At 59.1% G+C, this 230,686-nt stretch carries 210 protein-coding genes and 1 pseudogene (2 of these 211 running past the window's edge); 122 read left to right on the top strand and 89 right to left on the bottom strand.

All coding sequences use genetic code 11. The features are described from left to right. Positions 1-364, top strand: the 3' portion of a protein-coding gene (locus KJF94_RS26715) for a GFA family protein (protein WP_214380013.1). Its footprint begins 38 nt before the window's first position; only the last 364 of its 402 coding nucleotides appear in the window; the start codon falls outside the window, past its left edge; its stop codon occupies positions 362-364. On the opposite strand, the gene KJF94_RS26710 is transcribed toward KJF94_RS26715, so the two are convergent. After that, positions 365-691, bottom strand: coding sequence for a DOPA 4,5-dioxygenase family protein (locus tag KJF94_RS26710; RefSeq protein ID WP_214380012.1), 327 nt, complete (start codon positions 689-691; stop codon positions 365-367). Between the two features lie 84 nt (positions 692-775). Between KJF94_RS26710 and KJF94_RS26705 the strand changes: the two genes are divergently transcribed. Beyond that, positions 776-1,441 (top strand): NAD(P)-dependent oxidoreductase, encoded by a 666-nt coding sequence (locus KJF94_RS26705; RefSeq protein ID WP_214380011.1) that lies wholly within the window; start codon positions 776-778, stop codon positions 1,439-1,441. 42 nt (positions 1,442-1,483) lie between these two features. On the opposite strand, the gene KJF94_RS26700 is transcribed toward KJF94_RS26705, so the two are convergent. After that, the gene (locus tag KJF94_RS26700; RefSeq protein ID WP_214380010.1) at positions 1,484-2,440 is read right to left on the bottom strand and encodes a choline sulfate utilization transcriptional regulator; all 957 of its coding nucleotides are present in this window, start codon (positions 2,438-2,440) and stop codon (positions 1,484-1,486) included. Between the two features lie 114 nt (positions 2,441-2,554). Here KJF94_RS26700 and betC point away from each other — a divergent pair, with 114 nt between their 5' ends. From betC to KJF94_RS26685, 3 genes are all read left to right on the top strand, one after another. After that, positions 2,555-4,069, top strand: coding sequence for a choline-sulfatase (gene betC, locus KJF94_RS26695; RefSeq protein ID WP_214380009.1), 1,515 nt, complete (start codon positions 2,555-2,557; stop codon positions 4,067-4,069). 16 nt (positions 4,070-4,085) lie between these two features. Next, positions 4,086-5,006, top strand: coding sequence for a choline ABC transporter substrate-binding protein (gene choX, locus KJF94_RS26690; protein ID WP_214380008.1), 921 nt, complete (start codon positions 4,086-4,088; stop codon positions 5,004-5,006). 154 nt (positions 5,007-5,160) lie between these two features. Then, complete coding sequence (locus tag KJF94_RS26685) at positions 5,161-6,729, top strand: SulP family inorganic anion transporter (RefSeq protein WP_214380007.1); 1,569 nt, start codon at positions 5,161-5,163, stop codon at positions 6,727-6,729. Between the two features lie 127 nt (positions 6,730-6,856). On the opposite strand, the gene aroE is transcribed toward KJF94_RS26685, so the two are convergent. Together aroE and hemF are read right to left on the bottom strand one after the other, a co-directional pair. Next, positions 6,857-7,678 (bottom strand): shikimate dehydrogenase, encoded by an 822-nt coding sequence (gene aroE / locus KJF94_RS26680; protein WP_214380006.1) that lies wholly within the window; start codon positions 7,676-7,678, stop codon positions 6,857-6,859. A 13-nt stretch (positions 7,679-7,691) separates the two neighbouring features. Beyond that, the gene (gene hemF, locus KJF94_RS26675; protein ID WP_214380005.1) at positions 7,692-8,606 is read right to left on the bottom strand and encodes an oxygen-dependent coproporphyrinogen oxidase; all 915 of its coding nucleotides are present in this window, start codon (positions 8,604-8,606) and stop codon (positions 7,692-7,694) included. Positions 8,607-8,769: 163 nt separating this feature from the next. Here hemF and KJF94_RS26670 point away from each other — a divergent pair, with 163 nt between their 5' ends. Beyond that, positions 8,770-9,747, top strand: a complete 978-nt coding sequence (locus KJF94_RS26670; protein ID WP_214380004.1) for an NADPH:quinone reductase — start codon at positions 8,770-8,772, stop codon at positions 9,745-9,747. Between the two features lie 89 nt (positions 9,748-9,836). Here KJF94_RS26670 and tsaC read toward each other — a convergent pair whose 3' ends face one another. The 3 genes from tsaC to KJF94_RS26655 all read right to left on the bottom strand — a co-directional run bounded on the left by tsaC (position 9,837) and on the right by KJF94_RS26655 (position 12,654). Continuing rightward, positions 9,837-10,394, bottom strand: a complete 558-nt coding sequence (gene tsaC, locus KJF94_RS26665) for an L-threonylcarbamoyladenylate synthase type 1 TsaC (RefSeq protein WP_214380003.1) — start codon at positions 10,392-10,394, stop codon at positions 9,837-9,839. 54 nt (positions 10,395-10,448) lie between these two features. Next, the gene (gene dprA, locus KJF94_RS26660; protein ID WP_214380002.1) at positions 10,449-11,549 is read right to left on the bottom strand and encodes a DNA-processing protein DprA; all 1,101 of its coding nucleotides are present in this window, start codon (positions 11,547-11,549) and stop codon (positions 10,449-10,451) included. Between the two features lie 79 nt (positions 11,550-11,628). Next, a complete protein-coding gene (locus KJF94_RS26655; protein ID WP_214380001.1) occupies positions 11,629-12,654 on the bottom strand; it encodes a LysM peptidoglycan-binding domain-containing protein in 1,026 nt (341 codons plus the stop codon). A gap of 172 nt (positions 12,655-12,826) precedes the next feature. Here KJF94_RS26655 and def point away from each other — a divergent pair, with 172 nt between their 5' ends. The 5 genes from def to KJF94_RS26630 all read left to right on the top strand — a co-directional run bounded on the left by def (position 12,827) and on the right by KJF94_RS26630 (position 17,488). Beyond that, positions 12,827-13,333 carry a peptide deformylase gene (gene def / locus KJF94_RS26650; RefSeq protein WP_017341723.1) on the top strand — a complete coding sequence of 169 codons (507 nt, stop codon included), beginning with the start codon at positions 12,827-12,829 and terminating at the stop codon, positions 13,331-13,333. 57 nt (positions 13,334-13,390) lie between these two features. Continuing rightward, complete coding sequence (gene fmt / locus KJF94_RS26645; protein WP_214380000.1) at positions 13,391-14,350, top strand: methionyl-tRNA formyltransferase; 960 nt, start codon at positions 13,391-13,393, stop codon at positions 14,348-14,350. Further along, the gene (gene rsmB / locus KJF94_RS26640; RefSeq protein ID WP_214379999.1) at positions 14,347-15,657 is read left to right on the top strand and encodes a 16S rRNA (cytosine(967)-C(5))-methyltransferase RsmB; all 1,311 of its coding nucleotides are present in this window, start codon (positions 14,347-14,349) and stop codon (positions 15,655-15,657) included. Before fmt ends, rsmB begins: the two co-directional genes overlap by 4 nt. Positions 15,658-15,680: 23 nt before the next feature. After that, on the top strand, positions 15,681-17,054 hold the full coding sequence (gene trkA, locus KJF94_RS26635) for a Trk system potassium transporter TrkA (RefSeq protein WP_008027578.1): 1,374 nt from the start codon (positions 15,681-15,683) through the stop codon (positions 17,052-17,054). 119 nt (positions 17,055-17,173) lie between these two features. Further along, entirely contained in the window at positions 17,174-17,488 is a 315-nt protein-coding gene (locus KJF94_RS26630) for a tetratricopeptide repeat protein (RefSeq protein ID WP_214379998.1), read from the top strand. Here KJF94_RS26630 and KJF94_RS26625 read toward each other — a convergent pair whose 3' ends face one another. The 3 genes from KJF94_RS26625 to tag form a co-directional block, all read right to left on the bottom strand. Then, entirely contained in the window at positions 17,489-17,728 is a 240-nt protein-coding gene (locus KJF94_RS26625) for a PilZ domain-containing protein (RefSeq protein WP_008027574.1), read from the bottom strand. Positions 17,729-17,881: 153 nt separating this feature from the next. Continuing rightward, positions 17,882-18,769 carry a lysophospholipid acyltransferase gene (locus tag KJF94_RS26620; RefSeq protein ID WP_017341718.1) on the bottom strand — a complete coding sequence of 296 codons (888 nt, stop codon included), beginning with the start codon at positions 18,767-18,769 and terminating at the stop codon, positions 17,882-17,884. A 40-nt stretch (positions 18,770-18,809) separates the two neighbouring features. Then, positions 18,810-19,367 carry a DNA-3-methyladenine glycosylase I gene (tag, locus tag KJF94_RS26615; RefSeq protein WP_214379997.1) on the bottom strand — a complete coding sequence of 186 codons (558 nt, stop codon included), beginning with the start codon at positions 19,365-19,367 and terminating at the stop codon, positions 18,810-18,812. Positions 19,368-19,448: 81 nt separating this feature from the next. On the opposite strand from tag, the gene glyQ reads away from it, so the two are divergent. The 4 genes from glyQ (at position 19,449) to KJF94_RS26595 (ending at position 23,855) form a co-directional block, all read left to right on the top strand. After that, on the top strand, positions 19,449-20,402 hold the full coding sequence (glyQ, locus tag KJF94_RS26610) for a glycine--tRNA ligase subunit alpha (RefSeq protein WP_003213601.1): 954 nt from the start codon (positions 19,449-19,451) through the stop codon (positions 20,400-20,402). Beyond that, complete coding sequence (gene glyS / locus KJF94_RS26605) at positions 20,399-22,453, top strand: glycine--tRNA ligase subunit beta (protein ID WP_214379996.1); 2,055 nt, start codon at positions 20,399-20,401, stop codon at positions 22,451-22,453. The genes glyQ and glyS overlap by 4 nt, the downstream gene beginning before the upstream one ends. Positions 22,454-22,459: 6 nt before the next feature. Beyond that, complete coding sequence (gene gmhB, locus KJF94_RS26600) at positions 22,460-22,993, top strand: D-glycero-beta-D-manno-heptose 1,7-bisphosphate 7-phosphatase (protein WP_214379995.1); 534 nt, start codon at positions 22,460-22,462, stop codon at positions 22,991-22,993. A gap of 82 nt (positions 22,994-23,075) precedes the next feature. Further along, the gene (locus tag KJF94_RS26595; protein ID WP_214379994.1) at positions 23,076-23,855 is read left to right on the top strand and encodes a lysophospholipid acyltransferase family protein; all 780 of its coding nucleotides are present in this window, start codon (positions 23,076-23,078) and stop codon (positions 23,853-23,855) included. Positions 23,856-24,042: 187 nt separating this feature from the next. Here KJF94_RS26595 and KJF94_RS26590 read toward each other — a convergent pair whose 3' ends face one another. From KJF94_RS26590 to dnaA, 5 genes are all read right to left on the bottom strand, one after another. Beyond that, entirely contained in the window at positions 24,043-24,561 is a 519-nt protein-coding gene (locus KJF94_RS26590) for an Hcp family type VI secretion system effector (RefSeq protein ID WP_214379993.1), read from the bottom strand. 242 nt (positions 24,562-24,803) lie between these two features. Next, positions 24,804-27,221 carry a DNA topoisomerase (ATP-hydrolyzing) subunit B gene (gene gyrB, locus KJF94_RS26585; protein WP_214379992.1) on the bottom strand — a complete coding sequence of 806 codons (2,418 nt, stop codon included), beginning with the start codon at positions 27,219-27,221 and terminating at the stop codon, positions 24,804-24,806. Between the two features lie 5 nt (positions 27,222-27,226). After that, positions 27,227-28,330, bottom strand: coding sequence for a DNA replication/repair protein RecF (gene recF / locus KJF94_RS26580; RefSeq protein ID WP_214379991.1), 1,104 nt, complete (start codon positions 28,328-28,330; stop codon positions 27,227-27,229). Positions 28,331-28,350: 20 nt separating this feature from the next. Next, positions 28,351-29,454 (bottom strand): DNA polymerase III subunit beta, encoded by a 1,104-nt coding sequence (dnaN, locus tag KJF94_RS26575; RefSeq protein ID WP_017341709.1) that lies wholly within the window; start codon positions 29,452-29,454, stop codon positions 28,351-28,353. A 39-nt stretch (positions 29,455-29,493) separates the two neighbouring features. Then, positions 29,494-31,014: a chromosomal replication initiator protein DnaA gene (dnaA, locus tag KJF94_RS26570; RefSeq protein WP_214379990.1), complete on the bottom strand. Its 1,521-nt coding sequence runs from the start codon at positions 31,012-31,014 to the stop codon at positions 29,494-29,496. Positions 31,015-31,580: 566 nt separating this feature from the next. Between dnaA and rpmH the strand changes: the two genes are divergently transcribed. The 21 genes from rpmH to glmS all read left to right on the top strand — a co-directional run bounded on the left by rpmH (position 31,581) and on the right by glmS (position 51,888). Next, a complete protein-coding gene (gene rpmH / locus KJF94_RS26565; protein WP_003213577.1) occupies positions 31,581-31,715 on the top strand; it encodes a 50S ribosomal protein L34 in 135 nt (44 codons plus the stop codon). A 16-nt stretch (positions 31,716-31,731) separates the two neighbouring features. Next, complete coding sequence (gene rnpA / locus KJF94_RS26560) at positions 31,732-32,133, top strand: ribonuclease P protein component (protein ID WP_031319201.1); 402 nt, start codon at positions 31,732-31,734, stop codon at positions 32,131-32,133. Continuing rightward, complete coding sequence (gene yidD, locus KJF94_RS26555) at positions 32,126-32,371, top strand: membrane protein insertion efficiency factor YidD (RefSeq protein WP_010207715.1); 246 nt, start codon at positions 32,126-32,128, stop codon at positions 32,369-32,371. Before rnpA ends, yidD begins: the two co-directional genes overlap by 8 nt. A 2-nt stretch (positions 32,372-32,373) precedes the next feature. Continuing rightward, positions 32,374-34,062 (top strand): membrane protein insertase YidC, encoded by a 1,689-nt coding sequence (yidC, locus tag KJF94_RS26550; protein WP_214379989.1) that lies wholly within the window; start codon positions 32,374-32,376, stop codon positions 34,060-34,062. A 79-nt stretch (positions 34,063-34,141) separates the two neighbouring features. Next, positions 34,142-35,512, top strand: a complete 1,371-nt coding sequence (mnmE, locus tag KJF94_RS26545; protein WP_214379988.1) for a tRNA uridine-5-carboxymethylaminomethyl(34) synthesis GTPase MnmE — start codon at positions 34,142-34,144, stop codon at positions 35,510-35,512. A gap of 551 nt (positions 35,513-36,063) precedes the next feature. Next, positions 36,064-37,962, top strand: coding sequence for a tRNA uridine-5-carboxymethylaminomethyl(34) synthesis enzyme MnmG (mnmG, locus tag KJF94_RS26540; protein WP_214379987.1), 1,899 nt, complete (start codon positions 36,064-36,066; stop codon positions 37,960-37,962). After that, positions 37,959-38,603: a 16S rRNA (guanine(527)-N(7))-methyltransferase RsmG gene (gene rsmG, locus KJF94_RS26535; RefSeq protein WP_214379986.1), complete on the top strand. Its 645-nt coding sequence runs from the start codon at positions 37,959-37,961 to the stop codon at positions 38,601-38,603. The genes mnmG and rsmG overlap by 4 nt, the downstream gene beginning before the upstream one ends. A gap of 18 nt (positions 38,604-38,621) precedes the next feature. Continuing rightward, positions 38,622-39,419 (top strand): ParA family protein, encoded by a 798-nt coding sequence (locus KJF94_RS26530; RefSeq protein ID WP_027926208.1) that lies wholly within the window; start codon positions 38,622-38,624, stop codon positions 39,417-39,419. A gap of 9 nt (positions 39,420-39,428) precedes the next feature. Then, positions 39,429-40,301 carry a ParB/RepB/Spo0J family partition protein gene (locus tag KJF94_RS26525; protein WP_008027541.1) on the top strand — a complete coding sequence of 291 codons (873 nt, stop codon included), beginning with the start codon at positions 39,429-39,431 and terminating at the stop codon, positions 40,299-40,301. A gap of 148 nt (positions 40,302-40,449) precedes the next feature. Continuing rightward, entirely contained in the window at positions 40,450-40,857 is a 408-nt protein-coding gene (locus KJF94_RS26520) for a F0F1 ATP synthase subunit I (protein WP_008027539.1), read from the top strand. A gap of 16 nt (positions 40,858-40,873) precedes the next feature. Beyond that, complete coding sequence (gene atpB / locus KJF94_RS26515) at positions 40,874-41,743, top strand: F0F1 ATP synthase subunit A (RefSeq protein ID WP_214379985.1); 870 nt, start codon at positions 40,874-40,876, stop codon at positions 41,741-41,743. Positions 41,744-41,876: 133 nt separating this feature from the next. Further along, a complete protein-coding gene (gene atpE, locus KJF94_RS26510; protein ID WP_002555987.1) occupies positions 41,877-42,134 on the top strand; it encodes a F0F1 ATP synthase subunit C in 258 nt (85 codons plus the stop codon). Between the two features lie 56 nt (positions 42,135-42,190). Next, positions 42,191-42,661, top strand: a complete 471-nt coding sequence (locus KJF94_RS26505) for a F0F1 ATP synthase subunit B (RefSeq protein WP_008027535.1) — start codon at positions 42,191-42,193, stop codon at positions 42,659-42,661. A gap of 12 nt (positions 42,662-42,673) precedes the next feature. Further along, the gene (locus KJF94_RS26500; protein ID WP_054594854.1) at positions 42,674-43,210 is read left to right on the top strand and encodes a F0F1 ATP synthase subunit delta; all 537 of its coding nucleotides are present in this window, start codon (positions 42,674-42,676) and stop codon (positions 43,208-43,210) included. A 21-nt stretch (positions 43,211-43,231) separates the two neighbouring features. Beyond that, positions 43,232-44,776, top strand: coding sequence for a F0F1 ATP synthase subunit alpha (gene atpA, locus KJF94_RS26495; protein WP_008155713.1), 1,545 nt, complete (start codon positions 43,232-43,234; stop codon positions 44,774-44,776). 50 nt (positions 44,777-44,826) lie between these two features. Further along, complete coding sequence (gene atpG / locus KJF94_RS26490) at positions 44,827-45,687, top strand: F0F1 ATP synthase subunit gamma (protein ID WP_214379984.1); 861 nt, start codon at positions 44,827-44,829, stop codon at positions 45,685-45,687. Between the two features lie 27 nt (positions 45,688-45,714). Beyond that, on the top strand, positions 45,715-47,094 hold the full coding sequence (gene atpD, locus KJF94_RS26485) for a F0F1 ATP synthase subunit beta (RefSeq protein ID WP_008155715.1): 1,380 nt from the start codon (positions 45,715-45,717) through the stop codon (positions 47,092-47,094). Between the two features lie 45 nt (positions 47,095-47,139). After that, a complete protein-coding gene (locus KJF94_RS26480) occupies positions 47,140-47,565 on the top strand; it encodes a F0F1 ATP synthase subunit epsilon (RefSeq protein ID WP_007969909.1) in 426 nt (141 codons plus the stop codon). Positions 47,566-47,681: 116 nt separating this feature from the next. Then, positions 47,682-49,049: a bifunctional UDP-N-acetylglucosamine diphosphorylase/glucosamine-1-phosphate N-acetyltransferase GlmU gene (gene glmU / locus KJF94_RS26475; RefSeq protein ID WP_214379983.1), complete on the top strand. Its 1,368-nt coding sequence runs from the start codon at positions 47,682-47,684 to the stop codon at positions 49,047-49,049. Positions 49,050-49,262: 213 nt separating this feature from the next. Then, a complete protein-coding gene (locus KJF94_RS26470) occupies positions 49,263-50,039 on the top strand; it encodes a DeoR/GlpR family DNA-binding transcription regulator (protein WP_017341696.1) in 777 nt (258 codons plus the stop codon). A 1-nt stretch (position 50,040) separates the two neighbouring features. After that, positions 50,041-51,888 (top strand): glutamine--fructose-6-phosphate transaminase (isomerizing), encoded by a 1,848-nt coding sequence (glmS, locus tag KJF94_RS26465; RefSeq protein WP_214379982.1) that lies wholly within the window; start codon positions 50,041-50,043, stop codon positions 51,886-51,888. A gap of 69 nt (positions 51,889-51,957) precedes the next feature. Here glmS and ppk2 read toward each other — a convergent pair whose 3' ends face one another. Then, positions 51,958-52,779 carry a polyphosphate kinase 2 gene (gene ppk2 / locus KJF94_RS26460; protein ID WP_214379981.1) on the bottom strand — a complete coding sequence of 274 codons (822 nt, stop codon included), beginning with the start codon at positions 52,777-52,779 and terminating at the stop codon, positions 51,958-51,960. Positions 52,780-52,889: 110 nt separating this feature from the next. Between ppk2 and KJF94_RS26455 the strand changes: the two genes are divergently transcribed. The 5 genes from KJF94_RS26455 (at position 52,890) to KJF94_RS26435 (ending at position 59,990) form a co-directional block, all read left to right on the top strand. Further along, on the top strand, positions 52,890-53,792 hold the full coding sequence (locus KJF94_RS26455; protein ID WP_214379980.1) for a LysR family transcriptional regulator: 903 nt from the start codon (positions 52,890-52,892) through the stop codon (positions 53,790-53,792). Positions 53,793-53,922: 130 nt separating this feature from the next. Beyond that, on the top strand, positions 53,923-54,549 hold the full coding sequence (locus KJF94_RS26450) for a glutathione S-transferase family protein (RefSeq protein WP_214379979.1): 627 nt from the start codon (positions 53,923-53,925) through the stop codon (positions 54,547-54,549). A gap of 61 nt (positions 54,550-54,610) precedes the next feature. Next, positions 54,611-56,641 (top strand): pyridoxamine 5'-phosphate oxidase family protein, encoded by a 2,031-nt coding sequence (locus KJF94_RS26445; RefSeq protein WP_214379978.1) that lies wholly within the window; start codon positions 54,611-54,613, stop codon positions 56,639-56,641. Positions 56,642-56,683: 42 nt separating this feature from the next. After that, positions 56,684-57,880 carry a DUF3142 domain-containing protein gene (locus KJF94_RS26440; RefSeq protein ID WP_214379977.1) on the top strand — a complete coding sequence of 399 codons (1,197 nt, stop codon included), beginning with the start codon at positions 56,684-56,686 and terminating at the stop codon, positions 57,878-57,880. Further along, positions 57,867-59,990: a hypothetical protein gene (locus tag KJF94_RS26435; RefSeq protein ID WP_214379976.1), complete on the top strand. Its 2,124-nt coding sequence runs from the start codon at positions 57,867-57,869 to the stop codon at positions 59,988-59,990. The genes KJF94_RS26440 and KJF94_RS26435 overlap by 14 nt, the downstream gene beginning before the upstream one ends. Here the strand turns inward: KJF94_RS26435 and KJF94_RS26430 are convergent, their stop codons facing one another. Beyond that, entirely contained in the window at positions 59,991-60,620 is a 630-nt protein-coding gene (locus KJF94_RS26430; RefSeq protein WP_214379975.1) for a LysE family translocator, read from the bottom strand. Positions 60,621-60,764: 144 nt separating this feature from the next. On the opposite strand from KJF94_RS26430, the gene KJF94_RS26425 reads away from it, so the two are divergent. Continuing rightward, positions 60,765-61,238, top strand: coding sequence for an Lrp/AsnC family transcriptional regulator (locus tag KJF94_RS26425; protein WP_095052308.1), 474 nt, complete (start codon positions 60,765-60,767; stop codon positions 61,236-61,238). A gap of 117 nt (positions 61,239-61,355) precedes the next feature. On the opposite strand, the gene lpdA is transcribed toward KJF94_RS26425, so the two are convergent. Then, positions 61,356-62,756 (bottom strand): dihydrolipoyl dehydrogenase, encoded by a 1,401-nt coding sequence (gene lpdA, locus KJF94_RS26420; RefSeq protein ID WP_214379974.1) that lies wholly within the window; start codon positions 62,754-62,756, stop codon positions 61,356-61,358. Between the two features lie 217 nt (positions 62,757-62,973). On the opposite strand from lpdA, the gene hflK (KJF94_RS26415) reads away from it, so the two are divergent. From hflK (KJF94_RS26415) to cfaB, 5 genes are all read left to right on the top strand, one after another. Beyond that, the gene (gene hflK, locus KJF94_RS26415; protein WP_214379973.1) at positions 62,974-64,932 is read left to right on the top strand and encodes a protease modulator HflK; all 1,959 of its coding nucleotides are present in this window, start codon (positions 62,974-62,976) and stop codon (positions 64,930-64,932) included. Then, complete coding sequence (hflC, locus tag KJF94_RS26410; RefSeq protein ID WP_214379972.1) at positions 64,929-65,990, top strand: protease modulator HflC; 1,062 nt, start codon at positions 64,929-64,931, stop codon at positions 65,988-65,990. The genes hflK (KJF94_RS26415) and hflC overlap by 4 nt, the downstream gene beginning before the upstream one ends. Then, positions 65,987-67,045, top strand: coding sequence for a protease modulator HflK (gene hflK / locus KJF94_RS26405; protein ID WP_084317663.1), 1,059 nt, complete (start codon positions 65,987-65,989; stop codon positions 67,043-67,045). The genes hflC and hflK (KJF94_RS26405) overlap by 4 nt, the downstream gene beginning before the upstream one ends. Continuing rightward, positions 67,042-68,952, top strand: a complete 1,911-nt coding sequence (locus KJF94_RS26400; protein ID WP_214379971.1) for a cation-translocating P-type ATPase — start codon at positions 67,042-67,044, stop codon at positions 68,950-68,952. Before hflK (KJF94_RS26405) ends, KJF94_RS26400 begins: the two co-directional genes overlap by 4 nt. Before the next feature lie 190 nt (positions 68,953-69,142). Beyond that, positions 69,143-70,327 (top strand): C17 cyclopropane fatty acid synthase CfaB, encoded by a 1,185-nt coding sequence (cfaB, locus tag KJF94_RS26395; protein ID WP_214379970.1) that lies wholly within the window; start codon positions 69,143-69,145, stop codon positions 70,325-70,327. On the opposite strand, the gene cls is transcribed toward cfaB, so the two are convergent. Next, positions 70,324-71,763, bottom strand: coding sequence for a cardiolipin synthase (gene cls / locus KJF94_RS26390; RefSeq protein WP_214379969.1), 1,440 nt, complete (start codon positions 71,761-71,763; stop codon positions 70,324-70,326). The genes cfaB and cls overlap by 4 nt on opposite strands. 131 nt (positions 71,764-71,894) lie before the next feature. Here cls and KJF94_RS26385 point away from each other — a divergent pair, with 131 nt between their 5' ends. Further along, the gene (locus tag KJF94_RS26385) at positions 71,895-72,416 is read left to right on the top strand and encodes a DUF3617 domain-containing protein (RefSeq protein WP_150711425.1); all 522 of its coding nucleotides are present in this window, start codon (positions 71,895-71,897) and stop codon (positions 72,414-72,416) included. A 79-nt stretch (positions 72,417-72,495) separates the two neighbouring features. Here KJF94_RS26385 and KJF94_RS26380 read toward each other — a convergent pair whose 3' ends face one another. From KJF94_RS26380 to KJF94_RS26345, 8 genes are all read right to left on the bottom strand, one after another. Beyond that, positions 72,496-73,392 (bottom strand): His/Gly/Thr/Pro-type tRNA ligase C-terminal domain-containing protein, encoded by an 897-nt coding sequence (locus tag KJF94_RS26380; protein WP_214379968.1) that lies wholly within the window; start codon positions 73,390-73,392, stop codon positions 72,496-72,498. A gap of 17 nt (positions 73,393-73,409) precedes the next feature. Then, positions 73,410-74,747 carry a dihydroorotase gene (locus KJF94_RS26375; RefSeq protein ID WP_214379967.1) on the bottom strand — a complete coding sequence of 446 codons (1,338 nt, stop codon included), beginning with the start codon at positions 74,745-74,747 and terminating at the stop codon, positions 73,410-73,412. Between the two features lie 14 nt (positions 74,748-74,761). Beyond that, positions 74,762-75,310: a gamma carbonic anhydrase family protein gene (locus tag KJF94_RS26370; protein ID WP_214379966.1), complete on the bottom strand. Its 549-nt coding sequence runs from the start codon at positions 75,308-75,310 to the stop codon at positions 74,762-74,764. Continuing rightward, positions 75,307-76,182, bottom strand: a complete 876-nt coding sequence (locus tag KJF94_RS26365; protein WP_214379965.1) for a metal ABC transporter substrate-binding protein — start codon at positions 76,180-76,182, stop codon at positions 75,307-75,309. The genes KJF94_RS26370 and KJF94_RS26365 overlap by 4 nt, the downstream gene beginning before the upstream one ends. A gap of 11 nt (positions 76,183-76,193) precedes the next feature. Further along, positions 76,194-77,060, bottom strand: a complete 867-nt coding sequence (locus KJF94_RS26360) for a metal ABC transporter permease (protein WP_214379964.1) — start codon at positions 77,058-77,060, stop codon at positions 76,194-76,196. Next, positions 77,060-77,728, bottom strand: coding sequence for a metal ABC transporter ATP-binding protein (locus KJF94_RS26355; protein WP_214379963.1), 669 nt, complete (start codon positions 77,726-77,728; stop codon positions 77,060-77,062). Before KJF94_RS26355 ends, KJF94_RS26360 begins: the two co-directional genes overlap by 1 nt. Then, complete coding sequence (folE2, locus tag KJF94_RS26350) at positions 77,725-78,621, bottom strand: GTP cyclohydrolase FolE2 (protein WP_214379962.1); 897 nt, start codon at positions 78,619-78,621, stop codon at positions 77,725-77,727. The genes KJF94_RS26355 and folE2 overlap by 4 nt, the downstream gene beginning before the upstream one ends. Positions 78,622-78,726: 105 nt before the next feature. After that, positions 78,727-79,104 (bottom strand): glutamine synthetase, encoded by a 378-nt coding sequence (locus KJF94_RS26345; RefSeq protein ID WP_214379959.1) that lies wholly within the window; start codon positions 79,102-79,104, stop codon positions 78,727-78,729. Positions 79,105-79,247: 143 nt separating this feature from the next. Here KJF94_RS26345 and zigA point away from each other — a divergent pair, with 143 nt between their 5' ends. Then, a complete protein-coding gene (gene zigA, locus KJF94_RS26340; protein WP_214379957.1) occupies positions 79,248-80,456 on the top strand; it encodes a zinc metallochaperone GTPase ZigA in 1,209 nt (402 codons plus the stop codon). Further along, a complete protein-coding gene (locus KJF94_RS26335) occupies positions 80,456-81,106 on the top strand; it encodes a DUF1826 domain-containing protein (protein WP_214379955.1) in 651 nt (216 codons plus the stop codon). The genes zigA and KJF94_RS26335 overlap by 1 nt, the downstream gene beginning before the upstream one ends. A gap of 4 nt (positions 81,107-81,110) precedes the next feature. Here KJF94_RS26335 and KJF94_RS26330 read toward each other — a convergent pair whose 3' ends face one another. Next, positions 81,111-81,467 carry an NADH:ubiquinone oxidoreductase gene (locus KJF94_RS26330; protein WP_214379953.1) on the bottom strand — a complete coding sequence of 119 codons (357 nt, stop codon included), beginning with the start codon at positions 81,465-81,467 and terminating at the stop codon, positions 81,111-81,113. A gap of 27 nt (positions 81,468-81,494) precedes the next feature. Here KJF94_RS26330 and KJF94_RS26325 point away from each other — a divergent pair, with 27 nt between their 5' ends. Beyond that, complete coding sequence (locus KJF94_RS26325; RefSeq protein WP_214379951.1) at positions 81,495-82,460, top strand: CobW family GTP-binding protein; 966 nt, start codon at positions 81,495-81,497, stop codon at positions 82,458-82,460. Here the strand turns inward: KJF94_RS26325 and KJF94_RS26320 are convergent. Continuing rightward, on the bottom strand, positions 82,457-82,870 hold the full coding sequence (locus tag KJF94_RS26320) for a DUF3301 domain-containing protein (protein ID WP_017341595.1): 414 nt from the start codon (positions 82,868-82,870) through the stop codon (positions 82,457-82,459). The genes KJF94_RS26325 and KJF94_RS26320 overlap by 4 nt on opposite strands. A 118-nt stretch (positions 82,871-82,988) precedes the next feature. Between KJF94_RS26320 and pdxY the strand changes: the two genes are divergently transcribed. Continuing rightward, positions 82,989-83,861, top strand: coding sequence for a pyridoxal kinase PdxY (gene pdxY, locus KJF94_RS26315; protein ID WP_214379949.1), 873 nt, complete (start codon positions 82,989-82,991; stop codon positions 83,859-83,861). 146 nt (positions 83,862-84,007) lie between these two features. On the opposite strand, the gene KJF94_RS26310 is transcribed toward pdxY, so the two are convergent. Then, on the bottom strand, positions 84,008-84,490 hold the full coding sequence (locus KJF94_RS26310; RefSeq protein ID WP_010465381.1) for an acyl-CoA thioesterase: 483 nt from the start codon (positions 84,488-84,490) through the stop codon (positions 84,008-84,010). A 283-nt stretch (positions 84,491-84,773) separates the two neighbouring features. On the opposite strand from KJF94_RS26310, the gene KJF94_RS26305 reads away from it, so the two are divergent. After that, positions 84,774-86,537: a cation:proton antiporter gene (locus KJF94_RS26305; RefSeq protein WP_214379947.1), complete on the top strand. Its 1,764-nt coding sequence runs from the start codon at positions 84,774-84,776 to the stop codon at positions 86,535-86,537. 21 nt (positions 86,538-86,558) lie between these two features. Here the strand turns inward: KJF94_RS26305 and KJF94_RS26300 are convergent, their stop codons facing one another. From KJF94_RS26300 to uvrD, 4 genes are all read right to left on the bottom strand, one after another. Then, on the bottom strand, positions 86,559-86,966 hold the full coding sequence (locus KJF94_RS26300; protein ID WP_077430996.1) for an SMI1/KNR4 family protein: 408 nt from the start codon (positions 86,964-86,966) through the stop codon (positions 86,559-86,561). Between the two features lie 135 nt (positions 86,967-87,101). Beyond that, complete coding sequence (locus tag KJF94_RS26295) at positions 87,102-87,974, bottom strand: Tim44 domain-containing protein (RefSeq protein ID WP_214379945.1); 873 nt, start codon at positions 87,972-87,974, stop codon at positions 87,102-87,104. A 179-nt stretch (positions 87,975-88,153) separates the two neighbouring features. Next, on the bottom strand, positions 88,154-88,594 hold the full coding sequence (locus tag KJF94_RS26290) for an EamA family transporter (protein WP_007934436.1): 441 nt from the start codon (positions 88,592-88,594) through the stop codon (positions 88,154-88,156). A gap of 78 nt (positions 88,595-88,672) precedes the next feature. After that, the gene (uvrD, locus tag KJF94_RS26285) at positions 88,673-90,856 is read right to left on the bottom strand and encodes a DNA helicase II (RefSeq protein WP_214379943.1); all 2,184 of its coding nucleotides are present in this window, start codon (positions 90,854-90,856) and stop codon (positions 88,673-88,675) included. A 258-nt stretch (positions 90,857-91,114) separates the two neighbouring features. Between uvrD and KJF94_RS26280 the strand changes: the two genes are divergently transcribed. Beyond that, complete coding sequence (locus tag KJF94_RS26280; RefSeq protein WP_214379941.1) at positions 91,115-93,982, top strand: EAL domain-containing protein; 2,868 nt, start codon at positions 91,115-91,117, stop codon at positions 93,980-93,982. 60 nt (positions 93,983-94,042) lie between these two features. Here KJF94_RS26280 and KJF94_RS26275 read toward each other — a convergent pair whose 3' ends face one another. After that, the gene (locus KJF94_RS26275; protein ID WP_214379939.1) at positions 94,043-94,357 is read right to left on the bottom strand and encodes a hypothetical protein; all 315 of its coding nucleotides are present in this window, start codon (positions 94,355-94,357) and stop codon (positions 94,043-94,045) included. Between the two features lie 353 nt (positions 94,358-94,710). Here KJF94_RS26275 and hexR point away from each other — a divergent pair, with 353 nt between their 5' ends. Together hexR and KJF94_RS26265 are read left to right on the top strand one after the other, a co-directional pair. Next, a complete protein-coding gene (hexR, locus tag KJF94_RS26270) occupies positions 94,711-95,577 on the top strand; it encodes a transcriptional regulator HexR (protein WP_008027445.1) in 867 nt (288 codons plus the stop codon). 248 nt (positions 95,578-95,825) lie between these two features. Continuing rightward, positions 95,826-96,035, top strand: a complete 210-nt coding sequence (locus KJF94_RS26265) for a PA3496 family putative envelope integrity protein (RefSeq protein ID WP_017341588.1) — start codon at positions 95,826-95,828, stop codon at positions 96,033-96,035. Here KJF94_RS26265 and KJF94_RS26260 read toward each other — a convergent pair. Then, entirely contained in the window at positions 95,977-96,939 is a 963-nt protein-coding gene (locus KJF94_RS26260; protein WP_150634577.1) for a LysR family transcriptional regulator, read from the bottom strand. The two genes, KJF94_RS26265 and KJF94_RS26260, sit on opposite strands and share 59 nt — an antisense overlap. A 190-nt stretch (positions 96,940-97,129) precedes the next feature. Here KJF94_RS26260 and KJF94_RS26255 point away from each other — a divergent pair, with 190 nt between their 5' ends. Beyond that, entirely contained in the window at positions 97,130-98,545 is a 1,416-nt protein-coding gene (locus KJF94_RS26255; RefSeq protein ID WP_150634578.1) for an acetyl-CoA carboxylase biotin carboxylase subunit, read from the top strand. An 11-nt stretch (positions 98,546-98,556) separates the two neighbouring features. Next, the gene (oadA, locus tag KJF94_RS26250) at positions 98,557-100,365 is read left to right on the top strand and encodes a sodium-extruding oxaloacetate decarboxylase subunit alpha (protein WP_214379937.1); all 1,809 of its coding nucleotides are present in this window, start codon (positions 98,557-98,559) and stop codon (positions 100,363-100,365) included. Between the two features lie 78 nt (positions 100,366-100,443). On the opposite strand, the gene KJF94_RS26245 is transcribed toward oadA, so the two are convergent. The 3 genes from KJF94_RS26245 to KJF94_RS26235 form a co-directional block, all read right to left on the bottom strand. Further along, positions 100,444-102,330, bottom strand: coding sequence for an autotransporter outer membrane beta-barrel domain-containing protein (locus KJF94_RS26245; RefSeq protein WP_214384962.1), 1,887 nt, complete (start codon positions 102,328-102,330; stop codon positions 100,444-100,446). Between the two features lie 1,137 nt (positions 102,331-103,467). Continuing rightward, on the bottom strand, positions 103,468-104,304 hold the full coding sequence (locus KJF94_RS26240) for an amino acid ABC transporter permease (RefSeq protein ID WP_214379935.1): 837 nt from the start codon (positions 104,302-104,304) through the stop codon (positions 103,468-103,470). Continuing rightward, positions 104,301-105,122: an ABC transporter substrate-binding protein gene (locus KJF94_RS26235; protein ID WP_214379933.1), complete on the bottom strand. Its 822-nt coding sequence runs from the start codon at positions 105,120-105,122 to the stop codon at positions 104,301-104,303. The genes KJF94_RS26240 and KJF94_RS26235 overlap by 4 nt, the downstream gene beginning before the upstream one ends. 112 nt (positions 105,123-105,234) lie before the next feature. On the opposite strand from KJF94_RS26235, the gene KJF94_RS26230 reads away from it, so the two are divergent. Continuing rightward, a complete protein-coding gene (locus KJF94_RS26230; RefSeq protein ID WP_214379931.1) occupies positions 105,235-106,134 on the top strand; it encodes a homocysteine S-methyltransferase family protein in 900 nt (299 codons plus the stop codon). A gap of 119 nt (positions 106,135-106,253) precedes the next feature. Here KJF94_RS26230 and KJF94_RS26225 read toward each other — a convergent pair whose 3' ends face one another. The 3 genes from KJF94_RS26225 to KJF94_RS26215 are packed head-to-tail and all read right to left on the bottom strand — an operon-like array spanning position 106,254 to position 108,021. Then, positions 106,254-106,925: a GNAT family N-acetyltransferase gene (locus tag KJF94_RS26225; RefSeq protein WP_214379929.1), complete on the bottom strand. Its 672-nt coding sequence runs from the start codon at positions 106,923-106,925 to the stop codon at positions 106,254-106,256. A gap of 16 nt (positions 106,926-106,941) precedes the next feature. Then, positions 106,942-107,388 (bottom strand): GNAT family N-acetyltransferase, encoded by a 447-nt coding sequence (locus KJF94_RS26220; protein ID WP_214379927.1) that lies wholly within the window; start codon positions 107,386-107,388, stop codon positions 106,942-106,944. Positions 107,389-107,397: 9 nt separating this feature from the next. Then, positions 107,398-108,021 (bottom strand): FMN-binding negative transcriptional regulator, encoded by a 624-nt coding sequence (locus KJF94_RS26215; RefSeq protein ID WP_214379926.1) that lies wholly within the window; start codon positions 108,019-108,021, stop codon positions 107,398-107,400. A gap of 90 nt (positions 108,022-108,111) precedes the next feature. Between KJF94_RS26215 and pdxR the strand changes: the two genes are divergently transcribed. Next, positions 108,112-109,662: a MocR-like pyridoxine biosynthesis transcription factor PdxR gene (gene pdxR / locus KJF94_RS26210; RefSeq protein WP_214379924.1), complete on the top strand. Its 1,551-nt coding sequence runs from the start codon at positions 108,112-108,114 to the stop codon at positions 109,660-109,662. 15 nt (positions 109,663-109,677) lie between these two features. On the opposite strand, the gene KJF94_RS26205 is transcribed toward pdxR, so the two are convergent. The 7 genes from KJF94_RS26205 to aspA all read right to left on the bottom strand — a co-directional run bounded on the left by KJF94_RS26205 (position 109,678) and on the right by aspA (position 122,528). Then, positions 109,678-114,333 (bottom strand): dermonecrotic toxin domain-containing protein, encoded by a 4,656-nt coding sequence (locus tag KJF94_RS26205; RefSeq protein ID WP_250548196.1) that lies wholly within the window; start codon positions 114,331-114,333, stop codon positions 109,678-109,680. A 93-nt stretch (positions 114,334-114,426) separates the two neighbouring features. Continuing rightward, on the bottom strand, positions 114,427-115,527 hold the full coding sequence (locus KJF94_RS26200; RefSeq protein ID WP_214379922.1) for a polyamine ABC transporter substrate-binding protein: 1,101 nt from the start codon (positions 115,525-115,527) through the stop codon (positions 114,427-114,429). A gap of 13 nt (positions 115,528-115,540) precedes the next feature. Continuing rightward, complete coding sequence (locus tag KJF94_RS26195) at positions 115,541-116,572, bottom strand: histone deacetylase family protein (protein ID WP_214379920.1); 1,032 nt, start codon at positions 116,570-116,572, stop codon at positions 115,541-115,543. Between the two features lie 257 nt (positions 116,573-116,829). Then, the gene (locus KJF94_RS26190) at positions 116,830-117,822 is read right to left on the bottom strand and encodes an AraC family transcriptional regulator (RefSeq protein WP_214379918.1); all 993 of its coding nucleotides are present in this window, start codon (positions 117,820-117,822) and stop codon (positions 116,830-116,832) included. Between the two features lie 241 nt (positions 117,823-118,063). Continuing rightward, complete coding sequence (locus KJF94_RS26185) at positions 118,064-119,068, bottom strand: asparaginase (protein ID WP_214379916.1); 1,005 nt, start codon at positions 119,066-119,068, stop codon at positions 118,064-118,066. Positions 119,069-119,167: 99 nt separating this feature from the next. Continuing rightward, entirely contained in the window at positions 119,168-120,616 is a 1,449-nt protein-coding gene (locus tag KJF94_RS26180) for an alanine/glycine:cation symporter family protein (protein ID WP_214379914.1), read from the bottom strand. 487 nt (positions 120,617-121,103) lie between these two features. Then, positions 121,104-122,528 carry an aspartate ammonia-lyase gene (gene aspA / locus KJF94_RS26175; protein ID WP_214379912.1) on the bottom strand — a complete coding sequence of 475 codons (1,425 nt, stop codon included), beginning with the start codon at positions 122,526-122,528 and terminating at the stop codon, positions 121,104-121,106. Between the two features lie 180 nt (positions 122,529-122,708). Here aspA and KJF94_RS26170 point away from each other — a divergent pair, with 180 nt between their 5' ends. Continuing rightward, positions 122,709-123,620 (top strand): LysR substrate-binding domain-containing protein, encoded by a 912-nt coding sequence (locus KJF94_RS26170; protein ID WP_214379910.1) that lies wholly within the window; start codon positions 122,709-122,711, stop codon positions 123,618-123,620. An 11-nt stretch (positions 123,621-123,631) separates the two neighbouring features. On the opposite strand, the gene KJF94_RS26165 is transcribed toward KJF94_RS26170, so the two are convergent. Then, positions 123,632-124,321, bottom strand: a complete 690-nt coding sequence (locus tag KJF94_RS26165) for a hypothetical protein (protein WP_214379909.1) — start codon at positions 124,319-124,321, stop codon at positions 123,632-123,634. Positions 124,322-124,677: 356 nt separating this feature from the next. On the opposite strand from KJF94_RS26165, the gene purE reads away from it, so the two are divergent. The 4 genes from purE (at position 124,678) to KJF94_RS26145 (ending at position 127,241) form a co-directional block, all read left to right on the top strand. Next, positions 124,678-125,169, top strand: coding sequence for a 5-(carboxyamino)imidazole ribonucleotide mutase (gene purE, locus KJF94_RS26160; protein WP_090326730.1), 492 nt, complete (start codon positions 124,678-124,680; stop codon positions 125,167-125,169). Between the two features lie 11 nt (positions 125,170-125,180). Continuing rightward, the gene (locus KJF94_RS26155) at positions 125,181-126,263 is read left to right on the top strand and encodes a 5-(carboxyamino)imidazole ribonucleotide synthase (protein WP_214379907.1); all 1,083 of its coding nucleotides are present in this window, start codon (positions 125,181-125,183) and stop codon (positions 126,261-126,263) included. Positions 126,264-126,370: 107 nt separating this feature from the next. Next, positions 126,371-126,616, top strand: coding sequence for a GlsB/YeaQ/YmgE family stress response membrane protein (locus KJF94_RS26150; protein WP_084317707.1), 246 nt, complete (start codon positions 126,371-126,373; stop codon positions 126,614-126,616). An 88-nt stretch (positions 126,617-126,704) separates the two neighbouring features. Beyond that, positions 126,705-127,241, top strand: a complete 537-nt coding sequence (locus KJF94_RS26145) for a DUF3299 domain-containing protein (RefSeq protein WP_214379905.1) — start codon at positions 126,705-126,707, stop codon at positions 127,239-127,241. 114 nt (positions 127,242-127,355) lie between these two features. Here KJF94_RS26145 and KJF94_RS26140 read toward each other — a convergent pair whose 3' ends face one another. After that, positions 127,356-128,255: a D-hexose-6-phosphate mutarotase gene (locus KJF94_RS26140; protein ID WP_214379903.1), complete on the bottom strand. Its 900-nt coding sequence runs from the start codon at positions 128,253-128,255 to the stop codon at positions 127,356-127,358. A gap of 58 nt (positions 128,256-128,313) precedes the next feature. Continuing rightward, complete coding sequence (locus KJF94_RS26135) at positions 128,314-128,718, bottom strand: acyl-CoA thioesterase (RefSeq protein ID WP_007896491.1); 405 nt, start codon at positions 128,716-128,718, stop codon at positions 128,314-128,316. A gap of 363 nt (positions 128,719-129,081) precedes the next feature. Between KJF94_RS26135 and KJF94_RS26130 the strand changes: the two genes are divergently transcribed. The 8 genes from KJF94_RS26130 (at position 129,082) to KJF94_RS26095 (ending at position 139,907) form a co-directional block, all read left to right on the top strand. Continuing rightward, complete coding sequence (locus KJF94_RS26130; RefSeq protein ID WP_214379901.1) at positions 129,082-130,380, top strand: MFS transporter; 1,299 nt, start codon at positions 129,082-129,084, stop codon at positions 130,378-130,380. Between the two features lie 233 nt (positions 130,381-130,613). Next, positions 130,614-131,615, top strand: a complete 1,002-nt coding sequence (locus KJF94_RS26125) for a phosphate ABC transporter substrate-binding protein PstS (protein WP_214379900.1) — start codon at positions 130,614-130,616, stop codon at positions 131,613-131,615. Positions 131,616-132,101: 486 nt separating this feature from the next. After that, complete coding sequence (locus KJF94_RS26120; RefSeq protein WP_214384960.1) at positions 132,102-134,135, top strand: ABC transporter permease subunit; 2,034 nt, start codon at positions 132,102-132,104, stop codon at positions 134,133-134,135. Between the two features lie 15 nt (positions 134,136-134,150). Further along, complete coding sequence (pstA, locus tag KJF94_RS26115) at positions 134,151-135,821, top strand: phosphate ABC transporter permease PstA (protein ID WP_214379898.1); 1,671 nt, start codon at positions 134,151-134,153, stop codon at positions 135,819-135,821. Positions 135,822-136,005: 184 nt separating this feature from the next. Then, positions 136,006-136,839 (top strand): phosphate ABC transporter ATP-binding protein PstB, encoded by an 834-nt coding sequence (gene pstB / locus KJF94_RS26110; RefSeq protein WP_214379895.1) that lies wholly within the window; start codon positions 136,006-136,008, stop codon positions 136,837-136,839. Between the two features lie 71 nt (positions 136,840-136,910). After that, complete coding sequence (phoU, locus tag KJF94_RS26105) at positions 136,911-137,672, top strand: phosphate signaling complex protein PhoU (protein WP_214379893.1); 762 nt, start codon at positions 136,911-136,913, stop codon at positions 137,670-137,672. A 167-nt stretch (positions 137,673-137,839) separates the two neighbouring features. Further along, the gene (locus tag KJF94_RS26100) at positions 137,840-138,805 is read left to right on the top strand and encodes a response regulator (protein WP_214379891.1); all 966 of its coding nucleotides are present in this window, start codon (positions 137,840-137,842) and stop codon (positions 138,803-138,805) included. A gap of 205 nt (positions 138,806-139,010) precedes the next feature. Then, complete coding sequence (locus KJF94_RS26095) at positions 139,011-139,907, top strand: peptidoglycan DD-metalloendopeptidase family protein (RefSeq protein WP_214379889.1); 897 nt, start codon at positions 139,011-139,013, stop codon at positions 139,905-139,907. A gap of 166 nt (positions 139,908-140,073) precedes the next feature. On the opposite strand, the gene KJF94_RS26090 is transcribed toward KJF94_RS26095, so the two are convergent. From KJF94_RS26090 to phoB, 3 genes are all read right to left on the bottom strand, one after another. Next, positions 140,074-141,414, bottom strand: a complete 1,341-nt coding sequence (locus tag KJF94_RS26090; RefSeq protein WP_214379887.1) for a hemolysin family protein — start codon at positions 141,412-141,414, stop codon at positions 140,074-140,076. 123 nt (positions 141,415-141,537) lie between these two features. Then, complete coding sequence (gene phoR, locus KJF94_RS26085) at positions 141,538-142,824, bottom strand: phosphate regulon sensor histidine kinase PhoR (protein ID WP_250548324.1); 1,287 nt, start codon at positions 142,822-142,824, stop codon at positions 141,538-141,540. 81 nt (positions 142,825-142,905) lie between these two features. Next, entirely contained in the window at positions 142,906-143,595 is a 690-nt protein-coding gene (gene phoB / locus KJF94_RS26080) for a phosphate regulon transcriptional regulator PhoB (protein ID WP_214379883.1), read from the bottom strand. Between the two features lie 153 nt (positions 143,596-143,748). On the opposite strand from phoB, the gene KJF94_RS26075 reads away from it, so the two are divergent. Beyond that, on the top strand, positions 143,749-144,141 hold the full coding sequence (locus KJF94_RS26075) for a COG4315 family predicted lipoprotein (protein WP_214379881.1): 393 nt from the start codon (positions 143,749-143,751) through the stop codon (positions 144,139-144,141). A 125-nt stretch (positions 144,142-144,266) separates the two neighbouring features. Here KJF94_RS26075 and ubiA read toward each other — a convergent pair whose 3' ends face one another. Both ubiA and KJF94_RS26065 read right to left on the bottom strand, forming a co-directional pair. Continuing rightward, the gene (gene ubiA / locus KJF94_RS26070) at positions 144,267-145,157 is read right to left on the bottom strand and encodes a 4-hydroxybenzoate octaprenyltransferase (protein WP_214379879.1); all 891 of its coding nucleotides are present in this window, start codon (positions 145,155-145,157) and stop codon (positions 144,267-144,269) included. Then, entirely contained in the window at positions 145,157-145,708 is a 552-nt protein-coding gene (locus KJF94_RS26065; RefSeq protein ID WP_214379877.1) for a chorismate--pyruvate lyase family protein, read from the bottom strand. Before KJF94_RS26065 ends, ubiA begins: the two co-directional genes overlap by 1 nt. A gap of 201 nt (positions 145,709-145,909) precedes the next feature. On the opposite strand from KJF94_RS26065, the gene KJF94_RS26060 reads away from it, so the two are divergent. The 3 genes from KJF94_RS26060 (at position 145,910) to KJF94_RS26050 (ending at position 147,715) form a co-directional block, all read left to right on the top strand. Then, positions 145,910-146,077, top strand: coding sequence for a rubredoxin (locus KJF94_RS26060; RefSeq protein ID WP_074872076.1), 168 nt, complete (start codon positions 145,910-145,912; stop codon positions 146,075-146,077). 21 nt (positions 146,078-146,098) lie between these two features. Then, positions 146,099-147,247: an NAD(P)/FAD-dependent oxidoreductase gene (locus tag KJF94_RS26055; protein WP_214379875.1), complete on the top strand. Its 1,149-nt coding sequence runs from the start codon at positions 146,099-146,101 to the stop codon at positions 147,245-147,247. Between the two features lie 192 nt (positions 147,248-147,439). After that, positions 147,440-147,715: an HU family DNA-binding protein gene (locus tag KJF94_RS26050; protein ID WP_003213368.1), complete on the top strand. Its 276-nt coding sequence runs from the start codon at positions 147,440-147,442 to the stop codon at positions 147,713-147,715. A gap of 221 nt (positions 147,716-147,936) precedes the next feature. Here KJF94_RS26050 and KJF94_RS26045 read toward each other — a convergent pair whose 3' ends face one another. The 4 genes from KJF94_RS26045 to tssI all read right to left on the bottom strand — a co-directional run bounded on the left by KJF94_RS26045 (position 147,937) and on the right by tssI (position 153,492). Further along, positions 147,937-148,332: a DUF6124 family protein gene (locus KJF94_RS26045; RefSeq protein WP_214379873.1), complete on the bottom strand. Its 396-nt coding sequence runs from the start codon at positions 148,330-148,332 to the stop codon at positions 147,937-147,939. A gap of 385 nt (positions 148,333-148,717) precedes the next feature. Beyond that, positions 148,718-149,422 carry a DUF2931 family protein gene (locus KJF94_RS26040; RefSeq protein ID WP_214379871.1) on the bottom strand — a complete coding sequence of 235 codons (705 nt, stop codon included), beginning with the start codon at positions 149,420-149,422 and terminating at the stop codon, positions 148,718-148,720. Further along, on the bottom strand, positions 149,409-150,080 hold the full coding sequence (locus tag KJF94_RS26035; RefSeq protein WP_214379869.1) for a DUF2931 family protein: 672 nt from the start codon (positions 150,078-150,080) through the stop codon (positions 149,409-149,411). The genes KJF94_RS26040 and KJF94_RS26035 overlap by 14 nt, the downstream gene beginning before the upstream one ends. Then, the gene (tssI, locus tag KJF94_RS26030) at positions 150,073-153,492 is read right to left on the bottom strand and encodes a type VI secretion system tip protein TssI/VgrG (protein WP_214379867.1); all 3,420 of its coding nucleotides are present in this window, start codon (positions 153,490-153,492) and stop codon (positions 150,073-150,075) included. The genes KJF94_RS26035 and tssI overlap by 8 nt, the downstream gene beginning before the upstream one ends. A gap of 677 nt (positions 153,493-154,169) precedes the next feature. Here tssI and tssA point away from each other — a divergent pair. The 26 genes from tssA to KJF94_RS25900 all read left to right on the top strand — a co-directional run bounded on the left by tssA (position 154,170) and on the right by KJF94_RS25900 (position 185,320). Beyond that, complete coding sequence (gene tssA, locus KJF94_RS26025; protein ID WP_214379865.1) at positions 154,170-155,726, top strand: type VI secretion system protein TssA; 1,557 nt, start codon at positions 154,170-154,172, stop codon at positions 155,724-155,726. Positions 155,727-155,758: 32 nt separating this feature from the next. Continuing rightward, the gene (gene tssB / locus KJF94_RS26020; protein WP_214379863.1) at positions 155,759-156,268 is read left to right on the top strand and encodes a type VI secretion system contractile sheath small subunit; all 510 of its coding nucleotides are present in this window, start codon (positions 155,759-155,761) and stop codon (positions 156,266-156,268) included. 35 nt (positions 156,269-156,303) lie between these two features. Continuing rightward, positions 156,304-157,779 carry a type VI secretion system contractile sheath large subunit gene (tssC, locus tag KJF94_RS26015; RefSeq protein WP_214379861.1) on the top strand — a complete coding sequence of 492 codons (1,476 nt, stop codon included), beginning with the start codon at positions 156,304-156,306 and terminating at the stop codon, positions 157,777-157,779. Between the two features lie 14 nt (positions 157,780-157,793). Continuing rightward, positions 157,794-158,201, top strand: a complete 408-nt coding sequence (gene tssE, locus KJF94_RS26010) for a type VI secretion system baseplate subunit TssE (RefSeq protein ID WP_214379859.1) — start codon at positions 157,794-157,796, stop codon at positions 158,199-158,201. A gap of 10 nt (positions 158,202-158,211) precedes the next feature. Beyond that, positions 158,212-158,715: a PAAR domain-containing protein gene (locus tag KJF94_RS26005; RefSeq protein ID WP_214379857.1), complete on the top strand. Its 504-nt coding sequence runs from the start codon at positions 158,212-158,214 to the stop codon at positions 158,713-158,715. Positions 158,716-158,721: 6 nt separating this feature from the next. Further along, complete coding sequence (locus KJF94_RS26000) at positions 158,722-159,573, top strand: hypothetical protein (RefSeq protein ID WP_214379856.1); 852 nt, start codon at positions 158,722-158,724, stop codon at positions 159,571-159,573. Continuing rightward, a complete protein-coding gene (locus KJF94_RS25995; RefSeq protein WP_214379854.1) occupies positions 159,561-159,956 on the top strand; it encodes a hypothetical protein in 396 nt (131 codons plus the stop codon). Before KJF94_RS26000 ends, KJF94_RS25995 begins: the two co-directional genes overlap by 13 nt. Positions 159,957-159,999: 43 nt before the next feature. Beyond that, on the top strand, positions 160,000-160,377 hold the full coding sequence (locus tag KJF94_RS25990; protein ID WP_214379852.1) for a hypothetical protein: 378 nt from the start codon (positions 160,000-160,002) through the stop codon (positions 160,375-160,377). Further along, positions 160,370-161,152 (top strand): hypothetical protein, encoded by a 783-nt coding sequence (locus KJF94_RS30315; RefSeq protein WP_250548195.1) that lies wholly within the window; start codon positions 160,370-160,372, stop codon positions 161,150-161,152. Before KJF94_RS25990 ends, KJF94_RS30315 begins: the two co-directional genes overlap by 8 nt. Before the next feature lie 107 nt (positions 161,153-161,259). Next, positions 161,260-161,694: a hypothetical protein gene (locus KJF94_RS25980; protein ID WP_375379886.1), complete on the top strand. Its 435-nt coding sequence runs from the start codon at positions 161,260-161,262 to the stop codon at positions 161,692-161,694. Positions 161,695-161,718: 24 nt separating this feature from the next. Further along, positions 161,719-163,506 (top strand): type VI secretion system baseplate subunit TssF, encoded by a 1,788-nt coding sequence (gene tssF / locus KJF94_RS25975; protein ID WP_214379850.1) that lies wholly within the window; start codon positions 161,719-161,721, stop codon positions 163,504-163,506. Continuing rightward, positions 163,470-164,477 (top strand): type VI secretion system baseplate subunit TssG, encoded by a 1,008-nt coding sequence (tssG, locus tag KJF94_RS25970; RefSeq protein ID WP_214379848.1) that lies wholly within the window; start codon positions 163,470-163,472, stop codon positions 164,475-164,477. Before tssF ends, tssG begins: the two co-directional genes overlap by 37 nt. Positions 164,478-164,490: 13 nt before the next feature. Then, entirely contained in the window at positions 164,491-167,139 is a 2,649-nt protein-coding gene (gene tssH / locus KJF94_RS25965; protein WP_214379846.1) for a type VI secretion system ATPase TssH, read from the top strand. A 10-nt stretch (positions 167,140-167,149) separates the two neighbouring features. Beyond that, complete coding sequence (locus tag KJF94_RS25960; protein ID WP_214379844.1) at positions 167,150-168,667, top strand: sigma-54 interaction domain-containing protein; 1,518 nt, start codon at positions 167,150-167,152, stop codon at positions 168,665-168,667. 306 nt (positions 168,668-168,973) lie between these two features. Next, entirely contained in the window at positions 168,974-169,114 is a 141-nt protein-coding gene (locus tag KJF94_RS25955; protein ID WP_008030659.1) for a hypothetical protein, read from the top strand. Between the two features lie 17 nt (positions 169,115-169,131). Further along, complete coding sequence (gene tagH, locus KJF94_RS25950; protein WP_214379842.1) at positions 169,132-170,328, top strand: type VI secretion system-associated FHA domain protein TagH; 1,197 nt, start codon at positions 169,132-169,134, stop codon at positions 170,326-170,328. Positions 170,329-170,333: 5 nt separating this feature from the next. After that, positions 170,334-170,834 (top strand): type VI secretion system lipoprotein TssJ, encoded by a 501-nt coding sequence (gene tssJ / locus KJF94_RS25945; RefSeq protein WP_084317740.1) that lies wholly within the window; start codon positions 170,334-170,336, stop codon positions 170,832-170,834. 2 nt (positions 170,835-170,836) lie between these two features. Further along, complete coding sequence (gene tssK, locus KJF94_RS25940; protein ID WP_008030656.1) at positions 170,837-172,168, top strand: type VI secretion system baseplate subunit TssK; 1,332 nt, start codon at positions 170,837-170,839, stop codon at positions 172,166-172,168. 5 nt (positions 172,169-172,173) lie between these two features. After that, positions 172,174-173,049, top strand: a complete 876-nt coding sequence (gene icmH / locus KJF94_RS25935) for a type IVB secretion system protein IcmH/DotU (protein ID WP_017341530.1) — start codon at positions 172,174-172,176, stop codon at positions 173,047-173,049. A gap of 13 nt (positions 173,050-173,062) precedes the next feature. Next, a complete protein-coding gene (tssM, locus tag KJF94_RS25930; RefSeq protein ID WP_214379840.1) occupies positions 173,063-176,602 on the top strand; it encodes a type VI secretion system membrane subunit TssM in 3,540 nt (1,179 codons plus the stop codon). Further along, positions 176,602-177,330, top strand: coding sequence for a PP2C family protein-serine/threonine phosphatase (locus tag KJF94_RS25925; protein ID WP_214379838.1), 729 nt, complete (start codon positions 176,602-176,604; stop codon positions 177,328-177,330). The genes tssM and KJF94_RS25925 overlap by 1 nt, the downstream gene beginning before the upstream one ends. Next, positions 177,327-178,343 (top strand): serine/threonine-protein kinase, encoded by a 1,017-nt coding sequence (locus KJF94_RS25920; protein ID WP_214379836.1) that lies wholly within the window; start codon positions 177,327-177,329, stop codon positions 178,341-178,343. The genes KJF94_RS25925 and KJF94_RS25920 overlap by 4 nt, the downstream gene beginning before the upstream one ends. Positions 178,344-178,371: 28 nt before the next feature. Then, a complete protein-coding gene (locus KJF94_RS25915; protein ID WP_214379834.1) occupies positions 178,372-180,408 on the top strand; it encodes a type VI secretion system Vgr family protein in 2,037 nt (678 codons plus the stop codon). A 5-nt stretch (positions 180,409-180,413) separates the two neighbouring features. Then, positions 180,414-181,433 (top strand): tetratricopeptide repeat protein, encoded by a 1,020-nt coding sequence (locus KJF94_RS25910; RefSeq protein WP_214379832.1) that lies wholly within the window; start codon positions 180,414-180,416, stop codon positions 181,431-181,433. Positions 181,434-181,451: 18 nt separating this feature from the next. Beyond that, positions 181,452-184,574 carry a hypothetical protein gene (locus tag KJF94_RS25905; protein ID WP_214379830.1) on the top strand — a complete coding sequence of 1,041 codons (3,123 nt, stop codon included), beginning with the start codon at positions 181,452-181,454 and terminating at the stop codon, positions 184,572-184,574. 2 nt (positions 184,575-184,576) lie between these two features. Beyond that, complete coding sequence (locus tag KJF94_RS25900) at positions 184,577-185,320, top strand: hypothetical protein (protein ID WP_214379828.1); 744 nt, start codon at positions 184,577-184,579, stop codon at positions 185,318-185,320. A 219-nt stretch (positions 185,321-185,539) separates the two neighbouring features. Here the strand turns inward: KJF94_RS25900 and KJF94_RS25895 are convergent, their stop codons facing one another. Then, entirely contained in the window at positions 185,540-185,938 is a 399-nt protein-coding gene (locus KJF94_RS25895; protein WP_214379826.1) for a DUF6124 family protein, read from the bottom strand. A gap of 332 nt (positions 185,939-186,270) precedes the next feature. Between KJF94_RS25895 and KJF94_RS25890 the strand changes: the two genes are divergently transcribed. Then, the gene (locus KJF94_RS25890) at positions 186,271-186,660 is read left to right on the top strand and encodes a helicase (protein ID WP_134098462.1); all 390 of its coding nucleotides are present in this window, start codon (positions 186,271-186,273) and stop codon (positions 186,658-186,660) included. A 257-nt stretch (positions 186,661-186,917) separates the two neighbouring features. Here the strand turns inward: KJF94_RS25890 and KJF94_RS25885 are convergent, their stop codons facing one another. The 6 genes from KJF94_RS25885 to exbB form a co-directional block, all read right to left on the bottom strand. Further along, positions 186,918-188,318, bottom strand: coding sequence for an aminoacyl-tRNA deacylase and HDOD domain-containing protein (locus tag KJF94_RS25885; RefSeq protein WP_214379824.1), 1,401 nt, complete (start codon positions 188,316-188,318; stop codon positions 186,918-186,920). Between the two features lie 78 nt (positions 188,319-188,396). Next, the gene (gene recG, locus KJF94_RS25880) at positions 188,397-190,472 is read right to left on the bottom strand and encodes an ATP-dependent DNA helicase RecG (protein ID WP_214379822.1); all 2,076 of its coding nucleotides are present in this window, start codon (positions 190,470-190,472) and stop codon (positions 188,397-188,399) included. A gap of 9 nt (positions 190,473-190,481) precedes the next feature. After that, a complete protein-coding gene (locus tag KJF94_RS25875; RefSeq protein ID WP_084317757.1) occupies positions 190,482-191,411 on the bottom strand; it encodes a hydrogen peroxide-inducible genes activator in 930 nt (309 codons plus the stop codon). Positions 191,412-191,689: 278 nt separating this feature from the next. Next, positions 191,690-192,436, bottom strand: coding sequence for an energy transducer TonB family protein (locus tag KJF94_RS25870; RefSeq protein ID WP_214379820.1), 747 nt, complete (start codon positions 192,434-192,436; stop codon positions 191,690-191,692). Continuing rightward, on the bottom strand, positions 192,433-192,861 hold the full coding sequence (gene exbD, locus KJF94_RS25865) for a TonB system transport protein ExbD (RefSeq protein WP_214379818.1): 429 nt from the start codon (positions 192,859-192,861) through the stop codon (positions 192,433-192,435). Before exbD ends, KJF94_RS25870 begins: the two co-directional genes overlap by 4 nt. Positions 192,862-192,867: 6 nt before the next feature. Continuing rightward, positions 192,868-193,836: a tonB-system energizer ExbB gene (gene exbB / locus KJF94_RS25860; protein ID WP_214379816.1), complete on the bottom strand. Its 969-nt coding sequence runs from the start codon at positions 193,834-193,836 to the stop codon at positions 192,868-192,870. Between the two features lie 188 nt (positions 193,837-194,024). On the opposite strand from exbB, the gene KJF94_RS25855 reads away from it, so the two are divergent. After that, positions 194,025-194,882, top strand: coding sequence for an SDR family oxidoreductase (locus KJF94_RS25855; protein WP_214379814.1), 858 nt, complete (start codon positions 194,025-194,027; stop codon positions 194,880-194,882). Between the two features lie 145 nt (positions 194,883-195,027). Here the strand turns inward: KJF94_RS25855 and KJF94_RS25850 are convergent, their stop codons facing one another. The 6 genes from KJF94_RS25850 to KJF94_RS25825 all read right to left on the bottom strand — a co-directional run bounded on the left by KJF94_RS25850 (position 195,028) and on the right by KJF94_RS25825 (position 200,333). Beyond that, entirely contained in the window at positions 195,028-195,768 is a 741-nt protein-coding gene (locus tag KJF94_RS25850) for a hypothetical protein (RefSeq protein WP_214379812.1), read from the bottom strand. Between the two features lie 70 nt (positions 195,769-195,838). Beyond that, the gene (locus tag KJF94_RS25845) at positions 195,839-196,219 is read right to left on the bottom strand and encodes a RidA family protein (RefSeq protein WP_003229509.1); all 381 of its coding nucleotides are present in this window, start codon (positions 196,217-196,219) and stop codon (positions 195,839-195,841) included. 23 nt (positions 196,220-196,242) lie between these two features. Continuing rightward, on the bottom strand, positions 196,243-198,348 hold the full coding sequence (spoT, locus tag KJF94_RS25840; RefSeq protein ID WP_214379810.1) for a bifunctional GTP diphosphokinase/guanosine-3',5'-bis pyrophosphate 3'-pyrophosphohydrolase: 2,106 nt from the start codon (positions 198,346-198,348) through the stop codon (positions 196,243-196,245). A gap of 57 nt (positions 198,349-198,405) precedes the next feature. Continuing rightward, entirely contained in the window at positions 198,406-198,669 is a 264-nt protein-coding gene (gene rpoZ, locus KJF94_RS25835) for a DNA-directed RNA polymerase subunit omega (protein ID WP_003177259.1), read from the bottom strand. A gap of 167 nt (positions 198,670-198,836) precedes the next feature. Continuing rightward, positions 198,837-199,457, bottom strand: coding sequence for a guanylate kinase (gene gmk / locus KJF94_RS25830; protein ID WP_214379809.1), 621 nt, complete (start codon positions 199,455-199,457; stop codon positions 198,837-198,839). Positions 199,458-199,469: 12 nt separating this feature from the next. Beyond that, positions 199,470-200,333, bottom strand: coding sequence for a YicC/YloC family endoribonuclease (locus KJF94_RS25825; RefSeq protein WP_008150145.1), 864 nt, complete (start codon positions 200,331-200,333; stop codon positions 199,470-199,472). 281 nt (positions 200,334-200,614) lie between these two features. Between KJF94_RS25825 and rph the strand changes: the two genes are divergently transcribed. The 3 genes from rph (at position 200,615) to gltS (ending at position 203,349) form a co-directional block, all read left to right on the top strand. Next, complete coding sequence (gene rph / locus KJF94_RS25820) at positions 200,615-201,337, top strand: ribonuclease PH (protein ID WP_008030600.1); 723 nt, start codon at positions 200,615-200,617, stop codon at positions 201,335-201,337. 29 nt (positions 201,338-201,366) lie between these two features. Next, positions 201,367-201,735 (top strand): DUF4870 domain-containing protein, encoded by a 369-nt coding sequence (locus KJF94_RS25815; RefSeq protein WP_214379808.1) that lies wholly within the window; start codon positions 201,367-201,369, stop codon positions 201,733-201,735. A gap of 408 nt (positions 201,736-202,143) precedes the next feature. Continuing rightward, the gene (gene gltS / locus KJF94_RS25810) at positions 202,144-203,349 is read left to right on the top strand and encodes a sodium/glutamate symporter (protein ID WP_214379807.1); all 1,206 of its coding nucleotides are present in this window, start codon (positions 202,144-202,146) and stop codon (positions 203,347-203,349) included. A gap of 70 nt (positions 203,350-203,419) precedes the next feature. On the opposite strand, the gene crc is transcribed toward gltS, so the two are convergent. Continuing rightward, complete coding sequence (gene crc, locus KJF94_RS25805; RefSeq protein ID WP_008030595.1) at positions 203,420-204,199, bottom strand: catabolite repression control protein Crc; 780 nt, start codon at positions 204,197-204,199, stop codon at positions 203,420-203,422. A gap of 82 nt (positions 204,200-204,281) precedes the next feature. On the opposite strand from crc, the gene pyrE reads away from it, so the two are divergent. After that, positions 204,282-204,926 (top strand): orotate phosphoribosyltransferase, encoded by a 645-nt coding sequence (gene pyrE, locus KJF94_RS25800; RefSeq protein ID WP_214379806.1) that lies wholly within the window; start codon positions 204,282-204,284, stop codon positions 204,924-204,926. 196 nt (positions 204,927-205,122) lie between these two features. Here pyrE and KJF94_RS25795 read toward each other — a convergent pair whose 3' ends face one another. From KJF94_RS25795 to coaBC, 7 genes and pseudogenes are all read right to left on the bottom strand, one after another. Continuing rightward, entirely contained in the window at positions 205,123-205,506 is a 384-nt protein-coding gene (locus KJF94_RS25795; protein ID WP_214379805.1) for a hypothetical protein, read from the bottom strand. After that, positions 205,493-206,065 carry a hypothetical protein gene (locus tag KJF94_RS25790; protein ID WP_214379804.1) on the bottom strand — a complete coding sequence of 191 codons (573 nt, stop codon included), beginning with the start codon at positions 206,063-206,065 and terminating at the stop codon, positions 205,493-205,495. Before KJF94_RS25790 ends, KJF94_RS25795 begins: the two co-directional genes overlap by 14 nt. A gap of 16 nt (positions 206,066-206,081) precedes the next feature. Continuing rightward, entirely contained in the window at positions 206,082-206,294 is a 213-nt protein-coding gene (locus KJF94_RS25785; RefSeq protein ID WP_214379803.1) for a hypothetical protein, read from the bottom strand. 189 nt (positions 206,295-206,483) lie between these two features. Further along, a complete protein-coding gene (gene argB / locus KJF94_RS25780; protein ID WP_214379802.1) occupies positions 206,484-207,389 on the bottom strand; it encodes an acetylglutamate kinase in 906 nt (301 codons plus the stop codon). A gap of 17 nt (positions 207,390-207,406) precedes the next feature. Further along, positions 207,407-208,783 (bottom strand): annotated as a pseudogene (locus KJF94_RS25775) (phosphomannomutase/phosphoglucomutase); the annotation flags it as partial. Positions 208,784-209,132: 349 nt separating this feature from the next. Then, a complete protein-coding gene (gene dut, locus KJF94_RS25770) occupies positions 209,133-209,588 on the bottom strand; it encodes a dUTP diphosphatase (protein ID WP_059403885.1) in 456 nt (151 codons plus the stop codon). Between the two features lie 5 nt (positions 209,589-209,593). After that, positions 209,594-210,802, bottom strand: a complete 1,209-nt coding sequence (gene coaBC / locus KJF94_RS25765; RefSeq protein WP_214384958.1) for a bifunctional phosphopantothenoylcysteine decarboxylase/phosphopantothenate--cysteine ligase CoaBC — start codon at positions 210,800-210,802, stop codon at positions 209,594-209,596. Between the two features lie 136 nt (positions 210,803-210,938). Between coaBC and radC the strand changes: the two genes are divergently transcribed. Continuing rightward, positions 210,939-211,613 carry a RadC family protein gene (gene radC / locus KJF94_RS25760; RefSeq protein ID WP_214379800.1) on the top strand — a complete coding sequence of 225 codons (675 nt, stop codon included), beginning with the start codon at positions 210,939-210,941 and terminating at the stop codon, positions 211,611-211,613. Between the two features lie 139 nt (positions 211,614-211,752). On the opposite strand, the gene KJF94_RS25755 is transcribed toward radC, so the two are convergent. Further along, the gene (locus KJF94_RS25755) at positions 211,753-213,339 is read right to left on the bottom strand and encodes an ABC transporter substrate-binding protein (protein WP_214379799.1); all 1,587 of its coding nucleotides are present in this window, start codon (positions 213,337-213,339) and stop codon (positions 211,753-211,755) included. A 446-nt stretch (positions 213,340-213,785) separates the two neighbouring features. On the opposite strand from KJF94_RS25755, the gene rpmB reads away from it, so the two are divergent. Further along, positions 213,786-214,019, top strand: a complete 234-nt coding sequence (gene rpmB, locus KJF94_RS25750) for a 50S ribosomal protein L28 (RefSeq protein ID WP_007894701.1) — start codon at positions 213,786-213,788, stop codon at positions 214,017-214,019. 11 nt (positions 214,020-214,030) lie between these two features. Beyond that, on the top strand, positions 214,031-214,186 hold the full coding sequence (gene rpmG / locus KJF94_RS25745; RefSeq protein ID WP_007894709.1) for a 50S ribosomal protein L33: 156 nt from the start codon (positions 214,031-214,033) through the stop codon (positions 214,184-214,186). A gap of 183 nt (positions 214,187-214,369) precedes the next feature. On the opposite strand, the gene KJF94_RS25740 is transcribed toward rpmG, so the two are convergent. Then, positions 214,370-214,732, bottom strand: a complete 363-nt coding sequence (locus KJF94_RS25740) for a cupin domain-containing protein (RefSeq protein ID WP_214379798.1) — start codon at positions 214,730-214,732, stop codon at positions 214,370-214,372. 248 nt (positions 214,733-214,980) lie between these two features. Here KJF94_RS25740 and KJF94_RS25735 point away from each other — a divergent pair, with 248 nt between their 5' ends. Then, on the top strand, positions 214,981-216,474 hold the full coding sequence (locus tag KJF94_RS25735; protein WP_214379797.1) for an aldehyde dehydrogenase: 1,494 nt from the start codon (positions 214,981-214,983) through the stop codon (positions 216,472-216,474). Positions 216,475-216,659: 185 nt separating this feature from the next. Next, positions 216,660-217,805, top strand: a complete 1,146-nt coding sequence (locus tag KJF94_RS25730; protein ID WP_214379796.1) for an MFS transporter — start codon at positions 216,660-216,662, stop codon at positions 217,803-217,805. Positions 217,806-217,963: 158 nt separating this feature from the next. Here KJF94_RS25730 and KJF94_RS25725 read toward each other — a convergent pair whose 3' ends face one another. Beyond that, positions 217,964-219,532 (bottom strand): phospholipase D family protein, encoded by a 1,569-nt coding sequence (locus tag KJF94_RS25725; RefSeq protein WP_214379795.1) that lies wholly within the window; start codon positions 219,530-219,532, stop codon positions 217,964-217,966. A 60-nt stretch (positions 219,533-219,592) separates the two neighbouring features. Next, a complete protein-coding gene (locus KJF94_RS25720; RefSeq protein ID WP_214379794.1) occupies positions 219,593-221,026 on the bottom strand; it encodes an aminotransferase-like domain-containing protein in 1,434 nt (477 codons plus the stop codon). Positions 221,027-221,205: 179 nt separating this feature from the next. On the opposite strand from KJF94_RS25720, the gene KJF94_RS25715 reads away from it, so the two are divergent. Then, positions 221,206-221,451 carry a DUF1127 domain-containing protein gene (locus KJF94_RS25715; RefSeq protein ID WP_214379793.1) on the top strand — a complete coding sequence of 82 codons (246 nt, stop codon included), beginning with the start codon at positions 221,206-221,208 and terminating at the stop codon, positions 221,449-221,451. A 143-nt stretch (positions 221,452-221,594) separates the two neighbouring features. On the opposite strand, the gene KJF94_RS25710 is transcribed toward KJF94_RS25715, so the two are convergent. Further along, positions 221,595-222,887, bottom strand: a complete 1,293-nt coding sequence (locus KJF94_RS25710) for an NAD(P)/FAD-dependent oxidoreductase (RefSeq protein WP_214379791.1) — start codon at positions 222,885-222,887, stop codon at positions 221,595-221,597. Between the two features lie 147 nt (positions 222,888-223,034). On the opposite strand from KJF94_RS25710, the gene KJF94_RS25705 reads away from it, so the two are divergent. Continuing rightward, complete coding sequence (locus KJF94_RS25705) at positions 223,035-223,388, top strand: YkgJ family cysteine cluster protein (RefSeq protein ID WP_007947437.1); 354 nt, start codon at positions 223,035-223,037, stop codon at positions 223,386-223,388. A 140-nt stretch (positions 223,389-223,528) separates the two neighbouring features. On the opposite strand, the gene KJF94_RS25700 is transcribed toward KJF94_RS25705, so the two are convergent. Then, positions 223,529-224,017: an Lrp/AsnC ligand binding domain-containing protein gene (locus KJF94_RS25700; RefSeq protein ID WP_003177284.1), complete on the bottom strand. Its 489-nt coding sequence runs from the start codon at positions 224,015-224,017 to the stop codon at positions 223,529-223,531. Positions 224,018-224,173: 156 nt separating this feature from the next. Between KJF94_RS25700 and dadA the strand changes: the two genes are divergently transcribed. The 6 genes from dadA to KJF94_RS25670 all read left to right on the top strand — a co-directional run bounded on the left by dadA (position 224,174) and on the right by KJF94_RS25670 (position 230,305). Next, the gene (gene dadA / locus KJF94_RS25695; RefSeq protein WP_214379789.1) at positions 224,174-225,478 is read left to right on the top strand and encodes a D-amino acid dehydrogenase; all 1,305 of its coding nucleotides are present in this window, start codon (positions 224,174-224,176) and stop codon (positions 225,476-225,478) included. Further along, the gene (locus tag KJF94_RS25690) at positions 225,450-225,803 is read left to right on the top strand and encodes a RidA family protein (protein WP_214379787.1); all 354 of its coding nucleotides are present in this window, start codon (positions 225,450-225,452) and stop codon (positions 225,801-225,803) included. The genes dadA and KJF94_RS25690 overlap by 29 nt, the downstream gene beginning before the upstream one ends. Before the next feature lie 96 nt (positions 225,804-225,899). Then, positions 225,900-226,973, top strand: coding sequence for an alanine racemase (gene alr, locus KJF94_RS25685; protein WP_214379785.1), 1,074 nt, complete (start codon positions 225,900-225,902; stop codon positions 226,971-226,973). 128 nt (positions 226,974-227,101) lie between these two features. Next, positions 227,102-227,650, top strand: a complete 549-nt coding sequence (locus KJF94_RS25680; RefSeq protein WP_007947433.1) for a cupin domain-containing protein — start codon at positions 227,102-227,104, stop codon at positions 227,648-227,650. Positions 227,651-227,832: 182 nt separating this feature from the next. Beyond that, complete coding sequence (locus KJF94_RS25675) at positions 227,833-228,243, top strand: c-type cytochrome (protein WP_348772801.1); 411 nt, start codon at positions 227,833-227,835, stop codon at positions 228,241-228,243. Positions 228,244-228,382: 139 nt separating this feature from the next. After that, positions 228,383-230,305 (top strand): acetyl-CoA hydrolase/transferase C-terminal domain-containing protein, encoded by a 1,923-nt coding sequence (locus KJF94_RS25670; protein WP_214379784.1) that lies wholly within the window; start codon positions 228,383-228,385, stop codon positions 230,303-230,305. 68 nt (positions 230,306-230,373) lie between these two features. On the opposite strand, the gene KJF94_RS25665 is transcribed toward KJF94_RS25670, so the two are convergent. Continuing rightward, on the bottom strand, positions 230,374-230,686 hold the 3' portion of the coding sequence (locus KJF94_RS25665; RefSeq protein ID WP_109626693.1) for a xanthine phosphoribosyltransferase. The gene runs 260 nt beyond the window's last position; only the last 313 of its 573 coding nucleotides appear in the window; its start codon lies beyond the right edge, outside the window; the stop codon is at positions 230,374-230,376.

Raw genomic sequence — 230,686 nt, 5'->3', positions numbered from 1 at the left:
TCTTCGCTATCAATTCAGCGGACCGTTGCACGACATCGCCCACTGTCATTGCTCGATTTGCCGCCGAGTCAGCGGCGGGATCGTGACGACCTGGATCACCGTGCCCGCATCGACCTTTGAATGGCTCAAAGGCACGCCGGCACAATACGCGTCGTCCTCCAGCTGCATTCGCTACTTCTGCCCGAACTGCGGGGCGCAGTTGGCGCTGACGACGCATCTCAGCCCCGAGAGCATCGACCTCACCATCGCCACCCTCGATCATCCCGAGCACGCCCCGGCCGAGCGGCACATCTGGACAGACAGCCGCCTGCCGTGGTTGCACCTGGACGAGCACCTGCCGGGTGAAGCAGAAGAAACCCTGTGATCAAAAAATGGACAGGTCCAGTGGCCGGATCGCGCCCATCCAGATCGCATGTTCCGTGTGGTCAAGCAGATCGTCGCCGGTGTCCGGGTGCAGGAACACCACCAGACCCTTGCGGTTGAGGGCCAGCCACGGCAACACGTCGCCGATGAGTTCCGGCCCGAATGCCAATTGGCAGCTCCAGTCCGGGTGCGGCCCCACCGGACGTTCGTGCACGCGGCCCATTTTCAGCGGAAACAGGTGCGCCGCTTGCTCACACAACGTGCGCGCCTGATCCATGCGGGCGGCGTCGAAATACACATGGGCGTGATAGCCCTTGATCTGTTGCATCTGAATCCCTCTAAAACCCGGTCGAACCCTCACCGATTCCCACAGGTCACACGTCATATAGATAGGAAAGTGCGGAGCCCAGCCATGAAAAATGCCGAAACCCCAGTGGTCAAAGTGGTGCTGTATGGTGCCATGAGTAGCCTGGGCAGTGCGCTGATGGCTGAAATGCTGCGGCGCCAACATGAAGTGATCGCGATTCTCGATGACCTGACGGCGCTGGCGCCGCGCCCCGGTTTGCGCGCCAAGACCGGTGATCTGTTTGACGCCGAGCGGGTAAAGCAAAGCGTGGCGGGCTGCTCGGCCGTCATCTGTCTACTGGATGCACCCGGGTTGCCGTTCAACAGCGAGCACGTAGAAAAAACCATCGTGCCGGGCCCGGTCGAACAAGTACTGGCCGTCGATGCGCTGATCGGTGGCATGCAGGCCGCGGGCATTGCCAGACTGTTTCTGGTGGGCGATTTCGAGGTACTGGACGATCCGGACATCGAAGATCAGCTGCAACACCACGCTGCCGAAGAGATCCGCGAGGCTCTGCAAAGCAGCGCGTTGCACTGGACGCTGGTGAATGCGCCACGCGGCATTGCGGGGCTGACGATCGAGCATTTCAGTCAGGTCAGCAGCCTGGAACCGGGGCTGGCCGAACCGCTTCAGCGGTTGAGCCGCGTCGCGACGGGGATTGCCGATGAGTTGCACCTGAATCTGCACGTTGGCGAACATGTGAGCTTCGTCGCAACTTCGCAGAAGCAATAAAGTTCGTCCGCTCGGGCCGCGTTCGGACGATCTTTTTTGCTTTCACACCGCAATCGAAGGCAAAGGCAAAGGCAGGCTATTGAGCGATTGCGCACTGCTGGCCTGCTCCTCCATCAACCAGTCCACAAACTGTTGAATCAATGCCCCGCGCCGTTTGCGCTGGGGCAGGACCACGTAATAACCCAGCCGGGACATCACCGTGTCAGCAATAGGTCGACACAACAAACCTTGCGCCAGCAAGTTATCCACAAGATGCCGCCAGCCAATCGCCACTCCTTGGCCGCCAATCGCCGCCTGAATCAACAAGGTGTAATTGTCGAATCGCAATTGCCCGGGCGCTGGCGCCGACGTGATACCCAACTCGCGAAACACGCCGCTCCAGTCGAACCAGTTGCTGCTGTTTTCGCCGCGCAAGTGCAGCAGCGGAAATTCCAGCAGCGACTGTGCAGGCAAGGGCAGGGGACGGTCTTTCAACAGCAGCGGACTGCACACCGGAAACACTTCTTCGCTGAACAGCCAGTGGCTTTCGCCCTGCTTGAATCGGCCATCACCAAAGAGCACCGCCACATCAATATCGGTGCGCAACATGTTGAGGCTGCGCTCGCTGGTCACCAGGCTGACATCCACTTGTGGATTGGCGGCGTGAAAGCGGTGCAAACGGGGCATCAGCCAATAGGCAGCGAAGGCGAAATCGGTGGCCACCTGCAACACTTCATGCTGATGCTGTGCACTAATTGCGCTCAACCCTGCGTCGATATTCTGCAAACCGAGCTGAACTTGCTCAAAAAGAATCGCCCCGGCCTCAGTCAATTCAATGCCGCGATAAATGCGATCGAACAGCCGGGTGGCGAGCTGATCTTCCAACCGCTTGATCTGCTGACTGATCGCCGGTTGCGTGGTGCCAAGCTCAACCGCCGCCGCGGTGAAGCTGCGTTGGCGCGCCGCTGCTTCGAAGGCACGGAGCAGATCAAGGGACAAATCACCCAGAGCGTCATACATAAGCCGTGCTTATCCTAGTCATTGCCTGGCATGGGCTTTACCACAAAGTGCATGGACTCCATGCTCGATCGCAGCACTCTCGCATAAATATTCACTATGGAATGCCGCGATCACATGAAGCGCAAGAATATTCTTTTCATCATGGCCGATCAGATGGCCGCGCCAATGTTGCCGTTCTACGGCCCTTCGCCGATCAAACTCCCCAATCTCAGCCGCCTCGCCGCCGAAGGCGTGGTGTTCGACGCCGCTTATTGCAACAGCCCACTGTGCGCGCCGTCGCGTTTTACACTGGTCAGCGGTCAGTTGCCGAGCAAGATCGGCGCGTATGACAACGCGGCCGATTTCCCTGCCGATGTGCCGACTTACGCCCACTACCTGCGGCGCCTCGGTTACCGCACGGCGCTGTCCGGCAAGATGCATTTTTGTGGCCCGGACCAACTCCACGGATACGAAGAACGCCTGACCAGCGACATTTACCCGGCCGACTACGGTTGGGCGGTGAACTGGGACGAACCGGATGTGCGTCCGACCTGGTATCACAACATGTCGTCGGTGCTGCAAGCCGGGCCGTGCGTGCGCACCAATCAACTGGATTTCGACGAAGAGGTGGTGTTCAAGGCACAGCAATACCTGTTCGATCACATCCGCGAGGATGGCGACCAGCCGTTCTGCCTGACCGTGTCGATGACTCACCCACACGACCCGTACACGATTCCCAAGGCGTTCTGGGATATGTACGACGATGCCGACATCCCGTTACCCCAGACTCCAGCGCAAACCGAACTCGATCCGCACTCCCAGCGTTTGCTCAAAGTCTACGACCTGTGGGACAAACCGCTGCCTGTGGATAAAATTCGGGATGCGCGCCGTGCGTACTTTGGAGCGTGTAGCTATATCGACAGCAACGTCGGCAAACTCCTGCAAACACTCGAAGAAACTGGCCTGATTGAAGACACCATTATTGTCTTCTCCGGCGACCACGGCGACATGCTCGGCGAGCGCGGTCTCTGGTACAAAATGCACTGGTTCGAAATGGCCTCGCGGGTACCGCTGTTGATAAGTGCTCCGGGGCAGTTCGGCGCAGGCCGGGTCAGCGCAGCGGTTTCCACCGCCGACCTGTTGCCGACGTTTGTGGAGCTGGCCGGCGGCTCTCTGGAACCGGGCTTGCCGCTGGATGGCCGTTCGCTGGTTTCGCACCTGCAAGGGCAGGGCGGTCACGACGAAGTCTTTGGCGAATACATGGCCGAAGGCACCATCAGCCCGTTGATGATGATTCGTCGCGGCGCTTACAAATTCATCTACAGCGAAGACGACCCGTGCCTACTCTTCGACGTACACAACGACCCGCGTGAGCAGGAAGAACTCAGCAAGTCGCCGCAACATCGGTCCCTGTTCGAGGAATTTCTGGCTGAAGCACGGGCCAAATGGAACATCCCGGCGATACACCAACAGGTGCTCGCGAGCCAGCGTCGCCGGCGATTTGTCGCCGACGCGCTGACCATCGGCAAGCTGAAGAGCTGGGATCACCAGCCGCTGGTGGACGCCAGTCAGCAATACATGCGCAACCACATCGACCTCGACGACCTGGAGCGCAAAGCACGTTATCCACAACCCTGCCAAAACCAATAATGTTAAGGGGAAGTCCATGCAAAAGTTATCCACAGTACTGACGGTCGGGCTGCTGGCTCTGGGCAGTGCGTCGGCGTATGCCGATCAGAGCTGCGAGACGGTGAAAATGGCCGACCCTGGCTGGAGCGACATCGCCGCAACCAACGCCATCACCGGGTTTCTGCTGGACGGCATGGGCTACAAGCCCAAAGTCGACACCCTCGCGGTGCCGATTACCTTTGGCGGTTTGAAGGATGGCCAGGTCGACGTGTTCCTCGGCAACTGGATGCCGGCGCAACAGGGGTTCTACGACAAGTTCGTGGCCACTGGCGACGTCACTCAACTGGCGAAAAACCTCGATGGCACCGAATTCACCCTGGCCGTTCCGGATTACGTCTGGAACGCGGGTGTGCATAACTTTGCCGACCTGAACAAGTTCGCCGACAAGTTCGACAAGAAGATCTACGGGATCGGCTCCGGTGCCCCGGCGAATATTTCGCTGCAAGAGATCATCAAGAAGAACGACTTCGACATGGGCCAGTGGAAACTGGTGGAGTCCAGCGAGCAGGCAATGCTGGCCGAAGTGTCCCGCGCGGTAAAAAAGCAGAAGTTCGTGACTTTCCTCGGCTGGACGCCGCACCCGATGAACGTGCAACTGAAAATGCATTACCTGAAGGGCGGCGAGAAATATTTTGGCGACACCGGCAGCGTTCACACGCTGACCCGCAAAGGTTATGCACAGGCCTGCCCGAACGTCGGCAAGCTGCTCACCAACCTGAGTTTCACTCAGGAGATGGAGAACAGCATCATGGCGGATGTGGTGAACAAGAAAGTCAGCAATGCGGACGCCGCCAAGGCGTGGATCAAGGCTAATCCGGCGGTGCTGGATAAGTGGCTGGATGGCGTGAAGACCGTGGACGGGAAGGATGCGTTGCCGGCAGTAAAAGCCAAGCTGTAAGAGTTACCTGTGGCGAGGGAGCTTGCTCCCGCTCGGGTGCGAAGCGCCCGCAGATTTTTAGGGCTGCTTCGCAGCCCAGCGGGAGCAAGCTCCCTCGCCACAATGATCGCGCCCTCCCTGTTACCCTTGCGCAAAATCCCACCCGAGAGGACCCATGGCCTTCCCCAGCCGCCATTCACTCTTCCCTTTCCTCCGTTGGTTGCCCCGGCAAACCCGCGCCAGCGTCGGTCGTGATCTGATTGTCGGGCTCAGCGGCGCCATTCTCGCGTTGCCGCAATCCATTGCCTATGCGCTGATCGCCGGTCTCCCACCGGAATACGGCTTGTACGCCGCGATCATCCCGGTGCTGATCGCCTGCCTCTGGGGCTCGTCGTGGCATCTGATCTGCGGCCCTACGGCGGCCATTTCGATTGTCCTGTACGCCAGCGTCAGTCCTCTGGCCGTTCCCGCGTCCAAGGACTACATCACGCTGATCCTGCTTCTGACGCTCCTCGCCGGCATATTCCAGTGGCTGTTGGGTTTGCTGCGATTTGGTGCTCTGGTGAATTTTGTCTCGCACTCGGTGGTGCTCGGTTTCACGCTTGGCGCCGCGGTGGTGATTGCCATCGGTCAAATGCCCAACCTGCTGGGGCTGGACTTGCCCAACCAGGCCACGGCGCTGGGCAGCTTTACGATGCTGTTCAGGCATCTCGGCGAGGTGGATCAACCCTCGCTGGTGCTGGGCCTGGCGACTGTCGCGGTCGGGATGACGCTGAAACTGCTGCTGCCGCGATGGCCAACGCTGTTGATCACACTGATCCTGAGCGGATTGCTGGTGTGGCTCTGGCCATCAATGTTTGGTCACGTGCAGTTGGTCAGCGCGTTTGTCGGGCGGTTGCCGCCCTTCAGCCCATTGCCGCTGGACCTGGATCTGATCCTGCGTCTGTTGCCCAGCGCCGTGGCGGTCGGGATGCTCGGGCTGGTGACGAGTCTGTCGATTGCCCGCTCCTTGTCGGCGCGCTCACAGCAGTTGCTCGATGCGAATCAGGAAGTTCGCGCCCAGGGCTTGTCGAACATAGTCGGTGCGTTTTTTTCCGGTTCGTTGTCAGCCGGATCCTTCACACGTTCGGGACTGAGCTACGAAGCGGGTGCCTGCTCGCCGCTGGCGGGGGTTTTTTCGGCGTTGTGGGTGGCGCTGTTCGCGATCTTCGGCGCCCATCTGATTGCGCATATTCCGATTCCGGCCATGGCCGGCAGCATCCTGTTGATCGCCTGGGGATTGGTCGACCATCGCGGCATTCGCGCGTTGCTGCGGGTCAGCCGCGCCGAGTTCGTGGTGATGGCGCTGACCTGTGTCGCCACGCTGTTGCTGGAGTTGCAGACGGCGATCTATGCCGGAGTACTGGCTTCGCTGTTCTTCTATTTGAAACGCACGTCGCAACCTCGTGTGCAGCACTGGCGCGACGGTGATGAAGACATCCTGCGGGTCGGCGGTTCGATCTTCTTCGGCGCCAGCCATTACCTGCAAGTGCGCCTGCAACGGATGCACGGCGCGCGCGTGGTGATCGAGGCGCAGCACATTAACTTCATCGACTATTCGGGGGTGGAAATGCTGCACCAGGAAGCGCGACGGCTGCGTAAGCAGGATCGCAGCCTGACCTTGCGCGGCGCGCGGCCGCCGGTGGTGGAAGAATTGAGGAAACTGGAAGGTGCGGAGAAATGCCCGATCCGGTTTGAGGATTGAAACACCACTGCGATGACGAACGCATAACCTGTGGCGAGGGAGCTTGCTCCCGTTCGGGTGCGAAGCGCCCGCAGACTTCAGGGCTGCTTCGCACCCCAGCGGGAGCAAGCTCCCTCGCCACAAAGGCCTAGAGCGCCAGTTGGCGGCGAAGTTCGGCCAGCACCGGCGTCGTATCCGGGCGCACGCCGCGCCACAGGAAGAAAGCTTCTGCCGCTTGTTCAGCGAGCATGCCCAGGCCATCCATCGACACTGCCGCGCCATGCTCCGTAGCCCAGCGGCAGAACGAGGTCGGCTCCTTGCCGTACATCATGTCGTAGCAAACGGTCTTGCCCGGCTCGATCAAACTGCCGGCAATGGGCGGTACATCGCCTGTCAGGCTAGCGGACGTCGCGTTGATGATCAGGTCCACCGACTCTTGCAGCCAATCGAAACCACTGGCAGACACCGGCCCCAGATCCGCGAACAACTCCGCCAGCAACTCGGCTTTATCCACCGTGCGGTTAGCGATGATCACCGAGGCCGGCTGCTCGGCCAGCAGTGGCTCAAGCGCACCGCGCACGGCGCCACCTGCGCCGAGCAGCAAGATGCGTTTGCCCTCGAGACTGAATCCGGCGTTGACCGTCAGATCCCTTACCAGCCCGGCACCATCGGTGTTGTCGCCAAGCAGCGTGCCATCGGCGAGTTTGCTCAGGGTATTCACCGCTCCGGCCCGCTGCGCTCGGGCCGTCAAACTGTGCGCCAAGCGAAACGCTTCTTCCTTGAACGGCACCGTCACGTTCGCCCCGCGCCCTTCAAGGAAAAACGCCCGGGCAAAGTCGGAAAAGTCGTCGAGCGGCGCCAGCGAAGTGCTGTAGTCCAATTGCTGAGCGGTCTGCTCGGCGAACAAGCGGTGAATCAGTGGCGACTTGCTGTGGCCAATCGGGTTACCGAATACGACATAACGGTCCATCAGGATTCCTCGTTCAGGCCTTGGCCAACCAATCGCGATCTTGCAGGAAGTACTCGGTCAGGCGCGCTTCATCGCTGCCCGGCTCGGCTTTCCAGTCATAGCTCCAGCGAACTTGCGGCGGTAGCGACATGAGGATCGACTCGGTACGCCCGCCCGATTGCAGACCGAACAGCGTGCCACGGTCGTAAACCAGGTTGAATTCGACGTAACGGCCACGGCGGAACTCCTGGAATTCGCGTTGTTTGGCAGTGAACGCATCGTTCTTGCGACGCTGCACGATCGGCAGGTAAGCGTCGATGTAGGCGTCACCGATGGCGCGCATGAAGGCGAAGCTGGTGTCGAAGTCCCACTCGTTCAAGTCATCGAAGAACAGGCCGCCGATGCCGCGCGGTTCGTGACGATGCTTGATGTGGAAGTAGCTGTCGCACCAGGCTTTGTAGCGCGAGTAGACGTCCGGGCCGAACGGCGCGCAGGCCTGCTCGGCGACTCGGTGCCAGTGCACGCAGTCCTCTTCATTGCCGTAATACGGCGTCAGGTCGAAGCCGCCGCCGAACCACCAGACCGGCTCTTCACCTTCTTTTTCAGCGATGAAAAAGCGCACGTTGGCGTGGGAAGTCGGCACATGCGGGTTATGCGGGTGAATCACCAGCGACACGCCCAGGGCCTCGAAGCCACGCCCGGCCAGTTCCGGCCGATGGGCGCTGGCGGACGGTGGGAGACCGCTGCCGAAGACGTGGGAAAAGTTGACGCCGCCCTTTTCAATGACAGCACCGTTCTCGATCACTCGCGTGCGACCACCGCCGCCGGCAGGCCGGGTCCAGGCGTCTTCGACGAACTGCGTGCCGACCTCGAAGGCTTCAAGGGCAGCGCAAATGCGGTCTTGCAGGTCGAGCAGGTAGGCTTTTACGGCCTCGGTGCGGGTCGTCATGTCATCACCTTGAATCGGGCAAAACTACGCGGCGCTCCCTCGGAGCAGGGCCGGCGCAAATGGGCGCGTAGCATAACATCGCAGATGGGCCTGCCGCAGTTGACGGGGATCAAGCTTAGGAGTCCGATAGAGGGCTTGGCACAATGACCTATGGAGAGTTCAGATGGCAAAACGTATCCAGTTCCGCGCCCATGGCGGCCCCGAAGTGCTCGAGTATGTGGATTACCAGCCCGCCGAGCCCGGCCCACAACAAGTCCGCGTCACCAACAAGGCCATCGGCCTGAACTTCATCGACACTTACTTCCGTAGTGGCCTCTATGCGCCACCCAGCTTGCCGTCGGGTGTGGGTTCGGAAGGTGCGGGCGTGGTCGAGGCGGTGGGCAGTGAAGTCACCCGCTTCAAGGTCGGCGATCGCGTGGCATATGGCAGCGGCCCGTTGGGCGCCTACAGCGAAGTTCACGTGTTGCCGGAGGCCAATCTGGTGCACCTGCCAGACGCGATCAGCTTCGAACAAGCGGCCGGGGTGATGCTCAAGGGCCTGACCGTGCAGTACTTGCTGCGTCAGACTTATGAACTCAAGGGTGGCGAAACCATTTTGTTCCATGCCGCTGCCGGTGGTGTCGGTTCGCTGGCCTGCCAATGGGCCAAGGCCTTGGGCGTGAAGTTGATCGGCACGGTCAGCTCGCCGGAGAAAGCCGCGCTGGCGAAAGCCAACGGTGCGTGGGCGACCATCGACTACAGCCATGAAAACGTCGCACTACGGGTGCTGGAATTGACTGACGGGAAGAAAGTCCCGGTGGTGTACGACGGCGTTGGCAAGGACACCTGGCTGACTTCACTGGATAGCGCGGCGCCTCGTGGCCTGGTGGTGAGTTTTGGTAATGCGTCGGGTGCCGTGGACGGGGTGAATCTGGGGATTTTGTCGGCGAAAGGTTCGTTGTACGTGACCCGGCCGACGCTGGCGACCTACGCCAACAACGCCGAGAACCTGCAACGGATGGCAGATGAGCTGTTCGAGATGATCATCAGCGGGAAGTTGAAGGTAGAGATCAGCCAGAAGTATTCGCTGGCTGACGCGGCGAAGGCGCAGACCGAGTTGTCGGCGCGGCGTACGACGGGTTCGACTGTTTTGTTGCCTTGAGGACGCCTTCGCGGGCAAGCCTCGCTCCTACAGTTTGTACGCGGTCCCTGTAGGAGCGAGGCTTGCCCGCGAAGAACGATAACGCGGTCTCAATCCGGGCGGATGACGTTCCCGGTCGCCAAATCGCGAATCACGCTCGGATTCTTGCGTCCGCCGAGGTTGCCGCCCAGGATCAAATCCACCTGCCCACGGAAATACTGCTCCACGCGAATGCGCGTCCGCGCCGCAGGCCGCCCCTGTGGGTTGGCCGAAGTCGAAACCAGCGGCCCGACCACCGCGCACAAATCCCGCACCAATGGATGATCGCTGACCCGCAACGCCACCGTCTCGTGTACACCCGTGATCCACTGCGGCAGCAGATTCTGATGCGGCACAAGCCAGGTATTCGGCCCCGGCCAGGTGCTGGCCATGCGATCCATCCACAGTTCAGGGAAGTCTTCAAAGAGAAAATCGAACTGGCGAATGTTGTCGGCGACCAGAATCAGGCCCTTGTCCACCGACCGCCCCTTGAGCATCAGCAGACGTTCTACCGCTTCTTCGTCCCACGGGTCGCAACCCAGGCCCCAGACCGCCTCGGTTGGATAGGCAATCACCGCCCCTGCGCGAATGGCTTGCGCGGCTTGTTGCACACGCCAATTGTTGACCATGAAAAACTCTCCGGAATAAGGCTCTGCGCAGTTTACCGATCTTCCTTATAAAACCTAGCTCACCCGCGCAAACCATCGCCCGCTTTCGCAAACCGCCCGGCCGTCCATTTCCAGCTCCGTCAACGCCGCCAGCACTTTCGGCAGGGCCCAGCCGCTGCTGTCTGCCAACGCTTCACTGGTGTGCGGCGCCGCATGCAGCAGCATCAGCAGCGGATGAGTCACCGAGGGTGTCTCTGTGGACAACGGCAACTGTTGCCAGCCGCGCAAGGCTTCGAGGATATGCTCGATGGTTTCCACCAATACCGCACCGTCACGGATCAGCTGATGACAGCCTCGGGCACCGGGATGGTGAATCGACCCCGGAATGGCATACACCTCGCGACCTTGCTCCGCCGCCAGCCGCGCGGTGATCAATGAACCACTGGCGACACTGGCCTCCACCACCAGCACGCCGAGGGACAAACCACTGATGATCCGGTTGCGCCGCGGAAAGTTGCTGGCGGTGGGTCCCGCGTCCAACGGGAACTCGGAAAGCACCGCACTGCCCGACGCAATCATGGCGTCCGCCAGCCTCCGGTTTCGCTGTGGATAAAACTTTTCAAGTCCCGTGCCAAGTACACCGACCGTTCGCCCGCCCACGTCCAGAGCAGCTTGATGCGCGGCGGCATCGATGCCCAGCGCCAGACCGCTGGTGATGACAAAACCGGCGCTGGCCAGACTCCGGGAGAACGCGGCAGCGGTGTCCATGCCTGGTCGCGAGGCGCGACGACTGCCGACCATCGCCAGCTGCGGTTTTTCCAGAATGCCCGGATCGCCCGCGACGAATAACAGCGGCGGCGCATCGCTGATTTCCGCCAGCAATGCCGGGTAGTCAGGCTGGTCCCACATCAGTAAATGCTGGCCCGGACGCTCTAGCCAGGCCAATGCGTGGCTTGCACCATCGCGAATTTCGCTCGAGCGCCTAGCCTCCGAACAAGCAAGGGGCAAACCCAATGCACGCCAGGCACTGGCCGGTGCGCTGATGGCTTTGGACGCCGAGCCAAAGGCCTCAAGCAACTTCTTGAAACGCGCAGGGCCGAGTTCCGGCAAACGATGCAGGCGTAAACGAGCTTCCAGTTCCGCAGGGGAAACCGGTGTTACAGCAAACAGCGACATGGATCATCCTTGATCGTTATGAGCCCCGTTCAAACGGGAATAAGCTGTGGATAACTCTGTTGGTAACTTGTGGAGCTGGCTAAGGGTTTCGCACCTTGTCCATCACCGCCAACGAGCGCGATGCGTTGAGCACCAGCCCGTAGCTGAGCTTGTCGTAAGTGCGGAAAACCATCAGCAAACCGGCGCGTTCATCAGGAATCTTCAGCGGTTGGCCGGTGATCCGGTCACGCACGGTTTCGCCGGTTTTCATCACCACCAGCACGTTGCCTTCGGCCAGGCCATCGCGCTGCCCCTTGTTCAGCGTGACGACATCCATCGCGCCAATCTGAGTGACCCCGCGCGGCACGTCGATGATCAGCCCGTTTATTTCGGTTGTTGGCGCACTGGGCATGAAGGTTGAGTTGATCGATCGTTCTTCACTGCTGAACAAACGGTCGCCAAGACGCACTTCCTGAGTCGTGCGCTGCAGGGCGAGGGTGGCGACATCACCTTCAGTGGCCACGATTTCGCCGCCGCCGATGTCGTCCGCGTTGATCCCCAGAAACTCTTTGCTGTAGGGGTCGGTGTAGACCTTGCCCTGGCGGAAGATGCCGTAAACCGGCTGGTTCGGGTCGAATTGGCCACGGGCGAAGATGCGGTCACCGGTGCCGCTGAGCACCCGTTCGGCATCGCCCGCGACGATGTAAGGCGCCTGGTCGAAATCCTCCACCTTGTCGACGATGCGGTTGCTCAGCAGGAAGCTGTTGATTGCTTGCAGTGGAATACTCGGGATGGCATCCGCCACCGGCGAGCTGCGCACCCTTGGCGAGAGCTTGATGGTGCCCCGGGAAGCCCCCCGATTGAGCGTCAGACGCGGCTGGCCATTGACATAGACCAGCGACAGCACATCGCCGGGGTAAATGAGATTGGGGTTCTGGATTTGCGGATTGGCCTGCCAGAGCTCGGGCCATTTCCACGGTTCACGGAGGTATTTTCCGGAAATGTCCCAGAGTGTGTCACCCGTGACAACGGTGTATTGCTGTGGAAAACCTTCCCTGAGTTGCACTTGCCCGTGCGCCAAACCGGCCGAGGCCAGAAGGAGCAAGGCGAGTAGTGATTTCCTCATGCGGTGAATCCCTTTATTATGTGCGTTCGCGTGAAACGCCAGAGCCCTCGTGGCTCGCTTCCAACTCTTTACCAAAAAGAAACGGAAGCTACGCTTCACAACGGTAGCCTGCATCTCCGGACCTGCCAGGCCATCGACCCGACTTTACCTCACACGTGCAGCAATCAAGCTTATGGCCATTTTAGACATCCTCGAATTTCCCGACTCGCGTCTGCGCACTATCGCCAAACCTGTGGCCGTAGTGGACGACGAAGTGCGTCAGTTGGTCGATGATATGTTTGAAACAATGTATGAAGCGCCAGGCATCGGCCTCGCCGCGACCCAGGTCAACGTGCACAAACGTATCGTCGTGATGGACCTCTCCGAAGACCGCAGCGAACCGCGGGTGTTCATCAACCCCGAGTTCGAGTCCCTGACCGACGAGATGGAGCAATACCAGGAAGGCTGTCTCTCGGTGCCGGGCTTCTACGAAAACGTCGACCGCCCACAGAAGGTCAAGGTCAAGGCCCTGGACCGCGACGGCCAGCCTTACGAACTGATCGCCGAAGGCCTGCTCGCCGTGTGCATCCAGCATGAATGCGACCACCTCAACGGCAAATTGTTCGTCGACTACCTGTCGAACCTCAAACGCGACCGAATCAAGAAGAAACTGGAAAAGCTCCATCGCCAGAACGCTTGATGCCCTCCTTTCAAAGGCTTGCTGCGGCAAGCCTTTTTCTTTTCAGAGATTGCTCCCATGACTGAGCCACTGCGCATCGTCTTTGCCGGCACCCCGGAATTCGCCGCCGAACACCTCAAGGCCCTGCTCGACAGCCCTTACGAGATCGTCGCGGTCTACACCCAACCGGACCGTCCGGCGGGCCGCGGGCAAAAGTTGATGCCGAGCCCGGTCAAGCAGTTGGCACTGGAAAACAACATCCCGGTACTGCAACCCCCGACCCTGCGTAACGAAGACGCTCAGGCTGAACTGGCCGCGCTGAAGCCGGATCTGCTGGTGGTGGTCGCCTACGGCTTGATCCTGCCGCAAGTGGTGCTGGATATTCCGCGCCTGGGTTGCATCAACAGCCACGCGTCCTTGCTGCCACGCTGGCGTGGGGCGGCGCCGATCCAGCGTGCCGTCGAAGCCGGTGACAGCGAAAGCGGCGTGACCGTGATGCGCATGGAACTGGGCCTCGACACCGGGCCGATGCTGCTGAAAGTCACCACGCCGATCAGCGCTGAAGACACCGGCGGCAGCCTTCATGACCGTCTGGCGGAAATCGGTCCACCGGCGGTGATTCAAGCCATCGCCGGCCTCGCCGCCGGCACGCTGGATGGCGAAGTGCAGGATGACAGCCTCGCCACTTACGCACACAAACTGAACAAGGACGAAGCGCGCATCGACTGGAACCGGCCGGCCATTGAGCTGGAACGTCTGGTTCGTGCCTTCAACCCTTGGCCGATCACCCACAGCACGCTGAACGGCGAAGCACTGAAAGTGCTGGCCGCAAGCCTCGCTGAAGGGCAGGGCGCACCGGGGGAAGTCCTCAGCGCCAGCAAGGACGGTTTGATCGTTGCGTGCGGTGAGCAAGCCCTTTGCCTGACCCGTCTGCAATTGCCCGGCGGCAAAGCGCTGAACTTCAGCGATTTGTTCAACAGCCGCCGTGAGAAATTCGCCTTCGGCACCGTCCTCGGTCAAACGGCGGACGCTCAATGAATCCACGTCTGGCCGCCGCCAAGGCACTTGCTGCAGTTCTTAACGGAAAAGCCTCACTCAACAGTTCGCTGCCGACACAAATGGACAAAGTTGAAGACCGCGATCGCGGCTTCACTCAGGACCTGGCGTTCGGCACCGCCCGCTGGCAGCCGCGCTTGTCTGCACTGGCGGCCAAGTTACTGCAGAAACCCTTCAAGGCTGCCGACGCAGATGTCGAGGCCCTGTTGCTGGTCGGCCTCTACCAACTGCTGTACACCCGCGTCCCGGCCCACGCCGCCATCGGCGAAACCGTGGGTTGCGCGGACAAGCTGAAAAAGCCGTGGGCCAAGGCGTTGCTCAACGCCGTGTTGCGCCGCGCCCAACGTGAAAGCGAAGCGCTGCTGGCCGAGTTGGAACATGACCCGGTGGTGCGCACGGCACACCCGCGCTGGCTGCAAAAATCCCTGAAGGCGTTCTGGCCTGAGCAATGGGAAGCCATTTGTGCGGCGAACAACGCGCATCCGCCGATGATTCTGCGAGTCAACCGTCGCCATCACACTCGTGATGCCTACTTGGGGCTGCTGAACGAAGCGGGCATCGCCGCCACACCGTGTGTCTACAGCCAGGACGGCATCATTCTCGACGCCGCCGCCGACGTGCGCAGCCTGCCGGGTTTCGCCGAAGGCTGGATCAGCGTGCAGGACGAAGCGGCGCAACTGGCCGCCGATCTGCTGGATCTGGCGCCAGGCCAACGGGTGCTCGACGCTTGCTGCGCACCGGGCGGCAAGACCTGCCATATCCTTGAAGCCGAACCTGCATTGGCCGGTGTCGTCGCCGTGGACCTGGAAGCCAAGCGTCTGGTGCGCGTGCGGGAAAACCTCGCACGCCTGGGCCTGAGCGCCGAACTGATCGCCGCCGACGGCCGCGACACTGCCACCTGGTGGGACGGCAAACCGTTCCAGCGCATCCTCCTCGATGCACCCTGCTCGGCCACCGGCGTGATCCGTCGTCACCCGGACATCAAGCTGACCCGCCAACCGGATGACATCGCCGCACTTGCAGTGCTTCAAGGTGAATTGCTCGATGCCATGTGGATAACTCTGGAAGTCGGCGGGATTCTGCTTTACGCCACCTGCTCCACACTGCCGACCGAGAACACCGAAGTCATCGAAGCCTTCCTCGCCCGCACGCCGGGCGCCCGTGAGTTGGACCTCGCCACAACGGCCGGCATCAAGCAGCCCCATGGTCGCCAGCTGCTGGCCCAGGAAGGCGGCCACGACGGGTTCTACTACGCCAAGCTGATCAAGATCGCCGCCGCGCGCGGTTAACCGGATTTCAAGGGAGTGACTGGATGAAAATCATCATCCTCGGCGCAGGGCAGGTCGGCGGTTCGCTGGCGGAACACTTGGCCAGCGAGGCCAACGACATCACCGTGGTCGACACCGACGGCGAACGCCTGCGCGACCTTGGCGATCGGCTGGATATCCGCACGGTGCAGGGCCGCGGCTCGCTGCCGACGGTGCTGCGTCAGGCCGGCGCCGACGACGCCGACATGCTGGTGGCGGTGACCAACAGCGATGAAACCAACATGGTGGCCTGTCAGGTCGCTCACACCCTGTTCCACACACCGACGAAAATCGCCCGTGTCCGCGAAGCGGCGTACCTGACGCGCTCCGAGCTGTTCGATAACGAAGCGATTCCGGTGGATGTGCTGATCAGCCCGGAACAAGTGGTCACCAACTACATCAAGCGCCTGATCCAGCATCCGGGCGCGTTGCAGGTGATCGACTTCGCCGAAGGCAAAGCGCAGCTGGTCGCGGTGAAGGCGTACTACGGCGGACCGCTGGTGGGTCAACAACTGCGTCAGTTGCGCGAACACATGCCGAACGTCGAAACCCGCGTTGCGGCGATTTTTCGACGTGACCGGCCAATCCTGCCCCAGGGCGACACGGTGATCGAGGCCGATGACGAAGTGTTTTTCATCGCCGCCAAGGCGAATATTCGCGCTGTGATGAGCGAAATGCGCCGCCTTGACGAAAGCTACAAGCGCATCGTCATCGCCGGTGGCGGGCAAATCGGCGAGCGTCTGGCCGAGGCCATCGAAAGCCGCTATCAGGTGAAAATCATCGAGATGAATCCGGCTCGCTGCCGCCATCTCTCGGACACCCTCGACAGCACCGTGGTGTTGCAGGGCAGTGCCTCCGACCGCGACTTGCTGATGGAAGAGAACATCGCCGACGCCGACATCTTCCTGGCCCTGACCAACGACGATGAAGCCAACATCATGTCGTCGCTGCTGGCCAAGCGCCTGGGCGCGAAGAAGGTGATGACGATCATCAACAATCCGGCCTACGTCGATTTGATTCAGGGCGGCGACATCGACATCGCCATCAGCCCGCAACTGGCGACCATCGGCACCTTGCTCGCCCACGTGCGACGTGGCGATATCGTCAGCGTGCACTCACTGCGCCGTGGCGCGGCGGAGGCCATCGAGGCGATTGCCCATGGTGATGCGAAGTCGAGCAAGGTGATTGGCAAGGCCATCGAGAACATTGGTTTACCGCCGGGCACCACGATTGGCGCGATCATTCGTGATGAAGAAGTGATCATTGCCCACGATGACACGGTGATCGCGGCGGGTGACCATGTGATTCTGTTCCTTGTGGATAAAAAACATATTCGGGATGTGGAGAAGCTGTTCCATGTCGGGCTCAGCTTCTTCTGATCCGAAGGCCTCTTCGCGGGCAAGACTCGCTCCTACAATGGATCACGCATGACCTGTAGGAGCGAGGCTTGCCCGCGAAGGCGATTTCGACCTCCACACATAAACAAAGGTGTTGCCCGATGATCGAATCCCTGGAAAAAATGCTCGCCAAGGGTGTGGATAACTCATTGCTGCGCTTCGGCCTGGGCAAGGGCTACCTGGATCTTGGGGAAAACGCCAAGGCCGCCGAACATTTCCAGCGTTGCATCGAGTTCGATCCGAAGTATTCAGCGGCATGGAAGCTGTTGGGCAAGGCGCACCTGGCGCTGGCGGACTATCCGGCCGCGCGTCAGGCGTGGGAACAGGGTCTGGAAGCCGCCCGTGCTCATGGCGACAAGCAGGCAGAGAAAGAAATGACGGTGTTTCTGAAAAAGCTTGAGCGTCAGGCGCACTGATCAGAGATAGCGCAGGCCAATACCGTCGGCATCCACCAACACCACTTCCATGCGGACCCGCGGCGCGCCTGTGGGTAAATCCTGGACCTGACCATACACCACAGCGCCTTTAGGCAACGCAGACAAGCCCGGATGCTTGACGTAGACACCCGTGGTCGAGAGGTTACGGGTCTGGCCGAGGCATTCGCCAAAGCTTTCATGACTGATCTTGATGCGAAACGATTTGCGGTGTTCGGACATCTTTTGCGCCCTTTCTGAACAGTTGTGGATAACTTGTAGGAGCAAAGCTTGGTTGCGAAGAAGCCATTACATTCAACATTTATGTTGGTTGCCATATCGCCTTCGCGAGCAAGCTTCGCTCCTACAAGTTATCCACAGATCGTGCCAATCCACTCAGTACCAGCGTTCTTCACCCGGTGGCCGCTTCTTGAAACGTTTCATGCTCCACATGTACTGGCTCGGATAAGCCCGCACATAGCGCTCGACCACCTTGCTCATGGCCGCGCAGGACGTCTCGGTATCGGTGCTGTACATGGCCTCCGGCGCGGCTTCGAGGATCACTTTATAGCCCGAACCGTCCGGCAGGCGCAGGGCGTGCAGGAACACGCCAACCGCTTTTCCGCCGGCCAACATGTTCGGTACGAATTTGCTGGTCAATGCCTGAGTGGCGAAGAACGGCACGAAGATCCCGGCGGATTCGGACGGTTCCGGGTCAGCGGGAATACCCACTGCACCACCTTTGCGCACTTCCTTGATGACACTGAGAATGCCTTCCTTGGTGGAGGCGGCAACCTTGTTACCCAGTTGCACCCGCTGCTTGCGCAGCAATTCATCCACAGCCTTAAGCTTTGGCGGACGATAGAAAATGATCGGTTTGCACTGACTGCAATAGAAGTGGTTCAACACTTCCCAGTTGCCCAGGTGGCTGGTGATGCCGACGACACCTTTGCCGGAGGCGAGGGCGTCTTTCAAGACGTCGAGCCCTTCGACTTCGCGGACCAGATCAATGGAACGCTGCGCCGGCCAGATCCACGCGCACGCACTTTCGGTCAGCGACTTGCCGATGTCTTTCAGGCTCTGGCCGACCAGACGCTCACGCTCGGCAGGGTCCATCTCGGGAAAGCACTTGGCGAGGTTTATCCGCACCACGTCTCGGGAACGGTTAGGGGTTTTCCACATCACCCAGCCGATGGCTGAGCCAACCGCCTGCACTGCTCGCCAGGGAAGCAAGGCAAACAGCCGCAGAGCGCCTACCAGCAAGGCGCCTTTCAACTTATCCACAGGTCACTCCTGATCTTGTGCTGTGCGCGAGGCGGCTATTCTAACCGCCGATCGACAAGGTCGCGTAGCGATCGCAATCCCGGGTGTGGTCCATGACCATCCCCGAGGCCTGCATCAACGCGTAGCAAATGGTCGGGCCGACGAAGGTGAAGCCGGCTTTTTTCAGGCCTTTGCTCATCTTCACAGCGACCGGCGTGACCGCCGGCACTTCGGTGCGATCCTTGAAATGATTGATAACCGGTTGGCCACCCACGAAGGACCAGAGAAACGCCACCGGGTCCTCAAGCGCCAGCCAGGCCTGGGCATTGCGCCTGGCCGCATTGAGTTTGAGGCGATTGCGAATAATGCCGGGATCGAGCATCAATTCATCGATTTCGGCGTCGCTCATCTGCGCCACCCGCTGTACGTCGAAGCCGAACAACACTTCGCGATATCGCTCACGTTTACGCAACACGGTGATCCAGGAGAGGCCGGCCTGGAACCCTTCGAGCAAAAGCAACTCGAACAATCCCTGCGCATCGCGTAGCGGCGTGCCCCACTCCTGGTCGTGATAAGCCATGTACAGCGGATCTTCGGAACACCAAAAGCAGCGTGGCATAAGGCTCCAGGGGGCGTGCGCAGCAACGAATCGGGTATACTCCCGCTCTTTAAATCGCAGCCCAAGAAACAGGTGAATTTCGTGAGCCAGCCTACGCCAGCCGTGCGTACCTTCCAAGACTTGATCCTCGCCCTCCAGCAATACTGGGCCGAGCAAGGTTGCGTGGTACTTCAGCCCTACGATATGGAAGTAGGCGCCGGGACTTTCCACACTGCCACGTTTCTGCGCGCCATCGGCCCGGAAACCTGGAACGCCGCTTATGTGCAGCCCAGTCGTCGCCCGACTGACGGCCGCTACGGCGAAAACCCGAACCGCCTCCAGCACTACTACCAGTTCCAGGTCGTCCTGAAGCCGAACCCGGACAACTTCCAGGAACTGTACCTGGGCTCCCTCAAGCATGTCGGCCTGGACCCGCTGGTCCACGACATTCGCTTCGTCGAAGACAACTGGGAATCGCCGACGCTCGGCGCCTGGGGTCTGGGCTGGGAAGTCTGGTTGAATGGCATGGAAGTGACGCAGTTCACTTACTTCCAGCAGGCGGGCGGCATCGAGTGCTACCCGGTAACCGGCGAAATCACTTACGGCCTCGAGCGTCTGGCCATGTACCTGCAGGGCGTGGACTCGGTCTATGACCTGGTCTGGGCTGACGGTCCGTTCGGCAAAGTGACCTACGGCGACGTGTTCCACCAGAACGAAGTGGAGCAGTCGACCTACAACTTCGAACACGCGAATGTCGAGAAGCTGTTCGAATTGTTCGATTTCTACGAAAGCGAAGCCAAGCGCCTGATCGAACTCGACCAGCCGCTGCCGTTGCCGAGCTACGAAATGGTGTTGAAGGCCTCCCACACCTTCAACCTGCTGGATGCGCGCCGGGCGATCTCGGTGACGGCGCGTCAGCAATACATTCTGCGTGTACGCACCCTGGCGCGTTCCGTTGCGCAAGCCTACCTGCTGGCTCGCGCCAAGCTGGGCTTCCCGATGGCGACCCCGGACCTGCGTGATGAAGTACTGGCCAAGCTGGAGGCTGCACAATGAGTGCTCAAGATTTTCTGGTTGAACTGGGCACCGAAGAACTGCCACCCAAAGCCCTGAACACCCTGGCCGAGGCCTTCCTGGCCGGTATCGACAAGGGCCTGCAAGCCGCTGGCCTGAACTACGAGACCAAAACCGTCTACGCCGCGCCACGTCGTCTGGCGGTGCTGATTACCGCGCTGTCTACCCAGCAACCGGATCGCAGCATCAACCTCGACGGCCCGCCACGTCAGGCCGCGTTCGATGCAGAAGGTAACCCGACACAAGCGGCATTGGGTTTCGCCAAGAAGTGCGGCGTAGAGCTGAGCGAAATCGATCAGAGCGGTCCGAAACTGCGTTACAGCCAAAGCATCGCCGGCAAGCCGACCGCGAGCCTGTTGCCGACCATCGTCGAAGACTCCCTGAACGACCTGCCGATCCCGAAGCGCATGCGCTGGGGCGCTCGCAAGGAAGAATTCGTTCGTCCGACCCAATGGCTGGTGATGTTGCTCGGTGACCAGGTCATCGATTGCACGATCCTCGCCCAAAAGTCTGGCCGTGACTCCCGTGGTCACCGCTTCCATCACCCGGAAAGCGTGCGCATCACCTCGCCGGCCAACTATCTGGCCGACTTGCGTGCCGCTTACGTGCTGGCCGATGCCAACGAGCGTCGCGCAATTATCAGCAAGCGCACCGAAGAGCTGGCGACGATGCAGGAAGGCACGGCAATCGTTCCGCCAGCCCTGCTCGACGAAGTGACCGCGCTGGTTGAATGGCCAGTGCCGCTGGTGTGCTCGTTCGAAGAGCGTTTCCTCGACGTGCCGCAAGAAGCGCTGATCACCACCATGCAGGACAACCAGAAGTACTTCTGCCTGCTGGATGCCGACGGCAAGTTGCTGCCACGTTTCATTACCGTGGCCAACATCGAAAGCAAAGACCCGCAGCAAATCATCGCCGGTAACGAGAAAGTGGTTCGCCCACGCCTCACCGACGCCGAGTTCTTCTTCAAGCAAGACAAGAAGCAGAAACTCGAAGACTTCAACCTGCGTCTGCAGAACGTGGTGTTCCAGGAAAAACTCGGCAGCGTCTACGACAAGGCCGAGCGCGTTTCCAAACTCGCTGCGTTCATCGCGCAACGCATTGGCGGCAACGCAGCCTGGGCTTCCCGTGCCGGCCTGCTGTCCAAGTGCGACCTGGCGACCGAGATGGTCGGCGAGTTCCCGGAGATGCAAGGCGTCGCCGGTTACTACTACGCCCTCAATGATGGCGAGCCGGAAGAAGTCGCACTGGCGCTGAACGAGCAGTACATGCCTCGTGGCGCTGGCGCTGAGCTGCCGACCACCCTGACCGGTGCGGCCGTGGCCATCGCCGACAAACTCGACACACTGGTTGGCATCTTCGGCATCGGCATGCTGCCGACCGGTAGCAAAGACCCGTATGCCCTGCGTCGTGCTGCACTCGGTGTGTTGCGCATCCTGATCGACAAGAAGCTCGATCTCGACCTGAACGATGCCGTGGCGTTCGCTGTGAATGCATTCGGTGCCAAGGTCAAGGCTGCTGGCCTGGCCGACTCGGTACTCGAATTCGTATTCGACCGTCTGCGTGCTCGTTACGAAGACGAAGGCGTCGATGTCGGGACTTATCTGTCGGTACGGGCACTGAAGCCGGGTTCGGCGCTGGACTTTGATCAGCGCGTACAAGCGGTGGAAGCTTTCCGCAAATTGCCGGAAGCCGCTGCCCTCGCCGCGGTGAACAAGCGCGTTTCGAACTTGCTGAGCAAGGTTGAAGGCTCGGTTCCATCGGTCGTTGAAGCCAAGTATTTCGACAATGCCAACGAGTTCTCCCTGTACTCGGCGATTCAGCAGGCAGACCAGGCTGTTCAGCCAATGGCCGCTGCGCGTCAGTACAGCGAATCCCTGGCGCGCCTGGCCGCCTTGCGCGAGCCGGTGGATGCGTTCTTCGAAGCGGTGATGGTCAACGCCGAAGACGCCAAGGTCCGTGCCAACCGTTATGCGTTGCTGGCACGTCTTCGTGGGCTGTTCCTCGGCGTCGCCGACATTTCGCTGCTGGGGTAATACTGTTTGAAACTGCTGATTCTCGATCGGGACGGGGTGATCAATTACGACTCCGACGCTTACATCAAGTCGGTGGAGGAGTGGATTCCACTTCCCGGTTCGATCGAAGCCATCGCGCAGTTGAGCAAGGCCGGCTGGACGGTAGCGGTCGCTACCAACCAGTCGGGCATCGCTCGCGGCTATTACGACATCGCCACCCTGAACGCCATGCACGAGCGCTTGCGTTCGTTGGTGGCGGAGCAGGGCGGTGAGGTCGGGCTGATTGTCTATTGCCCGCATGGACCGGACGAAGGCTGCGATTGCCGCAAGCCAAAACCCGGGATGTTGAAAACCATCGCCGCACATTACAACGTGTCGCTGACTGATCTATGGTTCGTTGGCGACAGCCTCGGTGACCTGGAAGCCGCCAAAGCCGTCGATTCTCAGCCAGTTTTGGTAAAGACCGGGAAAGGCGTAAAGACGTTGGGCAAGTCCCTACCGGTAGGCACCTTGATATTTGACGATCTCGCGGCGATTGCCGCAGAACTTATCCACAATTAGAGTGCTTCTGATATTCCTGTCAAAGGATTGATCGGGAGTGCGCTTTATATAGACGGGCAGAGCCCGCACGGTAAACGTCGCCATGTCGATACTGCAGGCCATCAGAACCTTCCTCTTTTACCTGCTGCTGGGCACCAGCTCTTTGCTCTGGTGCAGCCTGAGCTTTTTTATCGCGCCTTTTCTGCCGTTCAAGGCGCGCTATCGCTTTATCAATGTGTACTGGTGCCGTTGCGCTCTATGGCTGAGCAAAATTTTTCTGGGCATCAGCTATGAAGTGAAGGGCGCCGAGAACGTGCCTGACCAGCCCTGCGTGATTCAGTCCAATCACCAGAGCACCTGGGAGACGTTCTTCCTCTCGGCGTACTTCGAGCCACTGAGCCAGGTACTGAAGCGCTCTTTGTTGTTTGTGCCGTTCTTCGGTTGGGCCATGGCCATGTTGCGACCGATCGCTATCGACCGCGACAACCCGAAAGCCGCGCTTAAGCATGTGGCAAAGAAGGGCGACGAGCTGCTGAAAGATGGCGTCTGGGTCCTGATCTTTCCCGAGGGAACGCGCGTCCCTTACGGCACCGTTGGAAAATTCTCTCGAGGTGGTACCGCGCTAGCAGTCAACGCAGCACTTCCGGTGCTGCCGATTGCGCACAATGCCGGCAAGTTCTGGCCGAAAACCGGTTGGGCGAAGAAGCAGGGCGTCATTACTGTGATCATCGGCGAGCCGATGTATGCCGAGGGTAGCGGGCCCCGCGCGATTGCCAACCTCAATGACCGGGTTCAAGCCTGGAACGAGCAGATGCAACGGGAAATGGGCTCGCTTCCACCTGCTCCGCAAGCGCCGGCTGCCAGCGATCAGATGGCTGTCTGAGGTTCTGTGGATAACCTGTGCACCGTTTCGCTGAAAAGTGACGGATTTTGTCTTTAAGCTTATGATTTATATACATATTTCCTAAGCTCATAAAATGACGAAAAACGTGCATAAGTTTTTTTCGGGCGTAAAAAAACCGGCTGATATAGCCGGTTTTTTTATGCGTGCGATTTGGGCAGCGGGGGGCTTAGCTGATAATCGGAGCACGCCAGTCATCAGACCCGGAAGTGCCGCAGGCTTCGTGAGTCCAGGTGATTTTTCGGTAGGTGAAATACACGTCTTCAAGGTGCGTAAAGTGAGCCATATTCGGATCCTGGCAGCTTGGCATTCTTGACTGCACATCAACGATCACTGCGTCTTCCAGCTCTATGCTGAAGTAATGTTCTTGTTTTCCAGCCGACGAGGTCCGATACCAAGCGATATGGCAGTTATCCAACACCTCTCCGCTCGTTAACGCGTTAAAAATCAACGGTGATGATTTATCAAATACCTTTGAGATCATCAGCGGTTTATGCACGCGCTGGCCCGTTGGCTGACCCGATTGGGGATCTCTCGGAATGATAATTTGGTGACTGAATGCCTGGACCAGGATTTGGTCTTCGTGCCCCTCCTGGTAGACGTTACCAACCGACTCTGGAGTAAATGTGCCGGCAGTAATCTTCCCTTGCCGATTTCCATTTATAACCAAATACGCAGGTGTTGGCATAACTGCGATCCCTGTTCGATATCCCAAAAATGATAGCTCTCGCAAGTCATCACTTGACGAGGAGGCGGTAGGATAAAGAGCACCAGGGATGTCGTATGTAGGATCTTTCTGTGAGACGCCGAGGTATAACGCCTGCGTTCTATACGATTTGCAGCCGTCCCTGAAGAGCGCACTCACTTTCCGATGCAATAAAAAAAGGCCAGCGCGATGCGCTGGCCTTTTTGTCTGGCAAGTCCGCTGGATCAGAAGTCCAGGTTGGACACCGCCAAGGCGTTGCTTTCGATGAAGTCACGACGAGGCTCGACCGCATCACCCATCAGGGTGTTGAAGATCTGGTCCGCGCCAATGGCGTCTTCGATGGTCACTTTGAGCATCCGGCGCTGGCTTGGGTCCATGGTGGTTTCCCACAGCTGATCCGGGTTCATCTCACCCAGACCTTTGTATCGCTGGATGGTGTGACGCTTGGTGCTTTCAGTCATCAGCCATTCAAGGGCTTCCTTGAACTCGGTGACTGGCTTCTTGCGCTCGCCACGCTGGATGTACGCACCTTCGTCCAACAAGCTGCTCAGCTGAGCGCCCAAAGAGACAACGGTCTTGTAATCGTTGCTGCCGAAGAAGTCGCGATTGAAGGTGACGTAGTTCGACAGGCCGTGGGAGATCAACTCGACCTCTGGCAGCCAGACGTTACGTTCACGGTCTTCACGCAGGCTGGCCTTGTAGACCAGACCCGATTTCTCGACGGTACGCAGGCGAACTTCGTACTTGGCCAGCCAATCCTGCATCGCTGCGTGATCGGACAGTTGCTCCATGCTCACCGCTGGCAGGTAGATGAAGTGCTCGGTCAACTCCTGTGGGTACAGGCGCGACAGACGCTTGAGGGTCTTCATCACCAGACGGAAGTCGTTCACCAGGCGCTCGAGGGCTTCACCGGAGATACCTGGGGCTTCCTCGTTCAAGTGCAGGCTCGCGTCTTCCAGGGCCGACTGCGTCATGTACTCTTCCATGGCGTCGTCGTCTTTGATGTATTGCTCTTGCTTGCCTTTCTTGACCTTGTACAGCGGCGGCTGGGCGATGTAGATGTAGCCACGCTCGATCAGCTCCGGCAGCTGACGGAAGAAGAAGGTCAGCAGCAGGGTACGGATGTGCGAACCGTCGACGTCAGCATCGGTCATGATGATGATGTTGTGATAGCGCAGCTTGTCGATGTTGTACTCGTCGCGGCCGATGCCGCAGCCCAGTGCAGTGATCAAGGTGCCCACTTCTTGCGAAGAGATCATCTTGTCGAAGCGTGCCTTCTCGACGTTCAGGATCTTGCCTTTCAGCGGCAGAATGGCCTGGGTCCGACGGTTGCGTCCCTGCTTGGCGGAACCGCCAGCAGAGTCACCTTCCACGAGGTACAGTTCGGAGAGGGCAGGGTCTTTTTCCTGGCAGTCAGCCAGTTTGCCCGGCAGGCCGGCGATATCCAGCGCGCCTTTACGGCGGGTCATCTCGCGCGCTTTACGCGCTGCTTCACGGGCACGTGCCGCGTCGATCATCTTGCCGACGACCAGTTTGGCTTCGTTCGGGTTTTCCAACAGGAAGTCGGAGAAGTACTTGCCCATTTCCTGTTCGACCGCGGTCTTCACTTCGGAAGACACCAGCTTGTCTTTGGTCTGGGAGCTGAACTTCGGATCCGGCACCTTCACCGAGATGATCGCGGTCAAGCCTTCACGGGCGTCATCACCGGTGGTGGCAACCTTGTGCTTTTTGGCCAGGCCTTCAGCTTCGATGTAGGTGTTCAGGTTACGAGTCAGGGCGGAACGGAAACCCACCAGGTGAGTACCCCCATCGCGCTGAGGAATGTTGTTGGTGAAGCACAACAAGTTCTCGTTGAAGCTGTCGTTCCACTGCAAGGCGATTTCCACGCCGATGCCGTCTTCACGCTGGATGTTGAAGTGGAACACCTGGTTGACTGGAGTCTTGTTGGTGTTCAGGTATTCAACGAACGCACGCAAGCCACCTTCGTACTTGAACAACTCTTCCTTGCCGCTGCGCTCGTCCTTGAGGACGATACCAACACCGGAGTTGAGGAAAGACAGTTCACGAATCCGCTTGGCCAGGATATCCCAGCTGAAGTGGATGTTTTTGAAGGTGTCAGCCGAAGGCTTGAAGTGAATCTGGGTGCCGGTGGTTTCGCTTTCGCCAACGATTTTCATCGGCTCTTGCGGAACACCGTGGACGTAAGTCTGCTCCCAGATCTTGCCGCTACGGCGAACCGTCAGGATCAGTTCTTTGGACAGTGCGTTCACTACAGACACACCCACACCGTGCAGACCGCCGGATACTTTGTAGGAGTTGTCGTCGAACTTACCGCCGGCGTGCAGCACGGTCATGATGACCTCGGCTGCCGAAACGCCTTCTTCTTTGTGCACGTCTACCGGGATGCCACGACCGTTGTCGCGAACGGTGATGGATTCGTCCGGGTGGATGATGATGCTGATGTCGTCGCAATGGCCGGCCAAAGCTTCGTCGATCGAGTTATCGACCACCTCGAACACCATGTGGTGCAGACCGCTGCCATCGTCGGTGTCACCAATGTACATACCGGGACGTTTGCGTACGGCATCCAGGCCTTTCAGCACTTTAATGCTCGTTGAGTCGTACGTATTTTCTTCGCTCAATGCCTTCACTCCCGATGGTCGTGGGTCTGGGTGATACGGCCCTGTTCCACGTGGAACAGAGCGACTGGCGTTTCCGTCTGCCAGCCTTCCCTCAATAATTCGTGATCTACACAGGTGATAAACACCTGGCAGCGTAAGTCTTCCAGCAAGCGGCAAAGCGCGCGACGGTGGTACTCGTCCAGTTCGGACGGCAAGTCATCCACCAGATAAATACACTGGCCGCGTCGGGCCTGGCTGACCAAGTGCCCTTGAGCAATCCGCAATGCACAGACCACCAGCTTCTGCTGACCGCGGGACAAGATATCCGCGGCATTATGTGCACCCAATCTGAGGCGCAAGTCAGCACGTTGTGGTCCGGCCTGGGTATGACCCATTTGCTGATCCCGCTGAACGGACCCAGCGAGCACAGCGCTCAATTCGCGGTCCTTGTCCCAGCCTCGGTAATAGCTGAGCGTCAAACCCTCAAGCTCAACCAGTTCGCTCAAGGTCTGTTCAAAGACTGGTTTCAAGGCTTTGATGTAAGCACGGCGGTATTCATCAATTTCAGCGCTGGCCTGGCACAGTTCCCTGTCCCAAACCGCTTGCGAAACGGCGTCAAGTGTACCATGCCGCAGCCAAGAGTTTCTCTGGCGCAGGGCCTTCTGCAAGCGTTGCCAAGTGGACATGAATCGCGGTTCCACGTGGAACACGCCCCAGTCGAGAAACTGTCGACGAATCTTCGGTGCACCTTCCAGCAAGCGGAAACTGTCAGGGTTGATGAGTTGCAGAGGGAGGATTTCAGCCAGTTGCGCGGCGCTACGGGCGTTTTGACCATCAATGCGAATCTGGAACTCACCCTGGCGGTCCCGGGATATCCCCAATGCGCTATGCCCGCCCTCGGCCAATTCGACCTGGCCAAACACCGTGCACGCCAACTGCTCGTACTGAATGACCGGCAGCAGGCGGGTGCTACGAAACGAACGGGCAAGCCCCAGCAGGTGAATGGCTTCCAGAACACTGGTTTTGCCGCTGCCGTTGGCGCCGTAAAGAATGTTGATTCGGGGGGAGGGGGAGAAGGTCACCGGGTGCAGATTGCGCACCGCGGTGACCGAGACGCGACTTAAGGACATCTAGCTTCTGCTGAGCATGATTACAGACGCATCGGCATGACGACGTAGGCCGAGTCGTCGTTGTCCGACTCTTGCACCAGCGCACTGCTGTTGGAGTCGGACAAGATCAGGCGCACCTGCTCGGTGGTCATCACGCCCAGCACGTCGAGCAAGTAGCTCACGTTGAAACCGATTTCCAGGTTGCCGCCGTTGTATTCAACGCCGACTTCCTCTTCCGCTTCTTCCTGCTCCGGGTTGTTGGCCTGGATTTTCAGCTGACCATTGGCCAGTTGCAGACGGATGCCGCGGTACTTCTCGTTGGACAGAATCGCGGTACGGCTGAACGCTTCACGCAACGCCTGGCGATCGCCGAGCACCAGCTTGTCACCGCCCTTTGGCAGAACGCGCTCGTAGTCAGGGAATTTACCGTCGACCAGTTTCGAGGTGAAGGTGAACTCGCCCGTGGTGGCGCGGATGTGGTGCTGACCCAGGACGATGCTGACGATGCCGTCCGGCTCAGTCAGCAAGCGCGCCAACTCAAGAATACCTTTGCGCGGCACGATGACCTGATGGCGATCCGGTTGACCGATGTCGGCCTGCATCGAGCACATGGCCAGACGGTGACCGTCGGTGGCCACGGCACGGATGATACCGGCCGAGACTTCCAGCAGCATGCCATTGAGGTAATAACGCACGTCCTGCTGGGCCATGGCGAAGCTGGTGCGTTCGATCAAACGACGCAGCTTGCTTTGCTCCAGGCTGCAGGTCAGCGAACCCGGGCCTTCTTCAACAGTCGGGAAATCGTTGGCCGGCAGAGTCGACAGGGTGAAGCGGCTACGGCCAGCCTTCACCACCAGCTTCTGCTCGTCGACCTTGATGTCGATCAGCGCGTCATTCGGCAGGCTTTTGCAGATATCCATCAGCTTGCGCGCAGGCACAGTGATGGAACCCGGGTCCGCCGGCTCTTCGAGTTGCACGCGACCGACCAGCTCGACTTCCAGGTCGGTACCGGTCAGCGACAGTTGCTGGCCTTCGACAACCAGCAGCACGTTGGAGAGCACCGGCAAGGTCTGTCGGCGCTCGACGACGCCTGCGACCAGTTGCAGGGGTTTCAACAGGGCTTCGCGTTGAATGGTGAAATGCATGGTCTAGTCCCTTGCCTTAATAAGCTGCGCTGGTATGCATCAAGTGGTCAGTGTACGCAGCAGGTTCTTGTAGTCCTCGCGGATGTCCGCGTCGGATTCCTTAAGTTCGTTGATCTTGCGGCAGGCGTGCAAAACAGTCGTATGGTCGCGGCCGCCAAACACATCACCGATTTCCGGCAGGCTGTGGTTAGTCAACTCTTTGGACAACGCCATGGCAACCTGACGCGGACGAGCGACCGAGCGCGAACGACGCTTGGACAGCAGGTCGGAAATTTTGATCTTGTAGTACTCGGCGACGGTGCGCTGAATGTTATCCACAGAGACCAGTTTGTCTTGCAGCGCCAACAGATCTTTCAGGGATTCGCGGATCAGCTCGATGGTGATATCGCGGCCCATGAAGTGTGAGTGGGCAATCACGCGCTTGAGCGCGCCTTCCAGCTCACGGACGTTGGAGCGAATACGCTGAGCAATGAAGAACGCCGCATCGTGGGGCAGATCGACTTTGGCCTGGTCGGCCTTTTTCATCAGGATCGCTACGCGGGTTTCCAGCTCCGGCGGCTCGACGGCAACCGTCAGGCCCCAGCCAAAGCGGGATTTCAGGCGTTCTTCAAGGCCCTCGATTTCCTTAGGGTAGCGGTCACTGGTGAGAATGACCTGCTGGCCACCTTCGAGCAGGGCGTTGAAGGTGTGGAAAAACTCTTCCTGTGAACGTTCCTTGCGGGCGAAGAACTGAATGTCATCGATCAGCAACGCATCCACCGAACGGTAGAAACGCTTGAACTCGTTGATCGCGTTCAGTTGCAGTGCCTTGACCATGTCGGCCACGAAACGCTCCGAATGCAGGTACACGACCTTGGCATTCGGGTTCTTCTTTAATAGATGGTTACCCACAGCGTGCATCAAGTGGGTTTTACCCAAGCCAACGCCGCCATAAAGGAAGAGCGGGTTGTAACCGTGCTTGGGGTTGTCCGCCACCTGCCAGGCCGCTGCGCGGGCCAGCTGGTTGGACTTACCCTCGACGAAGTTCTCGAAGGTGAACGTGCGGTTCAGGTAGCTCGTGTGCTTGAGCGCGCCTTCGACCTGCACCGTGCGCTGCTCGGAACGCACAGGGGCCTGTTGAGAACTCGCACCGGCCATCGGGTCGAAACTGTCGCGCGATGGCTCTTCACTGACTTCGGCAACTTTCTGTGTCGAACGCTTGGTCGGTGTAGCCGTCGGTGCCGGTGCCGGAGCACTGACAGGCGCTTGCGCCGCCTGTGCCTGGGACGCGGCGGCAGCCAATGGCGCATTCGGAGCGGCACGCGGTACCGAACTGCGTTTGCTGCCTATTAATAAGGAGAGCGCAGGCGCCATGCCGTTGCCATGCTCATCAAGCAGTTCAAGGACGCGGCCCAGGTACTTTTCGTTGACCCAGTCGAGAACAAAACGATTCGGCGCGTAGACACGCAACTCGTCGCCTTCGGCTTCGACCTGTAGTGGACGGATCCAAGTGTTGAATTGTTGGGCAGGCAGCTCATCGCGCAAAAGCTCCACGCACTGCTGCCAAAGTTCCACTGACACGGATATCCCCTAAGTTGAAAGCCGGTGAGGCAAAAACAAGCGGCCATTGTAGCGACCAGACGCCGACTTATCCACACGTAGGTGGATCACCGACCAAGAAGAATCAACGATTTATACGCAAAAAAGACGACCAATGGTCTGTGCATAAGCTCTGTGGATAACCGACCCTGAGGTCGTTGTACAAGTGGGGGTGAAACTCGGTGGATAACCTGCTTGTGGATAACTGCCTCTTTCACGCACAGCTTATCCGACAGCGCAGCACAGGCTGACCACCGTTTTCCACTGTAGTTGTCATTCTCTGTACATCAAGGCGTAGAAGGCCTGAAGGCAGTTATCCACAGATGATCGGTGCCCTAGCTTTTATAAGCTTTACAGAAAAGCTTTAAATACTTTCCTTCTTTATTTTTATATTTGGCCAAGGTTGAAGGCGAGCAAAACCACTGGAGATCTATTTATAAGGAAACGCTGGTTGGAAATTGACCTAGAGGCTTGCTTTCTCTAGAATCCCCGGTCTCTTAAAACGGGGGCCATTCCGGCCCGTTGTGGACGAACCAGGTAACACGACAATGAAACGTACTTTCCAACCAAGCACTATCAAACGCGCTCGTACCCACGGTTTCCGTGCTCGCATGGCTACCAAGAACGGTCGTGCCGTTCTGTCGCGTCGTCGCGCCAAAGGTCGTGCGCGTCTGGCAGTTTGATAAGCCGGCACTGGAGGTGAGTCAGGACTTCAGTCGGGAAAAGCGTCTGCTTACTCCCCGGCATTTCAAGGCAGTCTTTGACTCCCCTACCGGCAAGGTTCCGGGGAAAAATCTCCTGCTCCTTGCGCGCAACAACGATCTTGATCACCCCCGTCTCGGGCTGGTTATCGGGAAAAAGAGCGTAAAGCTCTCCGTCGAGCGCAATCGCCTCAAACGTCTGATGCGCGAATCGTTCCGTCTGAACCAGGATTCACTGGCCGGCTGGGACATCGTTATCGTCGCGCGCAAAGGTTTGGGTGACGTAGAAAACCCCGAATTGATTCAGCATTTCGGCAAACTCTGGAAACGTCTGGCACGCAGCACGCCGGTCCCAGCAGTCAAAACCGAAACTGTAGGGGTAGACAGTCCCGATGCGTAAACTGGCACTCGTTCCGATCCAGTTTTATCGCTATGCCATTAGTCCTCTGATGGCCAGTCACTGTCGTTTCTACCCCAGTTGTTCCTGCTACGCGTTGGAAGCCATAGAAAATCATGGCCTTCTGCGCGGTGGCTGGCTGACCTTTCGTCGTTTAGGTCGCTGTCATCCGTGGAATCCCGGTGGTTATGACCCGGTTCCACCTATCCCTACCTCCCGTTCTTCTTCGATGGCCGAGTAATCATGGATATCAAACGCACGATCCTGATCGTCGCCCTGGCAATCGTGTCCTACGTTATGGTTCTTAAATGGAACCAGGACTATGGCCAGGCTGCCCTGCCGACTCAGAATGTTGCTTCCAGTACTACCGCACCGGGCCTACCGGATACGGCGACTGGCAATAATGCTTCTGTCAGTGACGACATTCCACGCGCCGCAAGCGATACCAGTGCTACTGCTCCTGCTGAAACGCCAGTAGCTGCAAGCAAAGACCTCATCCAGATCAAAACGGATGTGCTCAACCTGGCTATCGATCCACAAGGTGGTGATGTTGCCCAGTTGACGCTGCCGCTGTATCCACGTCGCCAGGACCATCCGGAAATTCCATTCCAGCTGTTCGATAACGGCAACGAGCGGACTTATCTGGCTCAAAGCGGTTTGATCGGCACCAACGGTCCGGACGCAAGTCCTGCCGGTCGTCCGGTTTTCGCCTCGGAGAAGAAGATTTACCAACTGGCTGACGGTCAGGACCAATTGGTCGTGGACCTGAAGTTCAGCAAGGACGGCGTCAACTACATCAAGCGTTTCACCCTGAAACGTGGCTTGTACGACGTAACCGTTTCCTACCTGATCGACAACCAGAGTGCACAGCCCTGGTCCGGTGCGATGTTCGCGCAATTGAAGCGTGACGCCAGCTCCGATCCTTCTTCCAGCACCGCCACTGGCACCGCGACTTACCTGGGCGCCGCCCTGTGGACAAGTAACGAGCCGTACAAGAAAGTGTCGATGAAGGACATGGACAAGGCTCAGCTGAAAGAAACCGTCAGCGGTGGTTGGGTTGCCTGGTTGCAACACTACTTCGTGACCGCATGGATTCCGGCGAAGGGCGAAAACAACGTCGTCCAGACCCGCAAAGACAGCAAAGGCAACTACATCATCGGCTACACCGCCCCGGCAATGACTGTTGCCCCTGGTGCGAAAGCCGAAACCAGCGCCGTTCTGTACGCCGGTCCGAAAAGCCAGGCTGTGCTGAAAGAGTTGTCCCCAGGTCTGGAGCTGACTGTCGACTACGGCATTCTGTGGTTCATTGCCCAGCCAATCTTCTGGTTGCTGCAACACATCCACGCGCTGGTCGGTAACTGGGGCTGGTCGATCATCTTCCTGACCATGCTGATCAAAGGGATTTTCTTCCCGCTGTCGGCAGCCAGCTACAAATCCATGGCCCGTATGCGTGCAGTGGCTCCGAAACTGGCTGCGCTGAAAGAGCAACATGGCGATGACCGGCAGAAAATGTCGCAAGCCATGATGGAGCTGTACAAGAAAGAGAAGATCAATCCGCTGGGTGGTTGCTTGCCAATCCTCGTGCAAATGCCGGTTTTCCTTTCGCTGTACTGGGTTCTGCTTGAAAGCGTTGAAATGCGCCAGGCTCCGTTCATGCTGTGGATTACTGACCTGTCGATCAAGGACCCGTTCTTCATTCTGCCGATCATCATGGGTGCAACCATGTTCATCCAGCAGCAGTTGAACCCGACTCCTCCGGATCCGATGCAGGCCAAGGTAATGAAGCTGATGCCTATCATCTTCACCTTCTTCTTCCTGTGGTTCCCGGCTGGTCTGGTGCTGTACTGGGTAGTGAACAACTGCCTGTCCATCGCCCAACAGTGGTACATCACGCGTAAGATCGAAGCGGCTACCAAAAAAGCCGAGGCGTAACTTACTCTGTGGGTAACCACTCAAAACGCCCCCTAGTGGGGCGTTTTGCTATCTGTCACTTTTGTCTGGATACCGGTTTATGAGCGTTCCTCGTGAAACCATCGCCGCCGTTGCCACCGCTCAAGGTCGCGGCGGTGTGGGCATCGTCCGTATTTCCGGGCCGTTGGCGAGCGTTGCGGCCAAAGCGTTCAGTGGTCGTGAACTCAAGCCGCGATTTGCCCACTATGGCCCGTTCCTGAGTGAAAACGATGAGGTGCTTGATCAGGGCATCGCGCTTTATTTCCCCGGACCGAACTCGTTCACCGGCGAAGATGTGCTGGAACTCCAGGGCCATGGCGGCCCGATCGTTCTCGATATACTGCTCAAACGTTGTCTGGAATTGGGTTGCCGTCTGGCCCGTCCGGGTGAATTCAGTGAGCGTGCGTTCCTCAACGACAAACTCGACCTCGCCCAGGCCGAAGCTATTGCCGATTTGATCGAGGCAAGTTCTGCACAGGCTGCGCGAAATGCACTGCGTTCCTTGCAGGGTGCCTTTTCCGAACGCGTGCATAACCTCACCGAGCAACTGATTGGCTTGCGAATCTATGTCGAAGCGGCGATCGACTTTCCGGAAGAAGAAATCGACTTCCTTGCCGATGGCCACGTGTTGAGCATGCTCGACAAAGTACGCGACGAGTTATCCACCGTACTGCGAGAAGCCGGGCAGGGTGCCTTGTTGCGCGATGGTATGACGGTGGTCATCGCCGGTCGGCCGAATGCCGGCAAATCCAGCTTGCTGAACGCTCTGGCTGGGCGAGAAGCCGCGATCGTGACCGAGATTGCCGGCACGACCCGGGACATTCTTCGCGAACATATCCACATCGATGGCATGCCGTTGCACGTGGTGGATACCGCTGGTCTGCGAGATACCGATGACCATGTGGAAAAAATAGGTGTGGAACGGGCGTTGAAAGCCATCGGTGAGGCAGATCGCGTGCTGCTGGTCGTCGATGCCACCGCCCCTGAAGCACTTGATCCATTCGCGCTATGGCCGGAATTCCTGGAGAGCCGCCCGGATCCGGCCAAAGTCACGCTGATCCGAAACAAGGCAGACCTGACCGGTGAAGCTATTGCCCTGGAAGTCAGCGAGGATGGCCACGTCACCATCAGCCTCAGCGCCAAATCTGCAGGTGAGGGCCTGGAGTTGCTGCGTGACCACCTCAAGGCCTGCATGGGCTATGAGCAGACCTCGGAAAGCAGCTTCAGTGCTCGCAGGCGTCACCTTGAAGCATTGCGTCATGCCAGTGCTTCCCTCGAGCACGGTCGTGCACAGCTGACCCTGGCAGGTGCCGGTGAATTGCTGGCAGAGGATTTGCGCCAGGCACAGCACGCTTTGGGTGAAATAACCGGCGCATTCAGCTCCGATGATCTGCTGGGCCGGATCTTTTCCAGCTTCTGTATCGGCAAATAGTCCTTCTGTTGTCCACAGACAGGCCATTCGCGCCTGTCTGTTCTCATCCCTTTTCATGAATTGTCTCCTGTGCCGAGCAGATTCTTTCTGCCTGGGCGGATTTCCCGTGCCCGGGATTTGGTCAATCGCCGCTTTTCTGTGGATTAAGCCCTGTGAATAACTGCCACTAAGGGCAGTTGATAACAGGGCCTCAAAACTGAAGATAACCGCCTCTGTGGATAACCACCCCTTTCATCCACAGGCTTAAACCGGTTATCCAAGGGCCTCATTGGCACATGACCACAGGGTTTTGAATCTCTGTACATATTGAATATAAAGGCCTGTAGAGATCTATCCACAGAAAGGCACCTCAGTAGAAATAAACATAAAAACAAAGATTTAATAAATTTCTCTCTTTTTAATTTCTATAACCCCGACTTCTCCACAGCTGGTTAAATTTTGTGCAAAGGGTTCTTTAGGAAGGGCGAAGTCCCTATACTTGCCGCCCAGGTCCAAAAACCTGAGCTCAAACTATTCCTGATTACCTAACTGAAGCAGGCACGAGGTGCGTGGTGGATTTCCCTTCCCGTTTTGAAGTGATCGTCATCGGCGGCGGTCATGCCGGTACCGAGGCAGCACTGGCGTCAGCACGCATGGGTGCAAAAACCCTGTTGCTGACGCATAACGTGGAAACCCTCGGTGCCATGAGTTGCAACCCGGCCATTGGCGGGATCGGCAAAAGCCATCTGGTGAAAGAAATCGATGCCCTCGGCGGCGCGATGGCCATGGCAACCGATAAAGGTGGTATCCAGTTTCGCGTTCTGAACAGCCGCAAAGGCCCGGCCGTGCGTGCAACTCGCGCTCAGGCAGACCGGGTTCTGTACAAGGCCGCTGTCCGCGAAGCATTGGAAAACCAGCCGAACCTGTGGATATTTCAACAAGCCGCCGATGACCTGATCGTCGAACAGGAACAAGTGCGTGGTGTTGTCACCCAAATGGGCCTGCGTTTCCTCGCGGATTCCGTGGTATTGACCACTGGCACCTTCCTCGGCGGACTTATCCACATAGGCATGCAGAATTATTCCGGTGGTCGCGCCGGCGATCCGCCATCGATTGCTCTAGCTCACCGCCTGCGTGAATTGCCACTGCGTGTTGGCCGCTTGAAAACAGGAACACCGCCGCGCATCGACGGTCGATCCGTGGATTTCTCGGTGATGACCGAGCAAGCCGGCGATACGCCAATCCCGGTGATGTCGTTCATGGGTTCCAAAGAGCAGCATCCGAAACAGGTGAGCTGCTGGATTACCCACACCAACGCACGGACTCACGAGATCATCGCAGCGAACCTCGACCGTTCGCCGATGTATTCCGATGCAGGGTTGATCGAAGGCATCGGCCCGCGTTACTGCCCGTCGATCGAAGACAAGATCCACCGCTTTGCCGACAAGGAAAGCCATCAGGTCTTCATCGAGCCGGAAGGTTTGACCACGCACGAGCTGTACCCGAACGGGATATCCACATCCCTGCCGTTCGACGTGCAATTGCAGATCGTGCAATCGATCCGCGGCATGGAGAACGCGCACATCGTGCGTCCGGGCTACGCCATTGAATACGACTACTTCGACCCGCGTGACCTGAAGTACAGCCTGGAAACCAAAGTGATCGGCGGTCTGTTTTTCGCTGGACAGATCAATGGCACCACCGGTTATGAAGAGGCCGGCGCCCAAGGTTTGCTGGCCGGGGCCAACGCCGCACTGCGCGCTCAGGGCAAAGACGCCTGGTGCCCGCGTCGCGACGAGGCGTACATCGGCGTTTTGGTCGACGACCTGATTACATTGGGTACTCAGGAACCGTACCGGATGTTCACATCCCGCGCCGAATACCGCCTGATCCTGCGCGAAGACAACGCCGATCTGCGCTTGACCGAAAAAGGTCGCGAACTGGGTCTGGTCGATGATGCGCGCTGGGCGGCTTTCTGCACCAAACGCGAAAGCATCGCTGTGGAAGAACAACGTTTGAAAAGCACCTGGGTTCGCCCGGGCACCGAGCAGGGCGATGCGATTTCCGAAAAATTCGGTACGCCGCTGACCCACGAATACAACTTGCTCAACCTGCTGAGTCGTCCGGAAATCGACTACGCTGGTCTGATCGCCGTGACCGGCGGTGGTGCAGAAGATCCACAAGTCGCCGAGCAGGTCGAAATCAAGACCAAATACGCCGGTTACATCGATCGTCAACAGGATGAAATCGCGCGTTTGCGGGCCAGTGAAGACACAAAACTGCCTGTGGATATCGATTACACGAACATTTCCGGTCTCTCCAAAGAGATCCAGAGCAAGCTCGGTGCGACCCGTCCAGAGACCCTGGGCCAGGCGTCGCGTATTCCGGGCGTTACGCCAGCAGCGATTTCGCTGTTGATGATTCATTTGAAAAAACGCGGCGCGGGCCGTCAGTTGGAGCAAAGCGCTTGAGTTCGTTGGTCACCTCGCAACACGCCGAAGAGTTATCCACAGGTGCTCGCCAGCTCGGTGTCACACTGACCGAAACCCAGCACGCGCAGTTGCTGGGCTATCTGGCCCTGTTGATCAAATGGAACAAGGCCTACAACCTGACCGCTGTGCGCGACCCGAACGAAATGGTCTCGCGTCACCTGCTCGATAGTTTGAGCGTGATGTCGTTCATCGAGAACGGACGCTGGCTGGACGTTGGCAGCGGCGGCGGCATGCCGGGTATTCCGCTGGCCATCCTGTTTCCAGAGTCGCAAGTGACCTGCCTGGACAGCAACGGCAAGAAAACCCGCTTCCTGACTCAGGTCAAACTCGAACTCAAACTGGATAACCTGCAAGTTATCCACAGTCGCGTCGAAGCCTTCCAGCCTGCACAGCCTTTCAACGGGATTATTTCTCGGGCGTTCAGCAGCATGGAGAACTTCAGCAACTGGACTCGCCACTTGGGCGATGCCGATACACGCTGGCTGGCAATGAAGGGCGTTCATCCGGCTGATGAGCTGGTAGCATTGCCGGCAGACTTCCACCTCGATAGCGAACACGCCCTGGCCGTACCTGGTTGCCAAGGCCAACGCCATCTGCTGATACTGCGCCGCACGGCATGATTGGGAACACAAGCAAGAATGGCTAAGGTATTCGCGATAGCGAACCAAAAGGGTGGTGTGGGCAAAACCACCACCTGCATCAACCTCGCAGCTTCCTTGGTCGCTACCAAGCGACGGGTGCTGTTGATCGATCTCGATCCACAGGGCAACGCCACCATGGGTAGCGGTGTGGATAAACACGGTCTGGAAAATTCGGTTTACGACTTGCTGATCGGCGAGTGCGACCTGGCCCAGGCCATGCACTACTCCGAGCACGGTGGTTACCAGTTGTTGCCGGCCAACCGTGACCTGACCGCGGCCGAAGTGGTTCTGCTGGAAATGCAGATGAAGGAAAGCCGCTTGCGCAGCGCGTTGGCGCCGATCCGTGAAAACTACGATTACATTTTGATCGACTGCCCGCCGTCGCTGTCGATGCTGACACTAAACGCTCTGGTCGCGGCTGACGGGGTAATTATCCCCATGCAGTGCGAGTACTTCGCGCTCGAAGGCTTGAGCGACCTTGTGGATAACATCAAGCGCATCGCTGAACTGTTGAACCCGAACCTCAAAGTCGAAGGCTTGTTGCGCACGATGTACGACCCGCGCCTGAGCCTGATGAACGACGTGTCGGCTCAGCTCAAGGAACACTTCGGCGAGCAGCTCTACGACACCGTCATTCCGCGCAACATCCGCCTGGCCGAAGCACCAAGCTATGGCATGCCGGCGCTGGCGTACGACAAAACATCACGGGGCGCCATTGCCTATCTGGCATTGGCGGGCGAGATGGTTCGCCGTCAACGCAAAAACTCACGCACCGCCGCTGCTCAGGCAACTTAAGGAATCCCCATGGCCGTCAAGAAACGAGGTCTCGGACGTGGACTGGATGCACTGCTGAGCGGTCCGACTGTCAGCTCGCTGGAAGAGCAGGCGGTACAAGCCGATCAGCGTGAGCTGCAGCATTTGCCCCTGGACCTGATCCAGCGCGGCAAGTACCAGCCGCGTCGGGACATGGACCCGCAAGCGCTGGAAGAACTGGCGCAGTCGATCAAGGCCCAAGGCGTGATGCAGCCGATCGTGGTTCGTCCGATCGGCAGCGGACGCTTCGAAATCATTGCCGGCGAACGCCGCTGGCGGGCTAGCCAGCAGGCTGGCCAGGAAACCATCCCGGCGATGGTTCGCGATGTGCCGGATGAAACCGCCATCGCCATGGCGCTGATCGAGAACATCCAGCGCGAAGACCTCAATCCGATCGAGGAAGCGGTCGCCCTGCAGCGTTTGCAGCAGGAATTCCAGCTGACTCAGCAACAAGTGGCCGAAGCGGTGGGCAAGTCCCGCGTGACCGTGGCCAACCTGCTACGCTTGATCGCGTTGCCGGAAGTTATCAAAACCATGCTGTCCCACGGTGATCTGGAAATGGGTCATGCGCGAGCTTTGCTTGGTTTGCCGGAAAATCAACAGGTTGAAGGGGCGCGACATGTTGTCGCACGGGGGCTGACTGTGCGCCAGACTGAGGCACTGGTTCGCCAGTGGTTGAGTGGCAAACAGGAGCCTGCCGAACCGGTAAAACCGGACCCGGATATCGCCCGACTCGAGCAGCGCCTGGCTGAGCGCCTAGGCTCTGCGGTGCAGATCCGACACGGAAAGAAGGGGAAGGGGCAGTTGGTGATCGGTTACAACTCCCTCGATGAGCTTCAGGGTGTGCTTGCACACATTCGCTGAAACATTTCCTCATGTAGCGTGCAGTCGGAAATCACTACCTGACAGTTGAATAGGGGCAGAACCGCCCCTATACTCTGCGCGCATTTTGTCGGCACAAATTATGCCAAGTTATTGAATTCTGGCAGCCGACCATTGGGGAGTAATTGTGGTGGAAACCCGCACGCCAAACCGCTTGCCGTTCCATCGCCTGGCAGTTTTTCCGGTGTTGATGGCTCAGTTTGTCGTTTTGCTGATCGCCGCTTTGGCGCTCTGGCAATGGCACGGAGTCGTTGCCGGGTACTCAGGACTCTGCGGAGGCCTGATAGCCTTGCTACCCAATGTTTATTTCGCTCACAGGGCATTTCGGTTTTCCGGCGCCCGAGCAGCTCAAGCCATCGTCCGGTCTTTTTATGCCGGCGAGGCGGGCAAACTGATTTTGACGGCAGTGCTTTTTGCGTTGACGTTTGCAGGTGTGAAGCCATTGGCGCCGCTAGCTGTATTCGGCGTCTTCGTGTTGACCCAACTGGTCAGCTGGTTCGCGCCCCTGCTGATGAGAACAAGACTTTCGAGACCTTAGGGCGTTTGAGGCAACCATGGCAGAAACAACCGCTTCGGGCTATATCCAGCACCACTTGCAGAACCTGACCTTCGGTCAGCACCCAACCGGCGGGTGGGGTTTTGCCCACACCGCAGCAGAAGCCAAAGAAATGGGCTTCTGGGCTTTCCACGTCGATACCCTCGGCTGGTCGGTCGCTTTGGGTCTGATCTTCGTTCTTCTTTTCCGCATGGCGGCAAAGAAGGCGACTTCCGGTCAGCCTGGTGCTTTGCAGAACTTCGTTGAAGTATTGGTCGAATTCGTCGATGGCAGCGTGAAAGACAGCTTCCATGGCCGTAGCCCGGTGATTGCACCGCTGGCACTGACCATCTTCGTCTGGGTCTTCCTGATGAACGCTGTCGACCTGATCCCGGTCGACTGGATTCCTCAGCTGGCCATCCTGATCACTGGCGATGCGCACATTCCATTCCGTGCCGTATCGACCACTGACCCGAACGCTACCCTGGGCATGGCCCTGTCGGTGTTCGCGTTGATCATTTTCTACAGCATCAAGGTCAAGGGCATCGGCGGCTTCCTCGGCGAACTGACCCTGCACCCGTTCGGCAGCAAGAACATCTTCGTTCAAGCCCTGCTGATTCCGGTGAACTTCCTGCTGGAGTTCGTGACGCTGGTGGCCAAGCCAATCTCGCTGGCACTGCGTCTGTTCGGCAACATGTACGCCGGCGAACTGGTCTTCATTCTGATTGCTGTGATGTTCGGCAGCGGTCTGCTCTGGCTTAGCGGCCTGGGCATAGTTCTGCAGTGGGCGTGGGCTGTGTTCCACATCCTGATCATCACCCTGCAGGCGTTTATCTTCATGATGCTGACCATCGTTTACCTGTCGATGGCGCACGAAGAGAACCATTAAGACCAGTCTCGACTAGTCTGATGTCCCACCCGGTCAAACGGGTGGGTGCCCGAACAGGGCTATGAAACGATTTGTTTTACCGCTTTAAAATCTAAAAAACCTAAACCATACGACGTAAAAGTCGGGAGGAAAGATGGAAACTGTAGTTGGTCTAACCGCTATCGCTGTTGCACTGTTGATCGGCCTGGGCGCACTGGGTACCGCAATTGGTTTCGGCCTGTTGGGCGGCAAGTTCCTGGAAGGCGCAGCGCGTCAACCAGAAATGGTTCCAATGCTGCAAGTCAAAATGTTCATCGTTGCCGGTCTGCTCGACGCCGTAACCATGATCGGTGTTGGTATCGCTTTGTTCTTCACCTTCGCGAACCCATTCGTTGGTCAACTCGCTGGCTAATCACTCGAACCTTCGAGTGATTGGTTTGATGTGCAACGAACGAGCGAGGTGTTGGCGTGAACATTAATGCAACCCTGATTGGCCAGTCCGTTGCGTTCTTCATTTTTGTACTGTTTTGCATGAAGTTCGTGTGGCCTCCGGTCATCGCGGCTTTGCACGAACGTCAGAAGAAGATCGCGGATGGACTGGACGCTGCCGCCCGAGCAGCTCGCGACCTGGAGTTGGCCCAAGATAAAGCGGGTCAACAACTGCGCGAAGCTAAGGCTCAGGCAGCTGAAATCATTGAGCAAGCCAAGAAACGCGGTAACCAGATCGTTGAAGAGGCTGTTGAAAAAGCCCGTATCGACGCTGACCGTGTGAAGGTTCAGGCTCAGGCCGAGATCGAGCAGGAACTGAACAGTGTCAAAGACGCGCTGCGTGCCCAACTGGGTGCACTGGCCGTCGGCGGCGCCGAGAAGATCCTGGGTGCCACAATCGATCAAAACGCGCACGCGGAGCTGGTAAACAAACTGGCTGCTGAAATTTAAGCGAGGGCGATCATGGCAGAATTGACCACGTTGGCCCGACCTTACGCTAAGGCAGCCTTCGAGCACGCCCAGGCCCACCAGCAACTGGCCTCTTGGTCAGCCATGCTCGGCCTGGCTGCAGCAGTGTCGCAAGACGACACCATGCAGCGCGTGCTCAAGGCCCCGCGACTGACGAGCGCAGACAAGGCCGCCACGTTTATTGACGTGTGCGGCGACAAGTTTGATGCCAAGGCACAGAACTTCATCAACGTCGTTGCCGAAAACGACCGTCTCCCGCTGTTGCCGGAGATATCGGCTCTGTTCGACCTGTACAAGGCCGAACAAGAGAAGTCGGTAGACGTTGAAGTGACCAGTGCTTTTGCATTGAACCAAGAACAGCAAGACAAACTCGCCAAGGTTCTCAGTGCACGACTCAACCGGGAAGTGCGCCTGCAAGTCGAGGAAGACAAATCCCTTATTGGGGGCATTGTCATCCGCGCCGGCGACCTGGTTATCGATGGCTCGGTTCGCGGGAAACTCGCGAATCTTGCCGAAGCATTGAAATCTTGAGTTTGAAGGGGCAGCAGAGCAATGCAGCAACTCAATCCTTCCGAAATAAGTGAAATTATCAAGGGCCGCATCGACAAGCTCGATGTGACCTCCCAAGCCCGTAACGAAGGCACTGTCGTCAGCGTATCTGACGGTATCGTGCGGATTCACGGTCTGGCCGACGTTATGTACGGCGAGATGATCGAGTTTCCGGGCGGCGTCTTCGGTATGGCTCTCAACCTGGAGCAAGACTCCGTAGGTGCCGTAGTTTTGGGCTCCTACCAGTCTCTGGCTGAAGGCATGAGCGCCAAGTGCACCGGCCGTATCCTCGAAGTTCCGGTTGGTAAGGAACTGCTGGGTCGCGTAGTCGACGCACTGGGTAACCCTGTTGACGGCAAAGGTCCGCTGAACAACACCGAGACCGATGCGGTCGAGAAAGTTGCTCCAGGCGTGATCTGGCGTAAGTCGGTAGACCAGCCTGTACAGACTGGCTACAAGGCTGTCGATGCCATGATCCCTGTCGGCCGTGGCCAGCGTGAGCTGATCATCGGTGACCGTCAGATCGGTAAAACCGCTCTGGCGATCGACGCGATCATCAACCAGAAAAACAGCGGCATTTTCTGCGTCTACGTTGCAATCGGTCAGAAACAATCGACCATCGCCAACGTGGTTCGCAAGCTGGAAGAAAACGGCGCACTGGCTAACACCATCGTCGTGGCAGCGAGCGCTTCGGAATCTGCAGCACTGCAATTCCTGGCACCGTACTCCGGTTGCACCATGGGTGAATTCTTCCGCGACCGCGGTGAAGACGCGCTGATCGTTTATGACGATCTGTCCAAGCAAGCAGTGGCTTACCGCCAGATTTCCCTGCTGCTGCGCCGTCCACCAGGCCGTGAAGCTTACCCAGGCGACGTGTTCTATCTCCACTCCCGTCTGCTGGAGCGCGCATCCCGCGTTTCGGAAGAATACGTAGAGAAGTTCACCAACGGCGCAGTGACCGGCAAAACCGGTTCCCTGACCGCACTGCCGATCATCGAAACCCAGGCTGGCGACGTTTCCGCGTTCGTTCCGACCAACGTGATTTCCATCACCGACGGTCAGATCTTCCTGGAATCGGCCATGTTCAACTCCGGGATCCGTCCTGCTGTGAACGCCGGTGTTTCGGTATCCCGTGTGGGTGGTGCCGCTCAGACCAAGATCATCAAGAAGCTCTCCGGTGGTATCCGTACCGCTCTGGCTCAGTACCGTGAACTGGCGGCATTCGCCCAGTTCGCTTCTGACCTGGACGAAGCGACCCGTAAGCAACTTGAGCATGGTCAGCGCGTTACCGAGCTGATGAAGCAGAAGCAATACGCACCAATGTCGATCGCTGACATGGCGCTGTCGCTGTATGCCGCTGAGCGTGGGTTCCTGACTGACGTTGAAATCGCCAAGATCGGCAGCTTCGAACAAGCGCTGATTGCTTTCTTCAACCGCGATCACGCCGATTTGATGGCGAAGATCAACGTGAAGGGTGACTTCAATGACGAAATCGACGCTGGCATGAAAGCCGGTATCGAGAAGTTCAAGGCCACCCAAACCTGGTAAGCCGCAGCGGGGGCCGCAAGGCTCCCGCTTGCTAACCTGATAGGTGTTACATGGCAGGCGCAAAAGAGATTCGCAGTAAGATTGCGAGCATCAAAAGCACGCAAAAGATTACCAGCGCCATGGAAAAAGTGGCGGTCAGTAAAATGCGCAAGGCACAAATGCGCATGGCTGCTAGCCGTCCTTACGCGGAGCGCATCCGCCAGGTTATTGGTCATTTGGCCAACGCTAACCCGGAATATCGCCACCCGTTCATGATCGACCGTGAAGTAAAGCGCGTCGGTTACGTTGTGGTGAGCAGTGACCGTGGTCTGTGTGGTGGCTTGAACACCAACCTGTTCAAGGCCTTGGTCAAGGACATGGCGAAAAACCGTGAAAACGGCGTCGAGATCGATCTGTGTGTTGTTGGTAGCAAGGGTGCGGCTTTCTTCCGCAACTTCGGCGGTAACGTCGTAGCAGCTATCAGCCACCTGGGTGAAGAGCCGTCGATCAATGACCTGATCGGCAGCGTCAAGGTGATGCTGGATGCCTACCTGGACGGCCGTATTGATCGCCTGTCCGTGGTGTCCAACAAGTTCATCAACACCATGACGCAAACGCCAACCGTGGAGCAGTTGATTCCACTGGTGGCAACCCCGGATCAAGAACTCAAGCACCACTGGGATTATCTGTACGAACCGGACGCCAAAGAGCTGCTTGACGGCTTGATGGTCCGCTACGTGGAGTCGCAGGTCTACCAGGCGGTGGTCGAGAACAACGCGGCTGAGCAAGCTGCGCGGATGATCGCGATGAAGAACGCTACCGACAACGCCGGTGATTTGATCAGCGATTTGCAGCTGGTCTACAACAAGGCGCGTCAGGCTGCGATCACCCAAGAGATCTCGGAAATCGTCGGCGGCGCTGCCGCGGTTTAACGGTTCAAATATTCAGAGGATCCAGCTATGAGTAGCGGACGTATCGTTCAAATCATCGGCGCCGTTATCGACGTGGAATTTCCACGCGACAGCGTACCGAGCATCTACAACGCGCTGAAAGTAGTGAGCGCGGCCGAAACCACCCTGGAAGTTCAGCAGCAGCTGGGCGACGGCGTGGTTCGTACCATTGCGATGGGTTCCACCGAGGGCTTGAAGCGCGGTCTGGAAGTCACCGACTCTGGCGCAGCCATCTCCGTACCGGTCGGTAAAGCGACTCTGGGCCGGATCATGGACGTACTGGGTAACCCGATCGACGAAGCTGGTCCGATCGACACCGAAGAGCGCTGGGGCATTCACCGTCCTGCGCCAACCTTCGCTGAACAAGCGGGCGGCAACGACCTGCTGGAAACCGGCATCAAGGTTATCGACCTGGTTTGCCCGTTCGCCAAGGGCGGTAAAGTGGGTCTGTTCGGTGGTGCCGGTGTAGGCAAAACCGTAAACATGATGGAACTGATCCGTAACATCGCCATCGAGCACAGCGGTTATTCCGTGTTCGCCGGTGTGGGTGAGCGTACTCGTGAGGGTAACGACTTCTACCACGAGATGAAGGATTCCAACGTTCTGGACAAAGTGGCACTGGTTTACGGTCAGATGAACGAGCCGCCGGGTAACCGTCTGCGCGTAGCACTGACCGGCCTGACCATGGCCGAGAAGTTCCGTGACGAAGGTAACGACGTTCTGCTGTTCGTCGACAACATCTACCGTTACACCCTGGCCGGTACTGAAGTATCCGCACTGCTGGGCCGTATGCCTTCCGCAGTAGGTTACCAGCCGACCCTGGCCGAAGAGATGGGTACTCTGCAAGAGCGTATCACTTCGACCAAAAACGGTTCGATCACCTCGATCCAGGCGGTATACGTACCTGCGGATGACTTGACTGACCCGTCGCCAGCCACCACTTTCGCCCACTTGGACGCCACCGTCGTTCTGTCCCGTGACATCGCTTCCCTGGGTATCTACCCGGCGGTCGATCCACTCGACTCGACTTCGCGCCAGCTGGACCCGAACGTAATCGGCCAGGACCACTACGACACCGCTCGCGGTGTACAGTATGTTCTGCAGCGTTACAAAGAACTGAAGGACATCATTGCGATCCTGGGTATGGACGAGCTGTCGGAAGCCGACAAGCAGTTGGTAAACCGTGCTCGTAAGATCCAGCGTTTCTTGTCGCAGCCGTTCTTCGTGGCTGAAGTCTTCACCGGTGCTTCGGGTAAATACGTTTCCCTGAAAGACACCATTGCTGGCTTCAAAGGCATCCTCAACGGTGACTACGACCACCTGCCAGAACAAGCGTTCTACATGGTCGGCGGCATCGAAGAAGCGATCGAGAAAGCCAAGAAACTGTAATCCCGGCGCCCGGCAACGGGCGCTAATTTAGGTTGAGGCAATCAGATGGCTATGACAGTCCATTGCGATATCGTCAGTGCGGAAGGAGAAATCTTTTCCGGCCTGGTCGAGATGGTGATTGCGCACGGTGCACTGGGTGATCTTGGTATCGCCCTGGGCCACGCGCCGCTGATCACTAATCTCAAGCCTGGCCCGATCCGCCTGGTCAAGCAGGGCGGGGAAGAGGAGGTGTATTACATCTCCGGTGGTTTCCTCGAGGTTCAGCCGAACATGGTCAAGGTTCTTGCCGACACCGTGCAACGTGCTGCCGACCTGGACGAAGCCTCCGCTCAGGAAGCCGTTAAGGCTGCCGAGAAGGCCTTGCATGAGCGGGGCGCGGAATTCGATTACGGTTCTGCCGCCGCACGTCTGGCCGAGGCTGCAGCTCAGCTGCGCACCGTCCAGCAGATCCGCAAGAAGTTCGGCCACTAACAGGCCATCACTTGTTGCGCGATTGATTAAAAAGGGTAGCCTCGGCTACCCTTTTTTCTTTTCCGATTTTCATAACCTGGTCGCAGCCGCTGACCACCCAGGATTGGTAGCCAGTCATGTCTCTTGAAATCGTTATTCTCGCTGCTGGTCAGGGCACTCGCATGCGTTCGGCGTTGCCGAAAGTGCTGCACCCGATTGCCGGCAATTCGATGCTTGGCCATGTTATCCACAGCGCGCGGCAACTTGATCCACAGCGCATCCACGTGGTGATTGGCCACGGTGCCGATGTTGTTCGTGAGCGTCTGGCGGCGGATGATCTGAATTTTGTCCTGCAGGACAAACAGCTGGGTACTGGCCATGCGGTAGCTCAAGCGGTGCCATTCATTGAGTCCGACACCGTTTTGATTCTCTACGGCGACGTGCCATTGATCGAAGTCGAGACCCTTCAGCGCCTGCTCAAGCAGGTAACGCCGCAGCAATTGGGCTTGCTGACCGTCGAACTGGACGACCCGACCGGCTATGGCCGCATCGTCCGTGATGCCGACGGCAAGGTCACTGCGATCGTCGAGCAGAAAGACGCCAACGAAACCGAGCGCGCGATCACTGAAGGCAATACCGGCATCCTGGCGCTGCCGTTCGCGCAGTTGGGTGGCTGGATGAGTCGTCTCTCCAACAACAACGCCCAAGGCGAGTACTACCTGACTGACGTGATTGCCATGGCGGTCAGCGATGGTCTGGTGGTGGAGACCGAGCAGCCTCACGATGCGATGGAAGTGCAGGGCGCCAACGATCGCAAGCAGCTTTCCGAACTCGAGCGTCACTATCAATTGCGCGCGGGCCGCCGTTTGATGGCCCAAGGCGTGACCCTGCGTGACCCGGCGCGTTTCGACGTACGCGGTGAAGTCACCGTCGGCCGCGATGTGCTGATCGACATCAACGTGATCCTGGAAGGCAAAGTCGTCATCGAAGACGATGTGGTGATTGGCCCGAACTGCGTGATCAAGGACAGCACCCTGCGTAAAGGCGTGGTGATCAAGGCCAACAGTCATATCGAAGGCGCAATTCTCGGTGAAGGCAGCGATGCCGGGCCGTTCGCCCGTCTGCGTCCCGGCACAGTGCTGGAGGCTCGCGCCCATGTGGGTAACTTTGTCGAGCTGAAAAATGCGCATATGGGCGAAGGTGCCAAAGCCGGTCACCTGACCTACCTGGGCGATGCCGAAATCGGTGCGCGCACCAACATCGGCGCGGGCACCATCACCTGCAACTATGACGGCGCCAACAAGTGGAAAACCGTCTTGGGTGAAGATGTGTTCATCGGTTCCAACAACTCGTTGGTGGCGCCTGTGGATATCTCTAGCGGTGCAACTACCGCTGCCGGATCGACCATTACGCAGAATGTGGATAACGCACAGTTAGCGGTGGGCCGTGCGCGCCAGAAGAACATCGATGGCTGGAAGCGGCCGGAGAAGATCAAGAAGAGCTGAGTTATCCACAGCCCTTGTAGGAGCGAGCTTGCTCGCGATGAACTTGAGAACGCCGCGGGTTGCCTGCTTTTCCGCGTTATCGTTAACGACCATCGCGAGCAAGCTCGCTCCTACAGGTTATCCACAGATCTTTTTATCGCCTCCCGCTTGACGAAGTTTCGCCGATAGGTTTTGATTGCTTCCGTTATCTTTCGAATCGAAACTTACCAAGTCATGTCGAAACGCAATACACCTCAACGTCGCCACAATATTCTCGCCTTGCTCAATGAGCAGGGCGAAGTCAGTGTGGATGAGTTGGCCAAGCGCTTCGAAACCTCGGAAGTTACGATTCGCAAGGATCTGGCGGCGCTCGAAAGCAATGGCTTGTTGCTGCGCCGTTATGGCGGTGCCGTCACCATGCCTCAGGAATTGGTGGCCGACATCGGTCAGCCAGTCTCCAAATATAAGCAGGCCATCGCTCGCGCTGCCGTCACGCGGATTCGCGAGCATGCACGGATCATCATCGACAGCGGGAGCACCACCGCTGCGATGATCCCCGAACTGGGTCAGCAACCAGGCTTGGTGGTGATGACCAATTCCCTGCACGTCGCCAACGCCCTGAGCGAACTCGAACACGAACCGGTGTTGTTGATGACGGGCGGCACCTGGGATCCGCACTCCGAATCCTTTCAGGGGCAAGTCGCCGAGCAGGTTCTACGTTCGTACGATTTCGACCAGTTGTTCATCGGTGCCGATGGCATCGACCTGGTGCGCGGTACCACCACCTTCAATGAGTTGCTGGGACTGAGCCGGGTCATGGCCGATGTAGCCCGCGAAGTGATCGTTATGGTGGAGGCCGACAAGATCGGCCGCAAGATTCCCAACCTGGAACTGCCCTGGAGCAGTGTCCATACCCTTATTACCGATGATCGCCTGCCGCTTGAGGCACGGGATCAGATTCAGGCCCGCGGCATCACTTTGATATGCGCGGCTGTCAGTCAGGAGAAATAGCATGTGTGGAATTGTCGGCGCAGTCGCAGAACGTAATATCACCGCCATCCTGCTCGAAGGCCTCAAACGCCTGGAATACCGTGGCTATGACAGCGCCGGTGTGGCGGTTTTCACCAATGACGCAAAGCTCGAGCGCATGCGCCGCCCTGGCAAAGTCAGCGAGCTGGAACTGGCACTCGAAGCCGAGCCGCTGATCGGTCGCCTCGGTATCGCTCACACTCGCTGGGCCACACACGGTGCGCCGTGCGAGCGTAATGCTCACCCGCATTTCTCCGGTGATCTGGCAGTGGTGCACAACGGCATCATCGAAAACCACGAAGCCCTGCGCGAACAACTCAAGGCGCTGGGATACGTGTTCACCTCGGACACCGACACCGAAGTCATCGCCCACCTGTTGAACCACAAACTCAAGGATCTGCAGGATCTGACCGTGGCGCTCAAGGCCACCGTTAAAGAGCTGCACGGTGCTTACGGTCTGGCTGTGATCAGTGCCGATCAACCGGATCGCCTGGTCGCTGCGCGCAGTGGCAGCCCGTTGGTAATCGGTCTGGGCCTGGGGGAAAACTTCCTTGCCTCCGACCAGTTGGCCCTGCGTCAGGTCACTGACCGCTTCATGTACCTGGAAGAAGGCGATATCGCCGAAATTCGTCGCGATAGCGTGCAGATCTGGGACGTCAGCGGCAAAGAAGTCGTACGTGAAACCGTGCAGTACCGCGACGGCGCCGAAGCGGCTGACAAGGGCGAGTTCCGCCACTTCATGCTCAAGGAAATCCACGAGCAACCGGCTGTTGTGCAGCGCACCCTCGAAGGTCGCCTGAGCCCGAACGGCGTGCTGGTGCAGGCGTTCGGCCCACAGGCCGCCGAGCTGTTCGCCAAAGTGCGTAACGTGCAGATCGTCGCTTGCGGCACCAGCTACCACGCCGGCATGGTTGCCCGTTACTGGCTCGAAGAGCTGGCCGGCATTCCTTGCCAGGTCGAAGTCGCCAGCGAATTCCGCTACCGCAAAGTGGTGGTGCAGCCCGACACCCTGTTCGTGACCATTTCCCAGTCCGGCGAAACCGCTGACACTTTGGCTGCACTGCGTAACGCCAAGGAGCTTTCAAGAGAAGAAGGGGGCTACCTCGCCAGCCTGGCCATCTGCAACGTCGGCATCAGCTCGCTGGTGCGTGAATCCGACCTGACTCTGCTGACCCAAGCCGGTCGCGAAATCGGTGTGGCATCGACCAAAGCGTTTACCACTCAGCTGGTCGGCCTACTGTTGTTGACCCTGTCCCTGGGTCAGGTTCGCGGTACATTGGCCAAAGGCATCGAAGCCACCCTGGTCGAAGAACTGCGTCGCCTGCCAACGCGTCTTGGTGAAGCTCTGGCGATGAACAGCACCGTGGAAAAAATCGCCGAGCTGTTCGCCGAGAAGCATCACACGCTGTTCCTCGGTCGTGGCGCGCAATTCCCGGTAGCGATGGAAGGTGCCTTGAAACTCAAGGAAATCTCCTACATCCACGCCGAGGCCTATCCGGCCGGCGAGCTGAAACACGGCCCGTTGGCGCTTGTGGATAACGACATGCCCGTGGTGACCGTGGCGCCGAACAACGAACTGCTGGAGAAGTTGAAGTCCAACCTCCAGGAAGTCCGCGCCCGTGGCGGCCAACTGATCGTCTTCGCCGACGAGCAGGCCGGCATGACCAACGGCGAAGGCACCCATGTTGTGCACATGCCGCACATCCACGACATCCTGTCGCCGATCCTCTACACCATCCCGCTGCAGTTGCTCTCGTACTACGTCGCGGTGCTTAAAGGCACGGACGTTGACCAGCCGCGTAACCTGGCGAAGTCGGTGACGGTGGAATAAGTTATCCACAGCTGAAACAAGGGGCGAGGTCGCTGTCATTGACAGGACCTTGCCCCTTTTTCATTCAGCTCAGAATTTTTCCGCAATCAACCGCAGTGGATAATTCGGTTCTTTATAGCTGCCCGGCTTCTGGCGTTTGGGCAACTTCACGGCTTCTCTCGGAACATCCTCATAGGGAATGCGACTGAGCAGGTCGGTGATGATGTTCAGGCGAGCCCGTCGCTTGTCATTCGAGTTGGCCACCAACCACGGGGCATGTTCGGTGTCGGTCATCTTGAACATGTCGTCACGTGCGCGTGAATAGTCATACCAGCGACTGTAGGACTTGAGGTCCATGCCGGTGAGCTTCCAGATTTTGCGTCCGTCCTTGATGCGAGCCTGGAGCCGTCGTGTCTGCTCTTCCTGGCTGACTTCCAGCCAGTACTTGATCAGGATGACGCCCGAATCGACGATTGAACGTTCCACCGAGGGGATAGACTTCAGAAAACGGGCGACCTGGTCTTTGGTGCAGAACCCCATCACCCGCTCCACGCCGGCGCGGTTGTACCAACTGCGATCAAAGATCACCACTTCGCCAGCCGCCGGCAGATACGGCAGGTAACGCTGCACATACATCTGACTTTTCTCGCGTTCAGTAGGTGCACTTAGCGCTATCACCCGGAAGATGCGTGGGCTCACCCGCTCGGTCAACGCCTTGATGGTGCCGCCCTTGCCAGCGCCGTCGCGCCCCTCAAAAACGATGCACACCTTGATGCCCTTGTGCCGCACCCATTCCTGCAGCTTGACGGTTTCGACGTGCAGTTCGCGTAGCGCTTTCAGGTAGTCTTTGTTGTTCATTTTCGAGCTGTCAGCCATTGGCTGCTTTTGTGCCCACTTCTTATCCTTTGCCATGACCAAGACCTCACTGTTTCCCGGTCATGTCAGACTAGGTCGTTTTCGACATCGCGCTCAAAATTGCAGCCTGACGGTTGCGATTTTTATTTGAATGGAGGACATGCCCAGTGGACCGATTCCAGGAAATGCAGGTCTTCGCTGCCGTTGCCCAGGAACAGGGTTTCTCGGCGGCGGCACGGCGTTTGGGCCTGTCGGCGGCCAGTGTCACCCGTGCAGTGGCCGCGCTGGAAAAACGCATTGGCACGTTGTTGCTGACGCGCACCACCCGCAGTGTGCATTTGAGTGAGGCGGGTCAGCGGTATCTCGAGGATTGTCGGAGAATTCTCGCCGAGGTACAGGAAGCGGAGGATTCGGCGGCGGGCAGTCACGCAGAGCCCCGTGGGCAACTGACGATCACGGCGCCGGTACTGTTTGGCGAGTTGTTTGTCACGCCGGTGATGGTGAATTATCTGACGCAGTTTCCTGAAGTCTGCATCAATGGGTTGCTGGTTGATCGAGTGGTGAGCATGGTCGAGGAGGGGATCGATGTGGCGGTGCGCATCGGTGAGTTGCCCGACAGTAATCAGCATGCGATCCGTGTCGGCGAAGTACGCCGGGTGATTTGTGCTTCTCCGCGATTTCTTAAGGCGCATGGCAGGCCATTACATCCTCAGGATCTGGCCCGCGCACCGGTTATTGCGACGTCCGCTATCGGCCAGCAGAGAAGCTGGCCTTTCCTTGAAGCCGGAGAGCTGCTGAATGTTCGACCGGAACCGCGCCTGGTGGTGACGGCGAATCAGGCGGCCATTACCGCCGCGAGCCTGGGGCTGGGATTCACCCGCGTTCTGTCTTATCAGGTCGCCAGCAAAGTCGCGTCCGCAGAGTTGGAAATCGTACTCGCCGACTTCGAACTGCCACCGCTGCCCATCCATGTCGTCTATCAGGGCGGGCGCAACGCCCCCGTGCGGATTCGCAGTTTTGTGGACTTCACCGTGAAAGCCTTGCGGGAACACCCGGACTTGCTGGGCTGATGATTTATTTCACTGGGTGAAACAATGGATTGCGTTTGCTGACTATTCTGTTGTTTTGGTTGCGGGTGGAAGATAGCGGCCATCGGTGCTGATCATTCCTGAACGGCGCCACCACCTAGTGGAGTCGACCATGCAAGCGATCAAACTCTATAACTTCCCGCGCTCCGGCCATGCGCACCGTGTGGAACTGATGTTGTCCCTGCTGCAACTGCCGACCGAGCTTATCTTGGTTGATCTGGCCAAAGGTGCGCACAAACAGCCGGAGTACCTGGCGATCAACCCGTTTGGGCAGGTTCCGGCCATCGACGATCAAGGCGTGGTGCTGGCTGATTCCAACGCGATCCTGGTTTACCTGGCGCAAAAATATGGCAACGGCCGCTGGTTGCCGGCCGACCCGGTTGGCGCGGCGAAGGTTCAACGCTGGCTGTCTGTGGTTGCCGGCCCGATTGCCTTTGGTCCGGCCAGGGCAAGACTGATCACTGTGTTTGGTGCGGCTTATAACGCTGAAGAAGTGATTGCTTACTCTCACATCTGGCTCAAACAGATCGATCAGGAGCTGGCTGCTTCGCCTTATCTGGTTGGCTCCGAACCGACCATTGCCGACGTCGCGGCCTACAGCTACATCGCCCATGCTCCTGAGGGCAATGTGTCGCTGGAGGACTACGCCAACGTACGAGCCTGGCTGGCGCGTATCGAAGCTTTGCCTGGTTTTGTCGGTATGCCGCGCACCGTCGTCGGCCTGCAAAAAACTGCCTGATGCTGCGGCCCGACATTGTCGGGCCGACCACACTGCGCTCGTTGCGCAGGGAGAAGCCGTTATGGACCGTTCACCTTGGCACGCTGGCGAGAAACAGTTGCAGGCACACGTCGGTGTTGCCGAGCGAATGGAGACGTTGGGTCGTAGGGTGGTTCGCACTGAGATGCCGGACCAGCACCGCACATTCTATGAGCAACTGCCGTTCATGCTGTACGGCGCGGTGGACGCCGACGGTAATCCTTGGGCCAGCATTCTTGAAGGACCACCGGGTTTCGCTCATTCGCCCGAGCCGGGAGCGCTGTTGTTCAACAGCCTGCCGGGGGCGGATGATCCTGCGCAATTGGTCGATGGCGCGGCGATCGGTCTGTTGGGGATAGAACTGCATACCCGGCGGCGCAACCGCCTCAATGGTCGCGTCGGCGCCGTAACGGCAAAGGGTTTTGCTGTAACGGTCGAACAGTCCTTCGGCAACTGTCCGCAATACATTCAATTGCGGCAGTTTCGCTCGGTGCCGCTGGCAGATCCGGCGACGCGCATTGCTCAACACCTGAACGCTCTGGATGACGCAGCCAAAGCCACGATCGCTGGCGCCGACACCTTCTTCGTCGCGAGTTATGTGGATATTGATGGCCAGCGCTCCGTGGACGTTTCACACCGTGGCGGCCAGTCCGGTTTCGTACAGGTGGAAGGTAATCGCCTGACCATCCCGGACTTCGCCGGCAACCTGTTCTTCAATACCCTGGGTAACTTGCTGATCAATCCCCGGGCGGGTTTGCTGTTTATCGATTTCAACTCGGGCGACCTGCTGCACCTCAGCGGTCGCGCCGAAGTCATACTTGAAGGCCCGCAGGTCGAAGCCTTTCAAGGCGCCGAGCGTCTGTGGACATTCGAGGTGGAGCAGGTGGTGCGTCGGCCCGCAGCGTTGGCTTTGCGTTGGCGCTTCGATGGCGTATCACCCACCAGTCTGCTAACCGGCACCTGGGAACAGGCCAACGCCCGTCTGCAAGCCCAGGCGCTGGGCGATCGTTGGCGGCCGCTGCGAGTGACGCGGATCGAAGCGGAAAGCCACAACATTCGCTCGATCTATCTGGAGCCTGCCGATGGCGCCGGGTTGCCGGTGTTTCAGGCTGGGCAGCATTTGCCGCTGCGGTTCACCATTGGCGGTGGGGTGCATATCCGCACTTACAGCCTGTCGAGCGCGCCGTCCGACGACTTTTTCCGCATCAGCGTGAAGCGTGAAGGGCTGGTGTCTTCGCACCTGCATGAGCAGGTTCGTGTCGGTGATCTGCTGGAAGCCCGCGCACCGCAGGGGCATTTCACCGTGACAACCCATGAACGTCGGCCGCTGGTGTTGTTGGCCGCCGGGGTAGGCATTACGCCGTTGCTGTCGATGGTGCGGGAGGTGGTGTATCAAGGACTTCGCACCCGATACATTCGGCCTACATGGTTTTTCCAGAGTTCGCGCACGCTGGCCGATCAACCGTTTCGTCCCGAGCTGGATCGCTTGCTCGAGAGTGCGGGTGAGGCGGTGCGGGTGCTGCGTCTGCTCAGTCAGCCGGAGGCCGATGCTCATGAGGGCGAAGACTTTGATTTGACCGGACGGATCGACACGGCTTTGCTCCAGTCCATCCTTGAGGTGGAGGACTACGATCAGCTGGACTTTGTCCTCTGCGGCCCGGGCAGTTTTACCCAGGGGTTGTACGACAGTCTTCGGGGACTGGACATCCGTGACAGCAGGATTCACGCAGAGACCTTCGGCCCGTCGACCTTGCGTCGCCAGCCGGACCCCGACGCGGTGGTCATCGAGCAACCGCCCGCCGCAACCACCTCGGTGCCGGTGGTGTTCCAGCGCTCGGCCAAAGAAGCCCGCTGGCAACCCGATGGCGGCAGTTTGCTTGAGTTGGCGGAAAGCCGTGGCTTGCGTCCGGAATTCAGTTGCCGCGGCGGCTCCTGCGGGACCTGCAAGACTCGCCTGATCAGCGGCCAGGTGAATTATCCACAGCCGCCAGCGGAAGTGCCGGACGAAGGAAGCGTCCTGATTTGTTGTGCGATTCCGGCGCAGGGCTCGCAGCCTTTGGTGCTCGACCTGTAGCATCTGACGGACGCTGCCTTCAGCAGCTACAAAGGATGCTTTATGGTTTTTCTCGCTCGCCTGTCGGGCTTGCTGGTGATGGTGGCGCTGCTTGCTGGTTGCGAACGACAGGACGCGCCGCCGCTTGATCAACAACTCTACGTCTGGCAACGGCAATGGACGCCGGCCCACGAAGCTGCACTCAAAGACAGTCGCGCGGACTTTTCCACTCTACGAGTGCTGGCCTTGCAGGCCTTCCCCCGGGCGGGTTGGAGCCGGGCGCGAATCGATGCGGCGCTGCTCAAACAGGATGGCCGGCCGCTTATCGCGGTGATTCGTCTCGATGGCCAGCTCAAGTCGCTGGACCAGGACGAAGTGACCACGCAGATCCGCCAGGTGCTTGATGATTGGCAAGCGCAGGGGCTGATCCTCGCCGGTGTGGAAATCGACCACGATGCCGGCAGCGCCCGACTACCGGCCTATCGGAAATTTCTCACGGCTTTGCGCGCGGTTCTTCCGGCCCCCATGCCGCTCAGTATTACGGCATTACCCGCCTGGCTCGACAGCCCCGAACTGCCGACGTTGTTATCCACAGTCGATAGCAGCGTGTTGCAGGTGCATGCGGTGAGCGATCCGCGCAGGGGCTTGTTTGACCCGGATCAGGCGCAAAAATGGGCGAAGGCCTGGAGCCGCATCACTTCGAAACCTTTTTATCTGGCGCTGCCGGCCTATGGCGTGGCGTTGTTGCCGCAGACCGGCGGTGCACCGCTGGTGGAGAGCGAAGTGCCGGTTGAACGCGGCGGCGAACGTCGGGAACTGCTGGCCGATCCGCAGCAACTGCGAACACTGGCCGCTGAATTACGCAACGATCCGCCGGCGCATCTGGCCGGCCTGATCTGGTTTCGCTTGCCCCTGGCCAATGATCGCCGGGCCTGGAGCCTGACGACCTTGGGCGCCGTAGCCCGCGGCGACACCCTCGACAGTCGCCTGACGCTGAAACTCTCGTCGCAGGATGGCCTCTATGACGTCAGCATCAGCAATCAAGGCAACCTCGACAGCGTCTGGCCCGAGCGTCTGACACTCGCGGTGCGAGGCTGTGATGGCGCCGATGCCCTCGCCGGTTATGCGTTGCAACAGAGCCCGGATCTGCTTACCTTCACCCGCCTGCGCGACGGGCGAATACCGGCCGGCGGGCAGCGCGCCATCGGTTGGGCGCGCTGCACACACATTGATCAAGGAGGTTCAAATGTTCACCCGTAACTGGCCCCGCCATTTGCTCTGCCTGAGCCTCAGCTTGCCGCTGGGCTCGGCATTGGCCTGCGGGCCGGATTTTCCCATGCGCCTGCTCGACAACCGGGGCCAGTCGCTGGCGGAACTGCCGGAAGGCAATTTTCAGTTCGAGATCAATCGTCTCGGGCATGCGATTGCGGGGCTGAAGAACGTCACCGAAGTCGTCTACAGCAGCATGGACGCGTCCGACTACGCCGAGCAGCGGGACAAGGTCGAGCAGGCGGGTTTGACCGTGGAGCAGCAAGCGCAGGTAACACAGTTGCGCAGTTTGACCGATGCTCATCAGGTAGAAGCACAGGGCGCGAGTTTGCCGACTGAACTCGTGCTCTATCTGGCGGGTGCCGTGGCGTTCAACGCGGGTGACCATGGATTGGCCGCCGACTACTTCCAGAAAGTGCTGGCGCTCCCGGCGGATCAACGCGCGTTACGCAGCACCTGGGCCGCGTATTCGCTGGGCCGCGCACTGTTTGCCATGAGCGCTGAAGCGGACGCGACGCCCGACCTGCTGACGCAATCGCGCAAAGCCTTCGAGCAGACCCGGCAACTGAGCATCGACGGTTTCAGCGACCCGCTGGAACTGGGCGTCGCCAGCCTTGGCGAAGAAGCACGCGTGGCGCGCACGGCGGGTGACTGGAACCGTGCCATTGAGCTCTATGCCACGCAAAACCTCCACGGTTCAGCGGTGGGATACACCTCGCTGAAACTATTGGTGGCGGATCTGACGGCGATGCCCGACGAGCAATTGACTGCGTTGCTCAAGGGCAAACCGGTGCAGCAACTGGTCACTGCATCTCTGATCAGCCGGTTAGGTTGGTCATTTGGTGATCAACCGTCGAACGAAAAAAAACTGATCAAGTTGCTACAAGCCAGCACCCGCGGCAGTCTGGATAACGCCGATCGACTGGCGGCGATGAATTATCAACAGGGCGACTACGCCAGCGCCAAGGCTTTCCTGGAACACGCTGGCGACGGTGGCCTGGCGTGGTGGCTGCGGGCGAAACTGGCGATGCGCGAGGGCGATAAAACCGCCGCCGCCGCGGCGTACGCCAAAGCGGCTCAGGCCTTTCCGCAGAATGAATCCTGGGGTCAGCGGCGAACGCCGGACTGGGACTTTGAATCGCTGCAGCCCAAGTGCCGGGTCGAAGGCGAAAGCGCAATCCTGGCGTTGCAACGCGGGGATTATCTGCAAGCGTTCGATCAGCTCTATCGCAGCAACGACATTTACTGGTTCGACGCGGCGACTGTCGCCGAGCGCGTGCTGACTGTCGATGAGCTCAAGCATTACGTCGACACTCAGGTGCCGGCACCGCCGTCGCTGACTCAGCAGGATCTGGATAACTATGTGCCGTTGCCGGTGGCGGCGAAGTTGCGCAACTTGCTGGGGCGGCGATTGCTGCGTGAAGAGCGTTACGAAGCAGCACCTGTGTATTTCGACAACGCCGAACTGCAAGCCAAGGCCAAGTGGTACGCAGAGTTGCGCCACGATGCCGAATCGAAATGGTGGCCGACCAAACGAGCGTTCGCTTACTTCCACGCCGCCACACTGGCCCGTTTCGATGGAATGGAGCTGTTGGGCTACGAGATGTCCCCGGATTACGCTACGTTCGGTGGCAATTACAGTCTCGAAAGCACCGAACTCAAGGTCGGTCCACTAGTGGCTGAAGAGGAGGTCAAGCGTCAGCAGGCCAGCGCAGCTCAACCCGATCAGCGTTACCACTATCGTTATGTCGCCAATGCATTGGCCAGCCGCGCTGCCGATCACTTGCCTCATACCAGTCAGGCCTTTGCCATGGTGCTGTGTGCGGCGACGGGGTGGAACAGCGGCCCGGAAGAAAAAAGCGCCTTCTATCAACGCTACGTGAAAGAAGGGCCTTATATGAACCTGGGAGGTTTTTTCGGCGAGCACTGTGCTTATCCTGACTTCCTGAACGCAGACAAACGCTACGTCACTCAAGCATTGAGCCCGATCCGGGCAACCTTGCGACCTTACAAAAAGTGGCTGGAAATAGGAGGTGTCGTGATGTTTACAGCGCTCGCGCTGCTGCTGATCAATCGTCACAAGCGTAAGGCACGCCAGTAATCAGGCCTGTTGAACAAAGGTCAGTCGCACCGCGAAGCCAATCAGCAAGCTGCCAAATAACCATTGCTGGAAGCGCTGGGCCGAGGGACTGCGTTGCAGCCAGCGGCCAAGCGCGGCGCCGGCCAATGCGTAGGCGCTGTCGAACACCAAACCGACACCGACCAGCACCACACCCAGGGTCGTGAATTGAGCGAGCACCGGCCCTGCGTGCGGATCGATGAACTGCGGCAACAACACCGAGCAGAACAACAGCGCCTTGGGGTTAAGCAGGTTGGTCAGCAATCCGCGCTGGATCGCTTCGCGCCAACGTGGTTTTCCACAGGTTGCCTCTGCATCGTTCAGGTTCGGCAGCATCGTGGTTCGCAGGCACTGAATGCCGATCCACAACAGGTAGGCGGCTCCCGCCAGGCGCACCACATCGAAGGTCCAGGGCGCAGCCTTGAACAGCGCCGCCAGCCCCAACGCCGCCAGTAACACGTGGCAACCCCGTGCGATGCCCAAACCCACGGCCGTCGCCAGCGCCGCGCCTTTGCCTTGGCGTGCGCCGGTCTGTAGCAGCAGAATCATGTCCGGGCCTGGCAACAGGTAAACCACCGCCAATGCCATGAAAAACAGCCAGAGTCCTGCCACGATGCACCCCATTCGTTGTCGATTCGGTAGGGCCAGTCTAGGGCGGAAGGTCAGGGCAGGTGGTTGCGTAGTTTGCTTCTAATTAGTTTTTGGTTGGCATAACCTGCCATTCAATGACTACTAAACCATCAGGATCTGCCAAACATGAAACTGGACGCCTACGACCGCAAGATTCTCGCGGCCCTGCAACGGGATGGTCGGTTGAGCAACGTGCAACTGGCTGACGAGATCGGTCTGTCCGCGTCGCCCTGTCTGCGTCGGGTACGAATGCTTGAAGAGGCGGGGGTGATTCGCGGCTATCAGGCTAATCTGGATCGCGATGAAGTCGGGCTTGGGCTGACGGTGTTTGTCGGGGTCAAGGTTGAGCGCCACAACGACGAGCAGGCCGAGGCTTTTCGTCTGGCCGTGACGGCTTTGCCCGAGGTGGTTTCGGCGTTTCTGGTGTCCGGGGAATCGGATTTTTTGCTGCAGGTGGTGGTACCGGATTTGCGTGCGTACGACCGTTTTCTCACCGGGCGATTGCTGAAATTGCCGGGCGTGAGCGACATCCGCAGCAACTTTGCGATTCACACGGTGAAAACGCCGGGAGCGTTGCCTTTAGAGCATTTACCGCTTTAGACCGAGTTGCCCCCCTTCGCGAGCAGGCTCGCTCCCACATTAGATCTGTGGCGTACACAAAACCAATGTTGGCTTGCTCGCGAAGGCGGTCGACCGGCCCCAGCACATCTCCAGCCCCTACATCTGCGTAGCCATCCCCTCCACATTCATCGCCGCCTGGCGCAACGCCTCGGAGCGGGTCGGGTGTGGGTGACACGTCAGCGCGATGTCTTCCGCAGAGGCGCTGAACTCCATGGCCACGCAATATTCGCCAATCATTTCGCTGACACTCGGGCCCACCAGGTGCACACCGAGAATTTCGTCGGTGCGCTCGTCGGCCAGCACTTTGGCAAAGCCTTCGGTCTCATGGTTGATCTTCGCCCGGCTGTTGGCGGTGAACGGGAATTTGCCGACCTTGTACGCGCGGCCTTCAGCCTTGAGTTGCTCTTCGGTCTTGCCGACGCTGGCGAGTTCCGGTCGGGTGTAAATGACGTTGGGAATCAGGTCGTAATTGACCTCGCCGGCCTTGCCGACGATCTGCTCGACGCAGGCCATGGCTTCATCTTCAGCCTTGTGCGCGAGCATCGGCCCGGACGTGACATCACCAATGACCCACACGCCGGCCGCTTCAGTGCGATGGCCCCTGTTGGCAAGCATGCCGCTCTTGTCCGTGCTGAGGCCGACGTTCTCCAGGCCCAAACCCTGGGTGTAAGGCCGGCGCCCGATGGCCACCAGCACGTAATCGGCTTCCAGTAACTCGGCGGTACCGCCGGCGGCCGGTTCAACGCTGAGTTGCACGCCATTTGCCGAGGTAGTGGCGCTGGTGACTTTCGAACTCAACTTGAAACTGATGCCTTGCTTGCTCAATGAACGTTGAAGGGTTTTGCCTGCTTCAGCGTCCACACCGGGGCAGATCCTGTCGAGAAATTCGACGACCGTCACCTGTGCACCCAGACGTCGCCAAACTGAACCCAGTTCCAGGCCAATGACCCCGGCGCCAATCACCACCAGATGCTTGGGCACTTCGGATAAAGACAGCGCACCTGTGGAATCGAGGATGCGTTGGTTGTCGATTTCTACGCCGGGCAGGGGAGTGGGCTCCGAACCCGTGGCAATGATGATGTCCTTGGCGCTCAGCTCGGTTTTGCCACCCTCGCTATCCGTTACCGTGACTTTGCCCGGGCCGTCGATGTGCCCCCAACCCTTGATCCAGTCGACCTTGTTTTTTCGAAACAAAAACTCGATGCCTTTGGTCAGCCCGGTCACGCTTTCATCCTTCTGCTTCATCATTTGCGCGAGGTTGAGCGTGGGTTTGACCTCGATCCCCAGGTTGGCGAATTCCGCGCCCATGGCTGCGTCGTACAGTTCGGAAGCATGCAGCAGCGCCTTGGACGGCATGCATCCGACGTTCAGACAGGTGCCGCCGAGGGTGGCGCGGCCTTCGACGCAAGCGGCTTTCAGGCCTAACTGGCCAGCGCGGATCGCCGCGTTGTAACCACCGGGGCCTCCGCCCAGAATCACGACGTCATAGCTGCTCATGGATTTGCTCCTGGATTGAATGGGAATCGGGCTGGATAAACGTAGTCCGTGGAGAAAATTACGAGCGTAATATGTGCGCTCCTCGGTCTTTCGGTCAAGGCTTCAGCCAAGCGACAGGTTAAGCATCTTTAGATAGAGCAATTGAGTACAAAAATTTCACGACTTTCGTTATATCGTAACGAATTGCGACCTGAGCAAAGAACAACACTGGGGTGGTATGCAAGTCGATCTCGAAGTTGAGGGAGCCGCGGTAGCCGGGCTGCCGCGTTTTCAGCAGGCAGTCTTTCAAGGGCGACGATTGCGACAGTTGGCAATCGGCCTCGGCGCGCTCGCGGCGACAGGGCTGGTGCTGGCGTTTTTTGCCGGGCTGTTTGCGTCGCAATCGTTTTGGCCGGCGTTGCTGGTCAATCAGAGCGCCGGTCTGCTGGTGCTGATCGCCGGGCTGCAATCGGCGTGGTGGGTGACGCAATGGCGCGCACGGGCGATGAATCCCCCAGCGCCGCCAGTGGAGATCGAAGTCGCTGACGCTGCGGTTGGCTGGTATGAACAACTGCTGGAGCGGATCGGCCAACGATCGACGCGGATGCTGGCGCAGATCGGCGCACCGACGCTGTGGCTCGGTGGCTGGGCGTTGTTGGCGCTGTTCAGCATCAACCAGGTCTGGAACCTGGCGCTGCCACCTGCCGCGCCAGGTTTTTCGGCCAATGTCGGTGCTGCATTGTCGTTGCTGCTGGCTTTCGGTTTGCTGGTGGTGGAGCGGCAGCTTGCCCAGGAAAACGTGGCCCAGTGGCCTGAAGCTGGGCAGTTGGCGCAGCTGACTCGCGTGGCAATCATCAGCCTTGTGTTGAGCGCGTTGTGTCTGCTGTTCGGCAGCGAGGTGTCGGTCTGGCCGGTGCGACTGGCTGTGCTGATCGGGCTGCTGCCGGGTCTCGTCGCGGTCGAACTGCTGCTGCGTGCAGTGCTGTCATTGTTCAGTCCCCGGCGCGAACAACTGGAACCTGCATTGCTCGCCCGAAGCTTCGTCGCCGACATGCTGCGCTGGCCACCCCAGCCCCTGTTGGCGTTGCAGCATGAACTGCATAACCGCTTCGGCATCGATCTGCGGCAAATCTGGGCGTTCACCTACATGCGTCGCGCGTTTGTGCCGGTGCTGGCGGTGGTCGCTATTGTTGGCTGGTCACTGACCGGTATTCACGAAATACCTCTGCAGGGGCGGGGCATCTACGAGCGCTTCGGCAAACCGGTTGAGGTGTTCGGTCCCGGTTTACACGCAGGTTTGCCGTGGCCGCTGGGTCGAGTGTTGCGTGTCGAGAACGGCGTGGTCCATGAGTTGGCCACGAGTGTCGGCGAAGCAGCGGCGCCCATTGCGGCGGCGCCCGCTGAAGGTCCAGCGCCGGCAGTTGCCAATCGCTTGTGGGACGCCAGCCATGTGAATGACAAATCCCAGGTCATCGCCAGCAGCCGTGCCGACAGGCAGAGCTTCCAGATCGTCAACATGGACGTGAGGTTCGTTTACCGCATCGGCCTGACGGATCAAGCGGCGATGGCCGCGACCTACAACAATGCCGATGTACCGACGCTGATCCGCAGCACCGCCAGCCGGATTCTGGTTCACGATTTCGCCTCGCGAACCCTCGACGGTTTGCTCGGCGAAGACAGGGTAGGGCTCGCCGATGAGATAGGCCGCGCGGTGCAGGCGGACCTGCAAACACTCGGCAGCGGCGTGGAAATTCTCGCGACCGTGGTCGAGGCGATTCATCCTCCGGCCGGCGCAGCCAACGCTTATCACGGCGTGCAAGCGGCACAGATTGGTGCGCAGGCATTGATCTCACGCGAACGCGGCGCGGCGGCAGAGGCGACCAATCAAGCGCAAATGCAGGCCAGCATCGCTCGCGACCAGGCGACGGCCAACGCGCGTGAAATCAATGCAGCGGCGCAAGCAGCGGATCTGAAATTCAGCGCCGAGCAAAAAGCCTATGCCAGCGCCGGCCAGGCTTTCGTGCTGGAGCAGTATTTCAGCCAACTTTCCCAAGGACTGGCTAACACAAGGTTGCTGGTTCTCGATCATCGTTTGGGCGGCAGCAACAACGCGCCGACCATCGACCTCCGTACGTTCACGCTGCCGGCTGACCCCGCGCCGGCGCGTCAAACCGCTCAGCCAGGAGCTGCCAAATGAGCCAGTCGCACACTCACGATCATGCTGACCACGCCGGGCACGATCACGACCACGCCGGGCACGATCACGACCATGGCGGGCATCACCACGGGCATCACCATCATCACCACGGCGATCCACAAGTAGCCGGTCCCTTCCCTTGGCGGCGTATGGGTTGGGCAGCGTTGTTGGTGGCGTTTGCCATCGCGGCGGCGAGCCTGGTGCAAGTGCGTTCCGGCGAAGCCACGGTTATCACGCGCTTCGGCAATCCGTCGCGTGTGTTGCTGGAGCCGGGCCTGGGCTGGCGTTGGCCCGCACCGTTTGAAGCGGCGATTCCTGTCGACTTGCGTCTGCGCACCACGTCCAGCGGTTTGCAGGATGTGGGCACGCGCGACGGTTTGCGTATCATCGTTCAGGCTTACGTGGCGTGGCAGGTTCAAGGTGATCCGGACAATGTGCAGCGCTTCATGCGCGCGGTGCAGAATCAGCCCGACGAAGCGGCGCGGCAGATTCGCACCTTTGTCGGCTCGGCGCTGGAGACCACGGCCAGCAGTTTCGATCTGGCCAATCTAGTGAACACCGATGCCAACCAGGTGCACATTGCCGATTTCGAAGCGCAACTGCGCCAGCAAATCGATCAGCAGTTGCTCACCACGTATGGCGTTCGCGTGCTGCAAGTCGGCATCGAGCGTTTGACCTTGCCGTCGGTAACCCTGTCCGCCACGGTCGATCGCATGCGTGCCGAGCGTGAAACAATCGCCACTGAACGCACGGCCATCGGTAAACGCGAAGCGGCGCAAATCCGTTCTGCCGCCGAACGTGATGCGCGAATCGTTCAGGCCGATGCCACTGTTAAATCTGCCGACATTGAAGCCCAGTCCCGCGTCGAAGCCGCGCAGATTTACGGACGCGCCTACGCCGGATCACCGCAGCTGTATAACTTGCTGCGCTCCCTCGACACCTTGGGCACCATCGTTACGCCTGGCACTAAACTGATTCTGCGCACCGACGCTGCGCCATTTCGAGTACTGGTTGACGGTCCGCCGACCCTCGATACCAAGTCCGGGTCGCAGCCATGAGTTTGGTTCCACGTGGAACAAATGAGTTGAGCAGCCCCTGGATTCAGGCCGGGCGATTGGCTTTTCTCGCACTGTACGCGGTGACGGTGCTGGCCGCGTTGGCCTGGGCGTTTTCCAATGTTCGGCAAATCGACCCGCAGAATCGCGCGGTGGTGTTGCACTTTGGGGCGCTGGATCGCATCCAGAATGCCGGTCTGCTTTTGGCATGGCCGCGACCGTTCGAGCAGGTCATTTTGTTGCCGGCGGCCGATCGGGTGATCGAGCGGCGGGTGGAAAATCTGCTGCGCAGTGATGCCGCGTTACAGGCCGACCGAGTCGCCACATTCGCCACGCCGCTCAGTGATGCGCTCGCGGGGTCCGGTTATTTGCTGACCGGTGACGCCGGTGTGGTGCAACTGGATGTGCGAGTCTTTTACAAAGTCACCGAACCCTATGCGTTCGTGCTTCAAGGCGAACATGTCCTGCCGGCACTGGATCGCCTTGTGACTCGCAGTGCCGTGGCGCTGACGGCCGCCCGGGATCTGGACACCATCCTGGTGGCGCGACCGGAACTGATTGGCGCGGGTAGCCAGGCCGCCGAAAGACGTGAGCGCCTGCGTGGAGATCTGGTGCAAGGCATCAATCAGCGACTCGCTGATCTTGCGGCGACCGGGCAGGGCCTGGGGATCGAAGTGGCGCGAGTCGATGTGCAATCGAGTCTGCCGGGGCCGGCGGTCAACGCCTTCAACGCGGTTCTGACGGCGAGTCAGCAAGCGGATAAGGCGGTGGCAAACGCACGCACCGAAGCCGAGAAGCTCACGCAAACCGCCAACGAACAAGCCGACCGTACGTTGCAGGTCGCCCACGCTCAAGCGAGTGAACGACTGGCTAAAGCGTCCGCCGACACGGCCACCGTGTTGAGTCTGGCCAAGGCGCAACAACAGGGCACCGACCCGCAAATGCTGCTGCGCCTCTACCGCGAGCGCATGCCGAAAATTCTCGGTCAGGCCGGCTCGGTGACCACGGTCAATCCGAAAGACGATTCCCGCCTGATCATTCAGGGAGCTGCACAATGACTGCGCAAAACGCCGCCGCGCCGAGCCTGTTGTCCTCGGCCGAACAACGCAGCGCCGCCCGCCAGCTGACCCTGGCCATGCTTGCATTGGGTTTGTTGGCGCTGGGTTTGATCTGGCGCTGGTGGTCGCCGGAGCAAACCGGTGTCAGTCAATTGCTGTTGGGTTTTGCCTCATTGCTGGTGGCTGTGCCGGTGATGCGTTCGGCCTGGTACAGCTTGCGTTATCCGAGCTTGCACGGGATCACCGATCAATTGATCGCCCTGGCCATGCTCGGTGCCTGGGCGACCGGCGATCTGCTGACCGCTGCGTTGCTGCCGATCATCATGATCTTCGGCCACGTGCTGGAAGAGCGCAGCGTGATCGGTTCCCAGGAAGCGATTCACGCGCTGGGCAAACTGACGCGCAGCCATGCGCGCAAGATTCAGGCAGACGGCTCCATCGTCGAAGTCGACAACGGTACGCTCAAGGCCGGTGACCGGGTGGAAGTTCGCGCTGGCGACCGAGTGCCGGCCGATGGCCGCGTGCTCTCCGGTCAGGCGAGTCTCGACACGGCTTCGATCACCGGCGAGTCGGTGCCGGTGGAGGCGGGTGTCGGGATGTCCGTGTTCGGCGGGGCGATCAACCTCGACGGCCTGCTGCGTATCGAAGTGACGCGTACGGGCAGCGAGTCGACCCTCGGCAAAGTCATTGCGCTGATGCAAAGCGCCGAGCGTTCAAAACCGCCGATTACCCGATTGCTGGAACGCTACGCTGGCAGCTACATGGTGTTGGTGTTGCTGCTGGCCGCCGTCACCTGGTTCATCACCAACGATGCGCAGGCGATGCTCGCGGTGTTGGTGGCAGCCTGTCCGTGTGCGCTGGTGTTGTCGGCACCGGCCACGGCGATTGCCGGGGTTGCGGTTGCTGCTCGCCACGGGATTCTGATTCGCAGTTCGGCGTTTCTCGAAGAGCTGGCAGACCTGACCTCGCTGGTGGTCGACAAGACCGGGACGCTGACCTTCGGCACCTTGCGCCTGCAATCCATCGACAGTCCGCTGGAAGATCGCGGTCACGTATTGAAACTCGCCGCCAGCCTCGGTTCCGCCAGCAGTCACCCGGTCAGTCGCGCACTCGCCGGGTTGGTCACTCAGGAACATTTTATGCTGCTCTCGAACATTCACGAACGGCAGGGTCTGGGCGTGGTGGCGATGACGGAGCAGGGCGAAGCGGCACTCGGTCGGCCAGAATTGTTTGCACAACTGGGCATTCCCACGTCAGCCGTTCCCGAACACGATGGCCCGATTGCCGGGCTCGCGCTTGATGGTGAATTTCTCGCTTGGCTGTTGCTGGCGGACAGCGTCAAACCCGAAGCGCGGTTTGCCTTGAACGAGTTGCGTGAACTCGGGCTGGGCCGGCAGCTATTGCTCACCGGTGATCGCCAGAGTGTCGCAAATACCTTGGCTGGGGACGTCGGGATCGTCGATGTCGAGGCCCAGGCTTTGCCCGAGGACAAACTCAAACGCGTGCTCAAGGAGATCGACAGCGGCTTCCGGCCGATGGTCGTCGGTGACGGCATCAATGATTCGCTGGCGCTCAAGGCGGGCGTGGTCGGCGTTGCCATGGGGGCGGGCGGGGCTGACATTGCCTTGGCTTCCGCCGACATCGTGCTGATCGGCAGTGATCTGCGTCGGCTCGGCACCTGCGTGCGTTTGAGTCGCCAGTGCCGGAACACGTTGCAGGTCAACGTGATCATCGGTCTGGGCTGGACGTTGGCAATTGTGGCCTTCGCCGCATTCGGCTGGCTTGGCGCGGCCGGGGCGATGATTGCGGCGTTGCTGCATAACCTGAGTACTTTACTGGTACTGGGTAATGCCGGGCGGCTGCTGCGCTTTCAGGAGCCATTGCTCAAACTGAAGGACGATATTTGAGGGGGTTCAACTTTTCAGAACTGTGCGTCCGATTCGTAGTCATCTAGGGTAAGGGCAATCACTTCTGTGAATTGTGACGGGTTGGTTTAAACGCTGCGGGTCATAGAAAAGGGCTATTAAATCGATAGCCTGCTATTTTTCAAGGATGGTCTAACCTCACATCAGACGTCTGAAACAAGGGGGATATTCCATGCTCGCGCAACTTCCACCGGCCTTACAGAATCTGCAGCTACCGTTACGCCTGCGACTCTGGGACGGCCATGAATTCAATCTGGGGCCGACGCCCAGCGTCACGATTGTGGTCAAGGACCCACAAATGGTTACCCAGTTCACTCATCCAAGCCTGGACGCGCTCGGAGCGGCGTTTGTCGAGGGCAAACTCGAGCTCGAAGGCTCCATCAGCGACGTGATCCGCGTTTGCGATGAATGGAGCCATGCGTTGCTGGGGGACATGGACAGTCAGCCCGTGCGCACCACCCACGATAAGGAAACTGACGCCAGCGCAATTTCCTATCATTACGACTTGTCCAATGCGTTTTATCAGCTGTGGCTCGACAGTGACATGGCGTATTCATGCGCCTATTTCGAGACCGGAAGCGAGACGCTGGAACAGGCCCAGCAAGCCAAATTCCGCCACTTGTGTCGTAAGTTACGACTGCAACCTGGCGAGTATCTGCTGGATGTCGGTTGCGGTTGGGGCGGTTTGGCGCGCTATGCGGCGCGTGAGTTCGGCGCGAAAGTGTTCGGGATCACGCTGAGCAAAGAGCAACTGGCCCTGGCCCGTGAACGGGTAACGGCCGAAGGCCTCGACGATCTGGTCGAGCTGCAACTGCTGGACTACCGCGATCTGCCTCAGGATGGGCGCTTCGATAAAGTGGTCAGCGTCGGCATGTTCGAACATGTGGGGCACGAGAACCTTTCGGAGTACTGCAAAACGTTGTTCGGCGCGGTGAAAGAGGGTGGTCTGGTGATGAACCACGGGATCACCGCCAAGCACACCGATGGCCGTCCGGTGGGGCGCGGTGCCGGGGATTTCATCGGGAAGTATGTGTTCCCCAATGGTGAGCTACCGCACCTGTCGATGATTTCTGCCGAGATCAGCGAAGCGGGTCTGGAGATCGTCGATGTCGAGAGTCTGCGCCTGCATTACGCGCGCACTCTGGACCACTGGAGTGAACATTTGGAAGACAATCTGGAAGCCGCCGGCAAGCTCGTGCCTGAGCAGGCACTGCGTATCTGGCGGCTGTACCTGGCGGGATGCGCTTATGCGTTCGCCAAGGGCTGGATCAACCTGCACCAGATCCTCGCGGTGAAAGCGCACCCCGATGGTAGCCATGAACTGCCATGGACCCGCGACGACATCTACACCCCTTAAAGTATCGGAGAAATGAGCCGGGCGATCCGCATGCCGACCTGTTGCAGACGGTGCATTTCCCGGCTTTCTTCTTTGGCGACTTCATGGGCCTGCGCAAAATCGTCGTTGAGCATCTGTTCCACTTCGCCGGCAAACACACTGTCGACCGTCAGCAACATCACTTCGAAATTCAGCCGGAACGAACGGTTGTCCAGGTTGGCGCTGCCGATGGCGCTGATTTCGCTGTCGATCAACACCACTTTCTGATGCAAGAAACCGGGTTCGTAGCGGAACATCCGTACGCCGGCACGTACGGCTTCGAAGGCGTACAGGCTGGAGGCGGCGTAGACAATCCGGTGGTCGGGCCGGGACGGCAGCAGAATTCGCACATCGACACCTCGCAGCACCGCCAGTCGTAACGCCGCGAACACTGCTTCGTCAGGGATGAAATAGGGGCTGGTGATCCACACCCGTTCCGTCGCCGCGTGGATGGCTTCGACAAAGAATAGTGAACAGGTTTCGTAGGAATCGGCTGGGCCGCTGGCGAGCAATTGGCAGAGTACGCCGTCGTCGGGATAAACGTCCGGCAGTATCAACGGCGGCAACGACCGCGCCGCCCAGAACCAGTCTTCGGCGAAAGACTCCTGCATGCAGGCCACCACCGGCCCGCGCACGCGAACGTGGGTATCGCGCCACGGCGCCAGAGGTGGTTTCTCGCCCATGTACTCGTCGCCAACGTTATGTCCGCCGACGAAGCCGAGCACACCGTCGACCACGACGATCTTGCGGTGGTTGCGAAAGTTGACCTGGAAGCGATTGAGCCAGCCGCTGCGCGTCGCGAACGCTTTGACCTCGACACCCGCCTCGCGCAACGGCTGCACGTAACTGTGGGGCAGGGAGTGGCTGCCGATGCGGTCGTACAACAGATAAACGGCGACGCCTTCCGCGGCTTTTTTCAACAGCAGGGTTTGCAGGCGCTGGCCGAGGCGATCGTCGTGGATGATAAAGAACTGGATCAGCACGGCTTCCTTGGCGTGGCTGATGGCTTCGAAAATCGCCTCGAAAGTGGCCGGGCCGTTGATCAGCAGGCGGACCTCATTGTTCGCCAGACACGGCATGCGTCCCAGCTTCGGCATTGCCCTTAATGAAGCGTAAGCGTTGGAAGCGCGTGCCGTCAGGGCCTCTTCGACCCAGGGCCGCCAGTTCAACTCGGAGATGGCCTTGCGCATTTCCTCGTTGGCCTGTCGCCGCGCCTTGATATAACCATCGAAGGTGCTGCGGCCGAAGACCAGATACGGGATAAGCGTGAGGTAGGGAATGAACAGCAACGACAGGGCCCAGGCGATCGAGCCCTGGGCGGTCCGAACGGTCAATACGGCATGGATGGCGGCGATCAGCCCTAACGAGTGCAACAGTGCGATCAGATAACCGAAAACATGCGGTCCAAAATAATCCATGGGGCAGCCTTGCTCCTGAAGATTCAGTGCTTAACAGACCATGTTCCGTGCAGAATGTCGCTATTTAATTGGCCCATGAACCGAAGCCTGTGGCTGACGTCTAACGGCCACTAATGATCAGGAGTTACACGATGAACGTTCGTCTGCTGGGTTTGGCCGTGGCTTTTGGTTTGGCTCTTCCTGTGGCCGCTCAGGCGCAGATGCTGCAGCCGGGCTTGTGGGAATTGACCTCGAGCAACATGAAGGTCGATGACCAGAACCTGCCGGATCTGCAATTGATCCTAGGCCAGATACAAAGTCAGATGACCCCTGAACAGCGGGCGCAGCTGGAGAAGCAGGGCATCACGATGGGCGGCAAGGGCATTCGCGCTTGCCTGACGCCGGAGCAGGTTAAGAGCGACAACATCCCGCTGACGGATCCGCAGTCGGGCTGCAAGCAGGAAATCACCGAGCGCACCGGCAACCAGTGGAAATTCCGCTTCAGCTGCCCGAAAGCGCAGGGCGCGGGTGTGGCTACTTTCTTGAGTGATCGTGAGTTCACCACCAAGGTGAATGGCACGTTCAACGCTACGGGCATTCAGCAGAAGGGTAGCCTTGATACTCGCGCTGTCTGGTTGGGGCAGGATTGCGGGACTGTTAAGCCAAGAGCATAAAAGCTTCGCGGGCAAGCCTCGCTCCTACAGGATTTATATCGTCCCTGTAGGAGCGAAGCTTGCTCGCGAAGGCGTCACTTCAAACCCCCGCAATCCCTATTGACCTCAGCCAATTGCAAACCGCATCAACCGCCATCCTGCCAAAATCCTCCCCGGTACGACTGCGCACACTGACAAATCCGCCTTCTTTTTCTTTCTCCCCGATCACCACCAGATACGGCACTTGCTGACTGTGCTCGCGAATCTTGTGGCGGATTTTCTCGTTACGCAGATCGGCGCGAGCGCGTACACCGCTTCGGCGCAACGCTTCAGTCACCGACTGTGCGTACTCTGCCTGACGATCATCCATGCTGACGATCATCACGTGCGGCGGTGCCCGCCAGTTGTCCAGTTCCTCCTGGCAGGACCAGCAGGTGCCATAGATCCGTTGTGGTGATGTGCCGCTGATGTGTTCGAGCGCGAAGGCCTGCAATACTCGGGTGGCGGGAACATGCGGACCCGACGAGACACACTCGAACCCCCCCAGAAGGTAGGAGGATAACTGCTCTGTTGGCGTAGGCGTCTTGCGGCGGCGGATCGAATGATTGGTAGCCGCCAGTGTCTTCATGCGCGCTTCAATGGTGGCAAGGTCGACCAGGTTTAAATGACGCTCAAACTCGAATTCAAGGAAGAAGCCATCACCCAACGCCGAGCCTGTCTGCAAATGCGCTTTTGGATAAAGCTGTTTCACGGCCATCGCCAACACCAACGCGCAGGACCGGCGAAGAATCTCCAGCCCGTCGGGCTCTTGCGGCGTGACGATGTTGACCCGGGCATCGGCTTCGAGCATGAATTCACAATCCACCAAAACGCCGTCAACCCTTCCCGCGACAGCCGCTTTGGCCAGCCCGGGACCGATACTCGCGGCGAGTTCGTACACCGACAACGGTTGGTCGTATTCACGCAATGAACCATCGCTCAGGGTGATGTGAATCATGTTGGTGCTCTCGAGTGCTAGCGCATAAACCGTAGTGGTAAACCCTGACAGTTGTCATTAAGACATTTGTCTCGCCATGCGACTTGTCCGGACACCAGCGTGGTGTTGACGCTGTGGCGAAAGCGTCGTCGGGCAAAGGGCGTCCAGCCGCATTGAGACAGAATCGGCTGCTGAGAGACGGCAACGCCGTCAGGCTCGGGTTTGATCAGCACCAGGTCTGCCCAGTAACCTTCGCGCAAATAGCCACGGTCGGGAATAGCAAACAGATCAGCGACACGGTGACTGGTCTTGGCCACAAGCACAGTGATTGGCAACAGCCCGTCTGCCACCAACTCCAGCAGCGCGGGGAGGGCGTGCTGGACCAGCGGCAGACCGGACGGTGCCTGGCTGTAGGCGCGTTGCTTTTCGGCCCAGGTGTGCGGCGCATGATCGCTGCCGATGACGTCCAGTCGATGGCTCAGCAAGGCGTTACGCAAGGCGTCGCGGTCAGCCTGAGTCTTGATTGCCGGGTTGCATTTGATCTGGTTGCCGAGGTCCGCGTAATCACGATCATCGAAGAGCAAGTGGTGCAGGCAGACTTCGGCGCTGATGTGTTTCTGCGACAGCGGTTTGTCTTCGAACAATGCCAGTTCGCGTGCGGTGGTCAGGTGCAAAACGTGAAGTCGTGTGCAGTGACGCTTGGCCAGTTCCACCGCCATTGAGGACGAGCGAAAGCAGGCCTCGGCATTGCGGATTACAGGATGCGCCGCGGCGCAAATGTGTTCGCCCAACAGCGCTCGCAGATTCGTAGCGTTGGCGTCGATGCTGGGCGTGTGTTCGCAGTGGGCCAACAGAATCGTCGGCACCTCGGCGAACAGCCGCTCGAGAACCCTCGGATCGTCCACCAGCATGTTGCCCGTGGATGCACCCATGAACACTTTTACGCCGGCCACTTCGCAAGGATTGAGTGCGGCGACGGTGTCGAGATTGTCGTTGCTCACGCCGAAATGGAAGCCGTAGTTGGCCACCGAATTGATCGCCGCTCGACGCTTCTTGTCGGCGAGTGTGGCAAGGGTCAGTGTCGCCGGATGGGTGTTGGGCATGTCCATGAAACTGGTGATGCCACCGGCCACCGCTGCTCGGGATTCGGTGTAGAAACTGCCCTTGTCGGGCGAGCCGGGATCGCGGAAGTGCACCTGATCATCGATCATTCCTGGCAACAGCCACTGGCCGTCAGCATCGATTTCCACGGTCGCATTTTCGCCTTCAATGCTGCGGGCGATCTTGACGATGCGGCCATGGCTGACCAGAAGATCACCGTCAAATTCACGACCTTCATTCACCAGCCGGGCATTGCGAATCAGCACGCTGCTCATAGTCAGAACTCGTTTTACAGGGCTTTGTAGCCACGCACCAGATCAACATTGGTGCGCGCCACATCCTCGGAAAATTCCGAGGCGCTGACGCTGACCGGCGGGAACTGCGACAGGTCGGTGTTGGGCCCGATGCGGGTGGTGGAGGGCACGTAGAAATCCGTGGGCAAGTCGCGGCCGTCGACCACCGAGTTGTGCCGCACCACGCAGCCATCACCGACCGCGCAGTTGAACAGCACACTGTTGAAGCCGATAAACACCCGGTCGCCGACCGTGCACGGGCCATGAACGATGGAGCGGTGGGCGATCGAACTGAACTCGCCGATGGTCACCGCTGCGCCGGACTTGGAGTGAATCACCACGCCATCCTGGATGTTCGAATTGGCGCCGATGGTGATCGGCTCCATGGCGCCCGAAGCATCCACTTCATCGGCGCGGATCACGGCGTAGGGGCCGACGAAAACGTTCTCGCCGATCACCACTTTGCCGCAGATGATCGCGGTTTTATCGACGTACGCAGACTCGGCAATCAGCGGCAAATCGCCTGAAGGGTTCTTGCGGATCATGGCTTGCTCAACGCCTCGTATAGCGTGTTGAGGTTGTATTCGAACAGGCCGGCAAAAGTGCTGGCCGGACCGCTGGCGGCGAGGGCATCGGAGTACAGCGTGCCACCAATGTGCGCGCCGCTTTCATCGGCGATCTGCTTGAGCAGACGGGCGTCCTTGATGTTTTCCATGAACACCGCTTTGACCTTGGCCTGACGAATCTGGGTGATCAGCGCAGCGACTTCCGCGGCCGAAGGCTCGCGTTCGGTGGACAGACCTTGTGGCGCCATGAAGTCGATGCCATAGGCCTGACCGAGATAACCGAAGGCATCATGGGACGTTACGATCTTGCGGTTGCCCGGTGGCAGTGAACCGAGCTTGGCTTTTGCTTCGGCGAGCAGCGCGTAGATCTGTTTCAGGTAGGCCTGGCTGTTGCGTTCGTAGTCGGTTTGGTTCGCCGGGTCGGCGGCGATCAGGGCCTTGGTGATGTTGCTGATGTACAGCTCGGTGTTCGCCAGATTGTGCCAGGCGTGAGGATCGGGAACGGTCTCGCCGTCTTCATCCAGCGAGCGCGGAATGACACCACGGCTCGCGTTGATGACCGAGGCTTTGGTCTCGGTGCTGGTCACCAGGCGGTCCAGCCATTGCTCGAAACCCAGGCCGTTTTTGATGATCAGTCTGGCTTTGAGCAGCGCCTTGGCATCGTCCGGTGTCGGCTCGTACGTGTGGGCATCGGCGTCCGGGCCGACCATGTTGGTGATCTGGATATGCTCGCCGCCGACTTGATGAGTCAGGTCGGCAAGGATGCTGAAGCTGGTGACCACCTGCAGTTTTTCCGCAGCGGACAGCGACATCGACAGCATCAAACTGAACAGCACGAGTAAAGCGCGCATCGGGCAACACCTCATTGGGATGTGAGCAAAGGCGGGCGGCGCAGCAAACCGTGCACCGGTCCGAGCACCACGGACAGCAGATACAGACCGCCAGCCACCAGTACGATGGCCGGGCCGCTGGGCAGTGAGTAGTAGAACGACAGCAATAATCCGAGCCACACCGAGAGGCAGCCGAGCAGGGCGGCGATCCCAATCAACACAGGCAAGCGACGGCTCCAGAAGCGTGATGCGGCGGCGGGCAACATCATCAGGCCGACGACCATCAGCGCCCCGATGGCCTGAAAACCGATCACCAGATTCAGCACCACCAGCGTCAGAAACACGCCGTGGGCCAACGGACCGAGCCGGCTGACGGTTTGCAAAAAGAGTGGGTCGAGGGTGTCCAGTAGCAGCGGCTTGTAGATGAGTGCCATGGCGACAAGACTCAAACCAGAGACCCACACCATGCCGGTTAACGTGGGACCGTCGACCGCCAGCGCCGAACCAAAGAGCAGGTGCAGCAGGTCCAGACGTTTGCCGGCAATGCCGAGGATCAGCACACCACTGGCGAGGGAAATCGGGTAGATCGCAGCGAGGCTCGCGTCTTCTCGCAGCCCGGTGCGGCGGGTGATCCACGCGGCGAGCCCGGCCATGCTCAGGCCGGCGCCGAGGCCGCCGAGGGTCAGCGCCGGCAGACTCAGTCCGGCGAACCAGAAGCCAAGCGCCGCGCCGGGCAGGATGCCGTGTGCGACTGCATCGCCAATCAGGCTCATGCGCCGCAGGATCAGAAACACCCCGAGCGGTGCCGTGCTGCATGCCAACACCAATCCACCGAGCAGTGCCCTGCGCATGAACACGAACTCGTGGAAGGGTTGCCAAAGTTGAGCGGCAGCGAGCATCAGGCCACCTGCGTTTGGGGTTGTTGGCGAATCAGGTCGGCGCTTGGGCCGAGGACGCAGCCGCTACTTTTGATCAACAGTGTTTGAGGAATATGTTGGCGAACGGCGGCCAGGTTGTGACACACGACGACCAGGGTTCGGCCTTGGGCGTGCCATGCGTGGATGTGTTTCCACAGCAGTGACTGACCGAGTTCGTCGAGGGCGGCGTGGGGTTCGTCGAGTAACAGCAAGGGGGCTTCAGCGAGGCTTAAACGAGCGAGCAGGGCACGCTGCAATTCACCGCCGGAGAGGGCCATCAGTGGGCGCTGTTCCAGACCGGTCAGGCACCAATTTTCCAGCGTGGCTTTGAGACGTTGGCTTCGGACTTCGGGTGATTGTTTGCTGCCCCAGAAACCGGCGGCCACCAACTCTTGCAGACTGATCGGGAATTGCCGATCGAGGTGTTGTTGCTGGGGGAGGAATGAGAGCGAACCTTTGCGTGGAACATCAAGGATCACTTTACCGGTCAGTGGTTTTTGCAGGCCGGCGATGACTTTCAGCAGACTACTTTTTCCCGAACCGTTGGCCCCGATTACGGCGGTCAGGCTGCCCTTGGGCAATTCGAAATCCACCGGCGGCGTGAGCGGTTGTCCGGGCGCTCCCCAGCGCAAAGCCTCGCAGCGAATCATGCGGCCTCCCAGTTCCATCGACTTTCGGCGACGGCATCGTGGGCGTGCAGACTTTCTGCGTGGACGACTTTCAGGTGGAAGGCGTTGATGCCGGGAGAGCGTTTCAACGCCAGATTCAAGCGTCGAACAGCGTCTTCGCAGAACATCAGGTTTTGCCCATTGGCCAGGGCGAAGGCTTGTTCGTCGGCGCGCTTTACGGCGGTTTGCACGGCGGTGCCGAGGGCTGCTTCGGCATCGTTGATCAGCGCAATCAGTGGCAGGTCATCCAGATAGTCATCGAGACGCAGCTTTAAATGCGCGTTGCTGCGCTGGCTATGAGGCGTCGCAACGATACCTTTTGTGGAGCCGAGCCAAGCCAAAACTTCAGCGTGTTGCAGTGACTTGTTGGCGAAGTCATCGACGAATTGTTGTTGAATCAACTGCCGTGACAGTGCGGCTGAACAAGGACAGGTTGAGGAATAAGGGATTTCGATTTTTAGTTCCACGTGGAACATTGCGTTTTTCAAACGCGCTTCGATGCTAACCGGATAGTTTTTCCAGCCGGACAATGGACTGATGAGCGCCGGCCGTTTGAGCAGTAAATCAGCGTGGATGTTCAGGTGAGCGCTGTTGGACAGACCCTCATGCGTATCGAGAAATCGCTGCAAGACACGCCGCATTAGGGCTGGCGTCAGGTGTTCCTGCTCGAGCATTTCCAGCGCCAGGTACAGCCGCGACATATGAATGCCCCGCGCTCCTCCATCGTCGAGGCTCACGCCAGCGTCGGCCTTCGCGCTCAATCGCTGGCCATCGAAGAAAATGGGAAGAGCAATGCCGCACATGCCCACCCATTCAAGTGGCAGGGCTTGGCGTGAGGCCTGCGCGGCGATATCCGGCAGAGTCAGCGCATTCATGAGCAGGTCCATCGTGGAAGTCGGATCTGCATGTTATGTTATTACATTAAAATCGACTACGCCTTTTTCACGAACGGCTTTCGTCCTGCACAGATATCAGCAGGTCTAGCATCCGGTGATCCTGCTGCAGGTGAACTTGGCGCTGCTACCGCCGGAGCTGGAAAACCGATTGAGGGTGGTCCAGCCAACCCGACGGTTATAGCCGACCCAGGCTTCACCGTCGGAAGCGATGCCGGTGAAAAACGTCAGTTGTCCGTAGCGACTGTTGGTCTGCGCCCAGTAGCGCTTTCCCGCCCGTTCGAAACCCCGCAAATAGATCGTGTTGCCGACGGTGTTGACGCTGTAGGCGTTGCCGTCGGCATCCACGCAGGCCAGCAGGTTGGCGCTTCGGGTGCATTTTGCCAGGCTCGGGATTTGCGCCCAGGCGTCTACGGCGAGCAGCAGCGAAACGCTCATCAGCGTTAATTTGAGGGCAGTGCGCATGGGATTTCTCACGAACCGAACGGGCTCCAGCATCCTGCCCTTTGTGATGATGGGCAATAGGAGAGTGGCTTGAACGCATTGTTATACTATAACATTGAATTAAGCCCGACACTGTGACCGGGCATCCCCGTGAGGAATTCCTGATGCCCAATCGTCTCCCCGTGACCGTCCTGTCGGGCTTTCTCGGCGCCGGCAAAAGCACGTTGCTCAACTATGTGCTGCGTAACCGCGAAAACCTGCGAGTCGCGGTGATCGTCAACGATATGAGCGAGATCAACATCGATGGCAGCGAAGTTCAGCGTGACGTCACTCTGAACCGCGCCGAAGAAAAACTCGTGGAAATGAGTAACGGCTGCATCTGCTGCACGTTGCGTGAAGACCTGCTCGAAGAAGTCAGCAAACTCGCCAGGGACGGCCGCTTTGATTACTTGCTGATTGAATCCACGGGCATCTCCGAGCCACTGCCCGTGGCGGAAACCTTCACTTTCCGTGACGAAGAAGGGCAAAGCCTTGCCGACATCGCACGGCTCGACACCATGGTCACTGTGGTCGACGGCATGAACTTCCTGCTCGACTATCAGGCCGCCGAAAGCCTCGCTTCTCGTGGCGAAACCCTCGGCGAGGAGGACGAGCGCTCGATCACTGACTTGTTGATCGAGCAGATCGAATTCGCCGACGTGATCCTGATCAGCAAGATCGACTTGATCAGCAGCCGCGAGCGTCAGGAGCTGATCGCGATCCTCGAACGATTGAACTCGCAAGCCGACATCATCCCGATGGTCATGGGTGAAATTCCCCTGAAGAAAATCCTCAACACCGGTCGCTTCGACTTCGAGAAGGCTGCGCAGGCACCCGGCTGGTTGCAGGAACTGCGCGGCGAGCACGTGCCGGAAACCGAGGAGTACGGCATCGCCTCCACGGCCTACCGAGCACGCAGGCCCTTCCACCCGCAGCGCTTCTTCAGCTTTATCGAGCGGCCATGGGTGAACGGCAAACTGCTGCGCTCCAAAGGATTTTTCTGGCTGGCGAGCAAACCGATGGACGCGGGCAGCTGGTCCCAGGCGGGTGGTTTGATGCGCCATGGTTTTGCCGGACGCTGGTGGCGATTCGTGCCGAAAGCCCAATGGCCGCAGGACGAAGAAAGCACTACCGCGATCATGGAAAACTGGACCGCCACCACCGGTGATTGCCGCCAGGAACTGGTGTTCATCGGCCAGAACATCGACTTCACTCTACTCACCGCAGAGCTGGACGATTGCCTGCTGACCGATGATGAAATGGCATCTGGCGTCGAGGGCTGGCGATTGCTGCCTGATCCGTTCGGTCCCTGGTTTGAAGAGGAAGCGGCGTGATGTTGGCACCGACCTTGAAGCTTCGGCCGTTCATGTCTCAGGTTCAGGGCGAGACGCCGCAAACCCTCGCCCGAATTCTCGATGACGGCGTGAACCTCGCCATCTGGCAGCGCCAACTCCCGGTACACATCGCCGATTTTGGCAGACTGCTGCTGTCCTTGAACGAGCCATTGGCCGAGTCGTTATCGCTGGAAATCGCCAACGAAGACACCGAACCCAACCTCCGCGGATTGGCCTCGGGCTTCAGCGATCTCGAAAGCTATGAAGGTTTTATCGCCGACGTTTCCTGGCTGGTCAGCGCCTTTGCCTGCCTGCTCGGTGCCAAGCGTATTGGCGTGCGTTTGCGGGTTCTGGATAAAGCCATGTGCCCGCGCTTTCATGTCGATCATGTGCCGGTGCGTTTGATTACCACGTATGCCGGTGTTGGCAGTCAGTGGCTGAAAGATGGCGCGATGGATCGTCGCCAGTTGAGCCAGCCCGGAGCCGAACCCACGGACAGTTCGCTGATCCAGCAAATCGGCAGCGGCGCCGTCGCATTACTCAAGGGCGAGAAATGGCACGGCAACGAAGGTTTTGGCCTGATTCACCGCTCGCCGCAGCTCGCGCCGGGCGAGCGTCGTTTGATGCTGACCCTCGATTGGCTGAGTTAGCGGATCAAGGCTTGAGCCAGTTGCCCTGGCTCTGGCCTTCGCAAAACGGCTTCAGGTACGCCGCATCGGTGGCCACGCCGTAATAGTGAATATCCTGCCGGTAAGGCATATTGGCGACTTGAGCATTGCTGCACACGCCGAATGCGCCGCCGGGGCATTGGTCGACGTACTGCACTTCGACCTTCTGACCAGGAAGGTTCGGCTGACAGAAGCCATCGGCGAAGAGTTTTTCCGGGATGTTTCGGTTCTGCTGACAGACTTGCACGTCCAGTCGCTCAGCCGTGCTATGTACCACGCAAGCCTGGGCCAGCGCTTCGCCGCAAACCAGGGCCAAGAGCAACGTCCAGCCAATCAACCGCATCCTTTCACTCCTCAGAAAACACCGACCATGCTGCAGAACATTCCCACTCACGTCATTGCCGGCCCATTGGGCGCAGGCAAGACCAGTTTGATCAAGCACCTGCTGGCGCAGCGGCCGGCGAATGAGCGTTGGGCGGTGCTGATCAACGAGTTCGGCCAGATCGGCCTCGATGCTGCGTTGCTGACCCGGGACGCCGATGGTATCGCACTGGGTGAAGTGGCCGGGGGCTGTTTGTGTTGCGTCAATGGTGCGCCGTTTCAGATCGGCCTCGGGCGTTTGCTGCGCAAGGCACGGCCGGATCGGTTGTTTATCGAACCGTCAGGGCTCGGCCACCCGGCACAATTGCTCAGGCAGTTGAATGAGGCGCCGTGGGTCGGCGTGCTGGCGGTGCAGCCCTGCGTGGTGGTGCTGGATGCCCAGGCGCTCGCCGCTGGCAAATCGTTGCCGGTGACCCAGCAGGAGGCGTTGAACAGCGCTGGGTTGTTGCTGTTGAACAAATCGGAAAATCTCGAGGAGGGTGACCGGCTGCGAGTCGTCGCGCAGTTGCCACCACATCCCTTGTATTGGACGCAGCAGGCCAACCTCCCTTTGAAAAAGTTACCAGGTCTTAAGGTGCAGGCTGTGGCGGGTGTGGATAACTTCATCGCACCCAAAGGAGTGGCGCAGATGCCGGCCGTCTGGACCGATCCCGGGTTGCCGATTTGCCTGAGCCAGGAACAGGACGACGGCTGGAGCATCGGCTGGCGCTGGCATCCGAGCCAGACGTTCGATTCAGCGCGCGTTGGCCGGTGGCTCGAAAGCCTTGCCTGGCGGCGGGCGAAGCTGGTTATCCACAGCAGTGATGGTTGGGTTTCGGCGAATGCACTGGATAACTCGGCATTGGCGTGGCAGCCCAGCGAATGGCGCCGCGATTCGCGTATCGAATTGATTTTCAGTGAATCGCAGGAGGTTGATTCACTGCAAAGAGATCTGGCCGACTGCCGGTCGAGTTAAGGACGCCATTTGGTGTGTTCTTGCCGCCACTGACTAAGCTCAATCACTTCTGCGCGCGGTTTCACCACGTCGACCACCGGAGGCGTGTCGTCGAAGGGCATCGGGTAGGGGGCCAGTTCGATCTGCGCGCTGTGGGCGCCGAATTGGGTGATGGTGCCGTTATGGCGGGTTTCGCCGGTCACCGTGAATTCGAAGTTATACACACGGGCCAGACGTCGCCGACCATTGGCATCCTTGATGAATGCAATTTTTTTCAGCGCTACGTTGCCATCCAGCAACTCGATCCCGAGATTGCTGCAATGCTGCTTGACCCGCTCCAGCGCGCGCTCGCGCAAGCCATGGTTGTGCCACAGCCACGCGCCAGCGGTAGCGAGCAGCATCAGCACGAAGATATTTCCGAGGGTCAGCATCAACAGAGTGCTCCAACAAGATAGTGCCAGCTTAACTGCGTCGCCGGTCTGTCGTACAGGCTGCGTTTAGTCGCATACTGCGCGGCTCGAATTTCAATCGTTTTACGGAACTCACCGCATGAAACGTACGCCCCATCTGCTCGCCATTCAGTCCCACGTGGTGTTCGGCCACGCTGGCAACAGCGCCGCGGTTTTCCCGATGCAGCGGGTCGGGGTGAATGTCTGGCCGCTCAATACCGTGCAGTTCTCCAACCACACCCAATATGGCCAGTGGGCGGGTGAAGTGCTGTCGCCACACCAGATTCCCGAATTGGTCGAAGGCATTGCGGCGATTGGCGAATTGGGCAATTGCGATGCCGTATTGTCCGGTTACCTCGGCAGTGCAGCCCAGGGCCGGGCGATTCTGACGGGTGTGGCGCGGATCAAATCGATGAATCCCAAGGCGCTGTATCTATGCGATCCGGTGATGGGCCATCCGGAGAAGGGCTGCAGCGTGCCGGCCGAAGTCAGCGATTTCCTGCTGGAAGAAGCGGCTGCCGTGGCGGACTTCATGTGTCCGAACCAGCTGGAGCTGGACAGCTTCTCAGGGCGCAAGCCGCAGTCGCTGTTCGATTGCCTGGCCATGGCGCGGGCGTTGCTGGCGCGCGGCCCGAAAGCGGTGCTGGTCAAGCATCTGGCCTATCCCGGCAAACCGGAGGATGCGTTTGAGATGTTGCTGGTGACGAGCGAAGGCAGCTGGCACCTGCGACGTCCAATGCTGGCGTTTCCGCGTCAGCCAGTGGGCGTTGGCGACCTGACATCCGGGCTGTTTCTGGCGCGCATCCTGTTGGGCGACAGCCTGGTGGAGGCGTTCGAGTTCGCGGCGTCTGCCGTGCATGAAGTGCTGCTGGAAACCCAGGCTTGCGCCAGCTATGAACTGGAGTTGGTGCGGGCGCAGGACCGGATCGCGCATCCGCGGGTGCGGTTTGAGGCGACGGCGATCAGCCTTTAAAAGGCTTCGCGGGCAAGTCGGATCGCCGCACCGCTCGCTCCTACAAGTTCGAGCCGTACACAAAATATGTGAACGACGCTGACCTGTAGGAGCGAGCGGTGCGGCGATCCGACTTGCCCGCGAATTCTATTTAATGGCCAAACGTATCAAGCGTCGCCCTTGATCTCCTGATACCGCTTTTCCAGTTCCTGACGAATCTGACGACGCTGCTGGGCCTGCATAAAGCGGCGCTTGTCCTCGCTGTTCTGCGGTTGCAACGGCGGCACCGCGGCCGGTTTGCGATCGTCGTCCACCGCCACCATGGTGAAGAAACAGCTGTTGGTGTGGCGCACCGAGCGCTCGCGAATGTTTTCGGTCACCACCTTGATGCCCACCTCCATGGAGGTGTTGCCGGTGTAATTGACCGAAGCCAGAAAGGTCACCAGTTCGCCGACATGAATCGGCTCGCGAAAAATCACCTGATCCACCGACAGGGTCACCACGTAGCGGCCGGCATAACGGCTGGCGCAGGCGTAGGCGACTTCGTCGAGGTACTTGAGTAACGTGCCGCCGTGGACATTGCCAGAGAAGTTGGCCATGTCGGGGGTCATCAATACCGTCATCGACAGCTGGGCGTTTCCGGGTTCCATAGCGTTCTCACGGTTCAAGGCAGGTTTCGGAGGAGTGCACCTCTGCGGGCGCCTGTTCGGTTTTTCAAACCACAGTTATCGGGACGCCGGGCGGGTGATCGTCGTCACGCCGGATCGATCTGTTTCCATATATTGCACCGCCTTTCTGCCGGAAGTCGCGGTGTTACCCTTCAAAAGCCCACCCCAAGGGCAATTCCTACGCGGAAAGTGGATTTTTACTCTGCTCGATCGGACCTTTCCCGCGTCTGGCGATTGAGCAATGTCACCCAAGGAGCCCCACACCATGCATGCCATCAGTTTTATTCAGGATCTGGCAGTGATCATGTTGGTCGCGGGTGTGGTGACCGTGCTGTTTCATCGCTTCAAGCAACCGGTGGTGCTCGGCTATATCGTCTCCGGGTTCATCATCGGCCCGCACACGCCGCCGTTCAGCCTGATTCACGACGAAGAAACCATCAAGACTCTCGCCGAGCTCGGGGTGATTTTCCTGATGTTCTGCCTGGGCCTGGAGTTCAGCCTGCGCAAACTGTTCAAAGTTGGCGCCACGGCGTTTATCGCGGCGTTCCTGGAAATCGTGCTGATGATCTGGATCGGCTATGAAATCGGTCGCTGGTTCGACTGGAACACCATGGACTCGCTGTTCCTCGGCGCGATCCTGGCGATCTCTTCGACCACCATCATCGTCAAGGCACTCAATGACCTGAAGATGAAGAATGAGCGTTTTGCGCAGCTGATCTTCGGCGTGCTGATCGTCGAGGACATTCTCGGCATCGGCATCATTGCCTTGCTATCGAGCATCGCGGTCAGCGGCACGGTCAGTTCCGGCGAAGTGTTTTCCACCGTCGGCAAGCTGTCGTTGTTCATGATCGTCGCGCTGGTGATCGGAATTCTGCTGGTACCGCGGTTGCTGGCCTACGTGGCCAAATTCGAAAGCAACGAGATGCTGTTGATCACTGTGCTGGGGCTGTGTTTCGGCTTCTGTCTGCTGGTGGTGAAGCTCGAATACAGCATGGTGCTTGGCGCGTTCCTGATCGGCGCGATCATGGCTGAATCCCGCCAGTTGCTGAAGATTGAACGCTTGATCGAGCCGGTTCGTGACCTGTTCAGTGCGATCTTCTTTGTGGCCATCGGGCTGATGCTCGATCCGATGATTTTGCTGCAGTACGCGTGGCCGATCGCAGTGATCACTGTGGCCGTGGTGCTCGGAAAGATGCTGTCCTGTGGTCTTGGCGCCTTTATCGCCGGCAATGACGGACGCACCTCACTGCGCGTGGGGATGGGACTTTCGCAGATTGGCGAATTTTCTTTCATCATCGCGGCGTTGGGCATGACCCTTCAGGTCACCAGTAACTTCCTCTACCCGGTTGCCGTGGCGGTATCGGTAATTACCACGCTGCTGACGCCTTATCTGATCCGCGCCGCTGACCCGTTGTCGATCAAACTGGCCGGCGTGATGCCGCAGCGGCTGGGCCGCGTGCTGGGGATGTACGGCGAATGGCTGCGCAGCATCCAGCCTCAGGGCGAAGGCGCGCTACTGGCGTCGATGATCCGGCGGATTCTGTTACAGGTGGGTGTCAATCTGGCGTTGGTGATTGCGATTTTCTTCTCGGGTGCTTATTTCGCCGAGCGAATGTCCGCTTACCTGCAAGACTGGATCAGCGAGCCGAGCTGGCAGAAAGCGTTGATCTGGGGCGGGGCGTTGCTGTTGTCGTTGCCGTTCCTGATTGCGGCCTATCGCAAGCTCAAGGCGTTGTCGATGCTGTTGGCGGAGATGGGCGTGAAACCGGAAATGGCCGGCCGCCACACGCAGCGAGTGCGTCGGGTGATCGCCGAAGTGATCCCGATCCTGTCGCTGCTGGTGATCTTCCTGCTGTTGGCAGCCTTGTCGGCCAGTATTCTGCCGACCAACAAGTTACTGGTGCTGATTGTCGTGGTCGCGGCCGCCGTGGCAGCGCTGCTCTGGCGCTGGTTTATCCGCGTGCACACGCGGATGCAGGTGGCCTTGCTGGAAACCCTGGACAACCACAAGGAATCGTCCGGGCATTGACCACACGGCGTATTAGACGGCTCAGCTTTCCAGCCAGACGTCCCGCGCCCAGTGCCACACCGATTCCCAGGTTTCTTCGGCGATCAGTTCTTCTTCGGCCTGCCACAGCACCACGGTGCCGTCTTCTTCGACCAAGTAGTAGTCGTCACCGTCCTGGCAGATCGGGATCATGCTGCGGTCAACGCCGGCATCCCAGGCGTTGGCGGCAACGTCCGGCAGGTAAGTGTGGGATTGCGGGTCGGTGACGGTCACCGGTTCCAGGCTGCCGTAGACCACGTCGCTGACGGTCAGCAAAAACTCTCTGAAGACAAACGGGATGTCGATGAACAGTTGTTCTTCGATTTCGACCAGCAGATCTTCGTCGGGCAACTCCAAGGGGACCGGTACCGGTTCGTTGGCTTCACGCAGTTGTTCGATGATTTCTTCCACGTCCGGGAACCTCTTGCTTGATGGCGCGGTTTAGTTGGGGCGGTTTATACAGTAGCTCGCTATAGATGCAACCGCGAAATAGAAAACCCCGGCCGAGGCCGGGGTTTTATTGCGACACATTTAACGCGGGTCGGTTCAGCCGTTCTGGCGGATACCGGCAACCAGCCAAGGCTGGTTTTCGCCCTGTGCACGTTCCATGTTCCAGCTTTCGCTGAACACTTCGCCCTGGTCGAAGCGCGAAGTCTTCGACACACCGCTGAAGGTCAGGGTGGCAATGGTCTTGTCCGCACGATCATCGACGCCGTCCAGTTGAACATTGAGGTTATCAATGTAGGTGGACTGGAAACCTTCACCCAGATCGGCACGTTCGCGCTTGAGGAACTCGAGCAGTTGCGGGGTCACGAACTCGGCGATCTTGTCCATTTCGTTGGCGTCCCAGTGTTGCTGCAGGGACTGGAAGTGGTTGCGGGCCGCTTCAATGAAGTTCTTTTCATTGAACCAGGCTGGCGCATTGATCACCGGACGAGCGGCAACCGGTGCGGCCGAACCGCCGAAGATCGAACCCATGGCGGTTGGCTTCTGCTCGAATACTTCACGCTGCATCGGGGCGCCAGCCGGAGCCATGTGCTCCTGCTGCTTGCGACGACGAGCGGCGATGAAACGGAAGACCAGGAAGGCGATGACCGCCATGATCAGGATGTCGAAGATCTGCATGCCCTGGAAGCCGCCGCCCATGAACATGGAAGCCAGCAGGCCACCGGCCGCGATGCCGGCCAGAGGGCCGAGCCAGCGCGAAGCACCGCCGGCCTTGGCGGCAGCGCCAGCGGCACCCGCCGCGCCCGCAGTGGCAGCAGCGCCGCCTGCAGCAGAAGAAGGAGCCATTTGGCTGGTCTGGTGAGTCGGCGCAGCGCCGGAGCTCTTGCCGCCACCAAAGCGCTTGGCGTTGGCGTCGAGGCTCATCGTCAGGCCGATGCACAACGCCATGGCGATGCTAAGAAAACGTTTCATAAAGGGAATTCCCATTTTGTGGATGGCACGCGCGCCATGTTGCACAGCTGAAGTGTTACTGGCTAGCGGCAGAGTGTTTCGGGCTTTTGCCTGACAGGTTGCGTTCAGCTTCAGTCAGCGCAATAAGGCCTGTTAACTTTGGTCTGTAGGATGAATGGATAAGTTCTGTGGGAGGGTGTCTAGCGTCGCAGCGCCAGCATCACAACACCGGCGGTGATCAGGCCGATCCCGCCCCACTGGCGCAGATCAAGTTTTTCGCCCAGCAGGATCACGCCAAGCACCGCCACCAGAACCACGCTGAGTTTGTCTACCGGAGCCACCAGCGAGGCCGGCCCCAGTTTCAACGCGCGGAAGTAGCAGATCCACGAGGCGCCGGTGGCCAGTCCCGACAGCAGCAGGAACAGGTAGCTCCTGGCTGAGATCGATCCTAATGACTGATATTGGCCCGTGGCGTACAAAATCAAGGCCAGGCTGACCAGTACCACGACTGTACGTAGCAGGGTGGCGAAATCGGAATTGACGTTTTCGATGCCGATCTTGGCGAAGATAGCGGTCATTGCCGCGAAAGCGGCTGACATCAGGGCCCAGAATGTCCAGGAAGAAAAGAAGCCTGAGCCCATAGGTTGTTTCCTTGCAGATCAGCCAACCCTAACCTTGTGGGAGCGGGCAAGCCCGCACACATTAGACCTCTGTGGCCCTTAGATCGCTTCCAGCTTCGCGTAACCCAGCATCAGCCACTTGCTGCCTTCGCTGAAGTTCACCTGCACCCGGGCCTGAGCCCCGGCGCCTTCGAAGTTCAGGATCACGCCGTCGCCGAACACCGAATGCCGAACGGCCTGGCCGAGGCTGAATCCGGTGTCCGGAATTTCACTACCGCCGAACAGGCTGCTGGAACTCTGCTGCTGACCGCCGCCAAACGGACGGCTGACGCTGTTGGACAGCCGCACTTCCTGGATCAGGCCTTTCGGTACTTCACGTACGAAACGCGACACCTTGTTGTAGGTCTCACTGCCATACAGGCGTCGGGTTTCAGCATAGGTCATCACCAGGTTCTGCATGGCGCGGGTGATACCGACATAGGCCAAACGACGTTCCTCTTCAAGACGTCCCGGCTCTTCCAGGCTCATCTTGTGCGGGAACAGCCCTTCTTCCATGCCCACCAGGAACACGTAAGGGAATTCCAGGCCCTTGGCGCTGTGCAAGGTCATCAACTGAATGCTGTCTTCGTGCTCGTCGGCCTGAGTATCGCCAGCCTCCAGCGACGCGTGGCCGAGGAACGCCGCCAGTGGCGTCAGGTCTTCATCCTCTTCCGAGTTTTCGAAGTTGCGCGCGGCGCTGACCAGTTCCTCAAGGTTTTCTACCCGTGCCTGGCCTTTCTCGCCTTTTTCCGCTTCGTGGTAGGCAATCAGTCCGGACTGCTCGATGACGGTCTGGGTCATCAAGTGCAGCGGCATTTCCACGCACTTGGCGGCGAGGTTCTCGATCAGCTCAATAAACGCACCAAGCGCGCCGGCGGCACGGCCGGTCAGCCCTTTATTCGCGACCAGCAAGCGCATCGCTTCCCACATCGACACATCGCTGTGGCGCGCATGGTCGCGAATCGCTTCAACGGTTTTCTCGCCGATGCCACGGGCCGGAACGTTGATCACCCGCTCCAGCGCTGCATCGTTGCCACGGCCTTCCAGCAAACGCAGGTAAGCCATGGCGTTCTTGATTTCAGCTCGTTCGAAGAAACGCTGACCACCATAGATGCGGTACGGAATGCGCTCACGCAGCAAGGCTTCTTCCAAAACGCGCGATTGGGCGTTCGAGCGGTACAAAATCGCGATATCGCTGCGAGCCAGGCCGGTTTTCAGCGCGCTTTCAATGGTTTCCACCACATAACGAGCTTCGTCGTGTTCGTTGAACGCGGCGTACAGATTGATCGCTTCGCCTTCGCCACCGTCGGTCCACAGCTCTTTGCCCATGCGCCCGGTGTTATTGGCGATCAGGGCGTTGGCAGCCTTGAGAATCCCGGCGGTGGAACGGTAGTTCTGCTCCAGGCGGATGGTCTCGGCGTCCGGGAAATCGTCGGAGTACTGATAGATGTTCTCGATTTTCGCGCCGCGCCAGCCGTAGATCGACTGATCGTCGTCGCCGACCACCATCAGGCTGTCGCCGCCCTTGGCCAGTAGACGCAACCAGGCGTACTGCACGGCGTTGGTGTCCTGGAACTCGTCCACCAGAATGTGCCGGAAGCGCTTCTGATAGTGCGCCAGCAGCCCAGGGTGATCGCGCCACAGATCGAGGGCGCGCAGCAGCAATTCGGAAAAGTCGATGACGCCGGCGCGCAGGCACGCGGCCTCATAGGCTTCGTAAATGCTACGCATGGTGGCCAGGAACAGATCGCCGCTGGCTTGAATATGTTGCGGGCGCAGACCTTCGTCTTTCTGCCCGTTGATAAACCACTGGGCCTGACGGGCCGGCCAGCGTTGCTCGTCCAGCCCCAACTCGCGGATCACGCGTTTAACCAGTCGTTGCTGGTCGTCGCTGTCGAGAATCTGGAAGGTCTGGCTCAGGCCGGCTTCCTGCCAGTGCGCCCGCAGCAAGCGGTGCGCCAGGCCGTGGAAGGTGCCGACCCACATGCCGGCCGGGTTGATACCCATCAGCTGCTCGATGCGATGACGCATCTCGGCAGCGGCCTTGTTGGTGAATGTCACCGACAGGATTGAGTGGGGCGAGGCGTTTTCGACCTGGATCAACCAGGCGATACGGTGCACCAGCACTCGGGTTTTACCGGAACCAGCACCGGCCAGGACCAACTGACGACCCACGGAGGCAGCTACGGCCTGGCGTTGGGCATCGTTGAGGGAGTTCAGCAGAAGGGAGAGATCATCGCGCATCGGGGCATTCTAGGGGGCCGCGTCACACCGGGCAAACCCCGCTTTGCTTTAGCCGATGAAAGATAAGCGCAGGACGACCGGTCGGTCACTGGCTGCAAGCGTTGGCGGGGCTCGCTTCCAGCGTTTTCAGGGGGCAAAAGGGCTCCGGGCTTTCGTAGAAATTATGATCTGGAGCAGTTTGGTAAGGGCATTGGCTTGTGTATGCTCCGTTCACGTTTCGGGCTCATGCTCATCATTATAAGAACAAGAACATTGCCTATGACCCTCAGCACCGACCTGTCGGGCCCCACTGTGGAGCCCCGGGTTATCCGCAAACAGTACGCCATGGAAATGGCGGTCGAGCGCACGCGCCTCCTTTATCAGGGCTCGCTGCTGCCTACGCTGTTCATGCTGATCAATGGCCTGGTGTGCGCGGGATTGCTCTGGAGTCCGCAGCGCTACTTCCTGGTCAGCGTCTGGCTGGTGTGGCTGCTGTCGCTGGTGGCGTTGCGGGTGATTCAGGTCGCCGCTTTCGATTCGGCCATTCCCAATCGTCAGGCGCATCCAATCTGGCGTCGCATGTTTTTGCTGGGTTCGGCCATGACTGGCCTGACCCTGGCAGGCGCCGGTATCGCCCTGGTGCCCGCCGACAATTTCATCCAGCAAGCCTGGGTGTTCGGCCTGATCGGCGCGGCAGCCCTCTCGGCCAGCGTGGCCTACGCGGTCAGTCTGCCGGCATTTCTATCCTTTACCTTGCCATGTCTGTTGCCGGCCATCGCCTATCTATTCTGGGGCGGCGACCAGCAGGAGCAGGGCTGGGGCTGGTTCGGGCTGATCTTGCTGGGGGCGTTGAGCGTGGTTGCCTGGCAGGTCAATCGGCTGATTGATCGAGGGTTGTTGCGACGTTTCCAGAATCAGGCACTGATCGAACACCTGCAGCAGACCCAAAGCCGTAGCGAACAGCTGAATCACGAACTGGCCAGGGAAATCGATCAGCGCCGTCGCGCCGAAGACGAGTTGCGTGAAATTCAGATCGGGCTCGAAAGCCGCGTCGCCCAGCGCAGCCTGGAACTGGACGCGGCCAACCAGGCCCTGAGCAAAAGTGAAGCGCGTCTGGCGCTGGCCTTGAAGGCCAGTGAGCTGGGGCTATGGGACTGGAACCTGCAAACCGACGAAGTCCATCACACCCATATTCAGGAATTGTTCGGCCTGGAGCCGGAGTTCGTGACGGCCATGTTGCGTCACCTCAAGCCGCGCCTGCACCCCGAGGATTTACCGTCGCTGAAGCGCGCGCTGGTCGAGCATTTGAAGGGCCGCAGCGAGGATTATCAGATTGAATACCGCGTGCGCCATGGCGATGGTCATTGGGTCTGGATCGAGGACCGTGGTCGAGCGGTTGAGCGCAGCGAAAGCGGCCGGGTGATCCGCATGGTCGGCACCCGTCGTGACATCAGTGCCAGCAAGAGCCTGGAAGCGCAGCAGCAATTGGCCGCGACGGTGTTCGAGGCGGCCAGCGAAGGCATCATGATTTTCGATCCGAATTACGCACTCATCGCGGTCAACCAGGCGTTCAGCCGCTTAACGGGCTATGACATCGACGACATGCTCGGGCGCAATGTGGTGGAGTTGCCGTGCAGTCGCGACGCCCGTCGCCACTACGGGGCGATTCATCAGGCGCTGGAGCAACACGGCAGTTGGCAGGGCGAACTGGTGGAAACCCGCAAGAACGGCGAGCTGTATCCGCAATGGCTGCAACTCAATACCGTGCGCGATGCGCGGGGGAATGTCAGCCATATCGTCGGTTTCTTCGCCGATCTCTCGGCGCGACGCGAATCCGAAGAGCGCATGCGTTATCTGACTCACTACGATGAACTGACCGGCCTGGCCAATCGTTCGTTGTTCCGCGAACGCTTGCGCGAGGCCCATCAACGCGTGCGCCAGGGCGGGCGAAGTCTGGCGTTGTTGCACATCAACCTGGACCGCTTCAAGTTGCTCAACGACAGCCTTGGCCATGAAATTGCTGACCAGCTGTTACAGAAGATGGCCCGGCGGCTGGTCAATGCGCTGCCGGAAGCGGACACCATTGCGCGATTGTCCGGCGATGAGTTCGCGGTGCTGTTCGATACTTACGGCAGCCTCTCAAGCCTGGCGCGAGTGGCGACGCGCCTGTCGACCAAATTGCGTGTGCCTGTGACTGTCGAAGGGCATGAGCTGGTCGTCAGCGCCTCCATGGGCATCAGCATGTTGCCGGACAACGCGCGGGAAATTTCTGCGCTGGTGAGCCAGTCGAACATGGCCATGCAACATGCCAAACACTTGGGCGGCAACAACTTCCAGTTCTACACCGACAGCCTGCAAGCCAGCACGCTCCAGCGCTTGCAGCTGGAAAACCAGCTGCGTAAAGCAATAGAAGAGAAGCAGCTGAAGGTGTTTTACCAACCGAAACTCTGCCTCGCCACGGGCCGGCTGAATGCCGCCGAGGCCTTGGTGCGCTGGGATCATCCGACCATGGGCAGCGTGCCGCCAGGCGACTTTATCGGCCTGGCCGAGGAAACCGGCCTGATCGGCCCGATCGGCGAGTTCGTGTTGCGTCAGGCGTGCTGGCAGGCCTGCGAATGGCAGCGTCAGGGGCTGGAACCGATTCGGGTGTCGGTCAATTTGTCGGTGCATCAGTTGCGGCAGGGCAAGCTGGTCAGCCTGGTGCGCCAGGTGTTGGAGGAAACCGGCCTGGCGCCGCACTACCTCGAACTGGAACTCACGGAAAGCCAGTTGCTGGACAGCGTCGAACACATCATCGCTACCTTCCAGCAGTTGCGTGATCTTGGGGTGAAACTGGCCATCGACGATTTTGGCACCGGGTATTCGTCCCTGAGTTACCTCAAGCGTATTCCGGTGGATTACGTGAAGATCGATCAGGCGTTTATCCGTGGTCTGGGGGAGGGTAGCGTGGATGCGGCGATTACCCAGGCGATCATTGCGATGGCTCACGGGTTGTCGTTGAAGGTAGTGGCTGAAGGTGTGGAGCGGTCGGAGCAGCTTGAGTTTTTGAAGGTTGAACGCTGTGATGAAGTGCAGGGGTATCTGATCAGTCGTCCGATAGAAGCGAGTGGGTTGGCGGACCTTCTGCGAGCGCAATCCGCCGACTGAAAGTACGTCGCACAATAACGCCTTCCCGCCACGTAAAGTGACGGGAAGGTATTTATAGACTTAGTTTGTAATCAGAACATCATCGATGTGATGAATTAATTCACCCTTATAGAAAATGCTCACACCGGAAACATTAGAATTCCCCGGTACTTTATATTCAACAACTTTGTCCGTTTCAACTTGCAACGAAACTTCGTTGGAGTTTTCGAGCAGCAACTCCAGTCGCAGATCAAAGGATTTATCCTGCATCGCAGTCATCACCAGTTTAGGGGTAATGCCTGTGTGTGCAACGGTTACGGTGCCAAAGGTGCGGAAAGAAGCTTCGCCAGGCATGCGGTCAATTTGTGCGGTCCAGCTTTTGGTTTTAATGCTCATAGTGTGTAACTCCTGTAATTAAGTTTGATTGCGTCCTGCACGATCAAAGTAACTAGGCGGAGTTGTTTTTGGAAGAGGCTTGTTAGTTGTATTTGTAAGTACGAGTGTTTCATTCGTTTGTTCTTCTAACAACTAAGCTCCGGAAGCTTCGAGTAGGTCGATCGGGGGTGATTGTCTGCTTCAAGGGTCCGCTTCGGTTGCGCTGACGCTCTGACAATGAGTGCTACATGGAGCGCGCACGCCTGAAAACGAGGGATTCGGTTACGCATTGAGCAGGCAAAAAGCCGATTCATGTAGTATAACTACAAGCTTGCTACATCCCCGGCGCCTGCCAATAACAAAGAGTCCAGACCTTGAATCTGCTGCAACACATCGCCCAGTCACGCCACCTGTTACGCAAGTCGGAGCTGAAGGTCGCCGACCACGTGCTGCTTGATCCAGCGGCGGTGATGCACAGTTCCATGGCCGACCTGGCCCACAGTGTGGGCATCAGCGAGCCGACCATCGTGCGGTTCTGCCGCGCCATTGGTTGCTCCGGGTTTCAGGATCTGAAACTGAAGCTGGCGCAGAGCCTCGCGGCCGGTGCGAGCTTCGGCCAGTTTGCGATCCATGAAGACGACTCGGTCGCCGACTACAGCCTGAAAATTTTCGACACCACCCTGCACACCCTGATGGAGGTTCGCGAGAAGCTCGATCCGGTGGAGTTGCAGCGCGCGGTGTCGCTGATGTCCCAGGCCCAGCGTGTCGAGTTTTATGGCTTTGGCGCCTCGGGTGCCGTGGCTGCGGATGCCCAGCACAAATTCTTCCGTTTGCTGCTGACGGCGGCCGCGTATTCCGACCCGCACATGCAGGCGATGTCGGCGGTCACGTTGAAGCCGACCGACGTGGCGATCTGCATTTCCCAATCCGGGCGTTCCAAGGATTTGTTGATCACCGCGAACCTGGTGCGCGAAAGCGGCGCCTCGCTGATCACCTTGTGCCCGAGCCAGACGCCGTTGGCTGAACTGTCGACCGTCAACCTGGCGATCGATGTGCACGAAGACACTGAAATCTATACGCCGCTGACCTCGCGCATCGCCCACCTGGTGGTGATCGACGTGTTGGCGATGGGCGTGGCCATGGCGCGCGGGCCGAGCCTGGTCAACCACCTCAAGAGCGTTAAACGCAGCCTTCGCAGCTTGCGGTTGTCGCCCAAGTCGGTCAAAGCCCTCGACGATTGATTCAAGGCTGGCGCAGAAATTGTGGCGAGGGAGCTTGCTCCCGCTGGGTTGCGAAGCGACCCCAAAACCATTCACAGCGGTGTTTTCAGATGTATCGCTTCAAGCTATTTACGACTGCTGCGCAGCCGAGCGGGAGCAAGCTCCCTCGCCACAGAACAAACGTTCATCTGCCTGTAACGCACACGCCGCTAAACCGTCATCCCTCGCGCCCATTCTGTAACTCCCGTAATCGCCTTGGGAGACTCGAAATGGCCCAGCCCTACGAAGAACGCAACAGCGCCGTCAAAACCCGTCGTCAGCAAGAAGACCAGCGCCGCATGGAATTTCGCCGCGCCATCGAAGATCGCTGCGAGCGCCGCCAGTTGCTGGCCGAGATCGGCGATTTTCCTGATCTGGAACTCAACTACTGGCAGGCAGCGCCCGCAACTTCCCGTCGAAACGCTCAACCAGGGCGCTGATCTGCACCCGTTCGCTGCGGATAAACGCAAGGAATGCGTGGGCCACCGGCGATAGCCGCTTGGCCTTGGCCTGCACCAGGCACCAGCTGCGAAACAGCGGCAGTTCCTCGACCGGTAACTCGATCAATCCACCGGTCGCCAACTCCAGGTTCAGGGCGTGGCGCGTCAACAGCGCAACGCCCAGACCCGCCAGCACACATTCACGCTGGGCTTCGGCCGATGCGACCTCCTGGGTCTGGTTGAAGTGCACGCGTTTTTCCTTGAAATACTCTTCGCACGCCAGTCGCGTTCCCGAGCCGGGTTCGCGCAGTAGCAGCGTGTAGGGTTCGAGGTCCTGCAAACGCAACGGGCCCATGTGGCACAACGGATGATCCGGCGGTGCCACGGCGACGATCGGGTTGTTGAGGAACGGCAGAAACTCCAGCCCCATGTCCTGAGGCACCATGGACATGATCACCAGGTCGTCGCGGTTGTCGGAGAGACGCCGAATCACTTGCCCACGGTTGACCACCGTCAGTTGCAGGTTGACCTCCGGATGCTGGCGTTTGAACGCGGCAAACAGGTGCGGCACGAAATACTTGGCGCTGGATTCCACCGCCAGTTTCAACTGGCCCTGTAGCGAGCCCTGCATGTCCGACAGCTGCATGTCGAGGTTTTCCAGGCGCCCGAAAATGTCCCGGCTGGCACGCTGAAGGGCTTCGGCGGCTTCCGTCATGTAGAGCTTTTTGCCGACGTAATCGAACAGCGGTTGACCAATCAGCTCCTCAAGTTGACGAATCTGCAGGCTCACGGCGGGTTGTGTGAGCGACATTTCGTCCGCAGCGCGGCTGTAGGATCGCAAATCACAGACTTCATTGAAGATCTGCAATTGACGCAATGTCATACGCATCAATGACTTACGCATTATCTAGAAGCTCCCGCCGCAGGCTGATGAATCAACTATAAGTCTTTACTTATGTCTGACCCAATAATTAATCATTTTTGTTAATCCCTTACGAGGGCTAGTGTGGGGCTGCGACTAAATCGAAACATTTGGTCACGCGTCGACCTGGTCTAGCAGGTCGTGGGTACCACCGGCTCAAGGGAAACTCCAAGTGATAACAAAGATCCTGATCGCCAACCGTGGTGAGATTGCCGTACGAATCGTGCGTGCTTGCGCCGAGATGGGCATTCGCTCGGTCGCGATCTACTCCGACGCCGACCGCCATGCCTTGCATGTGAAGCGCGCGGATGAAGCCCACAGCATTGGTGCCGAGCCCCTGGCTGGTTACCTGAATGCGCGCAAACTGGTGAATCTGGCCGTGGAAACCGGTTGTGATGCGTTGCATCCCGGCTACGGTTTCCTCTCGGAAAACGCTGAACTGGCAGATATCTGTGCAGAGCGCGGCATCAAGTTCATCGGTCCATCGGCTGAAGTGATTCGCCGCATGGGCGACAAGACTGAAGCCCGTCGCAGCATGATCAAGGCTGGCGTACCCGTCACCCCGGGGACCGAAGGCAACGTCGCGGACATCGCGGAAGCGTTGATCGAAGGCGACCGCATCGGTTATCCGGTGATGCTCAAGGCGACTTCCGGTGGTGGTGGCCGTGGTATCCGGCGCTGCGACAGCCGGGAAGAACTTGAACAGGCATTCCCTCGGGTCATTTCCGAAGCCACCAAGGCGTTCGGTTCGGCGGAAGTGTTCCTGGAAAAATGCATCGTCAATCCGAAACACATCGAAGCGCAGATCCTCGGCGACAGTTTCGGCAACGTGGTGCACCTGTTCGAGCGTGACTGCTCGATCCAGCGCCGCAACCAGAAGCTCATCGAGATCGCCCCGAGCCCGCAACTGACCCCGGAACAGCGCGCCTACATCGGCGACCTGTCGGTGCGTGCGGCCAAGGCCGTGGGTTACGAGAACGCCGGCACTGTGGAGTTCCTGCTCGCCGAGGGCGAGGTGTACTTCATGGAGATGAACACCCGGGTGCAGGTGGAACACACCATCACCGAAGAAATCACCGGCATCGACATCGTGCGTGAGCAGATCCGCATCGCTTCCGGCCTGCCGCTTTCGGTGAAACAGGAAGACATCCAGCACCGCGGTTTCGCGCTGCAGTTCCGGATCAACGCCGAAGACCCGAAAAACAACTTCCTGCCGAGCTTCGGCAAGATCACCCGTTACTACGCACCCGGCGGCCCCGGCGTGCGCACCGACACAGCGATCTACACCGGCTACACCATTCCACCGTTCTACGACTCCATGTGCCTGAAGCTGGTGGTGTGGGCGTTGACCTGGGAAGAGGCGATGGACCGTGGCTTGCGCGCCCTCGACGACATGCGTCTGCAAGGGGTCAAGACCACCGCCGCGTACTACCAGGAAATCCTGCGTAACCCGGAATTCCGTAGCGGCCAGTTCAATACCAGCTTCGTTGAAAGCCACCCTGAACTGACCAACTACTCGATCAAGCGCAAACCCGAAGAGCTGGCCCTGGCCATCGCCGCCGCCATCGCCGCCCACGCAGGCCTGTGAGGAATATTCCAATGACTAAGAAAATCCACGTTACCGACACAATCCTGCGCGACGCCCACCAATCGCTGCTCGCCACCCGCATGCGCACCGAAGACATGCTGCCGATCTGCGACAAGCTCGACAAAGTCGGCTACTGGTCGCTGGAATGCTGGGGCGGCGCAACCTTCGACGCCTGCGTGCGCTTTCTGAAAGAAGACCCATGGGAGCGCCTGCGCCAACTGCGCGCGGCGTTGCCTAACACGCGTCTGCAAATGCTCTTGCGTGGCCAGAACCTGCTGGGCTACCGCCACTACAGCGACGACGTGGTCAAAGCCTTCGTCGCCAAGGCTGCGGTCAACGGCATCGACGTTTTCCGTATCTTCGATGCGATGAACGACGTGCGTAACCTGCGCACGGCCATTGAAGCGGTAAAGGCCGCCGGCAAACACGCTCAAGGCACCATCGCGTACACCACCAGCCCGGTGCACACCATCGACGCGTTCGTGGCTCAGGCCAAGCAAATGGAAGCGATGGGTTGCGACTCGGTCGCGATCAAGGATATGGCTGGCCTGTTGACCCCGTATGCCACTGGCGAACTGGTCAAGGCGTTGAAGTCCGAGCAGTCGCTGCCCGTGTTCATTCACTCCCACGATACCGCTGGCATGGCGACCATGTGCCAGCTCAAGGCCATCGAAAACGGCGCCGATCACATCGACACCGCGATCTCCAGCTTCGCCTCGGGCACCAGCCACCCTGGCACCGAGTCGATGGTCGCCGCCCTTAAAGGCAGCGAGTTCGACACCGGCCTGAACCTGGAACTGCTGCAAGAGATCGGCTTGTACTTCTACGCCGTGCGCAAGAAGTACCACCAGTTCGAAAGCGAATTCACCGCTGTCGACACCCGCGTACAAGTCAACCAGGTGCCGGGCGGGATGATTTCCAACCTGGCCAACCAGCTGAAAGAGCAGGGCGCGCTGAACCGCATGGGCGAAGTGCTCGCTGAAATCCCGCGCGTTCGTGAAGACCTCGGCTTCCCGCCGCTGGTTACACCGACCTCGCAGATCGTCGGCACCCAGGCGTTCTTCAACGTGCTGGCCGGCGAGCGCTACAAGACCATCACCAACGAAGTGAAGCTCTACCTGCAAGGCGGCTACGGCAAGGCGCCGGGCACCGTGAACGAAAAACTGCGTCGCCAGGCGATCGGCAGCGAAGAAGTGATCGACGTTCGCCCGGCCGACTTGCTCAAGCCGGAAATGACCAAGCTGCGTGCCGAAATCGGCGCCGTGGCCAAGTCTGAAGAAGACGTGCTGACCTACGCCATGTTCCCGGACATCGGTCGCAAGTTCCTTGAAGAACGCGCTGCCGGCACGCTCACTCCAGAAGTGCTGTTGCCGATTCCCGAGGCGGGCGGTGTAGCCTCTGCCGGTGGCGAAGGCGTGCCGACCGAGTTCGTCATCGACGTCCACGGCGAAACCTACCGCGTCGACATCACCGGTGTCGGCGTCAAGGCTGAAGGCAAGCGTCACTTCTACCTGTCCATCGACGGCATGCCGGAAGAAGTGGTGTTCGAACCGCTTAACGAATTCGTTAGCGGCGGCAGTAGCAAGCGCAAGCAAGCCACTGCACCGGGCCACGTCAGCACCACCATGCCGGGCAACATCGTCGACGTGCTGGTCAAGGAAGGCGACGTCGTCAAAGCCGGCCAGGCCGTGCTGATCACCGAAGCGATGAAGATGGAAACCGAAGTCCAGGCAGCCATCGCCGGCAAAGTCACCGCCATCCACGTAGCCAAGGGCGACCGGGTGAATCCGGGCGAAATCCTGATCGAGATCGAAGGCTGAGTTAACAGCCTCGATATACCGCTTTAAACCTCGGGGGGGCATGTGCTCCCCTTTTTTTTCGCCCGGAGTTTGTGAGGGTTAGAAGCTCATTCGCCACTGGCCTGTTATGCCGTGATTGCGGCTATCGGTGCCCATTTCACCGGTGACGCCAACGCCCAATGTCTGCCGCTTCGATAGAGCGAGATCGAGTCCCGCGTCCAGCGTCACACTGTTACGATCCAGCGCGGCACCTTCAACGGTGTACCGGGTGTCCTCTGTTGCCAGTTTCTGGCGAGTGTAGCTGTTGAGCTCACCATAAGTGTGCTTCCAGCCAGCACTGAAACGTGGGGTCAATTGCATGCCGTTATCCAGAGTGTTGAGCTTCGCCACACGCAGACCAAATGTGCTGTTAACGTTGTTGCGCGTTTGTTCCTGGACTTGCAGTGACGCATCCCCGCCTTTTTCCGTGTAGCTGTCACGCTGGTAGCGTTGATAGCCGAGGCTGGCGAACGGTTCGATGCTGTAAGCGTCACGGCCCAGGTTGTAACCCACTTCCGCGAAGACTTGCTGCGTATTGGCGTCGTAGCGGCCTTTGGGACGGTCACTGAAACCATTAAAAGCTATCTGACGTTGGGTACTACCGTCATGACTGCTATGGGTCGCACCGAGGCGAAGCGACATCGGCCCGTTTTGACGCAGGGCATAGGCGCCCAGATGCCAGCTGTCGAGATCACCGTCGAACAGGCTGCCATCGACTCGGGTCCGAGACTTGCCGCCCATCAAACCCAGGCGCCATTCCTCATCAATTCGCCAATCGGCACCCAACACCAAACCGTGGGTGGAGTGTTGGAGCGCGTCATAGTCTCGATCCAGTTTTCCCCCATGCCCCAATGCTTGCAGCCAGACTCTTCCGTTGACTTCGTTGCCGGCAGCCAGGCGAGGCGAGTTATTTCCTCTGCCGGTGCTGCTGTAGCCGCTGTCCAGTTGGCGCATGGCGGAAAGCATGCTGGCGCTGATGGGAGCGTCGCTGTTCAAGGTTAACTTGGCGAGGTTGGCGGTGCTGTATCCGGCTAGCTGGTTGAGGGCGATGGCAGCGGTTTCTACACTGGAACCCAGTAGGGCGGTGATGGCGGCGTTTGCTGTAGCGGCGGGCTCCGCGACACTCTGGCCAAACTTCTGGCTGTTGTCGTTGGTGGCGAACTCACCTAAGGGCAATCCGTTGCGAGCGTATTTCAGCGTCACCTCGGTGTCAGATCGGGACAGTGTCGGAGTCATGTACGCCAGGTTGCTGGTAACGCGTCCGAAATCGCCGTCCACTTTGCCAGCCCTGAGCACTGTGTATTCATTGCTGGCGGAATAGTTACCCGGCTGTGCGACAACATTCAGGGAGGCGTTCCAAAGCTCTGCAGTCCCGTCAACGACAATGGTTGGTGGCGTGCCGTCAGCCGTTATGGCGTACGACAACGTGGAATCCTTCGTCAGGGTCAGGTCTCCGCGGACATGCGGTGCTCCCAGAGACTTATTGACGAGTAACGTACCGTCTACTAACAGGTTGCGAATCTCACCGTGGCCGCCGTACATAGCGCCCTCGTAGACATAGCCGTCACCCGCGATACTGCCCATGTTGAACAGTTTCGCTCCTCCGATTACTTCGACACCGATTGCAAAATCATCTTTGCCGTTCAGCGACCAAGCACCTTTCGCCACTCGCAGTCCCGAGAAGTTGCTGGTTTTATCAAGTGAGCCGCCCTCTTCAGAGTTCAGCAGCAATACATTCACGCCACCACCGCCCTGAATTTCCCCGTTGAAACTCGCCCCTTTGTTGACGATCAACAGGTCGTTGCCGTCCGTGAGCGCCAGTGCGATCCCGTCGACGCCTTCGTACCGTGTTGACGCAATAGTGTGCTTAGGGGAGTAGTCCTGAAGGAACTTCTCGTACTCGCTTTCCGTTTCGGGTGAGGCATCAGGAAACTCGTACTCGGCCATGTCTATGGCAACGTCTATTGGCTTCCTGTGAATGGGAGTCGATGGCGCCAGCCCAAGCGGTTCTTCCGATGTGAGCGGGGCAGGTTTGACGGCATGTTCTTTCGGGCCGATGAAGTTCTTGATCGCCAAAAGGTCATCTTTTTTAGGCCAGGGAGTTGCACGATCTTTCTTGCCAGGTGCTTCGACAGCGGCAGCCGTCGCCTCTTGAGCCATGGGTACGCTTGCCGTTAAGGATGGGGCATCAGGAAGCTCGTACTCGGACATATCTATAGCAACGTCCATGGTCTCCCGGTGAATTGGAGTCGATGGCGTCAGCCCAAGCGGTTCTTCCGGTGTGAGCTGGGCCGGTTTGACCGCCTGTGTTTTCGGGCCGATGAAATTCTTGATCGCCAAAAGGTCATCTTTTTTAGGCCAGGGAGCTGCGGCATCTTTTTTGCCGGGTGTGCCGACAGTGGGAGCGATCTCCACTTGAGCTATGGGTACGCTTGCCGTTTCGGATGGGGCACCAGAAAACGCGTACTCGGCCATGTCTATAGCAACGTCTATGGGCTTTTGATGAATTGGAGTCGATGACGTAAGCCCAAGCGGTTCTTCCGGTGTGAGCGGGGCCGGTTTGACCGCCTGCGTTTTCGGGCCGATGAAATTCTTGATCGCCAAAAGGTCATCTTTTTTAGGCCAGGGGGCTGCGACATCTTTCTTGCTGGGTGTTCCGACAGCGGCAGCAGTTTCCACTTGAGCCATGGATAGCTCGATGCAGCCAACTGAGAGAGCGATCGCCAGCGCAAGTTGATGCGGGCGATGAAGGTACGGCGTGGGCATTGAGTTCAACCTCGTTTTTCGGGAGGTCAAACTGTATGAGGCACGCCGGGGGCTTGAATGCCGGGCGTTTCCGAGGTTTTTGCAGGGCCTGGGAAATTTTGTTGTAGCTAAAATTGTTCTTTGAAGCCTGAGCGCGCAGCTGCCTTCAAGAGCCAGCGTTTTTGCCTACAACATTTCAGGATCGGTCTGTTGGGTACGTTCTGAAAACTCGTCTACCGCACTATTTTGCAAGCTGTGATGCTCACTGAAATAACTGGGATTGATGGCTGAAGCCGGCGCCTACAAAGGGTGGATAGTCCACGCGTTGCAACATCTCCTCTAACTCCGGCTCAAATACGCCTTCCCATAATGCCGTTCCATCCGCGCTTGAATCAGCTCCAACCCAATCGACATCACCCAGTAAATCACCGCCGCCGTCGTCAGCATTTCGATATAGCGATAGCTCGACCGCCCATACGACTGCGCCAGGAACATCACTTCCCACACCCCCATCACCGAGATCAGTGACGAGTCTTTGAGCATCGAGATGAATTGATTGGTGGTCGGCGGGATGATGGTGCGCATGGCTTGCGGCAGGGTGACGCGCCAGAAGATCACGGTTTCGCGCATGCCGAGAGCCAGCGAGGCTTCGCGTTGGCCGTGGGGGACGCCGAGGATGCCGGCGCGGAATATTTCGCTCAGGTACGCGCCGTAGTTCAGCGACAGTGCGATGATGCCGGCGGCGACGGCGCCGGGCACGATGCCGAGTTGCGGCAGGCCAAGGTAGATCAGCAGGATCTGGATCAGCAGCGGTGTGCCGCGAAAGAACGAGGCGTAGAAACTCGCAATCCCGAAGGCCACGGCGCTTTTCGACAGCCGCGCGATGGCGGTGATGAAACCCAGCAGCGACGACGCGACGATGGAGCACAGGCACAAAAACAGCGTCAGTGCCGCGCCTTGCAAAAAGCCGTTTGGCGCCAGGTGCAGGCCGATCAGATTGGGCAGTTTGTCGAGGATGATCGAGAACTTCAGGTCGAAGCTCAGGAAGAAACTGGCGAACAAACCGAGCATCGCCGCCCAGGTCAGGTACAGCCGCGTGCGAAAACCGAAGATCCGTTGCAGCCGCGATTCAGCCACCGGTTGTGGCGGCTGGGGAGGGTTTGGGAAAGAGGTCATTGGCTGATGTCGGCGCCGATCCATTTTTGCGAAAGCCGGGTCAGGGTGCCGTCCTGTTTCAATTGCGCGAAGACGTCACGCACCTTGGCGTCCCATTGGGCATCGCCTTTTTCAATGGCCACCGAGTTCGGTTCCGAGTACAGCGGTTCGCCGGCGAGCTTGAAGCGTTTGTCTTCGGTCAGGCGCGGCTGAGCGGTGACGAGGTTGGTGAGGACTGCATCCAGTCGCACGCCTGCGCCCAGTCCCAGGTCCTGAAACGCCACGTTGTCGGTGTCGTACGGGGCGATCTGCACGTTTTCAAACGGGTACTGCAACTGCGTGTCTTCGGCGCCTTCGATCACCAGGTTTTTGTTCAGGTAGCTTTCGTAGCTGGAAGCACTGGTAAGGCCGACTTTCTTGCCGCTCAGGTCCTTGGCGCTGTGGATGCTGTCGTCCTTGGCGTTGACGACGATCACCGCTGGTGAGGCGTAGTACTCGACCGGGAAGTCGAAGACTTCGGCGCGGGCCTTGCTCGGGGTCATGGAGCAAATGCAAATGTCGTAGCGTCCGCTCCAGTGGCCGGCGGCGATCACATCCCAGGACGGGGTTTCCAGGCGCAGTTTGACGCCGAGTTTGTCCGCCACGGCTTTAGCCACATCAACATCGAAACCGTCGAGCTGGTTCTGGTCATTGAGGAACGAGAAGGGTGGATAGCTTTCCATCAACACGCCGACCAGTTCTTTCTTTTGCTCGATGCGGTCCAGCGTGACGCCAGCAAAAGCCTGGGTGGAGGCAGCCAGAATCGTCAGGCCCAAGGCCAATAGCGGTTGAAATTTCACAGTTCGGTCCCTGATAAAAAATGGTTGTTATTAACCGGATGGTGCGTATTAAATAGTTATAAGAACGACTCCGGTAGTGAGTTATTTTCATAAGCATATGAGTGAAAAGCATATGGGCGCAGGAAGCACAGTGATTCTGGATGGCGGCATGGGTCGTGAGTTGCAGCGCCGGGGCGCGCCGTTCAGGCAGCCCGAATGGTCGGCGCTGGCCTTGATCGAAGCGCCGCAGGCTGTGGAAGCGGTGCACGCGGCTTATATCGAAAGCGGTGCAAATGTGATCACCAGCAACAGCTATGCGGTGGTGCCTTTTCACATTGGCGAGGAGCGCTTTGCTGCCGAAGGCCAGGCCCTCGCAGCGTTGGCCGGGGAGTTGGCCCGGCGTGCAGTGGAGGCTGCAGGCAAACCGGTTCGTGTGGCGGGTTCACTGCCGCCGTTGTTCGGCTCTTATCGTCCGGATTTGTTCGACGCGGCTAGGGTGGAGGAGTTGCTGGCGCCGCTGGTCGATGGCTTGGCGCCTTTTGTCGACCTGTGGCTGGCGGAAACCCAAAGCTCGATCGTTGAGGCGCGAGCGATTCAAGCCGGTCTGCCGAAGGACGGCAAGCCGTTCTGGCTGTCGTTCACCTTGAAGGATGAAGACACGGACGAAGTGCCGCGTTTACGCTCCGGTGAGCCTGTGGCTGAAGCTGCGGCGGTAGCTGCCGAGCTGGGCGTCGAGACGTTGCTGTTCAACTGCAGTCAGCCGGAAGTGATCGGTGCGGCAATTGATGCGGCGCGGGAAACCTTCGAGCGTTTGCGGGTGAAGATTCACATCGGCGCATACGCCAATGCCTTCCCGCCGCAACCGAAGGAGGCGACGGCCAATGACGGTCTGTGCCCGTTGCGCGAAGACCTTGATCCGCCGGGTTATCTGCATTGGGCGGCTGATTGGCAGAAGCGCGGAGCGAACCATTTGGGGGGGTGCTGCGGGATTGGGCCGGAGCATATTGCGGTGCTGGCGCAGAAATTGGGGTGAAGCCAATCGCGAGCAGGCTCGCTCCCACAGGGTTTTTGGGTCGGCCACAATATTTGTGATCAGCCCGATCCAATGTGTGTGGGCTTGCCCGCGATGGCGTCCGAAAGGGCGCCGCTAATTTACCCGCGACACTCCGCCAACGTTTTCACCTGCCCCGATCCCGCCTGATTCTCATCGCTCAACCAGCGCTCAAAACCCGCGCCAATCGCCGACCATTCCGAATCCAGAATCGAATACCAGGCCGTATCCCGGTTCTGCCCCTTGACCACCATGTGCTGGCGGAACACCCCTTCAAAACTGAACCCCAAGCGCTCCGCCGCGTACTTGGAGCGTGCATTGCCGTTATTGCACTTCCACTCCAGGCGTCGATAACCCAGTGCAAACGACTCCTTGGCCAGCAGATAAACCGCTTCGGTACTTTTCGGCGAACGCTGCATCGGCGCGCCGAAGGTCACGTGGCCGATCTCGATGCGGCCCTGAGACGGAACGATCGACATCAGACTGAGGATGCCTTGCACGTCGCCGCTGGCCCGGTCGATCACGCTGAAGAAATACGGGTCGCTGTTGGCCGCGTGGTTGTTCAGCCAGTCGTTGAATGCGCTGCGCTCCGGGAATGGACCGTAAGGCAAGTAATCCCAAAGCTTCGGATCGGAGCCGGGGCCCTGCAGGGCTTTCCACAAACCGTCGGCGTGACGCGCCGGGTCGAGTTTTTCCAGGCGGATGAAGCGCCCTTCGAGGGTTTGAACGGACGGTGCCGGGACGCCTTTCCAGTCCGCGAGTGAAGTCGACATGCTGTTCTCCTTGACCTTAAATGGCTTTGCGAAACTGGATGTAACCAGGACGTTCGGCGATGCGCTCGTAGAGCTGGATCGCGGTGGCGTTGGTTTCGTGGGTCAGCCAGTGGACCTTGCAGCATCCGTCGGCCTTGGCGGTGGTGTAGACGAACTCGATGAGTTTGCGACCAACGCCGGTGCCGCGGGTTTCGGGCGTCACCAGCAAGTCTTGCAGGTAGCAGGAGTTTTCGATGCTCCAGTTGGAACGATGGTAGATGAAGTTCACCATCCCGACCGCTTTGCCATCGACCCACGCCAAGGCCGAATGAGTCAGTTCGGTGGGGTCGAGCATGCGCTGCCAGGTGCTGTCAGTCACGGCTTCGGGTAATTCAGTGTTGTAGAAGCGCAGGTAGGCTTGCCACAACGGCAGCCAGGCGGCGTGATCGTCGGCGGTGACCTGGCGGATTTCAATCTGACTCATGTTCGTTCCTTAACGCATCAAATGGGCGAGGGCTTGATCATGCGCATCGGGGCTGGCGGCGAGCCCCTCGCGCACGCCGGCGATGTCTGCGGCGCTGCGGTTCTGGCTGAGTTTTCGTTTGCCTTCCAGACGCTGGATCGGCAAGGCAAACCCGACGATGGCCTTGAGCATGCCGTCGATGTAGTCGGCCGGTGCATCGGCAACTTTCCATGGTTGGGCGCGACCGGCTTCGTGACGATCGGTCAATGCGCTGACCAGGTTGAGCAGGCGATCGGCGTCGGTGAATACTTCAGCCGTACCGTAAGCGTGGACGGCGACGTAGTTCCAGGTTGGCACCACTTTGCCGTGTTCGGCTTTGCTCGGATAAAAACCCGGGCTGACGTAGGCGTCGGCACCGGCAAAGATCACCAGGGCTTCGGCGCCACTCTGCAGTTCTTTCCACTGCGGATTGGCTCGGGCGAAGTGGCCGTAGAGGGTGCCATTCGGACCTTGTTCCGGGCGGAACAACAGCGGCAGATGACTGGCTTGCAGGCCTTGCTCGCCGTGGGTAACCACGACGGCGAGGCGTGTGCCGAGTATCTGCTGCTGCAGTTCGTCCAAATCTTTGATGGCAAAGCCGCTGGGGTTGTACATGGAAAAACTCCTTGGCGAATGCCCTCATCCTAGGCAGGCTATTGGTCTGTTGTAAGAGCCATTAATGACGAATTTCATAGGTCCATTGTCATGACGGATGCGCCGCTTTCCTTGTCGTTCAACCCTGCGGGTATCGAACTTGATCGCCGTCAGGGCTTGAGTCGTCAGCTCTACCAGGCTTTGCGCTTGCGTGTGCTCGATGGTCGATTGGCCAGTGGCACGCGATTGCCGGCCAGCCGCGATCTTGCGGCCGCACTGGCGATTTCCCGCAACAGCGTGGTGCGGGCTTACGATCAGCTCTATGCCGAAGGGTTTATCGAAGGGCGTGTGGGCGACGGGACCTATGTCGCGCAATTGCCGCAAACCGCGCTCCCGGAAAAAAAACTATCCACAAAAGTATCCACAGGGTTGTCAACAGGGTTACCCACAGCCTTATCCACAAATTGGCTCGATTTACCTGTGGTTCCATCCAGTAAAGTTATCCACAGCGGAGCGTTGGGGCGGGTTGAAAAGAACCATTTGGCCACGCCGCCGAGTGGCCCGCCTCGTGCCTTTCGGGTGGGCGTTCCAGCGTTCGATCTATTTCCCTTCGAGGTCTGGGCCAAGCTGAATGCGGCTTTCTGGCGGAAACCGGATTTACAGCAGCTGTGTTACGGCGACCCGGCAGGCGATGCGCGTTTGCGCGGAATGATTGCCGCTTATTTGCGCAGTTCCCGGGGCATGCAATGCACGGCTGAGCAAATTGTGATCACCAGTGGCGCACAGCAAGGGATTAGCCTTTGTGCACAGCTGCTGGTGGAGCCGGGGGACGGTGTGGCGATTGAGAATCCGGGGTACCGCGCGGCGGGTCATGCGTTCGCGGTGGCCGGTGCGCGATTGCATGGCGTGGCGGTCGACGGCGAGGGCATCGACTGTGCCGAACTGGCTGCGCTCGGCAATTGTCGTCTGGCGTATGTCACGCCCTCGCATCAATACCCGACCGGGGTGGTGATGAGCCTGGCGCGACGCCTTGAGTTGTTGGCCTGGGCTGAACGCACACAGGGCTGGATCGTCGAGGATGACTACGATGGCGAATACCGTTACAGCGGCGCGCCACTGGCACCGCTGGCGGCGCTCGACCGACAAGGGCGGGTGTTGTACGTCGGGACCTTTGGCAAAGTCGCTTTTCCGGCGTTGCGTCTTGGGTATCTGGTATTGCCGCCGGCGCTGGTGAACGCGTTCTCCCAGCGTCGCGCGGTCGATGTCCGGCACTCCGAAGTCAGCACCCAGGCGGTGATGGCTGAGTTCATGGCTGCCGGGCATTTCCAGCGGCATATCCGTCGCATGCGCAGGGCCGCCCTGAGCCGGCGCAACGCGCTGATGGAGGGCTGGCCGCCGGAGATTGTCGGTGTCGGCAGCCTGCCCGCCGTTTCCGCCGGGCTGCACCTGACGGTGGCCGTGAACAGTGTGGCCCGTGAACGGCAACTGATCGAGCAAGCGCAAAGTGTCGATGTGGAAATCAACGGCTTGAGCAGTTACTGGCTGCCGGACTCGACAACCCCCGAAGACCAGCGGGCCGGTCTGGTGCTGGGTTTTGCCGCGGTGCCAGAGCCGGCGATCAAGTCGGCCCTGGCACGTTTGCGACAGGTCTGGAAGGTGTAAGCGCCAAACTGAAAATCACACTGGCACAGGTTGCTCGGGAACCTGAGGTTTGAGGAACAGATCCCGGGCAGCTGGATCGACGAGTCTGCGCAGCACATTGTCGACGGCGTCGAAGGTCTCCATTGTCTGGCGGGTCTTGGCATCCAGTGTCAGCAGGTACGCATCGGCGAATTTAAGGTGGGCGACATTGCATTGGTCATCCGGGGTTTTAAGGTTGTCGTAATGGAAATGCGCCACCCATAGCGCATTATTCTTGTTGGCCTTGTCGAGAATTCTGTATTCCTGAAAGTAGTCCTTGCGGCCTTTGGTGCGGATGCGGCCGCGCGGGTCCTTTTCAATCTCAACCTGATCGTTTTTGGCCAGCCACTGCAAATAGGCTTCTCTGGGTTTGCGCTTTCTGAGCATCCCCGCGTATGCGGCAACCCCGAGTGCGCGCGTGCGGGCGGCGCCTTCGCGCAGTTCCTTGCCGAGGGTGCCGACGGGAGGTGGTTCCTCGCCTTTCGCACGCTCGGTAGCTATGGCGATGTCCACATCATCGGCGGCCCTTGCCAGCTTCGCGGCTTGCTGATCAAACATGTCCCGAATGTCGGCAGGAATGCGGCCGGGGCGAATGGCGTCGGCGGCGGTGCTCTTGTTGAAGTCGTCGATCTTCAGGTTCAGCTCGATCGCTGTCGCGATGACGTCGATGTCCCCGAGCGGCGCTCGAGGTGCGGTCGAACGCGGTGAAGACAGTTTTATGAACGGGATTTCCTCAACCGAATCGGGTTCTTGAACGGGCTGGTCCTTCTGACCGGACGGTTGCCTTGGACGGGTTTTGCTGATTTTTACCGTCGGTTGTGCGGTGGCGGTACCCGGTTGCGGAAGGTGCGACGTGGGCGGTTCCTCGGATTCCGGCAACTCCGCGACCAGGCGATCGCGCGCCAAAGCGTGGAACTCACCCACCAGCTCACGTAGATGATCCAGCCTGGATTGATCGAACTGGTCAGGATAGGTCGCAGGAAGCTCCAGAATGAGCTGATCGACATGGGTGTAAAGATCGTTCAAGCGAGTGAGTTCATCGATGCGTCCGGCCTTGTCCTCGCTGCTGACGGTCCCCTTGGTCAGGGGGATCAAATCATGGCTGGCGTTTGCTGCGATGCTGGTGAGCGTACTGATCGCAACGCGAGCGGCGCCCATTTCGGCTTCGGGTCGTTCACGCAAGCACAGCTCAGAAGACATGCCGATTTCATTGGCCAACAGATCAAGCCGGCCAGAGCGCGGAAGCAAATGTTCAAGGTCCCTGGCGATTTTCCCCGGCATTCCTCTGGCATGGCTCAGGGCGTCCAGAGAACGGTGCAAGGTCTGCAGGACCGTGACCATGTCGTCGCTCAGCGCCTTGCCTTTGGTGGCGAGATCCATCTGTGCGCTGCGAGACAAGGGCGCATCGGTGGCATCACCAGGCATCAGTTTTTGCACCGTTTGCACGTAAGTCCGCATGTTCACCCGCAGCCAGGAAGTAAGGCATCGGTGCTGCTCCACCGTCATGCGCATCAACTGGGACTGATAGAACACGCCGCCACCACCGGCCTGATGCCATGCCTGAAGTTGTTCGAGTGCCTCGGTGTAGCCATTGCCCAATGCCTTGGCCTTGTCCAGATAGAGGGGCGCCTTGTCGGCGAACTCCGTCTCGTCGGGTACCGTCGGTAAGGCGCGGAGTGCGCTGGTGACCTCGCTTTGCAGTTGTTTTTCTCCTGCCAGGAAACGCTGCAGCGCCACCCAGGCCTGGTCTTTGTTTTGCTCTTTGGCCCGGCGCAACGCTGCGATGCGACCGGTCGGGCCACCGCCACGCAAGCGCAGCTTCAGATCCCAATGCCACTTGCCTGAAGCCTCGTCGTACTTCACTGCCAGCCCTGTACGCGCAGGATCCACCGGGTCGACGATGTAAGTCGGCTCTCCTTCGACGGCGACCACCTGAAACCAGCGCGCGCCGACTTGCGCACAGGTTTTGCCCTCGACTTCGTAAAGATGGCTGACGGGTGAAACCGAGTGTTTGGTCAAATCGGGGGTGGGCATTTCGAAGCTGTCGATCAAGGCAGTGAACCGAGTGCCTGCATCCGAGGGAATCAGTGTGCCCGGCGCAAGGGATGAGAGATGGCCGAGCGGGATGTCTCCTGTCAGGGGTTCGGAATTGAAACGCACGGATGGCTTGATCGGCTCGGTCGGTGTGGCTTCCTCTTCTGCCAGGGATTCCGGTTTCTCGAACACCGGCAGACTTGAATGATTACGTCGGGCTGCCACGTGTTGCGCCAGGAGGATACCCAGCACCAGCAGCACGTCTCCGGTTGATTTCCATTCAACGAGCTTGTCGCCCTTTTCATGGGCGTCGATGGCTTGCTGGATTTCGCCGATGCTTTGCCAGACCCAAACCGCAGCCCCCGCTGCACCGCTGAAGAAGTTGGAAGCAACGCTGAACAGCGCCCATCCACTGTCCGCCAGCAGCGCCCAGCGCCGCTCGCTGTTCGAAACGGACTGGCGCTCGGCGAGTTCAGTCAGCGCGCGGATGTTGGCCTCGTAAAGCGTCGCGAGGATATCGCCGCTCAGTGGCGTGTTGGCAAGGTCGATCGGGCCGGCCAGGTCAAGGTGGATAATCGGCTCAAAGGCCAATTGGGAGAGGGTCCAGGGTGAAGGGATCCCGGTCGGAAAAACATACTGGGCGTATTCGAAACCAAGGGCTTCGTTATCCAGCCACGCCAGAACCGAATCCCTCAGCTCGCCCGGCTGGTACAGCGCGTACATCAGGTTTTGCAGGGACGCAAATTGCTGCAACGGCGTGTCCAGCGCCGGTCGGTAAAGCAGGCACGGTCCCTGATCGGAATCGCGCGGGCCGATAATGAACATGTTGGTGACCGTGTCGGCTTTTTTGCTCAACCGGTTTCGCGGAATGAACGCCAGCGGACGGATGTTGACGGGATGTTCGGCAGCAGGTTTTTTGTTGGCGATCGCGTCCATCAACTGGCGCACATAGCGGTACCCGTGCTCATCGATATTGCCGCGCCGGCGAAGTTTGCATTCCAGCGCCAGGAGCGGCAGCAGCAACGGCAATTCGCGGGTGTAGCGGGTTTTGTGATGTGCGGCTTTGACCGGATCATCAATCAGTGTCTGTTTGAGCAATTTCGGGTAGCTGTCGCCAATATTCACCTGCTGTGCCATCGCGGTCAGGTAATCGACGGTCAGCCAGTCGGGTACTTCGCGCTTATCGCCGAAGGCGAGCGACGCCTCATAGGGCGGACTGTTTTGCAGGGCAAACTCGGCCAGGGTCTCCACCGTCTGGTCAAGGGGATTGGGCAGTGTGAAGCCGCCCGACTCGAAGCTGTTGGTCCCGGTGATCCGCAGGGCGTCGAGCGGCAACAGGGCGACGCCTGACTGGTTGTCGGCGACGATCGCCTTGCGCATTTGCTCCTGGGCGTACGGCTTGATCAGCAGAAGATCGTCGTCTTTGAAAACGTCGTTTTCCGCGCCGTCGCGTAACCTCCCGAGTGCGTCGATGTAGCGGCTGTAGTGTTGCAGATCGCTGACGGAACCGGTCTGCAGCCAAGCGGGAATGGCCTTGTCCAGCTGAGCGAATCGTTGGCGTTCCTGTACGCCGAGCGTGCTTCGTTGTTGGCCTGAACCGGATTCGGCAGCAGGTTTGCTGGCGGGATCAAGCGTCGCGATAGCATCGAGCTGACTGGCCACCAGCGCCCAGACAACCGCCTCGAAAATGCTCCCTTCAGGCTCGATCAGGCGCCACGTCAGGTCTTTGTTCCAGTCCTCGCCCAGACGTTCCGGCAGCGACTCGCCCAGCTGTGTCATGGACGAGAAAGACTCATAACCTGAGGCAATCGTGTACATCACGATCAGCTCACGGTCCTTGTGGGTGGCTGTCAGGACGACCGCGCCAGCGGTGACCTGATGGTGGGTCTGTGCTCCATCGACCCGATCAATGTCGAGCAGACACGCCCGAACGTTGTTGAAATCGGTATCCGTCACCGTGCGCAGTTGCCTGTCCGGTCCCGTCGCGACAAGCCGCCCCAGCGTGCATTCATCGGCATCCCAACCGTTGGCACTTTCCACGTCCACGGCGGCCTTGAATGAATCGGCCAGCGCTTGCCAGCGAGGCTGCGTGCCTGGGGTTTCATTCCAGAAATCGAGCTGGCACTGCTGGAAGGCAACAAAGAGAAAGGGCGCGAGCTCGTTGAGTAGCGCATTCACGTCATCCATGTCGATGGCCAGGTGCACCGGATTGTCGACACGTGGGGTCGAGGTCAGGAACGTTTCACCATCAAGGTAGGCCGCCGCAGGTTTTCCGAAGCCTTGGCCAATAAGCGCGTGTGTCAGAGATTCGAAGTGGAAGGTGTCATCCTCATTGTGAAGAGGAGTGGTGATCATCGCTCTTTCGGGATCGATCTTCAGCTTGGGGTAGCGTTCGAGCAGTTCCCGTTGCAACAACAGTGAGGCGGCCTGATGCAGGGAAGGGCCTTCACTGGTCAGGCCTACCAGTCGGCTCTGTTTCAGCAAGGGCGGGGCGTCGTCAGGTTTAACGACAGCGGTTGATTCAGTCATGGTCTTCATCCGATGTTGAAGAGGCGGCAATGACTGCTGCCTCGTATCGGACAAACCGTATCCAGACGCCGGCCTGTTTGGGCGGTACATAAATATTGCGGGCAAAAAACCGCGACTGAAATACACGCCCTGTAGCAGCTGACGAAGCCTGCTGCGACAGGGGCGTGTTTCACCTGAGGGGAATCAGGTCCCGGACTTGATCTTGGTCCAGGCTCGCGTCCGCGCGCGTTCAGCATCGCGCGGCAGAGGTTGCAGGGTGTAAAGCGTGCCCATCGCCGTTTCGGTCGGGTACAGGTTCGGGTTGTTGCGGATCGCCGGGTCGACCATTTCCGTGGCGTCCTTGTTCGGGTTCGGGTAACCGACGAAGTCGCTGACCGGTGCGATCACCTGGGGTTGCAGCAGGTAGTTGATGAAGGTGTAGGCGTCCTCGGTGTTCTTCGCGCCCTTTGGAATGGCGAGCATGTCGAACCAGATCGGCGCGCCTTCTTTGGGCAGGCGCATGTCGACGATCACCCCGTTCTTTGCTTCTTTGGCGCGGTTGGCGGCCTGGGAGAAGCTGCCGGAATAACCGACCGCGACGCAGATGTCACCGTTGGCGATGTCGGCCATGTACTTGGAGGAGTGGAAGTAAGTGACGTACGGCCGGATTTTCATCAACAGCGCTTCAGCCTTTTCATAGTCCGCCGGCTTCTTGCTGTTGGGGTCCAGGCCAAGGTGTTGCAGGGCCAGCGGCAGGATCTCTGACGGCGAGTCGAGCAGGGCGACGCCGCACTGCTTGAGCTTGCTGATGTTCTCTTCCTTGAAGATCAGGTCCCAACTGTCCACCGGCGCATTGGCGCCCAGCGCGGCTTTGACCTTGTCCGGGTTGAAGCCGATCAGGATGGTGCCGTACATGTACGGCACGGCGAATTTGTTGCCCGGATCGTTGGCTTCGATCAGCTTCATCAGCTTGGGATCGAGGTGGTTCCAGTTCGGCAGTTTGCTGCGGTCCAGCGGCTGGAAAACGCCTGCCTCGATCTGCTTGGCGAGGAACACGTTGGACGGCACCACCACGTCGTAACCGGAGTTGCCGGTCAGCAGCTTGGCTTCCAGCGCTTCGTTGGTGTCGAAGATGTCGTAGACCAGTTTGGTCTGGGTGTTCTGCGCCTTGAAGTCTTCAAGCGCTTTGGGGGTGATGTAGTCGAACCAGTTGTAGACGCGCAACGTTCGCTCTTCGGCGTAAGCGGCCCCGCTGAGCACCGTGGCGCACAGGGTGGGGACGATAAGACGCTTGAGTCTGTTCATTATTGTTGTTTCCTCATTGAGCGCTTTCAAAACCTTCAAGAACGTTCACGGCGTTGATGCCGATTTCTTCGACCGCGTAACCGCCTTCCATCACGAACAACGTCGGCACGCCGAGCTTCGCAATGCGCTCGCCCATCGCCAGGTAATCCGGGCTGTCGAGTTTGAATTGGGAGATCGGATCGTCTTTGAACGTATCGACGCCCAGGGACACGACAACGATGTCGGCGCCGTATTTTTCGATCTCTTTGCAGGCTTGTTCCAGTGCTGCGCTCCAGGTGTCCCAGCCGCTGCCGGCGGGCAAAGGGTAGTTGAAGTTGAAGCCTTCGCCCGCGCCTTCGCCCAGTTCGTCGTCATAGCCGAGGAAGAACGGGAATTCGGCTTCCGGATGGCCGTGGATCGAGGTGAAGAGCACGTCGCTGCGCTCGTAGAAAATCGATTGGGTGCCGTTGCCGTGGTGGTAATCGACGTCGAGGATTGCGACTTTCTTGTGGCCCTGATCGAGGAAGGCTTGAGCGGCAATGGCGGCGTTGTTGAGGTAGCAATAACCGCCCATCAAGTCGCTGGCGGCATGGTGTCCCGGTGGACGGCACAACGCGAAGACGCTGCGTGCGCCGCGCTGGATTTCTGCCTGCGCCGTGAGCGCCACTTGGGCTGCGCTGTACGCTGCTTGCCAGGTGCCGGCGGTAATCGGCGCGCCACCGTCGAAGCTGTAATAGCCGAGCTGGCCGTGCAGGCTGGTGGGCTTGATGGCGCGCAAGGTGCGGGCCGGCCAGGTGTAGGGCAACAAGTCACCGTCGGTGTTGAACTCGGTCCAACGGGACCAGGCGCCTTTGAAGAAGTCGAGGTAGTCGCGGCTGTGGATGCGTGCGATCGGGTCGAGGCCGAAATCCTTCGGCGCTTCAACAGGGCCGAGGTTCTGGTTTTGCACCCGCGCCAACACGTGGTCGGCACGCGAAGGCATTTCAAAGCAGGGCTTGAGTTGCCCGTCTATCAATTCGCAACGGCCGTGGTGCAGGTGGTGATCGTCCGAGTAGATCGTCAGCATTTCTTGTTCTCCGCAGGCTGATTCGGTTGGCTACAGTCTTGCGGCGGACGGCGATTCGGAGAACGGCAGGAAAGGCCAAAAGGGGATCGATATGGCCAAAATAGTTGACCGAAATTCGCCCCTCTGTGGCGAGGGAGCTTGCTCCCGCTCGGCTGCGTAGCAGTCGTAAAACTGCACGCACTATCTGAATGGAAGAACGTGATGCTCGGTTTGGGTCTGCTGCGCAGACCAGCGGGAGCAAGCTCCCTCGCCACATTTCAGGGCCTGAACTGGCTCGGCGCCACCCCACTCCAGCGCACAAACGCATGCCGGAAACTCGCGGTCTCGCTGAAACCCAGCGCTTCGGCGATTCGGTAAATCGGCATCTGGTCTTCGCAGAGCATGTGCTTGGCTTGCTCGAACCGCAGCTCATCCAGCAATTCCTGATAACTGCACCCCAGATCCTTGAGGTGCCGGCGCAGGGTCCGCGCCGAGCAATTCATCTGCTCGGCCAACCCTTCGAGCCCTGGCGCCGCATTCAGTTGAGCGCTGAGCAGTTGGCGAATCCGCCCCAGCCACGCCTGGCGCCCGGTGAACTCGGTGTTCTGTTTGCGGCAGCGTTCGGCCATGGCCTGATGGGTGATGACATCCGCGAGCGGCAGGGGTTGGTCGAGCCAGCGCTTGTCGAAGGCAAAGGCGTTGTCCCGCGCGTCGAAGTGCAGCGGGCAATTGAAATGCTCGGCGTAAGTTGCCTCGTAGTCGGGGGCGGCGTGTTCGAAGCGCGCCGCCAGCAGCGGCAGCGAGTGACCGAGCAGGTCGTCGCAGATGACTTTCAATGACACCAGACAGAACTCGGCATTGAACACCGCCATCGCCGGACTCTCCCGGTAGTCGGCGGCGACGAACCAGATGCGTTCGCCGTCGTTCTCCAGGCTCAGCTCGAAAAGTGTTCCCAACAGGGCCGGATACCGCATTGCCAGGCGCAAAGCGTCACCGAAGGTGGCACTGGTGAGCAGTGCATAACCGAGCATCCCGTAGCAGGAAACGTGCATGCGTCGACCCAGCTCCAGGCCGATGTCACGCTTGAGCGCAACCGCGTTGGCGCAGACCTGCATCTCCTGATTGGTGGTGATGCGCGTGTCGGCCCGGCTCAGATCCGCCGCACTGATGCCACTTCCGGCGAGCAGCGCTTCGCTCGACAGGCCTTCGCCTTTGAAGGCATTGAGCACCAAAGAGACGGCGTTGAGGGTGGTGAGGTGGGAGTGGAGCATGGGCAGCTTCCAGCCTTGGGATGGCTGGAGAGCAGCAAGTTATGTGCCCATCGTGTGACGACCATTACCTGTGGCGAGAGAGCTTGCTCCCGCTCGGGCGCGCAGCGGCCGCAATCCGGCTGACGCAACATTCCTGAACTTGTTCTGTCGTCGGGGTTCAGGAGTGCTTTGCACTGGAGCGCCAGCCCGGTCTCGCGGGAGCAAGCTCCCTCGCCACAGGGTTTTGTGTCCGGCCTTAAGATCAGCTCAGTTCGCCGCAGAGATCGAGTTCTACCAGCCGCCGAACCTCGGCGGTGTCGAGACCGGCCCCCAGCAACCCATGCAACTTGCCGAACGCCGCTTCACGGGTCATACCGCCGCCCGAAAGTACGCCAACGCCGCGCAAACGACTGCCAGCCTCGTAGACATCCAGCTCGACGCCACCTTCATGGCACTGAGTCACCGCAACCACCACCACACCGTTGTTCCGCGCGCGACCGAGGCTGGCAAGAAACTCAGGGTTGTCGCTCGGCCCGGTGCCACTGCCGTAGCACTCCAGCACCAGGCCCTGAATGCCGCTGTCGAGCAGGCCATCAAGGATTTCGGCGCCGATGCCTGGAAACAGCGGCAACACCGCAACCTTCGCCAATTGCTTTGGCTGGTTGTAGTTCAGTTGCTCAGGTATCGAGGGCGCTTTAACGCCGCCACCCTGACGCTCCAGCCGCTTGAACGGATGCCGACCGAAACTGCGCACCTTCGCGCAACGGGTCGGGGCCAGCAGTTCACCGTGGAAGTATAAGTGCACGCCCGGCGCCAGGCCTTGGCCGAGGGCGACCAGCGCGCCGCCGAGGTTTTCCCAGGCATCGCTGTCAGTCACGCCGGCCGGCAGCATTGAACCGGTAAAGCACACGCGGGCGTGCAGGCCGAGCAATTGAAAACTCATGGCCGCAGCGCTGTAAGCCAGCGTGTCGGTGCCGTGCAGAATCAGCACACTGTCGCAGCCCTGTACGTCGACGGCGTCGACCACCGCCTCGCGCAATTGCTGCCAGTACGCCGGAGACATGTTGGCGCTGTCGATCAGCGGCGACATTTCGCGAAAGCGCCACTGTGGCACCACCAGCTCCGGCTGGCTGTGCAGGTATTCGCGCATCCGCGCTTCAAAACCGGATGCCGGTGCCAGACCATGTTCGCTGGCTTGCATGCCGATGGTGCCACCGGTGTAGAGCACCATGACGTGCTGGGCGGCAGGGTAGGTCGAGGAATTCATGGGGGTTCTCCGGGAACGATGACAGCATGCGGCCGAGCATGACGCCGGCCGCACGCTGTGTCACGCCGGGCGCAGGGGATGCGCCCGGTTTTTTACCGATCAGCGTTGCGCTGCGGGTACGCCTTGCGGCTCAGCTTCAGCCTTGGCGGCAGCTGGCGGGTTGGCTGGCCAGGCGTTCAGGTCCAGGTCCAGATCCGGGAACTTGCTCGAATCGAACACCGGCGTCTTGATGCCGGCAGCGCGCTGGTCATCGTAGTCACGCAGGATGCGCATGCCGACCTTGAACAGCAGGAACAGCGCAATCAGGTTCACGAACGCGAGCAGGGTCATGGTGATGTCGGCAAATGCGAACACCGTGCCGAGGTTCTCGATCGCACCCCAGAAGATCAACACCAATACCAGCGCGCGGTAGCCGATCAGCGCCTTGCGGTTTTCACCGATCAGGAAGCGCAGGTTGCTCTCGCCCAGGTAGTAGTTGTAGAGAATCGAGGTGAACACGAACAGCGCCAGTGCCACGGAGATGAACATCCGGCCCCAGTCGCCCACGACAGCGGCGAGCGAATTCTGGGTCAGGGCAATGCCATCGCCTTCAAAGCCCGGGGTGTAGAAGCCCGAGAGCAGGATCAGCAATGCGGTGCAGGTGCAGATCACGAACGTATCGAGGAACACGCTGAACGCCTGAACGACGCCTTGTGAAACCGGGTGTTCAACCGACGCCACGGCCGCCACGTTCGGCGCACTGCCCAGGCCCGCTTCGTTGGCGAACACGCCACGCTTCACGCCCATGACGATGGCGCTACCGATCAGGCCACCAAAAGCCTGGTCGAGACCGAAAGCGCTTTTGACGATCGTCATCAACATGCCCGGAACGTGGTCGAATTGCAGCACGATCACGTAGATGGTCACGCCGATGTACACCAGGGTTTTCACCGGCACCAGCAGGTCAGCAACCTTGGCGATGCGCTTGATCCCACCGATGAACACCAGGCCCAGCAACACTGCCAGGGCCAGGCCGGTCCAGGTGGTGTCGAGACCGAACGCGTTGTTCAGCGAGTGGGTCACGGCGTGGGATTGCAGGCCGTTGAACGCGAACCCGAAGGTCACAAGCAACAGTAACGCCATGATCATGCCCAACCAGCGTTTCTGCAGGCCGTGCTGGATGTAGTAGGACGGGCCGCCACGGTAAGTGCCGTCGGCGTCGGCGCGTTTGTAGAGCTGGCCGAGGGAGCATTCAAAGAAGCTGCTGGACATGCCGACCAGTGCGGTCACCCACATCCAGAACACCGCACCTGGCCCACCGAGGGTCACGGCAATGCCGACACCGGCGATGTTGCCCGCACCGACGCGGCCGGCGAGGCTGAGCATCAGGGCCTGGAAGGAGCTGAGTTGACCGGCGCTGCTTTTGAGGCTGTCGCGGAACACCGCGAACATGTGGAAGAAGTGACGCAATTGAACGAAACGCGAGCGGATCGTGAAGTAGCTACCGAGCCCGACAATGAGCACGATCAGTACTTTCCCTGAGAGGAAGTCGTTAATGACTTCGAGCATGGATTATTCCTCGCTGTTTTTTGTTTAGGCAAATGCTGGGCGGTCGGAAACATCGCGTTACACCGGTTTGCGCATGGCAAAACAGGCGAGGCGAATGTTCGTCCCGATTTCATATTGCGGGTTTGTTATTAGTTCGGGTTTCGCATGGGTTTGGGCCTCGTTACCGACGACCGCTCACGCGAAGAGGGGCGGCACTATACCGATGAGTGTGCCGTCCGTCTGCACTGTTGTGGTGCGTTCGGCGAAACGAAGCTTTGAAACACCTGACGTAATGGCGTCGGGCTCATGTAGGAGCGAGCTTGCTCGCGAAAAACGCAATGACACCACGGGGCATCAGATTAATCGCGTTATCGTTAACGATCTTCGCGAGCAAGCTCGCTCCTACAAAGAGTTAAAAAAAAGGGCTTGGAGAGTGATCCCCAAGCCCTCAAAAGGTGAGAGGTGTCTAGTCCCTCGACCTGGTGAGCGGTGCTACTGATGCGTCGGATCAGGCTTTAAGCGGAACCAGACGCGGAGCAATCATGTTTTCCGGGCGCAGGATGTCGGCGAGCATTTCTTCGTCGAGCAAGCCTTCTTCGCGCACCAGTTCCAGCACGCCGCGGCCGCTTTCGAGGGCGATACGGGCGATGCGGGTGGCGTTTTCATAGCCGATGTACGGGTTCAGCGCGGTGACCAGGCCGATCGAGTGCTCGACCAGTTCGCGGCAGCGGGCTTCGTTGGCGGTGATGCCGGTGATGCAGTGCTCGCGCAGCATGTCCATGGCGCGTTGCAGCAGACGGATCGAGTCGAAGATCTTGAAGGCGATCAGCGGCTCCATCACGTTCAGTTGCAGTTGGCCGCCTTCGGCCGCGATGGTCAGCGCCAGGTCGTTGCCGATGATCTGGAAGGCAACCTGGTTCACGGCTTCCGGAATAACCGGGTTGACCTTGCCTGGCATGATCGAGCTGCCTGGCTGACGCGCCGGCAGGTTGATTTCGTTGATGCCGGTGCGTGGACCACTGGACAGCAGACGCAGGTCGTTGCAGATCTTCGACAGCTTGACCGCGGTGCGCTTGAGCATGCCGGAGAACAGCACGAAGGCGCCCATGTCGGAGGTGGCTTCGATCAGGTCGGCCGCCGGAACCAGCGGTTGACCGCTGATCAGCGCCAGACGCTGAACGGCCAGAGCCTGATAGCGCGGGTCGGCGTTGATGCCGGTACCGATCGCGGTGCCACCCAGGTTCACTTCGGTCAGCAGTTCTGGTGCCAGTGTTTTCAGGCGTGCCAGGTCTTCGCTCAGGGTAGTGGCGAAAGCGCGGAATTCCTGGCCGAGGGTCATCGGCACGGCGTCTTGCAGCTGGGTACGGCCCATCTTCAGAACGTGGCTGAATTCTTCACCTTTGGCGGCGAACGACTGGATCAGGCTGTCGAGGCTGGCCAGCAGTGCGTCGTGACCCAGCAGCAGACCCAGACGGATCGCAGTCGGGTAGGCGTCGTTGGTCGACTGCGCCATGTTCACGTCGTTGTTCGGGTGCAGGTATTGGTATTCGCCCTTGCTGTGGCCCATGGCCTCCAGCGCGATGTTGGCGATGACTTCGTTGGCATTCATGTTGGTCGACGTGCCAGCGCCGCCTTGAATCATGTCCACCACGAACTCTTCGTGGAAATCGCCGCGGATCAATCGTGCACAGGCTTCGCTGATGGCTGCGTGCTTGGCTTCGCTCAGGTGACCCAGCTCGCGGTTGGCGTCAGCGGCGGCCTGTTTGACCATCGCCAGACCGACAACCAGCTTCGGGTAATGCGAAATCGGAACGCCGGAGAGACGGAAGTTGTTCACCGCTCGCAGGGTCTGGATGCCGTAATACGCTTGAGCCGGTACTTCGAGTACGCCAAGCAGGTCTTTTTCTGTGCGGAAAGATGCAGCGGAGGACATGATAGAAATCATCTCGATATGGACCCGGTCTGTGCCGGAACACTGCAAATGCTAGGCTTGTGGAGAATTTTCGGCCAATGCTGTTAAACACTGGCCTATGCACATTCGGCATAATGCCCATGTGACGCCGCGTGTGTGGCGAGCGTGTGACCTAAATTGGTGCGTGTCCGGGAGGACGTGATGAATCTGGAAAGTAAATGGCTTGAGGACTTCAGTGCCCTGGCCGCCACCCGCAGCTTCTCCCAGGCTGCAGAACGCCGCTTCGTGACCCAGCCGGCATTCAGCCGACGGATTCGCAGCCTGGAAGCAGCGCTGGGGCTGCAACTGGTCAACCGCTCGCGCACGCCGGTGGAGCTGACCGCGGCGGGGCAGTTGTTCCTGGTCACCGCGCGTACCGTGGTCGAACAGCTTGGCGAAGTGCTGCGTCACCTTCATCACTTGGAAGGCGGGCAGGGCGAAGTGATGCAGGTCGCTGCTGCGCACTCGTTGGCGTTGGGTTTCTTCCCACGCTGGATCGCGCAGCTGCGCAACGAAGGGCTGAACATTGCCACGCGTCTGGTCGCCACTAACGTTGGCGACGCCGTGCATGCATTGCGTGAGGGCGGTTGCGACCTGATGCTGGCGTTTTATGACCCGGATGCCGCCCTGCAGATGGACCCGGAGATTTTCCCGTCACTGCACCTGGGCCACACCGAAATGCTCCCGGTGTGCGCAGCGGACGCCGATGGCAAGCCGCTGTTCGACCTCGAAGGCGAGGGAAGCGTGCCGCTGCTCGCCTACAGCGCCGGCGCGTTTCTCGGGCGCTCGGTGAACATGCTGCTGCGTCAGCGGGCGCTGCGCTTCACCACCATTTACGAAACGGCGATGGCCGACAGCCTGAAAAGCATGGCACTCGAAGGCCTGGGTATCGCCTGGGTGCCGCAGCTCAGCGTGCGCGCCGAGCTGGCGCGCGGTGAGCTGGTGGTCTGCGGCGGCCCGCAATGGCATGTGCCACTGGAAATTCGCCTGTATCGCTGCGCGCTGGTTCGCAAGGCGAACGTGCGGTTGTTGTGGCGCAAGCTTGAGGGCGGGGCGGCAGGTAGTCATTCCTAGAACATCTCGATTTATGGAACGTTGGCCAGGTAGGCGTTGATGCGTGAACGGTTGGGATCGGTAAAGACTTCGCAGTTACCTTTCAAAGGATTAACTTTCGGTATCATGAAAGTTTCGCAGATCCAGCCGTAGAATCGCTCTTCCGAGAGTTCGTGTTGTGCGTCCAGCAAATGCCCTATTTCGTGCCCGACTACTTGTTTGTGAACTAACGAAGCAATGGCAAACTGTTGGCCGCTCACTGCGAGCCCCGCAGTCTCGTCATTCATGTAGTCTTTTGTAAGCAATATGAATTTAGTGGTTCTGTTGACAGGGAGATTGTTCTTGTCTCGGTAGTGGGTGCCTAGTTCTCTCCATCCATCATATGATGTTTGACTCGCACCTTTGTACGCATAGTTAGTGTAGGGCGGCTCGTCGCGAACGAGTCGCACGGATACCTTGCGCCCCGTTGTTTCCTGGAGCTCTTTGATGAGCGGAACAAGGTGGTGCGAGAAAAGCGAAGAGATTGTCGTTTCATGAACATCATCATGCACAAAGGCAATAACAAAAAGGGGTCTTCTTTCGACGGCAACATTGCTTAAGCTTTTGGGTGTGAGCAATGTAGCTAATGGCCAGGGTGTTTCATCGATTACCTGCGTTGCGTAGGTGGTTAGCGGGATTAATAACATTGCGAATGTTGTGAGTATGTTTTTTAAAGTGCTCATGGGTGCCTCAAATATTTAATAAGGTTGTGGGCGAGTAACTGCATAAATATATAAGCGGTATTAAGTGTTTTGTATCGGCTGGTTGTGTTGCAGAAGTTATGATTTGATCAAGGCTCGAAAGAATCCCGATCCGCTCTTGGCTCTGACTTTCGAGTCAGTTAAACCAGTCGGTTGACGTACGAATGGGTGATAAGACAGAAGGTCATTCAAGGGGCTGTTTATCTGCTTCATTGAGGTATACTGCGCGGCCTTCGGCCGGTTCGTCCGGCCATTTTTCGTACAATCAAGCCACGCATTTTGCGTGGCTTGTTGTTTTTTGACGCGCCTGCGGGCGCCCAGAGAGAAGAGGCACGACGATGAGTGCACTGGTTGGCGTGATCATGGGCTCCAAGTCCGATTGGTCCACCCTTAGCCACACCGCCGATATGCTGGAAAAGCTCGGCATCCCTTACGAGGTGAAAGTGGTCTCTGCCCACCGGACCCCGGACCTGCTGTTCCAGTACGCCGAAGAGGCCGAGGCGCGTGGCATCGAGGTGATCATCGCCGGTGCCGGTGGCGCGGCCCACCTGCCAGGCATGTGTGCGGCCAAGACCCACCTGCCGGTGCTGGGCGTGCCGGTGCAGTCGTCGATGCTTTCCGGCGTCGACTCGCTGCTCTCTATTGTGCAGATGCCTGCGGGCATTCCGGTCGCCACCCTGGCCATCGGCAAGGCTGGCGCAATCAACGCAGCGCTGTTGTCGGCGAGTATCCTGGGCGCCAAGCACCCGCAGTTCCACGAAGTACTGAAAACCTTCCGTGCTGAGCAGACAGACAGCGTCCTGGACAATCCAGACCCACGCATCGCCTGAGGTTGTTGACGATGAAGATCGGTGTAATCGGTGGCGGCCAGTTGGGTCGCATGTTGGCGCTGGCGGGCACTCCGCTGGGCATGAACTTCGCTTTCCTGGACCCTGCGCCGGATGCTTGCGCAGCCGCGTTGGGCGAACACCTGCGGGCCGATTACGGCGATCAGGATCACCTGCGTCAACTGGCCGATGAAGTCGATCTGGTGACCTTCGAATTCGAAAGCGTTCCGGCTGAAACCGTGGCCTTCCTGTCGCAATTCGTCCCGGTCTACCCGAGCGCCGAAGCCCTGCGCATCGCCCGCGATCGCTGGTTCGAGAAGAGCATGTTCAAGGATTTGGGGATTCCCACTCCGGCGTTCGCCGACATCCAGTCGCAAGCCGACCTGGATGCCGCCGTGGCGTCCATCGGTCTGCCGGCCGTGTTGAAAACCCGCACCCTGGGTTACGACGGCAAGGGCCAGAAAGTCCTGCGCACCGCTGAAGATGTGGTCGGCACCTTCGCTGAACTGGGCAGCGTTGCCTGCCTGCTGGAAGGCTTCGTGCCGTTCACCGGCGAAGTGTCGCTGATCGCTGTGCGTGCCCGCGATGGCGAAACGAAGTTCTACCCGCTGGTTCACAACACCCACGACAGCGGCATCCTCAAACTGTCCGTGGCCAGCACCGACCACCCGTTGCAAGCCTTGGCGGAAGACTACTCCAGCCGCGTACTCAAGCAGTTGAACTACGTTGGTGTGATGGCGTTCGAGTTCTTTGAAGTCGACGGTGGCCTGAAGGCCAACGAGATTGCCCCGCGCGTACACAATTCCGGGCACTGGACCACTGAAGGTGCCGAATGCAGCCAGTTCGAAAACCACCTGCGGGCTGTTGCCGGTCTGCCGTTGGGGTCGACGGCCAAGGTGGGCGAGAGCGCCATGCTCAACTTCATCGGTAAAGTGCCGGAGACCGAAAAAGTCCTGGCCATCGCCGATTGCCATCTGCATCACTATGGCAAGGCGTTCAAGGTCGGCCGCAAGGTCGGTCACGCCAACCTGCGTTGTGCAGACCGCGAGACACTGGCGGCACAGATCCTCAAGGTCGAAGCGCTGATCGCGGAATAGTTTCATGTGGCCGCGGCGGAACCATTCAGGGGCCGCCGTTCTCTCATGGCAGGATGCCAAAGTCTGACTAGGCTTTGGGCATTGCCATTCAACCAGAGGGAAATGCCATGGGAATTATCGGAACCATCTTTATCGGCTTGATTGTCGGCCTGCTGGCCCGGTTCCTGAAACCGGGTGATGACAGCATGGGCTGGATCATGACCATCCTGCTCGGTATCGGCGGTTCGCTGGCGGCCACTTACGGCGGTCAGGCCCTGGGCTTCTATCAGGCAGGCCAAGGCGCAGGCTTCCTGGGGGCGCTGGTTGGCGCCGTGATTTTGCTGGTGATCTACGGCTTGATCAAAAGAAACTGATCCAAGCGACAAAGCCCTCTCTGCGCCGCACGCAGGGAGGGCTAGAATGCTCGGCGTTTTACCGTCCTCTCTCTTGCCGAGCACCTTCATGCGCCGTCTTCTGTTGACTCTTCTTTTTCTGGGTTCGGGCCTCGCCCATGCCGGCGAACTGCCGGAAACCGACTGGCTCGAACTGATGCCCAAGTCGGACCAGAAAGCCCTCGAGGCCATGCCCGAAATCGACCACGACTCCCCCGAAGCCAATGGCACCTTTACCGAAAAGGGTGGCATGAAGCAGAGCAAGGGCTTGCCGGCGGTGATGTATTCGACCAAAACCGTACCGTCGATGAATGACAAGAACATCCGTATCGGCGGTTATCCGGTGCCGCTGGAATCCGACGCCAAGGGTCGCAGCACGCTGTTCTTCCTCGTGCCGTATCCGGGGGCTTGCATCCATGTGCCGCCACCGCCGCCTAACCAATTGGTGCTGGTGCGCTATCCGAAAGGGTTGAAGCTGGATGATATCTACACACCGCTGTGGGTAACGGGCACGTTGAAGATCGAGAAGGTCAACAATGATTTGGCCGATGCGGCGTATGCGCTGGATGCGGCGAAAGTCAGAGTGGTGAAGGAGTCGGATCTGTAGGTGATCCAAATGTGGGAGCGAGCCTGCTCGCGATGAGGCCATAACATTCAGCGTCTATGTTGACTGTTATATCGCCATCGCGAGCAGGCTCGCTCCAACATTAGGTTTGTGGTGTTACAGAGGCTTGCTACCGATGCTCACACCGAGGGTATGGCTCGCGCCCGGCGCCAATGCCACCACATCATCCATCACATTCGCCGTTTCAATGCACAGCATCCGCTGCCAGCCATCCTCTGCCATATCACTGAACGCCGTCGCTCGATCAATCCACGGGTTCCAGATCACCGCCGAGCGTGAGCCGCTGCTGGTCAGCTCGATGCGCCGTTCCCAAGCTGGATCGACGATGGTGAGTTTCGCCGGGGTGTTGAGGTAGATGCGATCAGTCTCGCCGTTAAAACGCAGGTCACCGGTCTGGGGCACGGTTTTCCAGTCATCCAGCGTCTCGATGTAATTCAAGCCATCCAGCCCTTCAACATGCACATTGCGCACGTCGCTGACCGCGAAATAGCTGTGCAGCGCCTGGCTGATCGTGACGGTGTCGCTGCCTTCGTTGTGGCTGGTCAGGCTGATGTGCAGTTGTTCATCCAGTCGAATGCTCAACTTCAAATCCACCTGATGCGGCCAGCCTGGGAAGCCGCCTTCAGGGTAGGGCAGGACGAATTCCACCTTCAGGCTTTCACCTTCGGTTTCGATGCTGCCCAGCTCCCAGTCCATCGCCCGTACAAAACCGTGGGCGGTCGGCGGTTCGCTGCTGACGCGCATCGCCTGGACGCTCTGCGGGTTGCGCGAAAAATTGCCGAACCACGGCCAGCACACTGGCACGCCGGCGCGGATGCTCTTGCCACTCTTGAACACAGCCTCGTCGTTGAGCCAGATCAGCGGCGGTTGGCCAGCCAATTGATAACTCAGGATGTGCGCACCTTGCTGGGCCACCAGCAATTCGGCCTGACCGTGGCGGATGCGCCAGCAGTTCAGTTCGTCCAGTTTCACGGCTTCAACGTTGGGCGTGCTCATGGGGCAACTCTCGATCGGGAACAGGACTGCAATGGACACCGCAAAACGGTCGCCGTGTTTAACGTGCGCGTGGCGGAACCGAACGGGTGCGACCGCTGCCGTCGATGGCCACGAACACAAACACGGCTTCAGTCACTTTACGCCACTCGCTGGACAGTGGATCGTCGCTCCAGACCTCAACCATCATCTGGATCGAGCTGCGACCGATTTCCAGTGCCTGGGTATAGAAGGAGAGCTGAGCGCCCACCGCCACCGGAACCAGGAACGCCATGCGGTCAATCGCCACGGTAGCCACCCGGCCGCCAGCGACTTTGCTGGCCATTGCGGTGCCGGCCAAATCCATCTGCGCCACCAGCCAGCCGCCGAAAATATCGCCGAAACCATTGGTTTCACGGGGAAGCGCGGTAATTTGCAGGGCCAGGTCGCCTTGCGGGATTGGATCTTCTTGTTCGAGCTCTATCATGCCGGGGGTGCCTCTGACCCGTGACTCTTCATTGGTACTTCAGGTGAATAGCCGTCTCAAGGAAAAACGATTCAGCCCCGAACATACTACGTTCGTCACGTTTTTCGTAAGGCGCCTAAAGGGAAACTCTGCGAAATCGACTGGTAGGCCAGCAGCGTCTTCGCACAGCAACCCTTTCAAACTGTTGCAAGATCGCGAGTATATCGGTCGGTAGACTCCGAGACGACCGTCCGGTTCTCATTTTGACCGTCAAATACGCACCTCTATGTGCTTTTTCGAACAATTTGCTATCGTGCCGGACCTGCCCAAGCCTCCGCCAGCGTTGTTGGGGTTGCAGATCCGACTATAAGAGAAGCCCTTGCCATGACCACAGCGCCCTCGAGCACTGCGCAGCCAACGCAATCCGCACGTCCGTTGACCCGCAATGACTACAAGACTTTATCGCTGTCCGCCCTGGGCGGCGCGCTGGAGTTCTACGACTTCATCATTTTCGTGTTCTTCGCAACGGTGGTCGGCAAGCTGTTCTTCCCGGCCGACATGCCCGAGTGGCTGCGCCTGATGCAGACCTTCGGCATCTTTGCCGCCGGCTACCTGGCACGGCCGCTGGGCGGGATCGTGATGGCGCACTTCGGTGACCTGTTGGGTCGCAAGAAGATGTTCACCCTGAGTATTTTCATGATGGCGGTGCCGACCCTGATCATGGGTTTGCTGCCGACCTACGCGCAAATCGGCATGTGGGCGCCAATCCTGTTGCTGCTGATGCGGGTGATACAAGGCGCGGCGATTGGTGGTGAGGTGCCTGGCGCGTGGGTCTTCGTTTCCGAACACGTACCGCAGCGGCACATCGGCTACGCCTGCGGCACCCTGACCAGCGGTCTGACGGCGGGCATCCTCCTGGGTTCGCTGGTCGCCACCGCGATCAACAGCCTCTACACCCCGGTGGAAGTGACGGATTACGCCTGGCGGATCCCGTTCCTGCTCGGCGGTGTGTTCGGGCTGTTCTCGGTTTATCTGCGCCGTTGGTTGCACGAGACCCCTGTTTTCGCCGAGCTGCAACTGCGCAAGGCGCTGGCCGAAGAAGTGCCGCTGCGCGCTGTGTTGCGCGACCATCGCGGGGCAATTCTGATTTCCATGCTGCTGACCTGGCTCCTGTCCGCTGCCATCGTGGTATTGATTTTGATGACCCCGACTGTGTTGCAGACGGTCCACCACTTCTCGCCGACCACCGCCTTACAGTCCAACAGCGTGGCGATCGTGTTCCTGAGCATTGGCTGCATCATTTCCGGCGCCCTCGCGGATCGCTTCGGCGCGGGCCGGGTGTTCGTGTTCGGCTGTGCCGCGTTGCTGGCCAGTTCCTGGACCTTCTACCACAGCCTGGCCGAGCATCCTGACTGGCTGTTCCCGATGTACGCTTTGACTGGCTTGCTGGTGGGCACCATCGGCGCGGTTCCGTACGTCATGGTCAAGGCATTCCCGCCGGTGGTGCGCTTCAGCGGCCTGTCGTTCTCTTACAACGTGGCTTACGCCATTTTCGGTGGCATGACGCCGATGATCGTCAGCCTGCTGCTCAAGGAAAGCCCGATGGGCCCGGCGTATTACGTCGCGGTTCTGTGCGGGGTCGGGATTCTGGTGGGTGCTTATCTCTGGAAGAAGGGGCGCTGATTCCGAAATTGTCTGTAGCTGTACCGGCCCTAATCGCTAGCAGGCTAGCTCACACATTGAAATGCGTTCCAATGTGGGAGCTAGCCTGCTAGCGATTAGGGCGCATGAATTGTTCGGTAAAAAACTCGAATGCTGGCCTTTCATCCAATTGTCATATTTCAGCCATAGAGTGTTCACACGGCCTGCTGATACTTGGCCCCGACTTAACACACTCTATCTGCTAGGAGTAAGGCATGAAACTGAAGCGTTTGATGGCGGCAATGACTTTTGTCGCTGCTGGCGTTGCGACTGCCAACGCGTTCGCCGCTGTTGACCCGTCGATCCCGAGCTACACCAAGACCACTGGTGTGTCGGGCAACCTGTCCAGCGTCGGCTCCGATACCCTGGCCAACCTCATGACCCTGTGGGCTGAGAACTACAAAAAAGAATACCCGAACGTAAATATCCAGATTCAGGCCGCTGGCTCCGCCACTGCGCCACCTGCGCTGACTGAAGGCACCTCTAACCTGGGCCCGATGAGCCGCAAGATGAAGGACACCGAACTGGCTGCCTTCGAGCAGAAGTACGGCTACAAGCCAACCGCTATCCCGGTTGCCGTGGATGCCTTGGCTGTTTTCGTACACAAAGACAACCCGATCCAGCACCTGACCATGGAACAAGTCGACGCGATCTTCTCGTCCACTCGTCTGTGCGGCGCTAAAACCGACGTGAAAACCTGGGGCGACCTGGGTGTGACCGGCGACCTGGCCAACAAGCCGGTTCAGCTGTTCGGTCGTAACTCGGTATCCGGCACCTACGGCTACTTCAAAGAAGAAGCCCTGTGCAAAGGCGACTACAAGCCAAACGTCAACGAACAACCAGGTTCGGCTTCGGTCGTGCAGTCGATCAGCTCCTCGCTGAACGGCATCGGTTACTCGGGCATCGGCTACAAGACTGCTAGCGTGAAGACTGTTGCACTGGCCAAGAAAGGCAGCACTGACTTCATCGAAGACACTGAAGAAAACGCCCTGAACGGCAAGTACCCGCTGTCGCGCTTCCTCTACGTTTACGTCAACAAAGCCCCGAACAAGCCTCTGGCCCCGCTGGAAGCCGAGTTCGTGAAGCTGGTTCTGTCCAAACAGGGCCAGGAAGTTGTGGTGAAAGACGGCTACATCCCACTGCCGGCCAAGGTTGCTGCAAAAGCCCTGGCTGACCTGGGTCTTGCGGAAGGCGGCGCTGAAGTCGCAAAAAAGTAAAACCCTAGGTCCGGGGTAAACCCGGACCTGTAGGAGCGAGGCTTGCCTGCGAAAGCGGTGGTTCAGTCAGCATTGATGTTGAATGTAATGACGCCTTCGCGAGCAAGCTCCGCTCCTACAAATGCCGGTACGCCGGCCCCCCAAATTTCCTATCCACTGCCAGTTACCGCTGGCGGCGGATTTGTTGCGTCACTGCATTGTCATCTTTCTGTCATACAGGATCGCTAGGGTGTGCGCATGACTGATCTGGCCAATTCCACCATGACTACAAATCCCCCCAAGCGAATTGATTTCAATACGCCTGAGTTGCAACGCAAGCGCCGTATCCGCGCGCTCAAGGATCGCCTGACCCGCTGGTACGTCCTTGTTGGCGGCCTTGCCGTTCTTGGCGCGATCACACTGATCTTCTTCTTCCTTGCCTACGTCGTCTTGCCCCTGTTCCAGGGTGCCGACCTGACTGCCAAGGAATCCATCACGCCCGCCTGGATGCAAGACGCCGGCAAGCCGCTGATGATCTCCCTGGAAGAGCAGAACCAGGTCGCCATGCGGGTTTCCGACAAAGGGCAGGCGCTGTTCTTTGATATCGACAGTGGCGCTGAACTCAAGCGCGTCGATCTGCCGGTCCCGGCGGGAGCCAGCGTCACGTCCATCGGCGAAGACCAGCCCGGTCATCCGCTGGTCGCGGTGGGTTTCTCCAACGGTCAGGCCCTGGTGTTCCGTCACACCTATAAAGTCAGCTACCCGGATGGCAAGAAAACCATCTCGCCGGCCGTCGAATACCCGTACGGCGAAACCCCGATCGCGCTGAACGAGGCGGGCGGTGCCCTGGAGCACGTTAGCCTCAACGCCACGGATTCGACCCTGATGCTGGTCGGTTCCACCGGTTCGCAACTCAATGTGCTCTCGCTGACCAGCGAAGAAAACATGATGACCGGCGAAATCACCAACGAGCAGAAGCGCATCGATCTGCCACAGATGACCGAGCCGGTGAAGAACATCTTCGTCGACCCGCGTCAGCAGTGGCTGTATGTGATTAACGGTCGTGCGCAAGCCGACGTGTTCAGCCTGCGCGACAAGAGCCTCAACGGTCGCTACAAGTTGCTCGAAAACGGCGATGCCGAAATTACCGCCAGTACCCAACTGGTGGGCGGTATCTCGCTGATCCTCGGCGACTCCAAAGGTGGTCTGGCCCAATGGTTCATGGCCCGCGACCCGGATGGTGAGCTGCGCCTGAAGCAGATCCGCACCTTCCAGATGGGCACCACGCCGATTGTTGAAATCACCGCCGAAGAACGTCGCAAAGGCTTCATCGCCCTCGACGCCTCCGGCAAGCTCGGCGTGTTCCACAGCACCGCGCACCGCACCTTGCTGGTGGATCAAGTCGTAGAAGGCCAAGGCCTTTTCGGTCTGTCGCCACGGGCTAACCGCGTGATTGTCGAAGCCGGCGGCAAGATTCAACCGTTGCTGCTCGACAACCCGCACCCGGAAGTGTCCTGGAGCGCGCTGTGGAGCAAGGTCTGGTACGAGAACTACGACGAGCCTAAATACGTCTGGCAATCGACCGCCGCCAACACCGATTTCGAACCGAAGCTGAGCTTGTCTCCGCTGACCTTCGGCACCCTGAAAGCCGCGTTCTACGCCATGCTGCTGGCCGCTCCACTGGCCGTCGCTGCTGCGATCTACACCGCGTACTTCATGGCCCCGGGCATGCGCCGCAAGGTCAAACCGGTGATCGAGCTGATGGAAGCGATGCCGACGGTGATCCTCGGTTTCTTCGCCGGCCTGTTCCTCGCACCTTATGTAGAAGGGCATTTGCCGGGCATCTTCAGCCTGCTGATGCTGTTGCCGATCGGCATCCTGGTGGCGGGTTTCGTCTTCAGTCGCCTGCCTGAGTCCATCCGCCTGAAAGTGCCGGACGGTTGGGAGAGCGCGATTCTGATTCCGGTGATCCTGTTCGTGGGCTGGCTCTCGCTGTACATGAGCCCGTACATGGAAACCTGGTTCTTCGGCGGCGACATGCGCATGTGGATCTCCCACGACCTGGGCATTACCTACGACCAGCGCAACGCACTGGTGGTCGGTCTGGCCATGGGCTTCGCGGTGATCCCGAACATCTACTCCATCGCCGAAGACGCCGTGTTCAGCGTGCCTCGCGGCCTGACCCTCGGTTCCCTGGCACTCGGTGCCACGCCGTGGCAGACCATGACGCGGGTGGTGATCCTCACCGCCAGCCCGGGCATCTTCTCGGCGTTGATGATCGGCATGGGCCGTGCGGTCGGTGAAACCATGATCGTGCTGATGGCCACCGGTAACACTCCGGTCATGGAAATGAACCTGTTCGAAGGTCTGCGAACGCTGGCCGCCAACGTCGCGGTGGAAATGCCCGAATCGGAAGTCGGCGGCAGCCACTACCGCGTGCTGTTCCTCTCGGCGCTGGTGCTGCTGTTGTTCACCTTCGTCATGAACACCCTCGCGGAACTGATTCGTCAGCGTCTGCGCAAGAAATACTCGTCGCTTTAAGAAAGGTAGAAGTCTGTGAAACAGAACTCCCTGAATGGATGGTTCAAGAGCGGCGCCCCCGGCGTCTGGATCAGCGGTGGCGCGGTGTCCATCGCGGTCATCATGACCATTGGCCTGCTGGCGGTGATTGCCGTGCGCGGTCTCGGTCACTTCTGGCCGGCGGACTTGATTCACGCCAGCTACGACGTGCCGGGCCAGGCCAATCACTTGGTCATCGGTGAAGTGGTGCAGAAAGAAGAAGTGCCGCGCGCGCGCCTGAAAAGCGCCGGGCTGCCGGTGCCCGATCAGGGCCCGGAGTTCATGACCCGCGAGCTGATCAAGGTCGGCAACCGTGACCTGAACGGCAACGACTTCACCTGGATCGTCGGCGAGTGGCTGACCAACCAGAAGACGCCACCTGAGCTGATGGCCATCGAGCGTCGCGAGTGGGGCAATTTCTACGGCTACCTGGTTAACGTCAAACAGGACGGCAAAGTCATCGCTGAAGGCGAAGCCGCGTGGCCTGAGTTGCAGGCCCGTGTTGCCCGCGTCAACCAACTCGCCGCGCAGCTCAAGACGTTGGAAAAAGTCGACATCGGCGCGATCAACGCCGGTCTCGAACGCATCCGTCTGCACGGTCGCAAACTGGAACTGGCCGGCAAGCTCGATGCCACCGCGCAAGCGGACATGGAATCCGAGCGCGCCGAGCTGAACGCACGGTATCAGGACATTGAAGCGCGCCTGAACGATCTGCACGCCCAGTTCAACCGCGACGCCCTGACGGCCCGCGATGCGAACGGCAAAGAGATTGAAATCGGCATCGGCAAAGTGGTTCACGCCTACCAGCCGAACGCCATGGGCACGATGACCAAGATCGGTTTCTACTTCAGCAAGGTCTGGGAATTCCTCAGCGACGACCCGCGTGAAGCGAACACCGAAGGCGGGATCTTCCCGGCGATTTTCGGCACCGTGATGATGACCCTGATCATGGCGATGATCGTGACCCCGTTCGGCGTACTGGCGGCGGTTTACCTGCGTGAATACGCCAAGCAGAACGCGCTGACCCGGATTATCCGCATCGCCGTGAACAACCTGGCGGGCGTTCCGGCCATCGTTTACGGCGTGTTCGGTCTGGGCTTCTTCGTTTATGTGCTGGGCGGCTCGGTCGACCGGTTGTTCTTCCCTGAAGCGTTGCCGGCACCGACCTTCGGTACACCGGGTTTGCTCTGGGCGTCGCTGACCCTGGCGCTGCTGGCGGTGCCAGTGGTGATCGTGGCCACCGAAGAAGGTCTGGCGCGGATTCCTCGCACCGTACGTGAAGGCTCGCTGGCCCTCGGCGCGACCAAGGCTGAGACGTTGTGGAAGATCGTACTGCCGATGGCCAGCCCGGCGATGATGACCGGCATGATCCTCGCCGTGGCTCGCGCCGCCGGTGAAGTGGCGCCGCTGATGCTGGTGGGTGTGGTGAAACTGGCGCCGTCGCTGCCGCTGGATGGCAACTACCCGTACCTTCACCTTGATCAGAAGATCATGCACCTGGGCTTCCATATTTATGACGTCGGCTTCCAGAGCCCGAACGTCGAAGCCGCACGACCGCTGGTGTACGCCACGGCGCTGCTGCTGGTACTGGTGATCGCGACATTGAACCTGTCGGCCGTTTATATCCGTAACCATCTGCGCGAGAAGTACAAAGCGCTGGACAGCTAATACAAGTCCTGTGGGAGCTGGCTTGCCAGCGATGGCATCACTGCGGTGTTACTGAGACACGGCATCGCCTGCATCGCTGGCAAGCCAGCTCCCACAAGGATCGGCGTCAAACACAGATTTTGAGTAATCCATTGGCCAGGCCAGTGGTTCAAAGAACCGAATTTGTCAGCACAGGGAGCCTCCCATGCAGCACGAAGCACATACCCACGGCATCAACATGTCTGCCCTGGGCCGCGACAAACAGAGCCTGAGCCTGGCGCAGGAAACCGTGGCCATCGAAGTGCCGGGCCTGAACCTGTTCTACGGCGAAAAACAAGCGCTGTACGACGTCAGCCTGAACATTCCGAAACAGCGCGTGACGGCCTTCATCGGCCCGTCCGGCTGCGGCAAGTCCACGCTGCTGCGCACCTTCAACCGCATGAACGACCTGGTTGACGGCTGCCGCGTAGAAGGCGAAATCAACCTCTACGGCAACAACATCTACCGCAAGGGCGAAGACGTGGCCGAGCTGCGCCGTCGTGTCGGCATGGTGTTCCAGAAGCCGAACCCGTTCCCGAAAACCATCTACGAAAACGTGGTCTACGGCCTGCGCATCCAGGGCATCAACAAGAAGCGCATCCTCGACGAAGCCGTCGAGTGGGCGTTGAAAGGCGCGGCGCTGTGGGACGAAGTCAAAGACCGTCTGCACGAGTCGGCACTGGGCCTGTCCGGTGGTCAGCAACAACGTCTGGTCATCGCGCGCACCATCGCCGTGGAACCGGAAGTGCTGCTGCTCGATGAACCGTGCTCGGCACTTGACCCGATCTCGACGCTGAAAGTCGAAGAGCTGATCTACGAACTGAAATCGAAATTCACCATCGTCATCGTGACCCACAACATGCAACAGGCCGCGCGTGTTTCCGACTACACGGCGTTCATGTACATGGGCAAACTGGTGGAATTCGGCGACACCGATACCCTGTTCACCAATCCGGCGAAGAAGCAGACCGAAGACTACATCACCGGTCGTTACGGCTAGGAAGCTGTGGTTGCTCACTGAACTGACGCTGCGGCCCACCGCACCTTACCGGACGCTCCAAGGACGCCAACATGATTAGTAAAGAAGGCCTTACCCATCACATCTCCCAGCAGTTCAACGCTGAGCTGGAGGAAGTGCGCAGCCACCTCCTGGCTATGGGCGGGCTGGTAGAGAAGCAGGTCAACGACGCCGTGACGGCGCTGATCGAGGCCGACTCCGGCCTGGCCCAGCAGGTTCGCGAGATCGACGACCAGATCAACCAGATGGAACGCAACATCGACGAAGAATGCCTGCGCATTCTGGCCCGTCGTCAGCCGGCGGCGTCCGACTTGCGTCTGATCATCAGCATCTCCAAGTCGGTGATCGACCTTGAGCGCATCGGCGACGAATCGACCAAGATCGCCCGTCGTGCCATCCAGTTGTGCGAGGAAGGCGAAGCCCCGCGCGGTTACGTCGAGGTTCGCCACATCGGTGACCAGGTGCGCAACATGGTGCGTGATGCCCTGGACGCGTTTGCCCGCTTCGACGCCGACCTGGCGTTGTCGGTGGCGCAGTACGACAAGATCATCGACCGCGAGTACAAGACCGCCCTGCGTGAACTCGCCACCTACATGATGGAAGACCCGCGCTCTATCTCGCGGGTTCTGAGCATTATCTGGGTGCTGCGTTCGCTGGAACGGATCGGCGACCACGCGCGCAATATCTCCGAACTGGTGATTTACCTGGTGCGCGGCACCGATGTGCGTCACCTGGGCCTCAAGCGCATGAAGGAAGAAGTTGAAGGCACAAGTGGTGAAACCGCTAATGTTCCGGGCGAAGTTGACGATAAGTAGTATTGCCCAAGTAAAGCGCCCGGCCTTTTGGCCGGGCGTTTTTGTTTAGGGGTTTACGAATTTGAAGCAGCACCCGCGAACGAAAAGTCCCGGCGTGACTGAAGGTTTTTGGCAATGTGCCATCAGCAAAGCGGTATGCTTGCCGGGATTTTTTAAAGGGGTGATGGATGAGTAAGGTCAGTGTGTTGGTCGTGGACGATGCGTCGTTCATTCGTGACCTGGTGAAAAAGTGCCTGCGCAACTACTTCCCGGGCATTCGGATCGAAGACGCGGTCAACGGCAAAAAGGCTCAGGCCTTGCTGGCACGGGAAGCGTTCGACCTGGTCCTGTGCGACTGGGAGATGCCGGAAATGTCCGGCCTGGAGCTGCTGACCTGGTGCCGCGAGCAGGACAACCTCAAGACCATGCCGTTCGTGATGGTGACCAGCCGGGGCGATAAAGAGAACGTCGTCCAGGCGATCCAGGCCGGGGTTTCCGGCTACGTCAGCAAGCCATTCACCAACGAGCAGTTGCTGACCAAGGTCAAGCAGGCCCTGAACAAGGTCGGCAAGCTCGATACCTTGATGAACAGCGCGCCGACCAAAATGAACTCGGCGTTCGGCAACGATTCGTTGAGCGCATTGACCGGCGGCAAGGCTGCTGTGGTCGCGCCTGCAGCCGCGCCGGTCGCGGCCAACCCGTTTGCCAAACCTGTCGCCGCCGCACCTGCCCCTGCTCCAGCGGCTGCTGTACCGTCCCGCGGTTTGCTCAACAGCCCGCCGGTGAAGGCGCCAGCAGCGTCTGCAGCGCCAACCGGCGGTCGTGGCCAGGGTCAATTGCGCCTGCCGAACGGCATTCAGCAATGCGTGATCAAGGCCTTGAGCCTCAAGGAAGCGCTGCTGGTGGTCAAACGCAGCGAAGCCCTGCCGCAAGTGCTCGACAGCGCCGTGCTCGATCTGGAGCAGGGCGACAACGCCGAAGTCGCCCGCCTGAACGGCTACCTGCACGCCATCGTCGCCCACGAACAGAAACCCGACAGCGAATGGCTGCAACTGACGTTCCGCTTCGTCGACCAGGACGCGCAGAAACTGGATTACATCTCCCGTTTGATCGCACGGGGTACGGCGCAGAAGCATTTCGTTCCAGGCGCGTGATCTTCGTCGCCTGACAAGCCGTCTTCGCGGGCAAGCCTCGCTCCTACAGATCACGCTAACCTGTAGTAGCGAGGCTTGCCCGCGAAGGGGCCGCCAGATTCACCACACATCCGCTGAACTGCCCATTTTGAAACATCTGCCGACTACCCGGGTCCATTGCAGCTGCTAGGCTCTTTCCCAGGCCTTACTCGACAGAATCCTGCCCATGCTCGCGCGCCTGCTGTTTTTCTGTGGTCTGTTCATGGCGTCCACCTCGACCATGGCCATGACCATCTACAAATCCACCGATGCCAATGGCGTGGTCTCCTACAGCGACCGCCCCACGAAGGGCTCCCAGGTGTTCACTTTTCGCGATCGCATGGTCGAGCACCTTGAGCGTCAGGTGTACCTCGTCATCACGAAGAAGAAGGGCGTGGACAGCGTTTACGTGCGCAATGACCTGTATGCGCCGGTTGAGATCGAGTTGAGTTTCGCCGGACTGCAGAACGTCAGCGGTGCGCCGAGCCGGCCGATTCGCCGGGTCATGCCGGCACGCAGCAGCATTCGTCTGGCGCTGCTCACGGCCACGAAAGCCGAGATGCCGCTCGCGTATACCCCCAAATTCGAATACTCCCTGGGTGATCCCTCAGGGGCTGCCATGGCCTATCGATACCCGTTTCCCTGGCGTGGCGGACCGTTTCGACTCAGTCAGGGCGCCAACGGTCAATACAGCCACTTCGGTCCAAAGAATCGCTATGCCATGGACATCGCAATGCCTGAGGGCACGCCGATCGTCGCGGCACGAGGCGGGGTGGTGGTGAAAACCGAGAATGCCCAGACCGGGCGCGGCAACGATCCGTCAGGCAATTTCGTGCGAGTGCTGCACGATGACGGGACGATGGGCGTTTACCTGCACCTCAAGCAAGGGTCGGTGAGTGTTCGCGAAGGGCAGCGGGTGTCGGTGGGGAGTCCGCTGGCGCTGTCGGGCAATACCGGCAACAGCAGCGGGCCGCACCTGCATTTCGTGGTGCAGCGCAATACCGGGTTGGGGCTGGTGTCGATTCCGTACCAGTTCAATCAACCGGTGGGGGCGTTGCCCAACTTTGCGTTGGGCAAGCAGTGAAGACGATGGAGATCAACTGTGGCGAGGGAGCTTGCTCCCGCTCGGCTGCGCAGCAGTCGTAAACCGGTGAATGCGGTGTGCCTGGAGGATCGCGGTCGCAGGATTTGGGGCCGCTTCGCAGCCCAGCGGGAGCAAGCTCCCTCGCCACAAAAGCCCCTGCCGACAGTTAATCCAGCATCAACACCTTGGCCAGAATGATCTTCGGCCCTTTCATCTTCTTGATGATGATCCGAAGGCCTTCGACTTCCAGCACTTCTTCCTCTTCCGGCACCCGTTTCAGGGTTTCGTAGACCAGCCCGGCGAGGGTTTCGGCTTCGATGTGATCCAGATCGATGCCCAGCAGGCGTTCGACCTTGAACAGCGGCGTATCACCGCGCACCAGCAGCTTGCCCGGCTGGTACGCGAGAATCCCGCGCTCGGCCTTGCGGTGTTCGTCCTGAATATCGCCCACCAGCACTTCCAGCACGTCTTCCATGGTCAGGTAGCCGATGATGTTGCCGTCGGCTTCTTCAACCACGGCGAAGTGCGAGCCGCCCTTGCGGAACTGCTCCAGCAACTGCGACAGCGGCATGTGCCGCGACACGCGCTCCAGCGGTCGGGTCAGTTCGGCCAGGTTGAACGACTCGGGAATATGGTCCAGCGCCGCCAGTTCCAGCAACAGGTCCTTGATGTGCAGCAGGCCGACGAACTCTTGGCGATCGCTGTCGTACACCGGATAACGGCTGAACTTGTGGCGACGGAACATCGCCAGGATTTCCTTGAGCGGCGCGTTGAATTCCAGCGTCACCAGGTCTTCGCGGGAGTTGGCCCAGTCGACCACTTCCAGCTCGCCCATTTCCACGGCCGAGGCGAGTACGCGCATGCCTTGGTCGCTCGGGTCCTGGCCACGGCTGGAGTGCAGGATCAGTTTCAGTTCTTCACGGCTGTAATGGTGCTCGTGATGGGGGCCGGGTTCACCCTGGCCGGCGATCCGCAGAATGGTGTTGGCGCTGGCGTTCAGCAGGTAAATCGCCGGGTACATGGCCCAATAGAACAGGTACAGCGGCACGGCGGTCCACAGCGACAGCAGCTCCGGTTTGCGGATGGCCCAGGATTTCGGGGCCAGTTCGCCGACCACGATGTGCAGGTACGAAATGACGAAGAACGCGGCGAAGAACGACACGCCTTTGATCACTTCGGCCGACTGTACACCGACGGCTTCAAGCATCGGCTCGAGGATATGCGCGAACGCCGGCTCACCGACCCAGCCGAGGCCCAGGGAGGCAAGGGTGATACCCAACTGGCACGCCGACAGGTAGGCATCGAGCTGACTGTGAACAGTGCGCAGGATGTGCCCGCGCCAACCGTTTTTCTCAGCGATGGCCTCGACCCGGGTCGAGCGCAATTTGACCATGGCAAATTCCGCCGCAACGAAAAAACCGTTGAGCAAAACCAGGATCAGAGCAAAAAGAATCATGCCGAAATCGGCGAAGAGTGTCGCGAGGGTCAAGCCAGGGGAAGGGTCCATGATGGAGTTTTGCGGGTTCCGTGTATTCGAAATGGAAGAAAAAAGTGCACCTGAAAGGCAGGCACAAGTCAGCCAATGTAGCGGCTGACTGGATGATTGCCTAGTGGCGAGTGCCGGTCGGTATCAATCGGCCGTACTGATGACTCGCGTTTTCGTGACCTGAGCTGGCGCGAAATGGCAGGTAAACGTACTGCCGTGGCCCGGCACGCTGCTGATTTCCATCCGTGCGCGGTGGCGCAGCAACACGTGTTTGACGATCGCCAAGCCAAGGCCGGTGCCACCGGTGTTGGAGTTGCGGCTGGAGTCGACACGGTAGAAACGTTCGGTCAGGCGCGGCAGGTGTTTGCTGTCGATGCCGATGCCGGAGTCCTGCACGCTCAGGTGCGCGCCTTGTTCGTCGCCCCACCAGCGAATGCGGATATTGCCTTCGGCGGGGGTGTATTTCACCGCGTTGAATACCAGGTTGGAAAACGCGCTGCGCAGTTCGGCTTCGCTGCCCTTGAGCTGAATCGTCGGGTCGGCCTCGAGAGTGATGCGCTGATTTTTCTGCCCGGACAGTTGCTGAGCGTCGCCCTTGATCGATTGCAGCAAGCCGTCGATGGCCACGGGCTGGTTGTCCGACGGGTAATCGGTGGCTTCCAGTTTGGCCAGCAGCAGTAAGTCGTTGAGCAGCGTCTGCATACGCCCGCCTTGTTGCTGCATTTGCTGCAAGGCACGGCTCCAGCGTGGGTTCACGTCCTCGACATTGTCGAGCAGGGTTTCCAGATAGCCGCAGATCACCGTCAGCGGTGTGCGCAGTTCGTGGGAGACGTTGGCGATGAAGTCCTTACGCATCTGTTCCAGCTGATGGATGCGCGTCACGTCGCGCACCAGCATCAAATGTTCGTTGTTGCCGTAGCGGGTGATGTACAGCTGAATGCGCAGACGGTCGTTGGTTGGTGACGGAATTTCCAGCGGTTCGGCGTAGTTTTCCTGCTCGAAGTATTCCTTGAAGCGCGGATGGCGCACCAGGTTGGTCACCGGTTGGCCGCTGTCCTGTGGCGTCTTGAGACCGAGCAGGGTTTCCGCCGCGCGGTTCCACCATTCGAGGTTGCCGTCGGTGTCGAGCATGATCACCGCGTCTTTCAGCGCGGCGGTGGACTCCTGAACCCGGTCGATCACCGCTTGCAGGCGTCCGCGCACGCGTTGGTCGCGGCGTTGCAGGTGATAAATGCTGTCGAACACTTCGCCCCACAGGCCATAGCCATCGGGCGGTGCTTCATCGGGTTTGTGCAGGCGCAGCCATTCATGCAGACGCAGCAATTGCTTGAGGGTCCAGGCCAGGTAAAGGCCCAGGCCCGCGGCGAGGCTCCAGCCGTAGTAGCCGGTGATCAGGCCGATCACCAGGCAGGCGGTGACCAGTAGCAGCATGTGGCGAATCAGGGTGCCATGCCAGTTTTGGTTCACTTGAACGCGCGTCCTTGTCAGCTTGTCGGGCGGGAAAGGGCTGGGTCAGGCTTTGGTAGAAAAGCGGTAACCGGTGCCGCGCACGGTTTGTACCAGATTTTCGTAGGCGTCACCGAGGGCTTTGCGCAGACGACGAATGTGCACGTCCACGGTGCGTTCTTCCACATAGACGTTGCCGCCCCAGACCTGATCCAGCAACTGGCCGCGGGTGTAGGCGCGTTCCTGGTGGGTCATGAAAAACTGCAGCAAGCGGTATTCGGTCGGGCCCATCTCGGCGGGTTTGCCGTCGATGGTCACGCGGTGGCTGATCGGGTCCAGCAGCAGGCCACCGACTTCAATCGGCGTCTCGCCATCGGCAGGCCCGGCACGGCGCAGCACAGCCTTCAAGCGCGCCACCAGCTCACGTGGGGAAAACGGTTTGGTGATGTAGTCGTCGGCGCCGACTTCCAGGCCCTGGATCTTGTTGTCCTCTTCGCCCTTGGCGGTGAGCATGATGATCGGGATGTCCCCGGTCAGCTCATCGCGCTTCAAGCGGCGGGCCAATTCGATGCCGGAGGTGCCCGGCAGCATCCAGTCGAGCAGGATCAGGTCCGGTTTGCGGTCGACAATGATGGCGTGGGCCTGCTGCGAGTTCTCAGCCTCCAGGCAGTCATAGCCGGCCATTTCCAACGCAACGGCGATCATTTCGCGAATGGGCGCTTCGTCGTCGACGATCAGAATGCTCCTGCCAACCATGCCATTAATCCTCTTGTCATTTAACTGTCTTGCGCCGCATTAGATAACGGAATTATTGCAGTCGTGTGACAGTATTTTAGTCGCCCTGCGATTGTCATGATCCTGAACTAAGCTCTAAGTCCGAACCCTGACAACCACAAAAGGAAGGTTTCCATGAAGCAATACTCGCATTCCTTCAAGGCTCTGATGCTGACCGCAGCCCTGGCGTTGCCATCAATGGCCTTCGCGGCTGAGCCTGTGATGATGAAAGAAGGTGTGATGGCGGACCACAAGGGCATGACCCTTTACACGTTCGACAAGGACACGGGTGGCAAGTCTGTGTGCACGGGTGAGTGTGCAGAGTACTGGCCACCGTTCAAGGCGGAAGCGGGTGCCAAGGCTGAAGGTGACTGGACGATCGTCAAGCGTGACGATGGCACGATGCAGTGGGCCTACAAGGGCAAACCGCTGTACTACTTCAAGAAGGACGCGAAACCGGGAGACAAGGCCGGTGACAAAATGAAGGACGTTTGGCACGTGATCACCAACTCCGGACCGAAGATGTAGCAACTGTTGTCGATGTCTGTGGCGAGGGAGCTTGCTCCCGCTGGGCCGCGAAGCGCACCCAAAATCTGCGAGTGCCGCGCACTCGAGCGGGAGCAAGCTCCCTCGCCACAGGACGCTATGTTTCTTCAGCGGGTCGCGTAATCCAGCACAATCCCCACAAAAATCGCCAACCCCGCCCAGTGGTTGTGCAAAAACGCCTTGAAGCAACGCATCCGGTCCTTGCCGCGTGTGTACCAGAACTCCCACGCAAAACAGCCCGCCGCCGCCAGCAAGCCCAAGTGGAACCAGCCACCGAGCTCGAACTTCGACCCGGCCAGCAACAGGCAACCCAGTGCCAACCCTTGCAGGGTCAGAATGATCACCCGGTCCGCCTCGCCAAACAGAATCGCCGTGGATTTCACACCGATCTTCAAATCGTCGTCGCGATCAGTCATGGCGTAATAGGTGTCGTAAGCCACTGTCCACATCAGATTCGCGATCCACAGCAACCACGCCGCCGCCGGCAGTTCACCGGTTTCGGCCGTGAACGCCATCGGCATCCCCCAGGAAAACGCCGCGCCCAGCACCACTTGTGGGTAATAGGTGTAACGCTTCATGAACGGGTAACTGAAGGCCAGCGCCAAACCGCCAAACGACAGCCAGACCGTCGCCGCGTTGGTGCACAACACCAGCAGGAAACTCACGCCCATCAGCAGCGCAAAAAACACCAGGGCCTCTTTGGAACTGATCCTGCCGCTCACCAGTGGCCGTTGCTCGGTGCGTTTCACATGGCCATCGACCTTGCGGTCCGCCCAGTCATTGATCACGCAGCCCCCAGCGCGGGTCAGCACCACACCAAGGACAAAAATCACCACGTTGGCCAGCGACGGCGAACCTTTACCGGCAATCCACAGCGCCCACAGCGTCGGCCACAGCAGCAGGTAAATGCCGATCGGCTTGTCCATGCGCGTCAGCTGAATGAAATCCCAGGCCCGAGGGTTCAAGCGGTTCAGGGACTTGAGCAGGCTCTGGTACATCAGCAGTTCTCCGGATGGGCGCGGGTAGCGAGCCACAAGGTCGGCAGGAAAATCTCGGCGACCAGTACGCTCAAGGTGCCACGGTCGAAGCGTGAGCGACGGCCCCATAGTTCAGGTGCCCGGCACTCCGCTGGCAGCCATTCCTGAGGATAGTGACAAACCTCGATGGCGCGACGCTGAAACGCCTGATCGCAAAACAGTAATTCGCCCAGCGAGCGACTGCCCAACTCGTCCATGTGCAAACCATCGCCCTGCAATGCGCTGCGTGCCGCCACGCTGCGGGCGAATACCCAGGCTTCGCCGTGGCCGCGCAGATACACCTCGCGCACCCAGCCTTCGCTGCCTTCGGCCAGATCCAGCGCAGCACATTCGTCCGCGCGCAGCGGTTGCCAGCCTTCGAACAATGGCGTGACGCTGAAACCGTCATTCGACAAGCGGATCAACCGTCGGGTCAGCGAGCCTTCGTCGAACAGCCAGTCGAGGGTAGAAGCGTCGGGGAGAGGCGCGAGTTGGCTTTGGGGAAGCCAGAATGGAGGTTTTGAGTGCGGCACAGTGAGTCATTATTGGCAGCAAATGAGGCGGCGAGCTTACCATGTCACTCGGCGATTTTGATTGAACCGGCGCGCCATTGCGCCGAACAGGCTTGCATCTGCCGGGCTCGATCAGTACAAAACGCCCTGAGCCGGACGGCAGCGCTGCAACCATCGACCGTTCGCGCCGGCAATAAGCCTGAACCCTGAGGAAGTAACTGAATGAAAAAGTGGCAATGTGTGGTCTGCGGCCTGATCTATAACGAAGCCGACGGCTGGCCGGATGACGGCATTGCGCCGGGCACCCAGTGGCAAGACGTGCCGGAAGACTGGCTGTGCCCGGACTGCGGCGTTGGCAAGATGGATTTCGAAATGATTGAAATCAACTAAGACATTTGAGAGGAGTAAGGAATGAACGCACCTGTCGTGATCGTCGGCACCGGGCTCGCTGGCTACAACCTGGCCCGGGAGTTTCGTAAACTGGATAGCGAAACCCCGCTGCTGCTGATTACCGCCGATGACGGGCGCTCCTACTCCAAGCCGATGCTCTCCACGGGCTTCGGCAAAAACAAAGACGCTGATGGCCTGAGCATGGCCGAACCCGGCGCGATGGCCGAGCAACTGAAAGCCGAAGTGCGCACCCACACCCGCATCAGCGGCATCGACCCTGGCCACAAGCGCCTGTGGATCGGCGAAGAATCGGTGATCTACCGTGACCTGATCCTGGCCTGGGGCGCCGAAACCGTGCGCGTGCCCATCGAAGGCGACGCGGCGGACGCCGTGTTCCCGATCAACGACCTCGAAGACTACGCACGCTTCCGTGCGGCGGCGGCTGGCAAGCGTCGGGTGTTGTTGCTCGGTGCCGGTCTGATTGGTTGCGAGTTTGCCAACGACCTGATCCTTGGCGGTTACGAGGTGCAACTGGTTGCACCGTGCGAACAGGTCATGCCGACCCTGTTGCACCCGGCGGCGGCCGCTGCGGTTCAGGCCGGGCTGGAAAGTCTGGGTGCACGTTTCCACCTCGGGCCAGTGCTCAACCGCTTGCAGCGTGTTGAAGATGGATTGGAAGCGCATCTGTCGGACGGTCAGGTGATCCCTTGCGACGTGGTGGTGTCGGCCATCGGTCTGCGTCCGCGCATCGACCTGGCGGCCGCGGCCGGCGTCCAGGTCAATCGCGGCGTGGTGGTCGACCGTCACCTGAAAACCTCGCACGCCAATATCTACGCGCTGGGCGACTGCGCCGAAGTCGATGGGCTGAATCTTCTGTACGTGATGCCCCTCATGAGTTGTGCGAGAGCGCTGGCGCAAACGCTCGCCGGAAACCCGACAGCGGTGAGCTATGGCGCAATGCCGATCACCGTCAAAACGCCGGTTTGCCCGTTGGTGGTTTCGCCGCCACCACGGGGGCTGGAGGGTGTCTGGACCGTCGAAGGGCAGGGCGCTGACCTCAAGGTTTTATGCCGCGATGTGGCCGGAAAACTGCTCGGTTATGCCCTGACTGGCACGGCGGTGATGGAAAAACTCGCACTGAACAAAGAGCTTCCACCGCTGCTGGCGTAAATACCGGTCGTTCTGTCGGAATCACCCCGCTTTTGCCCCTACAAACGTCGCGCCGAGACTGGCGCGGCTCTTCCGTGCGTGCCATTCTCACTCCCGTCTGCCGCAGAGTAGAGCACCTGCGGCGCTTTGGGCGCTGTTCCAACGAGAACAGCACGGACATAACAACAAAAAACCGTCAAAGGGGCTTCACTAATGCGTAAACCAGAACTCGCCGCCGCCATCGCGGAAAAAGCAGATCTCACCAAAGAGCAGGCCAACCGAGTACTCAACGCCGTTCTCGAAGAAATCACCGGCGCTCTGCACCGCAAGGACAGCGTGACGCTGGTAGGCTTCGGCACCTTCCTGCAACGCCACCGCGGAGCCCGCACCGGCAAAAACCCGCAAACCGGTGAGCCAGTGAAAATCAAGGCCAGCAACACCGTTGCATTCAAGCCAGGCAAATCGTTGAAAGACAGCGTTAATCCGTAACACCGACCGACTTCCCGCGTAGCGCGGGAGCGGAATAAAAAATGGGCACGCCAACTGGGTTGGGTGCCCATTTTTTTGTGGGTGCGAAGGTCATGCTGGTCGCCCACGGATCAGACAACACATGACCCTTGTAGGAGCCGGATTGCTGGCGATAGCGGCTTACCAATCAACATTGAAGTCGCCTGACACACCGCCATCGCCAGCAAGCCGGCTCCTACAGGTCAATCGACGCGGAGTTGTTGCTTGGCGAAAATCGCCGCCATCTCCGGTTCATCCAGATGATCCAGCGCCCGCTCCACCAACAAATGCACGCCGTCGGCCATGCGGCTGAGCGCCAGGGCTACCGAGCGGCGTGAGCCGTCCACATCGTCGGCAAGGTCGGCGGCGATGGCGCTGATGGACAGCAGGTCTTCCGAGGCGTTGGCGAGGAGGGCTTCAGTGTTGATGCCGGGGCAGACAGCGAAGAGCTGGCCGTTGCGTTTCGGTGGTTTGGGTTCGGTTGGCGGGAAGTGATGGTCGAGGGCGCGTTCGGCGGCTTCGTTGAGTTTGTTTGAGTCGGGGCTTTCGTATGGGGAGATTGGGTCGGTGTCTGGCGGGTTGGGAGTTACCTTGAACATGATCTTCAATTCCTTGAGTGATGCCGACACCACTTCGCCGACTAAACGAAGGGGTGGCAGCTGTACGCAGGTTAGTCGGACCGGGGAATTGAAGAAGCCGGCGCACCCGAAGGTGCCCTACGCACAGCCACCATCAAACTCAGGTACGAATACCTGTCTGACGGATGCTCGTGCATCTTCAATTACCAGCGAGCGACTAAACCCGATCACTGATGAGCAGTGACACGAACCAAGTTACCGACCAGCCCCAAGGCGCACAAGCCGGCGGATTCTGGCGTAGCCGTAGGCAACGACGCAAGGTGTTGTAGCTTGCAGGACGTAACCTTGAGGTGTTTTAAACAAGCGCTGTTGAATGGTGTTTAACCATCGGAAATGTTGGCATTCCTTACCAGCTTCCATAGGGGATTCCGAACTTCTCTATGTAAACCTTGGATGTTTCGGACAAGGGTCGATACTTGCCACCGGATTCTCCTCCATAGGGACCCCTTGGGTTAATGGTTCCTTCGACTCGACCTATCTCAACCGACTTCAAGCAGGGGCCTCCCAACCAGACCTTGGCAATACCGCCCGGAGCCAGACCAATACCAATGTCGTCGCGGTAGTCGGTGATCCACTTACCGTCAGCCCTGCAAAAGGCCTTTTGGGGTTTGCGCATGATCTCCCGTGCTGATTCGGGAATGACGATGTAAGCCTCGTAGGTTTGTGGTTCTGCCAACGACTGCCAGCGCACGTAGATCAATTGTGGTAGATCGGCACCCGTGACATGGCGACCTTTTCCACTCCCGTTACTGCTGACCCAACCTCTGGCAATACCCCGATTATTTGGAGGTTTTGGCACAGAGGCGATACCACCTCCTGCACCTCGGAATACCCGCTCCCTTATATCCACCACGTCTGCAGTTTCAATCCATACCTCCATGTAAGCCGGCGCTGAAAACCCCAGGAACCAAGGCAATTTCCTTTCCGGTTGTGCGAAGCTTTGCGAGCTGAAAGCCAACAGCAATCCAACCAACAGGCCGGTGTATTTCTTGATTGGCTTGGCCGGTTTGATGATCGGCGAGGCCTCGAGGTAGTGGTTACCAAGAGCCATAAGGAATTCCGAACTTCTCAATGTACGCTTTGGACTCCGGCTCCAAAGGCAGAGCATAACGACCTTCATTTTTTCCCTGAGAGGGACCTTGTGAATTGACGTTGCCCACAACCCGAAGAATTTCGACCGCCTTCAAGCAAGGGCCGCCCAGCCAGACCTTGGCAATACCGCCCGGCGCCAGACCAATGCCAATGTCGTCGCGGTAGTCGGTGATCCGTTTACCGTCAGCCCGGCAGAAGGCTTTTTCAGGTCGGCGCATGATTTCCCGAGCGGATTCGGGGATAACGATATAGGCCTCGTAAGTTTGTGGTTCTGCCAGCGATTGCCAACGCACGTAGATTAACCTTGGTAGATCGGCTCCCGTGACATGGCGCCCTTTCCCTCCGCCGTTGCTACTGGCCCACCCTCTGGCAATGCCTTGATTGTTTGGTGGCCTTGGAACAGAGGCGATACCCCCTCCTGCACCTCGGAATACCCTCTCTTGGATATCCACCACGTCTGCAGTTTCAATCCAGACTTCCATATAAGCCGGTGCTGAAAAACCCAAGAACCAAGGTAATTCCTTACCGGTTTGGGCGAAGCTCTGCGAGTCACCAGTAAAAAGCAGCCCGAACAGTAAGCTGGTGCATTTGACGAAAAGACAGGAGAAATTATTCATTGGGGTGCACCACTCGCTTGTTGTCTCGAGCCGGTCGGTTGATGAAAAGAACGCTCATATCGCTGCTATTGAGATCTTTGGCTGCGTTCCAGCTAGCGGAGATGTGGATGTAGCGACTGCGTAGCAATGCTCGTTCTTGGTGGGTTAATCCCTCGACCGTTGTTTCGCCAAGGGCATACGCCTGCAGCTTTTTGTGGATAGGCTCCAGTTCATCGGGTAATCGCAGGGTTGGAATATCGGGGATTAGCTTGAATGGCACATCGTGCCTGACCGCCAGCTCACGCATGATCCGTAAATACACAAGCGACAGTTCGCCTCGGACCGAGCGCTCAATTGCGGCAGTTGCAAAAACCTTCTTCTGTTGTTCGACATTGGTTCCAGCTGGCCCTTTTGAGTAAGGCAGCGGTGTTTCCCAATACGCCACTTTGACTTTGTTACGAGGCCCTTCGAATTCGATGACGCCTTTTCCATACCAAGCGAATGCCTCTTTTTCGGCGCAAAGGTAGGCCTCAGTGCGAGTTGCGTCCGTGCTCTCGCTCACGGTGCTTGTTAAGGGTTTACCCAGCAGCAGCTTTTCTTGGGCTATTGGCAAATAACCACCGCCGAGGTCTGAGTGCACACCGGGTAAAATCAGGTCTGTATCACCGAGGCTGTTGAGGGCGAAATTTTCACGGATTTCGTCTCGCGCGACCAAGTGCACAACCTTATTGGCACAGTCGTCCGGGAGTCTGAGATTGAGAAAAGGGTTTCTGCTGTTGGCACCAGTGAAGTCAAGCACCCAAGGGTTGGCGATGGACGCAACAGTATCGAACAGGCCAATGAAGTTGATGGTGACATCAGTTTTGACGCGCCAGTTGAAGTTGCTGGACAACATCGGAGAGCCAGTCGGCAGTGATTTCGCAAGAGCGTTTTGCTCGCCCTTGAGGACTTCATTTGCAAAGTGTCGTGCGGCGGCTGCACCTCGGCTAAAACCGAAAATATCGAATTCAATCCGATCAATCTTCACCCCCGGATTCTTTTCATCCAATCGGCGTAACTGTTCCATGATAAGCGCCGGACTCTGCTCAACCCGGGCAGCTACCCCTGTTTCGCCCCGCCCCGTTGCTTGGGAGTAGCGTGAGTCTTCACCACCGCTCGTGGTCCCGATGCCCTCAACATAAACGGCGATTGAGGTCTTCGTTACTTCTGGCGAAAGCGTTTCGTCCACTCGGTCTTCATAGAGTTTGTAAAGCCGGACAATATTGCTCACATCATTCCCATAACTATTGTCCGGCGAGCTCCCATTGCCGTCATACCCATAAGCCGCGCAATACTTCTGTACCTCCTCGGCAGCCTCCTCCAATTTGGCGTCCGGCGCATAACACGCTGCCACGGTCTCACTGTTGGCTTTGTTGTTACCCGTGCCATCGAAGAACACTCCGATTCGCAAAGTAATCCCTTCTTCTTCAACCTCTTCCTCTTCTTCCTCCAGCTCATCCTCTTCCTGCGGCTCAGGCACAACCGCCGCCAACAACCCCGCCACCGTCCCCGGCAACAGCGCATGCGCCGCCAACCCCACCACCGGCGAACCACCGACCTCAACCTCGCTACTGCTGAACACCCCACCCGCATCGATCACGACATGGTGACCACCCGCCTTCAACGTAATGCTGGCGCCCGCGTCCAGTACCAGATTGGCCCCCGCCTTGATATGAACGTGCTCACCGGCCTCAACCACCAACGCTTCGCCAATCTGGTTGTGGCTGCTCCCGGCAACCTGCAAATAGTCACTGGCCTTCAGGTGAACCTTGCGATCCGCCGTAACCGTGCGATGTTCTTCAGCGCCGAGCACCGAAATGCTGTCGCCCTTGATGGTTTCCCGACGCTCGTTGCCCACGTCCAATCGGCTGTCGTTCCCGACCTTCTGCTCCATATCCCGCTGGGCACGCAGGTAGATCAACTCCTGCCCGGCGCGGTCTTCAATCGACAGTTCGTTGTAGCCGCCGTTATGCGGAGAGCTATGGCTACGCAGCACGGTTCTGGTTTTGTGCTCGGGTAAGGGGTAGGGCGCCGGAGTGACCTTGTTGATCAGGCAACCGGTGATCAGCGGGTCGTCAGGATTGCCTTCGAGGTAGGTGACGAGGACTTCCATGCCGATACGCGGAATGATCACCGCGCCGAAATGATCCCCCGCCCAACTGGACGCCACCCGTAGCCAACAACTGCTTTTTTCGCTGTTGTGCTCAGCGCGGTCCCAATGGAATTCCACTTTGACGCGACCGTATTCGTCGCAGTAGATCTCTTCACCGACAGGCCCGGTGACGCGCGCGGTCTGGCAGACCAGGGCAGGTCGTGGTGCCGGCAGTGGTGGCCGATAAAACACGTCCCAGGGAATTGCGCTGAAACTATTGCGGTAGCCCTGAGTAAAACCATCTCCAGGTTTGGGGGCCGACTCTTCTAGCACTTGGGGCTGTTTTCCGGAGTGGGTCACACTGAGCAACAGCCATAGATCGTTGTACGTTTCACGTGGGTGATCCGTCAGGCTGAAAAAGTGGCCGCTGCGCAGGCACGGCTGATCGCTTTTGCCCTCCGCCAATTGATAGTCGGCGCGGTGCCGCTCCAGTGCTTGCCGAGCGAGTTGTTTGCCGTGTTTTTCACTCTCGAAAAATTGCGGATAACGATAGTCTTCAAGCTCTGGGCTGAACTCGGCGATGACGCGACTTTCCAGCAGCGCGCTCGGGCGCTTCGGGTCGTAGTGTCGGCGAGTGACTTTGCTGGGGCGAGTGCTGTAACGCATGGAAAACTGGCTGACGACCGGATGCTCCGCCACCATGCCGGCGTCTTGCAGATAAGGCGTTTCACTCAATTTTGGAAAGGCGGTCTGGTCATCGGTGAAGACCAGCACGTGACCTTCCCGGGAATGCTGGTGATGCCAGGCAATGCCATCCTCGGCGCACAGCCGCTGGACGAACTCGAAATCACTTTCCCGGTATTGAGTGCAGTGCCGGCGCTCGGGGCTCGTTCTGACGTGGAAGGTCACCGCATCGGCCTGGATGCCATGCCCCTTCAGTACCTGAGCGATGATCTGAGGCGCCGTTTTGTTCTGGAAAATCCGCTGATCATGGCTGAACTGCAAGTCGTGCAGTACCGGTACCAGGTTCATGCGATAGCGCGTCAGGCGTTTGCCGGCATCGCCCACGGACACCCCGTCGATATGGCCATGAATGCCTTCGCCGTTAAAGCCGAATTGGAGAAATGCAGGTTGGTTGAGCAAGCTCTCCAGATCGAAATCCGGGTATTCGCTGACCAGATCGACGCTGATTGAGTACAGCGCGCTGATGGTTTCAGTGCCTTCAAATGCCAGCACTTTAAAATCGTTGCGAACCCCCGGGATCGTAAGGGTGAATTGCGCGGCATTAGCCGGTGCAAACATGCGCTTATCCTTTTGCTTTTTTAGCTCGTCCTTAAGCTGAGAGAGAAAGAGATCGCGACGACCGAACCGTGCGTGGCCGAATTAAGTCGCCAAAATGCCGGGCACGCTAACAACGCATCCAAAGTATTGATGTAGGAGGGATCCTGAAGCGGGGTATGAAATTTCCGTGATACCGAAAGTTCCATTCTGGAACTTTGCGTTAATTATAAGGTGCCATCATATTGATGGCACTTTTTTGATCGGCTGTTGTCACTCATCGATTTATTCATTGCGATCGGTAACATTTCAGAAGGCTCCTACATTCTTCCATTTATATTTTTGGCATGCTTCACGTCCGCCTCAGCGAGTGCATGGGCAATGAATACGGGATTTATTCAGGGCGAGAAGCTGGATGGCTCTATCTCAAGGGTTTCCGGCCTGGTGGCAGAACAATAAACAGTTGAACCGATCTCAGGGATTCCCTTGCTACATATAGGGAGATCTCCTACGGACAATAAACACACTTCGTCTTATTGTTTAATCAGATGCTTGCTAGTGGCCATCATCGTGAGTACGATGCGCCCACTTTGTAAGAGCACGATCTCAATTGGATGAGACTCATCGCAGCTCTTTGATACTGTCCCTCGCCGTTGAAACTCCAATGGGCGTATGACCGTAATCCAAACTAAAGGCCATGGATGTCCTACTCAAGCAAACTTTCCGCTCATTACCTCGACCTCGCAAAAGCCTCTGTTTCCAAAGAGAATTTCGCGGGTGAGGATGTTCGCTTTTCAAGCGAATATGAAGCACTGGAAAGCGAGCTGGCCAAAGCCTCTTCCATGCACGAAAGCGGTCAGATCGACTGGCTGAAAATCCGTGAAAGCAGCGAAAATCTGCTGCGCACCCAATCCAAGGATTTGCGCGTCGGCGCCTGGTTGACCTGGGCGCTGTATCAGCGCGAATCCTTTCAAGGCCTGCTCGCCGGCCTCGGTTTGCTGCACTACCTGTGCGAAAGCCACTGGGCCGAAGTCCACCCGAACAAGGCCCGTACGCGCTCCGCCGCGATCAGTTGGCTGGTGCCGCGTCTTGAGCAGGTGCTGACTGAAAACATTGCGATCAAAGAGCAGTTGCCGATGTTCCGCCGTCTGGTGGAGCACCTTGAAGGCCTCGATGCCGCGTGCACCGAGCACTTGGGTGATGACGCGCCGTTGCTGCTACCGATCTCCCGCCGCCTGAAAAACATGGTGCAACGCGCCGCCGACAACCAGCCGGAGCCCGGCGTGGTCGGTGCTGCCGTGGCTCAGGTCAAACAGGCCGCCACGCAGCTGTTCACCCCCGGCGCACCGATCGATAACGAAAAAGAAGCCCACAAGGCCCTGCGCGCCCAGCAGGAAAACGCCCGTCCGTTATGCGCCTGGTGGCTCAAGCAGAAAGCCACTGACCTGCGCGCCTTGCGCCTCAATCGCACGTTGCTGTGGCTGCCCATCGACGCCGTCCCCGAACGCAACGCTGAACAGATCACCGTGCTGCGTGGCTTGCCCGCCGACAAGCTCAAGGCCTATCAGGACCGTTACGACCAGGGTAAATACGCCGACCTGTTGGTGGAACTGGAGGCGAGCCTGGCGAAGGCGCCGTTCTGGTTCGATGGCCAGCGAATGGTCTGGGAATGTCTCCAGGCATTGAACGCCGACATGGCAATGCGCGAAGTGGAAATCCACTTCGCGCTTTTGGTTCAGCGCCTGCCTGGCATCGTCGAATTGCGCTTCCATGACGGCGCTCCGTTTGCCGATCCGGCCACCCGCGCCTGGATCAGCGCCAACGTCATGCCACACCTGCAAAGCGCCAGTGCGCCGCGCAAAGTCGAAGTCGCCGACACCCAGCCAGCCTGGGAACTGGCGCTCGAAGAAGTCCTGCCGATTCTGCGCAAGGACGGCCTCAAGGCCGCCGTGCAAATCCTCAAGCAGGGCCTGCAAAGTGCCCACGGCGGACGCGTGAGGTTCTTCTGGCAGTTCGCCCTCGCGCGGCTGTGCTTCATGGCCAAAAAGTACGAACTGGCCAAGACCCAACTCGAAACCCTCGACCAAACATTACAGGACTCAGGCCTGAACGCCTGGGAGCCCGATCTTGCGCTGGAAGTGCTGCATTTACTGCATAGCTGCTGCGAGTTGTTGCCGCAGAACCATGCCGTACGTGAACGCAAGGAAGAGATTTATCGCAGGCTGTGCCACCTCGACCTCGAAGTGGTACTCGAATAGGCCCCAGGGCCACAACCGCAAGGAGAAAAGCCATGGCCAAAGAAGGCTCGGTAGCCCCCAAGGAACGCATCAACGTCACCTTCAAACCTGCCACCGGTGGTGCTCAGGAAGAGATCGAACTGCCGTTGAAACTACTGGCAATCGGTGACTACACCCACCGCAAGGACGAACGCAAAGTCGAAGATCGCAAGCCGATCAGCATCGACAAAATGACCTTCGACGAAGTGCTGGCCAAGCAAGAGCTGCAGCTGACACTGAGCGTACCGAACCGTCTTCAGGAAGAAAGCGACACTGAAGAACTGGCCGTGAAACTGCGCGTCAACTCGATGAAGGACTTCAACCCGGCCTCGCTGGTCGAGCAAGTGCCCGAGCTGAAAAAACTGATGGAACTGCGCGACGCGCTGGTGGCCCTCAAAGGCCCGCTGGGTAACGCGCCTGCGTTCCGCAAAGCCATCGAAGGCGTACTCGCCGACGACGAATCCCGCGGTCGCGTACTGGGTGAGCTGGGCCTGAACGCCGCCGCCCAGGACGCCGCGCTCTAAGACGTCTGAGCCCTCCATCAGCCAAGGAAGCCAACATGAGCACAAGTGCAGCGCAGCAAAAGAGTAAAGAGAGCGGCGAATACAGCATTCTCGACAGCATCATCGCCGAAACCCGCCTGACCCCGGACGACGAAGCCTACGACATTGCCAAGCGCGGTGTGTCGGCCTTCATCGAAGAGCTGCTCAAGCCGCAGAACAATGGTGAGCCGGTCAAGAAAGCCATGGTTGACCGCATGATCGCCGAGATCGATGCCAAGCTCAGCCGTCAGATGGACGAAATCCTCCACCACCCGGACTTCCAGTCCCTGGAATCGTCGTGGCGTGGTCTGCAGTTGCTGGTCGACCGCACCAACTTCCGCGAAAACATCAAGATCGAAATCCTCAACGTCTCCAAAGAAGACCTGCTGGACGATTTCGAAGATTCGCCGGAAGTGATGCAGGCTGGCCTGTACAAGCACATCTACACCGCTGAATACGGCCAGTTCGGTGGTCAGCCTGTGGGCGCGATCATCGCCAACTACTTCATGTCCCCAAGCTCGCCGGACGTGAAACTGATGCAGTACGTGTCCAGCGTCGCCTGCATGTCCCACGCGCCGTTCATTGCCGCGGCGGGCCCGAAATTCTTTGGCCTGGAAAGCTTCACCGGCCTGCCGGACCTCAAGGATCTGAAAGATCACTTCGAAGGCCCGCAATTCGCCAAATGGCAGAGCTTCCGCCAGTCGGAAGACTCCCGTTACGTTGGCCTGACCGTGCCGCGTTTCCTGCTGCGTAACCCGTACGACCCGGAAGAAAACCCGGTCAAATCGTTCGTGTACAAGGAAACCGTCGCCAACAGCCACGAGCACTACCTGTGGGGCAACACTGCCTACGCGTTCGGCACCAAGCTGACCGACAGCTTCGCCAAATTCCGCTGGTGCCCGAACATCATCGGCCCGCAAAGCGGTGGCGCGGTTGAAGACCTGCCGTTGCACCACTTCGAAAGCATGGGCGAAATCGAAACCAAGATTCCTACCGAGGTTCTGGTTAGCGACCGTCGTGAATACGAACTGGCTGAGGAAGGCTTCATCTCCCTGACCATGCGCAAAGGTTCCGACAACGCGGCGTTCTTCTCCGCGAGCTCGGTGCAGAAGCCGAAGTTCTTCGGCATCAGCGCAGAAGGCAAGGCGGCAGAGCTGAACTACAAGCTCGGCACCCAACTGCCGTACATGATGATCGTCAACCGCCTGGCTCACTACTTGAAAGTGCTGCAGCGCGAGCAACTCGGTTCGTGGAAAGAACGCACCGACCTCGAGCTGGAACTGAACAAGTGGATCCGCCAGTACGTGGCCGACCAGGAAAACCCGAGCGCCGAAGTCCGTGGCCGTCGTCCACTGCGCGCTGCCCAGATCATCGTCAGCGATGTCGAAGGCGAGCCTGGCTGGTACCGCGTCAGCCTGAACGTGCGCCCGCACTTCAAGTACATGGGTGCCGATTTCACCCTGTCGCTGGTTGGCAAGCTGGACAAAGAGTAAGCGGAGCCTAACTCATGACTGGATACGGCAGCCTTTTCGAACGCCTGGGTGGCGACGCGGACAAACGCGTCGGCTGGAGCCGCGAGGTCTCCGCCATGGCGTCCGTGGCTGCCCATCTGGCCAAGATGCTCAGCACCCGTGCGGGCAGCGTGCAAACGCTGTCCGACTACGGGCTACCCGATCTCAATGACATGCGTCTGAGCCTGCACGACTCCCTGAGTCAGGCCCGTCTGGCCATCGAAAATTTCATCGAAGCCTACGAGCCACGCCTGAGCGACGTGCGTGTCATCTCCCTGCCGCGTGACCACGATCAGCTTCGCCTGTCCTTCAGCATCGAAGGCCTGCTGGAAGTTGATGGTTTCAAACGTCAGGTCAGTTTCGCCGCGCGCCTGGATGGCAGCGGTCAAGTGAAGGTCAACTAAGGAGATTCGTATGTCCGGCAAACCCGCAGCACGCGTCACCGACCCCACCGCTTGCCCGCTCCCCGGCCACGGCACCAACCCGATCGCCGCCGGTTCCGGCGATGTGTTCTTCGACGGCCTCGCGGCCGCCCGCCAAGGCGATGCCTCGGCGTGTGGTGGTGCGATGTCGGGAGGGTTGGCGACGACGGTTTTGATCAACGGGAAAGCGGCTGCGACGGTGGATTCCGTTGGGACGCATGGCAACAAAGTTACGGCCGGGTCCGGGACGGTGATTATCGGGAATTCGCATTCGCCGGTGCCGTTTGTGGCGCCGTTGCCTGTGATTATCCCCGGAATATTCAATCGTGTTTTTGCCTTTAAAACTGCCAGTGGGAAAACGGTCGAGGGACTGAATTACAAAATAGTTTCCGAAAGTGGAATCGAGAAGTTTGGCACCGCGGTAACTGGAACGTCTGCCTGTTTCTCTACGGGGCAGAAACCTGAGTCCGTCTCGATTTTTGTGACTTCGGAGTAATATATCTTGGAAACGATTGTTGAAATTGGCGGCGTGCCTTATACCTTTGTTACCGAAGACGGTGCTACCGCATTGAGGCTTGATGATAAGACGACCGCCAGCAACGATACGGATCTGGGGACTTTGAATCTCCCTGAAGTTTGGTTGGTGACTCGCTCTAATGGCGTACCTCTATTCGCTGTAAAACCAGATATCTGTGATAAGCCTTTTCGGATCCTAAGCGCTGAAAAGTTATACGCCGAGAAGATTCAATGGTTTGAACCATTGGCCGGCTTTTATCGCGAGCGTTTATGGGTAAACCCCGAAAGTAATGTAGAAGGGTCGGAAGTGTATGGAGCTTATCGACAGCATACATGGCAATCGATTATTGATTTTGCAATCGTGGACAGGCCATCGCTTGTTTACTATAAAAATCTTCCCGGAGATTGGAAAAAACAACCTGAAGGTGGTGCCAAGTATCTTCTTTGTCTCGTTGAAGGGGATCCTTACTGGACAGATGGACTGGGGCAAATTCCATTCGCAGTGGATACCTTCCGAAAGTATTGGGAGGAAACCCACGAGGTTGATTCCGCGATCAGGAAGACTGGCCAAACCGGCCTGGACTGGGCAGACGGAACGCTCGGCGGCAGCGACGATGGCAGTAAGAATGTCTATGACAACTTCATAATCATCAGGGCCTGTTTGTGGACTTCTGAGAACTTTGAACTGGTGCTCGAGAAAAGAGCCATGAGCGGTCAAAGATTCGGGATTGGCGGTGCGACAGTCGCAAGTACAGTGTTCAAACCAGCCTCTAATGTAAGGCTCAAGACGTCGATTGACGCAGGCCTGTTGGCGAAATACAAAACATGGGAAGCGTGATTTTGAAAGTTCTCGTTGGTGCCGTTATTTACCTGCTTGTCGGCGTCTTGTATTTCTATGTGCACGATATTGGTGTTGTTTATTACAAGTCGCATGTGGGCTTTACAGACAGGGGGCCTGCAATAGGTGGCACCGCAGAGCTGACATTTTATTTTTTTATTTTTGCCAACCTTATAGTTTTCTTTATGCCAAAGGTCATGTTGAAGTTGCTGGTGATAGCAGTAATGCTGAGTGTTGTGTTGTTTTATTTCCTGCCAGACAACCCGGTGCGAGCATTTGCCTATGGTGGTCTCACTACCAGTATGAGCGTATTGGCGTTTGTGCTGCGTTTGACAATTAACCGATGGCTCTCTCGAAACTCTTACGGAAGAGTCACGAGATGACACGTCTCTTGCGTCCCCAGCCGTTCGCCCGGACGGTGTCGAAATGATCTGGTTACAGCGATTCCTCATGGCAATGGGTGTGCTCGCCAGCGTGGTGTTGGTGGTGATCGTTTCCTACATGGACTTTTCGAAAGATGAGCCTCGCGTTTTGAGCGAGTACCCAAATGCGAAATGGCGTGGTGGTGCCGATGGTGGCCAGTTCGTAGACATCAGCAAATCTGAACCGCCCTATTATTTCGTGCAGGTCCGCAATGATGACGGGTCATTGTGGGATCAGGGTTGGCTGAAGTTCGGAGATCAAAACAGCCAGCCATTGACTGCCGACAGTGTGATGTTCTTCGCCGGCGAAGGCGTTATTTACCTTCAGCAAAGCCAGGTACTGAGCGCCGATAAAGCCTGGGCCGGAGTTGCACATGAATAGCCGTCGCGTCATTGGTCTGGCCGTGCATGCACTGGTCTGTGTGATTTATATCGTCATGAATGGCTATGCCGTTCCCGCCTATAAACAACTGGTCGGCGGGCTGACCTCGCGCGGTGTTGCCATCGGCATGGCGATGTACCTGATTTTCTATTTTTTCGTTCTCCTGAATTTGGTTCTGGTCTTCATCCAGCGCCAGGCCATCCAGTTTGGCCTGGTGATTTTGATGATGCTGGCGATTCTGTTTTATCTGCTGCCGCAGTATCCCATCCGTGGTTTGGCCTATTGCGCACTTACGGGTGGCTTGACGGTTTGCGCCATCCTGCTGACCAACGCCATCGACACTGCCTACACCCGCTGGCGCAGGCACACGGAGGTGAAAACGTTGGTGGTTCACAACCGTCGAGCAACGCCGCGTCTGCTGCTGATTACGGCGCTGATCAGCGTGTGCGTTTGCACCGTTGTGCTTGGGTTGAAAATTTTCGGTGGCGTAACGGCGCAGGTCTTGGCGCGACACTCGAGCGAGTCGGGCGAGTGCTATCTCGTCACATACGCGCCCGGCTATCACAAGCTGGGATTGATCGGACAAGTGTTCGGGTTGTTCAGCAGCGAGTACTTTTTTCGGGTGTACACCACGGACGGAGCGCTGCTCGAATCGTCCGAATGGGATTTTCGGGTGACTGAAATTTTTGCGGTTGCTCCCGAGTTCAACGGCTCGACAGTGTTGTATCCCGGTACGCAAGGCTACGAAGACTGGTGGGTGCCGGAATGCGCCTGATCGCCAGAAGTCCTCGCATAAAAAACGCACATGGTGCGCGCCATGACGCAATTGATGCGCGTGTCTTCGAGGATGGGGGCCTGCCCGTGATCGGCGTATCGAACGAGATGCCCATTCTTAGCCGCGCGCAACTGTGTTTCTTCATGGCTGCATTGTGGTGGCCATTGCTGGCGGTACTGGCGATTTCTTCCTATGACCTGTGGATTGGCGAGTATTCGACGTTCGATTCATCCCACATCTATTGGGATTACTTGTTGTGGTGGGGCGTTCCTGGGTTGTTGGGGTTTTCGTTGTGGATGTCCCGGGGCGCCAAGAACCGAAACGAGCAACAAGCGCTTCGGATGGTTTGGCTCGCGCCTTTGAAATTCATCCCCTTTTACGCCGTGCCATGGATGGTTTATGGCCTGGGGTGTGTGGTCGCCTGGCCGTGTACTGAGGCTTACATGGCGTACGGCTGGACCATGCTGGTGCCGTTCCTCCTGATTGCCGGTTATGTCTGTGCCGGTCTGACAGTCGCGCTCTACAGGACAGTTTTTTCATGAGATTCAATACCAGGCAGGTACCCCGTGTCCTTTAACCACTACTACCAAAGCGAACTCACCGCACTTCGCCAGTTAGGTCGTCGATTCGCCGAGCGTAGCCCGGCGTTGGCGCCTTTCCTCGGTCAGGCCGGGCGGGATCCGGACGTGGAGCGGTTGCTGGAGGGTTTTGCGTTTCTGACCGGCCGCCTGCGTCAGAAGCTCGATGACGAACTGCCGGAACTCAGCCATTCCCTGATGCACCTGCTGTGGCCCAACTACATGCGGCCGCTGCCGGCGTTCAGCATTTTGCAGTTCGACCCGTTGAAGCGTTCGGGTCCTGCGTTGAGGGTCGAGCGCGACACGCCGATCGAGAGTGTGCCGATCGATGACGTGCGTTGCCGCTTCCGCACCTGCTACCCGACCGAGGTCTTGCCGCTGGATCTGGCCGCGCTGAATTACTCGGTGAAGGGCGACGGTTCGCTGCTCAGCCTGCGTCTGGAGATGAGCGCAGATGGTCATTTGGGCGAGCTGGAGTTGAGTCGCCTGCGTCTGCACTTCGCCGGTGAGCGCTACATCAGCCAGATGCTGTACCTGAGTCTGCTGCGCAACCTGGAAGGCATCGAGCTGATCCCGCTGGACGGCGCCGGCAAGCCCATCAACGGTGTCAACGGCACGCCGATGGCGTTCAAGATGCCCGGCGACCGCGTGCAGCCGGTGGGTTTTGCCGAAGAAGAAGCGTTGATCCCGTATCCGCTGAACACCTTCCGTGGCTACCGTTACTTGCAGGAATACTTCGCCTTCCAGGACAAATTCCTCTTCGTTGATATCAACGGTCTGGACCTGCTGAAAGCCTTGCCGGAAGACACGCTCAAGCAAATGCGCGGCCTCGAATTGCGCTTCGATATTCGCAAGAGCGGCATCATGCGCATGCGTCCGACGCTGGACAACGTGAAGCTCTACTGCACGCCCATCGTCAACCTGTTCAAGCACGACGCACTGCCGATCCGCCTCGATGGCAAGCAAGACGAATACCTGCTGCTGCCGGCCGAATTCGATCTGCAAAACTGCGGCGTGTTCTCGGTGGAAACCGTGACCGGCTGGAAGCCCGGCGGCCTCGGTTATCAGGAGTACGTGCCGTTCGAATCCTTCGAGCACGACCCGAGTTTCGACGTGCCCAACAGCCGTCCGCATTACAGCATTCGCCAGCGTTCGTCCCTGTTGCACGACGGCCTCGACACCTACCTGAGCTTCGGCATTCGCCACACTGAAGCTCACGAAACCCTGTCGATCGAGCTGATGTGCACCAACCAGAATTTGCCGCGCAAGCTCAAGCTCGGCGACATCAGGATGGCCTGCGAAGACACGCCGGAGTTCCTGAGTTTCCGCAACATCACCCCGGCCACGTCGAGCTTCGCGCCGCCGCTGAACCGCGACTTCCTCTGGAAGCTGATCAGCAACATGTCGCTTAACTATCTGTCGCTGGCCGACGTCAATGCGTTGAAGGTGATTCTCGAAACCTACGACTTGCCGCGCTATTACGACCAGCACGCGGAGAAAGTCAGCAAACGCCTGCTCGGCGGGCTCAAGTCGATCAAGCACCAGCATGTCGATCGACTGCACCGAGGGTTGCCGGTTCGCGGGTTGCGCACCGAGCTGACCATCGACCCGGAAGGGTATATCGGCGAGGGCGACCTGTTCGTGTTCGCTTCGGTTCTCAACGAGTTTTTCGCGCTTTACGCCAGTCTCAATTCGTACCACGAGCTGCGGGTAAAAAGCACACAGGGAGAGGTGTACCAATGGACACCACGTATGGGCCTTCAGCCGCTTCTTTAAGCGGACTGACCCGAGGAATACGCGAGTACTCGCTGTTTCAGGCCGTGCTGCTGGTGGTTGACCGGCTGCGCGAGGCCCACCCGCACCTGAGCGAAGACGACCTGTACGACCAGCTGGAATTCCAGGCCAACCCGAGCCTGGGTTTCCCCGGCAGCGACGTCGATCGCGTGGAGTTTTTCCACGAGCACGGGCAGATGCGCGCGCGCCTGCGTTTCAACCTGATCGGCCTGGTCGGCTCCGGTTCGCCGCTGCCGGCGTTCTACGGCGAGCAGGCGCTGGGCGACAGCGAAGACGGCAACCCGACCCGCCACTTCCTCGACCTGTTTCACCATCGTTTGCAGCGGCTGATGCTGCCGATCTGGCGCAAGTACCGCTACCGCGCCAGTTTCGAAAGTGGCGCCCTCGACCCGTTTTCGTCGCAGTTGTTTGCGCTGATCGGCCTCGGCGGCGAAGAGATCCGCAGGGCCCAGGAACTGAACTGGAAACGCCTGCTGCCGTACCTCGGTTTGCTTAGCTTGCGGGCGCATTCGGCGGCGCTGATCGAAGCGGTGCTGCGTTACTACTTCAAGCACGCCGAACTGACCATCGAGCAGTGCATCGAGCGCCGCGTCGAGATCCTCGACGAACAGCGCAATCGCCTGGGCCGTGCCAACAGCCTGCTCGGCGAAGACCTAGTGCTGGGCGAACACGTTCGCGACCGCAGCGGCAAATTCCGTATTCACATCCGCGAGCTCGACTGGCAACGCTTTCACGAATTCCTGCCGATCGGTTTCGGCTACCAGCCGCTGTGCGCGCTGGTGCGGTTCACCCTGCGTGACCCGCTCGATTACGACATTCGCCTGGTGTTGCGCCAGGAAGAAATCCGCGAACTGCGCATCGGTGAGCAGAACGCCTGTCGCCTGGGATGGACCAGTTGGCTCGGCCGCGAAAAAGCGGACGGCGTGGTGACCCTGGGCAGCAAAATTCATTAAGGACAGATGACCAATGATCAACGTAGACCTGCAACAACTTATCCAGGCGCTGGACGCCGAAACCCGCCGTGATCTGGAAAGTTCTGCCGAACGCTGCGTCGCCCGTGGCGGCAGCAAGATCCTCGTCGAAGACTTGCTGCTGGGCCTGCTGGAGCGCCCGCAAGGCCTGCTCGCACGCGCGCTGCAAGACGCCGAAGTGGATGCCGGCGAGCTGAGCGCCGCGTTGCAATCGCGGGTCGAGCACAGCGCCTCGCGCAATCCGGTGTTTGCCCCGGAACTGGTGCAGTGGCTGCAGGATGCGTTGCTGGTGGCCAACCTTGAACTGGGCCAGAGCCAGGTCGAGCAAGCCGCGTTGATCCTCGCGCTGCTGCGCAACCCGATGCGCTACGCGGGCAGCCGCTATCAGTCGTTGCTGGCCAAGCTGAACATCGAGCGCCTGAAAGAATTTGCCTTGTCGCAGAAAGAGCAACCGGCCACCGGCAAACCGGCCGTGCCGGGGGAGTCGCTGCTGGAGCGCTTCACCCACAACCTGACGCAACAGGCCCGCGACGGCAAACTCGACCCAGTGCTGTGCCGCGACGGCGCGATCCGGCAGATGGTCGACATCCTCGCCCGTCGCCGCAAGAACAATCCGATTGTGGTCGGTGAAGCCGGCGTCGGTAAAACCGCGATCGTCGAAGGCCTGGCGTCGCGCATTGCGGCTGGTGAAGTGCCGCAAGTGTTGAAAGGCGTGGAGCTGCTGTCGCTGGACATGGGCCTGTTGCAGGCCGGCGCCAGCGTCAAAGGTGAGTTCGAACGTCGCCTCAAAGGCGTGATCGACGAAGTCAAAGCGTCGCCGAAACCGATCATCCTGTTCATCGACGAAGCTCACACGCTGATCGGCGCGGGTGGCAACGCCGGCGGTTCCGATGCGGCCAACCTGCTCAAACCAGCCTTGGCCCGTGGCGAGTTGCGCACCATCGCCGCTACCACCTGGGCGGAGTACAAGAAGTACTTCGAAAAAGACCCGGCGCTGGCCCGTCGTTTCCAACCGGTGCAACTGCACGAACCGACCGTCAGCGAAGCGGTGACGATCCTCCGTGGCCTGGCTCAGGTTTACGAGAAGAGCCACGGCATCTACCTGCGCGATGACGCAGTGGTGGCGGCGGCCGAATTGTCCGCCCGTTACCTCGCGGGTCGTCAGTTGCCGGACAAAGCCGTCGACGTGCTCGACACTGCGTGCGCCCGCGTACGCATCAGCCTCGCCGCCGCGCCGGAAAGCCTTGAGCGCCTGCGTGGCGAACTAGCTGAAGGGGGCCGTCAGCGCCAGGCGTTGCGTCGTGATGCTGAAGCTGGTTTGCTGATCGATCACGAAGCGCTGGACGCTCTGGAAGATCGTCTGGCCGCTGCCGAAGATGAAATGGTCGCCCTCGAAACGCTGTGGACCGAGCAGAAAGAACTGGCCGAGCGCTTGCTGGATCTGCGTCAGCTACTGGCCAAGGCCCGCGAAGCGGCAGCCGTAGAGCCAATCGTTACGGTTGAAGAAGACGCCGAAGGCACCGTGATCGAAACGCTGGCGGTGGACGAAGCGCAAAGCGTCGAGACCCTGGAAGCCGCGCTCAACGAAACTCACAAAGCCCTGACCGAGCTGCAGGTCAAAGAACGCCTGGTGAGCTTCGAAGTCTGCCCGCGCCTGGTCGCCGAAGTGATCAGCGCCTGGACCGGCGTGCCATTGGCGCAACTGGCCCGCGAACACAACGCCAAGGTCGCCAGTTTCGCCACCGACCTGCGCACTCGCATCCGTGGTCAGGAACAAGCCGTTCACGCACTGGACCGCTCGATGCGCGCCACCGCTGCCGGCCTGAATAAACCGGATGCACCGGTCGGCGTGTTCCTGCTGGTCGGCCCGAGCGGCGTCGGCAAGACCGAAACCGCGCTGGCCCTCGCAGACTTGCTGTACGGCGGCGATCGTTTCATCACCACCATCAACATGTCCGAGTTCCAGGAGAAGCACACCGTCTCGCGCCTGATCGGTGCGCCGCCGGGTTACGTCGGTTACGGCGAGGGCGGCATGCTCACCGAAGCCGTGCGTCAAAAGCCGTACTCGGTCGTGCTGCTCGATGAAGTCGAGAAGGCCGACCCGGATGTGCTCAATCTGTTCTACCAAATCTTCGACAAAGGCGTGGCCAACGACGGCGAAGGACGCGAGATCGACTTCCGCAACACGCTGATCCTGATGACCTCGAACCTGGGCAGCGACCGCATCAGCGAACTCTGCGAAAACGGCGCGCGGCCGACTGCTGAAGTGCTCGAAGAAACCATTCGCCCGGTGCTGAGCAAACACTTCAAGCCGGCGCTGCTGGCGCGCATGCGTGTGGTGCCTTACTACCCGGTTGGCGGTCCGGTGCTGCGCGAGCTGATCGAAATCAAACTCGGTCGTCTGGGCGAGCGCCTGAACCGTCGTCAGCTGGATTTCAGCTACTCGCAAGACCTCGTCGATCACCTGGCCGAACGCTGCACCCAAAGCGACAGCGGTGCGCGTCTGATCGACCACTTGCTTGACCTGCACGTGCTGCCGCTGGTGGCTGACCGCTTGCTCGATGCGATGGCCACCGGGGAAAGCCTCAAGCGTGTCCACGCGACGCTCGACGGCGGTGCCAGCGTGACCTGCGAGTTCGCCTGAGGTGGGTGTGATGTTCACTCAAGTGCCGCAGCCGCTGGTGTATGCCGAAGCCTTGCTGGCGCAGTTCGCCAGCCTGTCGCGCGCGGCGGACGGCGCTGCGCTGCTGGGTGACTTCGTGCGCGGTGTGGCGGAGCTCAGCGGGTGCGAGTTGACGCAGCTGTATCTGCTGGACGCGACCCACACCTGTCTGGGGATGAACGCCGAGTGCCTCAACGGCATTCTGCAACCGCGTGAATCGGCGAGCCTGCCGGCGGATTACAACGGTGAGCAACTGCTGCAATTCGCCCTGTGCCAGAACCGTGTGGTGAGCCTCGGCGAACTGAGCGGCAGCCTGCACGAAACCAGTTTCCTGCCACCGCAGGCCACGCCCTGGCAGTCGCTGCTGTGCGTGCCGCTGGTCAATCAGCAGAAGGCTGTCGAAGGCTTGTTGCTGTGCGCCAGTCGCCGACACATCGACCTGCAAGGTTTCGCCGATTCCCTCGGTCAACTGGGTTCGTTTGTACTTGGCCAACTGCATTTGCTGCACCGTCTGCGCCAGCCGGCCGGTGATGCACGGCCGATGAAGGTCAGCGTCCCGAGTGCCAGTGGTTACGGCCTGATCGGCAAGAGCAAGGCGATGCGCGAAACCTATTCGCTGATCAGCAAAGTCCTGCACAGCCCTTACACCGTGCTGCTGCGCGGCGAAACCGGCACCGGCAAGGAAGTGGTCGCCCGCGCCATTCACGACTGTGGCCCGCGCCGGTCCCAGGCCTTCATCGTGCAGAACTGCGCGGCGTTCCCCGAGAACCTGCTGGAAAGCGAGCTGTTCGGCTACCGCAAAGGCGCGTTCACCGGTGCTGATCGCGATCGCGCCGGGCTGTTCGACGCGGCCAATGGCGGCACCTTGTTGCTCGATGAAATCGGCGACATGCCGTTGTCGCTGCAAGCCAAGTTATTGCGCGTGTTGCAGGAAGGCGAGATCCGCCCGCTGGGTTCCAACGACACCCACAAGATCGATGTACGCATCATCGCCGCGACGCACCGGGATTTGTCGGTGCTGGTGAGTGAAGGCAAATTCCGCGAGGACTTGTATTACCGCCTCGCGCAATTCCCGATCGAGTTGCCGGCCCTGCGTCAGCGCGAAGGCGACATCCTCGATCTGGCCCGGCATTTCGCCGACAAGGCGTGCTCGTTTTTGCAGCGCGACGCGGTGCGTTGGTCCGATGCGGCGCTGGATCACCTGTCCGGTTATGCCTTCCCCGGCAACGTGCGCGAACTCAAAGGCCTGGTCGAGCGTGCGGTGTTGCTGTGCGAGGGCGGCGAGTTGCTGGCCGAGCATTTCTCCCTGCGCATGGAAGCCATGCCGGAAGACAACAGCCTGAACCTGCGCGAACGCCTGGAGCAGGTCGAACGCAGCCTGCTGCTCGACTGCCTGCGCAAAAACGACGGCAACCAGACCCTCGCCGCCCGCGAACTCGGCCTGCCACGCCGCACGCTGCTGTACCGCCTCGGGCGCCTGAATATCAATTTGGGTGATTTCGATGGCTGATCTCGATTTCTGCCACCCAATCACCTTGGTTGGAATACCCCCTGTGGCCAGCGAATTCCCTGTGGCGAGGGAGCTTGCTCCCGCTGGGCTGCGCAGCAGCCCAAAAACCATGCGCCGCGGTGCATCAGTCAAACCGCATCTGCTGATTCACGACTGCTTCGCAGCCGAGCGGGAGCAAGCTCCCTCGCCACAGAGGATCTGCTCTCAACCCTGGATTAGAGCCATCCAATCAACCTCATTCGCTTCTGACAGCGCCGCCCAACCAGGCCGGCGCTTTGTGCTTTGTCTACCCCTGGAGACCCTCTGATGTCTGTTCGTCACTGGCAAGCCGTCCTGCTGACCCTCGTCGTTCTATGCGGCCTCGGCGGCTGCAGCGGCAATTACAAATTCAACGACAACACCTATCGCCCATTGGGTGATCCGCAGGCGGTCAATCGCGGCAAGTGACCGCAAGGAGTATCACCATGGAACTGGTTTTCGAAATGCTCAACACCAAGCAGTTCGTGCCAACGGAGCTGTGCCAGAAGACCTTCAAGCAGGCCGGTGGCGTGATTGGCCGGGGCGAGGATTGCGACTGGATCATCCCCGACCGCAAACGTCATCTGTCCAATCACCATGTGGACATCAGCTTTCGCGAAGGCACGTTCTTCCTGACCGACACCAGCAGCAACGGTGTCCAGGATGGCGAAAGCGGCGCACGCCTGCGCAAGGGCGAACCGATGCGCATCGAGCATGGCAGCACCTACGTGCTGGGTGATTTCGAGATCCGCGCGCGGCTGGTGCGCGACCCGGCGACTTTCGACGTGGAAGTCGGTCGCCCGCAAGCCGCAGGCAGCATCATTCCGGACGACGCGTTCCTCGACCTCGATCCGCTGAACGCCCTTGATCAGCAAGAGCGCGTGTACTCGGAAATCGACGAACTGATCTCCCCGAGCACCACTATCGAGGACACCCGTCAGCGCGCCGACTATGCGCGCATTGACATGGAAAGCCTGATGGTGCCGGAGCTGATCGACGCCCCGGCCGAACCTGCGCCAGCCCCGGTGCCGAAAGCGCGTGAGCGTCAAAGCGAAGGTTTCTGGGAGCACTTCGGTGCCGCCTTGGGCGTGGACCTCAAAGGCCTCGACCACGACGCCCGCGAAGCCCTGGCGCTGAACGCTGCACGCCTGCTCAAGCAAAGCGTCGGCGGTTTGCAGCAGAGCCTGCGCACCCGCAGCGAACTGAAAAACGAACTGCGTCTGGCCCAGACCACCGTGCAAGGCACCCACAAAAACCCGCTGAAGTTCGCCGTCGATGCCGGTGAAGCGCTGGGCATTCTGTTGCAGCCGAACAAGCCGGGCCAGTTGCCGGCGGAGCAGTCGATCTCTCGAGCCTTCCGCGACTTGCAGGCGCATCAGGTGGCGCTGTTGACCGCCAGCCGCGCCGCCGTTCGCGGCACGCTGGAGCACTTCTCGCCACAGCAATTGACCCTGCGTTTCGAACGCGACAACAAGCCGCTGCTGGCCACGTCCGGCAGCCGCTGGAGAGCCTACGGTCGTTATCACCAGGCCCTGCGTCAGGACGATGACTGGAGCGAGCGCCTGCTGGCCCGCGACTTCGCTCAGGCGTACGAAGAACAGATCCGCCTGATTTCCACCCTTCACACCGACCACCAAGGATGATGCGCATGTCTCGCTGCTCGACCGCTTTTTTCAAGACGCTGACGGCGCTCATGGCCGTGGTGCTGCTGGCCGGCTGTTCGTCGCTGTCGCCGTATTCCAAAGTGACCAAAGTCAACCTGAAGCTCACCGGCAGCGATCAGCTGAACCCGGACCTCAACGGGCGTCCGTCGCCGATCGTCGTGCGTCTGTTCGAGCTCAAGCACCCGGTGACCTTCGAGAACGCCGACTTCTTCAGCCTGTACGAGCGCGCCAAGGAATCCCTGGCCCCGGACCTGGTGGCCAGCGAAGAACTCGAACTGCGCCCGGGTGAAACCATCGAACTCAAGCTCAGCGTGGAAGAGGGTAGCCGTTACGTCGGGATCCTCGCGGCCTATCGCGACCTGCCGGAAACCAAATGGCGCTACACGGTGCAAGTCACGCCGGTGGAAGTCACCGAGGCTGATTTGACCCTTGATCAGGCCGGTATTCGCAACAGCAACGAAACGCTCGCCAAGGCGGATGACTGATCATGAATTCCCATAAAGTCATTTGGCAGGAAGGCATGCTGCTGCGTCCGCAGCACTTCCAGCACAACGATCGTTACTACGATCACCAGATGAAGACCCGCACCCAGTTGCTGGGCAGTTACACCTGGGGTTTCCTGAATCTCGACATCGATTTGCAGTTCCTCAACATGGGCAAACTGGTGATCAGCCAGGCCTCGGGGATTCTGCCGGACGGCAGCCTGTTCGAACTCGGCGGCAACACCGAGCCGCTGGCGCTGGACGTGCCGCCAAACACCGGCAACACGCCGATTTATCTGGCGCTGCCACTGGTGACCGGTAACCACATCGAGTCCCGCCGCCCGGAGCAATCCGACGTGCTGGCGCGTTATACCGCGTACGAAGCCGAAGTGGCCGACTCCAACGCCGGCGACGATTCCGCTAGCCAGGTCAGCTGTGGTCGTCCGGACTTCAAATTGTTGCTCGGCGAGCAGCAGAGCGATCAGGCCTACGTGAAGCTGAAGATCTGCGACGTGCTCGATACCACGCCCGACGGCGTGATCAGCCTCGATCCGGATTTCGTGCCGACCTACATTCAGGCGCATTCCTCCAGCTACCTGCTGTCGTGCCTGAAAGAAGTGATCAGCATGCTCGGTCACCGGGGCGACACCATCGCCGAGCGCATTCGCTCCAACGGCAAGGTTGGCGGCGCGGAAGTCGGCGACTTCATGATGCTGCAACTGATCAACCGCACCGAACTGTTGCTGCGTCACTACCTCGGCCTGGAGCAGGTTCACCCGGAAGAGTTGTACCGCACGCTGCTGACCATGCTCGGCGATCTGGCGACCTTCTCCAGCGACAGCAAACGCCCGCGCCTGGACAGCCGTTACCAGCACAGCGATCAGGGCGCGAGCTTCCGCAAACTGATGGAAGCGATTCGTCAGGTGCTGTCGATGGTGCTCGAACAGCACGCCATCGAACTGGTCCTGCAAGCGCGTCAGTACGGGATCATCGTGTCGCCGTTGCACGACCACAAACTGCTGGGCTCGGCGTCGTTCGTGCTCGCGGCCAGTGCCAACTGCGACTCCGAAGAACTGCGCCACCGCTTGCCGGCGCACCTCAAGGTCGGCCCGGTGGAGCGCATCCGCCAACTGGTCAACCTGCATCTGCCAGGCATCAAGGTCAAACCGTTGCCGGTGGCCCCGCGGCAGATCGCGTTCCACTCCAACAAAACCTATTTCATCCTCGAACTCAGTTCCGAAGACCTGGCGCAACTCGAGCGCTCCGGCGGCTTCGCGTTCCACGTGTCCGGCGAATTTGCCGAGCTTGAACTGAAATTCTGGGCCATCAGGAACTGACCGACATGATCAAGGACATGGAACACCATCAGGACGATAAAACCGTCTTGCTCGACCGCCAGGGCCACGGCCCGGCGCAAAGTCCGCTGACTGACTTCGCTGCACCGCCGCGTTTCGAACAGCTCGAAGAACGAATGATCTACGCCGCGCGCCTGCGTCCGGCGGAGTCGTTCAACATCAGCCTCAATTCGCTGGTGGCCGCCGGTTCCGACCTGTTGTCGGAAGTGGTGCGCCTCAAGCACAGCGACACCCGCGAAGACATGTACGCGCTCAACGAGCGCCTGACCGCCGGGCTGAAACTGTTTGAAGTGCGCGCACTGCACAACGGCGCCGAAAGCAGCCAGGTGATGGCCGCCCGTTACGTGCTCTGCACCGTGGTCGACGAAGCCGTCGTGACCACGCCGTGGGGCAACGAAAGCGAGTGGTCGCAGATGAGTCTGCTCAGCAGCTTCCACAACGAAACCTTCGGTGGCGAGAAGTTCTTCCAGTTGCTGGATCGCCTGTCGAAAAACCCGGTCAAGCACCTGCCGATGCTGGAGCTGATGTACCTGTGCCTGTCCCTCGGTTTCGAAGGCAAGTACCGCGTGCAGGCGCGCGGCATGCTCGAACTCGAAGGCATCCGCGACGCCTTGTATCGCCAGATTCGTCAGCTGCGCGGCGACGTGCCGCGCGAGCTGTCGCCGCATTGGGAAGGCTTGAACGATCAGCGCCGCAGCCTGGTGCGCATCGTGCCGGCGTGGATGGTGGTGTTGTTCACCGTGGTCTGCCTGGTGGTGATGTATTCGGGTTTCGCCTGGGTTTTGGGCGAGCAACGCGACACCGTTCTGCAACCTTATCAGCCGCTGGATTCCGCCGCGGTCCAGCCGCAGTCGCAGCCGTAAACAGGGACGTGTGATGAAAAAGTTTTTCAAGAAAGTCGGCGCGTTCGTGCGCCAGACCTGGGTCTGGACCTTGCTGCTGGTGCTGTTCGTCGCGCTGCTGGTGTGGTTCGTCGGGCCGCTGCTGGCGGTCAATGACTACAAGTTCTGGGAAGGTTCGACCTCCCGCCTGCTGACCATCAGTGTGCTGTTCCTGATCTGGGGCCTGACCATGGTCTTCGTCAGCTGGCGCGCCGGTGTGCGTAAAAAGGCCGTCGAAGACACTGAAGACGGTCAGGACCGTATCCGCCGTGAAGAGCAGATCGACGAAGAGCAGAAAGAGTTGAAGGAGCGTTTCAAGGACGCTCTGAAAACCCTGAAAACGTCGAGCCTGTATCGCGGCCGCAGCGAACGCTGGCGCAGTGATTTGCCGTGGTACTTGCTGATCGGCCCGCAGGGCAGCGGCAAGACCAGCCTGCTGGACTTCTCGGGCCTTGAGTTTCCGATCAACAAGATCGACCGCAAACTGACCCGCGACACCCTCGGCACCCGTCATTGCGACTGGTATTTCGCCGATCATGGTGTGCTGATCGACACCGCCGGGCGCTACCTGACCCAGCCGGATGCCGAAGTCGACGGCAGTGCCTGGAGCACCTTGCTCGACCTGCTGCGCAAGCGTCGCCGCAATCGTCCGTTGAACGGTGTGCTGGTGACCATTCCGGTGGAAATGCTGCTGGGCGATACCGAGCAGGATCTGGACACCTTGGCTCGCCAGGTGCGTGCGCGCCTGCAAGACGTGCATCAGAAACTGCACGTTGATGTGCCGATTTATCTGGTGCTGAGCAAGGCTGACCAGTTGCTCGGTTTCGACGAGTTCTTCGATCAGCTGACCCGCGAAGAAAGCGATCAGGTGCTCGGCACCAGCTTCCGCAAAGAGCAGAGCGGCACCGACGTCACCGTCCTGCGCGCCGAGTTCGAGGAGCTGCTGCGTCGCCTGAACAGCCAGGTGATCATGCGCATGCATCAGGAGCGCGACACCCAGCGCCGTGGCCGCATCCTCGATTTCCCGCATCAACTGGGGCAGATCGGCGAGCGGCTGTGCCTGTTCGTCGACATGGCGTTCACCGGCAACCGTTACCAGCGTGTCAGTCAGTTGCGCGGTTTCTACCTGACCAGCGCACCGCACCTGACCCAAGAGATGGACCAGACCACTGCCAGCATCGGCGCCAATCTGGGCATCAGTTCCGGCGTGTTGCCAACCCTGCGCAGTGGCCGCTCGCGGTTCATTCATCACTTGCTCAGCCGGGTGATCTTCCCCGAGGCCGATCTGGCCGGCCTGGACAAGCGCGAACGCAGCCGCATTCATTGGGGGCAGCGTGCGTTGTACGTCGGTGCATTGGCGGCGTTGGGTCTGTTCGGTCTGCTGTGGGCGGGCGGTTTCTCGGCAAACTACGAGCGCCTGGAAAACCTGCGCAACCTGGCGCAAACCTGGACGCAACAACGCTCGGCGCTGACCGCGCGTGATGATTCCATGGCGGTACTGAAGCCCCTCGACACCAGCTACGCGGCGACTCAGGTTTTCCCGAAAAAGGGTGACGTGTCGTACCACGAGCGCGGCGGCCTGTATCAGGGTGAAGACGTCAATCCGGTGGTCAAGGCAGCTTACGAACGCGAGCTCGAAACGCAGCTGCTGCCGAAGGTCGCGACCCTGCTGGAAGGGCAGATCCGCGCCAACATGAAGGACCGCGAACGCCTGCTCAACAGCCTGCGTGCGTACCTGATGCTGAACATGGAAGACCGTCGCGACGGCCCATGGCTCAAGGATTGGGTCGCCACCGAATGGTCCCAGCGTTACGCCGGCAACACCGCGGTGCAGAATGGTCTGAACACCCACTTCGAGCGCTTGCTGAAGCAGCCGTTTATCTACCCGCTGAACGATCAACTGGTGGCGCAGGCGCGTCAGGTCTTGCGCAGCGAGTCGCTGGCCAACGTGGTTTACCGGATGCTGCGCGAGCAGGCCCGCAACCTGCCGGAATACCGTTTGAGCCAACACCTGGGCCCACAGGGTGCGCTGTTTGTCGGCACCGAATACGTGATTCCGGGGTTCTACACCCAACAGGGTTATCAGCAGTATTTCTCGGTTCAGGGCTCCGCACTGGTCACCGACATCCTGCGTGACAACTGGGTGCTGGGCGAAGGCTCGGGCATCAGCGGCATGGACTTGCGTCGCCTGATGGTCGAACTGGAGCAACTGTACTTCCGCGACTACGCCAACTTCTGGAGCGAAGCCGTGGGCCAGGTTGCACTGCCCGCGATCAGCGATTTCAGTGAGGGCGCCGAGCAACTGGCGGGCCTGACCTCGGCCAACTCGCCGGTGCTGCAACTGCTGGTGGAAGTGCGCGACAACACCCGTTTCCCGGCGGAAGCCGAGGCCGTCGATCAAGCGACTGATGCCGCTGCCGCACTGGGCGAGCAGAAAGGCAAGTTGGGCAAGCTGGGCAAACTGGCGTCTGCCGCCGCGGACAAAGCCTCGGACATGGCCGCGACCAAAAACCTGCCGGACACCGCGAAGAAATCCCTGCAACGCCGCTTCGAACCGCTGCACCGTTTGCTGGATGACAACAACGGCCCGGCTGCTGATTTGACCCCGGCACTGAACGCGCTCAACGACCTGCAAATGCAACTGGCGAGCCTCGCGCGTGCCAGTGCGCCAGAGCAGGCTGCGTTCGAAATGGCCAAGACCCGCATGAGCGGCCAGCGTGATGCGCTGAGCAACCTGCGCAATGCGTCGAACCGTCTGCCGCGTCCGGTCAGCGTGTGGTTCAACGTGCTGGCCGAAGACACCTGGCGTCTGGTGCTCAACGATTCCTACCAGTACCTGAACCAGCGTTATCAGAGCGAGCTGTACAGCTTCTACGGCAAGGCGATCAACAAGCGTTACCCGTTCAGCGCCCACAGCACCAGCGACGTGGCGATCAGCGACTTCCGCGAGTTCTTCAAGGCGCAGGGCATCGCCGATCGTTTCTTCGATACCTACATGCGTCCTTTCGTGAGTGGAGATCCGGGTAACTACCGTCTGCGCAGCATCGACGGTCACAGCATGCCGATCTCCAAGCTCTACCTCGATCAGATGGCCGCGGCACAAGTGATTCGCCAAAGCTTCTTCTCGATCAACCCGGCCGAGCCGCAAGTGCAGTTCAAACTGGAGCCGTACACCCTCGACCCGGCGGTCAGCCGTTCCGAGTTCAAGTTCGGCGACAAGACCATCGAATACCGCCACGGCCCGATCGTGCCGGTGTCGTTCAAATGGCCGACCGATGCTGAAGACGGTCGCACCAGCCTGGTCCTCGACAAAATGGCCGGCCGCCCGATCGGCATCGAGAAGAACACCGGCCCGTGGTCGCTGTTCCGCCTGTTCGACCTGATGCAGACCGAGTACCTGAGCGGTCGTGATGTGCTGGTATTGAAAGCCGATGTGGGTGGCCTGCGCGCCAACTACTTGCTGTCGAGCCAGCGCACGCCGAACCCGTTCGACATGGGCGTGCTGCGTACCTTCCGTATGCCGGTGCAGCTCTGATGCTGGTTGCCAGTCCCTGGCGCAGCGCTGCGCGTACCGATGCCGGCAAGGTTCGGGCGCGCAACGAAGATGCTTTTCTCGACTGCCCACAGCAGGGGTTGTGGGTGGTCGCGGACGGCATGGGCGGTCATCAGGGTGGCGACGTTGCCAGCCAGTTGATCGTCGCCAGCCTGGCGGAATTGCCGGTGCAGGATGACTTCGACGAACGACTCAAAGGCATTCGCCAGTGTCTGCACTGGCTCAACCGCCGCTTGGGCCAGGAGTTGACCGTCACCGCCGGGCGCCACGACAGCATCATGGGCAGCACCGTGGTGGCGCTGCTGGTGGACGGCAATCGCGCGGCCTGCATCTGGGCCGGCGACAGCCGTTGCTACCTGTGGCGCGGCCAGCGTTTGTATCAGCTGTCCAAGGACCATTCGCTGCAACAGCAACTCATCGACGAGCAACAAATGAGCCTCGAAGACGCCCGTGCGCATCCTTCCGCCCACGCCTTGACCCGTGCGGTCGGGGCGGCCGAGCAGTTGACGCTGGACGTGCTCGAACTCGAGGTCTACCCCGGGGATGCGTTTCTGTTGTGCAGCGATGGTTTGTACAACGGGCTGAGCACTGATGCCTTGGGCAATGCCCTGAGCCTGACCGCGCCGCATGTCGCGCTGGAGCGCTTGTTCGACGGCGCGCTACGTGGCTCGGCCCGGGACAACCTGACTGCCGTGGTGATCCGCCAATGAATCAACCCATGCCGCCGCTCGACGACCTGCTGGTGAGCGAAGAGCAAGACAGTAACCTGACTTACTTTGCGTTCGCCCCGTCTCTGAACGGAAAGCCGCACAAGGCAGAACCCGCGCTGGCGCCGACCAAGGCCAGCGTCGGTGAGATGCCGGACGTTCTTGCAGGCCGTTACCGCATCGAACGCCTGCTCGGTGCCGGCGGCATGGGCGCGGTCTACCGCGCACGGGACTTGCTGAGCGAACAGTTCGGCGATCCCGACCCTTACATCGCGCTGAAAATCCTCAGCGAAGAATTTGCCGAATCGCCGGACGCCAGCGCCTTGCTCTACAGCGAGTTCGCACTGACCCGACGACTGCGCCACAACAACGTGTTGCGACCGCACACCTTTGAAGTGGACACCGATTGCCAGCGCGCCTTCATCACCATGGAACTCATGCGTGGGCTGACCCTGGACAAACTGCTCTGCGAGCGGCCACTTGGCCTGCCGTGGAAAGAACTGCGCGACATCGCGCTGCCGCTGCTCGACGCGCTGGCCTACGCCCACGCTCGCGGCGTGCTGCACGGCGACATGAAGCCGAGCAACGTGATGCTCAGCGAAGAGGGCGTGCGCCTGTTCGACTTCGGCCTCGGCCAAGCGGAAGAGGGCGTCCTGCCCGGCCTGCCACACCTGAGCCGCGACCGCTTCAACGCCTGGACCCCGGGCTACGCAGCACCGGAAGTGCTCGAAGGCCAGCCGCTGTCAGCCAGCGCCGACGTCTATGGCGTGGCCTGCGTGCTCTACGAACTGGCGGGCGGCAAACACCCGTTCCGCCGCTTGCCTTCGACCGAGGCCCGCGACGCGCACCTCGACCGCGAACTGCACGCACCCCGGAATCTACCGAAACACTGCTGGCCAGCCCTGCGAACGGCGCTGGCATTCGACGCGGCCGATCGAACGATCACTGCCGCCCAATTGCGTGACGCCATGGGCGCCACTTCGTCTTTGCTGCAACGTCTGCGACTTCGGGCGTAACGGATGACTACCGAACAGGGAGCAAGCAATGTTCAACTCAGCTAACGAAACCCACTTCAGCCTGACTGTCGAAGACTACGTGGGCGACCTGCAAGTGCTGTCGTTCACCGGCACCGAAGGCATCAGCCAGCCGTATCGCTTCGACATTGAACTGGTCAGCGAAAACCCCGATCTGGACCTGGAAAAACTCCTGCACAAGCAGGCGTTCCTGGCGTTCGATCCACAAGGCAGTGGCATTCACGGCCAGATCTACCGCGTCGCCCAAGGTGATGCCGGCAAGCGCCTGACCCGCTACAAAATCTCCCTGGTGCCGCACCTGCAATACCTGCATCACCGCACCAACCAGCGCATCTACCAGCAGATGTCCGCACCGAAAATCATCGCGCTGATCCTCGAAGAGCACGGCATCAAAGGCAACGCCTACAACTTCCAGCTCAGCCAGCCGTGCCCGGACCGCGACTACTGCGTGCAGTACGACGAAACCGACCTGCACTTCGTCCAGCGCCTGTGCGAGGAGGAAGGCATTCACTACCACTTCCAGCACAGCGCAAAAGCTCACCTGCTGGTGTTCGGTGATGACCAGACCGTGTTCCCGAAACTCGGCCAACCCACCGCCTATGTGCAAGGCAGCGGCATGGTCGCCGACGAACCGGTGATCAAAGGCTTCAAGCTGCGCCTGGAAACCCGCACCAGCCGAACCACGCGCCGCGACTACGATTTCGAAAAACCACGACTTCAACTCGAAGCGGCCTACAAGCCGGATGTTCAGAGCGACGAACCCGACCTCGAAGACTACGACTACCCCGGCCGCTTCCTCGACCGCGCACGCGGCAAATTCCTCAGCCAGCGCGCCCTCGAACGCCACCGCGCCGACTACCAGCAAGCCGAAGGCCACGGCGACCAGACACGCCTGATCAGCGGCCACTTCCTGGAAATGTCCGACCACCCGCGCACCGAGTGGAACGACCTCTGGCTGCTCACCGAAATCGTCCACGAAGGCAAACAGCCGCAAGTCCTCGAAGAGTCGGTCACCAGCGACACCACCGACAACAAAGACGACTTCCACCAGGGCTACCGCAACCGCTTCCTCGCCACCCCATGGGCCGTGTTCTACCGCCCGGCGCTGGAACATCCAAAGCCCCGCGTACTCGGCAGCCAGACCGCCAAAGTGACCGGCCCCGCCGGCGAAGAAATCCACTGCGACCAATACGGCCGCATCAAAGTGCAATTCCACTGGGACCGCGAAGGCCAGGCCGACGACAAAACCAGCTGCTGGATGCGCGTCTCCTCAAGCTGGGCCGGCGACCGCTACGGCGCCATCGTCATCCCGCGCATCGGCATGGAAGTCCTCGTCACCTTCCTCGAAGGCGACCCCGATCAGCCGTTGGTAACCGGTTGCCTGTACCACAAGGAAAACCAGGTTCCGTACGATTTGCCGGCGAACAAAACCCGCAGCGTATTCAAAACCCTTAGCTCACCGGGCGGCGGCGGGTACAACGAACTGCGCATTGAAGACAAGAAAGGCGCGGAGCAGATCTTCATCCATGCCCAGCGCGACTGGGATGAAAACATCGAGCACGACCAGAAGATTCGCGTCGGGAATGAACGGCACGACACGGTGGTGAAGAACACCTACACCGAGCTCAAGGCTGAAGAGCATCGCACCACGATCGCTGATCGCAAGGTTGAAACGCGGGTGGACGATCACCTGACGGTTGGGCAGAACCAGCATGTGAAGTTGGGGACTGCGCAGCTGACCAGTGTTGGGAAAGAGATTCATCTGAAGGCTGGGGCGAAGATTGTTATCGAGGCGGGTTCGGAGCTGACCATTTTGGGTGGCGGCAGCTTTATCAAGCTGGATGGCGGTGGTGTGACGGTTGTTGGGCCGATTGTGAAGATTAATGCAGGTGGGGCGGCGGGCTCGGGGACTGGAATTGGGATTAAGCCGCCGGTGCTGCCGGGGGCTGCGGATAAGGATAAGGCGGGGAGTTTGATGGATCAGGCGTTGGGGAATGCGCCGCCTGAGAAGGTTAAACCGAAGGCTTTTTTTGTGTTTTCTGAGTGATCGACATGAATGGTGTTTTGAAGAAGAGCAATGGCTTCGCTGTAGCGGTTTTCACCGCGTTGCTGCTGAGCCTGTTTCATAGCAGCGTTTATGCGGATGAGTGTCCGTCTGAGGATTTTGCCCAGTTCCTTCCGGCGTTCTCTGCGAATGCTGAAAACCAGCAGCGTTTGACTGCGATGACGGTGAAATCGCTGGTTTTGAAACCGGTGGGAGAACATGGGGTTTTTGAGCCGCAAACGATGGGAGTCAACAGCTCCAATTTGGCGTTTCCGCTAATGGCGCCCGTAGCCACAGACAAGACAGAAGGTGTCGAAGTCGAAGCGATTGACGACAGTCACTTCAATGTTGTGGATAAGCGGGCGGGTAGCAGCAACATCAAGATCTTCAATTTTTCTCGGCAGGCGTGTTGGGTCTTGGAGGGAGTTGAGGATTGGTCGATTAGTGAGAAACATCTCGTAGTGGTGAGCAATCCTCACATGAGCGAGGCAGAGAGCTTTTGCTTTCAACGTGCGGAAGCCTTTAGAGGTTTGGGGGGGCTGGAGCAGTACCGACTCACGGGGGAGTTGTTTGAAGCTTCTCTGGAAAACTATCTATGCGCTGCAGCTTCCGGCGATCCTCAAGCCAGTTTGAATGCTGCAAGTTTGAGTCTTTCCGGTATGGCGCCGCAGTTAAAAAACGAGAAGGTTGAGCAGCTATTTAAGGCAGCAGCAACCACCTTGCCGGAGGGTGCAATGAGTCTTTCGTTATTTTATTGCGTTGGTAACAACATTTCCTCTGACGGCCCTTGCCAGCATCCAGCACAGGCTGAAGAAGCGCTGACGCAAGCTGCCCGTATGGGAAGTGCCTTTGCGACAAATGCACTCGGTAGAGCCTTTGAAACTGGAGAGTTGGTTACAAAGGACATGTCCAGGGCAGTTGCTTGCTACCAATTTGCTGCCAAACACGGCAGTAAAGCGTCTATTGCACATTTGGAACGTTTGAATAAGCAGCCAGCTGGAGTTGTTAAAGCCAGTTTTTGCTATTGATTATTGCAGGAAGCAGAAATGACCGAGCCACTTGACTTATCGAGCAACTATACCAGCGCTAATTATAGATATAAGGAGGGCGGAGACGGCTTTGCCGTAGAGAATGGTAAAAAAGTTGTCGACTGTTCTCATATGGTTAACTTGTTGCTTAAAGGTGCCGGCTACGAAGTTCCTTACCAGAATACAGCGGGTCTAAATAGTGGGGCTGCACTTCAGTACTATGATATAATTAGTCCTGCTAATGTAAAGCGTGGAGATATCGTCCTCTGGATTAACGCAACTTCCAATCATGAAAACAAGACGTTAAATCATACGGGGATTGTCGAGTTTTATGACAGTACATTAGACTCTGAGTTTGGCAAGTTCTTTGGGGCACAAAGTTCTGGTCCAGCCACTGCACCATTCGGTGCTTTGGGGAAAGCCTGGTATTGGCCAGTTCCTACAAAGTTTTTGAGAGTTAAAGAGTCGACAAGGACGGGGGGGAATCCAGCTCCGACACCTGCACCTGCACCTGCACCTGCACCTGCACCTGCACCTGCACCTGCACCTGCACCCGCTCCAGCGGCATCGCCGTTAATGAATTTCCAATATCCTTTTAGAAAGGCTGACGGAAAACAGTTCACTGATGCTGGGGAAGTCTACAAAGCACTTGAGGGTGAAAAGTCAGGCCATTACCTGCTGGGGAGCAACAAATTTTGGCATGGAGGCATCCACATCAGCGATGCAAGTGCCCCACAATGCGTACTGAATGAGCCGATACGTTGCATGGCCGATGGCGAAGTCGTTGCTTATCGTCTTAATGAGGATTATCTGGAATCCACCTTCGGTGACAACGAGAAAAAGCTGAAGTATTCCAACTCGTTTTGCCTGGTGCGTCACGAGTACAAATCGGCACCCAACCCGGAGGAAGGGCCGAACAAGGGTAAGCAAAACAAGCTGAACTTCTACAGCTTGTATATGCATTTGCTGCCCTATATGCGCTATCCATTGTCCGAGGAAGAAACACCAATACCCAAAGTGACCATGACGGTAAATGACTTCAAGGCATATGACGAGTTTCCCGAATCAAGTAGCGTTCAGTCGCCTGGGAAATTGTCCACGGGCACCAAGCTTGAAGTGCTGGAGCAGAGAGGCGTTGAAAATGTCACGTATGCCAAAGGAAAAATTCTTTCCGGCAGCGTGAAGAACGGATCACACAAAGTTCGTGGAGTAGGGAAAGAAGTATGGTTCGCCTATTTGAAGGATGGTGCACCTTACCAAAACTCCAAACCTCAACGTATCTGGCGCAAGGACGATGTACCAGAACGTGCCAAGCCAAAGTATTGGCAAGGAAAGGTAAAGGCTAAAACGTGCCAACGCTTGGCGATGTATGCCGCACCAGCGAATCCTACAAGCGGGCAACCGGCAGGTGCCCGTATAGAAGAAAATCGAGAGATCACTGTCAACAGCACCATTGCGTTCGATAGCAAGGATGTCGTGAATCTGGTCCTCGACAACAAACTGCGGCGAATGGCCCCATGTACACCGGTGGAAGCTAGCATATGGCAAGGCACTGGGAGCGTACCGTCAAATTTCTGGGCGATTATCGAAAGCGATCCGGAAAGTCAGTATGTGCAGTGGGAAACGGTAACTCCTACAGATTTTGATGTTGTATCAACAAGCATCGGCATCAAGGCTGGCGATCCGATTGGGTATTTCGGTAAAACTGAAAACCTCCTCGATGAGTCGGGCGTGACAGAAAGTAAATTCCAAGTTCACATTGAGATATTCACCCCCGAAGCCGATATCAAAGATTTCCTCGATAACCTCGCCGGATTGAAGATAGGTAAGCAATACCTACATCTCCCGATCGGAACCAAGCTCAAGAACAAAGCGCCTGCCAGTGGTACCACCGACCCACTCAAGAAGGAGCATGCGATTGATTTGGGCAAAGCTCTGATCATCAGGGAGGGCACCGAAGATTGGTACGAAGTCTGCGTTGTTGGGGAGGACCTACCGATTTCTGGGCTGATCAAAAAATCGGACGCTGTAATCATTACTCAGCATGATTGGACGAAGTTGGGCTTCCATGTAGTTGAAGAGTCCAACGCCAATGCCGATGGCTTTCTTGATCCAGAAGACATGCCAGATTTTTTTAAGGACCTCTTCAAAAAAATCGATAAAAACGGCAATGGTGACGTTGATCCAAGTGAACTCGCTGATGCATTGAAGAATACCGATACCAGAGATCAATGGTCGAAGCTTATTGCTCGTCATCCTACTGAGTGGAAAGAAGAGGCAAAGTCTCCGAAGTGGGCGAGACTTGATAAGTTATTAGAAGATACTCCGAAATTATTGAAGCATGAAAAAGATAGAATAGACGCATATATATTTTGGGGTGAGGTTCAGGAAAAGGCACACTTAGGCTCAAACGTGATTTGGCATTTCCATCCAATAGAAATGCTTCGTAATTTTCTGAGTCAATCTGCCTATATCGATGCTGATCGATTTGTCGCCATGTATAGTGAGAGGCATTCAACATTCCAAGTTGGTGCGCCGGCGTTTTCGGCAAAGTCTAAACAGAACCTCATGGAAATTATTGTGCAGATAAACTCATATGTTGACAAAAAGAAGCTTGTTTTAACAAGGTATGAACTTGCTTATATGTTTGCTACTGCGCGACACGAAGCATACAATTTTCAGATAGGAGAGTTTTTTAGCTCGGCTCCGGAGATCGGTCCAGTGAGCTACTTCAATAAATACGACCCAGTTTTAGCAAGCAGTGCTGCCAGTAGAGATAATGCTATAAGTTACGAGAACACGGTCGAAGGGGACGGATACAAATATCGTGGCCGAGGATTAGTTCACTTGACGTGGAAGAAGAATTACCGGAAGGCAACTGAGTATTTTGGTATCGATTTTGTTTCTAATCCTGAGGCCGCAGCCGAGTTTAAAAACTCCATACCTATAATGATTTGGGGGATGAAAGAAGGTATATTCAGTGGTGCAAAGATAGGAACATATATATCTAATAGTGGTAAGGATTACATTGGTGCGCGAATGGTGATAAACGGGGTCGACGATAAAGAGTTGATCGCGGGGTATGCTGAGAAATTTGAAGAGATATTGAAAGCAACATCTATAGCGCCGGAGAAGAATTAATCATGAAAATGAGTGCTCTAATATTCATACTTACGTTGTGTGGCGCTGTGAATACCTACGCAGCTGAACTTGATAAGAGTTTTTCTGATGATCTATATGAGGTGGATAAGAGGACGCAAGGGTTAAAGGTTAGTTGGTCGGGTGGAAGTTTTCTGGCAAGAGGAGTAATAGGGAACAAGGGTGAAATTACCAGGGATTTGGTGGATTTTGATGGGCGAAAAGTCTTGCATTATGAGAACTTGGCAACTAGTACGCCGTTCGAAGCATATGTCACGGTTAAAAGAGGTGGTGAGGGATTGGTTGTTGATTGTATATACGCCAATATTCGTAGCAACCAAAATGGTTTGCTTATAAACAAAGCGGTTTGTGGTTTGGATAAGAAGTTGGTGGCGAACTATGAACAGCTGATTTATGATTTCTCAAGTGTCTGGAAGGATAGTGCGAGGTTAGTGAAAACTTCGTCGCTAATGGAGGATCCGATAACTCCGGCGACGGTAGAAGAGGCTAATATTAAAGATATAAAAATATTGCGAATTTACAAAACTCCAGATGATTTGGTTTCGACATTGCCGACTACTATAGTAAGGCGAGATATGAATGAGCATAGCTTTGGAGCTAACATGGTATTCACGGTTTTTAATGCGGCGGATCTAATTGTTCCAGTTTATGTCGAGGTGGCATCAAAAAATCTAGAAGCTAGATTTGAACGGTTAGATTATAAAAAGCTAAACGCACTACTCAATTGAGTCTTCTTTGTAAGTTCTCTAAGAGATAGAGGCGGATTCATTTTTGGGCGAACTACAAATCCGGAAAAAAATACACATTCGAGCACGATAGCAATATGGACTCGCCGCCCGAGACAGGCTGCCAGTGGTAAATCAGGGATCATCGAGAAAGGGGACGCCAAGTCCCCTTTTTTACATCGATTGATTCGCCGTCATCGCCAGCAAGCCGGCTCTTACAGGTCAGCCGACTCGGCTTTGTTGCTTGGCGAAAATCGCTGCCATTTCCGGTTCATCCAAATGATCCAGCGCTCGTTCAACCAGCAAATGCACTCCGTCGGCCATGCGGCTGAGCGCCAGGGCTACGGAGCGGCGGGAGCCTTCCACACCGTCGGCGAGGTCGGCGGCGATGGCGCTGATGGACAAGAGATCTTCCGAGGCGTTGGCGAGGAGGGTTTCAGTATTGATGTCGGGACAGACGCTGAAGAGGTCGCCGTTGCGACGTTTGGATTTTTTATCCGGCGGTGTGCCGAGGTGATGGTCGAGGGCGCGTTCGGCGGCTTCGTGGAGTTTTTTGGAATCGAAGGATTCGTAGGGGGATGTGGCTTCGTATTCGGGAGTATTGGGCGTCGGATTGGTCATTGGTGTAAATCCTTGGAGTTAATGAAATTTTTCTCCGGTTTCGGACTTGCACATCCGGTCGCCAATTTTGCGGCAACGAGCAAAGGTTATCGATGAAGATTAGAGATGCCTAGTTCATGAACAGCGCCGCGTATTGAAGGAAATGTCCGATAGACCCGAGCCTAGAAAGATCCAAAGAGCACAGCGTTTAAACAACAACGTTTCGTCAATGACTTGGTAGTCATCAGCGTCAAAAACTACGGCATCTTCTTCTAACACTGCACAATAGTGGCGTTCCTGCTCGAAGCCGCTACACTGCGCCGGCCGTTCATTTTTCTCTTGAGGCTGCACGCATGAAATTTCGTTTTCTTCTGTGGATGCTGGGTTTGTTGATGGGTAAGGCCAGTCGGACTAATCCTGCATTTCAGCAGCAGTTGGGTGACAAGGAATTGGTGTTCCAGCTACAGACCCTGGACGGGAAAGTGGCGCGGCATTTCTTTGTGAAGGATCAGCGCATTACCAGCAAGTCGGGCGTGTATGCCGAGCCGGCGTTTGCGATTGCGTTTAAAGATGCGGCGTATGGCTTTGCCACGATGCAGGCGAAGAACAAGCAGTTGGCGTTTATGACGGGGATTCAGGACAAGTCGATTCAGATCAAGGGCAACCCGGCGCTGGTGATCTGGTTTCAGGGGTTGACCAAGTATTTGAAGCCGCGGAAGGCGAAGGCTAAAACCAAGGCTTGAGGTTGATGATTAACCCTGTGGTGAGGGAGCTTGCTCCCGCTGGGTTGCGAAGCGGCCCTAAAGCCTGAGGCTTCGGTTGTATCTGACACACCGCGTTGGCTGGGTTGCGACTGCTGCGCAGTCGAGCGGGAGCAAGCTCCCTCGCCACAGTGGGGTGTGGTGATTCAGGTGGATCGGGGTGGGTTCTTCGCGGGCAAGCCTTGCTCCTACAGGGTTTTGGTGATCCCTGTGGGAGTGTGGCTTGCCCGCGATGCTTTTTAGGCTTGAGTGAATTGCGACGCGAGTTCGCGCAGGAGGACTTCGGCTTCGAGGACTTTGCTGACGACGTCGTTGGCTTTGTCGCGGGTCAAACCTACGCGTTCCAGCAAGGCGTCGGGGATGTCTTCATCCGGGCCGGAGCCTATGCCGCGGCTGCGCAGCAGGCGTACGGCCAGGCATACGAGGTTCGGGTATTCAGCGTAAGCACCGTCATAACTCGGATCGTGCTGGAACCGCAGCGCAGTGGCCAGTTCGTCCGGCATGTCCCAGTAGCGCATCAGCCATGAGCCGATCTGTTCACGACTAATACCCAGCAGGTGTTGCTCGACGTAGCTGTGGCACAGGTGCGGGTTGACCTCCAGGTGGCGGCAGATCAGCGAGAAGTGCGGTGGGAACACGTGGGCCAGCAGCAAGTAGCCGAAGTTGTGCAGCAGGCCGGCGAGGTAGGTCAGGCCGGCTTCCGGGCGCTGGGCGCGGGGCATGGCGCGGGTCAGGCCTTCGATGACGGCGGCGGTGTAGATCGATTGCTGCCAGTACGGCGTGGTGTGTTGCGGGTGGTCTTTGGGCAGGCTGAGGGTTTTGCCCAGGGCCAGGCCCAGCGCGAGGTTGATCACCAGGTCAAAACCCAGCACCCGCACGATCGCGTCTTCCACTGAACGAATCTTGCCCGGCGACGCGTAGTACGGCGATGCCGCCCAGCTCACCACTTGTGCGGCCAGGGCCGGGTCGGTTTCGACGACGCCGGTGATGTCATCGATGGTGGCGTTGGGGTCGACGCGCAGTTTGATGATTTTCTGCGCGGTCTCGGCCAGCGGCGGAATTTCGATGGTGGCTTCCAGGCGTTGCTGGATGCGTCGCGCGGTGAACGCCTGGACGGCCTGGGTGATTTCCTCGCGGTCATCGTCGGGGCGGTCGAGGTTCGGGCGGATGCTGGTCAGGTTTTCGCCGAAGTTGGCGGCGCTGGCCTTGGTCAGCATGGTCTTGAAGGCTTCGCTGGTGATTTCCAGCAACACGCCCGGCTCGCCCGAGTTGATCAGCAACTTCGGTTCGCGCAGCAGGCTTTCTTCGTACAGGCACGGCGAGCTGGTCAGCGCCGGCAGGCCGGGCAGCAGGCTCAGGCTGTGTTTGCCGAGCATCTTTTCCAGGCGCTCGGTCGACACGGCGGCGAGGCGGCGGCCGGTCAGTTCGGCGAGACGATTGAGGTCGAGCAACTGGCTCTGCGGGAACAGCACCATCAGCGCGCCGACGGCGTCGTCGAGCAATACCGCCTGCACTTTGCGCGAGGCGTTCAGGCCGTGGTGGTCGAGGACTTCTTCGTAGGCGATGCCCAGTTTGGCGAGCAGCAGCCGAATAACAGACGGAGCGTGCGGGGTTTCGGGGACGAGGGCAGCTTCAGTCATGGTCTGTATCCGTATTCAAACAATTGCAGGAGTATAACCAGCTTGGTCAAAAGCATCGTCCAGAAACTGCGACGGTGCTCACACTTGGCCGTATTGCTGCCCATGGCGCAGCCAGCGGTCGAGCAGCGGGCTGACGTGATCCGGCCAGCGCTCCAGCAATGCCTGGGCGGCGTCGCGCACGGCGGGCAGAAGATCGGCGTCGCGCATCAGGTCGGCGACCTTGAATTGCAGCAGGCCGGTCTGGCGCGTGCCGAGCATTTCGCCGGGGCCGCGCAGTTCGAGGTCTTTTTCGGCGATGACAAAACCGTCGTTGGTCTCGCGCATGATGCCCAGGCGCTGACGGCCAATCTGCGACAGCGGCGGATGGTAGAGCAGCACGCAATGGCTGGCGGCGCTGCCTCGCCCGACACGACCGCGCAACTGGTGCAGCTGCGCGAGGCCGAGGCGTTCAGGGTTTTCGATGATCATCAGGCTCGCGTTCGGGACGTCCACGCCGACTTCGATCACGGTGGTGGCGACCAGCAGTTGCAGATTGCCGGCCTTGAATTCGGCCATCACGGCGGCTTTCTCGACAGGCTTCATGCGGCCGTGGATCAGCCCGACCTTCAACTCGCCGAGGGCGGCGGTGAGGTCTTCATACGTCGTTTCCGCCGCTTGGCAGGTCAGCTCTTCCGATTCTTCGATCAGCGTGCACACCCAATAGGCCTGACGCCCTTCGGCGCAGGCGCCGCGTACCCGTTCGATGACTTCTACGCGCCGGGTGTCGGTGACCAGCACCGTGTTGACCGGGGTCCGGCCGGGCGGCAGTTCATCGAGGATCGAGGTGTCGAGGTCGGCGTAGGCGCTCATCGCCAGCGTTCGAGGAATCGGCGTGGCGGTCATGATCAATTGATGCGGGCACATGCGCCCACCGACGCCTTTCTGCCGCAACGCCAAACGCTGTTGCACGCCGAAGCGGTGTTGTTCGTCGATGATCACCAGCGCGAGGTTCTTGAACTTCACTTCGTCCTGAAACAGCGCGTGAGTGCCGACCACCATCGGTGTGCCGCTGGCGATCTGCTCAAGCGCGGCCACGCGGTTCTTGCCTTTGAGCTTGCCGGCCAGCCACGCGACTTCAATGCCCAGCGGTTCGAGCCAGCGCTTGAAGGTGATGAAGTGCTGCTCGGCGAGGATCTCGGTGGGCGCCATCAACGCGACTTGATAACCCGCTTCCAAAGCCTGAAGCGCGGCGAGGGCGGCGACCACGGTTTTGCCCGCGCCGACGTCGCCCTGAATCAGCCGCAGCATCGGTTCGTGCTGACTGAGGTCGTAGGCGATCTCGTTGCCGACGCGCTGTTGCGCGCCAGTCGGTGCGAAACCCAGGTTGGCCAGATACTTGGCCGGAAGCGTCGTGGCTTTCGGCATCGCCGGCGCACGCAGTGAACGCATGCTCTCGCGCAGTCGTTGCTGCGACAGTTGATGGGTCAGTAGCTCTTCGAAGGCCAGACGATGCTGCGCCCAGTGATGGCCGAGGGCGAGTTCGTCGACGTCGGCATCGGCCGGCGGGTGATGCAGGTAGCGGATCGCATCGGCCAGCGGCGCGAGTTGATAGTCCCGCGCCAGTTCGGTCGGCAGCCAGTCGGGCAGGCTGGTCGGGCCGAGCATCGTCAGGGTTTGCATGCACAACTGGCGCAAGCGCTGTTGGGTCAGGCCTTCGGTGAGCGGGTAGACCGGCGTCAGGGTTTCATCCACGGGCGGCGGTTCGTCGCCAGTGATGGCGCGGTATTCCGGGTGGTAGATCTCCAGCCCAGACGCACCGGGCCGCGCTTCGCCGTAGCAGCGAATCCGCGTGCCGCGTTTGAGGCCTTCTTTCTGGGCGTTGCTGAAGTGGTAGAAGCGCAGGCTGAGCCCGCCGGTGCCGTCCTGCAAGCGCACGACCAGGCTGCGGCGACGGCCCATGACCACGTCGGCGCCGCTGACGGTGCCTTCGATTACGGCGTCTTGCCCGGGTCGCAAATGACCGATCGGGACCACGCGGGTGCGGTCCTGATAACGCAGCGGCAGGTGAAACAGCACGTCCTGAAGATTCTCCAGGCCGACCTTGGCCAGTTTCTCGGCCATGGCCTCGCCGACACCCTTGAGTGCCGTTACCGACACTTGCGACAACTCGGTCATGACAGCGACTTAAGCCGCAACCACCGGCGCGGGCGGTTTGGCCACCGAGCACAGGCGAATGGAGTCAGCGAGGATTTCAATCGCCTTCGGACGCGGGAAACTCGCACGCCAGGCGATGGCCACGGTGCGGAACGGCACCGGCGCTGTCAGTGGGCGCACTTCGATCACGCCGGGGGCGTAATGATGGCTGTCCACGGCCGAGAGCGGCAGGATCGAAATCCCGAGCCCCGAGGCGACCATGTGGCGGATGGTTTCCAGCGAGCTGGATTCCACCGTGGTGTGCTTGGCGCCGTCGTTGCCTTTGGTCAGGGTCGGGCAAGCTTCCAGCACTTGATCGCGGAAGCAGTGGCCCTCGCCGAGCAGCAGCAGGCTCTTGTCGTTGAGCAGGGCGGCGTCGATGGATTCTTTTTGCGTCCAAGGGTGCTGGGCCGGCATCAGGACGTAGAACGGCTCGTCGTAGAGCTGCAGGGTCAGGACGTCGGCTTCGTTGAACGGCAGGGCGATGATGATCGCGTCGAGCTCGCCGTTGCGCAGTTTGTCGCGCAGCACATGGGTGAAGTTTTCTTCGATGTACAACGGCATCTGCGGGGCGACCCGGTGCAGTTGCGGGATCAGGTGCGGAAACAGGTACGGGCCGACGGTGTAGATGGCGCCGACTTTCAGCGGGGCGGTCAGCTGGTTCTTGCCGGCCTGGGCCAGTTCGCGGATGCCTTGGGCCTGTTCCAGGACTTTCTGTGCCTGGGCGACGATGCCTTCGCCCACCGGGGTCAGGCGCACGGCGCTCTTGCTGCGCTCGAAGATCAGCACACCGAGTTCGTCTTCAAGCTTTTTCACGCCCACCGACAGGGTCGGCTGACTGACGTGGCAACGCTCGGCTGCGTGGCCGAAGTGCTGCTCTTGGGCGAGGGTAACGATGTAGCGTAATTCTGTAAGAGTCATAGCGAGCGTCCATGAAGTTGCGGGCCAAGCATACCGGCTGCAATCGATAGACGCACGTTATCAGAGAGAGTGTGTCGAGTGACACCGGCCAATGCGGGTTTGCCGCTGGCGGATATGCGAAAGGCACCTTTCGGGGGCCTTTTGTAAATCTTATTACCGCCGCAGTACCTGTAGGAGTGAAGCTTGCTCGCGAAAGCGGTGGGTCAGTCAGAATTGATGTTGACTGACCCACCGCTTTCGCGAGCAAGCTTCGCTCCTACAAGGGTTCTGCGTTTTCTTTAGCGACGGCGTTCGAGCGAATAAACAAACGGTGCAACGATTTCGATGGAGCCGTTGGTCAGCATATCCGCCGGTGGCTTGGGCAATGGTTGAGCCGCACGGATCATTTCAAGGGTAGCGCGATCCAGATCGGCGTTGCCGGAGCGGCCCTCCAGTTCAAACGACAACACGTTGCCTTGGCCATCCACCACGAAGCGCAGACGGTTCAAGCCTTCCTTGCCCCGCGCCCGAGCACTGGCCGGGTACTTTTTGTACTTGGCCAGGTGAGCGAGCAGCGTCCCTTGCCAACTGGCTTTGGCGGCCTGCTGCGCGGGTGATGGGCCCGGTGCCGGTTGTGCGGATTTCTCCGTCGGTGCCTGGGTCGGTTGCGCGTCGCTCGGTTTTTCCTCGGACGGTTTTTCCTTCGGCGGCTCCGGTTTTTTCTCCACAGGCTTGGGCGGCTGAGGCTTCGGCTTGGGTTTGACCGGTTTCGGTACGGTAATTTCTGCCTTCGGCACTTCGGCCAGTTTCGGGATCGGCAGTTCTTCCACCGGGGCGGGTGGCTGTGGTGGCGTTATCACCTTCGGCGGTGCCGGCGGTGGCGGGGCCGGAACCGGCGCCAACTCGACCATCATCGCCTGCGGCGGCAGCTCGATGGGTGGCCGTGCGGTCCAGTTCATCGCCAGCGCAATGGCCAGCGCATGGACGCCCAGCACCACGGCCAGGCTCCCGCTGTAACGCGTCAGCTTATGGCGCGTCGTGATCATTTCTTGACTGCCGTCTCGAGTCCGACCAGGCCCACCTTCAGGTAGCCCGCGGAACGCAGGTTATCCATCACGCTCATCAGGTCGCCGTAGTCCACGCCTTTATCGGCCTGGAAGAAGATCGTCGTGTCTTTCTTGCCACGGGTTTTGGCGTCCAGAGTGGCGCCGAGTGCTTCGGCTTTCACTTCGTCTTCGCCGAGGAACAGGCGCTGGTCAGCCTTGACGCTGAGGAACACCGGTTTCTCCGGCCGCGGCGCCGGTTTGGCGCTGGAGGCGGGCAGGTCGACCTTGATGTCCACGGTGGCCAATGGAGCCGCCACCATGAAGATGATCAACAGCACCAGCATCACGTCGATGAACGGCGTGACGTTGATTTCGTGGTTCTCGGCCAGATCGTCGTCTGCGCCTTCTTTCAAATGCAGGCCCATGGCCGATTACCCCACTTTCACCATGTGCGGTTGCGAGCTGCGCTCAGGCTGGTGGTCGAGGTCGCGGCTGACCAGCAACAGGACTTCTGCCGAGGCATCGGACACTTGCGCCTTGTAACCGGCGATGGAGCGGGCGAACACGTTGTAGATGACGACCGCTGGAATCGCAGCGACCAGGCCCAGCGCAGTGGCCAACAGGGCTTCGGCGATACCGGGAGCGACGACGGCGAGGTTGGTGGTCTGGGTTTTGGCGATGCCGATGAAGCTGTTCATGATGCCCCACACGGTACCGAACAGACCCACGAACGGCGCGGTGGAACCGATGGTGGCGAGTACGCCGGTGCCGCTGCTCATGTTGCGACCGCAGGCGGCAACCAGGCGCTCAAGACGGAAAGCCACGCGCTCCTTGATGCCTTCTTTCTCGCGGCTGTTCACCGACAAGCGCATTTCTTCCAGCGCATCGTGGACCAGCAGGTTGGCGAGGGTGCCGGCCTTGGTGGCAGAAGCGCTGGCTTCCTTGAGGGTGGTGGCTTTTTTCAGGTGGGCGATTTCGTTGCGCAGACGACGCTTGGCGCCCATCAGCTCGAAGCCCTTGGCGATCCAGATGGTCCAGGTGATGATCGACGCGATGGCCAGGCCGATCATCACGATTTTCACGATGATGTCGGCGTTCTGGTACATGCCCCACGGCGACAGGTCATGGGCCATGCCCAGGGAGTTGTCCGCTTCGAGGACTTCGGGAGCGTCTTCGGCGGTGGCGTCTACGGCCTGGGCCGGGGCGGTGGCAGCGGGTGCCGCGTGATCGGCGGCGTGGTCAGCTGGAGCAGGGGCAGCGGCGGCAGCCGGGGTGGCGGGCGCTTGTGCGTCAGCGAAAGCGGCGGTTGGCGCCAGCATCAGGCTGAGCAGCAGGGCGGCCACTGCGCTCCAGGCGCGAGGTCGTTTGGTTGGCGAAGCGGGGAATTGATTGCGTGTCATGCTGGCCGGACCTGAGAAAAAAAGACGGTAAATGTTCTTCCAGGCCTCGAAGGCCGAGAACAAAAGTGGCGGGCATTATTGCAAGTAATTCTTGTTAACAAAAGTAATAGAGTATCTTTTTTTCCTGCATTGCTAGCCGCTCGTCCATTGCTGGCGCTAGTCTGTGGCTTTCCGATAGGAGTTTTTCAATGTCCGCGCCTTCTGTTTTGATCGCCGGCTGCGGTGATGTCGGCAGTCGTCTGGCCACACAATTGCTGGCCGCTGGGTGGGAGGTCCATGGCCTGCGACGTGACGTCTCGCGCCTGCCCAAGGGCGTGATTGGTGTTGCCGGCGACTTGTTCAACAAAGACTGCCCGCAAACCTGGCCGGTCGGTGCGGTGGACTATCTGGTCTATTGCGCGGCCGCCACCGATCACGATGAAGCCGGTTACCGCGCCGCCTATGTCGAGGGCCTGCAGCATGTGCTTGAGTGGCTGGGCGACTACGGGCAGGTGCCCAATCGCTTGCTGTTCGTTTCCAGCAGTAGCGTTTATGGCCAGCAGGACGGCGAGTGGGTCGACGAAACATCGCCGACCATCGCTGCCGGCTATTCAGGTCGACTGATGCTGGAGGCGGAGCAAGTGGCACTCAGCAGCGGCATCCCGGCGAGCATCGTGCGTTTGACCGGCATTTATGGCCCGGGCCGTGAATGGCTGCTGACTCAGGTTCGTCGCGGATATCGCGTGGCGATCGATCCACCGTTGTATGGCAATCGCATTCACGCGGATGACGCGGCGGGGTTGATGGCGTTTCTGCTAGAAGCCGATCGGCGCGGCGTGACACTGGATGACGTCTATATCGGTGTCGACAATGCGCCTGCACCGCTGGCCGAAGTGGTGGATTGGTTGCGTGAATACCTGGGCGTGACCGAATGGGCCGAGGATGCGAGCGTGCGGCGCACGGGTAGCAAGCAGTGCAGTAATGCGCGGGCGAAGGCCTTGGGCTGGACGCCAAAGTACCCGAGCTATCGCGAAGGTTACGCCGCCATTCTTGAAGGTCGCGGCTGACTCCCATACACCCCAGAAACAACTGTAGGAGCGAGACTTGCCCGCGAAGGCGTCATAACTTCCAACATCTATGTTGGCTATTACATCCCCTTCGCGGGCAAGCCTCGCTCCTACAATTGGATTTCTGTTGGCCTTTAGGGCCGGGTTACTGCTTCTCGAGCAACCACTTGCGCTGACCCGGCGTGAACTGAGGCATTTCATCCGCCTGTGCGGTGTTCACCGCCTGCAGGATCTCCAGCTCCTTGCCCTTGCGCGCAAAGATCCAGGTATTCCCCTGGCCGTTCAGCTGCAGCCACATGTTGTCGTCGCCGCCACTCATCGATGCGCAATCGCCGGCGAGACACAAAGCATAGCGATCTGCACCCGGCAGACCGGTCACCTGGCCATCGGCCTGGAATTGCACGGTGCTGCCTTCACCGGGGCCGTTGACGACTTTCCAGTTGCCACCCATGTAGGCCGAATACAGCGCGCGTTCGAAGCTCGCGCCTATCGGTGCGCCATCCGGTACGGGAATCTGGGCACGGTCGAAAACCTGTGCTGGCTCATTGTCGCTGGCAGCCTGGCTCAGTTGCTTGCCGTCACGCTTCAGCTCGCTGGCGGAACTGCCATAAAAGTCGACTTTCCAGGCGCCGGACGCTTCGCCCAGCAGCTTGCCTTCGACATTTTCAAAACCGTTGGTATAGCGGGCCTGACCGGCCTTGGTGTTGACGTTCCATTCCAGGTTCGGGCCATAAGACTGGAGCGCTTCACGCAGTGGGCCGCCTTTGGACGCAGCGTCGATCGCCACCTGATTGATCCAGGTGCCGCTGATGTCACGGTCGGCAGGGTTGCTGGCACATCCGCCCAAGAGTAGGGCGACTAGAGAGAGGGCAAGCGCAATGCGCATGGTGGAATCCTTTCAAAACGCTTTTTATACATACGGCAGCGGCGCAGCCCTTGGGGCCGCGCCGGACGCATTACTCGATGACCAGAATGGCATCCATTTCAACCTGCGAGCCCTTTGGCAGGGCGGCTACGCCGATGGCGGCGCGGGCAGGGTAGGGCTGGTCAAAGTATTTGCCCATAATCTCGTTGACCTTGGCGAAGTGGCTCAGGTCGGTGAGGAAGATGTTCAGTTTGACAATGTCCTTGAACGAACCGCCAGCCGCTTCGGCCACGGCTTTCAGGTTTTCGAACACCTGGACGGTCTGGGCTTCGAAGCCTTCAACCAGCTCCATGGTTTTTGGGTCCAGAGGAATCTGACCCGACATGTAAACGGTGTTACCCGCCTTGATCGCCTGGGAGTAAGTGCCGATGGCGGCCGGGGCCTTGTCGCTGGTGATAACAGTCTTGGTCATGAATGACTCCTTGTAATGGTGGCTTAGGCGCGCATGCGGGTGATGCGAATCACCCCGGTCAGTGCGCGCAGTTTCTTGATCACGCGGGCCAGGTGCACGCGGTCGTGCACGCTGACCACCAGTTGGACCACGCTGATGCGACCATCGCGTTCGTCCATGCTGATTTTTTCGATATTGCCGTCGGCCGCGTTGACGCTGCTGGCCAGCAGGGCGATCAGGCCGCGCTGATGTTCCAGCTCGACGCGCAGCTCGACGTTGAATTCGCCGGTGACATCCTTGGCCCACGAAAGCTGAATGCATTTTTCCGGGTTGTGGCGGATTTCGCTGATGTTGCGGCAGTTGTCCAGGTGCACGACCATGCCTTTACCCGCCGACAGGTGACCGACAATCGGGTCGCCCGGGATCGGCGTGCAGCACTTGGCGTAGCTGAGCACCAGGCCTTCGGTGCCGCGAATCGCCAGCGGACCTTCAGGGCTTGGCAATTGTTCGCCTTCGCCGAGCAGGCGACGGGCGACCACGTAAGCCATGCGATTGCCCAGGCCGATGTCTTCAAGCAGGTCTTCGATCAGTTCGAGGCGGTACTCGGTGAGCATCGCCTTGACGCGCTCGGCGGCGACTTTTTCCAGCGAGCTGTCGAAGCCATTCAACACTTTGTTCAGCAGGCGTTCGCCCAGGCTGATGGACTCTGAGCGACGTTGCAGCTTCAGCGCGTGGCGGATATGCGTCCGCGCCTTGCCGGTGACCACGAAGTTGAGCCAGGCCGGGTTCGGCCGAGCGCCGGGGGCGCTGACGATCTCGACCGTGGAGCCGCTTTGCAGCGGTTCGGACAGCGGTGCGAGACGACGATTGATCCGACAGGCAATGCAGCTGTTGCCCACGTCGGTATGCACCGCGTAAGCGAAGTCGACCGCCGTGGAGCCTTTGGGCAGCTCCATGATCCGGCCTTTGGGCGTGAACACGTAGACCTCGTCCGGGAACAGGTCGATCTTCACGCTCTCGATGAATTCCAGCGAGTTGCCGGCGCGTTGCTGCATCTCCAGCACGCCTTTGACCCACTGGCGAGCGCGGGCGTGAGTGCCTTTGGGCTGCTCGTCGCCGCTGGATTTGTACAGCCAATGGGCGGCGATGCCGTTGTTGGCCATCTCTTCCATTTCGCGGGTGCGGATCTGGATCTCGATCGGAACGCCGTGCATGCCGAACAGCGTGGTGTGCAGCGATTGATAGCCGTTGGCCTTGGGGATCGCGATGTAATCCTTGAAGCGCCCCGGCAACGGTTTGTACAAGTTATGCACAGCGCCGAGCACGCGGTAGCAGGTATCGACCTTGTCGACGATGATCCGGAACGCATAGACGTCCATGATCTCGTTAAAGGCGCGACGCTTGCCGCGCATTTTCTTGTAGATGCCGTAGAGGTGTTTCTGACGACCGCTGACCTCGCCCTGAATGCCGTCGACGGCCAGGCAGTGGCTGAGGGATTCTTCGATCTTGTTGACGATTTCCTTGCGGTTGCCCCGGGCGCGTTTGACCGCCTGGTTGATCCGCGCGGAACGCATCGGGTGCATGGCCTTGAAGCCGAGGTCTTCGAATTCTATGCGGATGGCGTGCATGCCCAGCCGGTTGGCGATGGGTGCATAGATTTCCAGGGTTTCCTTGGCGATCCGCCGGCGTTTTTCGCCGGACAGCACTTCCAGCGTGCGCATGTTGTGCAGGCGGTCGGCGAGCTTGACCAGGATCACGCGAATGTCACGCGCCATGGCCATGGCCATCTTCTGGAAGTTTTCGGCTTGTGCTTCGGCCTTGGTCTCGAAGTTCATCTGGGTCAGCTTGCTGACGCCATCGACCAGTTCAGCCACGGTTTCGCCGAACTGCGCTTGCAGCGCTTCCTTGGCAATACCGGTGTCTTCGATCACGTCATGCAGCATCGCGGCCATCAAACTCTGATGGTCCATGTGCATGTCGGCAAGAATATTCGCCACGGCAAGAGGATGCGTGACGTACGCCTCACCGCTGCGGCGGCGTTGGCCGTCGTGGGCTTGTTCGGCGTAGAAATACGCTCGGCGGACCAGATTGACCTGGTCCTTGCCGAGGTAGGCCGATAAGCGATCGGCGAGGGCGTCTATGCTCGGCATGATAACTCCTGCCGTTCGCTGTGACCCCGCGCCGTGCTACGTCGACCAGGCATAGGCTTAGACGGCCTCGTTGGACTCGTCCTCGAACGCTGCGAACAGCGGTTCGTCTTCGACGATTTCAGCGTTGGCGATGAACTCGTAGCTCATCAGGCCTTCGGCGATTTCACGCAGGGCTACAACGGTAGGCTTGTCGTTTTCCCACTGAACCAGGGGCTCTTTGCCACCGGTGGCCAGTTGACGGGCACGCTTGGTAGAGAGCATGACCAGCTCAAAGCGGTTTTCCACGTGTTCTAGGCAGTCTTCAACGGTTACGCGGGCCATGGTATTCCTCGGAGCGAATGCAATATGCGCGCTGCCCGGTTGGGCGAGCGGACTCAACAGTTTAAAAAATCACCAGCGATTAGGGAAGCGCTGATTTTTTGACCAAGCCCTTCAACGCGCTGCAAGTGCCAATGTAAAGCCCTTGCAGCGGTTTTGGGAAGAGCTGTTTAGCCGAGCAATTCAGCCAAAAGTTTGCCGTTGCGCTGCTGCTGACGCTTCTGCTGCAGCTGATTGGCGCGGAAAATCGCCTGCAAATCGCGCAATGCATGGGCGAAATCGTCGTTGATGATCAGGTAGTCGTAGTCGACGTAATGGCTCATCTCGCTGACGGCCTCACGCATGCGGCCGTCAATGATTTCGTCGCTGTCCTGGCCGCGATTGGTCAGGCGCTGGTGCAAGGCCTGCAGGGACGGCGGCAGAATGAAGATCGAGCGGGCTTGCGGCATCAACTTGCGCACTTGCTCGGCGCCCTGCCAGTCGATTTCCAGGATCAGGTCGTGGCCTGCGTCCAGGGTCTGTTGCAGATGGCTTTGCGAAGTGCCGTAGAGATTGCCGAACACTTCGGCGCGCTCCAGGAAATCACCATGTTCGCCCATCTTCACAAACGCTTCACGCGAGACGAAGTGATAGTTCACGCCGTTCACTTCACCGGGGCGCATGGCGCGGGTGGTGTGGGAGACCGAGACGCGGATCTCCGGATCAGCGTCGGTCAGGGCCTTGACCAGGCTGCTCTTGCCCGCGCCCGAAGGGGCGGAAATGATGTACAGGGTGCCGGTGCTGTGGGTCATGTCGGGTTTGCCTTACTCAATATTCTGCACTTGTTCGCGCATCTGCTCGATCAACACTTTGAGGTTGACCGCCGCCTGGGTGCTGCGCGGGTCGAAGGCTTTGGAGCCCAGTGTGTTGGCTTCGCGGTTGAGCTCCTGCATCAGGAAGTCGAGGCGCCGGCCGGCAGCGCCGCCGGATTTGAGCACCCGGCGAACTTCGATGATGTGAGTGCTCAGGCGATCCAGTTCTTCGGCGACGTCGCTCTTTTGCGCGAGCATGACCATTTCCTGCTCCAGCCGCTGCGGGTCCATCTCGGCTTTCATGTCGGCGAAGCGGTCGAGGACTTTCTGGCGCTGGGTGGCGAGCATCTGCGGGACCAGTTCACGCAGGGTCACCACGTCTTCTTCAATGGAGGTCAGGCGATCGTTGATCAGGCGCGCCAGCTCCGCGCCTTCGCGCTCGCGACCGGCCTTGAGTTCTTTCAGGCCTTCGTTGAACAGCGCCAGTGCTTCGGCATTCAAGGCTTGCGGGTCAGTGGCGTCGCCGACCAGAACGCCGGGCCAGGCCAGCACTTCCAGCGGGTTCAGCGCCGCCGGATTCTTGATCAGGCCAGCGATGGTCTCGGCGGCTGCAACCAATTGCGCGGCGCGCTCGCGATCCACTTGCAGGGGTTTGTCAGTGTTTTCTTCGGTGAAGCGCAGGGTGCATTCGAGCTTGCCCCGGGAGATGCCCTGACGCAGTGCTTCGCGGACCGCGCCTTCGAGGTCGCGAAACGACTCTGGCAGACGCAGGTGTGGTTCCAGGTAGCGGCTGTTGACCGAGCGCAGTTCCCAGCTCAGGGTGCCTTGGGCGCCGGCTTTTTCGACGCGGGCGAAGGCGGTCATGCTGTGCACCATGGAGGTACCTCGCAATGCAGGTTCTTGCGTTACCAAAGGTTTCGCAGACCCGATCTATATGAATTAAAGCCAAGAGGCAGCAAAGGCGCAGGATTGTAGCGCAGTGGGGCGGATGCGCCCAAACACACGGTGTGACAAAGGGCTGCAGGCCGTCGGTTAAGCGCTGTTCTAAGCTCTAGCCAGAGCCTTCAATCGTCGGGCGGATTTTTTAGAAGTGCCCAGGCTGGGCGCGCGGCTCTATAATGCTCGGCAGTTTTCCGTCCTCCGTACAGGTATTCCCTATGAAACGTCCAAGTGGTCGCGCTGCCGATCAGCTCCGCTCGATCCGCATTACCCGCAACTACACCAAACACGCCGAGGGATCCGTACTGGTCGAGTTCGGTGATACCAAAGTCATCTGCACCGTTAGCGTCGAAAACGGCGTGCCGCGTTTCCTCAAAGGCCAGGGCCAGGGTTGGTTGACGGCTGAATACGGCATGCTGCCGCGCGCCACCGGCGAGCGTAACCAGCGTGAAGCGAGCCGTGGCAAGCAAGGCGGCCGGACCCTGGAGATCCAGCGTCTGATCGGTCGATCTCTGCGCGCATCGCTGGACATGTCCAAACTGGGCGACGTCACCCTGTACGTCGACTGCGACGTGATCCAGGCTGACGGCGGCACCCGCACCGCATCCATTACCGGCGCCATGGTTGCGCTGGTCGACGCCTTGAAAGTGATCAAGAAGCGTGGCGGCCTGAAAGGTGGCGACCCACTCAAGCAAATGATCGCTGCTGTTTCGGTGGGCATGTACCAGGGCGAGCCTGTGCTCGACCTCGACTACCTGGAAGACTCGGCTGCCGAGACTGACCTGAACGTGGTGATGACCAGCACCGGCGGCTTCATCGAAGTCCAGGGCACCGCCGAAGGCGCGCCGTTCCAGCCGGAAGAGCTGACCGCCATGCTGGAGCTGGCCAAGAAAGGCATGACCGAAATCTTCGAACTGCAAAAGGCTGCACTGGCCGACTGACCGGAACCATTCCAGACAAGGAGGACATCATGAGTGACGAGCAAGAGCTGCTTCCCATCCCGAGCAAAGAGGTTCGGCAGTGGGCGATGTTTTGTCACCTGTCCGCCTTGCTGGGAATCTGGATTCCGTTCGGCACGTTGATCGGCCCGCTGATTCTCTGGCAGATGAAGCGCGAGATGGACCCGTTTGTCGATGCGCAGGGCAAGGAGGCGCTGAACTTTCAGATCACCGTCGCCATTGCCTCCGCCATCTGCTTCTTGCTGATGGTGGTGATCATCGGGTTTTTCCTGTTTGGACTGGTCGCGATTGGTGCGTTGGTGCTGACGATCATTGCTGGCGTGAAAGCCAATGAGGGCGTGCCGTACCGGTATCCGTTCACTTGGCGCTTGATCAAATAACGATCAGCGCTGGATTCCCTTGTGGACGCGACAGCTGTGTGAAAATGCAGTTCGCTACGCGTTAAAACAAATGCCCCGACTTGTCGGGGCATTTGCTTTTTGAATCTGGATTAACTTCCCAAGCGTTGCCATTAGCAATATCCAGATGCCGCAAGTATTGCTGCGCACTATCGCTTTTACACTTCTAGTCACAACTGCTTCGCCGCCGCACCGCCTATGTGCTTGGCAATGAGACTTCGCGGTTGATAAAGTTGCCCCAAGTAATATTCCTTCAGAAATATTTCGATATATTCAGACCATTGAAGGTCCTTGAATTTAAAGCAAATCGGTGTTGAGAAGATCAACCTGTTCAAGAGGCGTGGCCAGGTAAAAAGTTCGCCCCTGAATATATATAAAAGAATAATCCCAATGGTTCAGCTCGATTTTTATGGAACACTTGTGGCCGCCTCTTTAGTACTGTTACTGGGGCGCGGACTGGTCACACGAATCGGTTTTTTACGTAACTACAATATCCCTGAGCCTGTAGCAGGCGGCCTGGTGGTTGCTCTGCTTCTCCTGGCTTTGCGGGGGCTCGATATTGACGTCCGTTTTGACACCTCACTGCAAACACCCTTGATGTTGGCTTTTTTTGCCACCATCGGCTTGAGTGCAGACTTTGCCAGCCTGAAGAAAGGCGGGCGCGTAGTGGGGATCTTTCTACTGGCGGTCACCACGCTTTTGGTGGTTCAGAATGCCATGGGCATCGCGCTGGCAAAAACGTTGGGACTCGATCCGTTGATGGGCCTGCTGACAGGCTCGATTACCTTGGCGGGCGGTCACGGTACAGGCGCTGCGTGGGGAACGGTGTTCGGAGAGAAATACGGTCTGGCCTCTGCCTCTGAGCTCGCGATGGCCTCTGCGACGTTTGGCCTGGTGTTGGGCGGCTTGATTGGTGGCCCGGTCGCTCGCCTGCTCATCAAACGTGTCCAGGTACCCGGCCTTGCGCATGAAAAGCCACGGCTGCCAAAGGGCTTTGAGCAACCGAACAAAGAGCGCTCGATCACGCCATTTTCATTTATCGAGACACTCGCTCTGATCGCGGTCAGCTTGCTGGTGGGTTCTCTCCTGAATGGTCTGCTCCAAGGAACTGCATTTGAGCTGCCGACGTTCGTTTGCGTCTTGTTCGTGGGTGTGATTTTACGGAACGGGCTTTCAGCGCTTGGCTTGTATCAGGTATTTGAGCGTGAAGTTTCCGTATTGGGGAATGTCAGCCTGTCGCTGTTTCTGGCGATCGCTCTGATGTCGCTCAAACTGTGGGATCTGGCAGCACTGGCGTTGCCGATCTTTATCATCCTGGCTGTGCAAGCGTTGGTCATGGCACTGTTTGCGATTTTCGTGACATTCAGAATGATGGGCAGCAACTACGATGCGGCCGTTCTGGCGGCAGGGCACTGCGGTTTCGGACTGGGCGCAACGCCAACTGCCATCGCTAACATGCAAGCGGTGACACAGCGTTACGGACCTTCGCAGATAGCGTTCCTGGTTGTTCCAATGGTGGGTGCTTTCTTCATCGACATCATTAATGTCATCGTGATCAAGTTGTACCTTGCACTACCGTTTTTCGCTGCTGCTTGAGGGCATAACCCCTAAGAAAAATGCCCGTATCTTTCGATACGGGCATTTTCGTCAACCGGTCAATGAAAACCTAGATAGTCAGCGTCCAGTCGTAGTCCACGATCAGCGGAGCATGCTGCGAGAACCGTGGCTGACGTGGCAGGCGCGCACTGCGTACAAAACGGCGCAGGCCCGGCGTCAGTATCTGGTAATCGAAGCGCCAGCCCAGGTTGAGCATTTCCGCCTGTTCGTTATCCGGCCACCAGCTGTACTGGTCGCCTTCACGGCTGACTTCGCGCAGGGCATCGACATAACCCATGTTGCCGACAATCTCGTCCATCCAGGCACGTTCAGGTGCCAGGAAGCCCGGGGATTGCTGGCTGTCGCGCCAGTTCTTGATGTCCAGCTTCTGTTGCGCCACGTACAGCGAGCCACAGTAAATGTACTCGCGACGTTTGCGCCGCTGTTTATCCAGATAACGGGCGAAGTCGTCCATTAGCTTGAACTTCTGGTTCAAGTCTTCATCGCCGTTCTGCCCCGAAGGGAGCAGCAAGGTCGCGATGCTGACCTTGTCGAAATCGGCTTGCAGGTAGCGCCCGTAGCGGTCGGCCGTCTCGAAGCCGAGACCGCTGATGACTGCCTTCGGTTGCAACCGCGAATACAAAGCCACGCCACCCTGGGCGGGAACTTCGGCTTCGCAGGCATAAAGGAAGTAGCCATCCAGTTGGAAGGCTGGATCGTCCAGTTCAAAGGCGGAGGCGCGGGTGTCCTGCAGGCAGATGACGTCGGCATTCTGTGCTTGCAGCCAACTGAGCAAACCTCGCTCCACTGCAGCCTGAATACCATTGACGTTCACACTGATGATCCGCATAAATGGCCCCAAAAATCGCGTGCGTGTATGATACACGGCGTCAACCTAATTAGCTAAATCCGTGGTATTTGGGGTTTTTTTCATGCAAGCGTATCAGCGCGATTTCATTCGTTTTGCCATCGATCGCGGCGTTTTGCGCTTCGGTGAGTTCACCCTGAAGTCCGGGCGCACCAGTCCTTACTTCTTCAATGCCGGTCTGTTCAACTCCGGTTCGGCACTTGCGCAACTGGGTCGTTTTTACGCGGCAGCCATCGTCGAAAGCGGTATCCCGTTCGACGTATTGTTTGGCCCGGCGTACAAAGGCATTCCGTTGGCGGCGACCACTGCGGTGGCTCTGGCCGAACATCACGACCGTGACTTGCCATGGTGCTTCAACCGTAAAGAGGCCAAGGCACACGGCGAAGGCGGCAGCCTGGTTGGCGCGCCATTGACCGGCGAAGTGCTGATCATCGATGACGTGATCACTGCCGGCACCGCCATCCGTGAGGTGATGCAGATCATCGCTTCCCAGGATGGCGCGAAGGCGGCAGGCGTGCTGATCGCCCTCAACCGTCAGGAGCGTGGCAATGGTGAGTTGTCAGCGATTCAGGAAGTGGAACGTGATTTTGGTATTCCGGTGATCAGCATTGTTTCGCTGAACCAGGTGCTGGAGTTCCTGGCGGACGATCCGCAGCTCAAACAGCACCTGCCTGCCGTTGAAGCCTACCGCGCCCAATTCGGCGTGTAACCACAATCCCCTTGTGGGAGCGGGCTTTTGTGGCGAGGGAGCTTGCTCCCGCTTGAGTGCGCAGCGCTCACAAGATCTTCAGGGCCGCTGCGCAGCCCAGCGGGAGCAAGCTCCCTCGCCACAAAAGGTGGATGCCACAGGGATCGCAAACAAACAAAAGACCCCGCTCGGCCAGGCTGAGCGGGGTCTTTTTTTGTCAGTGCAGTCTTCGCCATTTTCCTATCAGTTTGAGTGTCAATCCCAGGTTAAACAGAGCAAACACCAGCAAGGCCAGGACGACTAACACGTAAAGCGTGCGATCCACATCGAAATCCCACAGATCCAGCGTGCTGCCGCGTGTGATCCGCACGGCGGCCGGCAGATTGACGTAAAACAGCGCCACGAAGACGCAAGTCAGCGGCAATGCACAGCTGAAGAAAACATTTATTACCTGTTCCCGGCTGCGTTTTCTCGCCTGCGGACCTGACTGTTTTTCATCCAATTCCAACGCTTCATGCAGCCTTGGCCACGCCAGATTGAACATGAAGGTGGTCAGGGTCAGCAGCAAGCCACTGACCGCGACGACATCACTGAACGGCATTCAGGCCCAGTGTCTGGCACAACAGCGCGTGGGAGTCTTCGCTGATTTCGAACTGCCCGGCACTGCCTTTACGTTTGATGATGGGTTTGAAGGTCGGCTCGTTCTGTGTGATCAGCATGTTCAGCTCATCGCGAATAACGTCCGAACTGATCACCACCAGATACACCGTTTGCGCATGTTCCGCAGACTCGACCACGGCTCTCATGCTGTGTTGCAGGATCTCGTCCAGTTGATTGCGAAAGCGTGAAACCGTGTTCTTCAGCAGGGTTTTGCTTTGGCTCTGGGTCAGCTGGAAAATCGTTGATATCTGCGATTCGGTTGGCAGGGTTTGCCCGAAGTAGCTTTGAATCAGATACAGAAGTCTGTCCTGTTTCGCTTCATCGGCCCGGCTCGGCATGCCGCCTTCTACCAGCATTTTCAAGTATTCGGTCAGGCTTGCCTTGGCGATACGCTGTAGGGCGTGGGTGATTTCGTGATCGGAAATTCTAAGTGTCTTTTTGACCGGCTCCTTTTGCTCGAGGTCGAATGCCTGGGCGTCAATCGTGAAGGAAATCTGCATGGCTCGATCCCCGTGATCATTTACCGGATTTGGTTGGATAAGGATCTTCTACCGCATCCCCTTGGCCACTGAGAATTTTCCAGCCGTTTTGTACATGCACTGAATCCAGGCGCTGTGGGCAAGGTGGCAAGGATTTTTTCGATTGGTTGGAGTATTCGTAGCCGCAGTCGGCGCATTCGTAGGTGCCTGCGGATACGTCGCTGCCATTCGGTGCGTAAACTTTTTGCATGGTTAGATCTCCTGTAGGTACAGGGAAGATCCTATGCGGACTAATACTGGCGGGATGTCAGACGTTTCGCTGAGTCAGGTCGGACGTTTCCGGTGCGCATAAAAAAGATCGCAGACTTCGTCAGCTCCTACGGAATATTCGTACGTCCGTGGGCGCTGCCGAAGGCTGCGATCTTTTGATTTTGGTATATCAGTGACGCTTGCGGTTACTGATCAAGGTGCCCACACCGGTGTCGGTGAAGATTTCCAGCAGAATCGCATTTGGCACCCGGCCATCGATGATCAACGAGCTGCCCACGCCGCCCTGAACCGCTTCCAGTGCGCAACGGATCTTCGGCAGCATGCCGCCGTAGATGGTGCCGTCGGCGATCAGGTCGTCGACTTGCTGGGTAGTCAGGCCGGTCAGGACCGTGCCCTGCTTGTCCATCAGGCCGGCAATGTTGGTCAGCAGCATCAGCTTTTCAGCTTTCAGCGCTTCGGCCACTTTACCGGCTACCAGGTCGGCGTTGATGTTGTACGACTCGCCGTTGGCACCGACGCCAATTGGCGCGATCACCGGAATGAAATCGCCTTTCACCAGCAGGTTCAGCAGGTCGGTGTTGATCCCGACCACTTCGCCCACCTGGCCGATGTCGATGATTTCCGGTTGGGTCATCTCCGGCGTCTGGCGGGTCACGGTGAGCTTCTTCGCACGAATCAGCTCGGCGTCTTTACCGGTCAGGCCGATGGCGCTGCCGCCATGACGGTTGATCAGGTTGACGATGTCCTTGTTCACCTGGCCGCCGAGGACCATTTCCACCACGTCCATGGTCTGTGCGTCAGTCACGCGCATGCCATCGATGAAGTGGCTCTCGATCGACAGACGCTTGAGCAGGTCGCCGATTTGCGGGCCGCCGCCGTGAACCACCACCGGGTTAATCCCGACGGCTTTCATCAGCACGATGTCGCGGGCGAAGCCGGTTTTCAGCTCCTCGCTTTCCATCGCGTTGCCGCCGTATTTGATCACCAGCGTCTTGCCGACATAGCGGCGGATGTAAGGCAACGCTTCGGACAGGACCTTGGCGGTGTTGGCGGCGGCTTCGCGTTCGAGGGTCATTCAGGGCTCCGGGTGAATCAGAACGGTAGTTGGAGATCAGGTGCAACACGCTTCAACTGGACTTTGAATACGTCCTTAATGCGCTGCAATTCAGCCTCGTCATCGGCCTCGAAGCGCAGGACCAGCACCGGTGTGGTGTTGGACGCGCGCACCAGGCCCCAGCCTTTGGCGTAGTCGACTCGCACGCCGTCGATGGTGGTCAGGTCAGCGCCATCGCCCCACTTCGCGTCGTGCAATGCATCAATGATGCTGAATTTGCTCTCTTCGGTCACATGGATATTGATTTCCGGCGTAGAAATATCGTTCGGGAAGGTCGCGAACAGCTCTTCCGCGGTGGATTTTTCCTTGCTGAGGATCTCCAGCAGACGCGCAGCGCTGTAAATGCCGTCGTCAAAACCGAACCAACGCTCCTTGAAGAAGATGTGCCCGCTCATTTCGCCGGCCAACAGGGCGCCGGTTTGTTTCATTTTCTTTTTGATCAACGAGTGACCGGTCTTCCACATTAGCGGACGACCGCCGTATTCCTTGATCAGCGGCGTCAGGCGGCGGGTGCATTTGACGTCGAAGATGATTTCCGCGTCCGGGTTGCGCGCCACCACGTCGCGGGCGAATAGCATCAGCAGGCGGTCCGGGTAAACGATGCTGCCGGTGTTGGTCACCACGCCAACGCGGTCGCCGTCGCCGTCGAAGGCCAGGCCGATGTCGGCGTTGGTTTCCTTGACCTTGGCGATCAAGTCGACAAGGTTTTCAGGCTTGCCCGGGTCCGGGTGATGATTCGGGAAGTTGCCGTCGACGTCGCAGAACAGCGGGATGACTTCGCAGTTCAGGGCTTCGATCAGTTGCGGGGCGATCACACCGGCCGCGCCGTTGCCGCAGTCGACCACGACTTTGAGGCGACGAGCGAGTTTGATGTCCTCGACGATTTCAGTGTTGTAGCGATCGAGGATTTCGACCTTGGTGATGCTGCCCTTGCCGCTGCTCAGGTTGTTGGTCTTGAGGCGGTCGTGCAGGGCCTGGATCTGTTCGTTGGCCAGCGTATCGCCGGCGATGACGATCTTGAAGCCGTTGTAGTTCGACGGGTTGTGGCTGCCGGTCAGCATCACGCCCGATTTGCCGGCCAGTACGTTGGCGGCGTAGTAAAGCGCGGGCGTTGGCACCAGGCCCACGTCACTGACATGGCAACCGGCGTCGGCCAGGCCTTTGATCAATTGTTCGACCAGTTCCGGGCCGGACAGGCGACCGTCACGGCCAACGGAAACGTTCGGTTCGCTCTGGGCCAGGCTTTGGGCGCCGATGGCTCGACCGAGCCAGTAAGCGGTTTCAGCGTTCAGGAATTCCGGGACGGTGCCGCGAATGTCGTAGGCGCGGAAAATGCTGTCGGGGAACTTGGGTGCGACTTGGGCTGGGGTGTTCATCTGTAGGAATGCTCCATCTCGAAAGTGGCTGGACCTGCACGCGAAGAACGCTTCGGCGGGTTCGAACTGAAGGGTATGACGGCGTTTTCCACAGAGAGTTCGTGGTGCGAAAAGGCCATGACACCGGTTTCAGTCAGCATCTGGTCGGCCAATGCCTTGATTTCCAGTAGTAAACCTTCCAGATGACGGCTGTGCAATTTCGAGCATACAAAGCACCTGTGGCGAGGGAGCTTGCTCCCGCTTGAGTGCGTAGCGCTCACAAAATCCTGGGGCCGCTACGCAGCCCAGCGCGAGCAAGCTCGCTCCCCACAAGGGGGCATCTATCGGATCAGTGGCTGCCCGAATGCCCGAAACCGCCCGCACCGCGCTCGGTTTCGACGAACTCTTCGACCATCTCGAAGTGTGCTTGAACCACTGGCACCAGTACCAATTGGGCCAGGCGCTCGCCCACCACCATGTTGAAATCGGTCTGGCCACGGTTCCAGCACGACACCATCAACGGACCCTGATAATCGGAGTCGATCAGGCCGACCAGATTGCCCAGCACGATGCCGTGCTTATGGCCCAGGCCGGAGCGCGGCAGAATCAGCGCGGCCAAACCTGGATCGCCGATGTAAACGGACAGGCCGGTCGGAATCAGCACGGTTTCACCCGGCTTGATCACGGTGTCTTTTTCCAGCATGGCGCGCAGGTCGAGGCCGGCGGAGCCTGGCGTGGCGTACTGCGGCAGCGGGAATTCGGTGCCGATGCGGGGGTCGAGGATCTTGGCTTGCAAAGCGTGCATGTAAATTAAACCTGGTTCAGACGTTCGGCGATAAAAGTGATCAGCTGGCGAGCGATTTTGCTCTTGCTGGTCTGGGCGAAAAGTGTGGCGTGTAGCTCACGGTCGATCACGCTGCAGGCGTTTTCTTCGCTGTTGAAGCCAATGCTCGGGTTGGCGACGTCGTTGGCGACGATCAAATCGAGGTTCTTGTCTTTCAACTTGCGCGCAGCGTAATCGAGCAGGTGTTCGGTTTCGGCGGCGAAACCGACACTGAACGGACGGTCGGGGCGAGTGGCGATGGTGGCCAGGATGTCTGGATTGCGCACCATTTGTAGCAACAAGCCGTCGCCGTTCGTAGGGTCTTTCTTGAGTTTCTGTGGGGCGACAACTTCCGGACGGTAGTCCGCGACCGCTGCGGAGGCGATAAACAGGTCGCAAGGGATCGCGGCTTCGCAGGCGGCCAGCATGTCGCGGGCGCTGACCACGTCGATGCGCGTGACGCGATCCGGGGTCGGCAGGTGCACCGGGCCGGTAATCAGGGTGACGCGGGCGCCGGCTTCAACCGCCGCTTCGGCCAGGGCAAAGCCCATTTTACCGGAGCTGTGGTTGGTGATGTAGCGCACCGGGTCGATGTTTTCCTGGGTCGGGCCGGCGGTGATCAGCACGTGTTTGCCGGTCAGTGCCTGACGCTTGAAACAATCCGCCGCGCACTGGGCGAGTTCGACGGCTTCGAGCATGCGACCGAGGCCGACGTCACCACAGGCCTGGCTGCCGGAGGCTGGGCCAAAGGCTTTGATGCCGCGGCTTTCGAGGGTTTGCAGGTTGGCCTGGGTCGCCGGGTCGCGCCACATGGCCTGGTTCATTGCCGGGGCAACGGCAACCACGGCGTCGGTGGCCAGCACCAGCGTGGTCAGCAGGTCGTCGGCAATGCCTTGGGCCAGACGGGCGATCAGGTCCGCAGTGGCGGGGGCGATCAGCACCATGTCGGCCCACTTGGCCAGCTCGATGTGGCCCATCGCGGCTTCGGCCGCCGGGTCCAGCAGGTCCAGATGAACCGGGTGACCGGAGAGGGCCTGCATGGTCAGCGGGGTGATGAACTCGCTGCCGCCACGGGTCATGACCACGCGCACTTCGGCGCCCTGGTCGATCAGACGGCGAACCAGGTCGGCGCTCTTGTAGGCAGCAATGCCGCCGCCGACGCCCAGAACGATGCGTTTCCGATACAGCCGCTGCATAGGTCTGCCTTTCATTTCGTTGATGACTGCGTGGCGAACCCCCCTCCCCAGGAGTGAAATCGCCCGCAAAAAAGATGGGCTACGATATCACAGCGACCGCTACGGAACAGCGGCGCCCACAGACCAGGGAGGTGTTATGAGTATTCGGGATTGGCCGGCAGCCGAGCGGCCGCGGGAGAAGTTGTTGGAGCAGGGGGCAGGGATTCTTTCCGACGCCGAGTTGCTGGCGATCTTTCTAAGAACGGGCGTGTCCGGCAAAAGCGCGGTAGATCTCGCGCGGCATCTGTTGAATCAATTTGGCAGTTTGCGTTCGCTGATGGAGGCAGATCAGCCAACGTTCAGCAGGCAATTAGGGTTGGGGCCGGCAAAATTTGCGCAGTTGCAGGCGGTGTTGGAAATGGCCCGACGGCACCTGGCCGAGCGCCTGCGTCACAACTCAGTGCTGGAGAATCCGTTGGCGGTGCGTGACTACCTCAAGTCGATGCTGCGTCACGAGCCTCATGAAGTATTTGGCTGCCTGTTTCTGGATTCCAAACATCGTGTGCTGGCGTTTGAATCACTGTTTCGCGGTTCCATCGACTGCACCAGCGTTTATCCGCGGCAAGTGGTCAAGCGTGCTTTGGCCCACAACGCCGCAGCGCTGATCCTCTGTCACAACCATCCGTCGGGCAATTCCGACCCCAGTCAGGCCGACCGAAAACTGACCAAGCGTCTGCAAGAGGCACTGGACCTGATCGATGTGCGGGTGCTCGACCATTTCATCATCGGCGATGGCGACCCGCTGTCGATGGCTGAGTATGGGTGGATGTAGGGCTGGGGACGGGCCTCTGTGGCGAGGGCTTGCTCCCGCTTGAGTGCGCAGCGCTCACAAGATCTTCAGGGCCGCTGCGCAGCCCAGCGGGAGCAAGCTCCCTCGCCACAGAAAAGCATCCCCGCAGTGTTTCCGAGAGTTACTTGAGGTTGACCTTGGAGTAATCCTGGCGACCAAACGGGCTGACCGAATAACCCTCGACTTCCTTGCGCGTCAACGCGAAGGCGGTCGGGTGGGCCAGCGGCAACCACAAGGCCTGCTGCTGGATCTGCGCCTGAGCCTGTTCGTAGAGCTTGGTACGCACGCCTTGCTCGCCGGTGGTCTTGCCGGCGCTGATCAGCTTGTCCAGGTCCTGATTGCAGTAACGGGCGAAGTTGGTGCCGGACTTGACGGCAGGGCAGGAAAACTGCGGCGTGAGGAAGTTATCCGGGTCGCCGTTGTCGCCGGCCCAGCCCATGAACAGCAGGTCATGCTCACCGGCCTTGGCGCGACGAATCAGTTCGCCCCATTCGATCACGCGAATCTCGGCCTGAATGCCGACCTCCGCGAGGTCGGACTGAAGCAGTTGAGCGCCCAGGCTCGGGTTCGGGTTGAGCAAACTGCCGGAAGGGCGGGTCCAGATGGTGGTTTGGAAACCGTCCTTCAGTCCAGCCTTGGCCAGCAGTGCCTTGGCCTTTTCAACGTCATGCGGGTAGCCCGGCAAACCTTTGTTGTAGCTCCAGGTGTTGGGTGGGTACGGGCCGTTGGCGGGCTCGGCGGTGTCTTCGAACACGGCTTTGATGTAGTTGGCCTTGTCGAACGCGAGGTTGATTGCCTGGCGCACTTCAGGTTTGTCCAGTGGCGGATGCTGGCTGTTGATGCCGACGAACGCGGTCATGAAGGCGTCAGTCTTTTCGACTTTCAAGGTCGGTTCTTTCAGCGCGGCCTGTACGTCCAATGGTTTGGGTGACAGGGCAATCTGGCATTCATTGCGACGCAGTTTCTGCAACCGTACGTTGGCGTCCGGGGTGATGGCGAAGATCAGCGGATCGACCGAAGGCTTGCCGCCAAAGTAGTCAGGGTTGGCCTTGTAGCGAATCGAGGCATCTTTCTGAAAACGCGTGAAGACAAATGGACCGGTGCCAATTGGCTGGCTGTTGAGCTTCTCGGTTGTACCGGCCTTGAGCAATTTGTCGGCGTATTCAGCCGAATAGATCGACGCGAAACCCATGCTCAATGTCGCGAGGAAGGTCGAATCAGGATGGTCGAGGGTAAAACGTACAGTCAGAGGGTCGAGCGCGTCGATCTTCTTGATCAGCGCCGGCAACTGCATCGATTGCGCGTGCGGGAAGCCGCTCTGCGCCACTTTGTGCCACGGGTTGGCGGGGTCGAGCATGCGGTCGAAGCTGAATTTCACGTCTTCGGCGGTCAGGTCGCGCGTCGGGCTGAAATATTCGGTGCGGTGGAATTTCACCTGCGGATGCAATTTGAAGACGTAGGTCAGGCCGTCGGGGGTGACTTCCCAGCTGTCCGCGAGCCCGGCGACCACTTTTCCGCTGGCCGTGTCGAAGTCCACCAAACGGTTCATCAACACGTCGGCCGAGGCGTTGGTGGTGGTCAGCGAGTTGTATTGCACCACGTCGAACCCTTCCGGGCTGGCCTCGGTGCAGACGCTCAGGGCGGCGGCCTGGGCCAATGGGCTCAGCAGAAGCGGGGCAAGCAACAGCGGTAGGGCAGCGAGGCGCATGGTCGGATTCCTTTACAGATCGAAGGCCCATCTGCAAGTGCAGTCTGGAAAAGGCTTACCCTAGTGGGCTCTTTTGCAAATGACTATCCCCTTTTTCAATTTAAGAGGACTATGTGCGATCGTTTTCGGTGAACGCCGGCCGAGGAAAACCCTGAATTGGCCGGTTGGCCGATTTTCTGCGACGAGCGGTCTTTATCGACGATAGCCTTTATCCAAGGCGCTCGGAGCCAGAAAAACTGGGTTTTTATCAAGTCCGCGCACACGGAATGTTGTTGCTCTCCAGTCTTTCTGGTATAAAGCAGCGCTCTTTTCTAGGGGCCCGGTTCCTTCACTGTAGGTGTAGCCGGTAAGACCTCTAAAGAAACGCGGCGCCTGGCGCCAAATGACTGAGAGATTAAGCGGCCAACCCATGCCGGGTTGGGCATGTGGTTTTAGAGGGCTGAGGCATGTCGAGAGTATGTCAAGTTACCGGTAAGGGTCCGGTGACTGGGAATAACATTTCCCACGCAAACAACAAAACCCGTCGTCGTTTCCTGCCGAACCTGCAGCATCACCGCTTCTGGGTTGAAGAAGAGAAACGTTTCGTGCGTCTGCGCGTATCTGCCAAAGGCATGCGTATCATCGACAAGCGTGGCATCACTGTCGTGCTGGCCGAAATCCGCAAAGCCGGCAAGATCTAAGGGAGCTAATCATGCGTGAATTGATTCGTTTGATTTCGAGCGCCGGTACTGGTCACTTCTACACTACCGACAAGAACAAGCGTACTACTCCGGACAAAATCGAGATCAAGAAATTTGATCCGGTTGTTCGCAAGCACGTGATCTACAAGGAAGGCAAAATCAAGTAATTGATTTTTCCCTCTTATGAAAAAGGCCCGTATCGCGAGATACGGGCCTTTTTTGTTGTCTGTTGGTTATGTGTTGCCGGTCAGGGCCCCTTCGCGGGCAAGCCTCGCTCCTACAGGACGGACGCGATTCACCGTAGGAGCGAGGCTTGCCCGCGAAGAGGCCGGCCCTGCTAGCACAAATCTTCAGGCCTTCTGTTCAAACGCCACATAAATCTTGCGGCACGTTTCCAGCACTTCCCACGTGCCGCGGAAACCAGCCGGAATCACGAAGCGATCGCCCGCCCGTACGGTCTTGCTGTTGCCATCGTTATCGCGCAGCACCGAAACGCCCTGAACGATTTCGCAGTATTCATGCTCGGTAAAGTTCACATGCCACTGGCCGACTGCGCCTTCCCACACGCCCGCGTTCAACTGGCCGCACGGGCTGTTGTAGTGGTTGTAAACCACCTGCTCCGGGTCGCCCTTGAGGACTTTCGCCTGGTCCGGTCTGTAGCGCTCGGGCTCGGTAGTGGCTTGGCTAAAATCGACGATATTCTGGATGCTCATTGTTGTTATCCCCCGTGATTGCGGCGCGAGTGGCTGGAAAGGTGCTGGAAAGCCCAAAGTCTATGTTTATTAAAATGAACACCGCAAGGCCGTTTGCCGACCTTATGTCAAATATATTGAAACAACCCCGGCCACTGGTTTAGGGTGGCGGTTGCCTTCGGCCGAATTGCAGGCTGGCCGGGCAGAATTCCTGGGGACGTCCGCGAAGAACGCGGGGCGCTCGTATTCAATAAGAGGAGGACACTCGAATGACCACCCTGACTCGTGCCGATTGGGAACAACGGGCTCGCGATCTGAAGATCGAAGGCCGCGCCTACATCAATGGCGAATACACCGATGCCGTCTCCAGCGAGACCTTCGAGTGCATCAGTCCGGTCGATGGCCGTCTGCTGGGCAAGATTGCCAGCTGTGACGCCGCCGATGCCCAGCGCGCTGTTGAAAACGCTCGCACCACGTTCAATTCCGGCGTCTGGTCGCGCCTGGCGCCGACCAAACGCAAAGCCACCATGATCCGTTTCGCCGGCCTGCTGAAACAGCACGCCGAAGAGCTGGCCCTGCTTGAAACCCTCGACATGGGCAAGCCGATCAGCGATTCCCTGTACATCGACGTTCCCGGCGCGGCGCAAGCCTTGAGCTGGAGCGGCGAAGCCATCGACAAAATCTACGATGAAGTGGCCGCGACCCCGCACGATCAGCTGGGTCTGGTGACCCGCGAGCCGGTCGGCGTCGTTGGCGCCATCGTGCCGTGGAACTTCCCGTTGATGATGGCCTGCTGGAAACTCGGCCCGGCGCTGTCCACCGGTAACTCGGTGATCCTCAAGCCGTCGGAAAAATCCCCGCTGACCGCCATCCGCATCGCTGCGCTGGCTGTTGAAGCCGGCATCCCGAAAGGCGTGCTGAACGTGCTGCCGGGCTACGGTCACACCGTCGGCAAGGCCCTGGCCCTGCACAACGATGTCGACACGCTGGTGTTCACCGGTTCGACCAAGATCGCCAAGCAACTGCTGATCTACTCCGGCGAATCGAACATGAAACGCGTCTGGCTCGAAGCCGGCGGCAAGAGCCCGAATATCGTGTTCGCCGATGCCCCGGACCTGCAAGCCGCCGCTGAAGCCGCCGCTGGCGCCATCGCCTTCAACCAGGGCGAAGTCTGCACCGCCGGTTCGCGTCTGCTGGTCGAGCGTTCGATCAAGGACACCTTCCTGCCGCTGGTGATCGAGGCCTTGAAAACCTGGAAACCGGGCAACCCGCTGGACCCGGCGACCAACGTCGGCGCACTGGTCGATACCCAGCAGATGAACACCGTGCTGTCCTACATCGAATCCGGCCACGCCGATGGCGCCAAACTGGTAGCCGGCGGCAAGCGTACGCTTCAGGAAACCGGTGGAACTTACGTTGAGCCAACGATTTTCGACGGCGTCAGCAACGCGATGAAAATCGCTCAGGAAGAAATCTTTGGTCCGGTTCTGTCGGTCATTGCTTTCGACACCGCCGAAGAAGCCGTCGCGATTGCCAACGACACTCCGTACGGCTTGGCGGCTGCGGTGTGGACCAAGGACATCTCGAAGGCTCACCTGACCGCCCGGGCGCTGCGTGCCGGTAGCGTGTGGGTGAATCAGTACGATGGCGGCGACATGACCGCACCGTTCGGTGGCTTCAAGCAATCGGGCAACGGCCGCGACAAGTCGCTGCACGCGTTCGACAAATACACCGAGCTGAAGGCGACCTGGATCAAGTTGTAAGCCGTTACGGGAGGCTTGTTGAGTAACAGGCCTCCCGAACGACGCAGATTCCTTGTGGGAGCGAGCCTGCTCGCGATAGCGGTGTAACAGTCGACGAAAATGTTGAATGTTGCTCCGTCATCGCGAGCAGGCTCGCTCCCACAGTGTTTTGTGTTGTACATAAAATATCCACAGGAGCGTGGAATATGCGTTGGGCGACTTATTTCGCCGTGTTGGCGTCTGTCTTGAGTGTCGGCCTGGCCCTGGGCGTCAGCATGCCGCTGGTGTCGTTTCGTCTGGAAGGCTGGGGTTACGGTTCGTTTGCCATCGGCGTAATGGCCGCGATGCCGGCGATGGGTGTCTTGCTGGGGGCGAAAATCTCCAGTCATCTGGCGGCGCGACTCGGCACGGCCAATCTGATGCGTCTGTGCTTGTGGGCCGGGGCGGTATCCATTGGGTTGCTGGCGCTGTTGCCGAGCTATCCGGTGTGGCTGGTGCTGCGATTGATGATTGGCGTGATCCTTACGCTGGTCTTCATTCTTGGCGAAAGCTGGATCAACCAACTGGTGGTCGAGCAATGGCGCGGCCGACTGGTGGCGCTGTATGGCAGCAGCTATGCGCTAAGTCAGCTCGCCGGGCCGCTGCTGTTGGGAGTTCTGGGGACTGACCACGATTACGGATTCTGGGTCGGCGTCGGGCTGCTCACGGCGGCGCCGTTCCTGTTGTTGGGTCGCAGCGGCGCACCGACCAGTGAAGCCTGCAGCGTGACCTTCAGCGACTTGTGGGGCTTCTGCCGAGGTCTGCCGGCGATTGCTTGGGGCGTAGCGCTGTTCGCGGCGTTCGAGGCGATGATCCTGACGTTGTTGCCGGTGTATTGCCTGCGTCAGGGCTTCACCACGGAAATCGCTTTGGCGATGGTCAGCACTGTGGTGGTCGGCGACGCGTTGCTGCAACTGCCGATTGGCGCGCTGGCGGATCGTTTGTCGCGACGCACGCTGTTCACCGGTTGCGCTGTGGTGCTGATGCTTTCGAGCCTGGCGATTCCGCTGCTGATCGACACGTTGCTGATCTGGCCGTTGTGGGTGCTGTTTGGCGCCAGTGCCGGGGGCTTGTTCACCTTGTCGTTGATCCTGATCGGCGAACGATATCGCGACGATGCGCTGGTACGGGCCAATGCGCATATCGCGCAGCTGTGGGGTATTGGTTGCCTGGTCGGACCGTTGGCTGCCGGGGCTGGCAGTCAGTGGATCAGCGGGCACGCGTTGCCACTGTTGATGGCGGCCGGGGCGTTCGGGTTGGTGATTTTGCTGATGCGCCAGGGGGCATTCGGCACGGTTGCCGAACCAGCCTGAGCACAAAAAACCTGTGGCGAGGGAGCTTGCTCCCGATCGGCTGCGCAGCAGTCGCAAATCGAAGTCCGCGTTTTTTTGCCTGTTTGAATAGAGGTGATTGATGGGGGCCGCTTCGCAGCCCAGCGGGAGCAAGCTCCCTCGCCACATTGGATCGGCCGCTACAACATCCGCTCAAGGCCGACCGCTGTGCTCATCCACGCATTGAACTGGCGCCACCAGCTTCCCGGCTCTTCGGTCAGCGTGTGCATTTTGCCGTCGTCCTCAGTCACCCAGACGATCCGATCGTTTTCCAGTTTCACCTGATAACTCAGGGGCGGCGCCATACCCTCCATGGCCGCTTTGCGCACATGCGCGGCAAGTTCGGGGCTGTCCACCAGTACCCCGACCTCAGTGTTCCACAGCACCGAGCGCGGGTCGAAGTTGAACGAGCCGATGAAGGATTTCTGCTGGTCGAAGATCATCGCCTTGCTGTGCAGGCTCGAATCGGAGCCGCGGAAGGACTTGCTGTAGAAAATATGCGGTCCGCTGCCGCCGCCTTCACCGGGTTGGCGGCGTAATTCGTACAACTTCACGCCATGTTCCAGCAGCGCCCGGCGATAGGGTGCGTAGCCGCCGTGCACCGCCGGGACGTCGGTGGCTTCCAGCGAGTTGGTCAGCAGGCTGACGGAGACCCCGGCATCGGCGCGGCCGGTGAGGTAAACCAGGCCCGGCTGCCCCGGTACGAAGTACGCCGAGATCATGATCAGCTCTTTGCTGACCCCGGTGAGTTCAGGCGCCAGCTGCGTGGTCAGCAGCAATTGCGGATCGGGCTCGCCGTCTGACAAGACCTTGCTCGGTGCGTCCCACAAAGCCTGATTCCAGGCCCAGATCAGCTCCCGGCGCCAGATGTCCATGCGCGGGTTTGTGGTGTAGGTCATCAATTGTTGATACAGCGCGTGGTTCTGTTTGCGCGTCTCTTCCAGCGATTCTTCCAGGCGTGTGCGGGTATTTTGCAGGTCCTTTTGCGTCGGTTTGCTCGACAGGAATTCATCGATCGGCTTGCTCAGCGCACTGTTCCAGTACTGGTCAAAGCTGTGGCCAAGCTGCTCGGCGACCGGCCCGACGCCCAGCATGTCGATGTCGGTGAAGTTCAGGTTGGGCTCGGCATCGAAATATTCGTCCCCCAGGTTACGGCCGCCGACGATGGCCGCGCTGTTGTCCGCCAGCCACAATTTGTTGTGCATGCGCCGGTGTTGCAGCGACAGGTTCAACAACCGGCCCATGGTTCGCGTCACGCCTGTGGCGCGGCCAAGATGCAGCGGGTTGAACAGGCGGATCTGGATCTGCGGATGCGCCGCGAGGGTAGCGATGATCCAGTCGAGGCCGTCGCTGGTGGTGTCGTCGAGCAGGATTCTCACGCGCACGCCACGGTCGGCCGCCTTGAGCAGTTCGTCCACCAGCATGCGAGTGCTGATGCCGTCGTGGACGATGTAGTACTGCAAGTCGAGGCTGCTTTGGGCGTTGCGGATCAACTCGGCGCGGGCCATGAAGGCTTCGCCGCTATTGGACAGCAGGCGAAAACCGGACTTCCCCTCATGGGGCGCGGCCTGGGCCTGGATCGATCGACCGAATGCCGAATCACTGGCGGGCAGCGCCTGACTGGGCTCGCGTTGAACATCGAAACTGGCACAACCGCCCAGGAGCGAGGCGAGTAGCAGAAGAGCGAGCAGGGGCTGTCTGACTCTCACGTAGGATCGTTCCGATTGGCGGCAGGTGTCGGCATATGGACGCTGGATTCCGGTTAAAAGTCAGTCCGTGAAGCTGTCATTTTCCGCCAGCAGTTTGATTGCCGCGACGCCGACCTTACGTACCGCGTCTTCGATCTGTGGTGTTGGCTTGGCAGCGTAGTTCATCCGCAGGCAATTGCGGTACTTGCCCGAGGGAGAAAAGATGCTGCCGACGGCAATCTGTACGCCTTGGTCGTGCAAGGCGCGATTCAGTTTCAGGGTGTCGAAACCATCCGGCAGTTCGACCCAGAGCATGAAACTGCCTTGTGGGCGACTGGCGCGGGTGCCGGCGGGGAAATAACGGCTGACCCAATCGATCATCATGTCGCGATTGCGCTGGTATTGCGTGCGCATCCGCCGCAAATGCGGTTCGAAGTGACCGGCCTTGAGGAATTCGGCGATGGCAATCTGCGGTTGCGGCGCAGTGGAACCGGTGCTGATGTATTTCATGTGCAGCACCCGCTCCAGATAGCGGCCCGGTGCAACCCAACCGATGCGCAAACCTGGCGCGAGCGTCTTGGAAAATGAACTGCAGAGCAGGACGCGGCCGTCTTCGTCGAAGGATTTGATCGTGCGCGGTCGCGGGTAGTTGTAGGCCAGTTCGCCATACACATCATCCTCGATGATCGCCACGTCGAAACGCTGTGCGAGCGTCAACAACGCGCGTTTGCGCGATTCCGGCATGATGTAGCCCAGCGGGTTGTTGCAGTTGGGCGTCAACTGTATGGCCTTGATCGGCCATTGTTCCAGGGCCAGCTCCAGCGCATCGAGGCTGATCCCGGTCAGCGGGTCGGTGGGGATTTCCAGGGCCTTCATGTTCAGGCCCTTGAGCGTCTGCATCGCGCCGTGAAAGCTCGGCGAATCCACGGCGACGATGTCACCCGGCTCACAGATGGAGCGAATGCTGGTGGACAACGCTTCGTGGCAGCCGGTGGTGATCACCAGGTCGTTGGCTGTCAGTTGGCATCCGGAATCCAGCATCAGGCGCGCAATCTGTTCACGCAATTCGAGGGTGCCGTGAATGTTGTCGTAATACAGACCGGGCATGTCCTGCCGCCGGCTGATGCGGGCGAGGTTGCGCAGTAACGGTTTCATGGTCGGCGTGGTGATGTCCGGCATGCCGCGGCCCAATTGCACCACATCCTTGCGCGGTACCGCGCGGATCAGTTCCAGCACTTGGTCCCACTGCGAAATATCCACCGGGCGCTGGGCCGGGCGACCGATCGCGGGCAATTCCGGCAGTTCACGACCGACCGGAACGAAGTAGCCGGACTTGGGTTTCGGCATCGCCAGGCCGCTGTCTTCCAGCACCCGATAGGCTTGCTGAACCGTACTCAGGCTGACGCCGTGCTCGACGCTCAATGCCCGCACCGACGGCAGCCGGTCACCGGGGCGATAGAAGCCCTGTTCGATACGCGTGCCGAGCAATTCGGCGAGGTTGACGTAAAGGGTCATGGCGCAGTCTCGATGTGAGTGATTCGGTTAACCAGTACAGATCAGGCAAAAAATTGTGATTCAGAGGTTAAAAGGCGAAATCTGTATGGGGTTAATACTGCAAAGTTGAATCTGTAATGCTTTTCGCCGTCCACGCATCATGAAAGCTCTGGCTACCCAAGTAAACAGGAGCAATCTAAATGAACGGCTTGAGCGATGTGCGGCTGACGTTACGCAGTCAGGAACTGGCGGCAGGGCAAAAAAACGGTGCCCGCGAGGCGCTGATGCGCAATGCACCGTCCTGCCTGAGTCGCTGGGGTCTGTTCTGGCATCGTCTGCACACGCGCAAGGCGTTGCTGGAGCTGACGCCGGAGCAATTGAAGGATGTCGGGTTGAGTCTTGAGCAGGCGCGGGAGGAGGGGCTTAAGCCTTTCTGGAGGATCTGAGTTTTATAGCGTTCTCATGGGCCTCATCGCGGGCAAGCCCGCTCCCACAGGTATTTGCAGTGAACTCAATTTTTGTGAACACCAGCGACCACTGTGGGAGCGGGCTTGCCCGCGATGAGGGCCATAAGAACGCAGCAAACAGATCAGACCAACTCTTTAAGCCGATGCCACAACATCCCCAACGCCAACAACGGCGAGCGCAAATGCTTCCCGCCGGGGAAGGTGATATGCGGCACCTTGGCAAACAGATCAAACCCGCCGCCCTGCTGCCCACTGATTGCCTCGGCCAGCAACTTGCCCGCCAGATGCGTGGCATTTACCCCGTGACCTGAATAAGCCTGGGCGTAATACACATTCGGTTGATCCTTGAGCCGGCCGATCTGTGGCAGGCGGTTGGCGCCGATGCCGATCATCCCACCCCATTGATAATCGATTTTCACCCCACCCAGTTGCGGGAAAACCTCCAGCATCTTCGGCCGCATGTACGCGGCGATGTCCTTCGGGTCGCGACCCGAATAGTGGCAAGCACCACCGAACAGCAAACGTCGATCCGCCGAGAGCCGGTAGTAATCCAGCGCCACCCGTTGATCGCAGACCGCCATGTTCTGCGGCAGCAAGGCGTGAGCCTGTTCTTCGCTTAAAGGTTCGGTAGCGATGATATAGCTGCCGGCGGGCAACACCTTGCCGCTGAGTTCCGGATTGAGCTGGTTGAGATAGGCATTGCAGCCCAGCACGAGCGTCTTCGCACGCACCGAACCTTGAGCCGTATGGACCTTCACCTCCGGGCCGTAGTCGATGCGGGTCACTGCCGATTGTTCGAACAGTCTGGCGCCCAATTGCTGCGCAGCGGCGGCTTCGCCCAGTGCCAGATTCAGTGGGTGCAAGTGGCCCGAACCCATGTCGATCAGGCCGCCGACGTAGCGGTCGGAGCCCACCACCGAGTGCATTTCGTGTGCTTGCAGCAAGCGGGTTTCGTAACGGTATCCGAGGCTGCGCAGTTCTTCGGCGTCTTCGGCGAAGCCTTCCAGGTCGCGGGGTTTGTTGGCGAGATCGCAGTAACCCCACGTCAGGTCGCAAGGGATCTGAAAACGCTCGACGCGCTGTCGGACGATTTCCACCGCTTCCAGGCCCATGAGTTTCATCTGACGCACACCGTCTGCACCGATCACGTTGGCGAACTGATCGAGACCATGGCCGACGCCACGAATCAGCTGCCCGCCATTACGGCCACTGGCGCCCCAGCCAATCTTGTGCGCCTCGAGCAGCACCACACTGAGGCCACGTTCGGCTAGCTCAAGCGCCGTGTTCAACCCGGAAAACCCGCCGCCGACCACGCACACATCGGCCACCAGATCCTCCGTAAGCACCGGATGATCAGGCTGCGGCAGGCTGCTGGCCGCGTAATAGGAGGCAATGTGCTGGGCGCGGGCATTCATGCGCGTCATCCTGATTTTTGTGTCTGGAAAATTTGACGGAGCATAAGCCGGACTTTCCGGCGCGGGCAACACTGGTCGATTGTGGCTGTCTGGATCGGCGCTTTTGCTTCAGAATCCCGCTCTATTCCGCTTTGGGTCACCGTTTCGATGAGCTGCAACAGTCAGAAAATCCGCACCCTGCGACAGCAGATTCCCTCATTCGAGTGTGTGCCCGGCTGCCATGACTGCTGTGGGCCGGTGACCACATCACCCGAAGAAATGTCCCGCCTGCCGCGCAAGACCCGCGCCGAGCAGGATGCGGCGATGGATGAGCTCAACTGTGTGCACCTTGGGCCAAACGGCTGCACGGTGTATGACGAGCGGCCGCTGATTTGTCGGTTGTTTGGTACGACCAAGACGCTGCCTTGTCCGAATGGGCGGGGGCCGGTGGAGTTGATTCATCCTCGGGTTGAAAAGCAGATTCATGAGTACATGGCGTCGACCCGGCAGGTCCTCGTCTGAGGGAAGACCGAGTCGCCTGTAATCGCTAGCAGGCTAGCTCCCACACTGGGTCTGTGTCGTACACCCAACTTGTGTCCGCTGAAAATCAACTGTGGGAGCTAGCCTGCTAGCGATGGGGCCCGAACAGACACCACAAACCCTCAATCCGGAATCGGTAAACTCAAACTCTCCTTCACCTCTTCCATCACGATATAACTCTTGGATTCCCGCACATGCGGTAGCTTGAGCAGAATGTCGCCCAGCAGCTTGCGGTACGAGGCCATCTCGGAAATCCGCGCCTTCACCAGATAGTCGAAATCCCCTGACACCAAATGACACTCCAGCACATGGGGCAGTTTCAGCACCGCACGTCGGAACTCTTCGAAAGTATCGCCGGATTTGTAGTCGAGGCTGATCTCGACGAACACCAGCAGACTACCCTTGAGGTGCTGCGGATTCAGCCGGGCGTTGTAGCCCATGATGATCCCTTCGCGCTCCAGGCGCCGGACCCGCTCGGTGCAGGGTGTGGTCGATAGCCCGACCTTTTCCCCAAGCTCCGTAAAGGAAATACGCCCGTCCGCTTGCAGGATCCGCAGGATGTTGCGATCGATCTTGTCCAGCTCACGTTTGGTCTGAGTGTTGGTACGCATAGGGGATGCGCCTCCGTGAAAAGCGTTTTTGCCGAGAATTGTCGCCAAATATAGGTGCTTATATAGTGAAAAGCACTGGCTAAACTTTTTTAAACTGCCCACATCTACGGTCTGAACTACAAACGTCAGCGGCATGCCGCGATGAGGGATATGAAAATGCGCGTTATGGTCTTGGGTAGCGGCGTCATCGGTACCACCAGTGCTTATTATCTGGCGCGTGCCGGGTTCGAAGTGGTGGTGGTGGACCGTCAGCCGGCTGCGGCCATGGAGACCAGCTTCGCCAACGCCGGGCAGGTATCGCCGGGTTATGCCTCGCCGTGGGCCGCGCCGGGTGTGCCGCTCAAGGCCATCAAGTGGTTGCTGCAACGCCACGCACCGCTGGCGATCAAGGCCACCGCCGACATCGACCAATACCTGTGGATGGCGCAGATGCTGCGCAACTGCACCGCCAGCCGTTACGCGGTGAACAAGGAGCGCATGGTCCGCCTGTCCGAGTACAGCCGTGACTGCCTCGATGAATTGCGCGCCGAAACCGGCATTGCCTACGAAGGCCGCAGCCTAGGTACTACTCAATTGTTCCGCACCCAGGCTCAGCTCGACGGCGCCGCGAAAGACATCGCCGTGCTCAAAGAGTCCGGCGTGCCATTCGAACTGCTCGACCGCGAAGGCATTGCCCGCGTTGAGCCGGCCCTGGCCAGCGTCACCGACATCCTCGCCGGTGCCCTGCGCCTGCCGAACGACCAGACCGGCGACTGCCAGATGTTCACCGTTCGACTGGCCGAAATGGCCGTGAAGCTGGGCGTGGAGTTCCGTTTCGGCCAAGACATTCAGAAGCTCGACTACGCCGGTGACCGCATCAACGGTGTGTGGATCGACGGCAAGCTGGAAACCGCAGACCGCTATGTTTTGGCACTCGGCAGCTACTCGCCGCAACTGCTCAAGCCGCTGGGCATCAAGGCGCCGGTTTACCCGCTCAAGGGTTATTCCCTGACCGTGCCGATCACCAACCCGGCGATGGCCCCGACTTCGACTATCCTCGACGAGACCTACAAGGTCGCGATCACCCGTTTCGACAACCGTATTCGTGTCGGCGGCATGGCTGAAATCGCCGGTTTTGACCTGTCGCTGAACCCGCGTCGGCGCGAAACCCTGGAGATGATCGTCAACGACCTCTATCCTCAGGGCGGCGATCTGGCCCAGGCAAGTTTCTGGACCGGTCTGCGTCCGACCACCCCGGATGGCACGCCAATCGTGGGGGCCACGCCGTTCAAGAATCTGTTCCTGAACACCGGTCACGGCACGCTCGGCTGGACCATGGCATGCGGTTCCGGTCGCTTGCTGGCTGACCTGATAGCGAAGAAAACGCCGCAGATCAGCGCCGAAGGCCTCGATATCTCTCGTTATGGAAGCAAAACCCAGGAGTCCGCAAAACATGTCAATCCAGCGCCAGCTCACCAATGAGCGCATGAGCCAGATCGTTGCCCACAGCGGCACCGTCTATCTGGCAGGGCAAGTCGGCGACGACATGAGTGCCGGGATTGAACAGCAGACCCGTGAAACCCTTGCCAACATCGAGCGTTTGCTCGATCTGGCGGGGACCGACAAGAGCCGTCTACTGTCGGTGACGATTTACCTGAAAGACATTGATGCGCACTTCGAAGGCATGAACGCGGTGTGGGACAAATGGCTGCCAAAAGGCGTCGCCCCGGCCCGTGCGACGGTTGAATCGAAGCTGTGCGAACCGGAAATCCTGGTGGAGCTGTCGGTTGTAGCCGCTCTGCCATAAGCCTGTCAGAAAGATCCCTCTCCCGGTGCTGTTGGCGGTTAACGCCGTCAGCCAGCGCCGGTTTTTATCCCCATGACTGTCTAGAAGCCTGCCGCCATGCGTCCAGCCCGTGCCCTGATCGACCTTCAAGCCCTGCGTCACAACTACCGGATCGCCCGTGAACTCACCGGGGCCAAGGCCCTCGCGGTGATCAAGGCCGATGCCTACGGCCATGGCGCGGTGCGTTGCGCCCAGGCGTTGGAAGCCGAGGCGGACGGGTTTGCCGTGGCTTGCATCGAAGAAGCGCTGGAGCTGCGCGCCGCGGGCATTCGGGCGCCGGTGTTGTTGCTGGAAGGCTTTTTCGAAGCCGATGAGCTGGCGCTGATCGTCGAGCATGATTTCTGGTGCGTGGTGCATTCGCTGTGGCAGCTCGAAGCCATCGAGAAAGCCGCGCTGAGCAAGCCGATCACGGTCTGGTTGAAGCTCGATTCGGGCATGCACCGGGTCGGTCTGCATCCAAAGGATTACCAGGCGGCCTATCAACGGCTGCTGGCCAGCGGCAAGGTCGCGAAGATCGTGCTGATGAGCCACTTCGCCCGCGCCGATGAGCTGCACAGCCAGGCCAGCGCCGAGCAGGTCGCGGTATTTGAAGCGGCGCGCCAGGGCATGTCCGCCGAGGTCAGCCTGCGCAACTCGCCGGCGGTGCTCGGTTGGCCGCAGATTCCAAGCGACTGGGTTCGCCCGGGCATCATGCTATACGGCGCCACGCCGTTCGAAGAAGCCAACGCCGTGGCATCCCGCCTGCAACCGGTGATGACACTGGAATCGAAAGTGATTTGCGTGCGTGAGCTGCCGGCCGGCGAGCCGATCGGTTACGGCGCCAAATTCATCACCCAGAAGCCAATGCGCGTTGGCGTGGTAGCGATGGGTTATGCCGATGGCTATCCGCGTCACGCGCCGACGGGTACGCCTGTGCTGGTCGCCGGTCAGCGCAGCCAATTGATCGGTCGGGTGTCGATGGACATGCTTTGTGTTGATCTGACCGATGTGCCGCAAGCCGGCCTCGGCTCGACCGTCGAGTTGTGGGGCAAAAATGTGCTCGCCAGCACGGTTGCGGAAGCGGCTGACACGATTCCTTACCAGATCTTCTGCAACCTGCGCCGGGTGCCGCTGCTCTATTCCGGGGCTTAAGCCCAGACACCCCGCACCGGAAGTCGCCTCGCCGAACAGGATTCAGGCCAAAGTGTTGTAAATACTGAACGCTGTCGCCATGATAACGCTCAATATTTCTACAACCTGAATCCCTGGAGGCTCCAGCATTGGACGTCGGTGAACGACTGCAATCCATCCGTAAGCTCAAAGGTCTTTCGCAGCGTGAACTCGCCAAGCGCGCGGGCGTCACCAACAGCACCATTTCGATGATCGAGAAGAACAGCGTCAGTCCCTCGATCAGTTCGCTGCGCAAGGTTCTGGGCGGGATTCCCATGTCCATGGTCGAGTTCTTTTCCGAAGAGATCCTGCAGGAAAAACCGACTCAGATCGTCTACAAGGCCAACGAGCTGATCGATATTTCCGATGGAGCCGTGACCATGAAGCTGGTCGGCCGGGCGCACCCGAGCCGCGCCATCGCCTTCCTCAATGAAATCTACCCGCCTGGCGCCGACACCGGTGACGAGATGCTCACCCATGAGGGCGAGGAAACCGGGATTCTGGTGGAAGGTCGGTTGGAACTGGTGGTCGGGCTGGAAACTTTTGTGCTTGAAGCTGGCGATAGCTACTACTTTGAAAGTACCAAGCCACACCGTTTCCGTAATCCGTTCGATGCGCCGGCGCGACTAATCAGCGCAGCCACGCCAGCGAATTTCTAAGAGAAGAGGCGTCCTGCCAGCACGGCAGCGACACCCGAAGGGTTTTTCCGCCGCGCAACAAGACCCCTTCGACTTTGGGGTTGTTTCAGTGCGACGGGCTTACCGCTATACTTGCGCCCGCCTGCGAACCGTGGCCGTAGGCGTGACTAGCCACCATTGAGGGTGAACGCGTGAACCTAATTATGAAAATGCTGGCTGCACCAGCAACCGTATTGGCCCTATGGGCTGTCAGCGCTCAAGCTGCGACGAATGACGATATTGCCAAACGCCTTGAGCCAGTCGGCCAGGTCTGTGTGACAGGTCAAGAGTGCAAGGGGATGGAAGTCGCTGCCGCTACTGGCGGTGGTGGTGCCAAGGCACCTAAAGACGTGATTGCAAAACATTGCAATGCTTGCCACGGCACTGGTCTGCTGGGTGCGCCGAAAATCGGCGACAAGGCTGCCTGGAAAGAGCGCGCCGATCACCAGGGCGGCCTCGACGGCATCCTGGCCAAAGCCATTACCGGTATCAACTCGATGCCGCCTAAAGGCACTTGCGCTGACTGCTCCGATGACGAGCTGAAAGGCGCCATCAAAGAGATGTCCGGCCTGTAACACGTCTGCATCTTTCGCGAAAAAGCCGCTTTCGAGCGGCTTTTTTGTGCCTGCAATTTGCCGCCCGAGACTGTTCAATGCAGCAAAGACGCGGCAAGCTCGGTCCAACCCCAACTCACGGAATGTAAGGGAGGATCAGATGGTGCAGCTGTGTTCTATCGAACAGGCGGTCGATGATGTGTTGGCACGGTTGCCGGCGCACATCCACATGGGCCTGCCCCTTGGCCTGGGCAAACCCAACCACTTCGTCAACGCGCTGTATCAACGCATTGCGCAACTGCCCGAGCGGCAGCTGACGATCTACACCGCGCTTTGCCTGGGCCGTCCTTCCTTGGGCGACGGTTTGCAAAAGCGCTTCCTTGAGCCCTTCATCGAACGGGTGTTCGGCGACTATCCGGAACTGGATTTCCTCGCGGGCCTGCACAAGGACAGCCTGCCGCCCAACATCCACGTTCATCAATTTTTCATGCAGCCTGGTAGCCTGCTGCATAGCGCATCCGCCCAGCAGGATTACGTCAGCAGCAACTACAGCCACGCCGCGCGGGACATCAATGCCGGCGGTTTGAACCTGGTTGCGCAACTGGTGGCCAGCCACAGCGAGCATCCCGATCGCCTCAGCCTGAGCTGTAACCCGGACATCACCCTCGACCTGTTCCCGATGATCGAGAAACGCCGGGCAGCGGGGGAGACGATCCTGCTCGTGGGCCAGGTGCACAACGACTTACCGTACATGCCCGGCGACGCCGAAGTCGGCATCGACGCCTTCGACCTGCTGATCGACGAAAAAGACAACACCACATTGTTCTCCACCCCGAACATGCCCGTGGGTTTCCAGGACCACTTCATTGGCCTGCACGCCAGCACACTGGTGCGCGATGGCGGCACCTTGCAGATCGGCATCGGTGCCATGGGTGACGCGCTGACATCGGCGTTGCTGGCGCGGCAGGCTGACAACGAGGGTTACAAAGCGCTGCTGGCGGACGTGAATCTCAGCCAGTGGGCGCAGTTGATCGACCGTGAAGGCGGAATCGACCCCTTCGCCAAAGGCTTGTACGGTTGCAGCGAAATGTTCGTCAACGGCTTGCTGGTGCTGGCCGACGCCGGGATCGTGCGGCGCAAGGTCTACCCGGATGTGCCCACTCAGCAGCAGGCGAATGCTGGCACGCTGGATGAGGCTGCGCAGACTGACGGCATTTCAGTGCATGGCGGGTTTTTCCTCGGGCCGCGCAGTTTTTACGAACGTCTTCGAGAGCTGCCCCAGGGCAAGCGGCTTGAATTCAACATGACCCGCATCAGCTACATCAACGAGCTCTACGGCCAGGAAGAACTCAAACGCTTGCAGCGCCTCGATGCGCGCTTTATCAACACCGTGTTCACCATGACGTTGCTCGGTGCTGGCGTCGCCGATCAGCTCGAAGACGGGCGGGTGCTCAGCGGTGTCGGCGGGCAGTACAACTTCGTCGCCCAGGGCCATGCGCTGGAAGGCGCACGATCGATTTTGCTGCTGCGCAGCTGGCGCGAGGCGGGCGGGGAGGTCAGTTCCAACATTGTCTGGGAGTACGGCCATTGCACGATCCCGCGGCATTTGCGCGATATCGTCGTCACTGAATACGGCATCGCCGATTTGCGCGGCAAGACCGATGCGGTGGTGATCGAGGCGTTGTTGAATATCAGCGATTCACGGTTCCAGTCGGGGTTGATCGAGCAAGCGCAGAGCGTGGGCAAATTGCCGAAGAATTTCCGTCTTGATCCGCGTTTTGCGGACAACAGCCCGCAGCGATTGCAGGCGATTCAGGCGCGGCATTCGCAGTTGTTTCCGGAGTATCCGCTGGGGTGTGATTTCACTGCCGAGGAGCGGGATCTGTTGCGGGCGCTGAACTGGCTGAAGAGCAAGTTCAAGCTCACGGAGATTCTGGAGTTGGGCAAGGCGGCGCTGGATGCGCCGGAGGCTTCGGCGTTTCCCGAGCATCTGGAGCGGATGCAGCTGACCAACCCGGAAGGGTTGAAGGAGGATTTGTTTCAGCGATTGCTGCTCGCCGGCCTGAAAGCCACCGCGCCATAACAGTCAACACAAAACAACTGTGGGAGCCAGCCTGCTGGCTCCCACAGGGGAAATGCGGTGCTGCTGGTTTATTCGATGAAGGTTACAACGCCATCCTTCAGCGACTGCACCCGCGCCAACGACTCAACGCGATAACCCTGCGCATCCAGCTCGGCACGACCACCCTGGAACGACTTCTCAATCACAATCCCCAAGCCCGCCACGGTCGCGCCGGCCTGTTTGATGATCGAGATCAGCGCCTGCGACGCCTTACCGTTGGCCAGAAAGTCATCGATGATCAGCACGCGGTCGCTGCTGGTCAGGTGGCGCGGGGAGATCGCCACGGTGCTTTCGGTCTGCTTGGTGAACGAGTAAACGGTCGCCGACAGCAGGTTTTCGGTC

It is taken from the genome of Pseudomonas hormoni (assembly GCF_018502625.1).
GTDB classification, from domain to species: Bacteria; Pseudomonadota; Gammaproteobacteria; order Pseudomonadales; family Pseudomonadaceae; genus Aquipseudomonas; species Aquipseudomonas hormoni.
This window is presented reverse-complemented; position numbering and strand designations above follow the sequence as displayed.

Coding starts and splice junctions, on each gene's coding strand:
- choX (WP_214380008.1), top strand. CDS start 4,086: ATGCAAAAGTTATCCACAGTACTGACGGTCGGGCTGCTGGCTCTGGGC.
- KJF94_RS26200 (WP_214379922.1), bottom strand. CDS start 115,527: ATGAACAGACTCAAGCGTCTTATCGTCCCCACCCTGTGCGCCACGGTG.
- spoT (WP_214379810.1), bottom strand. CDS start 198,348: ATGCCGAGCATAGACGCCCTCGCCGATCGCTTATCGGCCTACCTCGGC.
- hflK (WP_084317663.1), top strand. CDS start 65,987: ATGAGTTTGGTTCCACGTGGAACAAATGAGTTGAGCAGCCCCTGGATT.
- pyrE (WP_214379806.1), top strand. CDS start 204,282: ATGCAAGCGTATCAGCGCGATTTCATTCGTTTTGCCATCGATCGCGGC.
- KJF94_RS25815 (WP_214379808.1), top strand. CDS start 201,367: ATGAGTGACGAGCAAGAGCTGCTTCCCATCCCGAGCAAAGAGGTTCGG.
- KJF94_RS26290 (WP_007934436.1), bottom strand. CDS start 88,594: ATGGGCTCAGGCTTCTTTTCTTCCTGGACATTCTGGGCCCTGATGTCA.
- betC (WP_214380009.1), top strand. CDS start 2,555: ATGAAGCGCAAGAATATTCTTTTCATCATGGCCGATCAGATGGCCGCG.
- tssC (WP_214379861.1), top strand. CDS start 156,304: ATGAGCACAAGTGCAGCGCAGCAAAAGAGTAAAGAGAGCGGCGAATAC.
- KJF94_RS26325 (WP_214379951.1), top strand. CDS start 81,495: ATGCTGCAGAACATTCCCACTCACGTCATTGCCGGCCCATTGGGCGCA.
- tssJ (WP_084317740.1), top strand. CDS start 170,334: ATGTCTCGCTGCTCGACCGCTTTTTTCAAGACGCTGACGGCGCTCATG.
- pdxY (WP_214379949.1), top strand. CDS start 82,989: ATGAAACGTACGCCCCATCTGCTCGCCATTCAGTCCCACGTGGTGTTC.
- KJF94_RS26185 (WP_214379916.1), bottom strand. CDS start 119,068: ATGAATTCCTCGACCTACCCTGCCGCCCAGCACGTCATGGTGCTCTAC.
- KJF94_RS26700 (WP_214380010.1), bottom strand. CDS start 2,440: ATGTATGACGCTCTGGGTGATTTGTCCCTTGATCTGCTCCGTGCCTTC.
- fmt (WP_214380000.1), top strand. CDS start 13,391: ATGACTGAGCCACTGCGCATCGTCTTTGCCGGCACCCCGGAATTCGCC.
- KJF94_RS25755 (WP_214379799.1), bottom strand. CDS start 213,339: ATGCGCCTCGCTGCCCTACCGCTGTTGCTTGCCCCGCTTCTGCTGAGC.
- KJF94_RS26590 (WP_214379993.1), bottom strand. CDS start 24,561: ATGCCAACACCTGCGTATTTGGTTATAAATGGAAATCGGCAAGGGAAG.
- KJF94_RS26305 (WP_214379947.1), top strand. CDS start 84,774: ATGCATGCCATCAGTTTTATTCAGGATCTGGCAGTGATCATGTTGGTC.
- KJF94_RS26360 (WP_214379964.1), bottom strand. CDS start 77,060: ATGCTCGCTGCCGCTCAACTTTGGCAACCCTTCCACGAGTTCGTGTTC.
- KJF94_RS25895 (WP_214379826.1), bottom strand. CDS start 185,938: ATGACCAATCCGACGCCCAATACTCCCGAATACGAAGCCACATCCCCC.
- KJF94_RS25730 (WP_214379796.1), top strand. CDS start 216,660: ATGCGTTGGGCGACTTATTTCGCCGTGTTGGCGTCTGTCTTGAGTGTC.
- ppk2 (WP_214379981.1), bottom strand. CDS start 52,779: ATGGCAAAGGATAAGAAGTGGGCACAAAAGCAGCCAATGGCTGACAGC.
- KJF94_RS25905 (WP_214379830.1), top strand. CDS start 181,452: ATGACCGAGCCACTTGACTTATCGAGCAACTATACCAGCGCTAATTAT.
- KJF94_RS26230 (WP_214379931.1), top strand. CDS start 105,235: ATGGGCGCAGGAAGCACAGTGATTCTGGATGGCGGCATGGGTCGTGAG.
- KJF94_RS26220 (WP_214379927.1), bottom strand. CDS start 107,388: ATGAGTCAGATTGAAATCCGCCAGGTCACCGCCGACGATCACGCCGCC.
- KJF94_RS26005 (WP_214379857.1), top strand. CDS start 158,212: ATGTCCGGCAAACCCGCAGCACGCGTCACCGACCCCACCGCTTGCCCG.
- KJF94_RS25900 (WP_214379828.1), top strand. CDS start 184,577: ATGAAAATGAGTGCTCTAATATTCATACTTACGTTGTGTGGCGCTGTG.
- KJF94_RS26295 (WP_214379945.1), bottom strand. CDS start 87,974: ATGAAACGTTTTCTTAGCATCGCCATGGCGTTGTGCATCGGCCTGACG.
- KJF94_RS26625 (WP_008027574.1), bottom strand. CDS start 17,728: ATGTCCGAACACCGCAAATCGTTTCGCATCAAGATCAGTCATGAAAGC.
- KJF94_RS26450 (WP_214379979.1), top strand. CDS start 53,923: ATGCAAGCGATCAAACTCTATAACTTCCCGCGCTCCGGCCATGCGCAC.
- aroE (WP_214380006.1), bottom strand. CDS start 7,678: ATGGACCGTTATGTCGTATTCGGTAACCCGATTGGCCACAGCAAGTCG.
- KJF94_RS26130 (WP_214379901.1), top strand. CDS start 129,082: ATGACCACAGCGCCCTCGAGCACTGCGCAGCCAACGCAATCCGCACGT.
- atpE (WP_002555987.1), top strand. CDS start 41,877: ATGGAAACTGTAGTTGGTCTAACCGCTATCGCTGTTGCACTGTTGATC.
- KJF94_RS25675 (WP_348772801.1), top strand. CDS start 227,833: ATGAAAATGCTGGCTGCACCAGCAACCGTATTGGCCCTATGGGCTGTC.
- KJF94_RS26320 (WP_017341595.1), bottom strand. CDS start 82,870: ATGCTGACCCTCGGAAATATCTTCGTGCTGATGCTGCTCGCTACCGCT.
- KJF94_RS26280 (WP_214379941.1), top strand. CDS start 91,115: ATGACCCTCAGCACCGACCTGTCGGGCCCCACTGTGGAGCCCCGGGTT.
- rpmH (WP_003213577.1), top strand. CDS start 31,581: ATGAAACGTACTTTCCAACCAAGCACTATCAAACGCGCTCGTACCCAC.
- KJF94_RS25670 (WP_214379784.1), top strand. CDS start 228,383: ATGGTGCAGCTGTGTTCTATCGAACAGGCGGTCGATGATGTGTTGGCA.
- KJF94_RS25795 (WP_214379805.1), bottom strand. CDS start 205,506: ATGCCGTTCAGTGATGTCGTCGCGGTCAGTGGCTTGCTGCTGACCCTG.
- cls (WP_214379969.1), bottom strand. CDS start 71,763: ATGGATTATTTTGGACCGCATGTTTTCGGTTATCTGATCGCACTGTTG.
- KJF94_RS26425 (WP_095052308.1), top strand. CDS start 60,765: ATGAAACTGGACGCCTACGACCGCAAGATTCTCGCGGCCCTGCAACGG.
- tag (WP_214379997.1), bottom strand. CDS start 19,367: ATGCCACGCTGCTTTTGGTGTTCCGAAGATCCGCTGTACATGGCTTAT.
- KJF94_RS26655 (WP_214380001.1), bottom strand. CDS start 12,654: ATGAGGAAATCACTACTCGCCTTGCTCCTTCTGGCCTCGGCCGGTTTG.
- folE2 (WP_214379962.1), bottom strand. CDS start 78,621: ATGAATGCGCTGACTCTGCCGGATATCGCCGCGCAGGCCTCACGCCAA.
- KJF94_RS26135 (WP_007896491.1), bottom strand. CDS start 128,718: ATGATAGAGCTCGAACAAGAAGATCCAATCCCGCAAGGCGACCTGGCC.
- KJF94_RS26400 (WP_214379971.1), top strand. CDS start 67,042: ATGACTGCGCAAAACGCCGCCGCGCCGAGCCTGTTGTCCTCGGCCGAA.
- KJF94_RS26380 (WP_214379968.1), bottom strand. CDS start 73,392: ATGATTCACATCACCCTGAGCGATGGTTCATTGCGTGAATACGACCAA.
- atpB (WP_214379985.1), top strand. CDS start 40,874: ATGGCAGAAACAACCGCTTCGGGCTATATCCAGCACCACTTGCAGAAC.
- KJF94_RS26225 (WP_214379929.1), bottom strand. CDS start 106,925: ATGTCGACTTCACTCGCGGACTGGAAAGGCGTCCCGGCACCGTCCGTT.
- KJF94_RS26205 (WP_250548196.1), bottom strand. CDS start 114,333: ATGTACCGCCCAAACAGGCCGGCGTCTGGATACGGTTTGTCCGATACG.
- KJF94_RS25735 (WP_214379797.1), top strand. CDS start 214,981: ATGACCACCCTGACTCGTGCCGATTGGGAACAACGGGCTCGCGATCTG.
- KJF94_RS25740 (WP_214379798.1), bottom strand. CDS start 214,732: ATGAGCATCCAGAATATCGTCGATTTTAGCCAAGCCACTACCGAGCCC.
- KJF94_RS25825 (WP_008150145.1), bottom strand. CDS start 200,333: ATGGTGCACAGCATGACCGCCTTCGCCCGCGTCGAAAAAGCCGGCGCC.
- KJF94_RS25845 (WP_003229509.1), bottom strand. CDS start 196,219: ATGACCAAGACTGTTATCACCAGCGACAAGGCCCCGGCCGCCATCGGC.
- recF (WP_214379991.1), bottom strand. CDS start 28,330: ATGTCCTTAAGTCGCGTCTCGGTCACCGCGGTGCGCAATCTGCACCCG.
- KJF94_RS26500 (WP_054594854.1), top strand. CDS start 42,674: ATGGCAGAATTGACCACGTTGGCCCGACCTTACGCTAAGGCAGCCTTC.
- KJF94_RS26120 (WP_214384960.1), top strand. CDS start 132,102: ATGCAAGACGCCGGCAAGCCGCTGATGATCTCCCTGGAAGAGCAGAAC.
- cfaB (WP_214379970.1), top strand. CDS start 69,143: ATGCTCGCGCAACTTCCACCGGCCTTACAGAATCTGCAGCTACCGTTA.
- atpG (WP_214379984.1), top strand. CDS start 44,827: ATGGCAGGCGCAAAAGAGATTCGCAGTAAGATTGCGAGCATCAAAAGC.
- KJF94_RS25850 (WP_214379812.1), bottom strand. CDS start 195,768: ATGCGCATTGCGCTTGCCCTCTCTCTAGTCGCCCTACTCTTGGGCGGA.
- zigA (WP_214379957.1), top strand. CDS start 79,248: ATGCCCAATCGTCTCCCCGTGACCGTCCTGTCGGGCTTTCTCGGCGCC.
- tssE (WP_214379859.1), top strand. CDS start 157,794: ATGACTGGATACGGCAGCCTTTTCGAACGCCTGGGTGGCGACGCGGAC.
- KJF94_RS26435 (WP_214379976.1), top strand. CDS start 57,867: ATGTTCACCCGTAACTGGCCCCGCCATTTGCTCTGCCTGAGCCTCAGC.
- crc (WP_008030595.1), bottom strand. CDS start 204,199: ATGCGGATCATCAGTGTGAACGTCAATGGTATTCAGGCTGCAGTGGAG.
- KJF94_RS26140 (WP_214379903.1), bottom strand. CDS start 128,255: ATGAGCACGCCCAACGTTGAAGCCGTGAAACTGGACGAACTGAACTGC.
- KJF94_RS25855 (WP_214379814.1), top strand. CDS start 194,025: ATGTCCGCGCCTTCTGTTTTGATCGCCGGCTGCGGTGATGTCGGCAGT.
- yidC (WP_214379989.1), top strand. CDS start 32,374: ATGGATATCAAACGCACGATCCTGATCGTCGCCCTGGCAATCGTGTCC.
- uvrD (WP_214379943.1), bottom strand. CDS start 90,856: ATGCGCGATGATCTCTCCCTTCTGCTGAACTCCCTCAACGATGCCCAA.
- KJF94_RS25960 (WP_214379844.1), top strand. CDS start 167,150: ATGTTCACTCAAGTGCCGCAGCCGCTGGTGTATGCCGAAGCCTTGCTG.
- mnmE (WP_214379988.1), top strand. CDS start 34,142: ATGAGCGTTCCTCGTGAAACCATCGCCGCCGTTGCCACCGCTCAAGGT.
- dadA (WP_214379789.1), top strand. CDS start 224,174: ATGCGCGTTATGGTCTTGGGTAGCGGCGTCATCGGTACCACCAGTGCT.
- tssM (WP_214379840.1), top strand. CDS start 173,063: ATGAAAAAGTTTTTCAAGAAAGTCGGCGCGTTCGTGCGCCAGACCTGG.
- KJF94_RS25715 (WP_214379793.1), top strand. CDS start 221,206: ATGAACGGCTTGAGCGATGTGCGGCTGACGTTACGCAGTCAGGAACTG.
- tsaC (WP_214380003.1), bottom strand. CDS start 10,394: ATGGTCAACAATTGGCGTGTGCAACAAGCCGCGCAAGCCATTCGCGCA.
- KJF94_RS26375 (WP_214379967.1), bottom strand. CDS start 74,747: ATGAGCAGCGTGCTGATTCGCAATGCCCGGCTGGTGAATGAAGGTCGT.
- KJF94_RS26060 (WP_074872076.1), top strand. CDS start 145,910: ATGAAAAAGTGGCAATGTGTGGTCTGCGGCCTGATCTATAACGAAGCC.
- phoB (WP_214379883.1), bottom strand. CDS start 143,595: ATGGTTGGCAGGAGCATTCTGATCGTCGACGACGAAGCGCCCATTCGC.
- KJF94_RS26335 (WP_214379955.1), top strand. CDS start 80,456: ATGTTGGCACCGACCTTGAAGCTTCGGCCGTTCATGTCTCAGGTTCAG.
- KJF94_RS26275 (WP_214379939.1), bottom strand. CDS start 94,357: ATGAGCATTAAAACCAAAAGCTGGACCGCACAAATTGACCGCATGCCT.
- KJF94_RS25980 (WP_375379886.1), top strand. CDS start 161,260: ATGCCCATTCTTAGCCGCGCGCAACTGTGTTTCTTCATGGCTGCATTG.
- yidD (WP_010207715.1), top strand. CDS start 32,126: ATGCGTAAACTGGCACTCGTTCCGATCCAGTTTTATCGCTATGCCATT.
- glmU (WP_214379983.1), top strand. CDS start 47,682: ATGTCTCTTGAAATCGTTATTCTCGCTGCTGGTCAGGGCACTCGCATG.
- gltS (WP_214379807.1), top strand. CDS start 202,144: ATGGTTCAGCTCGATTTTTATGGAACACTTGTGGCCGCCTCTTTAGTA.
- oadA (WP_214379937.1), top strand. CDS start 98,557: ATGACTAAGAAAATCCACGTTACCGACACAATCCTGCGCGACGCCCAC.
- KJF94_RS25700 (WP_003177284.1), bottom strand. CDS start 224,017: ATGCGTACCAACACTCAGACCAAACGTGAGCTGGACAAGATCGATCGC.
- KJF94_RS26530 (WP_027926208.1), top strand. CDS start 38,622: ATGGCTAAGGTATTCGCGATAGCGAACCAAAAGGGTGGTGTGGGCAAA.
- KJF94_RS26045 (WP_214379873.1), bottom strand. CDS start 148,332: ATGTTCAAGGTAACTCCCAACCCGCCAGACACCGACCCAATCTCCCCA.
- KJF94_RS26165 (WP_214379909.1), bottom strand. CDS start 124,321: ATGAGCACTTTAAAAAACATACTCACAACATTCGCAATGTTATTAATC.
- exbB (WP_214379816.1), bottom strand. CDS start 193,836: ATGACACGCAATCAATTCCCCGCTTCGCCAACCAAACGACCTCGCGCC.
- KJF94_RS26125 (WP_214379900.1), top strand. CDS start 130,614: ATGAAACTGAAGCGTTTGATGGCGGCAATGACTTTTGTCGCTGCTGGC.
- KJF94_RS26245 (WP_214384962.1), bottom strand. CDS start 102,330: ATGGCCGAGTACGAGTTTCCTGATGCCTCACCCGAAACGGAAAGCGAG.
- gmk (WP_214379809.1), bottom strand. CDS start 199,457: ATGACCCACAGCACCGGCACCCTGTACATCATTTCCGCCCCTTCGGGC.
- KJF94_RS26480 (WP_007969909.1), top strand. CDS start 47,140: ATGGCTATGACAGTCCATTGCGATATCGTCAGTGCGGAAGGAGAAATC.
- KJF94_RS25915 (WP_214379834.1), top strand. CDS start 178,372: ATGTTCAACTCAGCTAACGAAACCCACTTCAGCCTGACTGTCGAAGAC.
- radC (WP_214379800.1), top strand. CDS start 210,939: ATGAGTATTCGGGATTGGCCGGCAGCCGAGCGGCCGCGGGAGAAGTTG.
- argB (WP_214379802.1), bottom strand. CDS start 207,389: ATGACCCTCGAACGCGAAGCCGCCGCCAACACCGCCAAGGTCCTGTCC.
- phoU (WP_214379893.1), top strand. CDS start 136,911: ATGATTAGTAAAGAAGGCCTTACCCATCACATCTCCCAGCAGTTCAAC.
- def (WP_017341723.1), top strand. CDS start 12,827: ATGGCCATTTTAGACATCCTCGAATTTCCCGACTCGCGTCTGCGCACT.
- tssH (WP_214379846.1), top strand. CDS start 164,491: ATGATCAACGTAGACCTGCAACAACTTATCCAGGCGCTGGACGCCGAA.
- KJF94_RS26385 (WP_150711425.1), top strand. CDS start 71,895: ATGAACGTTCGTCTGCTGGGTTTGGCCGTGGCTTTTGGTTTGGCTCTT.
- KJF94_RS26310 (WP_010465381.1), bottom strand. CDS start 84,490: ATGGAACCCGGAAACGCCCAGCTGTCGATGACGGTATTGATGACCCCC.
- KJF94_RS26440 (WP_214379977.1), top strand. CDS start 56,684: ATGGTTTTTCTCGCTCGCCTGTCGGGCTTGCTGGTGATGGTGGCGCTG.
- KJF94_RS25705 (WP_007947437.1), top strand. CDS start 223,035: ATGAGCTGCAACAGTCAGAAAATCCGCACCCTGCGACAGCAGATTCCC.
- KJF94_RS25720 (WP_214379794.1), bottom strand. CDS start 221,026: ATGACCCTTTACGTCAACCTCGCCGAATTGCTCGGCACGCGTATCGAA.
- KJF94_RS26345 (WP_214379959.1), bottom strand. CDS start 79,104: ATGCGCACTGCCCTCAAATTAACGCTGATGAGCGTTTCGCTGCTGCTC.
- KJF94_RS26260 (WP_150634577.1), bottom strand. CDS start 96,939: ATGCGTAAGTCATTGATGCGTATGACATTGCGTCAATTGCAGATCTTC.
- atpA (WP_008155713.1), top strand. CDS start 43,232: ATGCAGCAACTCAATCCTTCCGAAATAAGTGAAATTATCAAGGGCCGC.
- KJF94_RS26145 (WP_214379905.1), top strand. CDS start 126,705: ATGCGCCGTCTTCTGTTGACTCTTCTTTTTCTGGGTTCGGGCCTCGCC.
- KJF94_RS26095 (WP_214379889.1), top strand. CDS start 139,011: ATGCTCGCGCGCCTGCTGTTTTTCTGTGGTCTGTTCATGGCGTCCACC.
- rph (WP_008030600.1), top strand. CDS start 200,615: ATGAAACGTCCAAGTGGTCGCGCTGCCGATCAGCTCCGCTCGATCCGC.
- hemF (WP_214380005.1), bottom strand. CDS start 8,606: ATGACGACCCGCACCGAGGCCGTAAAAGCCTACCTGCTCGACCTGCAA.
- KJF94_RS26040 (WP_214379871.1), bottom strand. CDS start 149,422: ATGGCTCTTGGTAACCACTACCTCGAGGCCTCGCCGATCATCAAACCG.
- glmS (WP_214379982.1), top strand. CDS start 50,041: ATGTGTGGAATTGTCGGCGCAGTCGCAGAACGTAATATCACCGCCATC.
- phoR (WP_250548324.1), bottom strand. CDS start 142,824: ATGCTGCTACTGGTCACCGCCTGCCTGGTGATCGGCCTGATCACCGGC.
- KJF94_RS25690 (WP_214379787.1), top strand. CDS start 225,450: ATGTCAATCCAGCGCCAGCTCACCAATGAGCGCATGAGCCAGATCGTT.
- tssG (WP_214379848.1), top strand. CDS start 163,470: ATGGACACCACGTATGGGCCTTCAGCCGCTTCTTTAAGCGGACTGACC.
- KJF94_RS25955 (WP_008030659.1), top strand. CDS start 168,974: ATGTCTGTTCGTCACTGGCAAGCCGTCCTGCTGACCCTCGTCGTTCTA.
- exbD (WP_214379818.1), bottom strand. CDS start 192,861: ATGGGCCTGCATTTGAAAGAAGGCGCAGACGACGATCTGGCCGAGAAC.
- KJF94_RS25920 (WP_214379836.1), top strand. CDS start 177,327: ATGAATCAACCCATGCCGCCGCTCGACGACCTGCTGGTGAGCGAAGAG.
- KJF94_RS26195 (WP_214379920.1), bottom strand. CDS start 116,572: ATGCTGACGATCTACTCGGACGATCACCACCTGCACCACGGCCGTTGC.
- KJF94_RS25885 (WP_214379824.1), bottom strand. CDS start 188,318: ATGACTGAAGCTGCCCTCGTCCCCGAAACCCCGCACGCTCCGTCTGTT.
- KJF94_RS25925 (WP_214379838.1), top strand. CDS start 176,602: ATGCTGGTTGCCAGTCCCTGGCGCAGCGCTGCGCGTACCGATGCCGGC.
- purE (WP_090326730.1), top strand. CDS start 124,678: ATGAGTGCACTGGTTGGCGTGATCATGGGCTCCAAGTCCGATTGGTCC.
- dnaN (WP_017341709.1), bottom strand. CDS start 29,454: ATGCATTTCACCATTCAACGCGAAGCCCTGTTGAAACCCCTGCAACTG.
- KJF94_RS26035 (WP_214379869.1), bottom strand. CDS start 150,080: ATGAATAATTTCTCCTGTCTTTTCGTCAAATGCACCAGCTTACTGTTC.
- KJF94_RS26240 (WP_214379935.1), bottom strand. CDS start 104,304: ATGACCTCTTTCCCAAACCCTCCCCAGCCGCCACAACCGGTGGCTGAA.
- KJF94_RS26330 (WP_214379953.1), bottom strand. CDS start 81,467: ATGCGGTTGATTGGCTGGACGTTGCTCTTGGCCCTGGTTTGCGGCGAA.
- lpdA (WP_214379974.1), bottom strand. CDS start 62,756: ATGAGCAGCTATGACGTCGTGATTCTGGGCGGAGGCCCCGGTGGTTAC.
- coaBC (WP_214384958.1), bottom strand. CDS start 210,802: ATGCAGCGGCTGTATCGGAAACGCATCGTTCTGGGCGTCGGCGGCGGC.
- KJF94_RS26215 (WP_214379926.1), bottom strand. CDS start 108,021: ATGTACAACCCCAGCGGCTTTGCCATCAAAGATTTGGACGAACTGCAG.
- KJF94_RS26710 (WP_214380012.1), bottom strand. CDS start 691: ATGCAACAGATCAAGGGCTATCACGCCCATGTGTATTTCGACGCCGCC.
- KJF94_RS26055 (WP_214379875.1), top strand. CDS start 146,099: ATGAACGCACCTGTCGTGATCGTCGGCACCGGGCTCGCTGGCTACAAC.
- hflC (WP_214379972.1), top strand. CDS start 64,929: ATGAGCCAGTCGCACACTCACGATCATGCTGACCACGCCGGGCACGAT.
- pdxR (WP_214379924.1), top strand. CDS start 108,112: ATGACGGATGCGCCGCTTTCCTTGTCGTTCAACCCTGCGGGTATCGAA.
- KJF94_RS26630 (WP_214379998.1), top strand. CDS start 17,174: ATGATCGAATCCCTGGAAAAAATGCTCGCCAAGGGTGTGGATAACTCA.
- tssA (WP_214379865.1), top strand. CDS start 154,170: ATGTCCTACTCAAGCAAACTTTCCGCTCATTACCTCGACCTCGCAAAA.
- dprA (WP_214380002.1), bottom strand. CDS start 11,549: ATGTCGCTGTTTGCTGTAACACCGGTTTCCCCTGCGGAACTGGAAGCT.
- KJF94_RS26190 (WP_214379918.1), bottom strand. CDS start 117,822: ATGCTCCACTCCCACCTCACCACCCTCAACGCCGTCTCTTTGGTGCTC.
- KJF94_RS26445 (WP_214379978.1), top strand. CDS start 54,611: ATGGACCGTTCACCTTGGCACGCTGGCGAGAAACAGTTGCAGGCACAC.
- KJF94_RS26705 (WP_214380011.1), top strand. CDS start 776: ATGAAAAATGCCGAAACCCCAGTGGTCAAAGTGGTGCTGTATGGTGCC.
- KJF94_RS25875 (WP_084317757.1), bottom strand. CDS start 191,411: ATGACTCTTACAGAATTACGCTACATCGTTACCCTCGCCCAAGAGCAG.
- trkA (WP_008027578.1), top strand. CDS start 15,681: ATGAAAATCATCATCCTCGGCGCAGGGCAGGTCGGCGGTTCGCTGGCG.
- KJF94_RS25995 (WP_214379854.1), top strand. CDS start 159,561: ATGGGAAGCGTGATTTTGAAAGTTCTCGTTGGTGCCGTTATTTACCTG.
- KJF94_RS25870 (WP_214379820.1), bottom strand. CDS start 192,436: ATGATCACGACGCGCCATAAGCTGACGCGTTACAGCGGGAGCCTGGCC.
- KJF94_RS26090 (WP_214379887.1), bottom strand. CDS start 141,414: ATGGACCCTTCCCCTGGCTTGACCCTCGCGACACTCTTCGCCGATTTC.
- tssB (WP_214379863.1), top strand. CDS start 155,759: ATGGCCAAAGAAGGCTCGGTAGCCCCCAAGGAACGCATCAACGTCACC.
- rpmB (WP_007894701.1), top strand. CDS start 213,786: ATGTCGAGAGTATGTCAAGTTACCGGTAAGGGTCCGGTGACTGGGAAT.
- tssK (WP_008030656.1), top strand. CDS start 170,837: ATGAATTCCCATAAAGTCATTTGGCAGGAAGGCATGCTGCTGCGTCCG.
- KJF94_RS25790 (WP_214379804.1), bottom strand. CDS start 206,065: ATGCAGATTTCCTTCACGATTGACGCCCAGGCATTCGACCTCGAGCAA.
- KJF94_RS26525 (WP_008027541.1), top strand. CDS start 39,429: ATGGCCGTCAAGAAACGAGGTCTCGGACGTGGACTGGATGCACTGCTG.
- pstB (WP_214379895.1), top strand. CDS start 136,006: ATGCAGCACGAAGCACATACCCACGGCATCAACATGTCTGCCCTGGGC.
- KJF94_RS26685 (WP_214380007.1), top strand. CDS start 5,161: ATGGCCTTCCCCAGCCGCCATTCACTCTTCCCTTTCCTCCGTTGGTTG.
- KJF94_RS26365 (WP_214379965.1), bottom strand. CDS start 76,182: ATGCGCGCTTTACTCGTGCTGTTCAGTTTGATGCTGTCGATGTCGCTG.
- KJF94_RS26265 (WP_017341588.1), top strand. CDS start 95,826: ATGGCCCAGCCCTACGAAGAACGCAACAGCGCCGTCAAAACCCGTCGT.
- KJF94_RS25990 (WP_214379852.1), top strand. CDS start 160,000: ATGATCTGGTTACAGCGATTCCTCATGGCAATGGGTGTGCTCGCCAGC.
- alr (WP_214379785.1), top strand. CDS start 225,900: ATGCGTCCAGCCCGTGCCCTGATCGACCTTCAAGCCCTGCGTCACAAC.
- KJF94_RS26155 (WP_214379907.1), top strand. CDS start 125,181: ATGAAGATCGGTGTAATCGGTGGCGGCCAGTTGGGTCGCATGTTGGCG.
- KJF94_RS26670 (WP_214380004.1), top strand. CDS start 8,770: ATGGCAAAACGTATCCAGTTCCGCGCCCATGGCGGCCCCGAAGTGCTC.
- rpmG (WP_007894709.1), top strand. CDS start 214,031: ATGCGTGAATTGATTCGTTTGATTTCGAGCGCCGGTACTGGTCACTTC.
- icmH (WP_017341530.1), top strand. CDS start 172,174: ATGATCAAGGACATGGAACACCATCAGGACGATAAAACCGTCTTGCTC.
- KJF94_RS25710 (WP_214379791.1), bottom strand. CDS start 222,887: ATGAATGCCCGCGCCCAGCACATTGCCTCCTATTACGCGGCCAGCAGC.
- rsmB (WP_214379999.1), top strand. CDS start 14,347: ATGAATCCACGTCTGGCCGCCGCCAAGGCACTTGCTGCAGTTCTTAAC.
- recG (WP_214379822.1), bottom strand. CDS start 190,472: ATGACCGAGTTGTCGCAAGTGTCGGTAACGGCACTCAAGGGTGTCGGC.
- rpoZ (WP_003177259.1), bottom strand. CDS start 198,669: ATGGCCCGCGTAACCGTTGAAGACTGCCTAGAACACGTGGAAAACCGC.
- atpD (WP_008155715.1), top strand. CDS start 45,715: ATGAGTAGCGGACGTATCGTTCAAATCATCGGCGCCGTTATCGACGTG.
- hflK (WP_214379973.1), top strand. CDS start 62,974: ATGCAAGTCGATCTCGAAGTTGAGGGAGCCGCGGTAGCCGGGCTGCCG.
- aspA (WP_214379912.1), bottom strand. CDS start 122,528: ATGTCCTCCGCTGCATCTTTCCGCACAGAAAAAGACCTGCTTGGCGTA.
- KJF94_RS26170 (WP_214379910.1), top strand. CDS start 122,709: ATGAATCTGGAAAGTAAATGGCTTGAGGACTTCAGTGCCCTGGCCGCC.
- KJF94_RS26050 (WP_003213368.1), top strand. CDS start 147,440: ATGCGTAAACCAGAACTCGCCGCCGCCATCGCGGAAAAAGCAGATCTC.
- KJF94_RS26150 (WP_084317707.1), top strand. CDS start 126,371: ATGGGAATTATCGGAACCATCTTTATCGGCTTGATTGTCGGCCTGCTG.
- glyS (WP_214379996.1), top strand. CDS start 20,399: ATGAGTGCTCAAGATTTTCTGGTTGAACTGGGCACCGAAGAACTGCCA.
- KJF94_RS26075 (WP_214379881.1), top strand. CDS start 143,749: ATGAAGCAATACTCGCATTCCTTCAAGGCTCTGATGCTGACCGCAGCC.
- KJF94_RS26180 (WP_214379914.1), bottom strand. CDS start 120,616: ATGCTCGAAGTCATTAACGACTTCCTCTCAGGGAAAGTACTGATCGTG.
- dut (WP_059403885.1), bottom strand. CDS start 209,588: ATGCACGCTTTGCAAGCCAAGATCCTCGACCCCCGCATCGGCACCGAA.
- KJF94_RS26355 (WP_214379963.1), bottom strand. CDS start 77,728: ATGATTCGCTGCGAGGCTTTGCGCTGGGGAGCGCCCGGACAACCGCTC.
- tagH (WP_214379842.1), top strand. CDS start 169,132: ATGGAACTGGTTTTCGAAATGCTCAACACCAAGCAGTTCGTGCCAACG.
- tssI (WP_214379867.1), bottom strand. CDS start 153,492: ATGTTTGCACCGGCTAATGCCGCGCAATTCACCCTTACGATCCCGGGG.
- KJF94_RS25910 (WP_214379832.1), top strand. CDS start 180,414: ATGAATGGTGTTTTGAAGAAGAGCAATGGCTTCGCTGTAGCGGTTTTC.
- ubiA (WP_214379879.1), bottom strand. CDS start 145,157: ATGTACCAGAGCCTGCTCAAGTCCCTGAACCGCTTGAACCCTCGGGCC.
- KJF94_RS26100 (WP_214379891.1), top strand. CDS start 137,840: ATGAGTAAGGTCAGTGTGTTGGTCGTGGACGATGCGTCGTTCATTCGT.
- KJF94_RS30315 (WP_250548195.1), top strand. CDS start 160,370: ATGAATAGCCGTCGCGTCATTGGTCTGGCCGTGCATGCACTGGTCTGT.
- KJF94_RS26370 (WP_214379966.1), bottom strand. CDS start 75,310: ATGATCCGCAAGAACCCTTCAGGCGATTTGCCGCTGATTGCCGAGTCT.
- KJF94_RS26470 (WP_017341696.1), top strand. CDS start 49,263: ATGTCGAAACGCAATACACCTCAACGTCGCCACAATATTCTCGCCTTG.
- KJF94_RS25890 (WP_134098462.1), top strand. CDS start 186,271: ATGAAATTTCGTTTTCTTCTGTGGATGCTGGGTTTGTTGATGGGTAAG.
- KJF94_RS26595 (WP_214379994.1), top strand. CDS start 23,076: ATGTCGATACTGCAGGCCATCAGAACCTTCCTCTTTTACCTGCTGCTG.
- KJF94_RS25785 (WP_214379803.1), bottom strand. CDS start 206,294: ATGCAAAAAGTTTACGCACCGAATGGCAGCGACGTATCCGCAGGCACC.